This is a genomic window from Micromonospora sp. WMMD754 (assembly GCF_049315235.1).
Classification (GTDB): domain Bacteria; phylum Actinomycetota; class Actinomycetes; order Mycobacteriales; family Micromonosporaceae; genus Micromonospora; species Micromonospora sediminicola.
In genome coordinates, this window is record NZ_CP186058.1 from 3087652 (window position 1) to 3314404 (window position 226753).

Consider the following 226753-nt stretch of genomic DNA (forward strand, 5'->3'; position numbering starts at 1 on the left):
CGCTCGCGCTGGCGGTGGTGGTGCCCGGGATGCGGGTGCTGGCCCTGCTCGGCTACGCGCCGATGCTGATCATCGGCGCGCCGTTCGGCTGGCCGCCGGTGGACTACGCCGAGCTCTTCACCTGGCCGCTGTTCGCCCGCTTCGCCGCCCTGGCCGGCGGGATGCTGCTGGCCGGCGCGCTGGTGCGCTGGCGGCGGCGGGTCGCCGACGGGCCGGCGCCGGCGTGGACCACGCCCGCCTCGGCCGCCCGCTGGGGACGGTGGGCGGCGTGGACCGCCGCCGTGGTCCCGGTGCTCTACGCGCTCACCCGGTTCGCCTGGCTGTTCGACATCCCGCTCGGCATGACCCGGGAGACCCTCGCCGAGATGCGCGCCGACGGCGCGGTCTGGGCGGGTGCCGGGCTGGGCGCGTTCGCCGTGGTCGGCGCGGTGCTCACGCTGGGACTGGTGGCCCGCTGGGGCGAGCGGTTCCCGCGTTGGCTGCCCGGACTGGCCGGCCGTCCGGTGCCGGTGCTCCTCGCCGTCGTTCCGGCCGGGCTGGTCGCCCTCGCCGTGCTGGCGGCCAGCCTCGACCTGCTCGCCGCGCCGGAGTTCGCCGACCTGATCCGCGAGGGCAACTCCGCCGCCCTGCCGATGGCGCTCTGGCCGGTCTGGGCGGTCGCCCTGGCCGCCGCCGCGTACGCGTACCAGCTGCGTCGGCGGGCCTGAACGCCCCCGGTGGTCGGTCCCGGTCACGGGGCGGGACCGACCACCGGGCGGTGCGGGAATTCTGAGCTAGCGTGGGTCGGGTGACCGCTCCCAACCAGGTTTCCCCGGTCCCGCCCGCCGAGCTGCCCGGCACGCTCGGCGCGTTGCGCGCGACCGGCCACCAGTACCGCACGGTCAAGCAGGAGATCCGCGACAACCTCCTCGCCCGGATGCGTACCGGCGAGGACCGCTTCCCCGGCATCGTGGGCTACCAGGACACGGTGCTGCCCGAGGTCGAGCGCGCGCTGCTCGCCGGCCACGACATGGTGCTGCTCGGCGAACGCGGGCAGGGCAAGACCCGACTGATCCGCGCGCTCGGCGCGCTGCTCGACGAGTGGACCCCGGTGATCCCCGGCTCGGTGCTCAACGAGCACCCGATGCACCCGCTCACCCCGGCGTCCCGCGCGCTCGTCGACTCCGCCGGCGACGACCTGCCGATCGGCTGGCTGCACCGCTCGATGCGCTACGGCGAGAAGCTCGCCACGCCGGACACCAGCGTCGGCGACCTGATCGGCGACGTCGACCCGGTCCGGCTCGCCCAGGGGCGTACCCTCGGCGACCCGGAGACCATCCACTTCGGGCTGGTGCCGCGCACCAACCGGGGTGTCTTCGCCGTCAACGAGCTGCCCGACCTGGCCGAGCGGATCCAGGTGGCGTTGCTCAACGTGCTGGAGGAACGGGACATCCAGGTCCGCGGCTACCAGCTGCGACTGCCGTTGGACCTGCTGCTGGTGGCCAGCGCCAACCCGGAGGACTACACCAACCGGGGCCGGATCATCACCCCGCTCAAGGACCGCTTCGGCGCCGAGATCCGCACCCACTACCCGCTCGACCTGGAGCTGGAGCTGGCGCTGATCCGGCAGGAGGCCGACCTGGTCGCCGCCGTGCCGGAGCACGTGCTGGAGGTGCTGGCCCGGTTCGCCCGCGCCGTGCGGGAGTCGCCGTCGGTGGACCCGCGCTCCGGCGTCTCCGCCCGGTTCGCCATCGCCGCCGCGGAGACCGTCGCCGCCTCGGCGCTGCGCCGCTCCGGCCTGCTCGCCGGCACCCCCGCCGACCGGGCCGAGGCGCCCGTCGCGCGGGTCGGCGACGCGGTGTCGGTGACGTCCACGCTGCGCGGGAAGGTCGAGTTCGAGAGCGGCGAGGAGGGGCGCGAGACCGAGGTGCTCGGGCACCTGCTGCGCACCGCCACCGCCGAGACGTTCCGGGCCCGGCTGGCCGGGCTGGACCTGTCCGGCTTCACCGCGCTGGTGGCCGAGGGCGAGGTGGTCGAGACCGGGGAGCTGGTCTCCTCGGCCGAGCTGCTGCGCCAGGTCGGCACCGTGCCCGGCCTGGCCAAGGTGCTGGACCGGCTCGGCCTCGGTGACGCGCCCAGCCCCGAGGAGGCCGCCGCGGGGATCGAGTTCGTCCTCGAAGGGCTGCACCTGACCCGCCGGCTGGGCAAGGACGTCACCGAGTCCGGGCGCACCGTCTACGGCGGCCGGGGCTGACCGTGGCCGGCAACCGGTTCCGGTACGGCCAGTGGCGTGGCGGGCCCGACCCGCTCGCCCCGCCGTACGACGTGCGCGCCGCGGTGGACGCGGTCGGCGCGGAGGTCCTGGCCGGCGGCAGCCTGCGGGAGTCGCTGCGCGAGCTGCTGCGGCGCGGCCCGCAGGGGCGCGGCGGCCTGGACGACCTGGCCGCCCGGGCCCGCCGGCTGCGCCGGGAGGCGTTGCGTCGGGGCGACCTGGACGGCGCGGTGACCCGGGCCCGGGCCCTGCTCGACCAGGCGATCGCCGCGGAGCGCGACGAGCTGCGCGGTCGTGACGGCGACGACGCGCGGTTCGCCGAGGCGGTCCTGGACAACCTGCCCGGCTCCACCGCCCGCGCGGTGGCCGAGCTGGAGGGGTACGAGTGGGCCAGCGCCGAGGCGCGGCAGACCTACCAGCGGATCCTCGACGGGCTGCGCGGCGAGGTGCTGGAACAGCGCTTCGCCGGCCTGCGCGACGCGGCGCGGGCCGCCGCCGACCCGGCCGCCCAGCGGCAGCTCGCCGAGATGATGCGCGACCTCAACGACCTGCTCGCCCGGCACGCCCGCTCGGAGGACACCACCGACGCGTTCGCCGAGTTCATGCGCCGGCACGGGGAGTTCTTCCCGGAGCGCCCGCGCGACGTCGACGAGCTGGTCGATGTGCTGGCCCGTCGGGCGGCGGCGGGGGAGCGGCTGATGCGGTCGCTGTCGGACCGGCAGCGCGAGGAGTTGGCCGGGCTGATGCGCCAGTCCCTCGGCGACCGGCTCGCCGGTGAGCTGTCCCAGCTCGACGAGCACCTGCGGTCGTTGCGCCCGGACCTGAACTGGCGGCGCGGCGAGCGGGTCCGGGGCGACCAGCCCCTCGGGTACGGCGAGGCCGCCGGCGCGCTCGACGAGATCGCCGAACTCGACGAGCTGCTGGACTCCCTCGACCAGGACCAGGCGGGCGCCACCCTGGACGACGTCGACGTCGAGGCGGTCGCCCGGACGCTCGGCCGGGAGGCCGCCGACGACGTACGCCGGCTGCGCGAGCTGGAGCGGGAACTGCGCCGCCAGGGCTGGGTCACCCGGGACGCGGAGGGGCTGACGCTCAGCCCGAAGGCGTTGCGCCGGCTGGCCGGCACCGCGCTGCGCCGCGTCTTCGCCGACCTGACGGCCGGCCCGCGCGGCCAGCACGACCTGCGCTCGGCCGGTGCCGCCGGCGAGGTGAGCGGCGGCTCCCGCCCCTGGGAGTACGGCGACGAGCAGCCGCTGGACGTGGTGCGCACGCTCACCCGCGCGGTCCGCCGATCCGGCACCGGGGTGCCGGTGCGGCTCGCGGTCGAGGACTTCGAGGTGATGGAGACCGAGCGCCGGGCGTCCGCCGCGGTGGTGCTCTGCGTCGACCTGTCGTACTCGATGATCTCCCAGGGGCGCTGGGGGCCGATGAAGCAGACGGCGCTGGCCTTGTCCCACCTGATGGCGACCCGGTTCCCGCAGGACGCGTTGCAGATCGTGGGCTTCGGGCGGGAGGCGATGCCGCTGACCCAGCAGGAGTTGGCCGCGGTGGAGCCGGACATGCAGCAGGGCACCAACCTGCAGCACGCGCTGCGGCTGGCCGGCCGGCACCTGCGCCGCCACCCGGGCGCCGAGCCGGTGGTGCTCGTGGTCACCGACGGCGAACCCACCGCCCACCTGGACCCGGAGGACGGCGAGGCGTACTTCCACTGGCCGCCGCTGCCGGAGACCATCACGGCGACGATCCGCGAGGTGGACAAGCTGACCCGGTACGGCGTCGCGCTCAACCTGTTCATGCTCGGGGACGACCCCGGGCTGCGCCGGTTCGTGGACGCGGTGGCGCGGCGGTCGAGGGGCCGGATGTTCACGCCCGACCTCGACGATCTCGGCGAGTACGTGGTCTCCGACTATCTGCGCGCCCGTCACGGCCGCCGCTGACCCGCTCCCGCCGCGACCCCGCGCCCTCGGCGTCGACGCGGCCGCTCCCCGTCCCCGGATGAGGGTGGTCGCCGCCCCGCACGGCGCCTGTCGCGGCAGTCCATGCGCCCCTCCCGCCCTCGTCCCTTGCCCCCGCTCGACTGGTTGATCAAGGAGTTGCGGCTTGCCTCCGGGGGCGTGTCGACTCCTTGATCGATGGCCGGGCGACCCGGCGACCCGGCGGCGCAGCGGCACATCACTTCTGCGCGATATACCGCTGGGTCATGAATATGACTCAGCGGTATATCGGTCTTGCTACTGATCTGCCTGCCGACTGGCTACTGACAGTGGTCGGGCTTCCTGGCGCGTCGTTTTCCGCATGTTGGGCGGCTCGGGTGAGGCAACGTGTCGGCCTACGGGTGGGTGGAACAGGGACGGTTGACGGTGGGGCTCAGGGTGCGCCCGTGGTTTCCACCCGCGCGGCCTGTATGGGGTGGGGTGTCCGGTTCGGTGGTGGTGGGCGGCACCCTGGGCGCGGAATCGGCGGTGGGTCGGCGGCGTTGTAACCCGGTGCACGGCCGAGCAGGTGGAGCGCACCCGCCCCGCCACCCCCCGGGAATGACGGTGGGTAGCCGGTCGTTACACATCCGGCGCCGCGACGAGGCCCCCGCCCCGCGAGCCAGCCGGACACCCCGGCCCCCGTGAGCCGGCCCTCAGCCCTCACGAGCCTGCCGGATCCCCCCAAGACTTTTTGAGCGCCTGACGGTGCCCACACCCCCCGGGTGTGTTGACCCCCGAATGGAGCCCCCGTCATGAACACGATCCTGCGTAAGAGCGTTCTCGGTATTGCTGGTCTGGCCTTCACCGGTGGTGTGTTCGCCGGTCCGGTCGCCGCCCACGCCGACACCGCCCATGCCGCCGCCGGTAAGCCCGTCGTGGCTGTCGCGAGCGTGCAGGGTGAGCAGTCGACCATCAAGCTGAACGACGAGCAGCTGGCCAACGCGAAGGCGATCATCGCCGCGACGAAGAAGGCCGGTCTGCCGGAGCGGGCCGCGGTCATCTCGATCGCCACGAGCCTGCAGGAGTCGAAGCTGGAGAACCTCGGGCACCTCGGCGACAAGAATGACCACGACTCGCTGGGCCTGTTCCAGCAGCGCCCGTCGAGCGGTTGGGGCACGCCGGAGCAGATCACCGACCCCGAGTACTCGACCCTGGCGTTCCTCAAGGGCCTGAAGCAGGTCGACGGCTGGGAGAAGATGCCGCTGACCGAGGCTGCGCAGACCGTCCAGGTTTCCGCCTACCCGGACGCGTACGCGCAGTGGGAGAAGCAGGCCACCGACATCGTGGCCCAGCACTGGACCAAGTAAGACCGAAGGCCGGCACCCCGAACACGGGGTGCCGGCTTTCGCGCGTACCCCCGTCCGGGTGAACCGGGCCGGGTAGCCGGGGTGTGGGCGGTGGCGGCGGGGGTTGGATGCGGTCATGGACGAGGTGGACGCCGCGGAGTTGCGGCGGGCGTACGACCAGGTGCTCGCGGAGGTGGACGCGGGCGGGTTCGGGCCGCCGCCGGAGGGCCAGTTGAGCGCCGAGCAGATCGTCGCGCACCTCGCCGCCAACGACGAGCTGATGAGCGAGGCGACCGAGGCGGTCCTGGCCGGCTCACCGTTCGCGTACTACGACCTGGACACCATCCACCGGCCGCAACTCGACGCGCTGGTCTCCGAGTGCGGCGGGCTGGACGGGCTCGCCACGCTGCTGCGGGCCACCAGCCAGAAGCTCTGCGCGCTGGCCGAGCGCCTCGGCCCGGCCGCCGAGACACCCGTGGAGACCGTGCTGCGCGAGGGCTTCGACCTCGACGTCGACGACTCGCTTCCCTGGGGCCGCGCCCTCGACCTGCACATCCGGGTCCACCTGCCGCTGCACCTGACCCAACTCCGCGCCCTCCGCCGACAACCCCATCCCGCCTGACCACCGACGCCGATCAAGGAGTGGTGGTGGTTGACAAAGCCGACATGCCTGGCCTCTGAGGCGCCACAACTCCAAGATCGGCGAAAGGCGCGGGCGCGGGCTCGGGCGGGTGGGGGGCGCGGAAGGTGCGGCGGTAGGCGGTGGGTGGTACGCCCAGCCGGGCGTGGAAGTGCTGGCGCAGGGCGGCGGTGGTGCCGAAACCCGCGTCGCGGGCGATCCGGTCGACGCTCAGGTCGGTGCTCTCCAGCAGCACCCGCGCGTGTTCGGTGCGCTGCTGGAGCAGCCACTGCGCCGGGCTCAGCCCGGTCTCCGAGCGGAAGTGCCGGGTGAACGTGCGGACGCTCATCCGGGCGTGCGCGGCCATCTCGCGCAGCGCGACCGGCTCGTGCAGCCGCTGCCGGGCCCACTCCCGGGTGGCGGCCGTGCCGGTCGCGGCGGCCTTCGGCACCGGTCGCTCGATGTACTGCGCCTGGCCGCCGTCCCGCCACGGCGGAACCACGCAGCGCCGGGCCGCCCGGTTGGCCACCGCGCTGCCGTGGTCGGTGCGGATCACGTGCAGGCAGAGGTCGACGCCGGCGGCCACCCCGGCGGAGGTGAGCACCGGCCCGTCGTCGACGAAGAGCACGTCGGGGTCGAGCCGTACGGCCGGGTGCAGGGCGCGGAAGCGGGAGGCGTACGCCCAGTGGGTGGTGGCGGGGCGGCCGGCGAGCAGCCCGGCGGCGGCGAGCACGAACGCGCCGGTGCAGATGGACATCACCCGGGCGCCCCGGGCGTGGGCGGCGCGCAGCGCGTCGGCGACCTCGGCGGCCACCGTGCCGTCGTGCAGCGGCGGACCGGCGTGGATGCCGGGGACGATCACGGTGTCGGCGGTCTCGAGGAGTTCCAGGCCGTGGTCGGGGAGCACCTGGAAGCCGGCGGTGCTGCGGACCGGCCGGCCGCCGGGCGTGCAGGTGGCGACCGCGTACAGCGGGGTCTGGTGCTCGTCCCGGGCGGTGCCGAAGACCTGGGCCGGGGTGCCGAGGTCGAGGGCGACCACGCCGTCGAGGGCGAGGACGGCGATGCGGTGCGGTACGGACATGGCCCGATTATTGCGCACGATGGCTTTCTGGCCACTCGTCGCCGGGCGTCGAGGCGGCCGAGACTCGGTGCGTGATCCGATCCCGACTTCATCCGGCCTGGCTCGTCGCCGCGGTCGCCTTCGTCGCCCTGGTGGGCGCGGCCGGCTTCCGCGCCACCCCCGGGGTGCTGCTGCACCCGCTGCACGCCGAGTTCGGTTGGCCGCTGGCCACCATCTCCGCCGCCGTCTCGGTCAACCTGCTGCTCTACGGCGTCACCGCCCCGTTCGCCGCCGCGTTGATGGACCGCTTCGGCATCCGCCGGGTGGTGGCCGGCGCGTTGGTGCTGGTGGCGGCCGGCAGCGGCCTGACCGTGGTGATGACCGAGAGCTGGCAGCTCATCCTCTGCTGGGGCGTGCTCGTCGGGCTGGGCACCGGCTCGATGGCGCTGGCCTTCGTGGCGACGGTCACCGGCCGCTGGTTCGTCCGCCGCCGGGGCCTGGTCACCGGTGTGCTCACCGCCGGCGGGGCCGCCGGGCAGCTGGTGTTCCTTCCGCTGGTCGCGGTGCTGGTGCGCGACCACGGCTGGCGGACGGCGGCACTCGTCGTCGCCGGGGCCGCGCTCGCCGTCGTACCCCTGGTGGTCTGGCTGCTGCGCGAGCACCCGGCGGACCTGGGCCGGCCCGCCTACGGCGCCACCGAGGTCGTGCCGCCGGCCCGGCCGGAGGGGGGCGCGGCGGCCCGCGCGGTCGGCGCGCTCGCCGCCGCCGCCCGGACCCGGCCGTTCTGGCTGCTCGCCGGCGGCTTCGCGATCTGCGGCGCGACCACGAACGGGCTGGTCGGTACGCACTTCGTGCCCGCTGCGCACGACCACGGGATGGCGGAGACCACCGCCGCCGGCCTGCTCGCCCTGGTCGGGCTCTTCGACATCGTCGGTACGGTCGCCTCGGGCTGGCTCACCGACCGGGTCGACAGCCGGCTGCTGCTGGGCGCCTACTACGCGCTGCGCGGCGCGTCGCTGCTGGTGCTGCCGAGCCTCTTCGCCGGCCGGGCCGAGCCGAGCATGCTGGTGTTCATCGTCTTCTACGGGCTGGACTGGGTGGCCACCGTGCCGCCGACGGTCGCGCTCTGCCGGGAGTATTTCGGCGCGTCCGGGGCGGTGGTCTTCGGCTGGGTGTTCGCCGCCCACCAGGTGGGCGCCGCGCTCGCCGCCACCGGCGCCGGCCTGGTCCGGGACCGGCTCGGCGACTACGCGCTCGCCTGGTACGTGGCCGGCGCGTTGTCGATCGGCGCGGCCGGGCTGTCAGTGCTGCTGCGCCGGCGCGCCACCGAGGAGCCCACGTTCGCCGTGCCCGTGCCGGCCGGCCGGCGGGCCTGGAGCTATCGGGGCTGACCGGTCAGCCGACCGCCCACTGCTGCTCGGGGGCGCCGCCGCACGGCGCCTGCTCCAGCTCCCGGCCGGGCTCGGTGCCCGCGTCGTCGACCTGGGCGCACTTGCCGCTGTGCACGGCGACCAGCAGCACCGGCCCGGCGCCGGTCGGGTTGAACCGCCACTGCTGGTTGGCCTGCCCGTTGCAGGACCACTGCTGGATGTCGGCGCCGTCGTCGGTGCTGGCCTCGTTGACGTCGAGGCACTTGCCGCTGGCCGCGTTGACCAGCAGGTAGGTGTCGGCGGCGACCGGGGTCACCACCCACTGCTGCTCCGGGCCGCCGGTGCAGTCGGCCAGCGCGGCCTGCGCGCCCTCCGGGTCGTCGCCGATCACGCCCAGGCAGCGCCCGGACGGCACGCCCCGGATCACCTTCGGGGTGGCCACCGGCGCGGCCGGGGTGGTCGGCGCGGCACTCGGCGACGCGGCCGTCGGGGTGGGCGCGGCCGCCGTCGTGGGCGCGGCCGACGTCGGCTCGGCCGCCGCCGGGGTCGGCACGGCCGCCGCGGGCACCACCGGTCGGCCGTCGCCGCCGCCGAGCACGCCGGTGGCGAAGAAGACCCCCAGGAGTACGCCGACCGCGGCGACGCCCAGCGCGATCCGCATCAACGGGTCCTGCGGCAGCCGGACCCCGCGGGCGCGGCGGGCGCCGTAGACGGTGCCGGACGGGTCGGTGTGCGGGTCGGCCATGGGGGCATCCTGACCCACCGGGGCCGCCGGGGGCCAGTCGCCCCGGCGGCCCCGGTGACTCAGTCGACGACCCGGACGTCCTTCCAGAACGCCACCCGGTCGCGCACCATCTCGGCGTCCGGCTTCGGGTCCGGGTAGTACCAGACCGCGTCGGCGCTGGTGGCGCCGCCGTGTTCCAGCGTGTAGTAGGAGGCGGTGCCCTTCCACGGGCAGACCGTGTGGGTGTCCGACTCGCGGATCAGGTCGTCGCGCAGGGCCGCGCGGGGGAAGTAGTGGTTGCCCTCGACCAGCACGGTGTCGTCGCTCTCCGCGACGACGAGGTCGTTCCAGACGGCTTTCGGCATGTCCTCCACGCTATGCCGGTGGCCGCCCGCCGGCCACCACTCAGCGGGTCGGTTCCGGATCGGTGACGTCGGCGACGGTCGCGTCGAGCGCGGACAGCGCGGCGTCGGCGTCCAGCGCCACGGCCGTACCGTGCTCGCCCGCGCCGAGCGTGATCTCCCGGCCGCGCAGCCGCTCGTCGGCGACGACCGGCCAGGCGGTGGTGGAGCCGAACGGTGTGATGGTGCCGCGCGCGTAGCCGGTCGCTTCCTTCGCCGCCTCGGCGTCGGGCAGCGACAGCCGGCTCACCCCGAGCAGGGCGCGCAGCTTCGGCCAGGAGACGACCCGGCCGCCGGGGGTCAGCACGAACAGGTGGTCGCCCTCGCTCCGGCGCACCACGATCGTCTTGACCACGTCGGGCACCTCGACGCCGCGCGCCGCGGCCGCCTCGGCGAGGCTCGCCACCGGCCCGTGCCGGATCACCCGGTACGGCAGGCCGGCGGCGTCGAGGGCGGTGAGCGCGGGATTCGCCATGGCGGTCACGGTAACCCGCGAGTCGCCGGCGAGTCGGCGGAAGGCCACCGTGGACATCCCACGAATTGTCGTACCCGGGCGTAAGGTGATCTCATGCACGCTGTCCGTGATCATGAACGGGCGGTGGACACGCTGCGGCGCTCCTACGCCGCGGTGCCCGCCGGGGAACCCGTACGGCTGGCCAAGCAGACCTCGAACCTGTTCCGCCCCCGATCCGCGCCGCGTACGCCGGGCCTGGACGTGAGTGGACTGACCGGCGTGCTCGGCGTCGACCCGGCGGCCCGCACCGCCGACGTGCAGGGCATGTGCACCTACGAGGATCTGGTCGACGCGACGCTGCCGCACGGTCTGATGCCGCTGGTCGTGCCGCAGTTGCGCACGATCACGCTGGGCGGCGCGGTGACCGGCCTGGGCATCGAGTCCACCTCCTTCCGCAACGGCCTGCCGCACGAGTCGGTGACCGAGATGGACCTGCTCACCGGCGCCGGGGAGATCGTCACCGCCCGGCCCCAGGGCGAGCACGCCGACCTGTTCCGCGCCTTCCCCAACTCGCTGGGCAGCCTCGGCTACGCCACCCGGCTGCGCATCGAGCTGCAACCGGTCCGCCGGCACGTGGCCCTGCGCAACATCCGGTTCAACCGGCTGGAGGAGCTGGTCGACGCGGTGGCCGAGGTGGTCGCCAAGGGTGCCTGGGCCGGCGACCCGGTCGACGCCATGGACGGGGTGATGTTCAGCCCCGGCGAGTCCTACCTCGTGCTCGGCACGTTCACCGACGAGGCCGAGGGGCCGCCGTCCGACTACACCGGCCAGGAGATCTACTACCGCTCGCTGCGCCGCCGCACCCGCGACGTGCTCAGCGCGTACGACTATCTCTGGCGGTGGGACACCGACTGGTTCTGGTGCTCGGCGGCGTTCGGGGTGCAGCACCCGGTGGTGCGGCGGCTCTGGCCGCAGCGCTACCGGCGCAGCGACGTCTACCACCGCATCGTCCGGCTGGAGCACCGGCACCAGGTGGCGGCCCGGATCGACAGGTGGCGGGGTCGGCCGGCGCGCGAGCGGGTGGTGCAGGACGTGGAGATCCCGCTGGACCGCACGGCCGAGTTCCTGCGCTGGTTCGCGGCCGACGTCGGCATGACGCCGGTCTGGCTCTGCCCGTTGCGGCTGCGTGAGCCGGCCGGCCGGGGATCGGCCCGGGCGTGGCCGCTGTATCCGCTCCGACCGGGCGAAACCTATGTGAACATCGGCTTCTGGGGGAGCGTGCCGATCGCGGCGGGAGCCGCCGACGGCGACGTCAACCGCCAGATCGAGCGCATGGTGTCGGAGGTGGGCGGCCACAAGTCGCTCTACTCCGACGCGTACTACGACCGGGCGGCGTTCGACCGGCTCTACGGCGGGGACACCTGGCGCGCCGTGAAGGACCGCTACGACCCGGACCACCGACTCACCGGACTGTACGAGAAGGCGGTATCCCGAGCATGAGTCTGACCGACCGAACACCGGGGGCGGCGAGCGCCCCGGCCGGTCCGCCGGCGGGCGGCCGGCGCACCGGACCGACCGTGGCGGACGTGATCCGCGCGGTCACCACCCGCGACCTGCCGGTGCGCGTCACCGGATACGACGGCAGCGCGGTGGGCCCGGCCGACGCCGGGATCACCCTGGCGATCCGCACCGAGCGGGGCCTGTCCTACCTGCTCACCGCGCCCGGCGACCTGGGCATGGCGCGGGCCTACGTCAGCGGCGACCTGGGGTTGGAGGGGGTGCACCCCGGCGACCCGTACGAGGCGTTGCGCGTGCTCAAGGACGAGATGCCGCTGCGGATGCCGCCGGTGGGCGAGGCGCTGGCCCTGGTCAAGGGGCTGGGTTGGGAGCGGTTGATGCCGCCGCCGCCCCCGCCGCAGGAGGCGGCGCCGCGCTGGAAGCGGGTGGTGAACGGGCTGCGCCACTCGCGGACGCGGGACAGCAACGCGATCTCCCACCACTACGACGTGTCGAACGCCTTCTACGAGAAGGTGCTCGGGGAGTCCATGACGTACACCTGCGCGGTCTTCCGCAGCCCGGGCGACACGCTGGAAGAGGCGCAGCGGGCCAAGTACGACCTGGTCGCCGGCAAGCTCGCGCTCAAGCCGGGGATGCGGCTGCTGGACGTCGGCTGCGGCTGGGGCGGCATGGTCCGGCACGCGGCCCGGGAGTACGGCGTGAAGGCGCTCGGTGTGACGCTGTCCCGGGCGCAGGCGCAGTGGGCGCAGGCCGCGATCGAGCGGGAAGGGCTGGGTGACCTGGCCGAGGTGCGGCACCTCGACTACCGGGACGCGCCGCGCGAGCAGTTCGACGCGATCTCCTCGATCGGGCTGACCGAGCACATCGGGGTGCGCAACTACCCGGCCTACTTCGGCGCGCTGCGGTCCCGGCTCAAGCCCGGCGGCCGGCTGCTCAACCACTGCATCACCCGCGCCGACAACCGCGCCCCGCACCGCTCCGGCGCGTTCATCGACAGGTACGTCTTCCCCGACGGTGAGCTGGCCGGTCCGGGCCGGCTGATCAGCGAGATCCACGACGCCGGGTTCGAGGTGCACCACGAGGAGAACCTGCGCCAGCACTACGCGCTGACGTTGGCCGGCTGGTGCCGCAACCTGGTCGAGCACTGGGACTTCTGCGTCGGCGAGGTGGGTCCGGGCACCGCCCGGGTCTGGGGCCTCTACATGGCCGGCTCCCGGATGGCGTTCGAGCGCAACGGCATCCAGTTGCACCAGGTCCTCGCCACGCACAACGGCCCGCAGGGGGTCAACGGCTACCCGCTGCGCCCCGACTGGACGCCCTGACACCCGTACCGACGAGAGGCCGCACGGATCGTGCGGCCTCTCGTCGTCCCTATTGACAAGCAAGTTTTTTACGTACAGACTTGTTTTTGCCATGAGAGACGTCCTGTATCTGGAACAGCGCGAGCAGGCCGAAGCCCTGCTCAAGCCGCAGCGCATCGAGGTGCTGCGGCAACTGGCCGAGCCCCGCACCTGCACCGAGGTCGCCGCCCGGCTCGAGCAGACGCCGCAGCGCGTCTACTACCACGTCAAGCAACTGGTCGCGGCCGGGCTGGCCGAGCAGGTTGCCGAGCGGCGGGTGCGCGGCATCAACGAGGGCATCTACCGCGCCGCCGCCCGGTCCTACTGGCTCTCCCCGCGGCTGGTCGGCCGCATCGGCGGCGCCCGCCGGGCGCAGGACGAGCTGAGCCTCGGCTACCTGCTCGACCTCATGGAGGAGGTCCAGGCCGACATCGCCGGGCTGGACCGCGCCGCCCCCGAGCTTCCGTCGATCGGCGTCTCCGGCGAGATCCGGGTGCCCGCCGAGCGGCGGCAGGAGTTCCTGCACGACCTGCAGTCGACGCTGCAGGACCTGTTCACCCGCTACGGCGGCGCCGAGGGAGACGCCTTCAAGCTCGCCGTGGCCTGCTACCCGAAGGGCAACCAGCATGAGTGACCCGATGACCGTCCGCGCCCGTCTCGCCGCGCCGGTGGCGACCGTCCGCCGGGCGCTGACCGATCCCGCCGAGCTGCGCGTCTGGCTGGCCGAACACGCCGAGGTGGACCTGCCCGGGCGGTACGAGTTCTGGGGCCGTTACACGCCCGAGGGCGACGTGCCGCACCAGCGGCTGCTGCACGCCGACGAGAAGACGCTGCGCTTCGCGTGGACGCTCGACGGGGTGGAGACCACCACCGAGTTCGAGCTGGAGCCCGACGGCGACGCCACCGTCCTGACGCTGCGGCAGAGCCACTTCTCCTTCGAGGAGGCGATGAACGGCAGCAGCATCCGGGGCGTGCTCCAGACGTTCTGGGCGCTGGCGATCGCCAACCTCAACGCCCACCTGGAGGGGAGGCCGCTGCTGCCGCGGACCGACTTCACCTCGGCCGACCTGCGCGGCGAGATGCTGATCGACGCGCCGATGGACAAGGTGTGGACCTCGCTGACCGACTCCGAGCAGGCGAGCGCCTGGTTCGGCTACCCGATCGGTATCGAGCCGTGGGCGGGTGGTCGCTACGCGATGGGCGGCTTCGACGCCGGCTACGCGGCCAAGGTGCTCGACGTGACGCCGGGGCAGGCGATCTCCGTCGACTGGGGACCGACCGGCGTCAGCTCGTGGGAGCTGGCCGAGTCCGGCGGCCGGACGAAGCTGACCTTCGTGCAGTCCGGCTTCGACCAGGGCAACCCCCCGTACGCGGCGTGGACCGGCACCGTCGCCGGCCTGGCCGAGCTGCGGCGCTTCCACGAGGTCTCGAACTGGCAGCCCATCTGGCTCTGAGGTGTAAGGAGGGGCCCCCTGTTAACGCCTCCGGTAGAGGAGGGGGCCCCGCTTAACACGTGCCCCGGGTGGGTAATGGCGGGCGATGTTCTTCATCTTCGGGCTGCGGACCAAGGTCGACCGGTCCGGCGTCGTCACCCAGGTCTGCCGCCACTGCGGGAACCAGGCCGCCCAGGTGATCACCCGGCGGGCCACCAAGTTCAGCCTCTTCTTCATCCCCCTGATCCCGGTACGCACCCGGTACGCGCAGCAGTGCACGTTCTGCGGCGCCGAGTACGAGATCTCCCGCGCCGACGCCGAGCGCCTCCCGGTCGGCTGACCGTGACCCGTTTCCTCTGCTGGCTGATCGGGCGGCAGCCGGTGCCTCCGTCCGCCGTACCGGTGCACACCGCCGCTCGCCCGCCGTGCACGCCCGGTCGCCGGCGCCGTCGTCGCAGTCGACCGACGGCGGGGGCGCTGTCTCCGCGGTCACCGTGGAACCGCTCCGCCGGCCGCTGACCCCTGGGGTGTTAACAGGGGGCCCCGCCTCTACCGGAGGCGTTAAGAGGGGGCCCTTCCTTACACTTCATCGGGTGGAAGATCGGCTGAGCGAGATTCGGGGTGGGGGGCCGCCGCGGCGGCACAACGCCCGCACCGTCGCCGCGTTGACCGGTAACCCCGGCTGCACCCGCCGCGCCGTGCTGGACGGCGCCGGTGCGGACAAGCCGGCGCTGGCCGAGCGGCTCGGCTTCCCGGCCCGCTTCGGGCAGTCCCGCTTCGCGATCACCCGGGGCAACGCGTTCGAGGCGCAGGTCAAGGCCGACGGCGGGGCGGAGCTGCTGCGCCTGGTGGCGGAGCGGCTCGGCGTACCGGTGCCGGACGGCGCGACCTGGACGGACCTCGGCGCCGACGACGACCGGCCGGAGCGGTCCCGGACGGCGTTGACCGCCGGCGGCGACGGTCCCGCGCTCTTCGACCACCCGCTGCTCGGCCTGGACGTGGCCGGCCGGCGGGTGCACCTGGAACCGGACCTGGTCGCCGCGCGCCTGGCCGGCCAATTCCACGTCGTGGAGATCAAGTCGTTCCCGGTGATCGACGGGCAGGCCGACCCGGCCAAGGTCGCCGCCGCGGCGATCCAGTCCGCCGTCTACGTGCTGGCGCTGCGCGAGCTGCTCGCCGCCGAGGGCCGCGACCCGGAGCTGGTGTCGCACGAGGTGGTGCTGGTCTGCCCGCGGGACTTCACCAACCAGCCGGTGGCCAGCCTGCTGGACGTGCGCCGGCAACTGCTGGTGCTGCGCCGCCAACTGGCCCGGATGGCCCGGGTCGACGATCTGCTCGCCGCCGTGCCGGCCGGTTTCACCGCCGACCCGACGGCCGACCCGGCCACCCTCGCGGCCGCGTTGCACCAGGTGCCGGCCCGCTACGCGCCGGACTGCCTGGCCGCCTGCGAGCTGGCCGCCTTCTGCCGGCACGAGGCGCGCGGCCACACCGGGGCGCTGGGCCGGCCGGTCCGCGAGGCGCTCGGCGGCGTCGTCGAGGTGGCCGACGTGCTGGCGCTCGCCGAGGGCGTCCGCACCCCCGAGCCGGAGCAGGCGGAGGCCGCCGCGCTGCTGCGCGCCGCCGCGCGCCTGCGGGCCGAGGTCCTGACCGGCAACCCCGCGTGAGTACGCTGCGCGCGCTCGCCCGGGCGCAGGCGGTCGCCACCGGGCGGGCCCAGCCGGTGGCCACGGTCCGGCACCTGCACCTGTCCGACCGGCCGTTGGTGCTGGTGCCGCTCGCGCTGGCCGGTGAGGCCAACGCCCCGCTGGCCGCGCTGGTCGGCGCCGCGCCGGACGATGCCCGGCTGCTGGTGGTGCCGCAGCCGCGCAACCGCGACCAGCGCTTCGCCTTCGCCGCCGAGCTGGCCGGCGTCGTCCTGCCCTACCTGGACTCGTTCCGCACGGTGACCGAGGCGGTGGCGGTGGACCGGGGGCGCGACGTCCGGCACCGCTACGTCGACGCGCCGCAACTGCTGGTGCCGAACCCGGCCGGGGTCACGTTCCTGCGCCTGTTCGGTCGGTCCACCCGGTTCCGCCGGGTCGACGGGGACCACCCGGTGCACCCGTCGGTGCCGCTGCTCGGCCGCTGGGCGACGTTCTTCGCCGAGCGCGCCGAGCAGCCCGGGTCGGCCGCGCTGCTGGCGCTGACGGACGCGTTGACGCTGCACTGGGCGACCGGGCAGAGCGCGGTGGAGGACCTGCACCTGCCGGCCGTGCTCGGCTGGCTCGACCCGCCGCCCGGACTGACCGGCGCCGAGGCGGCGGTGGCGGCCGAGGACCCGGCACGGTGCCCGCCGGCGGGGCCGGCCACCGACCCCGACTTCGACAACCACCGGCTCGCCCCGGCGATCGAGGCGTACGCGCGGACCGAGGACGACCCGGCCGCCCGCGCCGCCGCGTACGACGAGCTGGCCGGGCTGCTGCGCGACCAGCTCGCGCCCACCTGGGAGCTGATGTGGCGCGGCGTGGGGCTGCTGCGGGCGCTGCCGCCCGGTGCCCGGGTGGCCGGTCGGTGGGCCGGTGACCGGGACGCGTTCACCGCGTACGCCGAGCACGTCGACGCCGGTGGCGGCCCACAGCCGCGCCGCGACGGCGCGGTGGCGGCGGCGCTGCGGTTGCAGCGGCTGGAACGGGCGGCGACCGCGTGGACGGTGCAGCGGGCGTACGACGACCCGCTGGTGATGGCCGAGCACCGGCTGGTCGGGGAGGCGTTCGTCGGCGAGGTGACCCTCGCCGACCCGAAGCGGGTGGACGACTCCGGCCGGCGGCCGGTGCTGCGTCCCCGGATCCAGGTGGTGACCACCGAGCCGGTGCCGATGCCGGTGGGCGCGACGTTGTGGTCGCCGGCCCGCCCGGGGCAGAAGGCCAGGATCGTCTTCCTGACCCCGGGCGCGGACGGCAAGACGGAGGCGGTGCTGGAGCTGTCCGGTGGGATGGGCCGCGGGTTGTCCGCTCCGGCGGGCAGCGTGCCCGAGGTGGGGGAGCGGATCTGCCTGACCAGCCTGTCGGACGGTTTCCTGCCGGGCGGCGCGTTCCCGGCGCCGGAGGAGACGCCGTGGACGCACGGCGGCCCGCCGGAGCATCACGAGGAGTAGCCGTATCAATCCATTCACATGCTTGAAACTTAATCGGTTCAGTAGTGCACTGGTGGCTGCCACACCACCGCCCTCCACGAACCGAATGAGGTGACCCATGCGAAGCAGCAGGTTCCGCCTCGCGTCGACCGCCGCCGCCACCGTCCTGGCCGCCGTCACCGCGCTCACCGTCGTCACCCCGGCCGACGCGCACACCGTCTCCCCGGTCAACGCCAACGCCTCCACCGCCACCCGCGACGTGCTCAACTGGCTCGCCCACCTGCCCAACCGGAGCAGCAACCGGATCGCCTCCGGCTTCTTCGGCGGCTACAGCAACAGCGGCTTCTCGCTCAACCAGACCGAGGAGCTGCGCTCCGCCACCGGGCAGTACCCGGCGATCCTCAGCTGCGACTACGGCTCCGGCTGGGCGACCAACTCCGACATCACCGCGCTCGTCGACCACTCCTGCAACGGCGCGCTGAAGTCCTGGTGGGCGAGCGGGGGTCTGGTCACCATCAGCGTGCACCTGCCCAGCCCGGCCAACGCCAACGGCGGCGGCCTGAACACGCCGATGGGCAACTTCGCCGACCTGCTCAACCCGTCCACCGCGGCCGGCGCCCGCTGGCGGCAGCTCCAGGACAAGATGGCCGCCGGCCTGCAGGACCTGGAGAACGCCGGGGTTCCGGTGCTGTTCCGGCCGTTCCACGAGGTCAACGGCGACTGGTTCTGGTGGGGCAACCGCGACCCGAACACGTTCAAGCAGGTCTGGCAGCAGATGTACACCTACCTCACCGGCACCAAGGGGCTGGACAACCTGCTCTGGGTCTACTCCGCCGACTTCAGCCGGGGCAACCGCACCGCCTACTACCCGGGCGCCTCCTACACCGACGTCGTCGGCATGGACGCGTACGACGACAACCCGCAGGTCTCCGGCATCCAGTCCGCGTACGCCGAGCTGGTCGGGTTGGGCAAGCCGTTCGCGTTCGCCGAGATCGGTCCGGACAGCCAGGGCTCGTTCGACTACGGACGCTGGATCACCGCGTTCCAGCAGAGCTACCCGAAGACGTCCTACTTCCTGGCCTGGAACGACGGCTGGGGCCCGGCCCGCAACTCCGGCGCGAGCACGCTGTTCAACAACTCCTGGATCGCCAACCGGGGCGAGGTCGACCTGGGCGCCGTGACCGAGCCGGCCGGCGGTGGCACCACCACCCCGCCCCCGTCCGGCGGGACCCTGCTCAACGGGTTCGAGTCGGGCACCGAGGGGTGGACCGGCGCCAACGTCACCGGGGGGCCGTGGCAGGTCACCGAGTGGGCGTCGCAGGGCACCCGCGCGCTCAAGTCCGACGTGAACCTGGGCGCCGGGGCCGCGTACCTGAAGAAGACCACCACCACCAGCCTGAGCGGGCGGACCACGCTGCGCGCCACCGCGCGGGTCGCGCCGTGGGGGAGCTTCGGCGCCGGCAGCCAGGCCAAGCTGTACGTCAAGACCGGCGCCGGTTGGCAGTGGTTCGACGGCGGCAGCGTGGCCGTGACCTCGGCCGGGGTGAACCTGTCGCTGTCGCTTGCCGGCGTGGCCAACCTGGGTGACGTCCGGGAGATCGGCGTGCAGTTCGTGCCGGGCAGCGGGGCGGGCGGCACCTCCGCCGTCTACGTGGACAACGTCACCGTCCAGTGACGACCGCGGATCCGGCCCGGCGTCCCCGCCGGGCCGGACCCGCCCGGCTCACCGGTCCGGTGACCGACAACGAACGACTCTGGCGGCGGCCCCCGGCGCTGGCTAGGCTTGCGCCGTTCGTCGTCCGCCGTCCGGTCCTCGTCACCGAGGGTGCACGTCTGGAAGAGAGCCGGAGCGCATCGTTGTCCCCCAGCACGACGTGAGCCTCGCCGTCGCGGCGCCGGCCCGTCACCCGCTCGCCGGCCGTGTCGGACTCGTCGCGGCCGTCGTCGTCGTACTCGGGGAGATGATCTGGCTGGTCGCCGGCCTGCCCGGCGCGGCCCTGGTCAGCGACCTCGGCGCGATGGCGGTGTCGAGCTGGGCGGCGGTGCTCTGCGTCGGCGCGGCCCGCCGGCACCCGCACGCGCTGCGCCGGTTCTGGAGCCTGCTCGCGGCCACCATGATGCTCGCCGCGCTCGGCCGTACGGTGTGGACGATCGAGCGGCTCGGCGGGATCGGCCTGCCGCACACGCCGCTGGTCGGGGGTCTCTTCACCGCCGGCATCGTCACCGGCACCGCCGCGCTGCTCTGCTCCCGGGCCGGCCCGCGCAGCCTGATCGGGCAGGCCCGCACGCTGCTCGACGGGGTGATCGTCGGGCTCGCGCTGATCCCGATCGGCTGGCTGCTGGTGTTCCGCGACGTGGCCGACGCCGACCTGGCCGACCCGCTGCGCACGTTCGGGCTGCTCTACCCGATGTTCGACCTGATGCAGCTGACCATCCTGGTGGCGGTCGCCGGGCCGGGCCGCCCGATGTGGCGCTCACTCACCGTCATCGGCGCGGGCCTGGCCATCCGGGCCGGGGCGGACACCGTCTACGTCTCGCTCGTCGCGCACGGCAGCTACGCGCCCGGGCACCCGGTCGACGTCTGCTGGCCGTTGAGCTACCTGCTGGTCGGCCTGGCCACCCGCTACCCGCCCCCGGCCTGCGGGGACGGGGAGGAGGACGTCGAGTCGCCGCTGCCGCCGTGGTGGCGGGTCGCGCTGCCGTACCTGCCGGTGGGCGGGGCCATCGTCGCCGTGATGCTGTCCCGGCGTCCCACCGGGCAGACCCCGCACCTGGTCTTCGTCGGCATGATGGCGCTGCTCGGCGTGCTCGCGCTGCGGCAGGGGCTGGCCGCCAACGAGAACCTGCGGTTGGTCGGCCGGCTGCGCCGGCTCGCCTACTCCGACCAGCTCACCGGCCTGCCCAACCGGCTGACGTTCATCCGGCGGCTGCGCCGCGCGCTGCGCGCCGGCGGGCCGGTCGCCGTGGTGCTGCTGGACCTGGACGGCTTCAAGCAGGTCAACGACCGGTTCGGGCACGCCGCCGGGGACCGGTTGCTGAGCACCACGGCCGAGCGCATGCGGGACGCGGTCGGGCCGGACGGGATGATCGCCCGGCTCGGCGGGGACGAGTTCGCGGTCCTGGTCGCCGGGGACCGCCCGGTGTCGCCGGAGCGGCTCGCCGTGCGGCTGCTCGCCGCGCTCGAACCGCTGCCCGGCGAGGAGGACCTCGGCGTCCATCCGTCGGCCAGCATCGGCATCGCCGAGTACGGGCCGCAGCACACCTCGCACACCGATCTGCTCCGCGACGCCGACATCGCCATGTACGCGGCGAAGGCCTCCGGCAAGTCCGCGTACCGGACGTGCACGGCGGAGCTGCGCGAGTCGGCGGTCGGCCGGGCCGAGCTGATCGCCGATCTGCGACGGGCCGTCGACGAGGGTCAGCTGCTGATGGAGTTCCAGCCCATCGTGGACCTGGCCACCGGCACCGTCCGCAGCGCGGAGGCGTTGGTGCGCTGGCGGCACCCCCGGCTCGGGGTGCTCACCCCGGCGAGGTTCCTGCCGCTGGCCGAGGAGACCGGCCTGATCCTGGGCATCGACCGGTGGGTGATCCACGAGGCGTGCCGCGCGGCGGCCACCTGGCGCGAGCACGCGCCCGAGGTGACCGTGGCCGTCAACATCGCCGCCGCCCACCTGTGCCGACCCGACCTGATCGCCACGGTCACCGGCGCGATGGGCGCGGCCGGACTGCCGCCCCGCGCGCTCACGCTCGAACTCACCGAGTCGGCGCTGATCGAGGGCAGCGAGGCCGTGCTCGACCGGCTGGCCCAGTTGCGCGACCTCGGCGTCCGCATCGCCATCGACGACTTCGGCACCGGCTACTCCTCGCTGAGCTACCTGCACCGCATCCCGGCCACCGAGTTGAAGATCGACCGGTCCTTCGTGTCCCGGTTGGACGCCGGCGACGCCCGCGCGTACGCCACGGTCGAGATGGTCAACCGGCTGGCCGGCGCGTTCGACCTGGCCGTGGTGGCCGAGGGGGTGGAGACCGGCGCCCAGCACGCGGCGGTCACCGCGATCGGCTGCCGGCAGGGCCAGGGCTGGCGGTACGGCCGCCCGACCGCGCTGTCCGACCTGCTCCCCACGCTGGTCCCGGTGGACGCCGCCCGCTGACCGGCCCCACCGCCTCCGGGCCGAAGGTCCCGGGCGGGACAGGGGGTTCGGCCCTGCTCCCGGCGTACCGGTCGCCGCCACGATGGTTCTCGTCAACCAGCCGGCACACACCCCCCTCCGGGAGCCAGAGATGAAGCGACGGACGCTCGACCTGTTGTTCAGCATCGGTGGGCTGGGCCTCGCGGTCCTGCTGCTCGTCGTCGGCGTCGTCCTCACGACGAACGCCAACTTCGCCAACAACTACGTGCACGACCAGCTCGCCGCGCAGCACATCAGCTTCACCCCGCAGGACAAGCTGTCCGACGAGGAGAAGAAGTCGGACTGCCTGCGCGAGTACGCCGGCCAGCAGCTCACCACCGGCAAGCAGGCCGAGTGCTACGCCAACGAGTACATCGGCCTGCACCTGACGTCGATCGCCGGCGGCAAGACGTACGCCGACCTCGGCGCGCCGCAGAGCGCGCTGCGCGAGCAGGTGGCGCAGGCCGAGCAGGCCAAGGCCGCCAACCTGGCCGACCTGCAGAAGCAGCTCGCCGAGGTGAGCGCCCAGCGGGACACCGTGTTCAAGGGCGAGACGCTGCGCGGCCTGCTGCTCACCTCGTACGGCTTCAGCGAGTTCGGCCGCAAGGCCGAGCAGGGCGCCCTGGCCATGTACCTCGGCGCGGCCCTGCTCCTGCTGCTCTCCGCCGCCGGCCTGCTGCACGCCCTGCGCACCCCGGCCAGCGCGACGTTCGCCGCCCCGGAGCACGAGAAGATCACCAACTGAGCCCGCACCCGCACACCGCCCCCGGCCGTTCCTGGTCGGGGGCGGACCATTGGGCTTGACCCTCACGTTGCGGGAGGCGGCAGCCTTGGTCGCGGAAGGGAGGGAACCATGGCGTACACGGTGGGTCAGGTGGCGCGGGCGGCCCGGGTGACGGTCCGGACGCTGCACCACTACGACGAGATCGGGTTGCTGCGGCCGAGCGGGCGCACATCGGCGGGCTACCGCCGCTACGACGACCGCGACCTGGACCGCCTGCAGCTCATCCGCTACTACCGCGAGCTGGGGTTCCCGCTGGACGAGATCGCCGCGATCCTGGACGACCCGACGGCCGACCCGGCGGCGCACCTGCGCCGGCAGCACGAGCTGCTGTCCGGGCGGATCGGCAAGCTCCAGGAGATGGTCGCGGCGATCGAACACGCGATGGAGGCGAGGAAGGTGGGGATCCAGTTGACCCCGGAGGAGCGGTTCGAGGTGTTCGGGGACTTCGACCCGGACGAGCACACCGAGGAGGTCGAACGGCGCTGGGGCGACACCGAGGCGTACCGGCAGTCGCAGGAGCGGGCCAGCCGCTACACGAAGGAGGACTGGCTGCGCAACAAGGAGGTGAACGAGGACTGGGGCAGGCGGTTCGCCGCGCTCATGGACTCGGGCGCGCCGGCCGACGGCCCGGAGGCGATGGCGCTGGCCGAGGAACACCGCCAGCTCATCACCGAGTGGTGGTACGACTGCCCGCTGGAGCTGCACACCGGGCTGGCCGACATGTACGTGGCCGACCCCCGGTTCACGGAGTACTTCGAGGCGATCCGGACCGGGATGGCCGCCTACCTGAACGAGGCGATCCACGCCAACGCGATCAGCCGGGCCTGAGCCGCCGGCGGTGGCACGATGACCGGCATGCTCATCGTCGCCGGCACCCTCTACGTCGATCCGGCCCGGCGGGACGCCTACCTGGCGTCCTGCGCGGAGGCCGTCCGCGCGGCCCGCGCCGCGCCCGGCTGCGTCGACTTCGCGGTCAGCGCCGACCTGGTCGAGCCGGGCCGGATCAACGTGTACGAGCGGTGGGAGTCCGACGAGCAGCTGCTCGCGTTCCGTGGCTCGGGGCCGGACGCGGAGCAGGTGACGGCGATCCTCGGCGCCGAGGTGCACAAGTTCCGCATCTCCGGCGTCGAGGCCCCCTGACCGGCTGTCGCACCACCCGCCCGGTCCCCGCCGCCCGGTCCCCGCCGCCCGGTCCCCGCCGCCCGGTCCCCGCCGCCCGGGTCCCCATCGCCTCGGTCCCCGTCGCCTGAAATCGCGACGGTCCGCCGCGGCACCCGTACGGCCCGGTTCCGGGGCGGTGTATGCCTCCTGTCTCCCTTTCGAGCTGAGTCGTTGGTGATATCACCGGCTACAGCCGCAGCCGGCGTTCGATGGTCACCGGCGACCGGCGCGTGAGTCGTTCCCGATATCAGCTCTAAAGGGAGTCGCCGGAGGTGTCGCCAGCTGCAGGCGCAGTCGCACGAACCCCGGGTAGGCCCCCCGCGACCCGTAGCCGCGTCCGGCAGACCCGCGACGCGCGAGCCGCGAGGCGCGAGCCGCGACCCGCGACGCGTGACCCGCGACCCGCGAGGCGCGAGCCGCGAGCCGCGAGCCGCGAGCCGCGAGCCGCGACGCGTGACCCACGACCCGCGACGCGCGAGCCGCGACGCGCGACGCGCGACCCGCGACGCGCGACGCGCGACCCGCGACGCGCGAGGTCGCGAGCCGGGACCCGCGAGCCGCAGCCGTGCATCCCGCGACCCGCAGCCGCGTCCGGCGGACCCCGCAACCGGGCGACCGGCGACCGGCGCGTGAGTCGTTTCTGAGATCAGCTCCAAGGGGAGTCGCGGGGAGGTGTCCGCCCGCCGCCGGTGGGCCGCTAGACGAAGACGTCGAGCAGGAGGACGCCGAGGAAACCGACCACCGAGATGATCGTCTCCATCACCGACCAGCTCTTGATGGTCTGCCCGACGGTCAACCCGAAGTACTCCTTGACCAGCCAGAAGCCGGCGTCGTTGACGTGCGAGAAGAACAGCGACCCGCAGCCGATCGCCAACGCCAGCAGCGCCACCTCGGGCCCCTGGAGCGTGGCGGCCAGCGGCGCCACGATGCCGGCGGCGGTGATGGTGGCGACGGTGGCCGAGCCGGTGGCCACCCGGATGCCGACCGCGACCAGCCAGCCGAGCAGCAGCGGCGACAGGTTGGCGCCCTCGGCGGCGTCGGCGACGAGGTTGCCCACGCCGGCGTCGACCAGCACCTGCTTGAAGCCGCCGCCGGCGGCCACGATCAGCAGGATGCCGGCGATCGCCGGCAGCGAGCCGCCCAGGAAGCCGGAGACCTGGGTACGGCTGAACCCGGTCCGGTAGCCCAGGAAGATCATGGCGAAGATGACGCCGGCCAGCAGCGCGACGATCGGGGTGCCGATGATGTCCAGCGCCTTGCGGCCGGCGGTGCCCTCGTCGAGGGCCAGTTCGCCGATCGCCCGCAGCAGCATCAGCACCACGGGCAGCAGCACGGTGACCACGGCGGCCCAGAGCGCGGGCGCCCGGCGCGAACGCGGTCCGGCCGGCTCGTCGATCGACGCGCCGGGACGGCCGGCGCCCGGGTTGACCAGGTCGTCCGCGGTGACCAGGTCGCCGTCGGCGTCCAGCCGGCCGTCGCCGGGACGGGTGGGGCTGCGGTCGGCGGCGACCGCGACGTCGCGCCGGGTCGGCAGCAGCGCCTCCGGGGCGGTGGCCGGCACGTACCGGGCGATGATGTTGCCGAAGACCGGACCGGCGATGATCACCGTGGGGATCGCCACCAGCAGGCCCAGGGCGAGCGTCTGACCGAGGTTGGCGCCGAGCGCGTCGATCGCCACCAGCGGGCCGGGGTGCGGCGGCACCAGACCGTGCAGGACCGACAGGCCGGCCAGCGCCGGGATGCCGAGCTTCATCAGCGGCACGTCCACCCGGCGGGAGACCAGCAGCACGATCGGCACCAGCAGCACCACGCCGACCTCGAAGAAGAGTGGCAGGCCGATGAGCGCCGCCACGCCGGCCATCGCCCAGGGCAGCGCGCCGCCGGAGACCCGGCCGACCACCCGTTCGACGATGCTGTCCGCTCCGCCCGACTCGGCCAGCATGCCGCCGATCATCGCGCCGAGCGCGATCAGCAGGCCGACACCGCCGACGGTGGAGCCGACCCCGCCGCTGAACGAGGTGACGATCTTGTCGGCGGGTACGGCGGCAACCACGCCGAGCACCGCGGCGCCGAGGATCAGCGCCAGGAACGGGTGCACCTTGCCCCAGGCGATGAGCAGCACCACCGCGGCGATGCCCAGCAGGGCGGCGACGACGAGTTGGGTGTCACCGGCGTTCGTGAGTGGTTCCGCCGGTGCGGCGAGCAGTGAGACCACGGCGATCACGACCTTCGGTTGGTCATTGGGGAGGAGCGGTGGGTGATGGTTCCGGCGGCAGGCTCGGCGCCAGCCGCCGCAGCGACGCGAAGGTGGGCACGAGTGCGTCGTACAGCTCCGAGAAGAGCGGGAGCAGCGCCGCGTAGGTGGCGGCGGAGGCAGGATCCGGCCGGACCGTCTCCTCGATCCGGACCAGGTCGGCGGCTACCTCGATCGACTCGATCAGGCCGAGGGCCTGCATGCCGAGCAGGGCGGCGCCGAAGCCGGAGCCCTCGTGCCCGGCGGGGAAGCGCACCGGCATGCCGAGCGCGTCGGCGAGGATCTGCCGCCACAGCGGGCTGCGGGCGAAGCCGCCGCTGGCGCGGATCTCGCGTACCTCGTTGCCGGCCGCGCGGACCGACGAGAGGACCAGGGCAAGCTGCTGGCAGACCCCCTCCAGCGCGGCCCGGACCAGATGCGGCCGGCCGTGGCCGTGGGTCAGGCCCACGTACGCCCCGCGGGGCAGCGCGCTCCAGTGCGGCGCCCGCTCGCTGAGCAGGTACGGCAACATGATCAGACCGCCGGAGCCGACCGGGGCCCGGGCGGCCAGGTCGAGCAGTTCCTCCTCGGCGTGCTCGCCCAGTTCGGGGGCGAGCGCGTCGTTGGCCCACTGGAGCACGATGCCGCCGTTGTTGATCGCCCCGCCGACCACCCAGCGGTTCTCGGTGAGCGCGTAACAGAAGACGCCGCCGAGCGGGTCCACGCCGGGGCGTTCCACCATCACCCGCATCGCCCCGCTGGTGCCGATGGAGCAGGCCACCACACCCGGCTGCACAGCGCCGAGCCCGAGGTTCGCCAGCGGCCCGTCGCCGGCGCCGACCACCAGCGGGGTGCCCGCCGGCAGGCCGGTGGCCCGGGCCGCCTCGGCGGTCAGGCCGGGCAGCACGTGCGTGGTGGGTACGAGTTGGGGAAGCTGCTCCTCGGTGATGCCGGCGACCCGCAACGCCTCGCTGTCCCAGGCCAGCCGGTGGATCTCCATCAGCCCGGTGGCCGAGGCGACCGAGTGGTCGGTGACCAGCGCCTCGGCGAGCCGACGCAGGACGAGGTCCTTGATGCCGACCCAGTGCGCGACCCGCTCGTGGAGTTTCGGTTCCTGCTCGGCGAACCACACCAGCTTGGGCAGCGGCGCCATCGGGTGGACCGGGGTGCCGGTGCGCCGGTGCAGCGCCAGCCCGGACGGCGCGGCCCGCAGTCGCTCGGCCTGCGCGCTGGCCCGGCTGTCGGCCCAGGTGATCGACGGGGTGAGCGGGTTGCCGTCGGCGTCCAGCCCGATCAGGCTGTGCATGGCGGTGCTGAACGACAGGCCGGCGATCGGCCGGCGCAGCTCGTCGACGACCGCGCGGATCGCCCCGAGCACCGCCTCGTAGATGAGGTCCGGGTCCTGCTCGGCCCAGCCCGGATGCGGCTCCTCCAGCGGGTAGCCGATCGAGTGGCTGGCCAGCTGGCGCCCGTCGGTGTCGAACGCGACCGCCTTGGTGCTGGTGGTGCCGATGTCCACGCCCACCACGACGGCCGGGTCGCCCACCGGTGCACCTCCTCGCCGCCGCAGGGCCGCTCGCCGCCCCGCCCTGCGGCTGACGTTACCGACGCGGCCACCACCGCGCATGGCGAAGCGCGGCCGGCGGGAACCGGGTAGCGCGGAACGTGAATCGACGCAGGAGTTTCCGCCGATAGTGCCGGTCAATCAGCCGATCGGTCTAATTGGCGACTTTCGCGTGTCTTCGTCCCCCTGCGCCGCCGTTGACATGAATGACACCCCGATTGGTGGGCTCGCGCGGCGGAGGAGTCGGCGTGGCGATGACTGATTCGACGGGTTCCACATGGCGTTACCGGTGGGCGCACCGGCAGAACGAGCGGCGGCAGCGCGTCTTCCGCGCCGCCGACGAGGCGTGGCGCCGCCGCGACGACGAGCTGCGGCGGCTGCGTACGCTCGCGGTGTCCTTCCACGGGTCGGTGCAGGCCGGCGCGGGCCTGCCGATGGAGCTGGACCCCGGCGAGGTGGTCTTCTGGACGCTGCCGGCCGCGCAACTGGTCGAGGTGCGGCACACCGCCGTCCTGCCCGCCCCCGAGCTGACCGTCGACCCCGACCCGCCGCCGCTGCGCCCGCGCCGCCCCGAGGGGGTACGGGTGTCCGACGCCGGGCTGGCCGTGCTCACCAACCGGCGGCTGGTGCTGCTCGGCGGGCGGGGCCGCCGCGACTGGGCGTACGGAAGGATGACCGGGCTGTCCCACGACCCGGGCGCGCCGGTCACCCTGATCCAGGTGCTGGACCGGCGCCGTACCTCGGGGTTGCTGCTGCCCACCGGCGCGGTGGCCGACTTCCGGTTCAAGCTGACGCTGGCCTTCGCCGACGCGATCGAGCAGCGCGCCGCCGTCGTGGCCGAACTGGACGAACTGCTGGAGGAACACGCCGCGCTGCGCCCGCTGCGTCCGGCCGTGCTCACCCCGGCCCAGGCCCGGATGTCCGCGCTGGTGCCCGGCGGCCGGCGGACCGTCGCGGTCGGCGCGGCGCTGGCGCTGATCGTGCCGGCGATGCTCTTCGAATCCAACCCGCCCACCCGGGCCGGCTCGGAACGGGCCGCCGCCGCCACCCCGGCGGCCACCGGCACGCCCGCGCCCCCGATGGTCGCCCCGGCCGTCCAGGTACGGCCCAGCACCAGCCCGACGCCGCGGCGTACCCGCCCGACGCCGTCCCGCACCGCCGTCCCGCAGCCCGCCGCCGAGCGGCGCTGCGGCGCCCCGGCGAACCCCTTCGGGTACGACTTCTGCGGCGGCGCACGGATCCGCAAGCCCGCCGCCGGGGTCTGCGACTGGTTCGCGTGCGCGCCCGGATTCTGGTCCGACCGGGGCTGGCTGGTGCAGTGCCGCGACGGCGCGATCAGCCGGACCGGCGGCCAGCGCGACGTCTGCGCCGGCCACCAGGGGCTGCGACGCACCGTCTGGAGCTGACGGGTCCGTCAGGCGGGTTATCGGGTCGCGCCCGGCGGTGTCGCCGGTTAGCGTCCGGCCGTGTCCCGCACCGTGACAGTGGTCCTGGTCGACGCCGCCGGGCGGTCGCTCGGCGCGCTGCCCCCGTTCGACGTGCCCGATCCGTGGTGGCAGCAGGTCGCCTCGATCGTCGAGGAGGCCCACCGCCGCCACGGCGTCGAGGTGGCCGTGCTGCGGCTGCTCGACGCCGACCGTCCGGCGCCGCCCGGCGGCCACGTCCGCTACCTCGCGCAGGTCGCCGACGTTCCTCCCGTACCCCTGGAACCGGTCGTCGTGGACCTCGCGCCGCACCCGCTGCGCATGCCGTGGGCGGAGGTCGGCGGCCCGGCCCGCAGCGTCGCCTGGGCCACCGAGGAGCTGCGGCGACTCGGCCGCCCGGTGACCGCCGTGGCCCAGCAGCGCACCTGGAACCTCTCCGCGATCTGGCGCCTGGACACCCCCACCGGCCCGGCCTGGCTCAAACAGCTCCCCCCGTTCGCCCGCCACGAACCCGCAGTCCTCCACTGGCTCCTCTCCACCCCCGACCGCACGGTTGATCAAGGAGTTCGCGTCGGCGTCGATCTCCGCCGTGACGCGAACTCCTTGATCGACGAGGCGGCGGGCGGGGTGCGGGTGCTCGCCGTCGGTGGGGAGGGGCGGGTGTTGGTGGGGCACGTGCCGGGGGAGGACCGGTACGGGGCCGGCGAGGGTGAGCGGATGGCGATCGCGGCCGGGCATCACGCGGTGCAGGTGCGGGGCGTGGGCGAGGTGGACCGGCTGGTCGCCGGCGGCGTACCCGATCTGCGGGGGGCGGGGCTGAGTCGGTGGATCCGGGGGCGGCTGGCCGGGCACGACGTCACCGCCGCCGGCCGCCTGCTCGACGGGCTCGACGACCGGCTCGCCCGGGTGCGCGACTGCGGGCTGCCCGACACGCTCGTGCACGGCGACCTGCACCCGGGCAACGTGCGCGGCGACGAAAACCGGCGGGTCGTCATCGACTGGGCGGACGCGTTCGTCGGCCACCCCGCCTTCGATATCCTGCGCCTCACCGAGGACCTCGACCCGGCCGCCGCCGACCGCCTCGTCGAGGCGTGGGCCGACCGGTGGCGGGCCGACGCGCCCGGCAGCGACCCGCGCCGGGCCGTCGACCTGCTCCGGCCGGTCGCGCCGCTGCGGCTGGCCGCCGTGTACGCGATGTTCCTCGCCGGCATCGAGCCGAGCGAACACCCCTACCACGTGCACGACGTGCCGGCCGCGTTGGCGCGGGCCGCCGCGGCGGCCTAGACCCGGCGTACCGGGATCCACAGCTCCGCGTCGGCGGTGCCGCCACCCTCGGCGATCCGCACCCGGGAGATCTCCGGCCCGGGCCGGATCTCGTACGGGTTCGACGGGAACCACTGGGTGAACACGTCCCGCCACAGATACTGCAACGCCTGCGGGAACGCCCCGGAGCTGCGGAAGACCGCCCAGTCGCCGGCCTCGACCGGCAGGCTGTCCAGGTCGCCGGGCACCTCCGCGCCGGTCACCACGCCGTGCCAGTAGTCCAGCTCGGCGCCCTCCTCCCGGGACCCGGCCAGGTCGTCGCTGACGTTGACGATCCCCTGCGGCTCCTGGTCGGAGAGGGCCTCGATCCGGCGTACGGTCGCCGGGTCGATGCCCTTGACGAACGCCACGATGTGCGGGTTCATCCCCTCGTGGACCAGCGGCACCCGGGCCTTCACCCCGACGAGCCGGAAGGCGTCCTTGGTCACGATTCGGTAGTCCATGCTGGTGCTCCCTTCGACGACGAGTCGGAAGGACATCCGCGGCTGGGAGCGCAGCACCGCTCCGGTGCGCCGCGCCTCGGCCGGGCCGACGCCGTGCACCGAGCGGAACGCGCGGGCGAACGCCTCGTTCGAGCCGTAGCCCCAGCGCACCGCCACGTCGAGCAGCGACTCCCGGCCGGCGAGCACGTCGGCGCCGGCGAGGGTGAGCCGGCGGCGGCGCACGTACTCCGACAGCGGCACCCCGGCCAACGCCGAGAACAGCCGCCGGAAGTGGTGCTCCGACACGCAGGCGATCCGGGCCAGCTCCGGCACGTCCAGCGGCTGGTCAAGCCGCTGTTCGAGGTGGTCCATGGCCTGGTTGAGGCGGTCCAGCACGCGGGTGCTCCTTCCTGGTTACGTCCTCGACGCTAGGGTGCCGGCCGCCCACCGACCCGATCCCGCCGGACCCGTTCCGGTCGGCCGGTCACCCGGCTGGCGGCGGTGTCGCATCATGACCTCGTGATCATGCGGAAGCGACACCACAGGAAAAAGAAGAAGGACCGGGACTGGTGCGACTGCGACTGCGACCTGCTCGACTGTGACGGTCCCGGCTGCTGCGACCTCGGCCTGTTCTCGACGCTGCTCACGCTCGGTGCGGTGACCGCCGGCGTGGTCCGCACCCCGGCCGTCGACCGGGCCGGTCGGGCCGCCATTCTCGGCTACCGGCGCTGGCTCTCGCACCGCTGGCCGGGGACGTGCCGCTTCACGCCGACGTGCAGCGCGTACGGGCTGGCGGCGGTGGAGCGCCACGGGCTGGCGGTGGGCGGTCGGATGGCCGCCGACCGGGTGCGCCGCTGCCGCCCCGACGTCCCGCACGGCACCCCCGACCCGCTGCGCTGACCGGGTCAGGGGACCCGGGTGGGGCCGCCGAAGACGACCGGGACGCCGGGGGAGTGCAGGACGCTCACCGGCGGCCCGTCCGGCGCGGGCAGGCCGGCGGCGGTGACCAGCTCGTCGTCCAGGTGCAGCAGCTCGGCGCGGTGCAGCGGCCACCGGGGGTGCCAGTTCGGCAGGTGCCGGGTGGCGCCGTACGCCCGGGTGTGCAGGCCCCAGCGCGCGGTGAGGAAGTGTTCCAGCGGCGTCGGGTCGGGGATCGGAGCGCCGACGCGGACGGTCATCCGGCTGGTCGCGCCGGCCGGGCCGGGCCAGCGGCGGCGGCAGCGGTAGGTGAGCGTGTCGCCGGACCGCTCCAGCCGCATCGCCGACCACTTGTAGGGCAGGCGCAGGCTGATCTGGGCCACCAGCACCGGCACCAGCCGGGACGCATCCAGCGAACGGAACACGACCGCCCGCCGGCCCGCGCCGTCGACCGAGTAGAGCCGCACGTTCGTCTCCCAGAACGTGCCGAAGTAGGGCACGCCCGGCCCCCGGCCGAGCCCCAGCCCGACCATCCGGAAACCGATCAGCCCGACGTAGGTGAACCCGTCGAGCGTGTCGGGTCGGGTGCCGGCCGGCAGCAGCGGCGCGACCCGCTCCGGCGCGACCGCCCAGTGCAGGAAGGTGAGATCGTGCCAGCGCTGGGCCAGCCAGGCCCGGCGGATGGCGCGGACGGGCGAGTGCTCGACCGGTTCGACCTCCACCGTCTCACTCCGGCCGGTGGCAGACCGCCTCGACGTTGTTGCCGTCCGGATCGCGGACGAACGCGCCGTAGTAGGCCGCGTGGTATTCCGGCCACACCTTCGGCGCGTGCAGCACCTCGGCCCCGGCGGCCACCGCCGCGTCGTGGAACGCCCGCACGGCGGCCCGGTCGGGCGCGGTGAACGCGATGTGCACCGGCACCGGGGCGGCGTCGGCCGGCGCGGGCTCGACCCAGAAGTCGGGCGCGTCCACGCCGTAGCCGATCGGGCCCGGCTCCATGATCCGCCGCCCGCCCAGCGGGGCGAGCACCGCGTCGTAGAAGGCGCCGGCCGCCCCCAGGTCGCGCACCGCTACGGAGAAGTGGTCGAGCACGTCGCCTCCCTGCGATCGTCGATGACCCCGCCAGGCTACGAGCCGCCTGTGACATTGCACGCCGCACCGCCACGGCGGCGGTACCGTCGGACGATGCGGCTCACAGTGCTCGGCGGGTGCGGAGTCTGGCCCGAGGCAGGCCAGGCGTGCAGCGGCTTCCTCGTGGAGGAGGCCGGGTTCCGGCTGCTGCTCGACCTCGGCTACGCCACGCTGCCCCGGCTGCTGGCGCACGTCACCGCCGATCAGGTGGACGCCGTGTTCATCAGCCACGGGCACCCCGACCACTGCGCCGACCTGAACCCCTTCCTCCGGGCCCGCGCGCTGCGGGACGACCCGCCGCCGCCGGTACCGGTGTACGCGCTGCCCGGGGCGCTGGACGCGGTGCTGGCCCTCGACCGGCCGGGGATGCTCGACGCCGCGTACGTGCCGCACGAGTTCACCGCCGGGGACGCCCTCGACATCGGACCGTTCCGGGCCGAGACCCGCCTGCTGCCGCACTGGGTGCCCAACGCCGGCATCCGGCTCGACGCGGGCGGCCGGGTGCTCGCGTACACGGGGGACACCGGCCCGAGCCCCGACGTGGTGGCCCTGGCCCGGGACGCGGACCTCCTCGTCGCCGAGGCCACCTACCTGCGCGAGGTGCCGGAGGACTCGCGGGACCATCAGTCGAGCGCGCGCCAGGCCGGCCGGCAGGCCGAGGCCGCCGGCACCCGCCGCCTGCTGCTGACGCATCTGCGGCCCGGGACCGACCACGCCGCCGCCCGTGCCGCGGCCGCCGAGGAGTACGCCGGTGAGATCGCCGTCGCCACCGCCGACCTGGTGGTGGACGTCGCCTGACCGGGGCTACCGCTCCCGGCCGTCTGCTCCGACGGTCGCCGGGGCCGTCGCTCCGGCCCGCCGGCGCGCGGTGTCCCCGACGACCAGCAGGCCGGGGAGGGCGCCGAACAGCCAGATCAGGCCGACCGGCCAGTGGATCAGCGAGCCGACCGCGCCCCGGATCTCCGGCACGTCACCCACCACGTAGGACGCTTCCGGATCCGGGCTGCGGCAGTCCAGCGTCCACACCCCGGCCGCCGGCACCCGCACCGTGGCCACCCATGCGTACGACGCGGCGTCGCCCCCGTAGTCGCCGGGCGGGACGGACACCGGCTCGGCGGCCCGGCCGACGCCGTCGACCCGGCACTCCGGGTCCGTCGACGCGAACCCCACCGAGAAGATCGCGTACGCCCCGGCGGCCGGCACCGTGAACCGTCCCGCCGACGTCGCGTACGGCCCGACCCCGCCGTACTCCGTGGGGGGTTGACCGACCGTGCTGCCCTCGGCGCCGAGCCGTACCGTGGTCTGCGCCAGCACGGCCCCGAGCAGCACCGCGAACCCGCCGACCAGATAGCCGCGCCGGGACGCCGGCCGGCCGGTGCGGGGTGGGCGCCCGCCGATGGCGTACCCGAGCAGCGCCCCAACCACCGCGAGCGCCAGCCCGCCGAGCAGAGCGCGCCCCCAGCGGGCCTCGCCGGTCAGCGGCACCACCCAGCGGAAGAACGCCAGCGACCCGGCCAGAAGCGCCGCCGTGACCAGTGTGGACACGCCGACGGTCAGCGCGAGGCCGGGGACGCCGCGCCGGCGGGGCCGCCCGGCGGCCAGCAGGGCGGCCAGGGCCGGTGACGCCAGCACCGGCCACCACAGCGCGGAGGACAGGGGCTGGTCCTCCTCCCACCGGTGCGTCCACTGGAACCACACCAGCGGGGCCGGCACGGTCGCCAGGAACCATGCCGCCAGGACTCCGGGAACGCGGGGGCGCTCGTTCATCCACCGATCCTCGACCAGCGGGAACATCGACGCCAGGCCGCGAGCCGTCCGAAAAGGATTGCTCACGGAGGGTAGGATCCTGCGCGAGACAGTCGACACACGGGGGAAACGATGTTCGAGCGACTGGGCAGATTCGTCGTCGGCAAGGCCTGGTGGGTGATCGGCGGCTGGATCCTCGCCGCGATCGCGATCGTCGTCACCAGCCCGTCGCTGAGCGACATCACCTCCGCCGACCAGGAGAGCTTCCTGCCGCGCTCCTACGAGTCCGTGCAGGCCACCGAGCTGGCCACCAAGTCGTTCCCGCAGGCGGCGACCGCCACCGCCACCATCGTGGTCAAGCGGAGCGACGGCAAGCCGCTCACCCCGGCCGACGAGGCGCGCGTCGGGCAGCTCGCCCAGGCGCTCAAGGCCCGTAACATCCCGCAGACCTCCGGCTACCTCACCGGCCCGCAGGCCGTCGCGCCGGACAAGTCGGTGCAGATCATCTCCGTCGGCCTCGACGCCGACACCCCGGACGACCCGAAGCTGCTCGACGCCGTCCGCGACCTGCGCGCCGACCTCGGGCCGGACCTGGCCGGCAGCGGCCTGACCGCCGGCGTGGCCGGCGACGTGGCCAGCTTCGTCGACAACGAGGACACGTTCAACTCCGCGTTCGCGGTCGTCGGCGTCGCCACCATCATCCTCATCATCGGGCTGATCCTGATCATCTTCCGCAGCCCGATCGCCGCGCTGCTGCCGGTCGTGGTGATCAGCGTGGTCATGTCCGTCACCACCGGGCTGGTCGCCGCCGCCGGCAAGGCGTTCGACCTCAACGTCAGCCAGGACCTCCAGACCATCCTGCTGATCGTGCTGTTCGGCATCGGCACCGACTACATCCTGTTCCTTCTGTTCCGCTACCGGGAGCGGCTGCGCGCCGGCGACGACAAGCGCACCGCGATGGTCGTCACGGTACAGCGGGTCGGCGAGGTCATCACCTCCGCCGCCGGCGCGGTCATCGTCGCGTTCCTGGTGCTGCTGCTCGCCTCGCTGGGCTTCTTCGGCTCGCTCGGCCCGGCGCTCGCCATCGCCGTCGCCGTCATGCTGGTCACCTCGCTGACCCTGATCCCGGCGCTGGTGTCGCTGCTCGGCCGGTGGGTGTTCTGGCCGTCGAAGGCGTGGCAGCGTACGCCGAAGGCAAGCCTGTCCCGACGGCTCGGCGCCGCCGTCGGCCGCCGGCCCGCCGTGGTGGCCGCGGCCTCCGGCGCCCTGCTGGTCGCGCTCGCCGCCGGGGTGCTCGGCTACAAGGCCGACTACGACTTCAGCGCCGGCTTCCCGCAGGACACCGAGTCCGCGCGGGCCGCCAAGGACCTCCAGCGCGGCTTCGCCGCCGGGGCGCTCGCGCCCACCGAGGTCTACCTGACCACCGGCACCGGCACCCCGCTGACCGACCAGCAGGTCAACGACTTCGCAGCCGCCGCGGCGAACGCGCCCGGCGTCGCCCGGGTCCAGCCGCCGGAGCGCAGCGCCACCGACCCGGGCGTGGCCCGGATCAACCTGCTGCTCGACGAGAACCCGGTCTCCAACGAGGCGATCAGCCTGGTCCGCGACGACCTGCGCGACGACCTGCACGCCAAGGCCCCAGAAGGGACGAAGGCGCTGGTCGGCGGGCCGACCGCGATCTTCGCCGACATCAACTCGGCCAACAACCGCGACCTCTCGGTGATCCTGCCGGTGGCCGCCGGCCTGATCGCGCTCATCCTCGCGCTGCTGCTGCGCAGTCTCGTCGCACCGATCTACCTGGTGATCGCGGTGCTGCTCAACTTCGCCGCCACGCTGGGCGCGACCGTCTACGTGTTCCAGGGGCTCCAGGGCAACCCGGGCGTCACGTTCCAGCTGCCGATCATCCTGTACCTGTTCGTGGTGGCGATCGGCACCGACTACAACATCCTGATGATCGCCCGACTACGCGAGGAGGCGCGGGAGGGCCACGAACCCCACCAGGCCGCCGCGATCGGCGTGGAACACGCCGGGCCGACCGTCGCGGCGGCCGGGCTGATCCTGGCCGGCACGTTCGGGGTGCTGATGCTCGCGCCGATCTCGTTCCTCCAGCAGATGGGGTTCGCGGTGGCGATCGGGATCGTGCTGTCCGCGTTCGTGATGTCGATGTTCTTCGTGCCGGCGTTGACCGGGCTGATCGGGCACACGGCGTGGTGGCCGGGGCACGGGGACGAGCGGCGCAACGGCGGGGGCCGGCACGCGGAGCCGGAGTCGGTGGGCGAGGCGCAGGTCTGACCGGGCCTCACTGCTCGCCGGGACGGACCAGCCCGCTCTCGTACGCGATCACCACGAGCTGGGACCGGTCGCGGGCGTTCAGCTTCTGGAGCAGCCGGCTCACGTAGGTGCGGGCGGTGTCCGGGCTGAGGAACAACACCTGCCCGATCTCGGTGTTCGACCGCCCCGCGCCAACCTGGGCGAGCACGTCCCGCTCCCGCGCGGTGAGCCCGGCCAGCCGCGCCGGGTCGGTCACCGGGGCGTGGGCCGCCGCGGTCAGCACCCGCCTGGTGACGGCCGGCGAGAGCAGCGCGTCGCCGCCCGCCACCACCCGGACGGCCTCCCGCAGCGCGTCGGGCGGGGTGTCCTTGAGCAGGAAGCCGGCCGCCCCGGCCCGGATCGCCTCGAACAGGTACTCGTCGTCGTCGAACGTGGTCAACATGACCACCCGCACGCCGGTGAGCCGCGGATCGCCGAGGATCCGCCGGGTGGCCTCCAGCCCGTCCCCGCCGGGCATCCGCACATCCATGAGCACGACGTCGGGCCGCTGCTCCCGGACCACCGCCAGCCCGCCACCACCGTCACCGGCCTCGCCCACCACCTCGATGTCGGAGGCGCGGTCGAGCAGCGCACGCAGGCCGGTGCGGACCAGGTGCTGGTCGTCGACGAGGACGACGCGGATCGCGGTCACGCGGTCACCCGCGCCAGCGGCAGGTGGACCGACACCCGGAAGCCGCCCGTCGCGGCGGTGCCGGTGTCGACGCTGCCGCCCAGCAGGGCGACCCGCTCCGCCATGCCGCGCAGCCCCTGGCCCTTCCGGCCCGTCGGCCCGGCGGACGAGCCGCCGCGACCGTCGTCCACCACCTCCAGCGCGAGCCGACCGGGTGTGGCACGGACCGTGACGGTCACCCGGGTGGCCCCGGCGTGGCGCAGCACGTTCGTCAGCGCCTCCTGCACGACCCGGTAGACCGTGCTGCCGACCACGGCGGGCAGCGCCTCGACCGGGCCGTCGACCCGCAGGTCGACCGCCAACCCACCCCGACGCACGCCGTCGATGAGCGCCGGTAGCTGGGCGAACCCGGGCGCGGGCTCGTGCGGCCCGGGCTCGCGGCGCAGCGTGCCGAGCGTCGCCCGCAGCTCCGCCATCGCGCTGCCGCTCACCGAGTGGATGGCCGCGAGCGCGTTCTCCGCCTGCGCCGGCTCCCGGTCGGTCAGGGCCTCCCGCGCCACCGCCGACTGCAACGTGATCACGGACATCGTGTGCCCCAGCGTGTCGTGCACCTCCCGCGCGATGCGCAGCCGCTCCGCCTCGACCTGCCGGGCCGCCTCGCGGTGGCGCTCCTCGTCGGCGGCCATGGCCTGGCGGACCAACGCCGCCCGCAGCGACCGCCGGTTGCGTACCGCGTCTCCGAGGGCGATGACGGCGAGGGCCAACGCCGCCTCCGAGCCCAGCTCGGCCCCGACGACGACCGCGACGTCGTCGCCCTCGACCAGCCGGACCGCCACCGACACCGCCAGCAGCCCGCCGGCGACCAGCGCGGCCGGCACGACCCGACCCCGCTCCGCGACCCGGTAGAGCACGGCGGCGGCCGGCGCGACCACCCCGACCGGCGGCAGGTCCAGCGCGTAGTAGAGGAGGATGCCCGCCGCGGTGGCCAGCAGCGCGGGCAGCGGCCACCGCCGGGCGCCCAGCACCAGACCCCCGAGCCCGACCGCCACGGCGCAGGCGAGCACGGCGCGGGCCGGCGCGGTCCCCTCGGCCACCACGGCCACCACGACCAGGGCGACGGTGGCCGCCGCGAGCAGCGCGTCGGCGCGGGTGGGCGAGGTGTCGGGCACGCCTTCGAGCCTAGGTCCGCCCCGGCCCTCGGCGCTGTCGTCCGCAGGCGTCAGGGGCAACCCCGAGGTGTACGTCGACAGGCGATCCCCGGTCGCGCGGCGGCGCGGACGACGGCGGGCGAGCACCGACCTAGCGTCGATGACATCCCCACCTACGAGGAGAAACACTCATGTCCCGTACCAAACTGACGTGGATCGCCCTGATCGTGATGGTCTGGGCGGCGATGATGTCGTTCGGCGGGGTCGCCGCCGAGACCGTCATGCTCTATCCGAACATCTTCAACGACCCGCCCGCGTCGCTGGAGCGGGCCCGCGCGTTCCTGGTCGACGGCGGCCCGCACGACTACTTCCCCCCGCTGGGCGCGTCGGTCGTGCTGAGCAGCGTCGCCGCGACGCTGCTCACCTGGCGCGATCGCCGGCTGCGCTGGTACGTGGCCGGCGCGACCGCCGTCTTCGTCGCCTGCGAGTTCCTGTTCTCCGCCGTCTTCTTCTGGCCGCGCAACGAGATCATGTTCGTGGACCCGGTGGGCACGCACTCGCCCGAGTACCTGCGGCAGGTGGCGGCCGAGTTCGTCGCGGGGCACTGGGTGCGCTTCGCCGGTGGCGCGGTGACCGCCGTGCTGGCGTTCGTCGCGCTCCTGCGCTTCGTCCGGTCGACCGCGCCGTCGGCGGTCGGGCGATGAGCGCTCGACCTGCCCTCGGGCTCTCCTGGCCGGCGCTGGTGGGACTTGCCGCGCTGGCCGCGCCCCGGGTGGCGCTGCACGACCTGGACGTCGTACCGGAGGGAACCGTGGTGGCCGCGCTGCTGGCGGTGGGGCCACCGCTGGTCTGGGTGGCAGTCGTGCTGTGGCGGCGACCACCGCGCCCGTTCCTGACGCTGGTGGTCGTGGGCGCGCTGTACGGGGTGCTCCTCGCGGTCGGTCACCAGGTGTTCTGGGACCCGTCGCTCGGCATGGACGCGCCGGGGCTGGCCAACATCTCGCCGGGGGCGCGAGAAGTCCTGTTGCGGGCTTCGGCGGCCGTATCCAGTCTGGTCACCGGGACGATGGTCGGGGTCATCGCCGGCGGGGTGGCGGTGCTGCTGTGCCGCTGGATGCGTCCGCCGGACCGCCGCCGGATTGCCGGCTGAGTGGGGTGTTGCCTCTGCGATGCCTTTCGAGCTGAGTCGTTGGTGATATCAGGCGGCGATCGCCCGGGCGGCGGCGTACATGTCGGCGGGGAGGGGGTGCCGCAGTTCCCAGAGGACGCGCATCGGCCGATCACCGCTGTGCTCCTGGTAGGTCATCGGTCCGGCATACAGGTAGGGCGGTGCGCCCAGGTCGCGGTCGGCAACCCGGGTCTCCCGCACGAACAGGTGCACCGTCGTCCCCCGCGCCACATGGTCGACATACCGCTGCCCGGTCGCCGACGTCGCCGCCGTCGTGCTCTGCGACTCCCACTGGAACAGCCGATCGGTGATGGCCCGGTCCGCGTACATGGTGGTGGGGGAGTAGTGCTCCTCGGACTTCACGAGCGTGACGAAGAAGAGGTCCGCCTTCTCGTCCGGCAGCCACTTCACGCCCTCCCGCAGCGAGCCCGGGTTCGCCATGCCGAAGGCCGCGCACGCCTCGTTACGGCTGTAGCGGGCGTGCACCCGCAACGGCACCCGCTCCGAAGCCGGGCGGTCGGTGACCCGGTGGATCCGATCGCGCAGCACCTCCGCGACCTGCCGTAGCTCCGCGCAGCGCGCCGGCTCGGCCCAGAGCCGCTTGAGCCGGGCGTCGCGTTCGGCCAGCGGCACCGACGGGCCCCACAGGCTGAAGTGCAGCATGTCGAGCAGCCGTCCGGCGGCGGGGTGCCGACCGGATGCCACCTGGCTGATGAGGTCCAGCCGATCGACGTCGTCGATGTGCAGCATCCGACCGACAGCCCGTCCGAGGTCACGATCGTCCGGGCCCCCCGGGGCCGCGTCGAGCCCGGCGAGACGCCGAAGCCCCGCCCAGCCGCCCACGGTCGCCGACCGGTACACGTCCTCGATCTCCAGCCCGGTCTCCCGCAGGAAGTCGGACAGGCTGACGTCACCGAGCTGCCGCAGCTCACCCATCAGCGCGTTCTTCGATGTCGGCAGCGCCGACCTCAGGTTGGCGAGCACGATGTCCTTCGCCACCCGGTCCAGCTCGATGTGGCAGCCGCTCGGCAGCGACGGGAAGTCCTCCCGGACGGCCGCCTCGACGGATCGCCGGCTCACCCCGGCCAACGCTCGCCAGCGTAGGTCGAAGCGGAAGTTGGCGTGCTGGCCGCCGATGAAGTCGAGCACGGTCAGGCACGGCTTGTCGTCGTCCAACCGCAGCCCTCGGCCGAGCTGTTGCAGGAAGATCGTGGCGCTCTCGGTGGGCCGCAGCATGAGGATCGTGTCGACCATCGGTAGGTCGACACCCTCGTTGAACAGGTCGACAGTGAACAGCACCCGCAACTCCCGCTTGCGGAACAGGTCGATCAACGTGTGCCGCTCGCCCCGATCAAGCGTCGACGTCACCGCCGCCGCCGGCACGCCGTGTTGCGTGAACCAGTCGGCCATGAACTCGGCGTGCCCGATGCTGACGCAGAAGCCGAGCGCCCGCATCCGCCCCACGTCGGCGATCCGGTTGACCGCGTGCAGGATCAGCCGCGCCCGCGCGTGGTTGCCGGTGTAGACGCCATCCAGGTCGGCCTTGTCGTAGCCCTGCCCGCGCTTCCACCGCACCCGCGCCAGGTCCACCTCGTCGTGCAGCCCGAAATACTGGAACGGCGCCAGCAACTGCCGCTCCAACGCCTCCCACAGGTGCAGCTCCACCGACGCGCGGCCGTCGAACCACCGGCGCACGTCGCCGCCGTCGCTCCGGTCGGGCGTCGCGGTCAACCCCAGGAGCACGCGCGGCCGAAGCCGCTCCAACAGGCTTGTGTACGTCGGCGCCTCGGCGTGGTGGAACTCGTCGACGATCACCATGTCGTACGCCTCGGGGTTGATCTCCTGCCGGTGCAGCGACTGGATCGACGCGAAGACGTGTTTCCACCTGTCCGGTCGATCGCCGCCCACCAGGGTCTCGCCGAAGGTGCCGTCGCCCATCACCTGGCGGAACACGGATCGGCTCTGCCGGAGAATCTGTTCCTGGTGGGCGACGAAGAGCAGCGAGTCAACCTGCCCGGCCCGATGCAGCCGGCGGTAGTCCAGCGCCGCCACCACCGTCTTGCCGGTGCCGGAAGCCATCACCACCAGGTTCCGCCACCGCCCGTGCACCAGCCGCTCGGCGTCGAGGTCGTTCAGGACCTCCTGCTGGTACGGGAACGGCCGGACATCCAGGTTCGCGATCTCGGTCGGCGCCTCGTCGCTGCGCTCCCCGCGCAGCGCGACGCGCAGCCGCTCGGAGTCCCTCGCCGGGTCGTACGTCTCGAACGCCGAGTCGTTCCAGTAGTCGGCGAACGTGGCCTCGAACGTGTCGATGACGTGCGGCTGCTCCAGGTTCGAGATGCGCACGTTCCACTCCACGCCATCCACCAGTGCGGATTTTGAGAGGTTCGACGAGCCGACATACGCGGTAGTGGTGCCGTTGTAGCGGCGAAACAGCCATGCCTTGGCGTGCAGGCGCGTGGTCCTGGTCTCGTACGAGACCTTGATGTCGGCGCCTAGCGCGGCGAGCCGGTCGAGGGCCCGCTGGTCGGTCGCGCCCAGGTACGTCGTGGTGATGACCCGCAGCCGGCCGCCGCGGGCGATCATGTCGCGGATCGCCGGCTCGATGATGCGGAGGCCGTGCCACTTGATGAACGCACAGAGAAGGTCGACCTCATCGGCTGAGGCCATCTCGTGGGTGACCTCGTGGCCGATGCGGGGCTGGTGGCGGCCGTTGACCAGCAGCGCGCCGGTGGAGAGCGGGGTGGTGGGGCGTACCGGGAAGATGGGCGCGGCGGGCGGAGTGGGCGGGGCGGCGATGGCATGCAGCAGGCGCTGCGCGTCGGCGACCTGGCCGTCGGCGCCGGCGGCGCGCGGCTGGGCCTCTGCGATGCTTCCCGCGATCCGGTTGGTCAGCTCGACCTGGCGGGCGAGCTTGTCGTCGCCACCGCCGACGGCGAGCAGGGCGCGGCGGGCAAGGGTCGCGATGTGCCGGGTGAGTACGTCGTGCGCATTGGCCGCGTCGAGCTTGTCGTGCTGGACCAGGGCGGCGTCTACGTGCTGGAGCCGCTCGGCGAGGTGCTGGGTGATCAGGTGCTCGTAGATCCCCCGCTCAAGATCCGTCACGTGCCGATCCTATTTGCTCAGCCAGCCAAGGATGTAACCAGCAGTCTGGGAACAGGCAGGGTGCTTCAACTGTCCAATACGGATTCTAGAAGCGGGTTATTGCATCCCCGAGCTGACCAAACGAGGCGAAAGACGACAAACCCCTCCAGCCTGCCGTCGGCGCGCGCCGGGGAACATTCGCGAAGCTAGCTACGCAACGTCCCATGTGGTACGTTGGCGGAGCGAGGGAACAGAGAATCGTCTATCGCCGGCTGAGCCAGGCGACTCCTCAGACGCTGCGCTGATCTCGCGGCTGATGAACCGCCGTACCGCCCCGCGTGGTTTGGACGCCCGGCAGGGCGGTACGGCTCGACCCGCCCCGCCGAGACGGGGCAAGAAGGGAGGCTCCCATGAGGATCGCCGACTCCTATAATGCATGGCCCCGCCCGAGACGCGCTAGGAGGGGCATACCCACGATAGCTGTGATCGTCATCGTGATCCTCTCGTTCGCGGCAGTGGCCGGCCAGTACTGGACACCGCTGGCCCTGATCAGCGCAGCGATCTTGACGGTCCTCATCGAGGAACTCGTACGGCTAGCCCTTCGACGTTGGGTCCGGCTGGTCTGACTGTGAAGGATGGGCCGCAGCATATTGGTGCGGCCCATCCTTCGAAATGATCTGCTTATGTTTGGTAGACAGAAGGGCACTGATGTGAGCGGCGGCAACCACTTTAGACAGGTGAAAAGTATCCCGCTTGCAGAGCTTGCCACGGTGACGGCAGGCCCCTCCGGATCCTTGCTTGAGAATCTCCATGATGGACCTGAGGGGGTGCCAGTTTTGGCGCCCGCCAACTTCACTGAGAATCATGATGTGAATGGGCGAGGGCTGCGCCGTATTCCAAAAGCGGACATGAAAAAGCTCGCGAGATTTACGTTGAAGGATAGCGATCTAGTGGTTGTCCGACAAGGCGCTATCGGACGTCTTGCCGTAATAGGCGTAGAGCAGTCTGGTTGGCTGTACAGCTCATCGTGCTTGAGGGTCAGGACTAGAGGGAGGATCGTCTCACCACGGTACTTGGCATACTATTTGTCACATCCGGCGGTTCGCAAGGACTTGATGGATCGCGCCCTTCCTGGCACGGTGACCTCTATCAACACAAGCGTGTTGAACGAGCTAATGGTCGCGGTTCCCTCGCTCTTACAGCAAGACCAGATCGTCGAGGCACTAAGAAGCGTCGACGATGAGATTGCGACCCATCAAGCTATGGCCGAGCGTTTACGGAGTCTCAAGCCCGCCATCCTTGATAAGCTAACCGGAAGATCTGAGTAATGCGTAGAACAACGAGCGCCGAGATTTCCCAAAGCCTTTTCCGTGCAGCGGATTTAATGCGAGGCGTAGTAGATGCCTGGGACCAGGTCCGAATCATCTCGCTGCTTCTTGTGCTCAAGTGGTCGTCTGATCGGCCGGGGATCTTTCAGGTACCCCAGGCGGCAAGATGGCCGGACCTAGTTCTATCTGCTGGCGCAAATCCGCACCATGCTGTAGAAACCGCACGGTTGCGTTTGCAGCAGGGGAATCCAGACGTATTTAATGAAGTTCTGGACGCGGTCGATGCTTCGAAGAGACTGGATTCCGGCAGTCTGGCATCAATGATTGAGGCATTTGACGGAATTCCTACGGGGCCTGAGGATGTAGAATTTCCGGATACTGTCGGTCGGGCTTACGATCAAGTTCTGACCTGGCTGGCTGAAAGGTCGGGGAAGAAAGGCGGAGAGTTCCATACTCCCCGCTCGGTTTGCCAGCTGCTGGTGCGCTTGATTAACCCAGAAGCGGGCCAGGCTGTCTGTGACCCCTTTGCTGGTACCGGAGGAACGCTACTGCAGTCCCGGCAATATGTTAGTGAGAACAGCGGAGGCGAAGCGTCGTTAGCGCTTTTTGGGCAAGAGATCAACATGTTGACGTGGGCTACTGCCCGAATAAACCTCATGTTGCATGGGCTTGCGAATGGCTCGTTGCTCCGAGGCGACACACTTGCTGATCCGCTGCACAAGTCTACCGAAGGCACCCTCCTTCGTTTTGATCGAGTGCTGACTAATCCGCCGTTCGGCATGAACTATGCCGGGAGTAGGATTCGATACCCCGAACGAATGAAGTACGGGTGGGCCCCCGGTCAGGGAAAAAGGGCTGACCTAATGAGTCTGCAGCATGTGCTTGCGGTGCTGAAGCCAGATGGTATAGGGGCTGTCGTGGCACCGCACGGAGTGCTTTTTCGCGGCGGTGCAGAAGCAGGGGTTCGGCGGGCAATACTTGAAGATAACCGTCTCGAAGCGGTTATCGGGATCGGCCCAAATGTCTTTCATGGCACCGCCATCCCTGCATGCATCCTCGTTGTGCGTGGGACCGGAGCTCCCGCCGACGGTGGCCAAGGGCCAGTTCTCTTCATCAACGCCGAGCAGGAAATCACGACTGGGCGTAGCCAGAATAAGCTAGACCCCCAACATGTGGAAAAGATAGCCCGAACATTTCGGTCGAAACTGGAGATTACTGGATTCTCCCGACTGGCATCCCTGGCAGAGATTGCGGACAATGAATTCAATTTGAATATCGGCAGGTATGTCGAAAGCGGTCCCGTCGGCGAGGTTCCGGTCGATATTTCCGCAACCCTGTACGGTGGAGTCCCTCGAGCAGAGGTTGAGGCAATAGGACCATGGTTTAAGGCGTTCGACATTGACATTGCCCAACTGTTCCAGTCCCGGGGATCCGGTTGCCTTGATTTTCTTGATGGGGAGTATGAGGAAACTGCGAGCAGAATCAGGGAAGCCGCGGCCCCTCGAGAGCGTGCCATCACGGAAAAATGCCACGAATGGTGGGAGACTGCGGCCACGTTGATCATTGAACTCGCGGGGAATAGGCGTCTAATGACGGCTAGGGAAAAGCTACTCGCCTCGTTTTGCACCAAGCTCCTCCCCGTTGGTGTCCTAAATCGCGATCAGCTAGCGGGAGTCTTCGCCATCTGGTGGTCTGATCACCACGACGATCTTCGGCGGCTGGACTATTACGGTTTAAAGGCGGCGCATGCGCAATCCTCAGGCGCGACGCCAAGCGGCGGTGATCTCCTTACTTCCCTAGTCGAGGATCTTTGCGCACGGGTCGAAAATCTCGTAGGGCGAGAACGGCAGGCGCTGGAGGAGAAATGCCGGGCATGGTTTGTTCGCTATGGAGTGTCACTCGCAGATCTTGAACAGCAATGCGAGGCGGCAGCTATGCGCCGCAAGGCACGTTTGAAGGATCTTGGTTTCGGGACACTTCGAAGTTGAGCGGGGTCGATGGCGCGGCCTGGCCCGGACGTGAGGGCTCGCAGCCGCGCCGTCTGATCACCGTCCTATCCAGTCACCGTTGAGCCGGTCGAGCCGGTCGGCCCGTCGGCTGACGTCGGCGCCGGGAGTGCTGCGCCGGACGTCGCTGGCCGACCCGCCCACTGCTACGCGCTCCCTTGAGGACGGAGAGTCGCCGCGCGTTGCCGGCATCGTGACTGGGAACTCTGGCTATCGGAGCCCATCGACTGGCAAGAATGGACTCGGCTGTCCAGTCCAGGAGATGCGCAGCGCGTCCCGTGCTCGGGTGCAGGCGACGAAGAACAGCGAACGCTCGCGCATCTGGTCCTGACGGTGTCGAGCGGCATCAGCCCGGGCGGGCGTCAAGGCGCCGGCGAGGGGCATCATCTCGGCGCTCGCTCCCTGGACGGCCACGCAACGGAACTCCAACCCCTTCGCCCGGTGCATCGTCATCACCTGAATCGCCTCCGGGCGGCCGCGGCCGGCGCTCTTGAGCCGGACTGTATGGAGGCCCTCCGCTGTCAGCACCCCAACCGCTTCCTCGGACTGCCGCTTGGTACGGGAGAGCACCGCAATGTCATGAGGCTGCACTCCGGACTCCAACCAAAGACGTACCGCAGTGACCAGGTCTCGCAGCTCCGCGTCCCGATTGTCGAAGCCGTCCAGGTCGGGGCTGGGTCCGCGGAGGGGTGAGTGGTAGCCGGCCATGCTGTCCAGGCCGCCGTCGAAATTGTCATACGTCTCGGCACCCAGAAGCCGGGTGGAGAGTTGGAGGATCTCCGCCGTCGTACGGTAGCTGACAGTCAGCCGGTGCGCGCGGCCCCGTACCTCGATTCCGAGTCCGCTGAGGGTGACGCGGTTGTCGTAGATCCGTTGATGGGCGTCTCCCACGATAAACAGGTCGTCCGGCCCCGGTGGCACGGCGGCTCGCAGCAGTCGCCACTGCACCGGATGCAGATCCTGGGCCTCGTCGACGAGTATGTGCGCGTACCGGCTCGGGACCGTCCCGCTCGTGAGCAGCCGGATGGCCTGTGCGGCCACCTGAAGGATGGTCGGCACGCCAGCCCTCAGCCTGTCGAACTCCTCGACGGCGCGCCATACGGCCTCGCGATCCGTCCTGCTGAGTCGCACTCCCCGGCCGTTGCGGGTGGCGCCGAGATAGGCCGGCAGATCGGCAAGGTCCTGGGCGAGGATCACCTGCCGCCACTCGTCGCGCAGAAACTCCGGACTGAACCGGCCCTGACCGGCTCGGGTCCGCTGTGTCACCGAGCCCCAGAGCTTCATCTCCTCCCGGTCGAGAAGAACCTCAGTCGGGGCCTGCCCGGCCTGTCTGGCCACCGCATGGGCCATCGCGTCGACCGTGCTCACCTGGATCCGCTCGGCGAGCTGACTTCCACCCAGCACCCCCAGCGCGGAGCGCAACTCCTCGGCGAGGGTGGTGGTGAAGGTGGTCAGCAGGATCTCGGCGTCGGGATGCGTTCGTGCCAGGTGCTGTGCGCGATGGATAGCCAGCACCGTCTTGCCGGTGCCGGCTCCACCGGTGACCCGGACGGGCCCACGGTACGAGTGACGGTAGGCGATGCTGCGCTGTTGCGGGTGCAGGAAGGTGCGCCAGAGGTCGAAAGGTTGGTCCAGTGCTTCCCGCAGCGTCGCGTCATCGACCGTGACCAGGAAGTTGCTGGCGCTCGCCGGGCGGGCCAGTGCGGCGTCGATGTCCTCCACGTCGACCTGTTCGGGGAGAGCACCGCCGGTGATCTGGTCGAGTACCGCGTCGGAGTCCATGCCGGCGAGCAGCAGGCTGACCGCCTGCTGCTGGAGCTCGGGGAGGGCTGGCAGGTAGGACAGCAACTGGGCCTCGTTGCTGATCAGCCGAAGCATGGGCAGGTAGACGTCGTCGACGCCGACCGCTTGGAGGGTGGCATCGGAGATGCCGTCCAGCAGTGCGCCGGTGGACGGTACGGGAGCCGGCGTCGGCGAGATCTGTTCAACCGAGGCCACGTCGATGATCTCCAAGGCGCCATGCGTCGCGTTGACCTTGAAGACATGACGAGGTGCCCACCGGTCCGCCTCGTCGTGCGTGACGATCCGGGTCAGCACGTACGTATCGCCCGTCTCCGGCGCAAGCACCAGTCCGCGCCAGAACTCGTCGACGCGAACTGTCCGTAGCCGTGGATCTCGGGCGTTGGTCAGCTTTTCTAGGTGGATGCCGGCGAACGTGTGGGCCTGGAACTTCTCGAAGAGGGCGTCGACCTTGTCCCGGATTGGTTTCGTCAGCTTCGCGTAGTCGCGCATCGCGTCCTTGGCGACCGCCAGAGCGGGCATGGGTACCTCCGTCAGTTCGGGTTCGGCGTGACGGGCACGAAGACGGCGTCGGCGATCAGTGCGGCGAAGTGGTCACGCAGTCGGGCAGGAACGTCACCGCCGACGATCCGCACGCCCAGTTCGACATTGGCGTCGAAGGCGTGTCCGGAGAGGTTGGCGCTTGTCAAAAAGGCGCTGTGGCGGTCGGCCACGATGCCTTTGGCGTGCATGGACGGGGGAGATCCCAGGCGGGGCCGTCGGCCTGGATCCCAGACGTAGAACTCCGCACGCAGGTCCCCAAGTGCGTTCAGGGCCGGCGTGTGCAGGGTGCCACCCTCGGCGCGAGTGGTCTCGACGAGAACCCTCACTCGTACGCCTCGCTCGACGGCAGCGCCCAACGTGGCCATGATCCGTGGATCGGTGTGGGCCGAGTAGGTCAGCACCAGCAGCTCATGACGCGCCGCCACGGCCACGCTCTCGAACGCCTGCCGGGTGGCCCGGAGCGGAACATGTCGGCTCTGCGGACCGGTGACCACCGGTTCGACCCGGAGGGTCGCCCGTTCGGCGGTTGCCGCCTCGTATGCGCTGGCCAGCATTCCCGCCACCGCCATGCCGGTGACGGCCGTCGAGTCCCGCCATGCCCTGAAGAGTTGGTCCACCTCCGCCCGGATAGCGGGCGTCCGCGCCGCTACGGCGCGCAGTGCGCCGAGAGCCAGCTGGTCGGCGGTGGCTCTGGGCGCGAGGGCATCGGTGAGCGCCACCAGCACCTGTTGATGAGGACTGGCCCGGCCCACCGCCACGACCGCCTCGACCAGCTCTTTCATACAGTCGGGAAGAAAGCACTCTTCCCGCCTCCAAAAGTGGGGACGAGCAGCTTTCGGTCGAGGAAGCGATTCCCCCGTTCACAGGACGTCTCGGCGGCGAAGAGACAGGCGTGGCAGGCGGCCCCGTGGACGGTCCGGTCGGTGTCCGGGCGGTGTTCCGCGCACATGGGGTCCGAGGAGCAGAGGCCGGCGTCCCGCAACGCCTGCTTGAGCACCAGCGTCAACATCTCGGGTTCGGCGAGCCGTACCAGGCCCCCGAGGGTGCCCTCGCTGTCGGGAGCGGCGGTGTACAGCAGCACACCGGCCATGCCCTCGCGGGCGTAGATCCGCTCCCGGATGCCGCTGGCGCTGTATCCACACTCAAGTGCGAAGGCCCGGATCAATGCATGGGCCAAGGTATGTAGGAGGGTGTAGCGCGGTGGCCGCCAGTCCTCGGTCGCGTCGACACTGCGTTGCCCACACCACTGTCGGTGTCCTTGCCGCAACCGGAGGATTGCCTCGTGACCGACGACCTTGCTCTCCCACGCGGCGACGCGCTCTTCCGGCAGGCGGAGGAAGACGCCCTCGCCGCGGGTCTCGGCACAGGGCACCCATGTCGGAGCGGAATTGGACAGCGGAGCAAACCTAAGACCAGCGTCGTAGCGGCCGTCCCCGAGTTCATTCGGAGCGACGATCCGGGTGAAGCCGAGTAGCGCAGAGACCTCCCGAAGACGGGTCACCGCCAGCACCTCGGTCAGCTCGCCGCGCCACTCCGACGCCACCGGGCGGGGCTCGATACGGAAGTCGGGATGGTCCTTGGGTGCGCGCCGGTGGTCCGTGAACACCTCCCACTCCGGTGTCAGCACGTCCGACGCGTCGTCCGTCGGCGCAGGCGTGCTCCTATCCCGGTACCGCGTGATCGCCGCGAAGATCTCTGAGTCGCTGGCGGCGCCGAAGCCGATGAACTTCTCGGGTGCGAACGCGCGCGCCCCAGACACCTGCTCAACACTCCGGAGGCCACCCAACTGAGCCCAGTGCTTTTCGACCTCGATAAGCAGATGGTCCTCGGCCTCCGGGATCGACACGACCGCCACCTTGAACGGGAACCACAGGTTCGAGGCTCCCAGACCGATCGCCCTCGGCGGTACGGTGCAGCCGGGCTCGAAGGACCGCAGGTGTGGATGCCGACCCCGGCAGCGCGGCAGATGCTTCCCGGCGTCCCGGCTGAACGCGGGCGCCATGCTACGCCGGGCATTGCAGCTTACGCAGGTGACGAAGACACTGGCCGCGTCGCCGGAGACGCCTCGCTCGCCGAACTGGAGGAGCGTCTTGCCGCAGCTGGCGCCCTTGTGGACGTAGTAGTCCCAGGGGAAGTCGTCCAGGTGCCCGGCCTCGCAGGCGAGCATGAACCGCACCGGCATCGCCACCGGTGCCTTCCCCTTGGCGATCGAACAGTTTTCGTGGACCACCCGTACGAGGTCGGGGCGGCTCGGGTTGGCACGGAGTTTGAACAGGGTGCTCTCGATCGGCCCGAGGTAACGGCAGTAGGGGCAGCGCAGGAATCGTGGGAAGACTTCGACGGGAACCCCGACCCGGGTCCACTCGCCGAACATGTTGCCGTTCTCCTCCGGCACGTACGGCGGCAGCCGCAACGTGCTGACCTGCGCCCCCGCCCGCGCCTGAACTGCACTGAGCAGGCGGGGCTCGCTGATCGCTTCGGTGTGCGAGACGTCCCACTCGTCCAGCCCCATCACCAACGCGGAGAAACGGGGCAGGTCGACGATGGAGCCGATACCGAAGGTGTGCTGGAGCTGGCTCGGCCGTAGCTCACCGACCCGGTTGATCCGGGGGCCCTTGCCCTTCACCCGGCAGTCTCCTCGTCACTCTCGTCGTCGGGTTCGAACGATGCCGCCTCGAACAGCGTCGGCGCCTCGTCGGTCGGCCGCCGGTATGGATTCTCCCGCTCGTTGCCGAGGGGGCCACCGCCGTCGCGGATCAGCAGTCGGATGCCCGGCTCTACGTTGCGCAGCGAGGTGGGACAGGTCCACTCGGTCCACGATCCGGTGTCCGGCTCGGCGAGCAACCCCACGGTCCTGCCGTCCGGCATGGCCTTGTATCCCAGCTGTTGATACTTCGTCGATGCCCGTTCGGCCCAGCGGTCGAGCGTCCGGTCGAGTCTGGCCCGTACGAGGTCGGCGGCCGAGGTCTGTCCCGTCACTGTTGCCGCCCGATTCACCACCGATTCCACCAGCTCCGCGACTTCCGTCGCATACCGGTCCACGCGCTCGGCATCCCGGTTGGCGTTCCAGGTCGCGTCGTGCTGCCGGATCAGGCTGGTCAGCACGGCGGTGAGCCCCCGGTCCAGCGCGCGGTCGGCGAACGGGGTCACCGACAGCGCCTCCACATGTCGGTAGGCGGAGCTGTGGAAGTGTTCGAACGTCTCGTAGTGCGACAGGTCGCGCGGCCGGGCCCAGTTGAAGGCGGTGAAGACGAGACCGGGCGAGGCGCGGCCCACTCGGCTGGTGGCCTGGATGTACTCGGCCGCCGACTTCGGTTGCCCGGCGACGACCATCAAGCCCAGCCGCGAAATGTCCACGCCGACGGAGATCATGTTGGTGGCCAGCAGCACGTCGACCGGCAGCACGTCCGGTGCCTTCTTGCTCCGGTGGGCCGGCACCGCGACCTCCAGCCGCCGCAGGATCTCGGGGATCTCGCTGGAGTGCAGCCGGGAGGTGAGTTCGGCGACGTCTGGTTTGTCTCGCCTGGCGAGGCCGAGCTGCCGAGCGTCGTACAGGCGAGTCGCCACGTCATCGTCCACCACGCGGCGCATGCCGCCCAGTTCACGTAGTGAGCCGAAGTAGCCAACCATGGTCATGTAGGCGTCGGTGCCAGCCTGTTCGCCGTACCTTTCGTGTAGCAGTTGGGCCGCGGCCATCCCGGCGACGTAGAGCCGGATGAGTAGCGCCTTGAACTTGCGACCGTGCGCGCAGACTCCCACGTAGCGACGGCCCGGCAGCTCGCTCACGGGTCGGGTCCGGGCGAAGAAGGAGTTCCGCGAGTCGGTGCCGGGGGGCGGGAAGATCGCCAGTTGCCGGGTAAAGACGCCGTTCACCTGGGCCGCCGCGCCGCGGACGGTTGCTGTCGAAGCGATCACCATGGGTCGTACCGCGTTGGCACCCGGGATGTCGGGCCGCCAGGTGGCCAGCTCGTCGACCACGGTCTCGTAAAGGCCGACAAGAGAGCCGAGCGGTCCTGAGATGAGATGCAGCTCATCCTGCACGATCAGGTCTGGCGGTCGGAGCACGCCGACCGGTTCGACGTGGGCTGCCGGCTGACGTCCGGAGGGTCGATGCTCTTCCGCTTCACAGCCGATGGTCTCTGGCGTGCGGTAGCCGTGCCGGCTGCACCGGCCGGTGACCTTGCCGAAGAGCGCCTGCACCGAGCCGCGCCAGGGCAGTTGAGCGAACTTGTCGACGGTGGCGATGACGAAGGCGGGCAGCAGCCGGTAGACCTCCTCGTCGACCACGACCACCGGTAGTCCCTCGCCGGGGCTGCGACGAAGGGTGAAGGGGCAGCGGCCGGTGGCGTCAGCGCAGGAGACGATGGTCCGGCCACGGACCAGGTCGACCTCGATGTTGCGCTCGGCGGTCAGTCCAGTACCACACCACGGACACGTGGTCAGCTGGTGTGGCGAGCCTTGACCACCGCCTCCAGGACGGCCCTTGAGCTGGCCGCGGGCCTCCTTCACCGCGTCGCTCGCGGCCTCGGTGCGGTTGGGGGTCACGGTGCCGCCGACCCAGAGACCCAGCCGGAACGGGGTGCCTCCCCAGCGGGCCGGCTCCTCCCGCCGGAGTGTTTCGCAGGCACAGATCAGGGCCGCCGCCCGTTGGAACTGCTGCACGGTCAACAGCCGCAGGGTGTAACGCATCAGCACCGCCACGCCGTCCTCGGCGTACAGGCCGCCCAGGGTGGGCTTGCGCCGCCGGATCGCCATCGCGAAAGCCGCCAGGCCGAGGTATGCCTCCGTCTTGCCGCCACCGGTGGGGAACCAGAGCAGGTCGGCGATGCCACTGTCCGGGCGGCGGTTGCGGTGCATCGGGTCGGCCAGGGCGGGCAGCCCCATCAGCAGGAAGGCAAGCTGGAAGAGCCGCCAGGCCGGCCGGTTCTCAGCGTCCGCGGCGGCGAGAGCGTCGCCCAGCGACAGCTTCGGGTCAGCCCGCCGCTTGCCGGCCGCCATGGTGTGCAGCCGTTGCAGCCGCATGGCGCGGTTGGCGAAGCGGAATGCCGCTAGCGGTTCCGGGTCGGCCGGGTCGAGCAGCACCTTGATGCCCTCCCGGATCCGGGCGGCCGCCTTCCGACACTCGTCCAGGGCCAGCTCAGCATCGATCCGGAACCGATCCAGGGACGGGTCGGTGGCAGCCTCCTTGGCCCGCTCCTCGATCCACGCCTCGTACGCGTTGAGGATCGGCTCCAGCACCTCCCGCAGACGCGCCGGGTTCGCTTCGGCCAGATTCGCCATGTCCAGCTCGACCCCGGCCAGCCGTTCCTCGTCCTTCGGCCGGGTGGCGTCCGTGGCGGGCATCTCGTACCAGGGCATCGGATCGGTGCTGATCTCCACCGCCCGGGTGGGGTCGCCATCGGTGGTCCGAACCAGGACGCCGACCCCGTGCCCAACGGCGAAGGCCGGCGTGTGCCGGTAGCGCATGGCGAGGGTACGCAGCTCGCGGATGGCCGGGTCGGCGATGCGCTCGTCCGGCAGCGGCAACTCGCGGGGGCAAAAGGGAGCGGAACCCTTGGTGCCGCGCACCCGCAGGGCGCACTGGAAGACCCAGGTCGCGTTCATCATCTTGCCGCTGGGATCTGTAGTGTTGACCAGGAAGAGTGAGACGACCCACTGCCCGTCGTGCCGACGGACCCGACCCCGGATCACGACCTCCGGCTGCTCCTTGTCGATTTCGAAAGGCGCGATCTCGCCCTCGATCAGCGTGAGTGGTGCTGTGCCGCCACGTTGTTGACGCCGCCACACCAGCGGCTGGCTGCCGTCGTCAAGCGGGGTGCTGGCGTGGTCCCGCACGTACCGGCCCCACTCCGCCTCGACGATCAACTGCGTCTCGGGAGCGGCGACCGCGAAGCTCATCCCCATCGAGGAGGGATAGAACGACGGGACGGCCGGTGGGGTGTCGGTCCCGGCCTCGTCGTCGCCGGAGGGGTCTCCCTCCTCGGCGAGGCCGTCCAGGGCCGCCGGATTTACCAGGAGACCGGCGGGGGCCAGGCAGCCGACCGGGTATCGGTCGCGCAACAGGACCTGCCGGCCCCCGGGCGGCCCGGCGATCTCCTCTGCGGGGTCGGTCGGTCCCATCAGGTCGCGGCGGACGAGGTCGGCCAGCTTGTCGCGGATCTCCGCCCCGGTGGGTACGGCAAGTATAGGCGAGTCGGTCATCCTTCCTCCCCGTCCTCGGTTTTCCGCAGCTCGTCTCGGAGCGCGGCGAGCGGCCGAAGCCCGGCCGGCGTGTCGGCCAGCCAGTAGGCCCAGCCGTTCGTGCTGCTGCCGTGCGCCACGTCGCTCGCCCCTGAGGGGGAGTCGTACGGCAGGCCGTCGAACTCAATCCGGCCGTCGGTGAGAATGCGTGCCTCGACGTCGTCGGTCGGGTTGATCAGCACCGCCTCGACGGGCAACAGCCCGGCGTCGATCAGGTCGACGACCCGTACGCCGTACCAGGTCCTGGTCGGTGCTGGCACCTCGGTCGGCGTCCCGGCCTTCGGGTAGACCGGCGAGTACCCGGAGTCGGTCAAACGGTTGAAGGCGTCTCGCACCACCCCGGCCATCAGCTTGCGCCGCTGCGCGAGGAACGCGTCGTACGACAGCTCGGTCCATTTGTCGGGCAGGGCGTGCCAGCGCAGCTGCTCGTCCAGGGCCGCCTGGTGGAGGTTCTTCTGGCGGACCTGGTCGGGCCAGTACTGCGCGGGCGGCTGGTCGGAGATGGTGATGTTGTCATACCACTCAACCAATGCCATGTTGGCGATCTGGTTGATCTTCTTGGTGCCGGTGATGCCCTGCTTGCGCAGGTAGGCGCGGGGGAAGAGGTGGTGCCGCTCGATGCCCTTCTTCACGGTTACCGCCGGGTCCAGCCGGGCCCGCACCTTGCCGGTGGAGAGCAGCGCGTCCGCGTCGACGATGTTCAACGCCGCGATGTACGCCAGCAGCGCGGGCGACTTCGCTGCAGAGCTGTCCAGCTCGTTGGGGAGGCGGATCTCCCAGTAGTCGGTGGTGAGGGTGTCCTTCACGATCTTCGATAGCACCGCGACGAACCCGTCGGCGTCGCCCTCCGCGAGACCGTTGAACTGGGCCAGATCCCGCTCGACCTGGCTCTCGAAGGAACCGGAGTAGCGGCCCGTGGTGTGTGCCATGAAGAACCAGCGGGCCATCACCTCCCGCAGCCGGGCGATCGGGACCCGGTAGTCGACCCGCCCGATCAGCCAGATCGCGTACGAGAAGATGATCGCGTTCTCGCTTGAGATCATCTTCTTGCCGCGGAAGCCGGCGCGTTCCAGGCAGAGCAGGAACTCGTGCCAGTGGGTCAGGTTGAGCACGTGCTCCTGGGCTTGGGCGAGCTTGGCGAACTGGGCATCCCGCAGTTCCGGCGAGGGCTTGCCGGTCTCCACGTCCTTGCCACGCAGCAGGACGTAGATCTGCCTGAGCACCGCCCGCCGCATCGCGACCGCCACGGTGGCGCGCAGCAGCTGCGGCGGCTGCGGCTGGATGTACCAGTTGAACGGGGAGGCGCCGCCGAGGCTGGGCACCCGGCAGACCCGACAGAAGTCCTCCAGGTCCCGCCGGCCCTTCTCCCAGAAGACCGACATCAGGGTGAGGATGAAGTCGGCCTGGACCAGCGCTACACCCTCGCTGTTGATCCGTACGAAGATCTCGGCGACCTGCTCCTCGTCCGCCGCCGCGGACAGCTCAATCACCTTGAACGGATAGTGCTGGAGGTCGTAGAGGCGGTCGATCGCCTCCTCCAGGCGCTCCTCCTCGGCGTCGTCCACCTCCCGCCGGGCACTGAGGGTCTTCAGGTACGCCTTCGTGGTGGCCCGCTTGCCGCCCTGTTGCCAGAGCACGCTGATGTCCGGAATGAACTCCGGGTCCTTCTCGATGGCCGCGTCGGTGACGGCAAAAGTGGCATCGGTCGGACGGAAGGCGATTCGGATCCGCGACTCGGAGTAGTCGTCATGCAGCACCGTCGCCCCGGTCATCACTGCGAAGAGCGAGGTGAGGCGCTGCTGGCCGTCCACGATCAGGTGCGTGGGCACCGTCTTGACCGTGTCCACCCCGATCTGCCGGGCGCCGACCTCGGCACCGGTGTCCCAGAACAGCAGGTAGCCGACGGGGAAGCCCTTGTACATCGAGTCGAAGAGCGCCCGGACCTTGGTGGCCTGCCAGACGAAGGGGCGTTGAATGTCCGGCAGTGCGATCTTCCCCGTCTTGATCAGCTCGACCAGCAGGGAGACGGGGTAGGTGGTGTCTTTGTAGAGGGTTTCGGCCATGGCTCCTATCCCCAGTTGATCGACAGTTGCTCGGCGTCGGCGGCGGCACGCGGCTTCGGGATTTTGGCCGGCCTGCCGCGCGAAGACTTGCCCTTGTTGTGCAGGCCGCGCTTCTCCTCTTCGGCGAAGCGGGCGAAGTTCAGCTCCAGCAGGCGGTCCAGGATCTCCTGCCGAACGGTCGGTCCGACGGTGTAGCGGACGCCCTGCCTGGTCTCGTGGAAGTCGTGGTCGAGCGACAGGTCGTGCCAGCCGTACGCCTCGGTGACCGCGTGGTCGATCTCGACGTGGATGGCCCGCAGCTCGGCGATGTCCGCAGCGCGCTCCTCCGAGTTGTGCACCCGGTTGTACGTCTTCGTCAGCCCCTCGTTCCGGTCGAGCATCAGCTTCCGCCGGTACGAGTCCAGCCGCTCCCCAGCCGCCCGCGTCCGATCGGTCAACCTCGGCCGCGCCAACGTCTCGAACACGTCGGAGGGCGTGTAACGGATCCGCGTCTCGAGCGTCGACGCACGGTCGATCGTCCACCAGTAGTGTGGTGCGCTTGAGAGCAACGCCATATCCGCTGCGTCTGAAGTAGCGAACACACCAAGCATGTGCGAGAACACCTGTCCGGTGGGCTGAAAGATCGGCATCACGACCTTACTAACCAGAGCAATAGTCAAGACTCTGTCAAAGCCTTCGATGGCGTTCTGCATCTCAACGCGCGCTCTGAGGAAGCGCCACCAGAGGTCCCGCGCTCCTTTGTCGTTGTTCCTGTCACGCTCAGGCTTGACGAGCCTCCGGACTTGATCCATGCAGGCGGCGTACTGCTCGGCCCGTTCCAGGGGCCAGTCGCGGAAGTTGATGACCCAGCGGCTTGCAGATGTATCCGGGCGAGAATTCAGGTCTTCGCCGTTCAAGTAGGGGAAGAGCACTTCGGCATTGCGTTGGTCGTTGGCAATTAACTGCTTAGCCTCGTCCGGAGTCATCGTGAAGCCGAGCCCGAGGATGATCGAGCCCTGGAAGGAGAGAGCAGCATTGGCGGCAAGGCGATGAGGTGTACCGCTCACGCGGCTGGCGGCGTCAAGGGCCGGCGTGATGGCACGGACCGTGACGTCATCGAGCACGGTTTGCTCGCACTCACCGCGCTGGCCGAGCCAGACCTTTGCCACCTCCAACGTTGCCTCACCCGGCCATGGGGTGCTCTTCACCGCCCGAAGGATTGACCACCCGGCCTCCGTTAATTGGTCCAGCCCCACCTCCCGGCTGTGGCCCTGGCCGATGGTGTTGGTGGCGATGAGGCCGGTCCGGCCGCCAGGGGCCACCTCGGCGGCGCGGAGGAAAAAGTAGGCGACCAGGTCGGCGCTGCCCCGACGGCCGCCCGCGACCCAGCGGACCAGGTGGTCGCGGTAATCGGTGCCCTGCGATCCGGTGATCTTTTGACCGCCTTGAAAGGGCGGGTTGCCGACGACGGCGGCGAAGCCGCCATTCTCCATCACCTCGGGGAACTCGAGCGGCCAGTGGAAGCACTCCCGCTCCGGCGCGGACTCCGGCTGCCCCTCCTGCAACCACTCCCGCGTCAGCGCGCGAAGCTGCTCCTTGGCCGCCGCCTTGCCGGCGAGCACTCCTCGGGTGTGGCTGCGGACGGTGGCGAGCGCATTCTCGTACTCCATCGGCGAGCGGCCCCGGGCCAGCGCGGCGGCGACCACGCCGTCGGCGATCAGCTTCAACGCCTCAGTGTGCCTGTCGGCCTTGGCCAGCAGCGCCGCCTTGTCCTCTGCGTCGCGGACGTCGCGGATCGGCATCGACTCCAACTCGTGGCGGTATTCGAGTGCGTCCTTGACCTCGCTGGACATCACCCCGGCGGTGTCCTCGAAGAAGGTCACATGCCCGGCGATCTTCCGGCCCTGCGCCGGGTCGAGGTGCAGGTGGAGCAGCTGATCCAGGTCGGCGATGCCGAGCAGCGAGTCGCCTCGCCGCACCGCGTGGTCGAGGAACTCGAAGGGCCGGTTCTTGGCCAGGGTGACAAGCCACATGGACATCTTGGCCATCTCCACGGCCATGTCGTCCCGGTCGACCCCGTAGAGGCAGCGGTCGGTGATCAGCCGGCGGGCGTAGAGCAGCCGCTCTTCCTGGGCGTCGGCGGTGTCACCGTCCGGCACCCCGTCCGGCAGGCCGTCGCGCTGCCACGCCTCGACCAGGCGGTTGGCCAGATACCGGCAGGCGGAGACAAGGAAGGCGCCGGAGCCGACCGCGATGTCCGCGACCCGCAGGGCCAGGAGGTCGTTGGCGGGGCGTACCCGCCACTCGTCGTCCGGTCCGAGGCCGTCGGCGGGGCCGGGGGAGTAGCAGAGCGGGTCGAGGGTGTGCTTGACGATCTCTTCGGCGAGGTGCTTCGGCGTGTAGTGCGCACCAGCCGCCCGCCGGTCACCGACCTGGGTGACGTAGACGGCGCCCGGGCCGTACACCAAGGGGCCGCCGCGCAGGTCGGGCCTCAGCAGGCCCCAGTAGGGCAGGACCCGCTCGGTGATCGCGTCGTCGCCGCCGCAGGCGGCGCGCAGGTCGGCGTAGCTCGGCCCGTCCGGCTTGTCGTCGAGCCAGCGTTGCACCTGGGCCGCGTTCACCTTGCGCTTGCTGCCGAGGGACATCTCCCGCACCAGGTACGGGATCAGCTCGGCGTCCTCAAATGCCTCCAGGGTGGAGAGCGGGATCTCCGGCTGGGCCGGACCGCGCAGCGCCAGCACCGTCTCCATGGCGCGGAGTCCGGAGTGGTCGAGCAGCCCCTCGTAGACGTACCCGATCTGCTCGACGTCCAGTGAGCGATAGGAGAGCGGCATCGCCTCGATGCTGGCGCGGCCCTCCCGGCGCAGCATCAGCAGCCGGTCGAGCACTCGCAGCATCGTGCGGTCGTCCACCCGCAGCTGTTCCAGCCATGGGAACCGCTTCGGGGCAAAGAGCGACCCGCCGTACGCGGGAAGCCGCAACGCGTCGTGCCGCGACCCGCCGTGGACGGCGCGGGACGTGGCCAGCAGCCGCCCCCAGGCGGAGTGCCGCCGGTCCAGGATGTCCTCGGTGAGCCGGTCGGCGTCCGCACGCAGCCGGTCGAAGAGGCTGTGCATGGCGTACGAGTCGGCGTAGAGACCCTGTAGTGGCAACAGATGGCGGTCCTCGGCGTAGAGCAGGAAGACCATCCGCATGGTGGCGGTGACCGCGCCCCGGTACACCTCGCGCGGTGACACCTCCGCGAGCACGGTGCCGCCCAGCTCCCGGTCGGAGCGGGAGAGGGCGTCGACCAGGTGCTCGACGGCCGAGCGAACCTGCGCCCCGAGCTGCCCGGTGACCGCCTCCTCGCGGTTGCCGCTCTCGTGCAGCAGCGCGTTCAGGTGCTCGTCGTCGGGTCGGGCGAACCACCGGGGCCCGCCCAGCAGCTCGGCGAAGGCGGACAGGGTGACCGGCTCGTCGACCCAGATCTCCGCGTCGAAGGTGGCCACTCCGACCGGCAGGTCGGCGGCGGCGTGCACCACCGACCACCGCCAGCCGTTGGTGACCAGGCCGACCGGGTTGCCGGTGGCCCGGCACAGCTCCACCATCCGGTCGACCGGTGAGGCCGCCCAGGTACGGTCGGGCAGTACCTTGTCCAGCCGCGTGTCGCTGGGCCAGCATGCGACGAGCACCTCGGGAGAGCTGCCCGCCATCAGCACGATGTCCGGGCGGAGGGTCTCGCCGGCGGCGGGCGGACGGTAGGCGAGCGCGGCAGGGACAGCGGAGTCCCGCACCGCGGCCCCGTACGCCGGGTCGCCGTCGAGTTCCCACTCCAACACCTCGCGGAGGACGAATTCGACGAAGAGTTCGACCTTGGCCGGCTCGGCACGCAGCTCCTCGACGGCCAGCGCCAGTCTGTCCCGGACCACGCTGCGCACCGGGGCGCAGCCCTGCGGCAGCGCGGTGTCGAGCACGTCCAGGTCGAGGAAGGGTTCGACGGTCTCGACCAGTGCCAGCCACTCGGCGTGCGGGCTGATCCGCTGGCCGGGCCGGGCGCTACGCGCGCCAGATCGGCGGGACTTGCCGGTCATCGGGTGGCCCTCCTCGGGATCAGGAACTCCACGGCCACTGGGAAGAACCGGGGCGTCGGGTCGGCGTAGCGGCGTCTGACGGCCTCGCGGGCCTGGGCGATGTCGTCCGGGACGCGGTCCAGCCGGTCCCGCAGTGCCTCCCGGTCCCGGTGCAGCTGCATTCGTTCGTCACTGCTTAGGTCGAAGAGCGCCAACTGCTCGTGAGGGGTGTCCTGCAACGCCTTTCTGATGGCGGCGCTCAACTCGCGCAGGGTCTCCTCGGCGGCGCGTGCCTCCTGCTCGGCGTTGGCCTCCAGCATCCGTTCGATGCCACCCTGTCGCTCGTCCCGTCGGCGTTCCAGCGCCTTGATCAGCGCCTTGCTGACCTTCGGCAGCAACTCGGCCAGGCGCTCGGCGAACTCCGGATCGCACGGGGTGGTGCTGTCCCGAGCGACCGCCACCGCCTGTTCGGTCTCCCGCACCGTGGCGAAGGAGGCGAAGCGTCCCTGCCGGAGCCAACCGCCGGCGGTGATGATCTGCTCGTGCAGGCGCGTACCGGCGCCGCCGGTAACCACCAGCCGGCCGTGGGCCAGCACGGCGGGCTCGGCCAGCGCGTCGTCCGGCACAACCCGGGCGGTGACCCGGGACAGCTTGGCCTCCCGGCCGCCGGACCACACCTCAGCCCGCAGCAGCCGCAGGCACTGCTGCACCAGCGGGTGTCCCAGGTGCAGGTGCACCACGTCCTGGCGACTGTGCCGCTGATCCGTCGGCTTTGCGGCGGCGTCGTCGAAAGTCACCGGGCGCGCGCGGCCGGTGCGTGGGTGCACGATGCCGGCCACCGCCCAGGCCCAGTCGTCGGCGAGCGGCGGCACGGTGAAGAACTCACCCTCGAAGCCGGGGGTGGCGGTGGGTTGCAGCGGCTGCTGGCGGCCCAATCGCAGGCCCACCTCGACCACTCGGCGCACCGCCGCCGGGTGCAGCCGGAGTCCGGCTCGGCTCTCGTGCAGCTTGCCGACCAGCTTCCCGAGCTCGGCGGCCAGCTGCCGTTCCACCGCGAGCACGGCGCGCTTGGCGGCGTCGCGCTCCGCGGTGGACGTGTCCAGTCCGGTGCGCCGCCGTCCCAACATCGCCTCGGTGACCTGGTCGGCGATGACCGGCCCGACGCTGCCGAGGTCGGTGCGGATCTGCTCGACCTTGCGCACGGCTTGCGCGAGGAAGTGCAGGTCGCCGTCGAGTGAACCGGGCAGGACGTCGATGGTGGCGCCCTCGGTGTATCCGGCACCGACGAAGTGGTGGATGAGCACCTCGTCCGCCTGCTGACCGTGTCGGTCAATCCGGCCGTTGCGCTGCTCGAGCCGGTTGGGATTCCACGGGATCTCCCAGTGCACCAGCCGGTGGCAGCGTTCCTGAAGGTCGATGCCCTCGCTCGCCGCGTCGGTTGCCAGGAGAATGCGGATGGGGGAGTCAGCGGCGAGGAAATCCTTCTTGATCCGATCGCGCTCGCGGGTGTCCAGCCCGCCGTGCAGCACCTCGATCCGGTTGTCGACGCCGTAGCCGTGCGCCTCCAACTGCTCCTGCAACCAGCGCAGGGTGTCCCGGTACTCGGTGAAGACGATGACCCGCTCGTCCCGATCCGGTCCGCTGATGCCCTCCAGCCAGGAGAGGAAGAGGTCGAGTTTGCTATCCGCCTGGTGCTTCGCCCGTTCGGCCCATACCCTCATCCGGTCGAGCAGCTCGCGGTCCGCGTCGGTGAGGGTGGGTTCGGCGTCGCCAGCGGCCACCAACGCCCGTCGGGACAGGTTCTCGTACGAGCTGTCGTCGTCAGCCCCGGTGTCGAGGGCGTCCTCGACCGCGGCGAAGGCGTCCCGCAGCACCGAGGTACGGGGCAGCTTCTCCTTCGCCGGTCGGCCGTTCTCCATCGAGGCGATGTGGGTGGCCAGGGTGCGGGCGAATGCAGCTGGTGAAGAGAAGAGCCGCTTCTTGAGCGTGGTCAGTGAGAACTCCACCGCTACCCCGGCCGCTTCCCCCTCGGCGTCAATGCGGCGCACCCGGGAGTCGGTGTAGGCACGCAGGTCCTCGTGGACCTGCCTCTCCTCGGCGGTGTAGTCGACCGGCAGGGCGACGATCCGGCGGGGCGGGAAAAGGGGACGCCCGTCGAACTCGGTCGTCAACTCTGACTTGAGGCGGCGCACCATGATCTGCTTGAGCTGCCGCTCGTCCGGCGGCACGCCCCGGGCGAAACGCTGGTCGTCCAGGAGCTCCAGCAGTGCGGTGAACGACTCGAGATAACCGTTGTGCGGAGTAGCCGACAGGAACAGCCGGTGCTCGCAGTGCGGCGCCAGCTCACGGATCGCCTTTGTCCGCAGCGAGTCGACCGCGTACTTACCCTGGCCGGTCGGCGCGCAGGAGTGAACCTCGTCCACGACGAGCATGTCGAAGGCGCGGGGCAGCCGAAACTCTTTGGGCAGCGCCTCGCGCAGCATCCGCGTGGGTCGGTCCCGCTTGAGCCAGTCGATGCTCATGATCAGGCGTGGGAAGTGGGTGAAGGGGTTGACCCGTACACCCCGTTCCCGCCGCAGGTTGCGGACCAGTTCGGTGTCCAGGACCCGGAACTCCAGCCCGAACTTCTCCTGCATCTGCTCCTGCCACTGTATGCAGAGGCTGGCGGGACACACGATCAGCACCGTCCGGGCCCGGTAGCGCAGGATCAGCTCCTGGATGACCAGCCCGGCCTCGATCGTCTTGCCGAGCCCGACGTCGTCGGCGATCAGCAGGTTCGCCCGCGGCATGGACAGGGCGCGGACCAGGGGGTCGAGCTGGTACGGCTGAATGTCGATCCCGCTGCGGAACGGCGCCTGCAACAGGCTCCGATCGGCGCTGGTGAGCGCGCCCCAGCGGACGGCGTCGAGAAAGGCGTCCAGCGTCTGCGGGTCGTCCAATGTCCGGCCCTCGCCGAGGGTAGGGAGCTCCGACGACTCGTGGGCGCGGGCACCGGACTCCACCTCCCACACCACGCTCATCGTCTCGTCGAAGCTGTCGTCCTCGATGGAACTGAGCGTCACCAGGTTCTCGGCAGTCCCGGCACCGTTGGTGGCCCGGTCGGAGGTGATGGCGCTGGCCACCCTCTCCGCCACCACCCAGCGTCGGCCCCGGACGGTGACTAGCTGGCCCGGCGGCGGCGCGGAGGTGGTCACCGGGTCCTGTGGCCGAGACGGCGTCGGACGAGATCCCACTGAGCTGACCGACATTCGTGCCCCTCCCCGCGCGGCCGGCTGTGTCACCGGGGAATCTCGGTCCTATTAAGAAAACCTTTCGTCCCCCGGTCACGGCACGCTACCGGGACCGTGGCCGCGCTACCAGCCCTCGAAGATCATCGAGTTGGCAGACGTCAGCGCCGAAAGGATGAGGAGGCGGCGAGTCCCGCCCAGGGGACTGACCATTGAAGCCGAAATGTTATCGTTTGTTCTTCGGGTCAGCCGTCGTCGGCTGAGTTGGCTAGACGCGTGGCAAATATCCGACAGCCAACCAAAGCCGGCAGGTGGGCCAGCGGTAGTCAGGCGAGGGCGCGAAGGAAGCAGGCCTCCCGCCAACTCGGGTCTTCCCGTTCGTCGACAGCGGTCCAGTCGTGCCAGCGGTGGCACATCTGGATCGGCCCGGTCGACGCGCCGGGAACGAGGACGCCGCCGGTGAAGGTCGGCTTCACCCAGCCGTGGGCCGGCCGTACGGCGCAACGGCCAGACAGTCGGCGTCGGCGACGCTTTCGCGCAACCCTCGACTACCTGTCGGCGCGATCGGCGACGAACACGCCCAAGCCTTGGTGGCCGTACAGCTCGCCGGTTTCGATGAGGATGGTAATGGCCTGGCGGACGGTGGACTGACTGCCGACCTCGTACATCTCGGCGAGTGCCTTGGTGGACGGCAGCTTGTGGCCAGGAGGCCACTCGCCCGAGGCGATGCGCCTCCTGTCTCGCGGACGCGCTCCGCCGCCGTGGCATGCGCGGCGCGTCCCTGCTCGGTCAGGGTGACCGCATCGCCGTCGTACCGCGCCCATCCCCGCGCGACCAGGCCATCAGCGCACCATCCAGGTCCGCTGCGAGTCAACGGCGGTGCACTGCGAGCAGCGCTGGTGGCTTCGTGGCTCAACCCTCTGCGTCGAGGACCTCGCCCGCTCTGGTCAGTACGGACTTCCACAGGTTCGGTGCGACAGTTTCGCGGAGCAGCGTGACCACCTCCTCCGCCGCCAAGTCGATGAACCGCTGGGAGACATTTCCTCGCGGTGACGGAGCGTGGGAAGGCACTGTCACTGGACGGGGGCCAGCGTGCGAGGAGTCCTTGACCTCGGCCGCGTTCAAGCCATCGTCGGCCGCATCCGATTTCGAACCGAGCAACTCATCGAGGACTTCTCCCCACGGGTCGGGTTCCAACTCCGACCCTTCCTCTGCATCGACCGCATCCGCCGTCGCCCCGACAGAGCGTTCGTCGATGCCGTTTGTCGTCGATTCGTCACGGTCGTCTTCAATGGCGAAAGGGCTTCCGACGCAGACGATGTCGAGATACCGGGTTGTTCTCGTCAGCGCGACATACAGCAGGCGGTGGCCGCGGTCGTCCTCGGCGACGATGTCTTCCGGCTCCATGACGACGACCGCGTCGAACTCGAGGCCCTTGGCTTCCTGAGGACCGACCAGGTTGATTCCCGGGCCGAGCTCACCGGCCGACGCGGCGCGCCAGGCCACGTCCTTGGCCGTCAGCTCTTGCTCGGTGTCCGGACGGCAGGAAGAGGGGCAGATGATGGCCACGGATCGACCGTGGGCGGCGTGCCCCATCGCGACGCCAACGGCCTCAGCCGCACGCTCGTCCTCCTCGATCCGGTGGATGAGCGGCTCGGATGGACCCTCCCGCACGATCTGCGGTGCCTGCACCGTGGGAGCGGCGATAGGCAGGAGCTGGGCCGCCAGCTCGAAGACCTGTCGGGGCACCCGGTAGCCGTACCGCAGCTCTTCGCGGACCCTGGGAAGATCGGCAGGCAGGTGATCGAGGACCTCGTACCAGTCGTCACGCGCCCAGTGACCCGTCGACTGAGCGATGTCCCCCACGATGGTCATGGAGCCGTTCGCGGAGCGGCGGGCGACGGTTCGCAGTTGCATGGGGGAGAGGTCCTGCGCCTCGTCAACGACGATGTGCGTGAACCGGGCCTCCACGCCATTGATGAGGTGCTCGGCCTCGTCGAGCACGGCAAGGTCGACATCGCTCCAGGTCTCTTCCGAGAGCCGATCGGCGGGCCGCCGGTGCAACAGTGAAACCTCCCGGGCTGTGAACTCGTCGCCGGCCGCTCCCATCAGCCGGTCGCGGGAGCCGTAGAGCTCACGCAGGAACGATGCGGCGGTGAACGACGGCCAGAGCCGGTCCATGACGGGATCCAGTGCCGTGCGCAGTCGTTGCGGGTTCACGTGGACCCGGGGGGAGATGAGGTCGGTCAGCAAGTCGCGGAACAAGTGGCGACGTTCGTTGTATGTGCCGGCGCTCAAAAGGCACCGTGCTATCAGCGGCAGGAGTTCCTCGGCGGCTACCGGCACCGGGCGCCCCTCGACCTGCACCTCGATCCAATGCTGCCCCTCGGGCGGCCCGACCCGGGCGTAGAGCGCCCGCTGCACGAGGCCAACCATCCTGCCGTCGCCCTTAAGCTTCACGACTTCGGGATCCTCGTGGCGGCCACGCTTCACCGGAGGATGCAGCTGGTTGATGTCACGTTGCTCAATGCTCGTATCACCCAGGCTGGGCAGCACCGTTCGGGTGTAGCGCGTAAAGGTGGGGGTCGGGCCGATGATGAGCACATCCTGCGCCGAAAGCCGATCCTGATGATTGAACAGCAGCCAGGAGACTCGGTGCAGCGCAACCGCGGTCTTGCCGGTGCCCGGTCCGCCCTGGATGACCAGCAGTTGGTCGATCGGGGCGCGGATGAGGTCGAACTGCGCCGCCTGGATCGTCCGGACGATGTCCTGCATGGTGCCGGTGCGGTTGCTGTTGAGGTCCGCGAGGAGTGCGTCGTCGACACCCTCGTACGCCTCCAGCTCGGCGACGTCGGCGGCCAGTTGGGCGAACACGATGTCGCTGAACGACTTGATCGTGTTGTCCGAGCACTCGAAACTGCGCTTGAGCCGGAGGCCGAGCGGGTCGGTGTGACTTGCCTCGTAGTAGCAGGCGGCCGCAGGTGCCTGCCAGTTCATGACGAGCAGCTCAGCGTGGTCATCAAAGATCGCGTGGTGGCCGATGTAGAAGACCTCGCCGTCCTCGTAATCCATCCGGCCGAAGGCCACCGGTTCGTCCGGCCCGCCCATGCGGTCCAGCCGCGCCTGGGTGTCCTGCCTGATCCTCGCGGCGGCGCCGCTGTTGGCGGCAGCGCCCGCCGCAAGGCCCAGCGTCCGGCGCATGCGCTCGCGGTGGTCCCACGCCACGTCGAAGTACTTCTGTTCGCGACTCAACTCTTCCGCGAGCACGTCCATCCCGCACCTCCCGCTGACGTGGCGCACACCGTAGGGCCTTGCTCCGACAAAGTCCGGCGCCCTCGTGCGGAGCCGAGGACACCGGGTTGATCCAGCAGGTCCGCCCAAGATCCCCTGACCGTACGGTCGGTCAACGATCTTGTCGCTCGGTCGAGTGCATGTTCGCCGGCTCAACCTTTCGTCGCGGCGGACGACCGATCGGGGCTATGGACGGGCGCGACCAGCACAGGGCGCAGGCAACGCCACGATCGGACCGGGTGGCTGTGCGCGGTTCACCGATCCGTCCACCTGGCGATACCCGCCCCGCCGATGCTTCCCTGCCAGGAGTGTTGCAAGATCGTCAAGTTCTGAGGTGGCGGCTGAACGGCCGAGACCCGAGGACCAACGTGAGCGTTCAGCGCCTGCAGGAGGAGTGGGATGTCGAGCATCTCTGACGGAGCATGGCAGCCACCACAGGCGCCCCCGAATCCGGGAGCGAGCCGGGGCTGGCGGATCCGGCACAGCCTCTGGCTGCTGCTGCCCATCGCCGGCTGCGGCTTCCTCGCCGGGGCCGGATTTCTCTACGTCGGCCTGCGGGCTCGACGCAGGGCGTGGTGGGTTGCCGGCATCGTCTACCTGGTCGTCGGTTGGACGTCCTTCGCCACTGTCGGCGAGGCGGACAAGACGAGCATCCTGAGCACTGTGGCAACGGTCGTGCTCATGGGGGTGTGGGTGACGAGCATCGTGCACGGCTTCGTGATCAACCCGTCGTGGCTGCGCTGGCGGGCTGGCCACGTGCCCTGGCACGCCCGGCCCCAGGCGCAGGCGCCCACCTGGCACGGCAACCCGTACCCGCCGGCGCAGGCGGTGCCAGCGTCCGTGCCCACCTCCACGGCGCCCCCCGTCGCTGAGACGATGCCGCAGACTGGCGTCGAGCCCGCTGACGGGACTGCGGTGACGCCTGTGCCCGCTCAGCCGTCGCCGCCGGCAGCGGCGCAACCCCCGTCGGCGCCGGTGACGGCGCCCGCAGGGGCTCTGGATGTCAACGCGGCGACGTTTGAACAGTTCGCCGGCCTTGCTCACTTTCATCTGGAGCGGGCGCAGCGGGTGGTGGCCGAACGACACGTGCGCCGCGGGTTCGGCAGCGTCGAGGAGTTTGCGGCCGTCGCGAACCTCGCGCCGCACGAGTTCGCTGACCTCAGACAACTCGTGACCTGCACACCCCAGCAGGAGCTGGCTGCCGATTAGTCGCTGCCCGCCCGCTCGACCACCCGGCCCAGTGCCCGGCGCTGGCGCCCCTCAGTGGTGTTTGCCGTCCGCGCGGCGAGCCAACGCCGCCTCGAGGTTACCGGCCATGACCGACAGGGTCCGGACCGTCTCGGCGTACTGCTCGGGGGTGAGCCCGCGCAGCAGCAGCCGCCGCGTCTCGCCGACGCGCTCCGCCGCCGTTGCCGTGTGTCGCGCGCCCTCCTCGGTCAGGCTGAACGTGTCGCCGTCGTACCCCGCCCACCCCCGCGCGACCAGGCCGTCAGCACCGTCCAAGGCCGCTTCGAGTCGGGGTACGCCATCCGGCCAGAAGGGTGCGAGCGCCTGCTCGATCTCCCCGCGGCTGCGCGCCGCGCCGGAGAGCACGTTCAGGATCTGCCACTGCCGGCGGTCGAGGCCGAGGTCGCCCAGCGTCGCGTCGAACTGCTCCTCGATCAGGTTGTGCAGGTGCTTGAGCCAGTAGCCGATCGGCTTGTCCGCGTCGCTCACAACTGCCTCCTCCCGGGTAAGCCCTTCCACCACAATTCAACCGGGATCGGCGCACCACCAGACCTGCTGCCTCCAGACCACGTGAACCCGCGTGGTTCCTGGCACGTCGTGAAGAACCCGGTGGCATCGGCCGGGGTCACCACGAGAACATTGCAGGCCCGTCACCCCGCCGGGCTGCGACGGTGTCGACACTGTCAGCACCATGACGCGCTCGTGACGCTCGACGTGTCCGACCTGAATCCCTCGTCGAGGTCCTCGGGTCGGGTCAGCGGTGGGCGCTACTGATCCTCCGGGACCTGGACCCCTGCCCGTCGACCATCACCCGGCGAGCCTCACCCCACCAAATGTCCGAAGAGACCGATAACGAAGAGCGGTGACAATCTGGGCAAGGACCACGGTCTGCGGCCCGAGGTTGTTGTTGGTGTCGCTGCCACCGCCTATGGTGGGTGTCGCTTGGGGGAGGGGACAAGACGTGGCCACTGGTAACAAGGCACCCGTGCCGGTATGGACACTCGCTACGGAGGCCGTGAGCGTGCCGGACGTGCTAGGCGATGAGGGCATGACACCCGCCCGCCTTGCAGAACTGAGAACAGTACTGGCAGCACTTGCCGATTCCCCCATTGCCACGCTGGAAGCCCACCCGGTGTCAACCAAGCGCGATCGGAACGGCGGGATTTCGCTTCATGCAGCCAGTCCCCTCGCTCATCAGTTGTCGCAGCTGGTGGCTCAGACAGCGAAGTCAGCGCCTCCGACGCTGAACGTCGCTACTACCGGTGACGTGCTCTACCGAATGGTGGTGCCGGCAAAGGTCGCCGCACAGGTCGGTAAAGGACTTGTCCAGCCCATGGCTTCGAAGGCAGCTGCAGGAGGTGTTCACGGCGCGCTGGTCAGCTCCACCGGCATCGCAGCCCAAGCCACGTTTGTGCCCGTTGCTGGCAAGGCCGCTGTTGCGGGTGCTGCAACCGGCTCGGCCACCACAGCTGGTGTGGCGGCGGCCAGCGCCGGAGCGTTGACCGTGGCCGCGCCACTTGTGCTGATGGCCGTCGCGGTCGGCGTCAGCGCCTACGCTGATCACCAACGCCAGGAAGCGATCGAGCGAATCACCGACCTCCTGGAGCAGTTGCACGAAGACAAACTCGAGGACGAACGCAGCGAGTTGGACGGTTGTCGTGACGCGATCGACAAGGCCACGTCGGTCCTCCTGGACCAGGGCAGAGTCGGCCTGTCCCTAGGACTGGATTCCTCGTCGTACGCGATCAACACGGCGATCGAACGAGCCAAGCGTCGGCTCAAGAAGTGGCAAGATGCGCTAGCTAAGCTGCCCGACGGCCCGGTTGAAGCTGCTGCATTGAAGGAATCGTTCCCCGGTATCAACGAGGAAGGCGGCGCATTCCGCGCACACTTGGAGCTTGCACGACTCGCCATTGCTCTCAAACGTCGAGTGCTTGTGCTTCAAGCAGTTGAACACGTTCAACGAGAGGGAGCGAACCATCCGTTCAAAAGCTTTGTCGGAACGTTGCACGAGGACGAGCGCCGCATAGATGAGCTGGAATCAGGCATCAACTCGGTACTCCTCCGACTGTCGACCCTCGAATTGAAGCGTCCCGGTGGTTTCCGCAGCATCGTGTTCACGCAGGGAGAGGTGGACGACCTCCTCGAGGCCGTATATTGCCTTCGCGCCTTGGGCGATGGGCTCAACCTGGGAATCCACCAATCTGACGTTGCGATTGAGATCGAACGAAGCAGCGACGGATCGCTCGTAGTGTTCCCTGCAGTCGCTGTCTAACCGGACGCCGCGCTGCTTTGGAGTTGCCCCGTCTGTGCTATCGGCTTCGGCCAGGGTCGTCGGCGGTGAACTCGGCGGCGGCGAGGGCGCGCAGGGTGGTGCGGGTGGTTGCCAGGTCGGCTAGGGCCTAAGCGCGATTGTTCTCAATCAATCTCGACATGATCGGCTTCGTCCGCACCTCGAACAGGGGCGCACCGTCCCAGGACGGCCGGAGCCGCCCGACCGGCTGCCACCCCCAAGCGTCATACGCATGCTGGGCAGCGGCGTTGTCCGGCCGCACGAGCAACGCCGCCCGTTCCTCAGCCCGACTGCCCATCAACTCGTCGTGCAGTGCCCGAGCGATACCTCGGCGTTGCCAAGAGCGCCGCACCACCAACTCGCTGACGCCAAAGGTCCGTCGGCCGTTCTCATCCGTGAAGCCGGACGACATCGACCCCTGAATGCCGTCCCACCACCGGGTGTCCGCGCCGAGCGGAAACCCGTAGATGTAGCCGACCAACTCGTCACCGGGCCAAGCCGTCACCGCTGCCCAGCCCGGGCGGGGCAAGTGCGCCGCGAGCTGCCGCTCGTACCGTTCGACGGTGTAGAGCGGCCCGTCGTCGGCGTGCGCGTCCAGATACACGTCCACGAGTTGTGTCAGCACCTTCTCGGCGTCAGCGGCGGAGTAGTGGCGCATGCGCACGTTTTGCACCATCAGGCCAGCGACCCGTCGTACACGTCGAAGAACTGTCGGGCCTCGGACACCGCGCGGTGAGCATCGAGTCCGGACCGCACCTCGGCGAGCAGGCGCAGGGTCCGTCCGGAGCGCACCTGGCGAAGCTCAGGTAGGACAGCCAACGCGGCCTGGGCTGCGCCCGGCACATCGCCTTGGCGGATCGAAGCCCTGGCGAGTTGGACCGTGGAGTAGACCCGGTTACGTCGATGCGCATCAGGAGGGCTGGCCGTGATCGCCCGGAAGCAGGCTGCGGCTCGGTCCGGCCGGTCGAGCGCGAGGTACGAGAGCCCGTTGATGGCCGTGACCTCCTGCTCGGTCACGAACGAGATGAAGGGCAGGTCATCTTCGTGGCTGCCTACTTCGAATGCACTGCGGGCCTTGGTCATCTCCCGCTCGAAGCCGAACGTGTCCCGAAGGATGGCGTGGGCATGAGCTGAGCGAAGGTGGAGCAGCGTAGTCAAGCGCGGTGTAGTCCAGCCGGCAGCGGCACGCAACGCTGCTTCGGCGCAGTGCATCGCTTCGGCTGGCCGCTCCTCGCGGAGTAGCAGCGACATGCAGGCGAGGGCACGTACCTCGACGCGAGCGTCGTCGGCGATGCGCGCTCGGGCGATGGCCTCGTTCAGGTAGGGCCTTGCCTCGGGGCGGCGGTCCGCGTCGATAGCGAGCCAGGCTGCCTGAATCGCCAGATGTGAAAGTGCGCTTTGAAGCGCTTCGCCCACTGACCGGCTGTATGCGGTCTGTCCAGCCCAGGCGGACAGGCGCTTATGCACCTGCATGGCGATGTCACAGAGCGCGTCCGCGCCTACAGCCGCATCCGCCGAGCGGAACTGTTCGACCAGTGAGGCCGCATACCGCACCTGCTCCATGCCGAGGTTCGGCGGCGGCTCCGCCCCGGCCTTCAGCAGGTCTAACCCGCTGCCGGCCTCGACGCCAGCCAGCACGGCCAGAGCGTGAAATTGACGGCGATTCGTACTACCACCTTCTTCAATGCGTGCGCCTGACCACACTGTAGGCGCCGGCTCACCCGGTAGGGCGAACCAGAGGCGCGCCGGGGGGATCTTGAGCAACGTGGCCCAGTGGGTCAGTCGGTCGAGGTGCACCAACGCCGGCCCGTTCTCGATCCGGCTCAACTGGGCCTGCGTGATGCCCAGCCACCCCGCCACCACGCTCTGCGGCAGCGGGTTCCGCCCGTGGTACGGGTGGTAGCGGTACGCGCGGATCACCCGTCCCAGGTGCCGTGACACGAGCGCCAGCCGCACCGGTTCGTGTTCCCAGAACGACGCCGGCACCACCGGCGGTGCGCTCAGCCGGTCGCGCTCGGCCGCTTGGCAGGGCGCGCACCGGCCGCTGTTGTTGTCGCGGGCCAGGCGTCCGCCGCAGCGGGGGCAGTTCGTGCGTGTCACCGGCAACCTCGCTCCGCGCGGGTGGCTGTGTCCGATATCGAGCCTATCCATTCAAGCGGCTCCGGAGCGTGACGGTATGCATGCCGCGCATATCGACGAAGGCGACGCCTCCATGCGGAGCGTGCATGTCAACGACGATCACCAGGACATACGGCAGACGATGCCCAAGGTCGACAGTCGGCGTACGGCCCGGGGCGGGTGCTGGGCTCCGGCGGCTTCGCGTCCCCCGATCGCGGCTGCCCACCGACCCCGCCCGCCCCGGCGCCACTCCACGACACACCCCCGACCCCGGAGGCGCCCACCGATGTCCGCCGACTTTCCCGTTCCCACCCCGGTCACCGACGACGACCTTCTCGTCGCCGCCCTCGCCGTGCGCGTCCACGTTCCGGAGCGCTGGCCGCAGGGGCCGCTGTGCCGCAGCGAGCGCGTCCCGTACCCCTGCCGGCTGGCCCGGTGGGGGAGGGCGACGCTCGCCGCGGCCGGTGTGCCCGACGAGGCCGTGGGGGTGGCCCGGTGATCTGGGTGACCGGGGAGCGGGTGCGGGCCTGGCAGGTGCGCGCGGCCGTCTTCGACACGCGCTGGCGGGGGCTCGACCGGGCGCAGGTGCACGACTACCTGTGCCGGGTGGCCGACGAGATGGACCGGCTCGACCGGGAGCTGACCACCGCGCGTACCGAGTCGGAGCGGATCCGGCAGGCGCTGCGCCAGTGGCAGTCCCGCCACCACGGCTGCCAGCGGCGGGGCCGCGATGACTGAGCCGCGCTGGATCATCCACCTGCCGACCACGCTGACCAGCCGGGCGGCCGCCGCCGAGCTGGCTACGGCGCTCGCCCGGTCGCTCGGGCACCTGGACGTGGTCGACTTCGGTGAGACCACGCTCAGCGAGGAGGACGCCCAGCACCTGCGCCACCGGGTCTGGTGCGACGTGCGGCTGCCCGACGGTGGGCGCTGCCCGCTACCGGACGGTCACGCCGGGTCGTGTGGGGCAACGGAGCTGCGCGGACACCGGTAGCGTCGCCCGGGTGCTGGACACCGAAGACCTGCTGGCCGGGTTCACGCCGGCCCTGCCGTACACGATGGAGGTCGTCGCCGGCGCGCCGGCCGCGCCCGGCGTGCACCTGGTGCTCGACGGCGGTGTGGTCGTCTACGTCGGCTACACCGGCAACCTGCGCGCCCGGCTGCGGCAGCACCTCACCGGCAACCGCGACTCGTCGGTGCTGCACGACCAGGTCGGCCTGCTCCTCGACACCCCGGGCCAGGCCGCGACCCGCGACGACATCGCCGGGTGGCTGGGCCGGCGCGAGGTCCGCTGGCAGGAGACCGACAACCCCGAGGGTACGAAGGAAGCGCTGGTCCTGGCGCTACGCCCCCGCTTCAACCGGCAGGTGCCCCGGTCCCGTTAGGCGTCGGGTCGCGCCGCGCGCAGCGCGTCGACCACCGCCGCCCACCGGCTCGGCGTCATTTCGTCCGGTGACCGCAGCACATCCCCGTCGTGCACCACCACCCCCGCCTCGCGCAGCCGCCGCAGGTTCGGCCGGTAGGCGGGATGCGCCGACAGCGCGGCGTTGACCCGGGGAAACACGTGGATCGGCAGTCCCGCGCCGAGCATCTCGTTGAGGACGCCCAGGGCCAGCGTGTCGCTCGCCCCGACCGCCCACTTGTTCAGCGTGTTGAAGGTGGCCGGCACGACGGCGACGGCGTCGGCCGGCGGGTGTGGCTCGGGGTCGCCGGGGCGGCGCCACTCGGCGCGTACCGGATGGCCGGTCTGCGCGGCGAGTTCGTCGCGGTCGAGCCAGGTCGCGGCGATCGGGGTGGCGATCAGGCAGACCCGCCAGCCGTCGGCGGCGAGCAGTTCGGCGAGCTCGCCGATCCGCTGGGCCGGGGGAGCGGCGCAGACGACGAGGTGGAGCACCGGCGCTTCACTCATGCCCGCAGTTCTACCCGGAAACGGCCCCGCCCGAGCACCGTCGTGGATGCTCGGGCAGGGTGAGGTGTTAAGCGGGGGCCCTTCCTCTACCGGAGCCGTTAAGAGGGGGCCCCTCCTTTCTGGGTCACCCCGTTGACCTTAAGGGTGTACGGGGCGTACTGCTGGACCTGCTCGGTGGGCTCGTCGTAGGCGACCACGGCGACCACCTTCGGGGCGAGCGCGAGCAGCGCGAGCTGCACCCGGTTGAGCGTCAGGCTCGACCTGCCGTCGAACTCGAACTGCCAGGCCAGCGAGTGCTTCTCGTCCAGGCCGATGAGTCGCACGTTCCAGTTGTGCACGGCGACCGGCTTGATCTCGGTGGGCGAGTCGAACGGGGCGAGGCTGCCGCCGTCGCTGATCGTCGTGCCGCCGACGGTGATGTCGTCGAGGAGCAGGCCGCCCTCGTTGACGCCGCCGTCGCTGACGTAGCGGAAGCCGAGCAGGATGTTCTTGCCGGCGTACGCGGACAGGTCGAAGCTGTGCGGCTCGAACCCGTCGGTGGTGCCGTTGAGCGCCGGGCCGAGCGGACCGTTGGTGGTCCGGTCGCCGGCGATCGCCGTGTAGGTGGCGCCGCCGTCGGTGGAGACCACCACGTAGCCGTAGTCGAAGCCGACCTCCGCGCCGTACTTGGCCAGGAAGCGCAACGTCGGGTCCGTGCTCGGCACGGTCACCGGGGTGACCGCGGCGGCGTCAGTGTTGTTGGCGTTGCCGGAGAACAGCACCGGGTTGCCGGGACGGTCCGGGTCGTTGTTCACCACGGTCCAGGCCAGCGGCACCGCCGGCAGCGTCTTCGCGCCCTGGAACGACAGCGACCGCAGGTCACGGCCGCGCAGCGGGGTGCCGTCGGCCTTCGTGAGCGGGACGTAGTCGGCGCCGTTGGGCGCCGCGCCGGGTGTGGCGTACGCGGCCGGGTTGGCCAGGTTGACGGTGGAGCGCAGGCTCTTCGTCGTCACCCGGCTCTTGGGTACGCCGAGCATGATGCCCAGGCGCGACTCCCCGACGATCTTGTCGACCAGCGTCATGGTCTGGTAGTCGTGGATGACCTGGTACATGTCCTTCGCGCCCTCGGCCTTGAGCGCCGCGTCCAGGCTGGCCAGCCCCTGCAGGTCACCGTCGTTGTGCAGCCGGTGCACGATGTCGGTGCCGTAGCGGTCGTAGAGGAACTGGATGAACGCGTACGCGTTGCCGTAGTCGGCGAGCACGGCGTTGGGGTTCGGGCTCTCCCCCCACAGGGTCAGCGAGTTCTCCGGCCCGCCGCAGTCGCGCGGGTTGGCGTTGTACGGCGTCCGCACCGTGCCGAAGCCCTGCTGGCAGTAGAGGTGGCTGTCCGCGCCCCGGTCGAAGACGGTGGCCCTGGTGTCGACGTACCCGGTGATGGTCTGCGCGAAGTCGGACAGGCCCTCGTTCATCCAGGTGGTCTCGAACGGGTCGGTGTAGTAGTGCGCCAGGTGCTGCCACTCGTGGGCGAACGTGCCCTCGTAGCTGAATGGGCGGGCCGGGCGGCTGGTGCACAGGTCGTCGGTCGGCTCGTCCGGCGGGTTTGCCCCGGTGCGGTGCAGCCAGTCGAACGCGTCGACGGTCATCACGTTGCGGTCGAACAGCTCGTTGAGCTGCGCCGAGAAGAAGCCGGCGACGTAGGTCGGCGCGGCCGGGAAGTCGTAGTAGTTGTCGTCCCGGACGTTGTCGATCAGGGTGACGGTCTTGTTGCCGCCGCCGCTGTAGTCGCCGCCGTTGCCCTGCGCGTCCGGGCCGAGCTGGGCGTTGCTGCCGTCGCGGTCCGGCGGCCGGCTGAACGCGACCGTCTCCTTCGGGTACATGTTCGTGTCGAACTCGTGCACGAAGCTCTGCACCTGCGCGTCGGTGATCTGCGTGGACGTGGGGATCTGGTTGCGGCAGTCGTCGGCCGGGAACGCGATGTCGTTGGCGACCCACACCTCGACGTTGTCACCGACGCCGCGCAGCGTGTAGTCCTTGCGGTAGTAGGTGCCCTCGTAGTCGTCCAGGCCCAGCCACTGCCGGACCGTGCCGACCGGCGGGGTGGCCGCCGCCGCGGCCTTCGACCGGGACTGGGCGCGCTTCTGGTAGCGGGCCGGGGTCTTCACCGGTTTGCCGTCGAGCGTGAAGTCCTTGCGGGTCAGCTCGCGGGTGTCGTCGGTGACCGGCTTGGTCGTGGCCCGGGCCGGCGCGGCCGAGGCGGTCGTGGCGGGCAGGACGCCGAGGAACGGTAGGACGAGTGCGATGGCTGCGGTACCGGCGATCCGGCTGCGTGCCATGTGCCCCCCTCTGCGGGTGTGCGGATCCGGTCGACGACGGGATCCCCGTCGTATCCACCGGGATGACATTCATGGTCGTTCGTACGCCATATGGTTGCCTTTGGCAACGGGTTGAACGTGTTAAGAGGTCCTAACTAAATGATGTTGGGCGTAACCGACCGGATGTGAGGGTCGTTTCGTCTGAACGTGAGGAGGGGTGAGCAGCCGCCGTGGATGGTCTCGGATGAGTTGTGGGCCGAGATCGCACCGCTGCTGCCACCCCGCCCTCCGCGGCGGAGCCGCTATCCAGGGCGTAGACCGCTGGATGACCGCAAGGTGTTGTGCGGGATCTTGTTCGTGCTCTACACCGCGATTCCGTGGGAGTACCTGCCCCAGGAACTCGGGTTCGGGTCGGGGATGACCTGCTGGCGCAGGTTGCGGGACTGGAATGACGCCGGGGTGTGGCAGCGGCTGCATGAGGTGCTGCTGGCCAGACTGCGCGGCGCGGGGCACCTGGACATGTCCAGGGCGGTGATCGACGGCTCGCACATCCGGGCGCTCAAGGGCGGCCCAAAACTGGTCCGAGCCCGGTCGACCGCCGCAAGCCTGGCTCGAAACACCACGTCATCACCGACGCCGGCGGGATCCCCCTCGCGGTCACGCTGACCGGCGGCAACCGACACGACTCCACCCAGACCACCGCCCTGCTCGACGCCATACCGGCGATCCGCGGACGCCCAGGCCCACCACGGCGGCGCCCCGACCGGCTATACGCCGATCGGGGCTACGACTACGACAGCCACCGCCAACACATCCGCGCCCGCGGCGTCACCCCCGTCATCGCCCGACGCGGCACACCGCATGGCTCCGGCCTCGGCACCCAACGCTGGGTCGTCGAACGCACCATCGCCTGGCTGCACTGGTTCCGCCGCCTGCGCATCCGCTGGGAAATCCGCGACGACATCCACCAGGCATTCCTCAGCCTCGCCTGCTCCCTCATCTGCTGGCGCCAACTCCAACGCACCCAGAGTTAGGAGTTCTAAGAAGGGGACCCGCCTCTACCGGATGCGTTAAGAAGGGGCCCTTCCTTGCACGTGGTCGAGAGTGTGCTGCGCGACGTGCGCGAGGGCGCGCACCGCGGCGTCGTCGTCGACTCGCCGCCGGGCGCCGGCAAGTCGACCCTCGTCGTCCGCGCGGCGATCGAACTCGCCGTCACCGGTGACCCGCTGATGATCGTGGCGCAGACCAACGAGCAGGTCGACGACCTCATCGACCGGCTCGGCCGGAAGGCGCCCGAGCTGCGCGTCGGCCGACTCTCCGCGGCCGACTACCGGCCCACCGAGCGGGTCACCGCCCACCCGGCGGTCCGGGTCGCGGCGAAGGTCGCCGACCTGGGCGGACCGGCGGTGACCATCGCCACGGCGGCCAAGTGGGCCACGGTCACCGAGGGCACCTGGCCGTGGGCGATCGTGGACGAGGCGTACCAGATGCGCGCGGACGCGCTGCTGCGCGTGGCCGGGCGGTTCGAGCGGGCGCTGTTCGTCGGCGACCCGGGGCAGCTCGACCCGTTCTCCACCGTCGAGACCGCCCGCTGGACCGGTCTGACCTGGGATCCGATGCAGTCGGCGGTGGCCACGCTGCTGCGGCACAACCCGGAGCTGCCGGTGCACCGGCTGCCGGTGTCGTGGCGGCTGCCCGCCTCCGCCGCGCCGGTGGTGTCCGCCGCGTTCTACCCGTTCACCGGCTTCCGCGCCGGCACCGGGCCGGCCGACCGGGCGTTGACGTTCACCGAGCCGGGGCCGGGCGACGCCTACGACGCCTCGGTCGAGCTGGCCGCCACCACCGGCTGGGCGTTGCACGAGCTGCCGGCGCGGCACACGGTGCGTACCGACGGCGAGGCCGCCGCGGCGTGCGCGGAGCTGGCGCTGCGGGTGCTGGCGCGCGGCGCGGTCGCGGTCAGCGAGGCCGCGCCCGGCGGCGCGCCGGTGAGCGCGGACCGGATCGCCGTCGGCGCCGCGCACCGCGACCAGGTCGCGGCCATCCGGTCCCGGTTGGGCGCGGCCGGCGCGGGCATCACCGTGGACACCGCCAACCGGCTCCAGGGCCGGGAGTACGACGTGACGATCGTGCTGCACCCGCTCTCCGGCCGGCGCGACGCGACCGCGTTCCACCTGGAGTCGGGGCGGCTGTGCGTGCTGGCGTCCCGGCACCGGCACGCCTGCGTGGTGGTGGCCCGGGCCGGCATCGGTGAGCTGCTGGACGCGTACCCGTCGACCGAGCGGGTGCACCTGGACGTGCCGGTGAAGTTCCCGGACGGCTGGGAGGCCAACCAGACCGTGCTCACCCACCTGGACGCGCACCGGGCCTGACCGGTCGAGGTGGCCGGTCCGAGCGGATCTTCCGGCGGCAGCGGGTGGTGGGCAGGATGTGCGGGTGCATCCTCACGACCCGTACCAGCCGGATCCGTACCAGCCGCACTATCCGCCGCAGTACCCGCCGCCGGGGTACGCGCCGGAGCCGGAGCCGGACGGGATCAACTGGACGACCGTCCTCTGGGTCGCGGTGCCGGCGATCCTGGTGATCCTGTGCTGCGCCGGGTGCGTGGTGTCGGGGATGGCGGGCGCGTTCATGGACGGCTTCCAGGAGGGGTACTCGTCGGCATCGCTGGCGGCGGTCCGTTAGACAGGGATCATGACCTTGAGCGTGCTGCCCTGGCTGGGCGGGGGTGTCGTGGCGGTGGCCGCCGGCTTCGTCGCCGCGCTGCTGCCCCGGCGCCGCGCCCGCGCCGAGGACCGGCGGGTGGCCTGGTCGTCGGCGCGGGCGGCGATCCACGACGCCGGCGTCAGCCGGGACGCCGCCCGGACGCCGGTGCCCGAGGCGGAACGGCTGCTGGCCCGGGCCGAGCTGCTGGCGGCCGCGCGCGGCGGCGCGGACGCGGCCCACGAGGCCGCCGACCACGCCCGCCGCGCCGACGAGCTGTGGCGGGACGGCCGGTGACCGTACGGCGGGAGGTGCTGCGCTGGTCGCTGCTGGTGGTCGCGGTGGCCGTGCTGGCGGTGTTCCTGGTGGCGCAGCGGCAGAGCGTGACGGTCAGCTACGGGCGCTCGCCGTCGTCGGCCACGCTGCCCGCTGAGGGTTCCGCCGGTGAGTTGAGCGACGCCACGGTCCCGTCGGTCGAGGAGATGACCGCGTTGGTCGCGGCCGACCCGGTGGTCCGGCTGCCCGGTGCGGTCGCGCGCTGGGACGAGGCCCGGGTCCGGGCCGCCATCGGCGGTGACGGCACCCGGATCCTGGTCGCGCCGCCCGGCCTGGACGAGGCGGAACGCAAGCGGGTGAAGGACGTGCAGAACGCCACCGTCCGGATCGTCGGCACCGAGGTCAGCGGCGGCCCCTACCTGGCCACCCCGGACGACCTGCCGGGCTGGCGGGCGCAGTTCGCCACCGGCGACGTGACCGGGCAGGTGCTCGCGCTGCTCGCCGGGCTGCGCGAGCAGCCCGCCCCGGCGGACCGCGACGACCTGCGGTGGCGGGAACCGACCGCCGCCGAGCTGGCCCCGGTCACCGCCGCGCTGCGCGCCACCGGCCGGTACGTCGGGCCCGGCGCCACGCTGCCCCGGCTGCCGGAGGACGACGCGCGGGACGCGTTCCCGGGCGGGGCCTGGTTCGTGGTGCTGCCGGCCCAGCCGTACGGGACGCCGCTGCCGGCGTACGGGCCGGCGCTGCACCGGCTCGCCCCGGATCGGCCGGTGGTGGTGATGTACGGCGGCTGGATCGAGTACCACGGTCCCGGCGCGGCGGACTTCGCCGAGGTGGCCGGCGTCAGCTTCTACGCGCAGTACGGCGGCCGGCTCAGCCGCTACGACTATCCGCAGCTCAACGTGCTCGGCGCCTACCTGGCGCGGGTGACCGACGTGCGCTACGCGGGGCTGTTCGACAGGCCGCTGCCGTACCGGCCGTTCGACCCGCTGCGGGTGGCGCTGCCGGCGCTGCCCTGGCTCTTCGCCGGCTGCGTGGCCGGGTTCGTGGTGCTGTCGATCCGCACCGTGCGCGGCGCGGGCCGGAGCCGGCCGGGCGACGTCGGGCCGGATGGCACGCCGGCCCGGTTGGCCGGGCTCTCCGCGCTGGCCGTGGAGCTGTCAGTGCTCACCGACGCCCGCAGCGACCCGGCGCTGGTGCGGGGCGTCGGTCGGCTGCGCGCGGCCCGGTACGCGCTCGACGACGGCCTGCCCGACCGGCACGTACGCGGGCTGCTGGCGGACGCGGCGGCCGAGCTGGACCGGGTGGCCCGGGACGTGCGGATGCCCGGCTACCGCCCGGACGTCTACCTGCGGGGGAGGCTCTCGTGACCGCCGTCGCGCGCCGGCTGCTCGGCCGGCTGGTCGGCACCGCGTTCGGCCGGGCGGTGCTGGCCTGCCTGGCGCTGGCCGGGTGGGCGCTGTGGTCCGGCGGCGTGTTCGACGGCCCGGTGGCCCGGCACGTGCGGGCGTCGTCGGTCTACGCGGCGCCCGGCGTCGACCTGGACCGGACCGCGGCCGAGCGGGTCGTCGGCAACCGCCGGCTGGTGGTGCTGCTGATGTCGCCGGGAGCGGACCTGCGCGAGGCGTGCGCCGACACCGAACGGGTTACCGGGGGCACGCTGGTGCTGGCGATGAGCCGCGACGGCGACGACTGGGACACCTAGGGCTGTTCCCGGGTCGGTGGCGACAGCCCGCGCGACATCGGCCGGTCGATGGTCACCGAGACCGTGATCAGTCAGGGCGCGGACGCGTTCGTGGACCGGCCGATCGAGGCGCTGAAGGTGATCGTGCTCAACTACGACCGGCTGGTCCGCACCGGCCTGCTGCCCGACGGCGCCCGGACGATCAGCCCGTCGCTGCCCCGCTACCTGCTGGCCGGCGGCGCGGTCGTCGGCGTGGTGGCCGGCGCGGCGGCGCTCTGGCTGGGCGGTCGGCGGGCCGGGCGGCTGGCCGACGCGCGCCGGGCCGGGCGGGACGCGCGCGCCGATGAGCGGGCCGCGCTGGGCGCCGCGACGGCGGTGCTGGCCCAGCAGATCATCGATCTGGACCGGACCGGCGGGCCGGGCTACCTGCGGTTGGCCGGGGACTACGTGGGGCTGCTCGACGAGGTGTCCGACCCGGACTCCGGGGACTCGGTGGGCCGGCTGCGCGACCGGGTCGAGGAGCTGAGCCGGCGGGCGTCGGACCTGGCGGCCGACGCGGCGGCCGGCGGGACGGCCGGGAGGAACCGGGCACGGACGCGCGGACGGGGCCGGCGGTGACCCGCCGACCCCGTCACCGGTGCGTCGTCAGCGACCGGCGCCGACCACGGTGGCGGCCGGCCAGCTGCCGCTGAAGACCTGGGCGGGCGTCGCGCTGCGGGCCGCGAAGCCGAACAGCGAGTCGACCCGGGCGGCCTCGGTGGAGCTGGGGTACGGGTTGGTGCAGCTGGTGCCGGCGCTGCCGCCGGACATCAGGATGGCGCAGTTGCCGTTGTAGTTGTCCGGCAGGCCGAGGATGTGGCCGATCTCGTGCGTCATGATGCGCAGCGGCGAGTACTGCTGGGCCTGGTAGTAGTCGATGACCACGCGGCCGTTGCCGAGGCTGGTGCGCTGGGCGTACGACCCGCCGCCGTAGGTGTAGTAGATCATCAGGTTGGACCCGCACTGGGCCATGTTGATGTTGTTGGTGCGGTTGTTCCAGATGGACGCCGCCTGCACCGCGTAGCTGGCGAACGGGCCGGCCTGGCTGGTGTTGTAGCAGACGTTGCGGACGGCGGCGGAGGCCGGTGCCGGGTTGACGGCGACCGCGCCCAGCGCCGCGAGCGTCGCGGCCGCGAGGGTGGCGAGGATCCGGGACAGCTTCGGCGTACGCATGGTTCACACTCCTTGGGGTGGGGGGTGAGCGGAACGCCGCCAGCCTATAGATAGGCATCCATCGATATCAAGGTCTGTGCTGAACTGATCGGGGTCGATCGTCCGTACCCCTGGTCGTGCGGACGACGGAGCTGGTGACCTGTTCCCGCGAGCCCCGCGACCGGCTCGGCCCGGTCGCCGTACGCGAGGCGGTGCACCGCTGGCTGCGGCTGGTAGCGGCCGACGCGGAGCTGGCCCCGTACCTGCTCGGGGTGGACCGCCGGCGGCTCGCCGCGGTGCTCGCGGACCGGCTGGGCGCGGCGCTCGGAGTGGTGCGGCGGGGTCCCCGCCCCACGCTTGGGGTGGAGGCGGGGGCCCTGCTCGACAACCGGTCGCTGACCGAGGAGCAGCGGTGGCGGGTCCTCGACTATCTGGCCGCCGCGCTCTGGGTGCTCGACCTGCCGGTCCGTGCGATCGTCGACGCGCAGCGGGCGGTCGCCGGTCTGCTCCGCGCCTGACCGGGCTCAGGTCGCGGCGTGCGGGTCCGCCGCGTTGAGGGTCGCCACCACCTGCGCGTAGTCGCCGCGCGCCTCGGCGTGGCGGAGGAACTTCACCCGCTCGACCTGGATCTCGGTGGCGTCCGGCCGCGCCTCCAGCAACGCCACCACCTCGGTCACGAACTCGTCCAGCGGCATGGCGAACTCGCTGGTCTCCTGCCCCGGCAGCAGCCCGGTCCGCACGGCCGGCGGGACCAGCTCCAGCACCCGTACGCCGGTGTCGGCCAACTGCAACCGGATCGACTCGCTGAGCATGTGGATCGCCGCCTTCGAGGCGTTGTAGCTGGGCGTCACCCGCAACGGCACGAACGCCAGGCCGGAGGAGACGGTGACGATGGTCGCGTTCCCGCGCCGGGTCAGGTGCTCGACGAACGCGCCGATCAGCCGGATCGGGCCGAGCACGTTGGTGGTCACCACCTCCTCGGCCGAGGCGAGGAACGTCTCGGGCGAGCGCCAGTCCTCGATCCGCATGACGCCGGCCATCGCGACCAGGACGTTGAGGTCGGGGTGCCGGGCCAGCACCTGTTCGGCCGCCGTCGCGATGCTCGCCGGGTCGGTGGTGTCGATCGCGACGGTGTCCAGGCCGGGGTGTTCGGCCGCGATCTCGTCGAGCAGTTCGGTACGCCGGCCGCCGACGATCACCGTGTTGCCCCGGTCCTTCAGGGCGAGCGCCAGCGCCAGGCCGATCCCGCTGGTGGCACCGGGGATGAAGATCGTGTTTCCGGAGATGTCCATGCCGCCAGCATGGTGCGGCCGGACCCGGGCGGTGAAGAGATCGCCGATCGGGGGATCGGGGATCCCTGGTTCGCGTCCGACGGCGGCCGGATACTCGGATCATGGACCGCGCAGCCCTGGCCGACTTCCTCCGCCGACGCCGCGAGACCCTGCGCCCCGGCGACGTCGGGCTGCCCGAGGGCGCCCGGCGTCGCGCGCCCGGCCTGCGGCGGGAGGAGGTCGCCGCGCTCGCCGCGATGTCCACCGACTACTACACCCGGCTGGAGCAGCGGCGCGGGCCGCAGCCGAGCCCGCAGATGCTGGCCGCGCTGGCCCGGGCGCTGCGGCTGACCGGGGACGAGCGCGACTACCTGTTCCGGGTGGCCGGACACAGCCCGCCGGAGCGGACGGCGACCCCGACCCACGTCGCGCCGGCGCTGCTGCGGGTGCTGGACCGGCTGGCCGACACCCCCGCCCTGGTCCTGTCCGACCTGGGCGAGACGCTGGTGCAGAACCGGCTGGCCGCGGCGCTGCTCGGCGACCGGACCGGCCACACCGGCCTGGCCCGCAGCGGGATCTACCGGTGGTTCACCGATCCGGCCGAGCGGGAGCGCTACCCGGAGGACGACCGGGAGCGGCAGAGCCGCGCCCAGGTCGCGAACCTGCGCGCCGCGTACGGGTCGATGGGCGCCCGGTCGCGCGCCGGCGAGCTGGTCCGGGCGTTGCGGGCGGTGAGCCCGGAGTTCGCCGAGCTGTGGGAGCGGCACGAGGTGGCCCAGCGCTTCGCCGACCACAAGACGCTCGTCCACCCCGAACTCGGCCCGATCGAACTGGACTGCCAGGTGCTCTTCACCGAGGACCAGTCGCAGGCGCTGCTGGTGTTCACCGCGCCGCCGCGCAGCGAGGCCGCCGAGAAGCTGCGGCTGCTCGGGGTGCTCGGGCACGAGAGGTTCCCGTCCTCCGCCTCGTGAACCCGGCACAGGAACGGTCGTTCACGCCGCCGGGAATCCCCGGCTTTCCTGTCAACCTCCCGTCACGCAGCGTGTTTTCCTGATCCCTTCCGGTCGATAGCGTCGGGGCACTGCCGTCGACGAAGGGCCGACGATGAACGACAACGGACACCCGCTCGACCGTCGGCGACTCCTCGCCGGCGCGGCGGCGGCCTCGGCGGTCACCCTGACCGGCCTGGCCGTCGCCTCCACCACCGGTGCCGCGGCGGCGGCGCCGGCCCGTCCCGGATCGCCGCTGATCACCCGGGACCGGATCGCCACCGCCGCGCTGCGCGCACCCGACGGGTCCGCGCCCGCGGTCGCCGTCCAGGCCGACTTCCACGCCCGGCTCACCGCCTGGCTCGCGTTCTGGTCGGCGAACTCGCCCCGCGCCTGGAGCGCGCCCGTGCACGTGGTCGCCCGGATCGAACCGGCCGGCGACGCGCTGGTCCTGCACGCGATCCGCCACCGGCGCGACGACGAACTGCACGCCGGCTTCGCCGCCGCCCGGCGGGACGCCGCCCACCTGGCCACGCTGGCCAGCCTGCACCACCACTTCCCCAGCGTGCGGGTCCGGCCGGACGGCACGGTCCGCGTCGGCGACGGGGCGGCCGGATTCACCGGCACGCCCGAGCAGGTCGCCTTCGCGGTCGCCGCCTGCCGTCAGCTGTGGGGCGACGCGGCGGCCACCGCCACCCGCTGGCCGGAGCACGCCGGGCGGGTGCTCGCCCGCGTCGGGCAGCCCGCCGACCCCGCCTCGCACGTCGGCTGGGCGGCCTTCACCCGGACCAGCCTGCGTCGCGGGCTGGGCACCGAATCGTACGAGTGACCGGAGGTAGCACATGGCCCGCAACGAGTTCCGCTTCGTGGTCGACGGCGTCGACCTGACACCCGACCAGCAGACCCTGATCGCCGGCGAGATCCAGAAGGCCGGCCTGGCCGCGCTGGGCACCGCCAACGCCAAACTGACCAACCCGCTGACCCTCGGCCACGGCAACATCAAGCTGCGCCCCGAGTGGTACGGGCTCTGGGTGCTCGACGGCCCGTTCGCGCAGGACCTCGGCCAGAAGATCAACGACATCGGATTCTGGATCCAGCGGTGACCGACGCCGCCCGACCGGCCGGTCCGCCGGAGCGGATGTGCCCGAGCACCCCGGCGTCCAACGCCACGGTGTTCCTCGGCATGATCACTCCGGCGGGCCGGGTGGCCTACGTGACTCCGGCCGTGCCGGCCGAGGTGGCGCTCGCCGGGGCCGGCGACTCGGACGAGCCGATCGAGAGCCGGGTCCGGCTCGCCGGCCCCTGCGTCACCTCGTCCTGCGGCTTCTGGACCGGCTCGCACTGCGGGCTGGGCGCCCGGATGGCCGCCTCGTACGCCGAGACCGCCCCGCCCGCCGAGGAGACGCTGCCGAAGTGCGCGATCCGGCGTACCTGCCGCTGGTTCGCCGAGCAGGGACCGGCGGCCTGCCCGGCCTGCTCCCACGTGGTCACCGACGCCCGGCAGCCGATGGGCTGAGCGACGCCGCGGTGTCGGACCCGTCGACTACCGTCGGGAGGTCATGGAGCCGCGGTTCGGCGAGGGGATCATCGGGCGGGAACATCCCGCGGGTCTGCTGCGCGCCGAGGTCGACCGGGTGACCACCAGCCACGGCGGCCTGGCCCTGGTCACCGGCGAGCCGGGCATCGGCAAGACCACGCTGGTCGGCGCCGCCGCCGACCAGGCCCGCCGGCGCGGGGCGCTGGTGCTCGGCGGCGCGTGCTGGGAGTCCGACACCGCCCCCGACTACTGGCCCTGGATGCAGGTGCTGCGCCGGCTGGCCCGCTCGGCCGACGACTGGGCCCGCGCGCAGGAGGCCGCCGGCGTCGGGCTGGCCGCCCTGCTTGGCGGGCCGGCCGCCGACGACCCGGCCGGGCCGGCCGACGACACCGGGCCGGCCGACGACGGGCGGGCCGAGTTCGACCGGCACGACGCGGTGACCACCGCCCTGGTCGCGGTGGCCCAGCACCGGCCGGTCGTGGTGGTCCTCGACGACCTCCACTGGGCCGACCCGGCCTCGCTGCGGCTGCTCCAGTTCGCCACCCAGCACACCTGGTTCGAGCGGCTGCTGCTGATCGGCACCTACCGCGACGCCGAGGTCGAAGCCGGCGACCACCCGCTGCGGCCACTGCTGCTGCCGCTGACCGCGAAGGCCACCACGATCACGCTCACCGGCCTCGGGCGCGACGAGGTGGCCGCCCTGATCACCCGCACCGCCGGTCGCGAGCCCGACGCCGACCTCGTCGACGAGGTGCACCGGCGCACCGGCGGCAACCCGTTCTTCGTCGAGCAGACCGCCCGGCTCTGGCACACCGACGGGCTGGCCGACACCATCGCCCCCGGCGTACGGGAGGCGGTGCGGCGCCGCCTCGACCAACTGCCCGCGCCGGTGGTCGAGGCGCTCACCGTGGCGGCCGTGCTCGGTCGCGAGTTCCACCGTCAGGTCCTCGCCGCCTGCGTGCCCGCCCCGGCCGCCCAGGTCGACCGGCTGCTCGACCGGGCCGCCGCCGCCCGCCTGGTGCTGGCCCTTGGCGGCGGTCGGTTCGCGTTCGTGCACGACCTGGTCCGCGAGACGCTCTACGACGGCCTCGCCGAGGACGAGCGGCGGGCCCGGCACGCCGCCGTGGTCCGGGCCGTCGACCGGTCCGCCGCGGTGACCGACCGGCTCATCCCGGCCGACCTGGCCCGGCACGCCTGGCTCGCCGGGGCCGAGCTGGACCCGGCACGCGCCGGTGACCTGCTGCTGGCCGCCGCCCGCGACGCGAGCGGCCGGCTGGCCGTGGAGGAGTCGGTCCGGCACTTCCGGCGTGCGCTGGAACGCGCCGACGAGCCCGCGCGCCGGGTGCGGGTGCTGCTGGAGCTGGCCGGGCTGCTGCACCACGCCGGCACGCCGGGGGAGGCCGAGCGGCTGCTGGTCGACGCCGCCGCGCTGGCCCGGGGCTCGGACGAGCCGGCCGTGCTGGCCCGGGTGGCGCTGACCGCCCACGGGCAGCACTCGGCCACCCGCCGCCGGCTCGACGCCGACGCGCTGATCCGCGAGGCGTACGGGCGGTTGATCGGCGAACCGGAGCCGGACCGGTCCACCGGAGCCCTGGTCACCGACCTCATCACCGCCACCGAGACGCTCGCCCGGCACGGCCGCGACGACGAGGCGCTCACGTTCAGCCTGTGGGCCCGCCACGACACCACCTGGGGGCTCGGCACCGCCGAGGAACGGGCCGTGGTCACCGCCGAGATCCGGGAGGTGGCGCGCCGCACCGGCGACCGGGACACCGAGTTGTGGGCCACCTCGCTGCGCTGGGTCGCGTTGCTGGAGCTGGGCGACCCGGGCTACCGGCACGAGCTGACCGCGTTCGTGGCCGGCTGCCGCGAGGGCGACGTGGCCCGCCAGCGGATGGCGGCGACCGTCGACAGCGGCATCATCGCCGCCCTGCGGGGCGACTTCGCCGGCGCGGAGTCGTGTTACGCCGAGATGGAGGGCTACGGCGAGTGGGAACACTCCGACCACGCCTTCATGGCACACCACCTGCGCTGGGCCCTGCTGCTCCTGCGCGGGCGTCTCGCCGAGGCCGAGGCCCTGCTCGACCAGGCCGGCGCGGGTCACCCGCAGGTCGAGCTGCTGCGCGGGATCACCGCCGCCGAACGCGGCGACACCGCCACCGCGCTGCGGCTCACCGCCGAGATCGAGGCCGCCGGCACTGCGTACCCCCGGCCCGTGTCGCCGGTGTGGCTGCGCCTGCGCGCGCAGGCGGCGGCGGTCGACGGCGACCCGGGTCGCTGCGCCGAGGTGCGGGCGGCCCTGGCCCCGCACCGGGGCCGGTGGATGGTCGCGCTGTTCGGCTGCGACGTGGCCGGCCCGGTCGACCTGTGGCTGGCCGGTGTGGACGCGGCGCAGGGCAGGTGGGACGACGCGGTGGCCGGCTACGTGGCGGCCCGCGACGCCGCCGACCGGCTGGGCGCGCGCCCCTGGTCGGTGCTGGCCCGGGCCGGGTTGGTCACCGCGCTGACCGGGCGCGGCGGGCCGGGCGACGCGGCCGGGGCGACCCGGCTGCGCGCCGCGGTGGTGGCCGAGGCGCGGGCGCTGGGCATGCCCCAGGTGGTCGACCGGCTGGGGCCGGCGGACGCCTTCGGCGACATCTCCGCCCGGACGACGGGGTTGTCCCCGGGTGGCGCTGCCCTCCCCGCGACGGAGCTGTCCGGGGGCGGGCGGGTCGAGGAGCAGGGCCGCGACACGCCGACGCCGGGGGTCGGTGGCACCGGCGTAGCTCCCTTCGGTGTGGACGGAGTCGACCCGGGGTGGCCGGAGTTCCGCCCGGACGGGCCGGTGTGGCGGCTCGCGTGGGCGGGTGTCGTGGTGCACCTGCCCGATGCCAAGGGCCTGCACGACCTGCGGCTGCTGCTGGGCCGGCCGGGCGTGGACGTGCCCGCGATCGACCTGCTCGACCCGGCGGCCGGGCCGGAGCTGGTCGCGGCCGGTCGGCTCGGCGCCGATCCGGTGCTCGACGACGAGGCGAAGGCCCGCTATCGGCAGCACCTGCGGCGGCTCGACGACGAGATCGACCGGGCCGCCCGGCGCGACGACGAGCGGCGGCTGGCCGCCCTGGACGCCGAGCGCGCCGCCCTGCTCGACCAGTTGCGGGCCGCCGCCGGGCTGGCCGGGCGCAGTCGCCGCCTCGGCGACCAGGCGGAGCGGGCGCGCAAGGCGGTGACCGGCCGGATCCGTGACTCGCTGCGCCGGATCGACCAGCGCCACCCGGCGCTCGCGGCTCACCTGCGCGAGTCCGTCACCACCGGCAGCACCTGCCGCTACCTCCCGCCCGAGCCGATCTCCTGGCGCCTCTGATCCGGCGCCCGCCGTCTCGGTCTCGGCGATCTTGGAGTTGTGGCTCCCGAAGTACCCACTTCTGTCGGATATGGCAGGTGCCACAACTCCAAGATCGATGAACTGCATCACGCTGCCGGCTACCGGTGGAGTTGGCGGGGTGGGGGTCCACGCGCTACGAGCCCGGCATGCGCCATCTCTCGGCCCGGCGAGCCCGTCTGCACGGGGCGAGCCGGCGGAGTCAGCCAGCACTCGGGCGTGTTCGTCGCGCGGGGTGAGCCCGTACCCCCGTGTGAGCCGCGGCGTGCGACGAGCCGCGTTCGCCGCCTCGGCCGGGCGGTTCGGCCGAGGCGGCGACGGAGCGGACGTCAGCGGCGGTTGTAGCGGTACATGGTCAGGGAGCCGAAGACCGCGACGAAACCGGCGCTCCACAGCAGCAGCCACATCGTGTTGGTGGCGTCCATCGAGCCGCCCATCGCGGCGCGCACCGAGGCGACCAGGTGGGTGACCGGGTTGACCTTGACGAACGCCTGCAACCAGCCCGGCATGGTGGACGGGTCGACGAACACGTTGCTCAGGAACGTCAGCGGGAACAGCACCATCATGCTGACGCCCATCACCGACTTCTCGCTGCGCAGCACCAGGCCGAAGAACGTCCACACCCAGGAGAACGCGAACGAGAAGACCACCAGCAGGCCGATCCCGGCCAGCACGCCGGGCGCCCCGCCGTCCGGGCGGAAGCCGAGCACCAGGCCCACGGCGAGGATGACCAGGGCGGCCAGCACGTAGCGCAGCACGTCCCCGAAGATCATCCCGACCAGCGCCGCCGGCCGCCACACCGGCAGGGTGCGGATCCGGTCGAAGACACCCTTCTCGATGTCGTTGTTCAGGCCCACCCCGGTGTACATGGTGATCATCACGACGCTGGTCACCATGATGCCCGGCAGGAAGAACTGGAGGTACGCACGCGGGCTGTCGGCGAGCGCGCCGCCGAACAGGTACGTGAACATCAGCACCATGATGATCGGGAACGCGGTGACGTCGAACAGCTGCTCGGGTACGTGTTTGATCTTCAGCATGGCCCGCCAGCCGAAGGTCAGCGACGCGGAGAGCGGTCCCGGCCGGGCCGGTCGCTCACCGGGGGCGAGCACTGTCGCCAGCGCCTCGGCGGAGGGCACGTAGACGGACGGCGCCCGCCCGGCGGTGGTCGTCGCGGTGTCGCTCATCGGGCCGCCTCCAGCTCGTCGTCCCGCTCGTCCGTCGAGACGGCCGGGTGGTCGGTCAGGGCCAGGAACACCTCGTCCAGGCTGGGCTGGCCGAGGGAGAAGTCGTCGACGACGATGCCGGCCCGGGCCAGCTCGCCGAGGGCGCGGGCGGCCTGCTCGCCGGCCTCCAGGTCGGTGCCGTCCTCGCCGACCCGCGCGGTCAGCGCCACCGGGTCCGCCGCGAGCTGCACCGGCACGCCCAGCGTGGTCCGCAGCACCTGCTCGGCCCGGGACCGTTGCCCGGCGTCGCGCAGTCGCACATGGACGGTGCCCGAGCCGACCGACGACTTCAGTTCGCCCGGGGTGCCCTCCGCGATCACCCGGCCGTGGTCGACCACCGCGATCCGGCCGGCGAGCTGGTCCGCCTCGTCCAGGTACTGCGTGGTCAGCAGCACGGTGGTGCCGTGCGCCACGACCGCCCGCACGATCTCCCACACCTGGTTGCGGCTGCGCGGGTCGAGCCCGGTGGTCGGCTCGTCCAGGAACAGCAGGTCCGGCGTGTTGAGGATGCTCGCCGCGATGTCGATGCGCCGCCGCATCCCGCCGGAGTACTTCTTCACCTGCCGGGCCGCCGCCTCGGTCAGCCCGAACGCGGCCAACAACTGGTCGGCCCGGTCCCGCGCGGCCGGCCGGCCCAGCCCGAGCAGCCGGCCCAGCAGGACCAGGTTCTCCGCCCCGGTCAGGTCCTCGTCCAGCGAGGCGTACTGGCCGGTCAGGCTCACCCGGGCGCGGACCGCGTCGGCCTGGGTCACCACGTCGTGGCCGAAGACCCGGGCCGTGCCGCCGTCGGGGCGCAGCAGCGTGGCCAGCACCCGTACCGCGGTGGTCTTGCCCGCGCCGTTCGGCCCGAGCATCCCGTACACGGTGCCGGCGGGGACCCGCAGGTCCAGTCCGTCGAGCGCCCGGGTCGAGCCGAACGACCGGACCAGGCCGTCGGCCTCGACGGCCAGGCCGGTGTTCCGGTTACTCATGATCACTACCTCTCTCCGTGGGTGTTCTCAGCAGGCGTACGGGCGGGCCGCGCGACCGTCGCGCAACGCCAGGCCCCACCAGCAGAGCTCGTCGAGGAGCAGCCGGACGTCCTGCCGGAGCCGTTCCTCGGCGTGCCCGGTGGGCTCGCCGTCGAGCAGGTCGACGCCGACGGTGTCCCGCACGGTCGTCGCGTGCAGCGCGGTGAAGACCGTCCGGAGCTGGTCGACCGCGTGCAGACCGACCGACCGGCAGCCGTACGAGACGAAGCCGACCGGTTTGGCCTGCCACTCGTCGTAGGCGACGTCGATCGCCTGTTTCAACGAGGCCGGGAAGCTGTGGTTGTACTCGGGGGTGACCACGACGAACGCCTCCGCCCGCGCCACCCGCCCGGCGAACTCCCGCATCGCCGGCGTCGGCTCGGCGGGCAGGGCGGTCGGCAGGTCGTACCCGGCGAGGTCGATCTCCTCCACCACCAGCCCGTCCCGGCGGCGCGCGTGTGCGGCGAACCAGCGACCGATCCGGTCACCGACCCGTCCCTCCCGAGTGCTGCCGATGAGCACGGCGAGCCGTAACGGCGTCATGTCGCCCTCCCTCGCTGCCAGCCTCATCCCTACGGCGCCAGACCGGGCGCGACGGTCCGCCAGATCAAATCTGGCGGGACACCTGTCGGGGGTGTCTGGTGCAATCGGGCGCATGGCAGAGGTACGCATCGTCCGGTGGGGCGTCGACGACCTGGCACTGCTGCGAGCGCTGAACGTCCCGGAGGTGCGGGCGCACACCGGCGGCCCGGAGACCGATGAGCAGGTGCGCGCCCGGCACGAGCGCTACCTGCGTGGCCCGGGCCCGCGCAGCGGGAACATGTTCACCGTGGTCACGCCGGACGGGACGAGGGTGGGCAGCGTCGGCTTCTGGCCGCGTGAGTGGCGCGGCGATCAGGTGTACGAGATGGGCTGGGCGGTGCTCCCGGCCCATCAGGGGCGGGGCCTGGCGACGGCGGCGGTGCGCGCGGTGGTCGCGGCGGCCCGGGCGGCGGGTGACCGGCGCTTCGCGCACGCGTACCCGTCGGTGGACAATCCGCCGTCGAACGCGGTCTGCCGCAAGGCCGGGTTCACGCTGCTCGGGGAGACGGAGTTCGAATACCCGCCGGGTCGCCTGATGCGCTCGAACGACTGGCGGATCGACCTGACGGCCGGGTGACCGCGACGGGCCACCCGGCCGGACGGTCGGTCAGCGGGCCGCGTCCAACCGGGCCCGCTGCTCGGCGGTCAGCTCCAGGTCGACCGCGCCCAGGGCCTCGTCCAGTTGCGCGACCGAGGAGCAGCCGACCAGCGGGATCGCCGGCAGGTCGCCGCCCATCAGCCAGGCCAGCACCACCTGGTTGACCGTGGCCCCGGTCTCGTCGGCCACCGCGCGCAGCGCCGCCAGCCGGGCCGGGGTCGACGGCAGGGCATACTCCTCGCCCAGCCGCTCCGACTTCACGTACGCCCCCTTGAGCAGCGGCGAGTACGCGACGAGCGTGAGCCCGGGCTCGGCCCGCAGGTAACTGGCCAGGTCCGGGCCGACCCAGCCGACGTCGCCGTCCGGGTCCAGCGCGTTCGGCAGGTCCACCCGCGACGGCAGGTAGCTGCGGTGGTACTGGAGCACCTCGTACCCGGGCAGGCCGGCCGCGGCGGCGATCGCGCGGGCCCGCTCGACCCGCCAGGCGCGGTGGTTGCTCGCGCCCAGCAGCCCGACGGTGCCCTCGGCGACCAGCTCGGCGAAGCCCTCCACGGTTTCCCGCAGCGGGACGTCGTGGTCCTCGATGTGGGCGTAGAGCAGGTCGATCCGGTCGAGCCCGAGCCGCTCGCGGCTGCGTTCGGCGGACTCGCGGATCACCTTCGCCGACAGGCCCTCCGCGTTGTCGAGGTAGCTGGTGCCGGGCGCGAGCGGACGGGCGCCGAGCTTGGTGGCGAACACCACCTCGTCGCCCACCCCGCGGCTGCGCCGCCAGCGGCCGAGCAGTTCCTCGCTCTCCCCGCCCTGGCCGCCGTTCTGCCAGAAGGCGTAGTTGTCCGAGGTGTCGACGAACGTGCCGCCGGCCTCCACGTAGCGGTCCAGGACGGCGTACGAGGTGGCCTCGTCGGTGGCGGTGCCGAAGAGCATCGCGCCGAGGCTGAGCACGCTGACCTCGCGGCGGGTGGCCGGGTCGGTGCCGATGGTGCGGTAGCGCATGGTGTTCCTCCCCGTCGGAGCGTTTCCGGCCACCCTGCCCCTTCGAGTGCGCGCGAAGTCAAACGCGACGGAGGGGCCCCGGTTCCCCGGGGCCCCTCCGTGACGTGTCCGACGGCTCAGCTCGGCACGTAGTCGAACGTGTCCGGGTTCGGGCCCTGCCGGCCGGCCTCGCCCCGGCCCAGGCCGGTGAGCCGGTCCATCGCGGCGTCGTCGAGCGAGAAGTCGAAGATCGCGAAGTTCTCCTCGATCCGCTTCGGGGTGGTCGACTTCGGGAAGACGATGTCGCCGCGCTGCACGTGCCAGCGCAGCACCACCTGGGCCGGGGTCCGCCCGACCTCCTCGGCGATGTCGACCACGGTCGGGTCGTCGAGCACCTTGCCCTGCGCGATCGGCGACCACGCCTCGGTGAGGATGTTGTGGGCGCGGTCGTACGCGCGCACCTCCTCGTTGCCGAAGTAGGGGTGCGCCTCGATCTGGTTGACCGCCGGCACCACGTCGGCCTCGGCGGCCAGGCGCTCCAGGTGCGCGACCTGGAAGTTGGACACGCCGATCGACTTGACCTTGCCCTCCCGCTGGAGGTCCTCCAGCACCTTCCAGGTGGAGACGAAGTCGCCGTCGTAGAGGGTGGGCAGCGGCCAGTGGATCAGGAACAGGTCGAGGTGGTCGAACTTCATCTCGCGCAGCGACTGCTCGAACGCCTTGCGGGCGTCGTCCGGGCGGTGGAAGCCGTTGTTCAGCTTGCTGGTGACGAACACCTCGTCCCGGTCCAGCCCGGAGGCGCGCACCGCCTGCCCGACCTCGGCCTCGTTGCCGTACATCTGGGCGGTGTCGATGTGCCGGTAGCCGATCTCCAGCGCGGCGCCGACCGCCTGCGCGGTGTCCTTCGGGTCGATCTGGAACACGCCGAAGCCGAGCTGCGGGATGGTGTTGCCGTCGTTGAGCGAGATGTCCGGAACGCGGTTGGCGGCCATGTCGATTCTCATCTCCGATCGTTCGGGGGTGCTCGGGAGCGCTTCCACGCGGTGGCTCCCGGAGCGTGCCACCCGGTGTCTCTACCCGCTCGCCCCGCGTCCTCACGGCCTCGGGACGGTGATCTGGGACAAGCCTCAGCCGGCGGTGAGGTCGCGCAGGGCCAGCACCGACTTCCAGTTGCGGACCGTCGCCGCCACGCCCAGCACCTTCTCCAGGTAGGTGTTGGTGAACTTCGTCCGCCCGTAGCGGCCGGTCGGGAAGTGCAGGTGCACCTCCCGACCGGTCAGCGCGTACTCCATGTCCTCGCCGGCGGGCACGGCCAGCTCGCGGGCCCGCGCCGGCGCGGGCGCGGCGGACAGGAACGCCACCAGCACCCGGGTCGGGTCGTCCTGCCGCCCGGCGTACGGGCTGGCGTCGACCACGGCGGCCAGCTCGCCCGCGTCCCGCACCAGGACCGGCACCCGCAGGCCCAGCTCGTCGGCGAGACGCTTCGCGATGCCCTCGGCGAGGACCTCACCGTCGGTGGGTGGGCTGGTGAACACCACGTTGCCGCTCTGCAGGTAGGTCTTGACGTCGGTGTGCCCGAGGTCGGTGACGAGGCGTCGCAGGTCGGCCATCGCCAGTTGGGCGTTGCCGACGTTGACACCCCGCAGCAGGGCGGCGTAGCGGGCCATCGATCCTCCTCGCGGCGGCGGTCCGGCCCAGCCTAGGTCAGGCGGAGGCCAGACGGGCGTAGACGTCGCCGGAGCGGCCGGTCGGGCGGTACGTCTCCAGCAGCCGCACCAGGCCGTCCGCGTCCAGCCAGCGCTCGGCGGCGAAGCGCATGGTCTCCACCGGCGAGAAGTTGTAGCGGTAGCCGCCCGCCCGCGCGCTCAGCCGCTCCACGAGGTCGAGCGCGGCGAGCGCGGCGTCGTGCGCCGGCGGGAGGTACTCGAAGGAGAGCCCGCGCACCGGCCGGCTGAGCCCGGACAGCACGTCGACCTCGAAGCCCTCGACATCGACCTTGCAGAACGCCGGCTCGCCGTGCCGCGCGACCAGGTCGTCGAGCGTCACCACGGGCACCTCGACCGACCGGTCCCACCGGACCTTGGCGAAGCTCGGGTCCGCCGTGACCGAGTCGATCCAGGACGACGACATGGTGGACACGGTCGGCGTGGCGGAGGACAGCTCCAGCCGCGCCTGCCCGGCCCGGGCGCCGACCGCGGTGGGCTCGATCACGACCCCGTCGTCCCGCCCGAAGGCCAGGCGCAGCACGCGCAGGCAGTCCGGCTGCGGCTCGACCGCGACCACCCGCGCGCCGAGCCGCCGCCAGGTGCGTACCCGCCCGCCGACGTGGGCGCCGATGTCGAAGCCGAGGTCGCCGGGGGAGAGGAACTGCCCGTACAGCTCCCGGGCGCGCCGGTGCTTGGCCGGCTGGCCGTGGTAGATGGCCAGGGAACGGGTGATCCCCCAGGCCCGCGCGAGCATCGTCACGACATTCCTAACTGTGAGTGCGGGACTGCGGTCCGAACGTCCGCAGGAAGCGGTCGCGGAACGACTCCATCGGCCAGACCGGGGCGTCCGGGGCCGGGTTCAGGCCGTCCTGCCAGCCCCACCCGGAGATCCGGTCGAGCACGGCCGGGTCCTTGGCCACGATCGTGATCGGCACGTCCTTGTCGGCCCCCTCGCCGGTGATCGACCGGGCCGGCTGGTGGTCACCGAGGAAGACCAGCACCAGGTTGTCGTCGCCGTACCGCTGGACGTAGGAGATCAACGTGCGCAGCGAGTAGACGATCGACTTCCGGTAGGCCCGGCGGGTGCCCTCGTCCGCGCGGGGGGCGCGGTTGGTGCCGGCGAAGACCGACCCGTCACCGAGGTCGTCCCAGTCGACCAGCTTCGGCACCGGCGACCACGGGATGTGGCTGGACAGCAGCGGGATCTCGGCCATCACCGGGGCGTGCCCGGGTCCCCGCTCCGCGCGCTGGAACGCCTCCAGGGTGAACTGGTCCGGCGGCGAGGAGAAGCTGAACGTCGGCCCCCGGTAGCCGAGATCCTCGGCGCCGTAGACCCGGTCGGGGGCGAAGAAGTCGGCCTCCGGCCAGGCCCGGGTGAGCGCCGGCATGACCAGCGAGGTCCGCCACCCGGCGCGCCGGAACGCCCCGTTCAGGGTCAGGCGGTCGCTGCGCACCAGGTTGGTGTAGCGCAGCTGGTTGTCCGCCCGGATGCCGGTCATCAGCGTGGCGTGCGCCAGCCAGCTGCCCCCGCCGGTGGTGGACGAGGTGAGGAACGCGCTGCGGCTGCCGTAGCCGGCCGCGCGCAGTTGCCGCGTCCCGTCGTCGAGGACGGCGTCCACCTCCGGCGCCAGCTCCGGGTCCTCCACCGCGACCCGGCCGTAGCTCTCCACGAACGTGACCAGGACGTCCTTGCCGCGCAACCCGGTGAGCAACTGGTCGCCCGGGGCGTCCTGGAACGGGTCGCCGGCGAGCTGGGTGCGCAGCCGCTCCTGGTCGTGCAGACCCGAACGCACCTGCCCGGCGCGGTCGTACACGCCGGTCGCGACCGTGTCGGCGGCGACCGGCAGACCCGGGACGACCTGCGCGCCGAGCACGGCGCAGACCACCCAGGCGGCCGCGAGCGCGGTGGCGGCGCGGGTGCTCGCGACCCGGTGCCGGGCCGCGACGCCGGCCAGCCGCCGCACCGACAGCGTGACCAGCACCGGTACGGCGACGACCGCGGCCACGGCCGCGACGACCGCGACCACCTGGGCGGTCCGGCCGTAGGACTCGGCGAGGAACTCCGCCCCGGCGGCGAGGAAGGCCCAGTCGGCGATCAGGTCGAACGGGCGGTCGAGGACGGTCGAGAAACCGAGGTCGACGATGGTCAGCACCAGGACCAGGCCGAGGAGCGCGCCGAGCAGCGTGGCCAACACCCGGCGCGGCCGGGCCGGCAGCACCAGCAGCAGGGCGACCGCGACCAGCCCCTCCACCGGGATCCGGAGGAACGCGGCCGGGGCGAGCAGGTCCACCTCGTTCGGCAGGGTCAGGGCGACCAGCACGAGCACGGCGGCCAGCGCGGTCACCACCAGGGCCGGCACGCGCCGTCGCCGAGGCGCCGCGCCGTCCGTCGGGGTCTCGTCCCGCTGCGGGCGGGACGGTTCGTCGTGGGTCACGGCCGCCGCGCCCCGACCTCGGCCGGACGGCGGGTGACCAGCACCCGGGTGCCCGGCTCCCACTCGGCGCGGGGGGCCACCGGCGCGGGGGAGACCGGAGCGGCCGGAAGCGACGCCCGCCGTGCCCGGTGCCGCCACAGCCACCACACGTCCCGGCCGAAGGACTCGACCAGCAGCGCGAGCGCGCCGACCACCGCCGCGACGGCCAGCGGCACGGGCAGCGCGTCCGCCGCCACCACCGCCAGCACGATGCCCTGCACGGCCGCGACGGTCTTGCGCCAGTAGCGCGGCGGCAGCGTGCCGTTCAGCCACGGCAGCACCCAGCCGGCCGCGACGAAGGCGTACCGCATCGCGCCGATCACCAGCACCCAGGGGCCGACCTGGTCGGCGACGTGGACACAGAGGACCAGGACGAGGAAGGAGTCGGCCTCCATGTCGAAGCGGGCGCCGAGCGCGCTGACCGTGCCGGTGCGCCGGGCCACCTGGCCGTCGACCCAGTCCAGGGCGAGCGCGACGGCGGTCAGCCCGACCAGTGCCGGGACCGACACCGGTCGGCTGAACGAGTCCACCACCAGCGCGGTCACGCCGCCGGCCAGGGTGGCCCGGCTCAGCGTGACCCAGTCGGCCGGCCCGAGCCGGCGTCCGCCCGAGCGCCGCAGCCCGTGGCTCAGCGCCGCGACCATCACCACCCCGCAGAGGAGGCCGGCCAGCCAGCCGTAGCGGCCCAGGCCGACCGTGCCGTGGAGGCCGGCGAGCACGCCGACCTGGAGAATCGCCCCCGCGAATGGATCAGTTCGGACCGCAGACACCATGCCTCCGAGGTAGACGTCATGACCACACGTGTGTACGCAGAACATGCCCGTTCGGTTCGTTGTGATGCCGGAAACTCACGATCACGAGTGGCTTTCATGTGAAACGTCCATCCGGCCGGGCCGCCCGTGGTTGATTCGGTGCCGTGCCCGGACCCTACGGCGCGGCCGACCCGCACCGCCACGCCACGCTGCTGGCCGCCGCCGACCGGCTCGAACTCGCCGGGCGGACGGCCGAGGCGCGGGACCTGCTCGCCGCCGAACTCGCCGCCGACCGGGCCGGCGCGGCCGATCGTGCCCTGCTGCGCGGGCGGCTCGGCGCCGGGTACGGCCACGACCACCCGGCCGCCGCGCTGACGTACCTGGGTCTGGCCCGCTCCGGCGTGCCGCCGGAGCGCCGGGCGTGGTCGCGCGCCACCGAGGCGTGGGTCGCCGCGCGGGTCGGCCACCCCGACGCCGACGCCCTGCTGCGCTCGGCGGGCCGGGCACGCGCCGCGTACCCGGCGCCGGCCGCCGCCGTGCGGCTCACGCTCGCCCGGGCCGCCCGCGCGCTGGCCACCGGCGCGGTGCCCACCGCCGGCGACCTGCTCGCCGCCGTCGACCCCCACCACCCGGCGGTACGCGGGGAGGCCGTCGCGGTCCGTCTCGACCGGATCGAGGTCCAACTCGCGCTCGGCCGGTACGAGGACGCGGCGGCGGCGCTCGACGCCGCGTACCCCGATCTGCCGGCGGTGGCCTGGCCGGCGCTGACCGCCTGGTCCTGCCGGCGACTGCTCGCGGCCGGTGCGCTGCCGGAGGCGGACGCCCGGGCCCGGCTCGCCCTGGACCGCCCGGCCGTCCCGCTCGGCGTGGAGGCCCGCGCCGCCCTGACGGCGGTACGCGTCGAGGTGGCGTACCGGACCGGGCGGCCGGAGCGGGCGCGGGCGCTGCTCGCCGACGCCCGACCGGCCCGGTCCTGGCCGGACCGGATCCCGTACGCGTCGCTCGGCCTGGCCGCCGCCGGCGACCCGGAGCCGGCGCGGCACCGGGACCTGCTCCGCGCCGTCGTGGCCGACCTGACCCGCACGGCGCGTCCGCTGCTGGCGGTCGCCCAGTACGGCCCGCGTCTGGTGCAGGCGCTGCTGCTGCTCGGTGACGCCCGCCGGGCGAGGGCGGTGGCCGACCGCCTCGCCGAGGTGACCGGGCGGACCCCCGTACCCCTCTGGTCCGGGCTGGCCGGGCACGCGGACGGCCTGGTCCGCCGCGACCCGGAGGCGCTGCGGGCGGCGGTGCGCGCGCTGCGCCGGGCCGGCGCCCGGCCGGCGCTGGCCGACGCCCTGCTCGACCTGGCCCGGTCGCCCCGGGTCCGGCTGCCCGAGGCGCGCGGGGCGGCGCGGGAGGCGGCGGCGGTGTACGGGCGGTGCGGCGCGACCGGTGACCAGGAGACCGCCGAGCGGTGGGACGGGCATCTCGACGTCACCCGCCGCCGTCCGGCGCCCCGGCCGCCCGGGCACGGCGTGGCCGCGCTGACCGCCCGGGAGGCCGGTGTCGCCGACCTGCTCGCCGCCGGGGCGACCAAGCAGCAGGTGGCCGGCCGGCTGCACCTGTCGGTCCACACGGTCGACACCCACGTCCGGGCCGTCTACGCCAAGCTGGGCGTGCGCAGCCGGCTGCAACTGGCCCGACTGTGGGACGCCCGCCCGGTCAGCGCACCACCGGACGCTTCTCCCTCGGCAGCGCCTCGATCATCTCGCGGGGCAGGTTGAGCGTCGCGGCGCTGATCTCCGCCGGCAGGTTCGCCATCCACTGGGTCAGCGAGATGTCCTCGAACCGGGGCTTGCGGAACATCTCCAGGAACACCAGCGGCTCGTCGCCGAGGTTCTCGATGTAGTGGCCGTAGGCGAACGGCACGTAGCCGACGTCGCCGGCCCGGAAGTCGAACGTGCGGGCCACGCCCGTGCTGGCGAACACGCCCATCCGGCCGTGCCCGGAGATCCAGTACTGCCACTCGTCGTCGGTCGGGTGCCAGTGCAGCTCGCGCAGGCCGCCCGGCTCGATCTCCACCAGTGCCGCGCAGATCGCGGTGGAGGCGGCGAAGTTCGCCGAGTCGGCGATCCGGACGGTGCCGCCGGGGAAACGCTGCGGGGCCTGGGCGAGCAGCCGGTGCTTGAACGTGCGGGGCACGTCGCCGGTCGGGCTGACCACCCGGTCCTCGGTCAGTGGCGGCGGCACCTCGCCGGGGAAGATGTACTTCTCCCGCTCCGGCAGGCTCTCCATCTGCTCCATGGTCCAGCCGAAGTTCTTGGCCAGCACGCTCCGCGGCGTGTGCGCGAAGAAGTCGCTGAGCAGGAACGTGCCGTTCTCCGAGAACGCGCCGTCGTCGAAGACCAGCAGGAACTCCACCCCCTCGTCGAGGGCCTGGATGTGGTGCGGCACGCCGTGCGGGAAGAACCAGAGGTCGCCCTGCCGCACGTCGTCGAGGAAGTTGCGGCCCTCCTGGTCGACCGCGCCGATCCGGCAGCTGCCGGAGATGACGTACGCCCACTCGGCCTGCTTGTGCCAGTGCAACTCCCGGTACGCCCCGGGCTCCAGCGCCATGTCCACGCCGGCCAGTTCGGTGGCGATCGGCAGCTCCCGCTGGGTCACCTCGCGGGTCCAGCCGCCGCGCTCGATCCGGGTGTGCGCGTCGGAGAAGGAGAACTTCAGGTTGGGCAGCGTGCCGGAGTCGGTGGGCGGCGGCGTCAGCACGTCCGGGTTCTCCCGGTCCCGGGTCACGTCGCGCGGTCCCGTGTCGCGGCTTCCGGCGCCGGCGCGTACCGGCTGGGGCGGGTCGGCGGAGGTCATGCTCGGCTCCTTCGGTAGGTCGGTGCGGTGCGGACGGGACGGGGCGCCCGGAGCAGCGCGCGGGTGGCGGCCGGGCCGTCGCGCAGCGCCACCGCGACCGGTACGCCGAGGCAGGTCAGGCCGACGGCGGCGGCGGCCCAGGGGAGCCCCGCGACGGCGAGCGCGGCGGCGGCCAGCAGCAACGCGGCGAGCCGGCGGCGCAGCCCGGCCGGTGGGGAGACGTCGGTCATGCGCCGATCGTCCGGCGGAGGACCGGGGGCCCACATCACGTGTTCACGGGATCCCGGATTCCTCCACTTGCACGTAGCTACGTACTTACGTACCTTGGTGGGCGTGGCGAGTGTGGAGGAACGGCTGGCGGCCCTGGAGGCGCAGGTGGCGCGGCTGGTCGGTGCGGCACCGCCGGCCGAGGCCGACGACACCGCGCCGGAGGACGTGTTCTGGGCGCTCGCCGGCCTGAAGCGGCGGGTGCCCGCCGACGGCCCCGGGGCCGTGCTCTACACCGGCACCGTCCGCACCGCCGACCGGCACTACGACTGGCAGTACGGCGCCACCGTCGACGACCTGCTCGACGGCGACTGGCCGGCGCTGGCCGGCACGCTCACCGCGCTGGCCCACCCGGTTCGGCTGCGACTGCTGCGGGAGATCCTCGGCGGCCGGCACGGCACCGCCGAACTGGCCGACCTCGACGGCCTCGGCACCACCGGGCAGCTCCACCACCACCTGCGGCAACTCGCCGCCGCCGGCTGGCTGCGCAGCGGCGCCCGCGGGCGCTACGACATCCCGCCCGAGCGGGTGGTGCCGCTGCTGGCCATCCTCACCGCCGCGCGCCGCTGACCGACCCCACCCCACCCCGACGGGAGGCAGCACCATGCGTACCCCGACCGTCCTCACGGTCGCCGCCGGCCTCGTGGCCGCGGCCGCCGCGACCGGCCTGGCCCCCCGGGCCCCCGAACTCGGCCGGCAGCAGACCGGCGACGCCGAGTTGGCCGCGACCGTCCGCGCCGCCGTCGACGACCCCGAGGGCCTGCGCGGCCTCGCGGTGGCCTCGATCGAGGACGGCCGGATCCGGGTCGCCGGTCTCGGCGACCGGGCACCGGGCGGGCCGGCCGTCGAGCCGGGCACCCCGTTCGAGATCGGTTCCGTCGGCAAGCCGCTCACCGGCATGCTCCTGGCCCACCAGGTGGCGTCCGGCGCGGTCCGCCCCGACGACCGGCTCGGCACCGTCCTGCCGGGCGTCACCGGCCCGGCCGGCGAGGTCACGCTCGCCGAACTCGCCAGCCACCGCTCCGGGCTGCCCCGGCTGCCGACCGGCCCGTCCACCTGGGCCGGAGCCTGGTGGACGTCGCTGACCGCCGGCAACGCCTACGCCGGCGACGACGTGGACCGCGTCGTGGCCGACACCGCCGGGCTCGAACCGGGCGACGGGCGCGGCGCGGTCTCCTACTCCAACCTGGGCATGTCCCTGCTCGGCCAGGGGCTCGCCGCGCGGGCCGGTGTCGGCTACCCGGAACTGGTCGGGCGGGACGTGCTGCGGCCACTGGGCATGACCGCCACCGTGGTCGCCACCGGGCCCGACCAGCTACCCGCCGCTCCGGCGGAGGGCGCCACCGCCGGCGGCCGGCCCGCCGACGCGTGGGTGGGCGCCGGCTACGCCCCGGCCGGCATCGGCGTCTGGTCCACCGCCGAGGACCTGGCCCGGCTCACCGCCGCGATGCTCGCCGGCACCGCGCCCGGCGTCGACGCCGCCACGCCCCGCTTCGACGCCGGGGGTGACCGTCGGATCGGCTACGGCTGGTTCACCAGCCGGTACGGCGACCGGGAGATCGTCTGGCACAACGGCGGCACCGGCGGCTTCCGGGCGTACGTCGGCTACGACCGCGCCGCCGACCGGGGCGTCGTCGTGCTCGGCAACACCGCCCGCGACCTGGACGCGCTCGGCCTGCGGCTGCTCGGGGTCACCGGCGACGCGGCGAGCGAGTCGACCGGCCTGCCGGGCTGGATCGGCGGCGGGCTCGCGCTGGCGTTCACGTTCCTCGGCGGCCTGTCGCTGTGGAGCGTCGCCCGCCGCGGACCGGACCGGACCACTGTGCTCTCCGCCGCCGTCTGGGCGGTGCTCTACCTCGGCCTCGCGCACCGGCTCGGCGACTGGTCGGTGGTCCCGGGCTGGCTCTGGCCGCTCGGCGCGGCGCTGAGCGGGGCGGCCCTGGTGCCCGCCGTCCGGCGGTGGCGGGACCTGCCCGTCGTCGCCGGCGCGCCCCGCTGGCGGCGCGCCACCGGCGCGGCGCTGTCCCTGGCCTTCGCCGGGCTGGCGGTGGCGGTGATCGCCGCCTGACCACCCACCCGGCTTTGAGATCTTGGTACGGAACCGCCCCTGGAGGGGCGCTTTCGTACCAAGATCTTCGCGGGGTGCGGGGTGGGTCAGGTGGGGCGGCGGGGTGGGAGGCCCAGGGCGGCGCGAACCTGGGCGGCCGTCCGGTCACCGGTGTGCGCCTCGGCGGCCTTGATCTCGCGGCGCAGCGCGGCGCTGCTCCCGGCTCCGGCCGCCCGCTTCCAGTGCCGCAACGCGATCTCGTGCTCGGCGAGCAGCGCGGTCATCGGCGCCTGCACGGCCGCCGGCCAACTCGTGCCCCGGAGCTGCTCCGCGCAGGCGGCATTGGCGGCGGCGACCGCACCGGCCCGCTCCCGCACCGTCCGCCACTCCCGACCGGCCTTCATCGCTTCCGCCAACTCGTCCCGCGCGATGTCGTACGGCGCGACCAGCGACAGGTAACGCCCCTTCGCCTCCTTGACGGTCAACGGCGCCGGGGAGGTCGGCGGGGCGCTCGACGGCGGCGGCAGGGCGACCTGTTCGGTCCCACCGCCGCAACCGGTGAGCAGCAGTGCCACGGTCAGGACCAGGGCCGGAGGTGCGAGCCGAGGACGCACGGGGCCTCCCATCGGGCGATCGGGGGCCCCGAGTGTAGGCCGCCCCGCCCCGCCCCGCCGCCCGCCGCCCTGCCGCGACGACCAAGGAGTTCGCGTCGAGGGCGAGCACCCGATCCGACGCAAACTCCTTGATCGACGGGGGCGGCGTGGTCCGGGGTCAGTGGTTTCGGGGGTGGGGGACCAGGCGCCAGTATTGGCGTTTTCCCTCGTCGCGCACCACGACGCCGAGCCGGGCCAGCTCCCCGTGCAGCTCCCGGGCCTCGTCGCCGTGGCCGCCGTCGACGGCCCGCTGCCGGGCCCGCAGCAGGGCGTCCGCGCCGGGTGGCAGCCCGGGCAACCCGGCCACCCACCGCCGGTAGGCGTCCCGGTGCGGGTCCTGCCCGGTCCACGGCCAGCCCTGCCGGGTGAACGCCGCGCGCAGCCGCTCGGCGCTCAGGTCGGACCGCTCCCGGGCCAGTTCGCCCCCGGCGTCGTCCAGCAGGACCAACGCCTTGCCGTCGACGAACACGCCGGTGACCCCGGCCCGGGCGACGTCCCGGCCGTGCCCGTCGCGGTGCAGCCGCACCGACCGGTGGCCGACCGTCACGGCCAGCCGCTCCCGGGCTCCCAGGAACGCCAGCACCACGCCGGCCAGCGCCGCCACACCCGCGCCGACCGGGTACGCCCGCTGGTCCGGCCACCGGTCGAGCAGCTCGAACACGCCCTGGAAGGGGAACCAGGCCAGCCCGGCGATCCAGCCGGACACGGCGGTCAGCCCGGCGCCCAGTCCCGCCCCGAGCAGCGGGAACCCGACCCACATCAGCACCAGCTCGCCGGGCCCGCCGTCGACCACGACGACGTCGCCGGGCTCCCGGGCCGCCACGGTCAGGACACCTCCCGCCGCAGCGTGCGTACCAGCCCGGCGGCCAGCGGGAGGACCATCCAGACGGCCAGCGAGACACCGAGCCGACCCCACTGCCCGGCGGTCACGTCCGGGCCGAGCAGCGGCTCCATGGTGAGCGAGGTGTCCAGCCAGCCGGCCGGCTCCCGCAGCGCCTTGATCATCGCCGACAGCACGCTCCACACGGTGGGCAGCAGCAGGTAGGTGACGATCGCCAGCGGCGTGTTCAGCAGCAGCAGGCCGAATCCGGCGCCCATCAGCACGCTGGCCACCTGGAACACCGCCGCGTACGGCAGCAGCTGCCAGTCGAACGTCCACGCCCCGGCCCCGCCGGTGGCCCGGGCGGCGAGCGTGCCGACGGCGGCGACCGCCACGCTGACCAGCACCGAGCCGAGCGCGGCCAGCACCACCGCGACGAGCTTGGCGGCGATCACCCGCTGGCGGCGGGGCACCAGCGCGAACGTGGTCAGCGCGGTGCGCTGCGACCACTCGCCGGTGATGGAGAGGATGCCCAGCACCGGCAGCAGCAGCCCCACCGGCAGCAGCGACGGGGTGAAGAAGGCGGTGAAGCTCTGATCCTCCGGCTCGACGACGAAGAGCTGCACCACCACGATCACGGCGGCGATCAGCCCGATCGTGACGAGCAGCCAGCGCCCGGCCCGGGTGTCGGCGAGCTTGCGCAGCTCCACCCCGGTCAGCCGGGCCAGTGAGGGACCGGAGACGACCGGCTCGTGCCGGGCCGGGGTCGCGGTGGGGACGGTGGCGGTGGTCATCGGACGGCCTCCTTGGTCGACGCGCCGGCGGTGAGGGTGAGGAAGAGCTGTTCCAGGCCGCCGGTGCCGGCCGGGCGCAGTTCGGTGAGGACCAGCCCGGCGTCGGCCGCCGCCTGGCCGACCTCTCCCGGCTCGGCGCGGACGACGAAGCCGCCGTCGGTGCCGGCGGTGGCCGGCAGCGCGGCCCGGTCCAGGGTGAGGCGCAGGGCGTGCTGGTCCCGGGCGCGGACCAGCGTGCCGGCACCGGCCAGTAGCTCGTCCTTGCCGCCCTGGGCGACCACCGTGCCGCCGCCGATGACCACCAGCCGGTCGGCCACCGCCTCCACCTCCCGCAGCAGGTGGGAGGAGAGCAGCACCGTGCCGCCCCGGTCGGCGAAGTCGCGCAGCAGGCCGCGCATCCAGAAGATCCCCTCCGGGTCCAGGCCGTTGGCCGGCTCGTCGAGGATCAGCACCCGGGGGTCGCCCAGCAGCGCCAGCGCCAGGCCGAGCCGCTGCCGCATGCCCAGGGAGTACGCGCCGACCCGCCGTCGCGCGGCGGTCTCGTTCAGCCCGACCAGGTCCAGCTTCGCGGCGACCTGCCCCCGGTCCACGCCCATGGTGCGGGCGGCCAGGGCGAGCGTCTCCCGGCCGGTGCGCCCGGCGTGCTGGGCCGAGGCGTCGAGCAGGACGCCGATCTCCCGCCCGGGGTTGGGCAGCTCACGGTAGGGCCGGCCGGCGACCGTGGCGCCGCCCGAGCTGGGCGGCGTCATCCCGCAGATCATGCGCATCGTGGTGGACTTGCCGGCGCCGTTCGGGCCGAGGAATCCGGTCACCGTGCCCGGTTCGCAGCGGAACGTGACGTCCTCGACGGCGGTGTGCGGGCCGTACCGCTTGGTCAGGTGGTCGACTTGGATCATGCCGAGAAGCCTGCCGGGGCCACCCGGTGATCCGCTGCGGCCGCCGGTAGCTGCCGGCGCCGACCGAGGTTCACCGCAGACGTCGACTTTGGTAGCTGGCAGCCGGTCCGGGCGGCTACCTACCATGGGGCGGGTGAGCAGCGCCGTCGTACCCGATCACCCCTGGCTCCTGCCGGGCTCCCTGGTGCCCGCCCGGGCGCCCCGGCGGACCCCGCGGGACTGGTTCGTCGACAGCCTGCTGTTCCTGGTCGCCCTGCTCTGGGTGCTGGTCGCGCACGAGGACGCGGTCAGCCGGGACCCCGAGTTCGCGCTCAACGTCGGCCCGGACTGGCTGATCGGGATCGACCTGCTCGCCGGCGTGCTGGCGACCGTCGCGCTCTGGCTGCGCCGGCGCTGGCCGGTCGGGCTGGCCGTGGCCACCGCCCCGCTGACGTTCTTCTCGGTCACCGCCGGGGCCGCGCTGCTGATCGTGCTGTTCACCGTGCTGGTGCACCGCCCGCTGCCGCTGGGGCTGACCCTGGTCGGCTGGAACGTGGTCACCTCGCTGCCCTACATCGCGCTCCGCCCCGACCCGGCCATGCCGCTCTGGGCGGCGATGGCCTGGACCGTGCTGTTCCTCGGCATCGTGGTGGCGTGGGCGCTGTTCGTCCGGGCCCGCCGCCAGCTCGTGCTGTCGCTGCGCGACCGGGCCGAGCGGGCCGAGGCTGAGCAGCAGCTCCGGCTCGAGCAGGCCCGGCACCTCGAACGCGGCCGGATCGCCCGCGAGATGCACGACGTGCTGGCCCACCGGATCTCCCTGCTCAGCCTGCACGCCGGGGCGCTGGAGTTCCGCCCGGACGCGCCGCCGGAGGAGGTCGCCCGGGCGGCTGGCGTGATCCGGGCCAGCGCGCACGCCGCGTTGCAGGACCTGCGCGAGGTGATCGGTGTGCTGCGGGCCGAGGTGAGCGCCGACGCCACCCCGGAACGGCCGCAGCCGACGCTCGGCGACGTGCCGGCGCTGGTGGCCGAGAGCCGGGACGCCGGGGTACGGGTGAGCGTGGTCGACGAGGTGACCGAACCGGCCGAGGTGCCGGCGGCGATCGGGCGCAGCGCGTACCGGATCGTGCAGGAGGGGCTCACCAACGCGCGCAAGCACGCGCCCGGTGCGGTGGTGACCGTCCGGCTGGCCGGCGGCCCCGGCGACGGGCTCGCGGTGGAGATCCGCAACCCCTGGCCGGTGGGCGGTCCGGTCACCGCCATCCCCGGCACCGGCACCGGGCTGGTCGGCGTCGCCGAGCGGGTCACGCTGGCCGGCGGACGCCTCGACCACGGCCGGGACGCCGACGGCGACTTCCGGCTGACCGCCTGGCTGCCCTGGGCGGTGGCCTCGTGAGCGCGAGGAGTGAGCCGGGTCTGCGAGCCCCGCAGTCGCGAACAGGAGAAGCCCCATGACTGGGTCCGTGCGGGTGCTGATCGTGGACGACGACCCGCTGGTCCGGGGCGCCCTGTCGATGATCCTCGGTGGCGTGCCCGACCTGACGGTGGTCGGCGAGGCCACCGACGGGGCGGAGGTGCCGGCGGCCGTCGCCGCCCACGCGCCGGACGTGGTGCTGATGGACATCCGGATGCCCCGGGTGGACGGGTTGGCCGCCACCGAGGCGCTGCGCGCGACCGCGGAGCCGCCCGAGGTGCTGGTGCTGACCACGTTCGACGCGGACGAGCAGGTGCTGCGCGCGTTGCGCGCCGGGGCGAGCGGCTTCCTGCTCAAGGACACCCCGCCGGCGGAGATCGTGGCCGCGGTGCGCCGGGTCGCGGCCGGGGAGGCGACGTTGTCCCCGGCGGTGACCCGCAAGCTGATCGCGCACGTGACCGCCGCCGCGCCGGCCCCGGGCCCGGATCCGAAGCGGGACCGGGCGGTACGGCTGCTGGACGGGCTGTCGGAGCGGGAGCGGGAGGTCGCGTTGCTGCTCGGCCGGGGGCGTACCAACGCGGAGATCTCCGCCGAGCTGTTCATGAGCGTGGCGACGGTGAAGGCGTACGTGTCCCGGCTGCTGACCAAGCTCGACCTGAACAACCGGGTGCAGGTGGCCTTGCTGGTCCAGGACGCCGACCTGGTCTGACCGCGGTCACCCGCACACCGTCTCGCGGGATTGAACTGTCGCCGTTCCCGGGCCGTACCAGTGGTCGAGGATGTGGTGCGGCCGGTCCGCCGCACCGCTGCCGAGCTGCGGGAGGCCTGCCGTGCGAGTTGGTGAGCAGTCGACGGATCCCATCGACCAGATCCTGGGCGAGGTGCCGATGCCGGCGCCGTTGACCCCGGAGGACGTCCGCCTCGCGGTCCGGGCGGTGGTGGTGCACGCCGCCGAGGAGTGGCCCGCGGGGCCGAAGTGCCGCAACGACGGGGCGGCGTTCCCCTGCCGGTTGCACCGTTGGGGGCGTCGGGTGCTGGAGACGCACGGCCTCAACGAGCGTCAGATCGACGCGCTGATCCGGCACGGCAATCCGTTCGTGCACGTACCGTTCCCGTTCGTGCTGGGCGGGCCGTCGGCCCGTCCGGCCGCCGGTCAGCCCGTCCGGCCGGGCGCCCCGGGCCAGCCGGCCCGGTCCGCCGCCCCGGTCGCGCGGGGTCCGGTCCCACGGGTCGCCGCGCCGCCGGTGCGGCCCGGTCCGCGACCCGTCGCCGGGCGGCCCGCCCCGGTCGCCCGGCCGCGTTGGCCCCGGGCGAGCTGACGCCCGTCCCTCGGGTCGCGACGTGGCGTCGGCCGCGCCGTACCGGGGTCACGACGGCGGCGGCCCGGCGCGGGGAGCCCCCACCCCCGCGCCGGGCTGCCGTCGTCCTCAAGGTCAGTTGACCGCGCAGTCCGGTGCCGACCAGTCGGTGGTGTTCGCCGTCTTGTCCTTGGTGTTCTCCCGACGCGAGTCCACGTGGGTGTGGTCGTCGTGGTCCGGGTAGCCGGGGCCGTAGATGCCGCTGAAGCCCTGGTCCCGGGCCGAGCGGGCGATCTCGCAGAGGGTCCGGTCCCGCGAGGTCAGGTCGGCCGCGTTGCCGTAGAGGTGCTGGCTGTCCGCGGCGCCGCCGACCTGCTTGTTGCAGGCGATGCTGCGGAACCCGCTGGACACGTAGAGCGGCTTGTCGCCGAGGCTGCGCCGCAGCGCCTCCAGCTTCCACATGATGCGTACCGCGTTCTCCCGGGTGGCGGACGACGAGAGCGGGCCCCCGCTCCACCCGCCCTTGCCGCAGCCGTTGTCCAGCTCGCTGTAGCTGAAGTGTTTCGGCGTGCAGTCGTCGTCCTGGAGGTCGTAGATCTTGGCGAAGGTCTGCGGTCCGGCCACGCCGTCGGCGCGCAGTCCGTACGCGGACTGGAAGCGCTTGACCGCGGCGGCCGTCTCCGGGCCGTACTTCCCGTCGATCCGGACGACGCCGGCGTATCCGGCCCAGCCGGCCACCCGGATCTGGAGCTGCCGGACGTCCTCGCCGGAGCGTCCCTGGGACAGGGTGCGGGGCCAGGTGTAGCAGCCGTCGGCGTGGGCCGCCGGCGCGGCGACGACAGTCGCGACGGCGGCCCCGGGCAGGGCCAGCGCGAACGCGACGGCCGCCCGCTTCAGGGTGTTGACGCGCACAGGAGTCCTCCCGATGAGAGCGGAACTGGGGTTGGGACGGGGCACATCGACCGCTACGTCCCGTCCTTCTCACCGTGACAGCCGCCGGGCTCCTTCGTGGTGATTAGCGGAAATTGTTCTCGCATTTGCTTGTTGCTGGGCATTGCCTGTGAATAGTGGTGTTTTGCGAATCGGACGGCCGGGCACCATCAGCGCACGGGGTGACACCGAGGGTGATGTCACCTGTCGGACGGGGGCGGTAACGTCTGCTGCCGGGCCCGGGGCGACCCGGGCGGCGACCCTCGCGGGCGGGGAGGTGGGCGTTGGCGCGTGGCGGCGTGTTCTGCGTCGAGGGGCAGTGGCACCGTGACCTCAACGAGCGGGGCTCGGTCCTGCCCACCCTCGAACTGCTCGAACGGCTGGGCCGGATCCGCTACATCCACAAGGACGCCGCCACCCGCGACGAGCTGTTCTACTTCCTCGACCGGTGGCTGCTCAAGCAGTACGCGGACCACCGGGTCGGCTTCTTCGCCATGCACGGCGAGCCGAGCCGGCTCTGCCTCACCGACTGGGACTCGGTGGAGTTGGCCGACGTGGCCGAGCGGATGGCCGGCCGCTGCGAGGGGCGCCGCCTCTACTTCGGCAGCTGTTCGGTGCTGCGCGCCTCGGACGCCGCGCTGCGCGGGTTCCTCGATGTCACCGGGGCGGCGCTGGTCTGCGGTTTCACCCGCGAGGTCGACTGGGTCGAGTCGGCCGCCTTCGAGACCGTGCTGCTCGACGTGCTGGCCAACGGGCAGCGGCACAACGCCGCCGAGCTGCGGATGGGCTCGGCGCACTGGGCGCCGCTCGCCGCGTACCTCGGTTTCCGGGTGATCTACGCCAACGGCCGCGCCTGGCGGCCGACCGCGCGCCCCCGTGTGCCGGAGCAGGTCTCCCCGCGGCGGGCCGCCGGCCGCCCGCGCTGAGATCCGGCCGCCGGCCTGGTAGAACCGAGGGATGCCACGCAGCATCGCGCGCAACACCCGGGTCGACCGGGACGCCCTGACCGAGTTCCTCCGCCCCCGGCACCGCGTCGTGCTGATGACGACCCGCTCCGACGGCCGCCCCCAGTCCTCCCCGGTCTCCTGCGGGGTCGACGCCGAGGGCCGGCTGGTCGTCTCCACCTATCCGGAGCGGGCCAAGGTGGCCAACATCCGTCGTGATCCGCGCGTCTCGGCGTGCGTGCTCTCCGACGACTGGGACGGCCCCTGGGTGCAGGTGGAGGGCACGGCCGAGGTGCTCGACCTGCCCGAGGCGCTGGAGCCGCTGGTGGACTACTTCCGCAGCATCTCCGGGGAGCACCCGGACTGGGACGAGTACCGGGCGGCCATGGTGAAGCAGGGCAAGTCGCTGATCCGGGTCACGATCTCCTCCTGGGGTCCGATCGCCACCGGCGGCTTCCCGGCCCGGCTGGCCGACTGATCAGTACGCGGCGGTGAACCGCGCGTTGCCGAACCTCGGGTTCTCGATCTCGTCGACGATCGCCACCGCCAGGTCCTCGTAGGTGAGCACCGAGCGTCCCTGCGCGTCGGTCACCGGGTGGTCGGTGCCGGTGCGGTAGTGCCCGGTCCGCTCGCCCGGGTGGAACTCCAGCGGCGGCGGGGAGACGTACGTCCAGGTCACCCCGTCGGCGCTGGAGCGGTAGAACTCCAGCGCGTCGGCCTGGCCCTCGGCCGAGTCGCGGTAGTCGGCCGGGAAGTCCGGCTCGTCCAGGTAGCGGGTGCCCTTCGGGGTGAGCAGCGTCGCGCCGCCGCCGACGTGGATCACCCGGGGCGGGTCCGGCAGCTCGCGCAGCGTGTCGACGAGCGTCCGGGCGGCGTCGCGCCACAGCGCGCGTTCCCCGCCGCCGATGGCCACCACGACCACGTCCGCCTCCTCGGCCAGCTCGCGTACGCTCCGCGCCGAGGTGGCGTCGCCGGTGACCGTGCGGACGCCGGGCGGCAGGTAGCCGACGGCCTCGGGGCGGCGTACCGCCGCGGTGACCCGGTGCCCCCGCTCGACCGCCTCGGCGGCGATCCGGGAGCCGGCCGTCCCGCCGGCGCCGAACACGACGATGTCGCTCATGCCTCACAGGCTAGGCAGCGGGCTGCCGGGCGGGTGCCGTTCCGCCGAACCGGTCAGTCGACGAGCGCGGAGTAGACGAGCTGGCGCAACTGGCTGCGCAGCGGATAGGTGCTCGACGGCATGAGCTGGGTGAACAACAGCGCGGTGACCTCCTCCACCGGGTCCACCCAGAACGCGGTGCTGGCCAGGCCGCCCCAGTAGTACTCGCCCACGCTGCTGGGCACCCGCGACGGCACCGGGTCCAGCACCACGGCGAAGCCCAGCCCGAAGCCGATCCCGTCCACGACGGTCTCGGCGAAGCCCTCCGGGGAGAACGAGGCGAGGTCCCGGTTGCCGGGCAGGTGGTTGCGGGTCATGAAGCGCAGCGTGCGGGGGCCGAGCAGGCGGACCCCGTCCAGCTCGCCGCCGTGCAGCAGGAACTGGGTGAAGCGGTGGTAGTCGGCGGCGGTGGAGACCAGACCGCCGCCGCCGGAGTGCCAGCTCGGCTCGGCCAGCGCCGCCCGGCCGACGCCGTCGGCGCGTACCGCCTGGCTGGTCGCCGGGTGCGGGGTGTAGAGGGCGGCCAGCCGCTTGGCGTCCGCCGCGTCGACCCACCAGCGGGTGTCGGTCATCCCGAGCGGGCGCAGGATCCGCTCGGCGAAGAACGCGTCCAGCGACTGCCCGGAGACCACCTCGACCAGGCGGCCCAGCACGTCGGTGGAGACGCCGTAGTTCCAGCTCGTGCCGGGCTGGAACAGCAGCGGCAGGCGGGCCAGGCCGGCCGAGGCCGCGGCGAGGTCCGCGCCGGCCGGCACGCCCAGGTCGAAGCCCGCCGCCCGGTAGAGGCCGTCGACCACCGAGACCTGGGCGAAGCCGTACGTCAGGCCGGCGGTGTGGGTGAGCAGGTGCCAGATCCGGATCGGCTCGGTCGCCGGCACGGTGTAGGGCTTGAGCACGGAGCCCTTGTCGTAGACCCGGACGTCGGCGAACTCCGGCAGCCAGCGGCTGACCGGGTCGTTGAGCTCGAACCGGCCTTCCTCCCAGAGCATCATTGCGGCGACCGAGGTGATCGGCTTGGTCATCGAGTAGATGCGCCAGAGCGTGTCCGCCTCGACCGGCGTGCCGGCCTCCCGGTCGCGCAGCCCGTAGGTGGCCGAGTGGGCGATCTCGCCCCGCCGGGTGACGACGATCTGCCAGCCGGCGAGCCGGCCGTCGTCCACGTAGCGGGCGAAGTGCTGGTCGATCCGCGCCAGCCGGGCGGGGTCGAAGCCGACGCGGTCGGGCTCGGTGCTCACTGCGACACTCACGACGCGAACCTACCGGCCGGTACGGCGGGCGGGAAGTGTCGGCCGCCCACACTAGTGTCGGCGGCATGCCCGAACCGGTCGAGGACGTCACCTACCGCCAGCAGGACTGGTACGCGGAAGACCTGGTCGACCGCCACTTCGTGCGCTGCGAGTTCTTCGACGTCGACCTGACCGAGGCGGTCAGCCGGGGCGCGGTCTTCACCGAGTGCGTCTTCGGCTCCGTGGCGTTCAACGCCTCCCGGCACACCGACTCGGCGTTCACCCGGTGCTCCTTCACCCGGTGCAACCTGTTCGAGGCCGAGTTCACCGGCTGCAAGCTGGTCGGCAGCACCTTCGACCGCTGCGACCTACGCCCGCTGCGGGTCGACCGGGGTGACTGGTCCTTCGTCGCGCTGCCCGGCGCCGACCTGCGCGGCGCGCGGTTCACCGACGTGCGGATGCGCGAGGCCGACCTGACCGGGGCCGACCTGACCGGCGCGGTGCTCACCGGCGTCGACCTCTCCGGCGCCCAGTTGCACGCGGTCAAGCTGAGCCGCGCCGACCTGCGGGGCAGTGACCTGTCCGCGCTCGACCCGACAGCGGTGGAGCGGGCCGGCGCGCGGATCGACGCCGAGCAGGCGGTGCTGCTGGCCCAGGCGCTCGGCTTCCAGGTCGGCTGAGTTCGCGGGAAAAGACGCCGCGCCCTGTCAGGTTTCCCGGACAGACTGGGCCCATGACGTGGTGGTCCGACCTGGTGGCGTCCGAGCCCGACTTCGCGGCGCGGGTGCGGGCCCGTTTCGCGGTCCGCAAGCACGCCACGATGGCGACGCTACGGCGGGACGGCTCACCCCGGATCAGCGGCACCGAGGTCGACTTCGGCGACGACGGGCAGCTCCGGCTGGGCAGCATGGCCGCCGCCGTGAAGGCCCTCGACCTGCGACGTGATCCTCGGGTGGCAGTGCACAGCCCGACCGAGGACACGCCGCCGGACGATCCGTCCGCCTGGGCCGGGGACGCGAAGATCGCCGGCCGGGCGCACGAGGAGCCGCCGGCCGAGGACGGCTCGCACCGGTTCCGGGTCGAGGTGACCGAGGTGGTGCTGACCCGGGTCGGGGACCCGCCGGACCACCTGCTGATCGAGAGCTGGCACCCGGACCGTGGGCTCCGCCGCCGCGAGCGGCGCTGACCCGGCCCGATCACCCGCCACCTCGGGGAATTGGCGGCAACCGGTCCGTTCGGAAGGGGCCACCCCGCCGGAACGGCGGCGGGCGCGCGGCGACTGTCGGGAAATTGGCCTGGGTCGACGGCTTCTCGACGATCGAGGGGTGTGTCATCCTGCCCTGCGGCGAGCCACGGTGACGGCCGCCGGCGCGGTGGCCGAGGGAGGGTCCGTGGCCGAGGACGAACTCACGCAGTCCGGAATCCGGGTCGGCGGCTGGCTGCCCGCCGTACCGGACGGGCCGGCCGGCACGCCGCCGGCGCCCGCCGGGCCACGCCGCCTGCCCGGCGATCCGGACCTCCCCGCGGGCCCTCCGGTCGGCCCGGAACCCCCGACGGCGGAGCACGCGGGTGAGGCGCCCGTGGTCGACGCGATGCCGGCGCACCCCGCCGTCGGCGGGTCCCCGCTGGTCGGACCCGTACCGGCCGGACCGGTACCGACCGGGCCCGGACCAGTCGGTCCGGCGCCCGCCCGATCGTCGGCCGGCGACGGCGACGGCGACGGCCCCGCGACGCGGGGCGTGCCGGTGTCGCCCCACCTCGACGGGGCGTGGGACGGGAGAACGCCGGGTCGGCACTCGGCGCCGGAGAGTCTCCGCGCCCGGCTCGCCGACCTGGCCGGCCCGCTCACCGCCCGGGTGCGGGCGTGGTCCGCCCGGCTGCCCGAGGCCGCGCGCCCCGGGCCGGCGTCGGCGCCCGACCAGCCGGCCACCCGGGTGGCCGCGGCCCGCGCCCGGCGGCGACGCCGACGGGTCGTCCTCACCACCGCCGCGCTGACCGTGACGGTGGTGGCGCTGGCGTACGCGGCGCGGTCGCCGGAGCCACCGGCCGGACGGCGTTCGGGCCCGCCCGCGGCGGCGCCCACCGCGTCGGCGCCGGCCCCGACCGCGGCGCCCCCCACAGTGGTGCCGGACACCGGCAACCCGGCCCTGCCCGGTGGGCCGCTGCTCGACCTCGACCAGGAACCGGTGCCCCCGTCGGTGTCGCTCAGCCTGCTCGGGACCCGGGACTGGCGGCACTGGGGCGGCACCGGCGCGGACAGCGTGCAGCGCAAGCAGCGCGGCACCGGCGAGATCGAGGACCCGGGCGGTGACCGGCTGGAGCACAACGCCGGGGTCGCCGACCTCAACTGGACCGACGGCACCCCCACCGCGCGGGAGGAGGGCACCCGGGCGGGCGTCTTCCAGCGGGGCGCCGGGAAGACCTTCACGCTCGCCGTGGCCGGCAGCGGGGACCTGCGGACGGTGCGGCTGTTCGTCGGCGCGTTCTCGGCCGGGGCGCGTCTCGACGTGTCGCTTCCCGGCGGCCACGACCCGGCCGTCCGGGAGGTGGCGCTGGCCCGGGGCGACCGCTTCTACCAGTACGTGGTGCACTTCCGGGCGCCCCGCGGTCAGCGGTTGCTGATCACCTGGCGGGCGCTCACGGTGACCGGGGGGCAGAACGACGGGGTGTCGCTGGAAGCGATCACGGTAAGCTGAGCGACCGCGCGGCCGGTCCGGACCGCTACCGCTTGGTAACGAACTGGAAACGCCCGTCGGCCCACATATGGCGCAAAGGGCCGTCCGGTGACACCGTGAAGCCCGTCGCGCTCCGGTCGCCCCTCGACGGCGCCGGGTGACCGAAGCGGAGGGTGTGTGGGCGAGGAGGATCGTTCGCGAACCGGCCCCGGCTCACACCGTGAGGGCCGCCCGAACACCCGGTCCGCGCTGCGCCGACTGCGGCGCCGGCGACGGCTGGCGCTGGAGGGCCTGGCCGCGTTCCTCTGCCTGGCCGCGCTGGCGGCCTACCTGGGCACCGAGCACCACGACACACCCCGCGAGGAGAGCGCGGCGCTGCCGGTGGCGCCGACCGGCCGGGTCGGGCTGCCGAGCGAGGGCGACGGCGCGGTAGCCACCCCCGGCCTGCGGCCCCGGCAGCGGCCGCCGTCGCCGAGCCCGTCGCCGTCCACGGTGGCCCCGTCCCCGGTGGCCCCCACGCTCGCGGTCAGCCGCGCCGAGGTGCCGGCCACCGTCGACCTCAGCGCGGTCGGTGCCGTCGACTGGGTCCACTGGGGACTGCTCGGCGCCGACCGCACGGTACGCAAGCGGGGCGGCTCCGGCGCGATCCGGGACGAGGGCGGCCGGGGGCGACGGGAGAGCTACAGCAACAACCCGGAGGAGTACGCCTGGCGCGACGGCGTGCCGGTCCGCTCGGCCAGCGGCACCATGTCGGGCGTCTACACCTGCGACCGGGGCAGCGGCTTCACCCTGACCGTGGCCGCCGACGGGCAGCAGCGCACCGTGCACCTCTACGCCGGGCTGTGGATGGCCCGGGGCCGGCTCGACGTCCGGGTCGCCGGCGGTCCGGTCAGCACGGTCCGGATGGAGGATCCGCACACCGCGCTCACCGCCGACTTCACCATCCGGTTCCGGGCTCCGCGCGGCGCGAAACTGCTGCTGAGCTGGACCGTGGAGGAGTCGCTCGGCCAGTGCGGGAACGTCAGTCTCCAGGCCGCCGCGCTGCGCTGATCGACGATCGCCGGGTGCCCGGCCCGGGCCGGCGGTACCGTGGGCCGGACCAGCCCGAACGATCTCCGGAGCAAGGCGATGACCACCAGCGAGCAGGTGCGCGACAGTCCCGAGGGGTGGGTCGCCGACCACATCCGGCGCTATGTGGAGACCGGCGGTGCGGAGGGGCACGAGTGGCGGCCCGGGGTGTTCACCCTGCTGCTGACCACCCGGGGCCGGCGCTCCGGTGACCTGCGGCGCACCGCCCTGATCTACGGTCGGGACGGCGACGCGTACCTGGTGGTCGCCTCGCGCGGCGGATCGCCGCGGCATCCGGCCTGGTATCTGAACCTCCTCGCCGACCCCGAGGTCACGGTGCAGGTCGGCCCGGACACGTTCCGGGCCCGGGCGCGCACCGCGACGCCGGAGGAGAAGCCGCGCATGTGGCGTGCCATGACGTCCGTCTGGCCGGCGTACGACGAGTACCAGACGAAGACCGACCGGGAGATCCCGGTGGTGGTGCTGGAGCGGATCTGACCGCGCTTACCCGCCGGGTAATCGACCGGGCTCGGACGCCCGCGCAGAATCGGTGGCACCTGCCGCGTCGCGAGACCGGCGCCGTCACCGGGGAGGAACCATGCCTGCGTTCGCGCTCGCCAGCCTGCGTCCCGCGCAGCTCAACGAGGAGATCCTGGAATACATCGAGAAGGTGCAGTCGACCTTCGCGCCGTTCGGCGGGCGGTTCCGGGTGCACGGCGCCGAGCCCGAGGTCCTGGAGGGCACGTGGCCGGGCACCGTGGTGATCGTCGAGTTCCCGGACGTCGAGCGGGCCCGCGCCTGGTACGCGTCCCCGGCGTACCAGGAGATCCTGCCGCTGCGGACCCGGAACATCGAGGGGGAGACGATCATCCTCGACGGGGTCGGCCCGGACTACGACGCCGCCCGCACCGCCGCCCGCATGCGGGCCGCCCGCGGCTGAACCGCCGGGACAGTTTGTCCGTCGCGTCGGGGGCGGGGCGTCGTACGTTTTCGACGTCCCGCCCGACCATCCTCAGTGGAGGAACGACCGATGAGCCGCCCCGCGCCCGTGGCCCCCGCCCGCCCGTCCCCCGACGGCGGCGTGCTGCGGGAGATCCCGCTGCCGCCGTACGTGACGGTCGAGGACGTCCAGTTCGCCGTGCGGGCGGTGGTGGTGCACGCGCCCCGGTCCTGGTCGGGCGGGACGATCTGCCGCAACGACGCCAGCCCGCACCCGTGCCGCCTGCACAGCTGGGGCCGCCGGGTGCTCGCCCTGCGCGGCCTGCCGCCGGCCGAGATCGACGCGCTGGTCGAGCGGGGCGACCCCACCGCCGACCCGCGCCCCTACCGGCCGGGGGCCTGAGCGCCCGGGCCGCCGGTCAACAGAGGGCCGGCTTGACCCAGGAGCACTCCCGCCCCTCCGGCACCCGGGGTGAGTCCGGCGCGGTCGGCACCGTCATCCGGGCCGTGGTCGCCCCCTTCTCGGTGTAGGTGGCCAGCGCGATCGCGATCTGGTCCTCCAGACCCTTGACCGACGAGGTCAGGTAGTTGTTGAGCACGATCGAGAAGGCCAGCAGCCGGCCGTCGGCGTCGGTGACGTAGCCGGAGAGGCCGGACGCGCCGGTCAGGCTGCCGGTCTTGGCGTGCACGTTGTCCGCGGCGGCGGTGCCGACCATCCGGCTGCGCAGTGTGCCGCCGACGAACCGGTCCGGGTTGCCGGCGATCGGCAGGGCGGCGTACCAGGTGTCGAACCAGGGCTCGGCGCGGACCGCCGACAGCAGCGTGACGAACTGGGCCGGCGGGACGAGGTTGCGCCGGGACAGCCCGGAGCCGTCGCGCTGACGCAGCGTCCCGGTGTCCACCCCGGCGTCCCCGGCGTACTCGCCGACGGCGGACAGGCCGGCGGCCCAGGTGCCCGAGCCGGAGAGGACCCGGCCCAACTCCTTGGTGAGCACCTCGGCGTGGCCGTTGTTGGAGAGCTTGAGGAACGGCACCATGAGATCGGCCAGCGGCATCGAGTCGTGCCGGGCCAGCGGCCGGGCGGTGTCCGGGGTGGCCGCGCCGAGCACGGTCCGGCCGAGCACCCGTACGCCGTGCCGGCGCAGCGCGGACCGGAAGACGTCGGCGGCGTAGCCGGTCGGCTCCCAGACCGTCACCCAGTCGCTCTCGGTGGTCTGACCGACCGCGATCTGCCCGGTCACCACCACGGTGTTGCCGCCGTGCGCGCGCTCGATGGAGATGGTCGTCTCGCCCCCGGCGACGGTCTGGGCCCGGTTGTCGACGCGCAGCCAGCCGTTGTCCGGTGTCATCGAGATCTTCGGCCGGGAGCCGGCCCGCGCCCCGGGTTCGGCGTGCACGATCACCGTGCCGGCGTCGTAGTCGGTGTCCGGGGCCACGGTCAGCGCGGACACCTGCGCCGCGTAGTAGTAGGGCTCGTCGTCCCAGGTCCAGTCCGGACCGAGCCGGCTGCGGTCGTAGCGGATGTCGTCGGCGACCAGGTCGCCGGTCACCACCCGTACGCCCGCCGCGGCGACCTGCTCGGCGAGCTGGTCGTAGTCCGCCGCCAGCATCGTCGGGTCGCCCCCGCCACGCAGGTAGAGGTCGCCGGAGAGCAGCCCGGCGCGACGCGGCCCGTCGGTGCTGACGTCGGTGGTGAAGCGGTGCCCGGGGCCGAGCAGCTCCATCGCGGCGGTCGAGGTGAGCAGCTTGGTGTTCGAGGCGGGGACGAGCCGCCGTTGCCCGTTGCGGTCGTAGAGGGTGCGGCCGGTGGCGGCGTCGACCACGACCACGCCGGCCTGGGCGCCGTCGAGCCGACTGTCGGCGAGGATCGCGTCGATGGTCGCGTGCAGCCGGGTCTGCGCGGGGGTGGGCGCTTCGGCCGTGGCGGTGGTGGGGCCGGCGGCGGCCGCGGTGGCGACCAGCACCGACACCGCGAGTGCCCGGATGAAGAGACGGCGATGCATGTGTCGATGCTGCCATGGAGTTTTCCTGCGGGAAAGCCTCCGCGGCGAAAGGTTATTGCCAACCGCCGGCGCAACCTCAGGGACGCGGTGTGGCCACCCGCTCCGCCGGTCCCGGACCGTCCGCCCCCCGGCGCAGGATCAGCGGCGCGGCCAGAGCGGCGAGCGCGCCGCCCAGCAGCGGGAAGACGATGAACACCCAGAGCTGGCGCAGCGCGGTGCCGCCCTGGAACAGGGCCGGACCGAAGGACCGGGCCGGATTGACCGAGGTGCCGTCCAGGGTGAGGCCGACCAGGTGCGCGGCGGCCAGCGCGAGACCGATCGGTACCCCGGCGAACGCGGCGTGCTCACCGCGGCCGGTCACCACCAGCACCACCAGGACGAAGAGGAACGTCAGCACCGTCTCCAGCACGGCGGCGCCGCCCAGGTTGATGTGCGCGCCGTACCCGTTGGTGCCGAGCGCGCCGGTCTGGTCGACCACGTCACCCCAGCGGGTGAGTGCCCAGATCACGAACGCGGCGACGGTGGCGCCGGCGAACTGGGCGATCCAGTACGCCACCGCGCCCAACGGGGAGATCTTCCCGGAGAGCAGCACGCCCAACGTGACGGCCGGATTGATGTGGCTGCCGGAGAGCGGCCCCATCGTGTACACCAGCGCCAGCATGGTGAAACCGAAGGCCAGGGCGACCACCACCACGCCGCCCTGGACCCGGGCGAAGACGGCGCTGCCCACGCCGAAGAAGATCAGCAGCAGCGAGCCGAGGAACTCGGCGACGTACCTGCGCGGGTCGTCCATTCCCCGAGCTTATGGATCCGCCGGCCCTCGGGAGGGGAAAACCCCTGTTCACGCCGACCACGGCCGATCCGCCGACTCCATTTGACGGATCCCCGTCCAGGGGGCACCGTGGGTGGGGAGGGGCCGTGTACCGCCCCGCTTCCGTGCGGCGAACGGTGGTTCGCCCACTTCCGGGTCGCGAGCCGACCGCGTGGGCCGTGTCGCCCGCGGATCCCGAAACCCAGCCATGAGGAGTTCCGCCATGCTGACCATGACCGACAACGCCGTCCTGGTGATCCGAGACCTCGCCGCCCAGCAGGACGTCGGCGACGCGGGCGGGCTGCGCATCGCCGCCGACACCGAAGCCGGCGCGCTCTCCATCGAGCTGGTCCCGGAGCCCGTGCAGGGCGACCAGGTGGTGGACACCCAGGGGGCCCGGATCTTCCTCGACTCCGATGCCGCCGAACTGCTCAACGACACCTCGGTAGACGCGGTCGTCGACGAGGAGGGCGTCGTCCAGTTCGGTTTCACCGAGCAGGAGTGACTCAACCGGCGCGGCGGGCCTCCCCGCCGCGCTGCCGGCCGGCGCGTCCCCGCTCCGGGGCGTCCCGGCCGGCCCACGGCGACCCCTCGCGCCGCTCCCGGTCCGGACCGGCGAGTGCGGCCAGCACGTGCGCCAGGTGGTGCGACGTGCTCCAGGCGATCCAGTTGGCCGCCGAGCCCGCGCCCGCGCCGCGCCGGGCCCGGCGCAGGATCTCGTGGTCGCCCCAGGAGAAGCCGGCCCCGGCCGCCGGCCAGTGCGGGGCGGCCACCAGCGTCCGGCACAGGTCGGCGAAGCGCTCGTCGCCCCGCCCACCCCGCCGGGACCAGCGGTAGACCCACCACGCGTCCTCCGCCGTCCACCGCACCGTCGGGAGCCGGTCGCCGGGGGCGTCCGCCCCGCGCGCCGCGCAGCCCACGCCGTAGTCGCCGTAGCCCAGGCGGAGGTCGGCCAGGCGCTGCCAGAGCAGCCAGTCGTAGCGCTCCAGCCGCACCGGTTCGTCGGTGGGGAGCCGGGACAGCGCCGGTGGCATCCCGCCCGCCGCCACGGTCACCGAGCGCCAGGCGTGCCGCCGCGCCCACTCGGCCGCGCGGCGCACCCGCGGCTCGGCCAGCCGGACGTCGGCGGGGCAGCACACGTCCCCCGCGTCCAGCAGCAGGTCGCACTGCTCCGGCATCAGCCCGGTCGACCGCCACACCCGCTCCACCGCGGCGGTGGTGGCGTCCGGGCCGGCCCGGTCCGGGCCGGTCCGCAGCCGGACCACGGCCCGCCGCGCCCAGGCCCGGGCCGCGACGCCGTGGGCGGCGAGCCGTCGGTCACTCTCCGCGAGGCCGATCACCGGCACCAGTGGTACGCCCCAGCGCACCGGATCGTGTTCCGGGGCGTCCGGCAGCGCCGACGCGTCGACGGCCGGCAGCAGACCGGCGGGAAGTCGACCGAGAGCCTCCGGTGTGGACGGATCGTCGGGCGGGACGTCGACGACCGGGGCGAGCAGCGCCGCGGCGGCGTCGTCGAGGTGGGCCAGGGCTTCCAGTTCACCCCGCCGGCCGGCCAGCACCGGGCGGTAGACCGGGTCCGGCCGTCGACCTCCGGGTGCGGGCACCATAATTCAATGTAGCGGGGCGATCGCTCTCCGTCACCAGAATCTGGCCCCGGCGCTGGTCGGCGGCCGCCGCCGCGCGAACGTCGTCGGGGCCGGACGCGGACCCCGCCGCGTTCCGGCCCCGACACCCGGTCGCCGGTCAGTCGTCGTCGCCGTGGTCGTCGTGCCGGTCGTGCGTGCCGCGGCTGTCGTCCCGGCCCCCGTCGTCGTCCCGGCCCCGGCTCCCGTCGTCGTCCCGGTCCCGGCTGTCGTCCCGGTCCCGGCTGTCGTCCCGGTCCCGGCTGTCGTCCCGGCCCCGGTCGTCGGCGCCGGCCCGCTCCCGCTCGACCTCCAGCACGGAGCCGGTGCCCCGGTCGACCTTCACCTCGTGCCGCCAGCCGTCCCGGTCCACCTTGACGCTCCACGACGGACGGCCGTGCTCGGTCTCCGCCTCGACCTCGGTGACCCGGCCGCCCCCGGTCCGGGCCAGGGCCACCTCGGCCGCGCGCTGCCGGCTCACCGTGCCGCCGGTCGCCGCACCGGTCGCGTCGTCGTCCACCCCGCGTCGGGCCGGGTCGTCCTCGCCGCCCCCGGCGGTGTCGTCGGCGCTCCGTCGGGCCGGGTCGTCCTCGCCCACGGCGCCCGGGCCGGTGGTGCCGTCGTCGTCCACCCCCTGCCGCTCCGGGTTGTCCTCGCCGGGCGCGCCAGTCCCGGTCGTGTCGTCGGCCCCCTGCCGGGCCGGGTTGTCCTCGACCGTCACGGCCGCCGGCGCGGTCGGCCCGCCCGACCGCTCGGCGGCGGTCACACCGAGCGCCGCGCCGGCCACCGCCAGCACCGCCACACCACCGGCCGCCGCCAACACCAGGGAAGTTCGTCGCATGTCGCCACCTCTCCTCGATTCCTGGCGTCGAGACTGCGCCCCGGACGGTCGCCGTCGCGCTAGCCGAGGGACAAGGCCGGGTTAAGGCGGTGAGACCGGGCCGGCGGGGGAAAAGCGGTTGCCCGGTGACCGGTCGGGGGGATGAATGGGCGGGTGCACGAGACCCTGGGGTTCCCCGCGCTGCTGCGGCTGATCGACGAACGGTCGGCGGCCTTCCGCGCCGCGGTGGCCGCCGCGCCCGACCTCGACCTGCCGGTCCCGACATGTCCGGAGTGGACGCTGTTCGACCTGGCGCGGCACCTGGGGGAGGGGCGTCGCTCCTGGGCCGCGACCGTCGCCGCGGGACCGGACGCCCCGGGCCGGATCACCCCGGAGGGGCCGGCCGCGCCCCGGGAGCGCGAGGCCCTCCTGGCCTGGCTGGCCGACTCGACGCGGCACCTGGTGGACGCGTTGCGGGACGCCGGCCCGGACCGGGGCTGCTGGACGTGGTGGGGCACGTCGCAGTCACCACAGACCTGTGGCGCCGTCGCCCGGCACCAGCTCCAGGAGATCGCCGTGCACACCTACGACGCCCAACTCACCGTGGGCGCGCCCCGGCCGCTGCCGGACGACGTGGCGCTCGACGGCGTCGAGGAGTTCCTGTCCACCTGCTGCACGACGACGGCCGGCTGGCCGCACGGGCCCGCCGCGGTCGACTACCACGCCACCGAGGGCCGCTCCTGGCGCCAGCGGCTCTCCGCGGACGGCGTACGCGCCGACCGCCTGCCCGGACCCACCGACGCGGGCGCGGCCGACGCCTCCGCCCGGGGTACGGCCGGCGAACTGGTCCTGGCCTTCTACGGCCGGATTCCGATGGACTCGCTCGACATCGAGGGCGACCGCGGTCTGTTCGACCTGCTCGACGAGTGGGAGCCGGAGTAGGCGGTGTCAGCGCGGCGCCACGACGCCGAGCGTGAGCGCCAGCCGGGCGCCCCCGTCGGGACCGGCCGACAGCTCCAGGCGGCCGCCGCCGGCCCGGGCGGCCCGCTCGGCGATGTCCAGCCCGAGACCGGTCGACCCGGCCCCGCTGGCGCCCCTGCGCAGCGAGCCCGGGGGCAGGCCCGGGCCGGCGTCGGTCACGGTGAGCGTCACCTCGTCCGCCCGCGCCGCGAGCCGTACCTCGAACGGGGTGCCGTCCGGGGTGTGGGCGAAGACGTTACCCAGCAACGCGTCCACCGCGGCGGCCAGCTCGTCCCCGCCGATCCGGACCGGCACCGGGCCGGGCGCGAGGTCGACCGTCAGCGCCCGCCCGGTGTCCTCCGCGAGCACCGACCAGAACGTCACCCGCTCGCCGACCACGACCGCCGCGTCACAGCTGCCGCCGGCGGATGCCGTGCTGCGCCATCGGGCCTGCCGGATCACCCCGGTCACGGCCCGCTCCAGGCCGTCCACGGCGGCGGTCAGCCGGGCCGCGTCGTCCGGATCCCGCAGCGTCTCGGCCTCCAGCCGCAGGGCGGTCAGCGGGGTACGCAGCCGGTGCGACAGGTCGGCCACCTGCTCGCGTTCCTCGCGCAGCAGGACCTGGATCCGTCCGGCGAGGTGGTTCAGCGCGCCCGCGACCTCCCGCAGCTCGGGCGGGCCGGCCGGCTCCACGCGGGCGTCGAGTTCGGCGTTGGCGAGCCGGTGGGAGACGGCCGACAGCGCAGAGATCGGCCGCACCAGGGTGCCGGCCAGCCGGTCCGCGACGACGAGGCCGACCAGCACCAGGAGCGCGCCGAGCAGCGCCAGCACCAGCCAGGCGCGGGTGACCCCGGCGGTCAGCTCGCCCCGGGGCACCACGGTGCGGATCACCCCGGTCCCTTCCGGACGGCCCTGGACCGCGACGACCACCTCCCGCCCGGCGGCGGACTCGACGGTCAGGCTCTCGCCCCGGGCGGCCAGTTCGACCGTCGGGGTGCGTGCGGCCGGCGCGCCGAGCACGGTGCCGTCGGCCAGGAAGACGCTCACGTCGCGGCCGGTGTCGGCGCCCAACTGGTCCACCGTGGACCGGATCGTCGCCGGATCGGCCGTGCCGACCAGCGGGACCAGGCGCTGGACGTCCGCGACCGCGCGGGTGGTCGCCCGGTCCGCGGCGACGGTGCGCACCAGAACGGCCAGCGGCACCAGGAACGCGATCATGACGAGCACGCCGACCGCCGCGACCAGCAGCGTCAGGCGGCCCCTCACCGGTCGGATCCCGGCACGTCGAGCCGCACCCCGACCCCGCGTACGGTGTGCAGGTAGCGCGGCCGCTGGGCGCTCTCGCCCAGCTTGCGGCGCAGCCAGGACAGGTGCACGTCGACCGTCTTGTCCGCCCCGCCGTACGGGATCCGCCAGACCTCGGTCAGCAGCTCCCGCTTGGTGACCACCTGTCCCGGCCGGCCGGCGAGGTGGTGCAGCAGGTCGAACTCGCGCGGCGTCAGCTCGACCGGCGCGCCGTCCAGCGAGACCCGACGACCACGCGGGTCGATCCGCAGCCCGCCGACCACCAGCGCCGCCTCCGCCGCGTCCCCGGCGGCCGAACGCCGCAGCACCGCGCGTATCCGCGCGTCGAGCTGCGCGGCGGTGAACGGCTTCACCAGGTAGTCGTCCGCGCCCGCGTCGAGCAGGCGGACGATGCCGGCCTCGTCGTCGCGGGCGGTCGCCACCACGACCGGCACCGCGCTGACCGCCCGCAGCATGCGCAGCATCTCGGCACCGTCCAGATCGGGCAGTCCCAGGTCGAGCACGATCAGGTCGGGCCGGTCGTCCAGGGCGTCGCGCAGCCCGTCCAGGGCGGTCGACGCGGCCGCGACCGCGTGCCCGAACTCGCGCAGGGCGCGCAGCAGCGGGGTGCGGATGGTCAGGTCGTCCTCGACGAGCAGCAGGCGCGCCACGAAGGCAGGTTAGCCCCCGGACGGGCCGGGGACCGCGCCCCTTAACCGGACCTTAGCGTCGCCCCACGACCCGCCCAACCCGGTCCCGGGGCACACTCGGGGCATGGATCGCCGCTCGTGGCTCGCCGTCGCCGGCTGGTTGGCCACCACCGCCGCCGCCACGCTCGTCGGGCTGGCCGCCGTCGACCTCGTGGGCGCGGGCATCACCGGCACGGCCGGCGGGGTACGCACCGAGCAGGACGTCGCCCGCGCGCTCGCCGAGCCCGGGGCGGCTCCCACGAGGTCGGAGGGCGCGACCCCGGTGCCGACGACGGGCGGGCCGTCCACCCCGGGCGGGTCCCGGCGCGGCTTCGTGACCGCCGGCGGCAGCGTGGAGGCCGAGTGCGGGCCGGCCGGGGTGCGCGTGGTGACGTGGTCGCCGGCGCCGGGCTACCGGACGAAGGACGACGACCGAGGTCCGGACGACCACGTCGAGATCCGCTTCGTCGGCGCCTCCGACGAGTACGAACTTCGACTGCGCTGCCGCGACGGGGTTCCGGTCCGGGACCTCGACGACTGACGTTTTCCCAGCTCAGGGGCGTCGACTGTCAGTGATCGGACAGCCCTGTCACTGGTTGACGGGCGACGGACCGACATAGCTTCGGAGGAAGAGGACGATCGCCGCTGATCGTCCGCAAGCACCACGAACGCCTCCCACCGGCGTACCGGTGGGAGAGAGGAACACCATGCCCAGCCCCAGATCGAGGAGGGGAACGACCGGCCAGCCCACCCCGAGCGTGCAGGAGGTCGCGCGCGTCGACACCGAGATCAACTCGTGCTCGCCGGCCGGGTTGCCGGCCACCGCCCGGGTGCTGTTCGCGGTGGTCGACGCGAACGGCACCCTGGTCCGCGGTCTCGGCGCCACCTCGGCCACCCGACTCGCCGCCGGGATGTACCAGGTCGCCTTCGACCAGGACGTGGCCGGGGCCGCGTACGTCGGAACCGTCGGCCCGGCCACCGGCGGCGGGCTCGCCCCGCAGGGCGTCATCACCGTGGCGCCCCGTACCGGCATCGCCAACGCGGTCTTCGTCGAGACGCACGCCGCCAGCGGGCACGCGGACCGTCCGTTCCACCTGGCCGTGCTCGCCTGAACGGGGCGACGGCGGGCCGCCCGGGTGTGGCAGCATCGCGCGGTGCGTCCGTACCGCCTGCTCGCCGCGACCGCCGTCCTGCTGGCGCTCGCGCATCTGGCCGGGAACTGGTCGGCCGAGCCGCTGCTGCCCGCCGCCCAACCCCTCGCCTGGTGCGCGGCGGCCGGCGGCGCCCTGACCGCTCCGGGGCTGTCGCCCTGGACCCGCTGCGGGCTCGCGGTCGCCGGGTTCGCGCTGGCCGCGCTGAGCCTGCCGGTGGGGGAGCGACCGAGCTTCGGGTGGACGGCGCTGCGCCCCGAGCCCGTCGCGCCCCGCACCTGGCTGCTCTGGGCGCTGGTCGGCGTGGCGCTCACGGTGGCCGTCGCCGCGTTGCCGGCGGCCGGACCCGACCGGCGCCGCACGCTGGCGACAGTGGCGCTGCTCGGGTCGGCCCTCGCGCTCGTCGTGGTCCGGGACGCCGTGACGCCGCCGTACCTGACGACCCCGGGACTGGACGTCGTGCTGCCGCCGTACCTGGTGCTGGTGGGGTTGGCGGTGGTCGCGCTGCACCGGTCGGCGGTGGTCGTCGTGGCGGCGGGCCTGGGTCTGGCCGCGGTGGCCGCGCTCGGCGTGACGGCGGCGCTGCCGGCGCTGCCGGCCCCGGCGGCCGGCGGGTCGACCTTCTACAGCCCACTGGAATACCAGGCCCGGGTCGGCGGTGGCATCTGGGCCGACCTGTTCGGATACGCGGCGGCGGCGCTGGTGCTGCTCGGGTGCGTGCGGGCCCACAGACGAGCGCACGGCGCCGCACGACCGGGGTCGTAACGTCGCCGCGCTCTGGCCGTCTCCCACCGCCGCAGCCGTACGGCGGTACGTCAGCGGGGACCTGGCTCGACCGGCCCAGCCCGCACCGGTCTTGTCGGCAGCAGATGCCCGTCCGGAGAGGATCCAAACCTGACCGGGGTGGGGAATTCCACCATCTGCGAGTCCCGGCGTGGTCGGCGCGCGAACGGGGTATGAGCGGGCCATGGAGCATTTCACGATCGCGACCGTCGCCGAGAAGAGTCCCGACTTCCGCCGCGTGCTCTGGACCGGGGAGCACACCCAGCTGGTCATCATGACCATCCCGCCGGGCGGTGAGATCGGCGAGGAGGTCCACGAGGGCATCGACCAGATCCTGACGTTCGTCAGCGGCACCGGCGAGGCGCGGGTGGCGGGCGAGAAGAAGGAGGTCGTCTCCGGCGACCTGGTGGTCGTGCCCGCCGGCACGAAGCACAACTTCGTCAACACCGGGCCGAACCCGCTGGTGCTCTACACCGTCTACGGCCCGCCGGAGCACGCCGACGGCGCGGTGCACAAGACCAAGGAAGAGGCGGACGCGGCCGAGGAGGCCGGCGAGGACGAGCCACCGACGTCCTGACGCCCCGTGGGCAGGTGTTAAGCGGGGGCCCCGCCTCTACCGGAGACGTTAAGAAGGGGCCCCTCCTTACACCAGGTCCGGGTACTTGATGCCGGCGCCGGTGTTCAGCACCACCACGCGCTCGTCGGGGCGGATCCAGCCGCCGGCCCGCAGGTGCCGGGCGGCGGTCAGGCAGGCCGCGCCCTCCGGGCACAACAGCAGTCCCTCGCGGGCGGCGAAGTCGCGCAGGTCGGTGAGGATCTCCGCGTCGTCCACCGCGATCGCGGTGCCGGCGCTGTCCCGCAGCGCGGTCAGGATCAGCTCGTCGCCGAGCGGGGCCGGCACGGTGATGCCGAACGCCACGGTGTGCGCGTCCGCCCACGGGGTGGCCCGCGCCTCGCCGGCCGCGAACGCGCGCACGATCGGCGCGCAGCCGCTGGACTGCACGGCCACCAGACGGGGCAGCCGGTCCTCCACCCACCCCAGCTCACGCAGCTCGTGCAGCGCCTTGTGGATGCCGATCAACCCGACGCCGCCCCCGGTCGGGTAGACGATGACGTCGGGCACCTGCCAGCCGAGCTGCTCGACGATCTCGTACCCCATCGTCTTCTTGCCTTCCAGGCGGTACGGCTCGCGCAGCGTGCCGGCGTCGAAGATCCGCCCGTCCGACCCGGCGACCAGCTCGGCGATCTCCCGACCGGCGTCGTTGATCAGGCCGTCGACCAGCCGCAGGTCCGCGCCGGCGGCGAGGCACTCCTGGCGGCAGATGGTCGGCGCGGCCAGCGGCATGGCGATCGTCGCGCCCATCCCGGCTCGCGCCGCGTACGTCGCCCAGGCCGCCCCGGCGTTGCCGTTTGTCGGCATGGCGATCCGCTCGACGCCCAGTTCCCGGGCCCGACTCACGCCGACGGCGGCGCCCCGCGCCTTGAACGACCCGGTCGGGGTCAGCCCCTCGTCCTTGACGATCAGGTCCGCGATGCCGATCTCGTGGCCGTACGCCGGCGCGCGCCACATCGGCGTCCAGCCCTCGCCCAGCGTGGTGACGAACCTCGGGTCGGCCACCGGCAGCAGCTCCCGGTAGCGCCACAGGTCGGCCGGGCGCAGCCCGAACTGCTCCGGGGTCACCGTGGCGGCCACCGTGGCCAGGTCGTAGCGGGCCAGCAGCGGCGAGCCGCACCCGCACAGGTTCTGCGGCTTGTCGGCCGGATGCTCCAGGCCGCAGCGCGGGCACTCCAGGTGCGTCAGGTGCACGGTGGTCCTCAGCTCGCGTCGATGCTCAGCCAGTGCCGGCTGCGCCGGCCCGGCTCGTACGGGGAGTCGAGGCGTTTCGCCACCACTCCCGGGAGCCCCTGCTCACGGGCGGCCCGTAGGGCGTCCGCGCCGACTCCCGGGAACCAGGGCGGAGTCTGCCAGTGCGGGCCGGCGAGCGCCAGACCGTCGAGCAGGTCACGGCGTTGCGCGTACGGCACGTCCAGGCTGCTCACGCCCTCCAGCCAGAGCAGGTCCACGGCGAGGAACTGACCGTCGCGTCGGGTGGGCGGGTGGAGTCGGCCGGCCGGGTCGATCCGCGCCAGCACGCCGTCCAGCACCACCTCGGTCGGGGCCAGCTCCTCGGCCATCGCCCGCGCCCACGGGTACGCAGCGGTCACGTCCGCGTCGTCGCCGTCGAGCAGTCGCAGCCGGCCGCCCGAGACGTACGCCATCGCCCGCACGCCCGGCCAGCGCAGCTCGTACCCCCAGGCGTCGGCGTCGCGCGGCAGCCGCTTCCCCTCGGCGGCGCGCATCGGGCGGACCAGCTCGGGCATCGGCGTCCAGCCCGCCGGCGCCGGGTCGGTGCGGCGGACCATCCAGTCCCGGCCCCGGCCCCCGGTGGCGAACAGGACGTACCGCCCCTTGGTGCGCTCGCCGTCGAGCACGACGATCACCTCGTCGTCGCGCCACTTCTCCGCGCGGTAGGTGCCGGTGTCGTGCACGGTCATCCGCCCGCCGCCGTACTCCCCGGCCGGGATCTCGCCGGAGAAGGTCAGGTACTCCATCGGGTGGTCCTCGGTGTGCACGGCGAGGTGGTTGCGGCCCGGTTCGCGGGGCAGGCCGCGCGGCACCGCCCAGGAGGCCAGCACGCCGTCGTGCTCCAGCCGCAGGTCCCAGTGCAGGCTCCGGGCGTGGTGCTGCTGGATGACGAAGCGGGGCGCGGACCGGGCCGGCCGCCGGCGGCGCGGGGTCCGCTCGGGCACCGGCTCCGGGGTGCGCGCCGCGTCCCGCCTGCGCCGGTACTCCTCCAGCCGGTCCGCCACCCCCGCATTGTCCGTCAGACCGGCCCGTCGCGCCGGCATGGCGGCGACGATCAGGGGTAGAACCGACGACATGGACCTCGACCAGCCCACCCTTCCGCTCCCCGGCGACGTCCGGATCCCCCTGCTCGGCTTCGGCACCTGGCAGGCCACCGGCGAGGACGGCTACCAGGCCGTGCTCGCCGCGCTGGACGCCGGCTACCGGCACATCGACACCGCGACGATGTACGGCAACGAGAAGGAGGTGGGGCGCGCGGTCAAGGAGAGCGGACTGCGCCGGGAGGACCTGTTCATCACCACCAAGCTGCCGCCGGACCGGGTGGGCCGGGAGCGGGAGACGATCGAGGCCAGCCTGGCCGCCCTGGACACCGGGTACGTCGACCTGTGGCTGGTGCACTGGCCGCCGTCCGCGCCCGGTGACAGCATCCCGGTCTGGCGGGAGATGCTGGCCGCCCGGGACGAGAACCTGGCCCGGGCCGTCGGCGTGAGCAACTACTCGGTCGCGCAGCTGGACGAGCTGATCCAGGCCACCGAGGAGACGCCCGCGGTCAACCAGATCCGCTGGAGCCCGTCGCTGTACGACCGGCAGACGCACGCCGCCCACCGGGACCGGGGGGTGGCGTTGGAGGGCTACAGCCCGTTCAAGACCAGTGACCTGTCCGACCCGGTGCTGGTCCGGATCGCGCAGGCGCACGACGTGTCGCCGGCCCAGGTGGTGCTGCGTTGGCACATCGACCACGAGATCGTGGTCATCCCGAAGTCGGTCACGCCGGAGCGGATCCGGGTCAACGCCGACGTGTTCGGGTTCTCGCTGACCGCCGAGGAGATGCGCGACATCGACGCCCTCGGCGGCTGACCGCGCACGCGGAAAGGGGCGCGGTCGCGGTGGCGACCGCGCCCCTTCGCGCTGCGGTGGTCAGCCCCGGGCGCAGGTGGCGCCGTTGAGGGAGAAGCTGCTCGGCGCGGAGAAGCTGCCGTTCAGCGTGGCCTGGTAGCCGAAGTTGGTCGAGGCGCCCGGGGAGAGGGTGCCGTTGTAGCTGACGTTGCGCGCGGTCACCGCCGAGCCGCTCTGGCTCACGGTGGCGTTCCACGCGCTGGTCACGTTCTGCCCGGAGGGCAGGTTGTAGTTCAGCGTCCAGCCGTTGATCGTGCCGGAGCCGGTGTTCTTGATGGTCACCTCGGCGGTGAAGCCGTTGTTCCACACGTTCGTCGCCCGGTACGTCACGGTGCAGGCCGTGCCGGACGGCGGGTTCGTCGTCGGGTTGCCGGTCGGCGGCGTGGTCGTGGGCGGCGGGTTGCTGCCGGTGTTGACGCTCTGCGAGAACGAGTTGACGGCCAGCCCGACGCCGCCCTGCCACGGCTCGAAGCCGGCCTGGATGCTGGTCAGGTACCAGTCGTTGGTGATCGCGCCGCGGTTGCGGGTGTCGTTGATGAACGCCATCGCGTCGAAGCTGAAGCTGGGGACCGCCGAGGGCGCCACGTACGAGATGACGTTGTTGGAGCCGTTGCTGCCCCGCCAGACCTCCCAGGTCCGGCCGGCGATGCTGGCGTTGCCGACCGGCGAGCCGATGGGCTGGATCGGGCCCTGCCGGTTGAGCCAGATCATGATCTCCATCTGGTTGACCCCGTCCCGCTTGGGCGACGGGTCGAGCCAGATGTCGTAGGCGGCGTCGTAGATCGCGCCGCTGACGTAGTTGTAGCTGATGCTGGCCGGCGCGCTGCTGATGTTCTTCACCTGGACCGGCAGGTTCGTGCCCGGCGAACAGTTGGTGTAGTGGCAGCCCACGAAGACCGACGGGTAGGAGACCGGCGCCCCGTTGGTCGGCGCGGAGCCGTCCGCCCGGGTGATCGAGAAGCCGGTCGAGGTGACGTTGATGCACTGCTGCGCGCTGGTGCCCCAGCGGTTGTTCTGCACCACGTACTTGCCGCCGATCGTGGTCGAGCCGTACTGCTCGCAGATCTGGGTGTCGGCGGAGGCGTTGCCGCCGAGCGCGACGGCGACGACGGCGCTGGCGGCCAGCAGACCGGCCGCGGCGATGGCCCTGAGTGGACGCTTCATGATGCTCCTTGGCTCGGCGCGAGGGGCGCCGGATCTGTGGGGTGGTACGAGCGGGAGCGCTCCCACGTTCACGTCACACATTTACATGTCTGAAACCGTTGCGCAACTGGACCGGTTAAGCTGTCGTGGGCGCCGATCCTCCGGTTGGCGTGGGATTCCTGCTGGTGGGATGGCGGGGGCCGTCGACCGGGTGCCCGCGCCAGGGCCGACGGGCACTTTCGCCGCCTGGTTGCGGCGAGTAATGTCTTGCCTCCAACGCGTTCCGATCCCCTCCGGAGGCGTACCCCACGATGGGTGGTTCCCCCCTGCGCATCCTCGTCGTCGGCGCGGGCATCGCCGGCCTCGCCGTGGCCCGGGCGCTGCGCCTGGCGGGGTTCCGGCCCGACGTCACCGAGCGGCTGCCGCCCACCGAGCACACCGACACCGGCCTCTATCTGCCCGGCAACGCGGCCCGGGCGATGCGCCGCCTCGACCTGGACGGTCCGCTGCGCCCGCTCGGCCAGGTGGTCCACCGGCAGCGCTTCCTCGACGCCGCCGGGGCGCCGCTGTGCGAGGTCGACCTCGACGCGCTCTGGGCCGGGGTGGGGGAGTGCCGGGCGCTGCCCCGGGCCGAACTGCACCGGGTGCTGCTCACCGGCGCCGGCGGCGCGGTCCGGCACGGCGCCGAGGTGAGCACCGTCGAGCCGCTGCCCGGCCGCGTCACGGTCGGCTTCACCGACGGCACCTGCGGGGAGTACGACCTGGTCGTGGGCGCCGACGGGCCCCGCTCCGCGGTGCGCACGCTGGCGGCGCTCGGCGGCCCGCCCCGCCCGGCCGGCCAGGTGGTCTACCGCGCCGTCGTGCGCGGCGGTCCCCGGGTGGCCGACTGGACCGCCCTGCTCGGGCAACGCGCCGGCTTCCTGGTCGTGCCGCTCGGCGCCGGTCGGCTCTACTGCTATGCCGACGAGGCCGGCACCGACCTGCCGGCCGACCCGCTCGCCCGGCTGCACGAGCTGTTCGGCGACTACGGCGGTCCGGTGCCCGAGGTGCTGGCCGCGCTGGAGACCGTGCACGTCGAACGCACCGAGGAGGTCGAGCTGGGGCGCTGGTTCCACGGCCGGGTGCTGCTCGTCGGTGACGCCGCTCACGCGACCGCGCCGACGCTCTCCCAGGGGGCCGCCATGGCGCTGGAGGACGCCGTCGTGCTCGCCGAGTCGCTGCACGCCGCCGGCAGCGTCGACGCCGCCCTGATCGCGTACGAGAGTCGTCGCCGGCCGCGTACCCGCTGGGTGCGGGACCGGACCCGGGACCGCAACCGCACCCGGGACGTGCCGCCGGCGCTGCGCGACCCGCTGCTGCGCGGGCGCGGCGGGCGGATCTTCGGGGAGCACTACCGGCTCCTCACCGGCCCGCTGTGAGGGCCGAAGATCGTAGCCGCCCACCCCACGCGGCGGGGCCACCTACCGGGGACTATCCTCCTTGCGGATGACGGCTGCGCCGATGACCAGCGCGCCGAGCGGGACAACCCAGAACCGGAGGCCACTCGTGACCACCGTCGCACCCAAGCCGGTCGTGACCCGGCCCTGGCCGGTCCGCGAGCCGGTCAAGGGGTCGGCCATCGCGCGGCTGCTGCGCACCACGGACGCGAAGCAGATCGGGATCATGTACATGGTCACCGCGTTCGCGTTCTTCATGATCGGTGGCCTGATGGCCCTGATCATGCGCGCCGAGCTGGCGCGACCGGGGCTGCAGTTCCTGTCGCCCGAGCAGTACAACCAGCTCTTCACCATGCACGGCACGATCATGCTGCTGTTCTTCGCGACGCCGATCGTGTTCGCCTTCGCGAACTACGTGGTGCCGCTGCAGATCGGCGCGCCCGACGTGTCGTTCCCCCGGCTGAACGCGTTCGCCTACTGGCTGTACCTGTTCGGCGGCACGCTGGCCACCGCGGGCTTCATCGCCCCGGGTGGCGCGGCCGACTTCGGCTGGACGGCCTACACGCCGCTGAGCACGGTCGAGCACTCGCCGGGCGTCGGCGCCAACATGTGGGTGGTCGGCCTGGCCATCTCCGGTCTGGGCACGATCCTCGGCGCGGTCAACCTGATCACCACGATCCTGACCCTGCGCGCGCCCGGCATGACCATGTTCCGGATGCCGATCTTCACCTGGAACATGCTGGTCACCAGCCTGCTGGCCATCCTGGTCTTCCCGCTGCTGGCCGCCGCGCTCTTCGCGCTCGCCGCGGACCGCCTGCTCGGCGCCCACGTGTACGACCCGGCGACCGGCGGGCCGATGCTCTGGCAGCACCTGTTCTGGTTCTTCGGTCACCCCGAGGTCTACATCATCGCGCTGCCGTTCTTCGGCATCATCACCGAGATCATCCCGGTGTTCTCCCGGAAGCCGATCTTCGGTTACAAGGGCCTGGTGGCGGCGACCATCGCCATCGCCGCTCTGTCGATGAGCGTCTGGGCGCACCACATGTTCGCCACCGGCCAGGTGCTGCTGCCGTTCTTCAGCTTCCTGAGCTACCTGATCGCCGTGCCCACCGGCATGAAGTTCTTCAACTGGATCGGCACCATGTGGCGGGGCCAGATCACCTTCGAGACGCCGATGCTGTTCGCGGTCGGCTTCCTGGTGACCTTCCTCTTCGGTGGTCTGACCGGTGTGCTGCTGGCCAGCCCGCCGCTCGACTTCCACCTGCACGACTCGTACTTCGTGGTGGCGCACTTCCACTACGTGCTCTTCGGCACCATCGTGTTCGCCGTCTTCGGCGGCATCTACTTCTGGTTCCCGAAGATGTTCGGCCGGATGCTCGACGAGCGACTCGGCAAGATCCACTTCTGGCTGACCATGATCGGCTTCCACACCACGTTCCTGGTGCAGCACTGGCTGGGCAACGAGGGCATGCCCCGGCGCTACGCCGACTACCTGCCCAGCGACGGCTTCACCACGCTGAACATGATCTCCACGATCGGCGCGTTCATCACCGGTATCTCGACCCTGCCGTTCATCTGGAACTGCTGGAAGTCGTACAAGACCGGTCCGGTGGTCGAGGTCGACGACCCGTGGGGTCACGGCAACTCGCTCGAGTGGGCCACCAGCTCCCCGCCGCCGCTGCGCAACTTCGACCGGATGCCGCGGATCCGCTCCGAGCGGCCGGCCTTCGACGCGAAGTTCCCCGAGCTGGCCGCCGGGCAGTCCCTGGCCGGCCCGCCCGAGGGTGGCGCCAAGCCGCTGACCAGCGAGGTCAACGGTGGCGCCAGCTACCAGGAGGACACCGCGGGCAACCTCGACCAGCGCTAGACCGCCTGGCGAGCCCACGACGGGCGCCGCACCCCACCACCCGGGGGCGCGGCGCCCGTCGCCTTTCCCACCCCTCCCGCCCTTCCCCCCTCTCCCGTCCGCCCGCCCCGGTCGATCATGAAGTTGGTGGTGCGGTTGGTCCGTTTTGTCGCCGCCAACTTCATGATCGACGCAGGGGTGGATTGGGGGAGTTGTCCCTATCGGCGGACAGGGGCCGTGCACGATCTACCCCGCCCTGTGGTGACCAAGGAGTTTGCGCCGGAGATCGGTGCCTTTTCGGACGCGAACTCCTTGGTCAACACCGCTGAGCCGGGTCGCTCGGGGCTGCGCGGCGTGTGCCGTGCGGGGGTGCCTGGACCGGGTCGGTCGAAGGGCTGGGTCGGGGCAGCCACCGCGACCTCCGCGGGTGCCAGACGGGCCCGGTGCCTGGGACGAGGGCGACCCTGTCGGGCGTGCCGGCGGGGGCCGCTGGTCGGACCGGTCCGGCAGTTCCGAGGGCGGGATCGGAGGGCATCCCGCGCGGGTGGGAACGGCGGTCAGGGGGTGGCCGGGGCCAGCTCGGGCTCGGGGGTGGCGGCGGGCGCCGAGTGGCGCCGGTGACGCAGCTCGACCGGGAGCACGGCCAGCGCCACCAGCAGCCCGATCACCCCGGTGACCACGAAGCCCCAGGCCGGCGCGGACGCGTCGATCACCGCGCCGGCCAGCGGCGCGCCGAGCGCGATGCCGACGGTGACGGCGGAGCCGTGCAGGCCCATCGCCATGCCACGGACGCCGGGCGGTGCGAGCCGGCTCACCGCGTCCGAGGTGGCCGCGATGGTGGGCGCGCAGAGCGCCCCGGTGGGGATCAGCGCGAGACTGAGCAGCCACCAGTGCGACCCGCCCAGGCCGACCGGAATGGTGGTGAGGCTGAGCGCCGCCACCAGCGCCAGCGGGGGGAAGGAGCGGCGGACCGCGCCGTAGGCGAAGCCGCCCACCAGCGAGGCGACCGCCCAGGCGGCCAGCACCGCGCCGGTCCAGCCGACCTCGCCGCCGGCGCGGAGCACGGCCACCACGGCCACGTCGGTGCCGCCCAGCACCAGGGTGGCGGCCAGGCTGACCGCCAGCACGGCGAGCAGGCGCGGGGTGAGCCACTCCCGGCGGGACACCGCGCGCTGCGGGCCGGCCGGCTCGTCGGCGGCCCGGGTCGGCGGGTCGAGCAGCCAGAAGCAGATGCCGGCGGCGACGATCCCGGCGCCCACCGCCCAGAGGGTGAGCCGGGGCGTGACGGTGGTGGCCAGGGCCACGGCGAAGGCCGGGCCGACCATGAACGACAGCTCCACCGACATCGAGTCCAGCGCGTACGCCGGCCGGCGTCGCTCCGCCGGCACCAGCGCCGCGATCGACTGGCGGACCACCGAGAAGACCGGCAGCGCGAGCAGCCCGGCCAGGAACGCGGCGGGCAGCAGCACCGGGTACGACAGGGTCGGCGCGGCGGCCCAGAACAGGCCCTCGGCGACCGTGGTGAGCAGCAGCACCGGCCGCAGCCCGCGCCGGTCGACCAGCCGGCCGAGCAGCGGTGAGCCGAGCGCGGCGCCGATGGTCGACGCGGCGCCGACCAGACCGGCGGCGCCGTAGCCCCGCCCCAGGTCGAGCACCACGTAGAAGGTGAGCGTCACGCCGGTCGCGGTCAGCGGCATGCGGGCCAGCACGGACACCAGCAGCAACGACCGCAGGCCGGGCAGGGCGAGGGCCTCCCGGTAAGGCTTCAGGTTCACGACGGTCCGTACCTCCCGCGCCATCCTGGGCCGGGGGCACGACAGCCGCAAGCGATTACCTGGTCAAGCGGCCCTGATCACAGGCTCGCCCACCATGGCGACCCCGGCGCCGTCGAGCGCGCGCAGCGCCACGTCCAGCGTCTCCGGGGCGACGGCCGCGGTCAGGTCCAGCAGCACCGTGGTGCGGAAGCCCTCCCGGGCGGCGTCCAGCGCGGTCGCGCGTACGCAGTGGTCGGTGGCGATGCCGACCACGTCGACCCGGTCGACGTCGCGGCGGCGCAGCCAGTCGGCCAGGCACTCGCCGTCGCGCGCGTGCCCCTCGAAACCGGAGTACGCGGCCGCGTGCTCGCCCTTGTGGAAGATCTCCTCCACCCGGTCGGTGACCAGCTCGCTGTGGAACTCGGAGCCGGACGTGCCGACCACGCAGTGCCGGGGCCAGGAGTCGACGAAGTCCGGCGGGTCGCCGAAGTGCGCGCCCGGGTCGATGTGGTAGTCCTTCGTCGCGACCACGTGGTCCCAGCGGTCCGGCTCGGCGGCGAGCAGCCGGGAGATCCCGGCGGCCACCCCGGCCCCACCGCCGACCGCGAGGGACCCGCCCTCGCAGAAGTCGTTCTGCACGTCCACGATGATCAGGGCGTTCGCCATCTGGCCGGTCCTCCTCAGCTCGCGGGTACGACCGTCACCGGAACGGCCGGGTCCCCGCCGGAGAGCTTGAGCCCCTCCCACGGGATGGAGATCAGACACTGTCGCAGGTGCTCGCGGGACTCGTCCAGCGTCGGGAGCGTGACCGGTTCGCCGGAGACCACGAACGAGTGCTGGAGCAGCCGGTCGTTGGGCTGCCGGTCGGGCACGCCCTGCGGCACGACGACCTCCTCGGTGGCGGTGCCGGTCGGCTTGTGCCGGCGTACCGCGACCTTCCGACCGCCGATGGTGGCCTTGTGCTCGGAGCGTTTGACCACCGGACGCCCCTCCACCTCGACCAGCTTGTAGACGAGGCCGGCGGTGGGCGCGCCGGAGCCGGTCACCACTGCCGTGCCGGCGCCGTACATGTCCACCGGTTCGGCGGCCAGCGAGGCGATCGCGTACTCGTCCAGGTCGCCCGAGACGATGATCTTCGTCTCGGTGGCGCCGAGCGAGTCGAGCAGCTCCCGGGACTGCTGGGCGATCACTGCGAGGTCGCCCGAGTCGATCCGGACCGCGCGCAACTCCGGGCCGGCGACCGCGATGGCGTTGCGGATGCCCTGGGCGATGTCGTACGTGTCGACCAGCAGCGTGGTGTCCTTGCCCAGCGTGGCGACCTGGGAGGCGAACGCGGTCCGCTCGTCGTCGTGCAGCAGCGTGAACGCGTGCGCGGCGGTGCCCGCGGTGGGGATGCCGTAGCGCTGCCCGGCGGCCAGGTTGGAGGTGAACCGGAACCCGGCCAGGTACGCCGCCCGCGCGGCGGCGACCGCGGCCTCCTCGTGCGCCCGGCGCGAGCCCATCTCGATCAGCGCCCGGCCCCGCGCGGCGGTGACCATCCGCGCCGCCGCGGCGGCGACCGCGCAGTCGTGGTTGAGCACCGACAGCACCAGCGTCTCCAGCACCACGCACTCGGCGAACGTGCCGGACACGGTGAGGATCGGGGAGCCGGGGAAGAACAGCTCGCCCTCGGCGTAGCCGTCGACGTCGCCGGTGAAGCGGTAGTCGGCCAGCCACCGGGCGGCGCGGTCGTCGACCACGCCGGTGCGACGGAGGAAGTCGATCTCCGCCGGGTCGAAGCGGAAGTCGCGGATCATCTCGATCAGGCGACCGGTGCCGGCGACCACCCCGTACCGGCGGCCGGCCGGCAGGCGCCGGCTGAACACCTCGAAGACGCAGCGTCGGTCGGCGGTGCCGTCCTGCAGGGCCGCGCTGACCATGGTCAGCTCGTAGTGGTCGGTCAGCAGCGCGGGGCGAAGGGTGCTCACCGCCCCAGCCTAGAGTTCAGGCCGGATCCGCGCCGTCGTGCCCCGGCATCGACCGCAGCGCGGCCCGCAGCTCGCCGCGGCCGGTGACGCCGAGCTTGCTGTAGACCCGCTGGAGGTGGTTCTCCACGGTGCGGGTGGACAGGAACAGCCGCTCGGCGATCGCACGGCTGGTCACGCCCTCGGCGGCGAGGCGGGCGACCTCCCACTCCCGGTCGCTGAGCGTGGGACGGAGCATGCGCAGCGCCGGGGTGGAGATCTCGTCGCAGCGGCGCAGCAGGTCGGCGAGGCGCTCCCGGACCGGCCCGGTCGCCCCCGCGCGCCCGTCCCGCATCCGGTGCAGCGCCATCGCGGTGGCCTCGGCGGCGTAGACGACCAGCTCGCGGGCGGCGAAGCCGTCGGCCACCGCGAGCAGGTCGTCGGGGGAGCCGTCGAGCGACGCCCGGCCGTACCGGGCGACCAGCGGCGGCAGCACCCCGTCCACCTGCTCGGAGAGCTCCGCGAGGCGCTGCGCCACGGTGCGCCGGCCGCCGTCGGTGCAGGTCGGTCCGACCGGCGCGGCGGCCTGGTCGAACCGGACCAGGTCGAGCAGGACGAGCAGCTCGTGCCCGGCCAGCCCGTCCTCGCGCAGCCGGTCGGCCAGCGCGCAGAGGTGCTTGGTGGCCGCCGGCAGGTCGCCGACCGCCGCCTGCGCCGCGCCCCGGGCCTGCTCCAGCCACGGGTAGAGGACGGCCATCCCGGGCGCGTGCGTCCGGTCCGCCTCGGCCATCGCCTCGGCCGCGTGCGCCGCGTCCCCCCGCAACGCCGCCGCCTGGGCGCGTTCGGCGTGCGCCAGGCCGGCGTACACCCGGCTGGTGGCGAGCACCGCGCAGGCGCCCAGGCTGGTCTTGAGCGCGTCGTCGCCGCGTCCGCGCAGGCGGGCCGCGTACGCCTGGAGGATGGCCAGGTAGCCGGTGCCGAGCCGGAAGTCGCCGGAGCCGGCCAGGTCGGCGAACTCGTCCGCGACGATCGCGTCGATGCCGGCCAGGTCGCCGGAGAGCGCCAGCCGGGTGCCCCGGGCCAGCTCCATGGCGAGTTGGAGGTAGGGCATGTCGGACCGCCAGCACGCGGCCTCGGCCTGCACCCGGGCGATCGCGGTGGCGCTGCGGCGGTACTGCCCCTGGGCCGCCTGGAGGTGGGCGAGCGTGCAGCGGGCCAGCTCGCGGGCCGCCATCGGGGCGGCCGGACGGTCGAGCACCTCCTGGGCCAGCCGCACCGCGACGTCGACGTCGAGCCGGTGCAGCCGCATGATGGCCTCGAAGGCGCGGACCCGGGCCCGGTCGGCCGGGTCGGACAGCTCCTCGCCGCGGGCGGCGATCTCCTCCACCGTGGACTCCCGGTTGAGGCCCCAGTAGCTGACCATGCCCCGGACGGTCAGCCAGCGGCTCCGCCGGCGGTCGTCGTGGATCTCGCCGGCGACCTGGTCGAGCACCCCGATCGCCTCGTCCGGCCGGTCGCCGAACATGAGGATGGTGGCGAGCAGTTCGGCCGCGTCGGTGCCGCCGCCGGCCTCCAGCGCGGCCCGGGCCAACCGGGTGGCCAGTGGCACGTCGTACCGGCCGAAGGCCTGCACGGCCGCGTCGAGGAGCAGCGCCACGTCCTGGGCCGTGCCCGAGTCGAGCCGCCACACCGCGACCCGCAGCAGGTCGTCCCGGCGACGCTGGCCGACCCGCTCCAGCAGCCCGGCCAGGGTGGCCTGGAGTCGCCGGGTGCGGCTGACCGGGCACTGCCGGCGCATCACCTCGCCGTAGAGCGGGTGGGCCAGGCGGACGTTGAGCCGCCGGTCGTCGCGGACCATGGTGATGAGCCCGCGTTCCTCGGCCGTCTCCACGTCGGTCGGATCGACCGCCTGCTCGAGCAGGTGCAGGCCGAGCGGCTCGCCGAACGCGACCAGCTCGACCACGGCCCGGACGCCGGGGGTGAGCTGACCGATCCGGGTGTCGATCAGGTCGGTGAGGCTGGGGGCCAGCTCCAGCCGGCCGGTCCACTTCCAGATCCCGTACGTGCTCTTCAGCTCGTCGTCGGCGGCCAGCACCAGCTCGCGCAGCAGCAGCGGATTGCCGGCGGAGAGCCGGAACAGGCGCTCGGAGGAGCCGGCGTCGACCGGGCCGCCCAGGATCGCGGCGAGCAGCCCGGTGGTCTCGCTCGGGCCGAGCGGCGCCAGCTCGACCAGGTCGACCAGGTCGTCGGTCCACAGGGCGCGGATCGGCAGCGGGATCTGCTCCCCGTTGCGCAGCGTCCCGATCACGGTGGCGTTCTCGGACCGGGCGACCAGGTGCACCAGCGCCGCCGAGGGCGGGTCGAGCAGGTGCGCGTCGTCGATGGCCAGCACGATGGGCCGGCCGGCGGCCTGTTCCTGGAGCACGTCCACGGCCCAGCGCAGGATCCCGGCGGGGGAGAGGCCCTGCGGTTGCGCGGCCGGGAGCACCTGGACCAGCCCGCCGAACGGCAGCGCGGCGGTGGTCGCGCTGGCCGCGACGGACCAGATGGCGTGACGTTCGGGCGAGAGCGCGGCCACCCCCTCCCGCAGCAACCGGCTCTTGCCGACGCCGGCGTCGCCGCTGAAGAGCAGTCCGCGCCCCTCCGGGCCACCGACCGCCGACAACAGACGGTTGAGTTCATCCGTTCGGCCGACGAACTCCCACCTACTCATCGGTGCAGCATATCGATGGTGTTCCGTCCGCGCGCAGACCGTCACGCAGTGAAGTTGAGTAATCTGTTCATTACCCGTGAGTACCGGATGTGTTCGGTGTCGGATCCCTGACACACGTACTCTTCCGGCATCCCCCGCGACCAGGGGATTCGACCGCGACCGGCCCCCCGGTCGCCTGACCGGGAGGCCGCCTGATGAAGCCGGGTCCACTCCCCTCGGTCGACGTGCCCGAAACAGGAGGCCCGGCCGAGCCGCCCCGGTGCGCCCCGCTGCCGACCCGGGTCGGGGTGACCGAGCCGGGGCCGGACGAGCCGATGGCGGTGGTCGTCGCCGGTCCGGCGGGCGCCGGGCGGCGGGAGCTGATCGCCGGCCTGCTCGGGCTGGACGCCGGGACGCTCGCCGTGCCCGCCGGCAGTCACCTGCTGGTCAACCACGCCAAGGTCGCCACCCGGGCCGCGTACGTCCCGGGCTACCGCCAGCCGCACTCCTACGGCGCCGACCCGCTCGCCGCCGGCCCGGCGCTCGCCCGGCCGCCGCGCCGGGTCGAGCTGAGCCTGCCCGACCCGCTGCTGCGGCACTTCTCGGTGCTCGACACGCCGGACACCGGCGCCCTCGGCGTGGCCGGTGGCCGGGTGCTGCTGGACGCCGTGGGTCGGGCCGGCGCGCTGCTCTTCACGATCTCCGCCGACCAGGCGTTCAGCGCGGTCGAGCTGCACCTGCTGGCCGAGGTGGCGCGGGCCCGGGTCGCGGTCTTCTTCGCGGTCACCCCCGGCGTGACCGGCTGGGCGGCGCCGGCGGACGGCGCGGCGGTGGAGGACACGGGGGCGTCCGTTCCGTCGGCCGGCCGGACCGGCCCGCCCGGCCCCGCCGGTCGGCTCGACCCGGTGGCGGTCTCGATCGCGGCCCACCGCGCGGCGCTGCTGGCCGCGGTGCCCGCTCTCGCCCCGGCGCGGTGGTTCCCGGCCCGCGCGGCGGAGCTGCCGAACCTGCGCCGGGCCCTGGTCGGCTGGGCCGCCGACGAGGGGCTGCGCCGGGCCAGCGCCCGGCCGCCGGAGCCGCCCGGCGCGCACGGCCGGGTCCCGGTGGTGGCCGGGGTCGAGCCCGCCGAGTTGACCGACCGGATCGACCGCCAGGCCCGCTCCTGCGCCCAGCGGATCCGCCAGCACCTCGCCCTGGAGCTGGCCAACATCCACCTGCGGGTGGTGCAGGAGATCGTCTTCGGGGTCGGCTGCGCCGGTCTGCCGCAGCTGCTCGACCGTGAGCTGGAGGCGCTGTCGCTGCTCGCCACGGCCCAGTGCGACGAGGCGGTCCGCGGCATCGTCGACGACGCCGCCGCCCGGGTCTTCGGCGCGCCACTCGCCGAGGGCGTGCGTCGGCGGATCGACCACGCCGTGCGCTGGGGCCTGGCCGACCACCCGGACAGCCGGGAGCTGGACCGGGTGCTCCTGGTCACCAGCACGGCCGGGGTGGCCGGGCTGACCGGCACCGGCGCGCTCGACGCGCTGGCCGGCCTGCCCGGGGCGGAGCGCGACGAGGTGCTGCCGCCGATCGGCGTGGCGCTCAACGGCGGCTGTTGGCAGCACTGGCGGTCGCCGGGCAACGACGACCCGGGCGCCGCCCGCTCCTGGGCCCAGCGGGCCCTGCGCGAGGTCGAGCTGGAACTGTCCCGGGAGGTGTCCCGCCGCTTCGAGGTGATCCGTCTCTCGCTGAGCGCGGTGCTCACCGATGCTGTCGACCACGGCATCCTGCTTGCCTGAGAACAGGGGCGCCGCGGGGGCGGCCGGGCCGACGTTCGCGGCCCGGGCGGGTGATCCCGACCGCCGCGCCGTTCCGGTTCATCGGTTCCCCGGATCCGGTGGCACGATGGGGGGCATGGCGGCTCCACAGGTTGCGCCGGTCGAGACGCCGGACACCGAAGAGGTGCCGGTCTCCGACCGGCCGTGGGTGACCATCGTCTGGGACGATCCGGTCAACCTGATGACGTACGTGACCTGGGTTTTCCAGAAGCTCTTCGGGTACAGCAGGGAAAAGGCGGAACAGCTCATGCTGGACGTGCACCACAAGGGCAAGGCGGTGGTCTCCAGCGGGGCCCGGGAGCGGATGGAGCACGACGCGTCGCAGTTGCACGCGTACGGGTTGTGGGCGACGGTGGACCGCTCATGAGCATGTTCCGCCGCCGGGGCGACCGCTACGTGGCGACGTTCGCCGTCGACGAGGTGCGCGTGCTGCGCAAGGTCGCCTCCGAGGTGGTCGGGCTGCTGACCGACGGCTTCGACCACGGTGACCCGGTGGTCGGCCGGCTGTTCCCCGAGGTCTATCCGGAGGACGCGGCGGGCACGGCCGAGTTCCGCCGCTACACCGAGGGCGACCTCAAGACCGCCAAGATCGACCAGGCCGGCGCGATCCTCGCCGCGTTGCCCGACGGCGACGCCGGGGGTGAGGTGCGGCTGGACGCGGAGGCGGCCGAGGCGTGGCTGCGCGCGCTCAACGACGCCCGGCTGGCGATGGGCGTCCGGCTGGAGATCAAGGACGGCACCGACCTGGGCGAGGAGCTCGACGACGCGGTCGCCGCGGACCCGGCCTCGTCCCGGGTGTTCCAACTGTCGGTCTACGCCTATCTCGGATATCTGCAGGAGTCCCTGCTCAACGCGCTCATCGACTGAGTCGTGACGGTCGCCACCTCGCCGCCCGGGACGGCCAGGCGCTAGGCTGGGCGGCGTGCTGAGCATCGACCGGTCGATCATCGACGCGATCGTCGCCCACGCGCGTCGGGACCACCCGGACGAGGCGTGCGGCGTGGTCGCCGGTCCCGCCGGCAGCGACACCCCGACCCGGCACATCCCGATGGACAACGCCGCCCGCTCGATGACCTTCTACGAGTTCGACTCGATGGAGCAGTTGCGGGTCTGGCGTGAGATGGACGACCGCGACGAGGAGCCGGTCGTCATCTACCACTCGCACACCGCCACGGAGGCCTACCCGTCCCGCACGGACGTCTCCTTCGCCGGTGAGCCGGGAGCGCACTACCTGCTCGTCTCGACCCGTGAGTCCGACACCGAGGAGATCCGCTCCTTCCGGATCGTCGACGGCGTGGTCACCGAGGAGCCGGTCGAGATCGTGGATGCCGCCGTGGACCCGCACGCCGTCCAGTCCTACATGTTCGGGCAGAGCCCGGCGACGGTCGACTACGAGTGTTCCGGCCGCTGACCCCAGCGCCGGCACATCTTCCCTGTCCGTCACCTGGCACGACCCGAACGAGGAGCACGAGACACCATGGCCATCGAGGTTCGCATCCCCACCATCCTGCGCAGCTACACCGGCGGCGCGAAGGTCGTCGAGGGCAGCGGTGACACGCTCGCCGACCTGCTCACCGACCTGGACTCCCGGCACGCCGGCCTGCGGGGCCGGCTGGTCACCGACGCCGGGGCGCTGCACCGGTTCGTCAACGTCTACGTCAACGACGAGGACGTCCGCTTCCTGGGCGCGCTCGACGCCAAGCTCAACGACGGCGACAGCGTGACCATCCTGCCGGCCGTGGCCGGCGGCGCGTTCGGCTTCGCCGCGGCGGCGGCGATCGCCTCGCACGCGGTCGCGGCGCGCGCCACCGCCGCCCGCTAGGGGGTCGGCATGGCGCGGTACGACAGTCTGCTCGACGCCTCCGGCGGCACGCCGCTGGTCGGGCTCCCGCGGCTCTCGCCGACGGTGCCCGACGGCGCGCCGCCGGTGCGGCTCTGGGCCAAGCTGGAGGACCGGAACCCGACCGGCAGCATCAAGGACCGCGCGGCCCTGTTCATGGTCCGCGCGGCCGAGGAGGCCGGCCGGCTCCGCCCCGGCGACACCATCCTGGAACCGACCAGCGGCAACACCGGCATCTCGTTGGCCATGGTGGCGAAGCTGCGGGGCTACCGGCTGGTGTGCGTGATGCCGGAGAACGTCTCGACCGAGCGGGTGCAACTGCTCCGGATGTACGGCGCGGAGATCATCTTCTCGCCGGCCGCCGGCGGCTCGAACCAGGCCGTCGCCACCGCCAAGCAGATCGCGTCCGACCACCCGGACTGGGTGATGCTCTACCAGTACGGCAACGAGGCGAACGCCCGGGCGCACTACGAGACGACCGGGCCGGAGTTGCTGCACGACCTGCCGGGCATCACCCACTTCGTGGCCGGGCTGGGCACCACCGGCACGCTCATGGGCACCGGCCGCTACCTGCGGGAGAAGGTCGACGGGATCCAGGTCGTGGCGGCCGAGCCGCGCTACGGCGAGCTGGTCTACGGCCTGCGCAACATCGACGAGGGCTACGTGCCCGAGCTGTACGACGCCGGGGTGCTGTCCCGGCGGTTCTCGGTGGGCACCCGGGACGCGGTGCTGCGGACCCGTCAGCTCGTCGAGGTCGAGGGGATCTTCGCCGGGTTCTCGACCGGCGCGATCCTGCACGCCGCGCTCGCCGTGGCGCACGAGGCGGTCCGCGACGGCCGCCGTGCCGACGTGGCCTTCGTGGTCTGCGACGGCGGCTGGAAATACCTGTCGACCGGGGCGTACGGCGGCACCCTCGCGGACGCCGAGGACGCCCTGGAGGGTCAGCTCTGGGCCTGACGGCCCGACGGTCGGTCCGGTCGGCGACGTGTCGCCGACCGGACCGTCGTCATCTCCCGGGACCAGACGTGTACGGGTGTCACGTTGATGACAACTTCCGGCAGATGATTCTTGCCCGACCGGGCCGACGCGTAGGCTGCGCAGCGTGGCGAGCGCGTCGGTAGAGATCAACGGCGGGGCGACTGCGGACGCGTCGACTACCCACCGTGAGATCGAGGCAACCGGATGCGACTGACCGTCCTCGGCTGCGCGGGCAGCTTCCCCGGGCCCGAGTCCCCCTGCTCCGCCTACCTCCTGGAGGCCGACGGTTTCCGGCTCCTGATCGACTTCGGGGTGGGTTCGCTCTCCACGCTCCAGCGCTACGTGGGGCTGCACGCCCCGGACGCCGTCCTCCTCACCCACCTGCACTGCGACCACATGTTCGACGCGGTGTCCTACGTGGTGGTGCGCCGGTACGCGCCGGACGGCCCGTACCCGCCCCTGCCGATGTACGCCCCCTCCGGCGCGCCCGACCGGCTGGCCAGCGCGTACGGGCAGGAGGAAGGCTCGGTGGAGGACGTCTACCAGTTCTACGGCCTCCAGCCGGGCACGTTCCCGATCGGCCCGTTCACCGTCACCGTCGACCGGATGAACCACCCGGTCGAGACGTACGGGGTGCGGCTGGAGCACGGTGGTCGGGTGTTCTGCTACTCCGCCGACACGGCGCCCTGCGAAGCGCTGCTGCGGCTGGCCCAGGACGCCGACGTGTTCCTCTGCGAGGCCAGCTACATGGACGGCGTGGACAACCCGCCGGACCTGCACCTGACCGGCCGGGAGGCCGGCGAGGCGGCCACCAAGGCGGGGGTGGGACGGCTGCTGCTCACCCATCTCGTCCCCGCCTGGGGCAGCGAGTCGCACACCGTGGAGTCGGCGGCCGGGGCGTTCGCCGGGCCGCTCGAGGTGGTCCGGGCGGGCGCCAGCTACGACATCTGACCGGCCGGCGGCACCCGCGGGCGGGGCGGTCACCGCACCGCATAGGGTGCAGGCATGGCGCGACCTGACGGGCGGCGGCCCGACCAACTCCGACCGGTGACGCTGACCCGGGGCTGGAGCACCCACCCGGAGGGCTCGGTGCTCGTCGAGTTCGGCGCGACCCGGGTGCTCTGCACGGCCAGCGTCACCGAGGGTGTGCCGCGCTGGCGCAAGGGCTCCGGGCTGGGTTGGGTGACCGCCGAGTACGCGATGCTGCCCCGCGCCACCAACACCCGTTCCGACCGGGAGAGCGTCCGGGGGAAGGTCGGCGGTCGTACCCACGAGATCTCCCGGCTGATCGGCCGCAGCCTGCGTGCCTGCGTCGACCTGAAGGCGTTGGGCGAGAACTCCGTGGTGCTCGACTGCGACGTGCTCCAGGCCGACGGTGGCACCCGCACCGCCGCGATCACCGGCGCGTACGTCGCCCTGTACGACGCGGTGACCTGGCTGGCCGAGCGCAAGGCGCTCACCGGCAAGGTGGAGAAGGTGATGCACCGCTCGGTGTCCGCGGTGAGCGTCGGTGTGATCGGCGGCGAGCCGATGCTCGACCTCTGCTACGCCGAGGACGTGACCGCCGAGGTCGACATGAACGTGGTCTGCACCGGCGCCGGCGACTTCGTCGAGGTGCAGGGCACGGGCGAGGCCGGTGTCTTCGCCCGCGACCAGCTCGACGCGCTGCTCGACCTGGGCGTGGCGGGCTGCCTGGAACTGGCCGACGCGCAGCGGAAGGCGCTGAACCTGTGACCGACAACAAGGTGCTCCTGGCCACCCGTAACCGCAAGAAGCTCGTCGAGTTGCAGCGGATCCTGGACGGCGCGCTCGGCGCCCACCGGATCGCCCTGCTCGGCCTCGACGACGTGGAGGAATATCCGGAGCTGCCGGAGACCGGCCTGACGTTCGGCGAGAACGCGCTGATCAAGGCCCGGGAGGGCTGCCGGCGCACCGGCCTGCCGACCATCGCCGACGACTCCGGCATCGCGGTGGACGCGCTCAACGGCATGCCCGGCGTGTTCAGCGCCCGCTGGTCCGGGGGGCACGGCGACGACCGGGCCAACCTCCAGCTCCTGCTGGACCAGGTGGCCGACGTGCCGGACGAGCACCGCGGCGCGGCCTTCGTCTGCACGGTGGCGCTGGTGCTGCCGGGCGGCAAGGAGCACCTGGTCGACGGCCGGCAGCCGGGCCGCCTGCTGCGCGCGCCGCGCGGCGAGGGCGGGTTCGGCTACGACCCGATCTTCCTGGGCGACGGGCAGGAGCGGACCAACGCCGAGCTGACGCCCGAGGAGAAGGACGCGGTCAGCCACCGCGGCAAGGCGCTGCGGGAGCTGGCCAAGCTGGTCGCCAAGGTGCTGCCGCCCGCCGCCTGAGATCAGCCGAGCGGGCCGATCTCCCGCTCGATCGCGGCCCGCAGCGCCGGCCCGCGCACCACCTCGCGCGCCGCCTCCATCAGCGGGGCGAGGAACACGTCCGGCCCCGGCTCGCCGATCGCCTCGCCGAGCGCGGCCAGCGCCGCCCGGCCCGCCGGCGACGGCTCCAGCGGCGCGCGCAGCTGAAGTCCGCGTACGGCGGCCAGCAGTTCCACCGCGAGCAGGCTGGTCAGGTTGTCCAGCACGGTGCGCAGCTTCTTGGTGGCCGCCCAGCCCATCGAGACGTGGTCCTCCTGCATGCCGCTGGTGGGCAGCGAGTCGACCGAGGCGGGGGCGGCCAGCCGGCGGTTCTCCGCCACGATGCCGGCCGCCGTGTACTGGGCGATCATCAGCCCGGAGTTCACCCCGGCGTCGGGGGAGAGGAACGCCGGCAGGTCCCGGTTGCGGGCCACGTCGAGCAGCCGGTCCACCCGCCGTTCGGCGATCGCGCCCACCTCGGCGGCGGCGATGGCCAGGTAGTCGGCGGCGAAGCCGAGCGGCGCGCCGTGGAAGTTGCCCGTCGACTCGACCCGCCCGTCGGGCAGCACGACCGGGTTGTCCACCACGGACAGCAGCTCCCGGCCGGCGACCACCTCGACGAAGTCGAGCGTGTCCCGGGCCGCGCCGGCCACCTGCGGGGCGCAGCGCATCGAGTACGCGTCCTGCACCGCGTGGGCCAGGTCGTCGCGGTGCGAGTCCATCACCGCCGAACCCTGCAGCAGCCGGTGGATGTTCGCGGCCGAGGCGGCCTGCCCGGGGTGCGGGCGGATGGCGTGCAGCTCGGGCAGGAACGGCCGCTCCGAGCCGAGCATCGCCTCGATGGCCAGCGCGGCGGTGACGTCGGCCATGGCGAACAGGTGCCGGGCGTCGCGGACGGCCAGCAGCAGCATGCCGAGCATGCCGTCGGTGCCGTTGATCAGCGCCAGTCCCTCCTTGGCGGCCAGCTCGATCGGGCTCAGCCCGACCCGGCGCAGCGCGTCGGCGGCGGGGATCCGGTCGCCGGCCGGACCGAGCACCCAGCCCTCGCCGAGCAGCACCAGCGCGCAGTGCGCCAGCGGCGCGAGGTCACCCGACGCGCCCAGCGAGCCGTGTTCCGGCACCCAGGGCGTGACCTCGTGGTTGAGCAGGTCCACCAGCGCCTCGGCGACCAGCGGGCGGACGCCGGAGCGGCCCAGCGCGAGCGAGCGCACCCGCAGCAGCATCATGGCCCGCACCACCTCGCGGGGCATCGGCGCGCCCACGCCGGCCGCGTGCGAGCGGATCAGCGCGTGCTGCAACTCGGCCCGCCGCTCCGGGGCGACGAACGTGTTGGCCAGCGCCCCGAACCCGGTGGAGACGCCGTACACCGGGCGGCCGGCGGCCTCGATGCCGTCCACGATGGACCGGCTGGTCGCCATGGCCTCGGTGGCGGCCGGGTCGAGCACGACCTTGGCGGTGCCGCGGGCCACCGCGAGCACGTCGGCGGGGGTGATCCCGGTGGACAGGATGGTCACGGTGGTCATCGCGGCACTCCGTTGTGCAGAACCTGGCGGATCAGTGGCACACCCGGCCGGTAGGCCAGGTGCAGGTGGGTGGGGGCGTCGAGGATCATCAGGTCGGCCCGGGCCCCCGGGGTCAGCCGGCCGACGTCGGTGCGGCGCAGCGCCGCCGCCCCACCGGCGGTCGCGGCCCACACCGCCTCCGCCGGGGTCATCCGCATCTCGCGTACGGCGAGCGCGACGCAGAACGGCATCGACGAGGTGTACGACGAGCCGGGGTTGCAGTCGGTGGCCAGCGCCACGGTGACGCCGGCGTCGAGCAGCCGGCGCGCGTCCGGGTAGGGCGAGCGGGTGGAGAACTCCGCCCCGGGCAGCAGCGTGGCGACCGTGCCGGTCGGCGGCCCGGAGAGCCACTCGACGGTGGTCGAACCGGCGAGCGCGTCGATGTCGGCGTCGGTCAGGTGGGTGCAGTGGTCGACGCTCGCCGCGCCCAGCTCCACCCCGAGCTGGACCCCCGGGCCGGGGCCGAGCTGGTTGGCGTGCAGCCGCACGCCCAGACCGGCCGCCTGCCCGCAGGCGAGGATCGCCCGCGCGTGGTCGGCGTCGAACGCGCCCCGCTCGCAGAACACGTCGATCCAGCGGGCGTACGGCGCGGCGGCGGCGAGCATCGGGCCGCAGACCAGGCCCACGTAGTCGTCCGGGCGGTCCGCGTACTCGGCGGGGACCACGTGCGCGCCGAGGAACGTGGTGTCCTCGGTGAACTCGGCGGCGATCCGCAGCGAACGGGCCTCCTCGGCGACGGTCAGGCCGTACCCGCTCTTGATCTCGACGGTGGTGGTGCCCTGCCGCAGCATCTCCGCGCGCAGCCGGCGCACGGTGGCGCGCAGGTCGTCGTCGGAGGCGGCGCGGGTGGCGCCGACGGTGGTCCGGATGCCGCCGCCGGTGTAGGGCTCGCCGGCCATCCGGGCGGCGAACTCGGCGGCCCGGTCACCGGCGAAGACCAGGTGGGCGTGGCTGTCCACGAAGCCGGGCAGCACGGCCGCGCCGTCGGCGTCGATCCGCCGGTCGGCGGCGGGCGCGTAGCGGGCCGGCCCGACCCAGGCCACCTCGCCGTCCTCGATCAGCAGGGCGGCGTCACGGCGGAGGCCCAGCGGGTCGCCGGCCCGACCGTCGTTGGTGACCAGCTCGCCGATGTTGTCGACGAGCAGGCTGCCGATCACGACAACACCGCCGCGATGGAGTCCCGCAGCTCGGTGGGGACGTCGACGGTCAGGTGCCGGCCGTCGGCCACCACGGTCCGGCCGTCCACCACCACGTGCGTCACGTCGGCGGCGGTGGCCGCGAAGAACACGCCGACCGGCGGCACGCCGGCCGTGCGGGCGCTGTCCAGCCGTACCGTCACCAGGTCGGCCCGGTCGCCGACGGCGAGCCGGCCGGCGTCACCCCAGCCGAGCGCGGCGTGCCCGCCCACGGTGGCGGCGGTGACCAGGTCCGCGGCGCTGAAGTGCCCCCGTTTTCGGGTGCGCAGCCGCTCGTCCAGCTCCACCGCGCGGGCCTCCTCGAACAGGTCCACCACGGCGTGGCTGTCGCTGCCGAGGCTGAGCGGGCTGCCCGCCTCGGCCATCCGGCGGGCCGGGCCGATCCCGTCGGCCAGGTCCCGCTCGGTGGTGGGGCAGAGGCAGACGCCGGTGCGGCTGTCGCCGAGCAGCGCCACGTCGGCGGCGGTCGGGTGGGTGGCGTGCACGGCGGTGGTGTGCCGGCCGAGCACGCCGTGGTCGGCGAGCAGCCGGGTCGGGGTGCAGCCGTGCACGGCCCGGCAGGCGTCGTTCTCGGCCGGCTGCTCGGACAGGTGCACGTGCAGCGGCAGCCCGTGCCGGTCGGCCCAGCCGGCCACGGTGGCGAGCTGCTCGGCGGGCACCGCGCGGACCGAGTGGATCGCCGCGCCGAGCCGGACGTGCTCGTCGGCCGGGCGGAACGCGTCGACCCGCTCCGCCCAGCGCAACGCGTCGCCGTCGCCGAACCGGCGCTGCGGGCCGACCAGCTCCGCGCCGTCCACGCCGGCGGTCAGGTACGCGGCGTCGAGCACTGTGAGCCGGATCCCGGCGTGCGCGGCGGCCTCGACCAGCGCGGCGGACATCGCGTTCGGGTCGTCGTACGGGGTGCCGCCGGGGCCGTGGTGCAGGTAGTGGAACTCGCCCACGCAGGTGATCCCGGCGAGCGCCATCTCCGCGTACACGGCCCGGGCCAACGCGAGGTAGGAGTCGGGGTCGAGCCGGGCGGCGACCGAGTACATGAGGTCCCGCCAGGACCAGAAGTCGCCGCGCCCGTCGTGGGTGCGCCCGCGCAGCGCCCGGTGGAACGCGTGCGAGTGGGCGTCGGCCAGCCCGGGCAGGGTCAGCCCGGGCAGCCGGGTGGCGTCGCCGAGCACCTCCACCCCGGCGGCCGGCACCCCGCCGCCGGTCAGCGGGGTGACGGCGGTGAGCCGCCCGTCCGTCGCCTCGATCAGCACGTCCGGGGTGGGCTCGGCGTGGTCGGGCAGCCAGGCGTACTCGGCCAGCCAGCGGGTCAACGGCATGCCAGCTCCTCCAGCACCCGGGCCAGGGCGGCCACCCCGGCGGCGCAGTCGGCGTCGGTGGCGGACTCGGCGGGGGAGTGCGACACCCCGGTCGGGTTGCGCACGAACAGCATCGCGGTGGGCAGGTGCGCAGCCAGCACCCCCGCGTCGTGCCCGGCGCCGGTGGGCAGCACCGGCGCGTCGAGCAGCGTGACCAGCCGCCCGGCCAGCCCGCCGTCGAACGCCACGAGCGGGGTCGCCGACTCCTGCGTGCAGGTCAGCGCGGTGCCGTCCCGGCCGGCCCGCTCGGTGGCCTTGGTCCGTACCGCCTCGACCAGACCGTACAGCGTGTCCGCCTCGGCCGCCCGCGCGTCCAGCCAGCCGGTGACCCGGGACGGGATCGCGTTCGTGGCGTTCGGCTCGACCGACACCCGGCCGACGGTGGCGTGCGCGTCGCGCAGCCGGGCCTCCTTGTTCGCGGCGAGCACGGTGAACGCGTAGGTGAGCATCGGGTCGCGGCGGTCGGCCATCCGGGTCGTACCCGCGTGGTTGCCCTCGCCGGTGAAGTCGAACCGCCACCGGCCGTGCGGCCAGATCGCGGACGCCACCGCGACCGGCGCGTCCGCGTCGACCAGGGCGCGGCCCTGCTCGACGTGCAGCTCGACGAAGGCCGCGAAGCGGCCGAGCAGCGCCGGGTCGGCGCCCGCCGGCCGGTCGCCCAGCGCGTCGGCGAAGCTCACCCCGGTGTGGTCGCGCAGCCCGGCCGCGCGGTCGACCTCGATCTCGCCGGTGAGCAGCCGGGACCCCAGGCAGGGTACGCCGAACCGCGCGCCCTCCTCCTCGACGAACGCGGCCACCACCACCGGCCGGACCGGGGTGACGCCGGTGGCCCGCAGTTCGTCCACGGCGAGCAACGCGCTGACGATGCCGAGCGGCCCGTCGTACGCCCCGCCGTGCGGCACCGAGTCGAAGTGGCTGCCGGTGAGCACCGCGCCGCCGGCCGCCGGGTCGCCCCACCAGGCGAACAGGTTGCCGTTGCCGTCCTCGGACACGGGCATGCCGCGCCGGTCGGCCTGGTCCCGGAACCAGGCGCGCAGGGTGAGTTCCGGCTCGGTCAGCGCGTAGCGCAGGTAGCCGCCGCTGCCCGCGTCCCGCCCGATCGGCGCGATCTCGTCCCACAGCTCCCGGAACCGGTGAGGAAGGGACCCTTCCAATGCAGAATGCGTTAACAAGGGGCCCCTCCTTACGCCTCGGCCATGGGGACGCGCACGCCGGTACGCGCGGCGACCTCGCGGGCGTCGTCGTAGCCGGCGTCGACGTGCCGGATCACGCCCATCGCCGGGTCGTTGGTGAGCACCCGCTCGATCTTCTGCCCGGCCAGGGCGCTGCCGTCGGCGACGCAGACCTGGCCGGCGTGGATCGAGCGGCCGATGCCTACGCCGCCGCCGTGGTGGATCGACACCCAGGACGCGCCGCTCGCGGTGTTGACCAGCGCGTTGAGCAGCGGCCAGTCGGCGATCGCGTCGGAGCCGTCGGCCATCGCCTCGGTCTCCCGGTAGGGGCTGGCCACGCTGCCGCAGTCCAGGTGGTCGCGGCCGATCACCACCGGCGCGCTCAGCTCACCGGACGCGACCATCTCGTTGAACCGCACCCCGGCCCGGTCCCGCTCGCCGTAGCCGAGCCAGCAGATCCGCGCCGGCAGGCCCTGGAACGCGACCCGCTCGCCGGCCATCCGGATCCACCGGGCCAGGGAGTCGTTCTCCGGGAACAGGTCGAGGATGGCCCGGTCGGTGGCGGCGATGTCCTTCGGGTCCCCGGAGAGCGCGGCCCAGCGGAACGGGCCCTTGCCCTCGCAGAACAGTGGCCGGATGTACGCCGGCACGAAGCCGGGGAAGTCGAACGCCCGCTCGTACCCGCCGAGCTTCGCCTCGCCCCGGATCGAGTTGCCGTAGTCGAAGACCTCCGCGCCCGCGTCGAGGAAGCCGACCATCGCCTCGACGTGTTTGGCCATGGAGGCCCGCGCCCGGTCGGTGAACTCGGCCGGCTTGGCCGCCGCGTAGTCCCGGGCGTCGCCCGGCTCCACCCCCTCCGGCACGTACGACAGCGGGTCGTGCGCGCTGGTCTGGTCGGTCACGACGTCGATCGCGACGCCCCGGCGCAGCAGCTCGGGGAAGACGGTGGCGGCGTTGCCGACCACACCGACGCTCAGCGCCCGCCGGTCCCGCTTCGCGGCGAGGGCCCGCTCGACCGCGTCGTCCAGCGAGTCGGCGATCTCGTCCAGGTAGCGGTCGTGCGCCCGCCGCTCCAACCGGGTCCGGTCGACGTCCACGACCAGGCAGGCGCCGCCGTTCATGGTGACCGCGAGCGGCTGCGCCCCGCCCATCCCGCCGCAGCCGGCGGTGAGCGTCAGCGTGCCGGCGAGCGACCCGCCGAACCGCTTGGCGGCGACCGCGGCGAACGTCTCGTAGGTGCCCTGGAGGATGCCCTGGGTGCCGATGTAGATCCAGGATCCGGCGGTCATCTGCCCGTACATGGTCAGGCCGAGCGATTCGAGGCGGCGGAACTCCGGCCAGGTGGCCCAGTCGCCGACCAGGTTGGAGTTGGCCAGCAGCACCCGGGGCGCCCACTCGTGCGTGCGCATCACCCCGACCGGGCGGCCCGACTGCACCAGCATGGTCTCGTCGTCGCGCAGCTCGGTGAGCGTCCGCACCAACGCGTGGTACGACGGCCAGTCCCGGGCCGCCTTCCCGGTGCCGCCGTAGACGACCAGGTCCTCCGGGCGCTCGGCCACCTCCGGGTCGAGGTTGTTCATCAGCATCCGCAGGGCGGCCTCCTGCGGCCACCCCTTCGCGGTGCGGGTGGTGCCCCGGGCGGCGCGGACGGGCTGGTGCATCTCGTACTCCTCTCAGCCGAGGAACAACTGGCGGCGGGCGGCGGACGACTCGAACGCCTCGAGTCGGGTCTGGGTCTCGGCCGGTGCGGCGTCGCAGATCGCCTGGAGCACCACCATGGCCAGGGTCATCGGTGCGGTGTGCAGGTCGAAGACCAGATCGGCGCCGACGGCGGCGGGCAGGACCACGTCGGCGTGGTCGGCCGCCGGGCTCACCGGGGAGTCGGTGATCGCCACCACGGTCAGCCCGGCGTCGGCGGCCTCGCGGAGCGCGTCCAGCGTCTCCCGGGGGTAGCGGGGCAGCACGAAGGCGAGCAGCGCGGTGGCGCCGGCCGCGACCGCCTGGTCGAGGCGGTCGGTGAGCAGGCTGCCGCCGTCGTCGAGGACCCGCACGTCCGGGTGCACCTTGGCGGCGAAGTACGCGAAGTACGCGGCCAGCGGCGCGCCGGCGCGCAGCCCGAGCACCGGCAGCGGCCGGCTGGCGGCGAGCATCCGGCCCACCCCGGCGATCCGGTCGGCGTCGGCCAGTTGGGCGGCGAGCCGGTCGAGGTTCTCCATCTCGGCGTGCACGGCCCGTTGCAGGGCGTTCCCGGCGGCCGGGTCCGTCGCGCCGGCGGCGGTCAGCTCCCGCAGCCGGCGGCGCAGCGCCGGATAGCCGTCGTGCCCGAGCGCCATGGCGAACCGGGTGACCGAGGGCTGGCTGACCCCGGCCAGCTCGGCCACCTCCGCCGCGGACAGGTACGCCGCCGCGCCCGCGTGCCGCACCAGGCAGTGCGCGATGCGGCGTTGGGTCGGGGTGAGGCGGACGCCGTGGAAGAGGTCGAGCAGGCGGTCGGGGCTGGACGCGCCGCTTTCATTCACGGGCTGACTCTATGCATGAAAACTTTCACCGCGCAAGGGCGCGCCGCCCACCATCCGACCGCAGGGCGGACCCGCGAGCGTGCTCTCTGTACTATCCGCACGGCGGGTGAGCAGAGGAGTGGGGCATGCAGCCGGAAGGTCCGTACAGGTTCACCGAGGTGCTGGGCGAGTGCCAGGTCGGCAGGGCCTGGGCCGCGCTCGACGGGCAGGACCGGCCGGTGACCGTGGCGACGCTCGACGGGGCGGCGGCCGGCGACCAGCGGTGGCGTGAGGCCTTCACCAACGCCGCCAACGTGCTGGCGCAGACGCCTGGCGGTCACCGCTACGTCAACGCCGACTTCACCGCCGGCCAGCCTTGGGTGGCCTATCCGTCCGAGGAGGACGGTGCCGCCGAGCGGCTGTTCGGCTCCCTCGGTATGGACTACCAGCGCACCGCCACGGCCGAGATCCTCCCGCCGCCGCCCCCGGTCTCGGCGCCGCCGCAGCCGGTCTCGTCCCCGCCCCAGCTGCCGTGGAGCCCGCAGCCGTGGGCGATGGCGCCCCAGCAGCCGGTCTCCGGTGCGCCGTCGTCCGGCGCGCCGGTGTCACCCGGCATGCCGGTCCCGGTCATCCCCGCCCAGGCCACCGCTCCCGACCCGCTCGCCTCGACCGGCGGCCCCCGGATCGCCCCGGTGGCGCGTCCGCCGCGCAGCCGGACCGGTCTCTGGATCGGCGGCGTGGTGATGGCCGCGGTGCTGGCCGGCGGCGCCGGGCTGCTCGCCGGCGGGGCGCTCGCCGACGGCGACGAGCCGTCCACCCCCTCGGCGAGCGCCTCCCCGGCGCTCTACGAGGCCACCCAGCTCTCGCTGAACAAGGCGAAGTTCGACGCCGAGCTGATGCCGCTCGCCGAGCCCTGGCTCGGCGAGGTGGGTGGGTGCGCGATCAACACCGAGAAGAGCGGCCCGGCGCTCGCCGACGGCGAGAAGCAGCACGTCTTCTGCCGCTACCTGGGCGTGTCACTGCACTTCGCGGCGTACGAGTCGGCCGAGAAGAAGGAGGCCGCCCGGGCCTTCCGCCAGCAGATGGGCATCATCGGCCGTGCGCTCGCCCCGGGCATGCGGGAGGCCGCGCAGGCCACCGGCGGGGTCAGCGGCGCCACCGGCAACTACGTCGAGTACGCCGGCAACGGCCAGGACGGCCGCCCGGTCTGCGGCATCTGGTGGGGCCGGGACGACAAGGTCGCCGCGATCTACATGGAGACCCCGTGCGGGGCGGGCCTCGGCGGCAACTGGGACGCGCTCCGCGACCTCTGGCAGCGGCACAGCTAACGGACGGCCGCGCCGTTCGGCGGCGGCACCAGGCACACGTCGGTCCCCTTGGTGGTGCCGGCGACCAGGTCGAAGCGGACCACCCGGGCACCGCCGAACGGCCGCTCGGCGACGGCGACGCCACCGCCGCCGAGCCGGACGATGACGTCCCGGTTCGCCACGTCGGCCCAGTCGGTCGCCTGGAAGAGCCAGACCCGCGAACGCCCCGGCAGCAGTGTGGACACCGTCCTTCCCGGACAGCCGCCGGGGCCCGCCGCCACCACGTACGCGTCCGCCGCAGGCCCGTACCAGGACTGGGCGTTCCACGAGACGGTGGTGGCCAGCACCAGGTCGCCCGGACGCCGTTGGGTGTCCAGATAGTCCAGCGCGGTGCGATAGTCGGCCGCGTTGGCGCCGCCGCCCTGGGCGAAGGCCCGCGCCGGATGCACCGTCGCCACCACCACGGTGGCCAGCTGCGGCACCGCCAGGGCCAGCAGCAGCACCACCCCGACCACCCAGCGGACGCGAGCCGGCATCCCGGCCCGGACCTCCGGCGGCGCGGCGGCCAGCGCGGCGAGCACCAGACAGGCCGGCACCGCGTAGAGCGCCAGCCGGCCGTTGAACGGGTAGACCGACACCGCCGCCCCGGCGAGCCCGGCAGCGAGCGGGGTGAGCAGGACCAGCACCGCGACGGCGGAGAGCCGGCGCAGCCCCGCGGCCGCGCCGAGCACCAGCAGCGGTACGACGACCCACGCGGACCAGGCCACGAACGGCACCGTCGCCAAGCTGCGGTAGGTCGCGACGAACCAGCCCACGGTGGCCGGCAGGTCGGTCAAAGGGTGGGCCGGATAGATCGACTTACCCTGCCAGTAGGCGGCGAGCTGCTGGTCCGCCAGCCCGGGCGCCAGGAACAGGACGTAGACCACCAGCGCCACCGCGGCCCAGGCCGGCGCCGGGGCGAGGAACCGACCCAGGTCCCGCCACCGCTGGGCCGGCAGTCGGCCCGGCCGGGTCAGCGTCTGCGCGACCAGCAGCACGCCGAGCGTGCCGGCGACCGGGATGGACAGCGTGCTGAAGACGGCCGCGACCGCCGCGACGGACCAGAACAGGGCCGCACCGGCCCAGCTCGGCACACCCTGGGACAGCAGCAGCGCCAGCCCGACCACCAGGGTCACGAAGAAGGCCTCGGCGCTGTACTGCTTCAGCTCGTTCGAGTAGCCGATCAGGAACGGGGCGACCGCGACGAGCAGCAGCGCCGCCAGCGCGGCCAGCGGCGGCAGGAGTCGTCGCCCGATCCCGGCCACCAGCGGCAGCAGCGCCAGCCCGAACAGCAGCGGCACGAGCCGCAGGGACCGTTCGGAGTCGCCGAGGTGCTCGAAGGAGAACCGTTCCAGCCACAGCCAACCGGGCGGCGCCGACTGGCTGAACGCCAGCGGCTGCAACAGGTCCAGGTAGCCACGCTCGCGCACGTTGTGCGCCACGTACAGCTCGTCGCTCCAGAAACTGCGTGCGAAGCTCCACTGGCGGATCCGCAGCCCGGCGCCGAACGCCACGAGCAGGCCGGCGACCGGCCAGTAGGGCGATCGGCTGACCCGGTCCCACCCGGAGGCGGCGAACGCCGCCGGTCGGGACGCCGTCGCCCCCGCCGGTGACCCGGGCGCCACCGCGGGGGAGAACGCCGGCAGCGGGCGTGTCACGGACACGGCGAGACCGTATCAAAGCAGCGTTCGCGTCAGCGTCCCCGCGGGCCCGGTTCCGCACCCTCCGGCGGACCGGCCACGGTGGACCGGACCGGCGACCCGACCAGCCGAGCCGCCCGCCGGTGCCGGCGGGCCGGACGTGGGAGTCCCACCAGGAACTCGGGGAACATGCCGAAAAAGGTCCGGGCGCCGCGCAGCTCCAGCGTGTGCGCCCGCGACCAGCGCAACGAGTTCGTCGCCCGGGCCCAGTGGTGGGTCCACCGTACGTCGCCGAGCAGCGCGACCGGCAGCCCGTGCCGCCAGGCGCGCAGACCCAGCTCGTGGTCCTCGTAGTAGAGGAAGAACCGCTCGTTCCACCCGCCCAGCGCGGTCACGTCCGCGGTCCGGCCCGCCACCGCAGCCCCCATCAGCCAGGCGACGTGGACCACCTCGCCGGGACCGGCCACCATCCGGTAGGACGCGTGCAGGCGGGACAGCGGCCACACCCTGCGGTTGCCCAGCTTCGCGGTGGCGTACGGGAATCCGCGACCGTTCGCCTGCGGCGTGCCGTCGGTGCCGAGCAGTTGCGGCCCGACCAGTCCGCCGTGCGTGTCCAGGTGCCGGGCCAGCGCGTCCAGGCCGGCCGGGCGTACCTCCAGGTCCGGGTTGGCGAACAACACGTAGCGGCCCGCCGCCTGGCGAAGCGCCACGTTGTTGGCACGGGAGAAGCCGACGTTCTCCGGCAACCGGATCACCCGCGCGCCCAGCTCCTCGGCGACGGCCGCCGAGTCGTCGGCGGAGGCGTTGTCGACCACCAGCCACTCGTACGGCTTCCCGCCGGACCAGCAGCGACGCAGCGTCTCCGCCGAGTTGTAGGTGACCGTCACCACGGTCCACACCGGTCCCGCCATCACGCCCTCCGAGCGGTCAGGTAGCCGAGCAGCGACCCGAAACCGAACCGGCGGCCGGTCCACCGCCGCCGCGCCCCCGGCCCTTCGACCAGTCCGCGCCCGACGCCCCGCAGGAACGGCCGCAGCAGGCCCTGTCGGACCCGGCGGGCGGCCAACGCGACGTGCGCCAGCGCGAGCACCGGCACCGCGACCAGCAGCAACGGCCAGGTGAACGTGCGCGCCGCCACCAGCAGCCGGTTGCGGGCCAGCAGGAAGGCCCGGAACCCCTGCAACCGGTCGTCGCCGTCCACGCTGTGCCCGCCGGCGTGCGGCAGCACCAGGTCCAGCCCGCGCGTGCGCAGACCGGCGGCGTAGAGCCGGAACGCCAGGTCGGCGTCCTCACCCCAGGCGAACAGGTGCTCGCAGAATCCGCCGAACCGGCGGTACAGCGCGGTCGGGAAGACCGCCGCCCCGCCGGACGGGCCCAGCGGCGCCCGGTCCACCGTCGCCGGGCGGTCGATGAAGAGCGACACCGGGTTCAGGTCGATGCCGACGTACTCGCCGCCGTGCATGGCCAGGCCGACCGCGAGCGGGGTGTCCGGGAGCTCGGCCGCGGCGGCACAGAGCCGGGCCAGCGCGTCGTCGGGTAGCCACACGTCCGGGTTCAGCAGCAGGACGTGGCTCGTGCCGACCGTCTCCACCGCCCGGTTGCACCCGGCGGCGAAACCCGGGTTGCCGTCGTCCGGCAGGTAGGCGTAGCGGTCGGCGGGCAGCTGGGCGGCGACGACGTCGGCGCACCCGTCCGCCGGCCAGTTGTCCGCGAAGACGAACCGCACCGGCAGGTCGCCGGCGCTGCGTACCCAGGTCGGCAGCGTCTCGGCCAGCATGCCGGCGGACCGGTACAGGACCGTGACCACCGTCAGCCCGTCGAACGACGTCCCGTTCACGCCGCGGTCCTCCCCAGCCGGTGCAGGATCCACAGACCGGGCACCAGGCTCAGCCAGGTCGGATAGATCAACGGATACAGCTCGTAGACGCCGAACAGGGCGAAGTAGACGACGAAGGCCCTGGCCAACTGCCCGGCCGGAGCCGCCGAGAACTCGAACCACCGTTCCGTCGCGCCGACCGCCAGGCCGAGCGCGAGCAGGAAGAACACCGCGCCGAGCGGCCCGTAGTCGAGCAGCGGGATGGCCACGAAGGTGGCGGTGTTCATCAGGTACGGCTGGCTGAGCTGTGAGGTCAATCCGTACAGGTCCGCCTTGCCGACGATCGGCTCGACCCGGGAGCCGAGGAACGTCAGCGAGTATGTGCCGTACCGGGGGTCCAGGTGCTCCCGCTGCGACCAGACCCGGCCGAACGTCTCGGTGGAGGAACTGAGGGACAGGTCGAGCGAGCCGGCGCTGCTGGTCAACGCGTTGCTGCCGTAACGGGCCCGGAACTCGGTCTCGAACGCGCCGGTGCCGGCCATCGTGCGCTGCCCGCCGAGGAACACCGCCGCGCCGAGCGCCACGGCGCCGATCAGGAGCACCACCGGCGTCCGCGCGGCCAGGAACCTCGCGGCCCGCCCCCGGGTACGCCGCACCGACAGCGCGGCGATCAGCGCCGGCGCGATGCCCACCAGCACCGAGTTCTTGCTCGCGCCGAGCGCGGCGCCGACGGTGAAGACCGCCGTGAGCGCGTAGTAGACCGGCAGCGCCCGCCGCTGCCCGGACAGCGCGCGCAGCAGCGAAATGCCCATCCCGAGCGTCCACGCCTCGGAGAGCAGACCGATGACCAGGTTGGACTGCTCGCGGAGCACCTGCCGGGCGGCGTCCGGGTTGTCGGCGAGCAGCGGCGGCACGGTGCCCCGGAAACGGATCGCCGCGGTCGCCGCCGCGACACCGAGCAGCACGAGCAGGTAGGTCAGCAGGCGTCGCTCGGACGGCCAGGTCAGCTCCGGCCGGGCCCGCGTGCCGGCGTCGTCCCGCCGGTCGACCAGCCGCCGCCCGGCCGCCCAGGCCAGCAGGAAGACGGTCACGTAGCCGGCCAGCACCGGCAGCACCCCGCGACCGGCCCAGGAGTCGTACGGGCCGGGCAGTACGCGCACGGCGGTCAGCGCGGCGGTCCAGACGGCGGCGCACGCGGCCAACGCCCACATCCGGCGACGGGCGGCCAGCAGCGCGCCGACGGCCAGCGCGATCGTGACCGCGATCCCGGCGTCCCAGGTCGACACGAGCAGGACCACCCCGAGCGCGAACGGGATCCCGACCGACCAGAGCCGTCGCTCAGCGGGTGTCATGGGCCACCGCTCGGTAGAGGTCGAACCAGGTGTCCACACAGCCGGCGAAGGAGTGCCGGGCGGTGTACTCCCGGGCCAGTGCGCGGCGTCGCTCGTCCCACGCGCCCGGGCGGGTGGCCGTGCGTACCGCGGAGGCCAACGCCGGCGCGGTCAGCTCGGCCCGGTAGGCGAGCACGCCGTCGCCGGCCGCGGTGACCTCGGCCAGACCGCCGACCCCGGAGTGCACCACGGGCACGCCGAGCGACATCGCCTCCAGCGCGCTGCGCCCGAACGCCTCCACCCGGGACGGCACCAGCAGGCAGTGCACCCTCCGGAGGAAGTCGGCCGCGTCCACCCGGCCGATCAGGTGCAGGTTGGGCCGTGCGGCCAGCCGCGTGGTGCCGGCGCCGGCGACGAGGAACTCGACGTCGGGCAGTGCGGTCGCCACGTCGGGGAGCAGGTCGGCCCCCTTCTCCCGTTCCAGCCGGCCGAGGAAGCCGACGCGGACCGGACCGTCCGGCGCGGGGTCCGGTCCGTCGGCCGCGTCCGGCCAGATCGCGGGGAGCGGGTTCGGGATCACGTGGACGTCCCGGACCTTCCCGCGTACCCGAAGTTCCCGCGCCTCGAAGGCGGAGACCGCGACGGTCGCGTGCGGCCGCAGCCGACGCAGCATCAGGTCGGTGCTGATGTTGGCCTGCACCGCGGCCCTGGCCCGCAGCGACCCGGCCGCGTCGCGGTACTGCCAGAGGCTGTTGTGCAACGTCACCACCAGCGGGGTGCGCCGGCCGCGCAGACCCAGCCCGGCGCGGGCGTGCATCGCGGCGGAGAGCAGGTGCGCGCTCACCACGTCCGGCCGCAGCTCGTCGACGAGCGCCCGGATCCGTCGCGCGTAGTCGAGGTCGACCCGCCTGGCGGCGCCGAGCGGCAGCCACCGCACGCCCGCCGCCCGCAACGCCTCCGCCACCTCGTCGTCCGGGCTGGCGGCCACCACCTCGACACCCCGGGCGGCCAGCGCCGGCAGCATCTCGACCAGGAAGCGCTCCGCGCCGCCGAGCTGCCGCCGGCCGGAACCCCCCGTGGTGCAGACGAACAGCACCCTCATCGGGCACCCATGCCCTCGAGGGCGCCCCGCGCGACCGCCCGCCGGGCCGCGCCGCCGCCGACGGCGGCGCGCGCGAGCACCCCGACGGTGTACGCGGAGCAGGCGACCGTGCCCCGCCAGCCGGCCAGTTCGCGGCTGGCCCGGATGAACTCCCGGGTCTGCCGTCGGGCGATCTCCTCCGCGGCCCACCGGCGCTTCGCGCTCGCGTCGTCCTCGTGCGTGACCACGGCCTCCGGCAGGTACGCCAGGCGCAGCCCCAGCCGACGTACGGCCCAGCACAGCCGCAGGTCCTCGGAGTAGAAGAACGACGACTCGTCCACCCCGCCGATCCGGTCCAGCGTCTCCCGCCGGATCGCCACGAACGGCCCGGAGAGCCAGTCCCCCCGCTCCGGCGGGGCCACGATCCGCAGCTTCGGGAAGACGAGGCTGAGCCCGGTGGCGTGGGCCATCCCGGTGCCCACGGTCAGGAACCGGCCGGCGGCGGTCTGGTCCCGACCGGTGGCGTCCAGCACCTTCGGGAACGCCGCGCCGACCGTCGGGTCGTCGAGCGCGGCGGTCAACCGCTCGATCGCGCCCGGCCGCACCAGGATGTCGTTGTTGGACAGGACCACCCGGGAGCGGGTGCTGTGCCGGACGCCCAGGTTCATGCCCCGGGCGTAGCCGAGGTTCGTCTCCGACCGGACGTACCGGGCGCCGGTCTCGGCGCACATGGCCCGCAGCGCTTCGCTGATCGCGGTGGCGCTGCCGTTGTCGACGACGACGGCCTCCACACCGGCCGGCAACGAGCGGACGCAGCCGTCGGTGCGCTCGAAGTCTTCCCAGGTCAAAACGACGATTGAGACGTCCACCGCTAGGCCATCCGATTGACGAGTGCCGGCGTGGACCGGTGCAGGCGCTGTCGCGTCCGGAACGCGTACACGAAGTAGGCGACCGACGAGGCGACCGCCGCGCCGACGGCGCCGGCCCACGGGATGAGGAGAACGTACAGCACGACCGACACGGACATGGTGACGAGGGCGACGGCCGTGGTCGCCCCCTCGCCGCTGCGCTTGAGCAGCGCCGCGCTCCACGTCTTGCCGGCCGACAGCGCCAGTGTCCCGGGCAGCAGGAGCAGCCCGAAGACCCATGCGTTCCGGTAGTCCGGGGACAGCATCCCGAGGACCGCCAGGCCGACGACGGCGAGCGCGGCGATCGGGAACGCACCCTTGACGACCTCGCGACCGTGGTCACCGACGGCGGCCGGGTCGCGTTCGGCCAGGATCCGCTGCGCCCGCACCACGGCGCCCGACTGCGCGAACTCCAGCGCCGCCACGGCCAGCGCGAACACGCCGAGCGGACCCGCGCCGGCGAACCGGGCCACCAGCACCTGACCCAACCGGTACGTCAGCATCTGCGCGCACACTCCGACATGCAGGCGGCCCACCGCGAGCAGGTCCGCCCGGTACTCCTGTCGCCCGGCCGTCGCCGCCGCCACCGGCCCGGACCGCCGTGCCCAGGCCAGTACCGCCACGCCCAGCACGGCCGCGGTGCCGACCTGCACACCCAGCCACAGCTCGCTCCACAGTCCACCGTCGAGCCGCCGGCCCAGCCAGAGCAGCCCGTAGCCCGCCACCAGCACCGCGCCGCCGAGGGCACGCATGGCGTAGACGAACCAGAACCGGCGCAGCCGCAGACCCAGCGAGGCGGCGGTGTTGAAGACGGTGAGGGCGCAGCCGGCCGCCATGGCCACCGGGTGGCTGCCCAGACCGGCTGCCGTGGTCAGCGCCGCCGCCGCCAGCGCGGTGAGGCCGAGTGACACGGCGAGAATGCCGGCGATCCACCCCCGGCCCCGGGACATGATCCAGCCGGCCGGGCGGGAGAGCAGGAAGGTGTCGACGGAGAGACCGCCGAGCGCGGCACCCACCGTGGCGCTCACCATGTTCGCGGCGAGTTCCCCCCGCTCCGCCGCCGGCAGGGTCACCGACACCAGCGCGGCGAGCCCGGTCAGGCCGAGGGCGACGAGGTAGAGACGCTCGGGGGAGACGAGACGCCGCGCCAGGTCCACCACGGTCCTCCCCCAGGATGCGCGGATGTGCGGGCACGACGAGTCCACGTCGCCGGCCTGTTCTACCCGACCGGAGCGGCCCTCCGCAATCGCCGGCAACCGGGTACGGCTCGGGCCGGCCGGTTCCGGGCCGCCCGGTAGGCTCACGCCTCGTGGACCTGGCCCGCTACCGCGACGTGATCGGCCGGCGGTGGACGATCGTGGTGGCGCTCGCGTTGCTGGGCGGCGTCGTCACCGGAGTTCCGGCCGCGCGCCGGGACCCCGTCTACCGCGCCGAGACGCAGCTGCTCGTCACGTTCGTGGCCGAGGGGGCCGCCCCGCCGCAGCCCCGCCCGTCCGCGCCGGAGGCCGGCCGGCTCATGCAACGGCGGGTGAAGACGTACGCCACCATGATGAACACGCCCCGGCTCACCCGCCCGGTGATCGACTCACTCCGCCTGCCGTACACCACCGACGACCTCGCCACGCGCGTCGTGGCGTCGTCCACGGTGGACGCGCTGGCGATCGACGTGGCCGTCACCGACCGGTCGGGCGCGACGGCCGCGGCGATCGCCGACGCGCTCGCCGCCGAGCTGCAACGGATCGCCCGGCGTGACCTGCCCCCCGCCGGGCTGGGGCTGAAGGCCCAGGTCGCCGTCGTCCGGCCCGCCGTCGCGCCGCGACGCCCGGAACCGGTGTGGTGGCCGCTGCACGCGCTCGGCGGCGCGTTCGGCGGGCTCGCGATCGGCCTCGGGGTCGCGCTGGTGCTCGGCTACCGCCGCGCCGGCACACCGGTCGGCGCGGATCTGCGTACCGTCTGGGCGGCGGTGCGGCGGCGTCCGGTCGCTTCCGGACCGGACCTCGACGGACCGGACCTCGACGGACCGGACGTGGACGGGCCGAACCTCGACGGGCCGGAGCCGGACGGCGATGCCGACGACTTCCCGCCCGGCGTCGACCCGTCGGCGTCCGACGGCGACCGGCCCGACCCGGTCCGGCCGACGCCCGGCGGAGCGTCCGTGGCCACCTCGCCGGCGCCCGGCGAGGAGCCGGATCAGGACGACGGGCGGGTGGCCAGCCCTGCGGTGAAGGCGCGGCAGGTGCCGTAGTCGGGCAGCAGGCCCGCGTCGCGTGCCTCGGCCAGGCTGGGCGCGGCCGCGTCCCGGTCGGAGAGCAGCGGTGTCCCCGCCGGCCAGTCGATCGCCAGTTCCGGGTCCAGGGGGTGCACGGCACGCTCGACGGTCGGGTCGTAGGTGGTCGAGCAGAGGTAGCTCAGCGTGGCGTCGTCGGTGAGCGCGCAGAAGCCGTGCCCCAGGCCCTCGCTGAGATAGACCGCCCGTCGGTCGACGTCGTCCAGGCGCACGGCCTCCCACCGGCCGAAGGTCGGCGAGCCCACCCGGACGTCCACGATCACGTCGACGACGGCCCCGCGTACGCAGGTCACGTACTTCGCCTGGCCGGGCGGTACGTCGGCGAAGTGGATGCCGCGCACCACGCCCCGCGCGGAGACCGAGAGGTTGCCCTGCGCCAGCCGCAGCGGATGCCCGACCGCGTCGGCGAGGTGGTCGAACCGGTACCACTCCAGGAACAGTCCGCGGGAGTCGCCGTGCTGCCGGGGCGTGATCTCCCAGGCGCCCTCGATGCCCAACGGCCGGACCTTCACGAGCCGCTCCCCACAGTCGACCCCTCGGCCAGCAGCCCGAGCAGGTATTCGCCGTATCCGCTGCGGGTCAGCGGGTGGGCCAGCGTCCGCAGCCGGTCGTCGTCGATCAGGCCGGACCGCCAGACCACCTCCTCGACGCAGCCGATCTTCATGCCCTGCCGTTCCTCGATCACCCGGACGAACTCGGCGGCCTGCATCATCGAGGTGAACGTGCCGGTGTCCAGCCAGGCCGTGCCCCGGTCCAGCACGGTCACCGACAGCTCGCCCCACTCGCGGTAGGTCTCGTTCACCGCCGTGATCTCCAACTCGCCCCGGGTGCTGGGGGTGAGCTTGCGGGCGACGTCGACCACCCGGTTGTCGTAGAAGTAGAGGCCGGGCACCGCGTACCGGGACCGGGGCCGGGCCGGCTTCTCCTCGATCGACAGCACCCGGCCGGCCGCGTCGAACTCCACCACGCCGTAGTCGCCCGGGTTGGCGACCGGGTAGGCGAAGACGCGGGCGCCGGCCGGGTCGCCGTGCTGGGCGAGCTGCCGACCGAGGCCGACGCCGTGGAAGATGTTGTCGCCCAGGATCAGGGCGACCGCCTCGTCGCCGATGAAGTCCGCGCCGAGCAGGAACGCCTGCGCGATGCCCTCCGGGCGGGCCTGCTCGGCGTACTCCAGCCGCAGTCCCCACTGGGCGCCGTCGCCGAGCAGCCGCTCGAACTGGGCCCGGTCGTCCGGCGTCGTGATGATCAGAACGTCCCGCACGCCGGCCATCACCAGCGTGGAGAGCGGGTAGTAGACCATCGGCTTGTCGAACACCGGCATCAGTTGCTTGGACACGGCCCGGGTGATCGGCCAGAGCCGGGAGCCGGTGCCGCCGGCGAGCAGGATTCCACGCACCCGCGGAGGGTACCGGCCACGGCGCGTCGCGCGGGTGCCCGTCGTCGGCCCCGGCCTGCGCTGCGGCTTCGCGTAGACTCCCGGTCCCGTGAGGATCCTCGTCACCGGCGGCGCCGGCTTCATCGGGTCGGAGTACGTGCGGCTGCTGCTGGGCGTGCCCGGCGGCGACGCGGCCGGGGTGGCGGACCTGGCGCCCGCCGGGGTGACCGTGCTGGACAAGCTCACCTACTCCGGCAACCCGGCCAACCTCGCGCCGGTGCGCGACGACCCCCGGCTGCGCTTCGTGCAGGGCGACATCTGCGACCCGGTGACCGTCGACGCGGTCGTGCCCGGGCACGACGTGCTCGTCCACTTCGCCGCCGAGTCGCACGTGGACCGGTCCATCACCGGGGCCGCGCCGTTCGTCACCACCAACGTGCTGGGCACCCAGACCCTGCTCGACGCCGCGCTGCGCCACGGCACGCGGCGGTTCGTGCACGTCTCCACCGACGAGGTCTACGGCTCGATCGACTCCGGCTCCTGGACCGAGGACTGGCCGCTGGCGCCGAACTCCCCGTACTCGGCCTCGAAGGCCGGCTCGGACCTGCTGGCGCTGGCCTACCACCGCACCCACGGCCTGGACGTGGTGGTCACCCGCTGCTCCAACAACTACGGGCCCTACCAGTACCCGGAGAAGGTCGTCCCGCTCTTCGTCACCAACCTGCTCGACGGCGGCACCGTGCCGCTCTACGGCGACGGCGGCAACGTCCGGGACTGGCTGCACGTGCACGACCATTGCCGGGGCATCGCGCTGGTGCAGGAGAAGGGGCGGGCCGGCGAGGTCTACCACATCGGCGGCGGCACCGAGCTGACCAACCGGGACCTCACCGCCCGGCTGCTCGCCGCGTGCGGCGCCGACTGGGACCGGGTCGTGCCGGTGACCGACCGCAAGGGCCACGACCGTCGCTACTCGCTGGACATCACCAAGATCAGCACAGAGCTGGGGTACGCCCCGAGCATCGACCTCGACCGGGGCCTGGCGGAGACGGTGCGTTGGTACCGGGACAACCGGGCCTGGTGGGAGCCGCTGAAGACGGCGACCCGCGGGTGAGCCGGCTGCTCGTCACCGGCGCGGGCGGGATGCTCGGGCGGGACCTGCTGGCCGTGCTGCGCACCCGCCCGGACCTCACCGTCACCGCCGCCACCCGCGCCGACCTCGACGTCACCGACGAGCGGGCGGTGCGGGCGGCGGTCGCCGGCCACGACGTGGTGCTCAACGCCGCGGCGTGGACCGATGTGGACGGCGCCGAGACCCGGGAGCCGGCGGCCACGGCGGTCAACGGCGCGGCGGTCGCCCACCTGGCCCGGGCCTGCGCCCTGGCCGGGGCCCGGATGGTGCACGTCTCCACCGACTACGTGTTCCCCGGCGACGCCACCGAGCCCTACCCGGAGGACGCGCCGACCGGCCCGGTCAACGCGTACGGGCGCGGCAAGCTCGCCGGCGAGCGGGCGGTGGCCCGGCTGCTGCCCGAGACCGGGTACGTGGTGCGCACCGCCTGGCTCTACAACACCTCGGGCCGCAACTTTGTCACCACCGTGCTGCGGCTGGCCGCCGAGCGCGACCACCTCGACGTGGTCGACGACCAACGGGGGCAGCCGACCTGGTCGTACCGGCTCGCCGAGCGGCTCGTCGCGCTGGCCGACGCGGCGCTCGCCGGCGACGCGGCGCCGGGGACCTACCACGGCACCGCCGCCGGCGAGACCACCTGGTACGGGCTGGCCCGCGCGGTGTTCGCCCTGCGCGGCCTGGACCCGGACCGGATCCGCCCGACCGCCAGCGACCGTTTCCCGCGCCCGGCGCCGCGTCCCCGCTACAGCGTGCTGGCCCACGGCCGGTGGGCCGCCGCGAAGCTGCCGCCGCCGGGGCCGTGGCACGCCGACCTGGCCGAGGCGCTGGCCCGCTGAGCGCCGTCGGGCCTCAGCGACCGCCGCCCCGGAAGACCTCCGTCACGGTCCGCAGAACGATCTTGATGTCGAGCCAGAGCGACCAGTTCTCCACGTAGTAGTTGTCGAACCGGGCGCGGTCCGAGATCGGCGTGTCCCCGCGCAGGCCGCTGACCTGTGCCAGGCCGGTGAGCCCCACCGGCACGCGGTGGCGCATCGCGTAGGTGGGGTACTCCACGGAGAACTTCTCCACGAAGTAGGGCCGCTCGGGCCGTGGCCCCACCACGCTCATCTCGCCGCGCAGGATGTTCCACAGCTGGGGCAGCTCGTCCAGCGAGGTGCGCCGCAGGAACCGGCCGATCGGGCCGACGCGCCGGTCGTGCGCGATCGACCAGGTGGTCTGCGACTCGTGCTCGTCGGCGGGACGCATGGTGCGGAACTTGACGACCTGGAACGGCTCGCCGTAGCGGCCGATCCGCTCCTGCCGGAAGAAGATCCCGCGCCCGCCGTCGAGGAACGTGGCGAGCGCGCAGAGCAGCAGCAGCGGGCTCAGCAGGATCAGCGCGACCACCGCGAAGAGCACGTCGGAGGCGCGCTTGACCCACCACCGTGGACCGCTCAGCGTGGTGTCGCCGATCTTGACGATCGGGATGGCTCCGATGTGGTCCGGGTGACCGCCCTGGGACCGGGAGCCCCACAGCCGCGGCACCGCCCACAGGTCGCAGCGGGAACTCGCCGGTCGGAGCAGCGCCTCCATCAGGTCGGACTCCGAGCAGTCCGGGTCGGCGATGACCAGGACCTCGCACTCCACCATCGTGACCAGCTTCTCGACGTCGTCGATGGTCCCGATGAGCGGCAGTGCGCCCAGGCGCGGCCGCGACGGCGCGTCCACCGCGCCCACGAACCGCAGCCCGTACTGCGGGTAGCGGCGCAGCAGCCGGGCGAGTTCCGCGCCGATCGGGCCGCCGCCGACGACGATCGCGTTGTGCTCCACCCAGCGGCGCCGCCGGGCGAGCAGGACGATCCGGGAGTTGACCGCCCGCCCGACCACCACCAGCCCGGCGGAGAGCGCGAGGCCGCGCATGAAACCGCCGAGGTAGACCACCGAGTCGTGGCGCAGCGCGGCGATGATGGCCACCACCGCGCCGGCGGCGAGCAGGCGCCCGCCGAGGCTGGGCAGCTCGTCCAGGATGCTGATGTGCCGGCGGGGTCGGTAGAGCCCGCCGGTGGCGAGCAGGCCCACCGTCAGCGCCGCGTTGGACAGCGTCCCGCGCCAGTAGTCCTGGGTCAGCAGCAGCGGTGCGAGCAGCGCGGCGACGTCGATGGGCGCGGTCACCATCCAGGCCCGCAACCGCCGGGTACGCGTCGAGGCCCGGGTGCCGGCGTACGGCAGCACCGTGGTCGTGTCCATACTGCCGGTCATCGATGTGACGCCCGGCGGCTGCGCGGCCGGATGCTCGTACGCCGGTAGGCGTGGCATGGTGGATCCTCCCCCGTGACGCCCCGGTCCTCTGCCGATGGACCCGGGGCGATCGCAGGATATGAGCGGCCCCGCCCGCCCGCCAGAGCCGCCACGGCAGTTCGACGTCCTACTTTCCGCTGACCGCCAGGATGTCCGGGACCGAGTCCCGGCGGACCGCGTCGAACAACGTCTTCGACCGGGCCGGGTCCGGGAACACCACGCTCTCGCTGCCGACCCGGCCCGTCCCCTTCACCGGGCAGGTGAAGAACGTCAGGTTGCCGCTGCGCAGGCCCCGCATCTCCATCGCCAGGTCCACCAGGGACAGGGACTTGTCGACCGCCACCGAGTTCGACGTGGCCCGGACGAACGAGTTGAGCTTGGCCGGGTTGGTCAGCACGCCGCCGGAGGCCGCCTTGTCCAGGATCGCCTTGATCACCTGCTGCTGGTGGCGGATGCGCGCGAAGTCGCCGTCCGGGAAGGCGTGCCGCTCCCGCGCGTAGTCCAGCGCGGCGGCGCCGTCCATGGTCTGCCGGCCCTGCTTGAACGTCCGGGTGCCGATCAGCGAGTACTTCGTGGTGAAGCCCTTCTCCACGTCGATCTCGACGCCGCCCAGCGCGTCGATGATCTCCTTGAAGGCGGCGAAGTCCACCATGGCCACGTTGTCGACCCGGACGCCGCTGAACTTCTCCACGGTCTGCACCATCAGCGGCACGCCACCCCAGGCGTACGCGGCGTTGATCTTCGCGTCCCGGCCGCCCCGGCCCTCCTTGGACTTCGGCACCGCCGTCCAGGTGTCCCGGGGGATCGAGATGAGCTGGGCGCTGGACCGGTCCTTCGGCAGGTGGGCCAGGATGATCGTGTCACTGCGCGACCCGCCGGTGCTCTCCGGATCGCGGGAGTCGCTGCCCAGGATCATGATGTTCATCGCGCCCTTCGCCGCGACCGGAGGCCGGGACGCCTCGGGTACGCCTTCGAACGCGTCCACCCGTTCGATCGACTTGTCGACCGACCGGTAGTAGAGCCCGCCGGCCAGGGCGCCACCCCCACCCAGCAGCACCACCACGAGCAGCAGGATCAGCGCGATCCGCAGGCCCCGGCGACGCCGGGGCGTCTTCTCCTCCGGGCCGTCCGGCTCCACGTCGGACGTCGCGGGGTGGGGGTCGGATCCGGCGAGGGGCTGGCGATCGGACATGCCCGGGATGCTACTGATTCGCGTTTCGTCGCGGTGCCCCTCATCCGGACGGCCGATGCCCACCGGCCCGGCCGGCCCGGCGCTCCCCACCGGACCGACGTCGCCCCGGGCGGGCCTTGTCGCCGGACCGCGGAGGATAGATGATGGCCGAAACGAGACGTCGACCGAGGAGTCGAGATGCAGGTGATCCACCAGCCACGGGTGGCGTGGGACACCGCCCGGGTGATCGGCGGCGCGTTCCACGACGACCGGCTGTTCGACTGGCTCCGGCACGAGTTCGACGCCCTGTTCGGCGCCGCCGCCGGGGAGGCGCTCGCGGAGAGTCGCGAGCGGGTCCGCCACGTCGGTGACGCCCGGGTGTCGGTCGAGACCGGCCTGTGGCGGGTCCGCCTGGAGGACGCGTTGCGGCAGCGCCCGGAGTTCGCCGGCGACCTCGCCGGGATCACCTCGGTCGCCCGCGCCCACCGGCCTTAGCTTTCGCTTAGCCCGCTTGTCCGCCCACCGGCCGGTCCGGCAGCATCGACCGGCGTGACCGACGGCAGCGCGCCCCACCCACCGATCCCCGCCGGCGCCGAGCGCCCGCCCGCCGGGCCCGGCCGCCGCCGTGCCCCGGCCCGGGCCCGCCGCCGGCTCGCCGCGGCCGGCCTGGCCGCGCTCGCCGCCGTGGTCGCGGTGACCCTCGCGGTACGCGGCGGCGCCGCCCCCGCCTGCGCCGCCCCGCCGGTCGGTGCCGCCCCGCCGCTCGGCGCCGGCGCGCACTCCGGGAAGGCCACCTTCTACGACTCGAAGGGCGCCGGCGGCAACTGCTCCCGGCCCGCCGCGCCCACCAACCGGCTCTACGTGGCGCTGGGCCCCAGCGAGTACGCGGCCGGTGCGTCATGCGGCGGCTTCCTCGACGTCACCGGCCCGCGCGGCACCGTCCGGGTGCTCGTCATGGACCAGTGCCCGGAGTGTGCGCCCGGTCACCTCGACCTCTCCGCCGAGGCGTTCGCCCGGATCGCCGAACCGGTGCAGGGCGTCGTCCGGGTCACCTACCGGGCGGTGGTTGACCCGGCGCTGCCCGGCCCGCTCACCTTCCGGATCAAGGAAGGCGCCTCCCAGTGGTGGTTCGCCGTCCTGGTCGGCGACCACGGCAACCCGCTGCGCTCGGTGGAGGTCCGGCAGAACGGGTCGTGGCGGGCGGCGGACCGGGAGGACTACAACTACTGGCTGATCCCCTCCGGCGCCGGCCCCGGCCCGTACACGATCCGGGTCACCGACGTGTACGGCCACCGGGCGACCGCCACCGGCATCCGGATGGCACCGGGTCAGGTGCAGCGCAGCACGGTCCGGATGTACGGCGCGGGTGCCGCCACGACCACCCGGCCGGCGAAGCCGTCCCGCTCCCCGTCCGCCCGCCCCACCAGCGCGTCCCCGTCTCCGCCCCCGTCATCCCCGTCTACGCCCACCCCGTCCACGCCCACGCCCGTCGTGGAGGCCGCCGCCCCGGGCGCGTGCGCCTGACCTTCGTCGATCACGGAGTTGTGGCGCCTCGGATGTCGGATCAGTGGACTTTGTCAGGTGCCACCACTGCATGATCGACGGATCCGGGGCGTGCGGGGAGGTCGCGCCACATGAGGATCTCGTCGCGGGAGTCGGTGGGGGACAGGCGGAGCGCGGCGGGCAGGCGGCCGATCTCCCGGTAGCCGAGACGCCGGTAGAAGCGGTCCAGGCCGAGTCCGTCGCGGACGGTCACGTGCAGCGCCTCCACGCCCAGCGCCCGGGTGACCCGCTCGGCCTCGCGCATCAGCGCGGCGCCGTACCCGCGTCCCTGGGTGTCGGGGTGCACCATGACCCGCTTGAGCACCCGCCAGTGCGTCTTCAGGTGGAACCGGTTGTCCGCGACGACCACGACGGCGACCAGCCGTTCGCCCGCGTAGCCGACCAGCAGCCGGTCCGGCCCGTCGGCGACCTCGGCGAGCGTCGACTCGGCGACCGGCCGCACCTCGGCCTCGGTGACCGGGGCGACGAAGCCGACCGCACCGCCGGCGTTGGTCACGTCCACCCACAGGTCGACGAGCTGTTCGCGCAGCTCAGGCGTGAGGTCGGGGTCGAGTACGAAGCGCAGGTCCACGTCGCCATCCTGCGGGATGCGGCGGGTCGCCCACCTGCGTCCGTGACGGGTAACACGGCTGTTGGTGCGGGAGAGGGGAGTCGAACCCCCACGTCCTTTCGGACAATAGGACCTAAACCTATCGCGGCTGCCTGTTACGCCACTCCCGCAGGCCCGCTCAGTCTAGAGCGTCGCGCCTCCGCCGTCGTGAGTCGAGCCTCCAGAAGGATCCGTTGCACCGTGCGATGGCTGATTGCGGCCGGCTCCGCTTCGTCGTCGGTCAACGCCTGGGCGATCTGTCGTGACCCGGCCTCCGGGTGTGTCAGCGCGTACCGGATCGCCTGATCCCGGAACCGCCGTTGGACCGGACGGTCGCGGACCCGTGGCGGCGGTTCGATGGTGCCCGTTGCTTCGAGACGCCGACGCAACCTACCGACGTGATCCCTTGTGCAGCCGAGTAGCCGAGCAGCATCCACGCTTGTCATCCGACCGGCGCTCACCAGTCGGATCAGGCTCGTCGCGTCGGGCCGCCCCGCGTCGTCCGGCTGCTCGACCTCCGGAACAGCGCCGGCGGCCGTCGCGTCGATCGGTCGCGCCCGTCCGGCGAACGTCGCGGTCTGACTGTGGCAGTTGGGGCAAAGGAAACGAAGGTTGGCGGAGCGATTGTCGAGCGGATCGCCGTTGAGGTGGTCAACGTGGAGGATGAGCGGGGCGTCCTGCCACCAGGGGTCGAGGTGACAGATGGCGCAACGTTCGGCGCGGCCGATCTCCAGCAGGGCGCGGCGGAGCCGGAAGCCGGGTGTGCGGGCGGCGTCCGGCGGTAGCCGGACCAGGGTTTCCGTCGGCGCCTGCCGGGGGCCTGGCACTCCGCGCCGGTGTCCCTGCCCGGTGAAGTGTGAGGTGTCGACGCCGAAGCGCTTGAGCTGCCGGCTGATGTGCGCGTGCGACCCGCCACTGACCCGCACCCCGAGCAGTCGCATGACCTCCGTCACGCTGTGCGCCCGTGCGGCGGTGACGGCGAGCAGTTCCGGTGAATAGCGGTAACGCACCATGCGCCGACGGTAACCGTGGCGACCGACAGGTTCAGTCGAGCCCGAGGTCCCGGCGCAGCTTGGCGACGTGGCCGGTGGCCTTGACGTTGTAGAACGCGTGCGCGATCCGGCCCTCCTCGTCCACCACGAACGTGGAGCGGATCACGCCGGTGACCGTGCGCCCGTACATCTGCTTCTCGCCGTACGCGCCGTACGCGGTCAGCACCGCCTTGTCCTCGTCGGCGACCAGGGGGAACGTGATGGCGTCGCGGTCGCGGAACTTGGCCAGCTTGGCCGGCTTGTCCGGCGAGATGCCCACCACCTCGTAGCCGGCGGACTGCAGCGAGGCGAGCGAGTCGCGGAAGTCGCACGCCTGCTTCGTGCAGCCGGGCGTCATGGCGGCCGGGTACGCGTACACGATGACCTTGCGGCCGCGCAGGTCGGTCAGGGAGAGGGTCCCGCCGTCGTCGGTGGGGAGGGTGAACTCGGGGGCGGGGTCGCCGGGCTTCAGGCGGTCGGTCATGGCGGTGACGATACCGCCGCGCCCGGGTCGGTGACCGGCGGCGACACCCGGCCGAGCGTGATGATCACCATGCCTTGTTGCAAGGGATTGGCAACAACCCCCTGCCGGAAATAGGCTCACCTCGTGGAAACCCTGGCGATGCACATCTCCAACGGGATCATCGACGGTCCCGTCGCCGCGATCTTCGCGGCCTTCGCGCTCGCCGCGCTCACGTTCTGCGTGCTGCGCGGCCGGGCCGACCTCGACGACCGGCTGGCGCCGATGGCCGGTCTGGTGGCGGCGTTCATCTTCGCCGTGCAGATGCTCAACTTCCCGATCTTCACCGCCGGGGTGAGCGGCCACCTGCTCGGCGGCGCGCTGGCCGCGCTGCTGGTCGGCCCCTGGGTCGGTGCCCTCTGCGTGGCCGTGGTGCTGGTCGTGCAGGCCCTGGTCTTCGGCGACGGCGGAGTGGCCATGCTCGGCCTCAACATCACCAACATGGCGATCCTCGGCACCGCCGCCGCCTACCTGCTGATCGCGCTGCTGCTGCGGGTCCTGCCGCGTACGCCCGCCGGGCTGGCGGTCACCGCGTTCGTCTCCGCGCTGGTCAGCGTCGTGGTCGCGTCCCAGGGCTTCGTGCTGCAGTACTGGCTGGGCGGCACCACCGACCTGGGCGGCAACCTGGGCGGGCTGGCCGGCACGATGGCCGTCGCACACCTGCTGATCGGCATCGGCGAGGGCCTGATCACCGCGACCACCGTGGTCACCGTCGCCAAGGTCCGCCCCGACCTGGTCTATGCGCTGCGCGCCCTCAAGCCGGCCACCCCGGCTCCCGCCGTCCCGGTCGCCGGAGGTGCCCGATGAGCAAGCGTCCCTGGCCGTTCCTCCTCGGTGGCCTGCTGGTGGCGCTGCTGCTGGCCGGCGTGGTCAGCAACTACGCCTCGTCGCACCCGGACGGGCTCGACTCGTCGCTGCTCAAGGGCTGCACGGTGAACGCCGACGACGAGATCACCGGCGGCAGTTGCCCGGCCCAGCAGGCCAAGGACCACGAGCTGGCGGACAGCCCGCTGGCCGACTACGGCGTACGTGGCATCGGCAACGACTTCCTCTCCACCGGCCTGTCCGGCGTGCTCGGCGTGCTGCTCACCTTCGCGGTCGGCGGCGGCCTGTTCTGGCTGGCCCGCCGTCGCGGTCCGGCCCGCGCCACCACGACCGGCCCGACCACCGACGCCGTGGACCCGGTGGGCGCCACCGCGACCGGCACGCCCCGGTCCACCGACGGCCGCTGAGCCGGGGAGGTCGACGATGGGCGCCGGGCACGCGCACGTGCTCTACCGCGAGTCCGGCTCGCCGGTGCACCGCCTCCCGCCGGAGGTGAAGATCGCCGCCATGGTGCTGTTCACCGTGGCGGTGGTCGCCACCCCGCGGGAGGCGTACTGGGCGTTCGGCGGATACGCCCTGCTGGTGGCCGGGGTGGCGGCGCTGGCCCGGGTCGGCCCGCGCTGGCTGCTCGGGCGGGCGTTGATCGAGCTGCCGTTCGTGCTGTTCGCGTTCGCGCTGCCGTTCCTCGGCACGGGGGAGCGGGTCGAGGTGGCCGGGCTCGGCCTCTCCGTCGACGGGTTGCACGGCGCGTTCAACATCCTGGCCAAGGGCACGCTCGGCGTCCTCGCGTCACTCCTGCTGGCGGCGACCACGACGACACGTGACCTGATCCTCGGCCTGGACCGGCTGCGCTGCCCGCAGATCCTCACCCAGATCGCCACGTTCATGCTGCGCTACCTGGAGGTGCTGGTCGGGGAGGCCCGGCGGATGCGGGTGGCCCGGGTGTCCCGGGGCGACGACCCGCGCTTCCTGTGGCAGTTGCGCGGCTTCGCGGCCGGGGTCGGCGCGCTGTTCCTGCGCGCCTTCGAGCGGGGCGAGCGGGTCTATCTGGCGATGGTCTCCCGCGGCTACACCGGCCGGATGCCGGCGGTCTGGCAGGGGGCCGGGGCGGCCACCGCCGGGCAGTGGGCGGTGGGCGCGACGGTGCCGGTGATCGCGGCCTCCATCGCCGCCGCCGCGCTCGTCCTGCAATGATCGGGTACGTGCAGCAGCCGCCCTCCCTGGACGTCCGTGGCGTCCGGTACGCGTATCCGGACGGTCACGTCGCCCTGCACGGGGTGGACCTGACCGTGCCGCGCGGCGACCGGGTGGCGCTGCTCGGGCCGAACGGCGCCGGCAAGACCACGCTGGTGCTTCACCTCAACGGCATCCTCACCCCGACCGAGGGGACGGTGGCGGTCGGTGGTCTGACGGTGACCCGCGACCGGGACACCCTCGCCGAGGTCCGCCGCCGGGTCGGCATCGTCTTCCAGGACCCGGACGACCAGCTCTTCCTGCCCACGGTGGCGGAGGACGTCGCGTTCGGCCCGGCCAACCTGGGTCTGCGCGGGGCCGAGCTGGCGGAACGGGTCGACGAGGCGCTCGCGGCGGTGGGCATGGCCGAGCACCGGGACCGGGCGCCGCACCACCTGTCGTTCGGGCAGCGGCGCCGGGTGGCGGTGGCCACGGTGCTGGCCATGCGTCCGGAGATCCTGGTGCTGGACGAGCCGTCGTCCAACCTCGACCCGGCGGCCCGCCGGGAGCTGGCGGAGATCCTGCGCGGCCTGCCGGTGACGCTGCTGATGGTCACCCACGACCTGCCGTACGCGGCCGAGCTGTGTCCCCGCGCGGTGATCCTGGACGGCGGCCGCATCGTCGCCGACGCCCCCACCGCAGACGTCCTCTCCGACGAAACGCTGCTGTCCGCACACCGCCTCGAACTCCCCCACGGCTTCGCCCCCACCTCCCCCCGCTCGCCCTGACCCACCGTAACCTCGGCGATCTTGCACTTTGGGCCCCGGCACAACGGAACAAAAGCCGCACTCGCGGGGCCGCAACTGCAAGATCGCCGCCGCGAGGGGCGCGGGGGGCGCGGGGGCGGGTCAGGGGGTGCGGGTCAGGTGGGGGTGGGGGGTGGTGCGGGCGGCGGTGCGGAGGCGGAGCAGACCGGCGGCGACCGCGCCGGCGCCGGTGGCCAGGGCCACGGCGACCAGGACGCGCACCAGTCCTGCGGGGCCGGCGGCCGGGGGGACCGAGCGGGACAGCACGGCCAGGTTCGACACCCCGGCGAACAGGGTGAGGCACGCGCCGGCCAGCGCCAGCGTGAAGTCGGCGGCCGGTCGGCGGGCCAGCGCGTAGCCGCCGGCGGCGAGCGCGCCGAGGCCGGTGAGCAGCGTCCACACCTGGCCGGTGAGCAGCTCGGCGAGCAGGCCGCCGAACCCGGGGCCGCCGGTGTCGAGCGCGCGGCCGACGGTGAGCGCCACGGCCGCCACGCCGCCGAGGGCGAGCAGGCCGCCCACCGCGCGCAGCGCGCGCACGCCGGCGGTCGTGCCGCCGGGCACCAGCCCGGCCGCGCCGATCACCAGGAAACCGAGGGTGGCGGCCACCCACCAGGGGTACGGGTCGGGCGGCGGTACCCAGTCCAGCGTGCCGCGTACCTCGATCGGTTCGGTCCCGGCGCGCAGCGGCACCACCCAGTCGCGGACCCGCTGCTCCCGGTCGGGGGCGGCGGCGACGGCGGCCGGTGGGGCGTCCTCGCGCCACAGTGTGCGCTGGTCGTGCCAGCGGGCGGTGGGTCCGTCGTCGATCCGCCGCCAGTCCGGCGGGGCGGCCGGGTCCGCCTCGGCCGGCAGTCGGGTCTCGCCGGCCAACGTCCGGTTCAGCCAGGTGGCCGGCGAGCGCCTGTTCTCGAACACGCCCTCGGGGCCGATCCGCAGGTAGGGCTCGCCGGAGTAGCCGAGCACGGTCACGTCGGCGCCGGTGCGGTTGGTCAGCTCCAGCCGCGCGCCGGCCTCGACCAGCCGGGCGGTCAGCCCGGGCCGGTCCGGGCTGACGCCGGTGACCGCGCCCCGGTAGTCGGTGCCGTCGGGGGCGTCCGCGCCGTGCGCGGCGGCCGGTGCGGCGAGCGCGAGCAGGGCGGTGGCCGCGACGGCGACCACCAGCCCGGCCCGGCGCAGCGGTGCGGGGATCACTTCCCGGCCGCCTCCACGGCCGCCTTGATCCCGTCCGGGCTCTTGTCCTGCACCTCGCTGCCGTTCACCTTGATGGTCGGGGTGCCGGTCACGCCGGACTTGCTCGCCTCGTCGGTCACGTGCTCGGTCCACGCCGTGTAGGTGCCGTCGTTCACGCAGGAGGCGAAGTCGTCCCGGTTCAGCCCGACGCCCGCGCCGATGTCGATCAGCTCGTCGTTGCTGAGCCCGGCGCTGCCCTCCGGCGGCTGCTTGGCGAAGAGCTGGTCGGTGAACTCGCGGAACTTGCCGCCCTCGGCGGCGCAGCCGGAGGCGGCCGACGAGCGGGTGGAGTATTCGGTGGTGGAGAAGCGGTTGAGGAAGGCGACCGGGTGGAAGACCACCTTCGCCTTGCCCTCGCTGACGAGCTGGTTGATGGTCTCGCCGTTGACCTGCTGGAACTGCTTGCAGACCGGGCAGAGGTAGTCCTCGTACAGGTCGATGGTGACCGGGCCGCTGCCCTCGACGATGCCGGTGCCGGCGTCGTTGGCACCGGGCGGCGCGGTGAAGTCGTCGGACTTCTGCGAGGAGTAGACGGCCCAGCCGATGCCGCCGGCGAGGATCAGCACCAGCACCGCGGCGATGGTGGTGTAGAGGGTGCGCTTGCGCCGCTTCTCCCGGGCGATCTGCTCGCGCACCACCCGTGACGCGTCCTTGCGTCCCTTGCGACTACTCATCCTCGTCCTCCACGATGTCGCCCGCCAGCCAGCCGTCCACCGAGAACGGGGTGCGGGGCCAGATCAGCAGGAATCCGGCCAGTAGCAGGAATCCCAGGTCCCGGAGGATCTCCGGGAGGTAGCTCGGTGTCTCGCCGGCGCCGAGCTGGCCGCCGCTGCCGAAGCACCCGCAGTCGATGGCCAGGCCGCGGGCCCAGGCCGAGGCGATGCCGACGACGAAGACCACCAGCAGCGCGGCGGAGACACCGGCGCTGACCCGGGTGGCCAGCCCGACGAGCAGCAGCAGCCCCAGGGCCAGCTCCACGAACGGCAGCGCCGCGCCGATCACCGTGGCCAGGTCGTACGGCATCACCTGGTAGGCGTTCACGGCCCGACCGGAGGCGGCCAGGTCACCGACCTTGGTGCCACCGGCGATCAGCCAGACGGCGGCCAGCCCGAGGCGGGCCGCCACGCCGAGCCAGGGCCGCAGGGCCCGCCAGCGGTCGGCCCGGGTGGGGGAGGGGGTCACAGTCATTCGTCGTCCGGGAGGCATGAAAGGTTCCCGCTATCCGGCCAGTGTGTCGCCGACGGCGCCGACCAGCTCGTCGCGGGCCCGCGCGACGCGGGAGCGGATGGTGCCCACCGGCACCCCCTCCACGTCGGCGGCCTCGGCGTAGGACAGGCCGAGCAGCTGGGTGAGCACGAACGCGGAGCGCCGCTCGGCGGGCAGCCGGCGGACCAGGTCGGCGGCGCCCAGCTGGCCGGCCGGGTCCGGCCCGGGCCGGTCGGTGGCCGCCTGGGCGGCGAGCCGTTCGTCGAGCCGGCGGCGGCGCACCACGGTCCGCAGGTGGTCGGCGCAGGCCCGGCGGGCGATGCCGAGCAGCCAGGTGCGGGCGGTGGACCGTCCCTCGAAGCCGGGCAGCGCCCGGAACGCCCGCAGGTAGGTCTCCTGCGTCAGGTCGTCCGCGCTGTCCGGGTCGACCAGGGCGGCGGTGAAGCGCCAGACCTCGGCCTGGGTGGCCCGGACGAACGCGGCCTGGGCGGCCGGGTCGCCGTGCCGGGCGGCCAGCGCCCACCCGGTGACCGTCTCCCGCGCAGCCGCGGACCCCGGCTCGGGGTGGTCGGCGGCGGTGTCGCGCGGGGCGGGGATCACGACAGACGAGGTTACGCGGCGTACCTGTGGGTGACAGGGTCCTTCGGCCCATTCCGTGGTCCCGCACACGCCGGGAACTTTTTCCGTCCGCCCACCGACTACCCCCTCATGACCTCCGACCAGGTTCCGGTGGCGCGCGTCACCGCACCGATCGGGCGCTGCGGCGCGCCCGGCGGAGGTCGGCTCGCCGGGCCCGCCACGGTTCGGGAACCATGGCGGTCATGACTGCTGCCGTACGCCGCCCGCCCGGGGTCGTCGCCGCCCGCTCCGGGACCGTCGCCGGGCTGCTGCTCCTCCTGGTCACCCTGCTGCTCGCCCCGGCCACCCCGGCCAGCGCCCACGCGGTGCTGGTGAGCAGCAGCCCCGCCGCGTCCGCCGTGGTGCCCGAGGCGCCCGCCCAGGTGGTGATCACCTTCAGCGAGGGCGTCCGGAAGGTGCCCGGCAAGGTCCGGGTGATCGCCCCGGACGGCTCCCGGGCCGACCGGGGTGAGCCGACGTTCCAGGGCGCCGAGGTCACCATCCCGGTGGACCCGTCCGGCGCGCGCGGCACCTACCTGGTGAGCTACCGGGTGATCTCGGCGGACAGCCACCCGGTCTCCGGCGCGTTCACCTACTCGGTCGGCGCGCCGTCGGAGCCGCCGACCGACACCGGCTCGGACAACCGGGCGAACCCGGTGACGGAGACCGCGGTCAAGGTGGCGAAGTACGTCGGCTACGTGGGCCTGCTGCTGCTGGTCGGCCCGGCCCTGGTGCTGGCCGCGCTCTGGCCGCGTCGGCTGTCCCGCCGGGGCCCGGCGCGGCTGGCCTGGACCGGGCTCGGCGTGCTGGCCGCCGCCACCGTGGCCGAGCTGTGGATCCAGGTGCCCTATACCAACGGCGGCGGGCTGTTCGACGTCACCGGGGCCGGCCTGGGCGACGTGCTGGGCAGCGCCTACGGCACCACCCACCTGGTCCGGCTGGGCCTGCTGGCCGCGGCGGCGTTCCTGCTCCGCCCGCTGTTCGCCGGTCCGGTCGGCCGCACCGACGGGATCATCCTGGCCGTCCTCGGCGGTGCGGCGTTGTTCACCTGGCCGCTCGCCGGTCACGCCGCCGCCTCCCCGGCGCCGGCCGTCTCGGTGGTGGTGGACGCTGTGCACCTGGGCGGGATGGCGGTCTGGCTGGGCGGTCTGGTGATGCTGGCGGTCTTCCTGCTGCGCCGCGCCGACGAACGCGAGCTGGACGCCATCCTGCCGATCTGGTCCCGCTGGGCCGCGTTGGCGGTGGCCGCGCTGCTGCTGGCCGGCACCGTGCAGGGTCTGATCGAGGTGGCGAGCCCGACGGCACTGATCGACACCACGTACGGGCGGCTGCTGCTCGCCAAGATCGTGCTGTTCGCGTTGGTGATCGGTGTGGCCGCGTACTCCCGGGCGCTGGTGCGCCGGCGGGTCGCCGCCGGCCGGCCGGGTTCGATGCGGCGGGCCGTGGTGGCCGAGCTGGCGATCACCGCGGTGGTGCTGGGCCTGTCCGCGACGCTGGTGCAGACCACCCCGGCGCGGACCGCGGCCGCCGACGTGGCCGGCGCGCCGGCCGGCTACTTCTCCACCACGCTGAGCAGCCCGATCTACTCGCTCCAGGTCGAGCTGGACCCGGCCGAGACCGGCAACAACTCGCTGCACCTCTACGCCTACACGACCGACAACCGGCCGCAGCCGGTGCAGGAGTGGAAGGTCACCGCGGCGCTGCCGTCGGCCGGGATCGAGCCGATCACGGTCCCGCTGCTGCCGTTGAGCGACAACCACGCCACCGGCGAGGTCAACCTGCCGGCCCGGGGCGACTGGCAGCTCCGCTTCACCGTCCGCACGTCCGACATCGACCAGGCCACGGTGACCGCCACCGTGCCGATCAAGTAACGGAAGGTTCCCTCTGATGATCCGTCTCCGGCGCCCCGCGACCGCCGCCGCGCTGACTCTCGCCGCCGCCGCCACCGCCGTCCTCGGCCTGGCCGGGTCGGCCTCGGCGCACGTCACCGTCAATCCGAAGGAGGCTACGCAGGGCGGCTACGGTCGGTTCGCGTTCCGGGTGCCGAACGAGAGCGACACGGCGTCGACGGTCAAGGTCGAGGTGAACCTGCCGGCGAACGCGCCGGTGGGTTCCGTGTCGACCATGCCGGTGCCGGGCTGGACGGTGGCGGTGGAGAAGCGCAAGGTCGACCCGCCGATCGAGGTGCACGGCAGCCAGCTCACCGAGGCGGTCTCCAAGCTCACCTTCACCGCGGCGCAGGGCGGCGGCGTCAAGCCGGGCGAGTTCCAGGAGTTCCCGGTGTCGATGGGGCCGCTGCCGCAGGTGGACACCATGGTGTTCAAGGTGCTGCAGACCTACTCCGACGGCAACGTCTCCCGCTGGATCGAGGAGCCGACGCCGGGCGCGGAGGAGCCGGAGAACCCGGCCCCGGTGCTCACGCTGGCCGCCGCGGCGTCCGCGTCCCCCGGCGCGAGCGCGCCGGCGGCGGCCGCCGCCGCCGCTGACGACGACGATGACGACGACTCGGGCGCGGGTACCGCGCTCGGGGTCGCCGGCCTGGTCGCCGGCCTGGCCGGCCTGGTCCTCGGCGGGCTGGCGTTCGCGCGTACCCGGCGGGAGCCCACCGCGACGTCCTGAGCACGGCGACAGTCACCGGCCCGGCGGATCGTGTCCGCCGGGCCGGTTGCCGTTCCGGGGCGGGTGCCGCCGATATCCGGCGATCGCGCGACAGGCGTCGGTAAGGTCGGCCGGGTAGTTGGCTACCGAGAGGGACGACGCGAATGCGTTTCGTACGCACGATCGCCGGCATGCTGGCACTGGCAGTGGGGGTCGCGGTGCTGGTGGCGGGCGCCGGGCTCGGGATCGCCGCCCGGCACGCCGACCCGGACGGCGGCTTCTCCGCCCGCTTCGAGCCGGTCCGCACGCCCGCCCGCGCGGTGGTGGTCACCGATGTGGACGCGATGCTCCGCGCCGACCTCCCGATCGTCCGGACCGGGCAGGCCCGGCTGCGCCTCACCGCGCGGGACGCCGGCGGTCCGGTCTTCCTCGGCCTCGCCCCGACCGACCAGGTGCGACGGTGGCTGGCCGACGTCCCGCACAGCACCGTGCGACGCGTCGCGGTGACCCGGGGCCCGCTCCCGGTCGGTCTCGACCCGGCCACCGCGGGCGTCGCCGACGCCGTCCCGCTCGGCCAGCCCTTCTGGGTACGCCAGGGCGTCGGCTCGCTGGAGTGGAGCCCGGCCGAGTTCGCCCACCGGTCGCTGAGCCTGGTGGTGATGCGCTCGGACGGCGCCGCCGGCCTCGACCTGGAGATGCGGGGCGAGGTGCGGGCCGGCTGGTTCCCCGGGGTGGTGTGGGCGTTGCTGGCCGGCGGGACGCTGCTGGTGGTCCTCGCGGCGGTGCTGCTGCTGCGCCCGAGTCGGCCGCGCGAGGTCGTCTTCGTCGTCGAGCCGGACCAGGTTCCGGTGCTGGCCGGGCGGCTCGGGGTCAGCTCGTTGAGCGGGCTGGGCCGGCAGCCGGTCCCGCCGCCGCTGCCTCGGCGGCAACTGGTCGCCGTCGGCGCGCCGCCGGCCGAGGAGTGAGCCCTGGACGGCGGATGGCCCTCCGCGCTGCCGACGCGGAGGGCCACCGTCACCGGGGGAATTCGGTGCTACCTGGGAGAAACCTGAGGTAGTTGGGACAAGATTAGCGCCGAACCGGCCCAGACGCGAGGTCTGTCCGGTCAGTCCGAATTTTCGGATGAGTCATCGCGGCCCCGGCGGATCGGCAGCACCGCCAGCAGCAGCAGGCTGAGCAGCACGTACAGGTTGCGGACGACGAAGTCGACCGGATCGTCCGTGTGCACGATCGCGGTGCCCCAGTCCTGGAACGTCACCAACCCGTACACGATCGGCAGGCCGACGCCGACGGCCAGCGCGAGCAGACCGCCGCGCCGGCGCGCCCCGCCGGGCGTCGCCGGATCGGCGTCCAGCGCCGCGTCGACGAGCACCACCAGGGCGGGGACGAACCAGTACAGGTGGTGGATCCAGGTGATCGGGCTGACCAGCCCGCCCACCAGGCCGGTCAGGGTGAGACCCACCAGCGCGTCTCCCGCCCGGGCCGCCCGCGCGGCCCGCCACAGGCCGAACCCGGCGACCGCCAGCACGAGCAGCAGCCACGGCAGCCGGCCCGGCTCGGCCGACGGGGCCAGGCGACTGAGCAGCCCGAACAGCGACTGGTTGCCGGTGTAGTCGGTGCGGCCCACCCGCTCGGTGGTCCACAGCTCGTGGGTCCAGAACCGCCACGAGTCGCCCGGCGCGACCGCGGCGGCCAGCAGCGTGGCCACCGCGGCGGTCGCCGCCGCCGCCGCCGCCGCGCGCCACCGTCGGATGGCCAGCAGGTAGAGCACGAAGATGCCGGGGAAGAGCTTGAGCGCCGCCGCCAGCCCCACGCCCACGCCGGCCCAGCGCCGCCCCTGCGGTACGGCGAACAGCAGGTCGGCCAGGACCAGCACCACGAGCAGCATGTTGATCTGCCCTAGCGTGAGCGTCTCCCGGGTGCTCTCCACCGCCAGCACCAGCAGCACGGCGACGGTCAGGCCGAACCCGCGCGGCAGGTCGTGTCGCCGCAGCACGGGCAGCACCAGCCAACGGGTGGTCACCACCACGGCGACCACGGTCAGCACCGCGAAGGTGGCGATCGCCACCCCGAGCCGCAGGTACGCGAACGGGGCCAGGAGCAGCGCGGCGAGCGGCGGATAGGTGAAGTAGAGCTCGCCCTGCACCCGGTCCGGCTGGACGTAGTCGTAGAGCGGGTGTCCGGTCGCCCACCAGTCCATCGCCGACATGTAGATCTTCTGGTCGAAGTAGTCGTGCCGCAGGTTGCGCAGGTAGAGCGCCGGCAGGATCGCGACCAGCGCCAGCACCGTGACCACCCGCCGGGCCGTACGTCCGCCCGCGTCGTCCTGGCTGACGGCGGGCGGGGCTACGGGTTCGGCTGGCACGGGGAAACCCTAGCGGTCCACCTGGCCCCCGGTGCCGAGGCGCGGGCGGGTCGGCGGCGCGTAGTCTGTCCCGGTGGCTGATCTTCTCGTCTGGATCGACTGTGAGATGACCGGGCTGGACCTGCGTCGGGACGCCCTCATCGAGGTCGCCGCGCTCGTCACCGACCCGGACCTGAACGTGCTCGGCGAGGGCGTCGACGTGGTGATCCACGCCGACGACGCGGCGCTGGAGGGCATGCCGGAGATCGTGCGGACCATGCACGCCAAGTCCGGCCTGACCGAGGAGGTACGCCGCTCCACGGTCACCCTGGCCGAGGCAGAGGACATGGTGCTCGACTACGTGACCAGCTATGTGAAGGATCCACGTACCGCGCCGCTGTGCGGCAACTCGATCGCCACCGACCGTGGCTTCCTGGCCCGGGACATGACCCGGCTCGACGCCCACCTGCACTACCGGATGATCGACGTCTCGTCGATCAAGGAGCTGTGCCGGCGCTGGTACCCCCGGGTGTACTTCGGCCAGCCGCAGAAGGGTCTGGCCCACCGGGCGCTGGCCGACATCCGGGAGAGCATCCGCGAGCTGGAGTACTACCGGCGGACCGTGTTCGTGCCGCTGCCGGGGCCGGACGTGGAGACCGCGAAGGCGATCGCCGCGCAGCTCTGACGCCCGGGCCGAACCCGGTGGACGGGGTCGGCCGGGGTGTGGCTATTATTAGTCCGCGCACCGCCCGGGTCGACCGGAGCGGCGAGCATGGTGGCTGTAGCTCAGTTGGCAGAGCACCGGGTTGTGGTCCCGGTTGTCGTGGGTTCAATTCCCATCAGTCACCCCAGTGACGAAGCCCCCTCCTCCGGGAGGGGGCTTCGTCGTTTCCGGGATGGGCGCGGCCACTCCCGGAAACGACGAGCGGCCCGGCCCCGGGTCGGGGACGGGCCGCTCGGTGGTGTCGGTCAGGCGGTCGGCTGCGGGCTCGGCGTCTCGGCGGACGGGCTGGTGTCGTCGCCCGGCTCCGCCGGCGGCTCGTACGGCAGGGCGCTGCCCTTGACGTACTCGTCCCAGCTCATGTTCCAGTCGGTCCAGCCGTTGCCGTTCTGGAGCTTGCGCTCGGTGCCCTTGACCGTGATCGGGTCGCCGATGCGGGTGTTGGCGAACAGCCAGTTGCCGTCCTTCATCGAGACGTTGACGCAGCCGTGCGACACGTTCGTGCGGCCCTGCACGCCCTCGGACCAGGGGGCGGCGTGGATGAACTCGCCGCCCCAGGTGAGCCGCTGGGCGTAGTCGATCTCGGTGCGGTAGCCCTCCTCCGGGCCCAGCTCCTCCATCGTGTCGAAGACGGTGTGGCGGAGCTTCTCGATCACCACCATCGTGCCGCTGGACGACGGGGTGCTCTTCTTGCCCAGGCTGACCAGGATCGTCTTGACCGCCTTGCCGTCCTTGGTGACGGTCATCCGCTTGGTCTTGTTGTCCACGGTCATCACGAACGCCGGGCCGATCTTGACGTCGACGCTGAGGTCGGAGCGGCCGTACCAGCCGTCGCCGAGCGGCAGCCCGCCCGCCTGCACCTTGTAGGAGACCGTGCTGTTGGCCTTCCAGAACGTCTTGGGCCGGTAGCGCACCTCGGTGGGGCTCACCCAGTGCCAGACGCCCTCCTGGGCCGGCTTCGCGGTGACCGTCATGCGGCGCTGCATGTCGTCCCGGTAGTCCTCCGGAATCGCTCGGCCGAACTTCACGATCAGTGGCATGCCCACGCCGACGACCTGGTTGTCACCCAGGAAGCTGCTGACCCGGATCTGCTTGGACGGCTTGGCCATGGTGGTGAACGTGCTGGTGGCGGTGGCCGCCTTGCCGTCGTCGCCGGTCGCGGTCACGGTCGCGGTGTAGGTCTGCCCGTAGTCCAGGGCGCCGGCGGGCAGCCAGCTCTTCCCGTCCGCCGCCATCTCGCCCTCGACGGCCTTGCCGGTCGAGTCCTTCACCTCGACGCTGGTCTCCTGAGCCTCGGTGGTGGTGAAGGTGACGGCGGTGGAGGCGGGGACGTCCTTGGCGTCGGCGGCCGGCTCGCTGATGGTGGCCGCCGCCTTCGGGGCCTTCTCGCCGCCGTCGCCGCCGCCCTGCCAGCTCGACGACCCGTCGTCGCCGCCACCGGTGCAGGCGGAGGTCAGGGCCATGGCGGCGGCGAGCACCACGGCCGCGAGCGCGCGGCGCCCGCCGCGCCGGGCGGTTCCGCCCCGGATCAGTTCGTCCTGGCCAGCTCGCATGTTTCCCTCACAAGTGTGATGCCCGGTCCCCATCGTCTCTGGTCAGACGCACCGGAACGGTGACCCGTTGCCGGGAGTGAAGCGGAACACCCTGGCGACGGTGTAACGATTCTGTTGTCACCCGGCGCTGACCGCGGGGAGGCGTGTCCGGCAGGCCGGGCGCGACGATGCGTCCGACCACGTTACGCCGGTCAGAACGGCGCCGGCTGCCCGCCCTTCGGCACCGGCAGGGCGCTGCCCTCGACGAACCGCGACCAGCTCATGCTCCACGCCGTCCACCCGTTGCCCGGGGCCAGCTGTCGCTCGGTGCCCTTCACCGTGATCGGATCACCGATCAGCGTCTTGCCGAACAGCCACCGACCGTCCGCCATCGACACGTTGACACAGCCGTGCGACACGTTCCGGCGGCCCTGCACCCCCTCCGACCACGGGGCCGCGTGGATGTACTCGCCGCCCCAGGTGAGCCGCTGGGCAAAGTCGATCTTCGTCACGTACTGGTTGTCCGGATCCGGCTCGTCCCGGGTGTCGAAGACGGTCGACTCCTTCTTCTCCATCACCACCATGGTGCCGCTGGAGGACGGGGTGCTCTTCTTGCCCAGGCTCACCGGCAGCGTGCGGATCACCGCGCCGTTCTCGGAGACGGTCATCCGCTTGGTCGCGTTGTCGACCGACATCTCGAACGCCCGGCCGATCTTGGCGGTGGCGCTCCGGTCGAGGTTGCCGTACTTCCCGTTGCTCAGCGGGATCCCGGCCAGCGCCAGCCGGACGGTGAGCGTGGTGCCGGTCTTCCAGTACTCCGGGGCGCGGTAGTAGGCCTGGGTGCCGTTGTCGACCCAGTGCCAGGCGCCCGGCTGCGGCGGGTCGGTCTGCACGAACATCCGCCTCTGCACCGCGGCCCGGTCCTTCTTCGGGATGCCGGGGGAGAACTCGGCGACCACGGGCATGGCCACGCCGTAGGTCTTGTCGCTGAACAGGTAGAGGCCGGAGCCGATCATGGACTTGGGCTTGGCCATCGTGGTGAACGTGCTGGTGCCCTGGTGGGGCGCGCCGTCCTTGCCGGTCCCGGTGACCGTGGCGGTGTACTTCGTGGCGTACTTCAGCGCGGCGGACGGCACCCAACTGGAGCCGTCGCGTCGCATCCGCCCGGCGACGGTGGCGCCGTCGGCGGTGGTGAGCACGACCTTCGACACCGTGCCCCCGCCCGGGATCCGGGCGCTGATCTCGCTGCTGACCGGTCGTCCGGTCGCCCCGTCGGCGGGGCTCACGGTCAGCGGCGGCGCCGCGTCGGCGGCGTCGCTCGGCGCGGCGCTGGGATCCGGTGCGCTCGACGAGACCCCGCCGACCTGCTGCTGGCCGGGCACGAACGCCGGCTTCTCCTCGTCGCCGCCGCACCCGGTCAGTGCCAGCGACGCCGTGAGGACCAGGGCGCCCACCATCGCCCCGGCCCGCGCGAACCTGCCCATGCCCACCCCTGTCGTAGCGTGCCTGGCGGACATCGTGCCCCATCGACGCCATCGGACCCGCCCCGGTACCGTGCCGGGCGGGTGTTTTGGGCATTTTTGCCGGTTAAGCTCGACCGAAGGGTGGAGCCCGGTATCGGATTGGGACCCGCCTCAGCGGGCATGCTAAGGTTCTTCCCGTTGTCAGCGAGCGCCGCTAGCTCAACTGGCAGAGCAGCGGACTCTTAATCCGCGGGTTCGGGGTTCGAGTCCCTGGCGGCGCACCAACGAGCGAGGCCCTGACCTGGTGGTTAACACCGGGTCGGGGCCTTTTTCGTGTCCGGCCGTGGTAGGTGGCGGCTCGGTGAGTGCTCGGGAGCCGGTGGACCGGGATGGTTCCGGTGGGACGTGGCGGGGTGCTCCGGGACGCCCCGGTCGGCGGCTGCCGGCAAGGGGTGTGGTCGGTGGCTGGGGTTGCGGCGGTCGGTGATTGCCGGATTGGCTCGTGGCGGGTTTCCGAATGGGTCGCGGTGGTCCCGGACGCGCTCGGTGCCGGGGCTGGGCCGGTCCTGCGCGGTGCTCAGCGAGCAGATCAACAAGGACTACCCGCACATTCTTCTTGGCCGCGACCAATGATCGCTTACCGCTCCGCGACGTCTGGTGACGTCGGTTGCCGTGCCGGTAGGTTCAACCCTCCTGAGAGCTCTCGTCGCCAGGGAGGAATCCGGCAGCGTGTCGCATGTCGAGAAAATCACTACGGAGCTACGTACGCTGGCCGCCGGGGTAGAACGCGCGCAGGGCCTGGCTGCCGCTGCTGATCAGCAGGCGCAGGAGATCCGCTGCGCGCGGCGGGTGCCGGGTTCGCGGCGGTCGCCGCCGGCGTGGCGCGGGTTCGCGGAGCCATCGCCACCATCCGGGGTGGACTGGGTGGTCTGGCTGGGGCTGTCGGTGATGCCACGAAGGTTGCCGCTGGTGTCCCGGGGCAGGCCAGTCCGGGGGAGACGATCACCGGGCTGACTCCGGTGCAGAGCGCGGTCGACGGCATCCGCGACCAGGCTGCCGCCACGATCACCCAGGTCGGTGAGGCGCAGCAGCTTGTCGTCGGGGTTCTGCAGGGTGGGCAGCCAGGGCCGCTGCTGCAGGCTCTGAAGAGCATCAAACAGGTGCTTGTCATGCTGGTTCAGCGCACCGCCACCACCCGCCAGGCCGTTGACGCGGCGATTGCCGGGGCACGACAGTTGGGAAACTGAGCGGGGCTGGTGGTGCCGTACCGGCCAGCCCTGCCTCGGTTCCCACATTCTCCGCCGGCACGCCAGTGACGACGCCGTGGACGCGCAAGCCCACCGGAGAGCACGGCGGCTCGCCTACCGGTCGGCGTACCCGGATTTTCCTCCGAAGGGTTGCCGACAAGATCGCCAGCGAGCAGACCCAACGGGTGGTGGTCAACCTCCACGACTGGCGTGGCTCGTCACCTGGAGCGTGCCGGATTTCCTGCGCCGGCTCGACGCCACCGGACCGGTCGGTGACCTGCGCCGGCGGCTGCGGGAACACCTTCACCGCCGGAGCGGCGACCGCCTGGCCACCAGCCCGCAGTCCGACGGTGGCGCTGGTGCCTCGTCTTTGAACGTTGATCGTGTAGTCCGCCGGTTCTGAGGGTGTTTCGGGCAGGCTGTCTCCCACCGCTTGGCTGTGGGAGGTGATGGTTGTGTACCCAACCTCGCAGCCCGCCGGGCAGTGAGTGATGCGCCATGGCGGCTCCATCTACGGGCGCGTGTTGGTGCTCGAATTTCCCACACGTCCTTGTAGGCCGGGTGGACCAGCAGCACCCGGCCGGTCTGGTCGCGGAGGATCACGCTGGCGATCCCGCAGGAGATGCCGGACGAGGTACGGGCGGCTTTCGAGCGCCTGGTGGCGGTCGGCTACCCGAGCCGGCTGATCTGAGCTCAGCTAACGGCGCGGCCGTTTCACGGGAATGCCGATGTCAGTGTCCGGACACCGGCACTGCCTGATTCGAGCATTGCAGGATCGTCGATGGCGGTCGTGCGTGCCCATGTGGGTGGATCCGGTTGGCCTCAAGCCCTTGTTCACTCTCTGGCTGGATGCGAAAGGCCGACGCGTTCGACGATGTGATGCCGATAGGCGACGTCGATAAACTTCGTTCTCCAGCAGCTCAGGTGGACCGGACTCGAATGGTTGCATCCCCGGAGGGGTGGTCGCTGAATTGGGGACGGTGATGACACGTCCGTTTCTGGATCTTGTTTCATCCGACGAGGTGGAGGGCCTGTTCGCGCTCGGTACCGAGCGTCGGTACGCGAGCCGAGCCACTCTCTTCCATCAGGGTGAGCCCACTCAGCACGTGGCGTTGCTACTCGCCGGATGGGCCAAGGTTTCCGTGCAGTCCCGACGAGGAGACGAGGTGCTGTTGGCCATCAGGGGACCGGACGACATTCTCGGAGAACTGTCCGCCATTGACGACCGACCTCGCTCGGCCACGGTCACGGCGCTGGTGCCGGTCCGTGCACGAATCATTCCTGAACAACAATTCCTTCGCCACCTGCAGGACTTCCCGGGGGTGATGTTCGCGATGCTTCAGCACGTCACCGCCCGCCTTCGGGAGTCCGATGCCGAGCGGCTGCGGTACGTCTCCACGTCCGGTTCGGGCAGGATCATCTCGCTGTTGCTCGACCTCGCCGAGCGGCAGGGCAGGCGAGCGCCCGACGGGGTCGTCATCGACCTTCCCCTGACCCAGCAGGAACTGGCCAAGGCGGCCGCGACGTCGCGCGAGGTGGCGGCCCGGACGCTGCGCATGCTGCGCGAACGCGGGCTCGTACGGACGAGCCGGCAGCGCATCGTCCTGGTACAGGTGACCGTCCTGCGATCCCTCGCCAGCTCTGTGTCGCATGACGCATAGGGGGTGTGTCTGAAGCCGTCGATCTCCGAAACGGAAAGGGGGAGCGTGTCCAGCATGGAAGAACAGCGACTCGCAGAGCGACTTCTCGCGCACAACCGTGAAGAGATCGACAGGGCGGACGGCAAGGCCGTGCACGGTCTGGCCATCGCGGGTACGGCGGTCGGCGCCGCCGTCGGCTTCGTGCTCGGCGGTGCGGGGTCACGGCAGCAGCTCGGGCCGGCCGATTCGTGGTTCTGGTGGGCGGCGAGTGCGCTGTGGATCGTCGGCACCGTGAGCCTGCTCCTGGCCCTCTACCCGCGCGTGCGCGGTGACCGCGACGACGGTCAGGTTGCCTTCTTCGGTCACGTCGGGGCGTTGGACCGCGGGCAGTTGACCGCGGCACTGCGGCAGGCCGCCACGCAGCCGTTGGTCGGCCTGATCAGCGAACTCCACTGGACCAGTCGAATCGTGATCGTCAAGTACCGCTTCATCAGGTGGGGCCTCGCCTGCCTGTGTCTGTCGTTCGTGAGTCTGGCGGCACTCACCTTCTGAGGCACGTCGATTCCTGCACCGCGTTCACCGGCCGTGAACCCATGTCGGACGCCGATCGTCGCCGATGTGCGTCCAGCCAGAAGAGGAGACATAACGGATGTACCGTCCGGCTCGTTCGTACTCGGTCATATCAATCGACATCGTGGATTCGAGCGCCGGTGGCTCATGGCGTCACAGGCTGCTCGTTAGTGACCTTCGGGCGGTGGTGGCGGAGGCACTCCACGAGTGTCCGCTCGGCGGTCAGTGGGTGATCCGCAAGGACGGCGACGGGATGACGATTGTCGTGCCGCCCGCGGTCAGCAAGGAAGAGGTGATCGGTGAGTTCCCGCCCAGGGTCGACCGGGGACTCCGCAGGTCGAACGCCAGGCTGACGCCGGAGGCTCGACTCCGGATCCGGATGGCAGTCACGCACGGCGACGTCGTGGTCGACGAGGACGATCTGATCGGCGGGCCGGCGTTGGTGGAGGCGGCACGGATCCGGGACATCGCACCGTTGCGCCGTGCGATGGACTCGGCACCGGGGGCCTTCGTCGGCCTCGTGCTGGCCGATCACGTGTACCGGACGTCCGTGCTGGAGGGCGACCCCGCGTTGATGCCGCAGGCCTACCGGAAGGTCGTCGCGGAGGAGAAGGAGTACCGGGAGCCGGCGTGGATTCGACTGTGGGGCGCCGAGTTCCCGGCGGAGGGTGCCCCTGACGGCCCGGACACCGGTCCCACCGAACCGGGCCCGCGTTCGGACGCCTCCGACGTGCCGGACGGCGACGCTGGCAGGCGAATCGTCGGCGACGTGTACGACACCAGGGTCGGAACCGTGAACGGTCCGTTCGCCGTTGGCAAGGGCGCCACCTCGCACACGGGAACTCCCCATGGCCGGTGACGATCGCCCCGATGACGCGGGCACCGCGGCGGCCGCGCCGGAGCCGGATCCGGTTGTGGCCGACGACGTCGGCGGTGCCCCGACGGCTGACGGGGCGGAGGGCTCGGAGGGTCGGGACGACCCACCACGGCCGCCGTCCGACACACCAGTGGATCCGACGCCGGCCCCGGCGACGGGCGAAGCGGCGGCGGCCCGGAGGGAAGCCGCTGACAAGTCCACGGGTACGGGCGAGGGGCGCCGGCCGGAAACTCCGCAACAACTGCTGCCCCGGCAGCCGCTGGGTAAGTCGGCCCCCTCCGACAAGGCAGCTGACGAGGCCGAGGCCACGGCGGACGAGTTCCACCTTCAAAGTGGTGACGAGTACCGGACTCGCGTCGACACGGTCAACGGTCCGGTGGCGGTCGGGGCGAAAGCCGTCTCGGTCATGGTCAAGGTGGGCGAGGAGCAGGTCACCCTCACCCGGTACGAGCTGACGAGCATCGACCTGGAGCAACAGCGTCGGCGGTACGTGAAGGGAGAAACCTTCGCGGCGGCCCTCTCGACGCTCCGCACCGAGGGTCTGGTGATCCTCCTCGGCCCTGACGGCAGCGGGCGGCGGGCGGCGGGCCACGCCCTCCTGGATCGGCTGCGCACCGAGGGTCGAATCAAGCACGTGGGCGGATTGGTGATGCCCGACGGCGTGGTCGCAACGGACGTTCTGTCGCAGTCCGAGCTGTTCTTCCCCGCGGGCTGGGGTCTCGTCCTCGAACTCCGCGACGGCGCGGACCTCGCGGACGAGTCGACCGTGGAGGCGTACCGAACAGCGGTGGGGCACGGGGCTCGCGGGTACGTCGTACTGCTCGGGCCGCCGCCGGCCGAGGCCGAGACCAGCCGGTACGCCATCCGGCACGACTGGCCGGACCCCGCCGCGGTGCTGGAGCGCTACCTGGAGACGGAACAGCCGGCGTCTTCCCCCGCGCCGGTGACCGTGCTGGCCGACGAGTCGGTCACGGAGTACATCGCCAACAGCCGCCGTCCGGGCCAGGTCGTCAAGCTGGCCCGGGCTCTGGTCGAGGGCCTCCGGCAGGAGAAGACGCCCGCAGCGGTGGTCGCTTCCCTGGAGCCGGACTGGCGGACTGTGGCCCGTCGGGCGTTCGAGGACGCGCTCAGGACGTCCTCGGCCTCCGACCCCTTCGCCGGTCCGCGGCGACAGGCCCTGCGTACGGCGTACGCGATCTTCGACGGCATCGAACTGGTGGACGTGCTCATCGCCGCCGAGCAACTGCTCGGCATGTTGCGGCTCATCGAGGCGCCGGACTCCACACCTGCCCGACCGGTCTTCGACGACGGGCTGGACAAGCTCCTGTACACCGACATGCTGGGCGACCTCGGCACGGGCAAGGAACAGTCACCACGCCGTGCCCAGCTGCGGAACACCGCGCTGTCGGACGCCTTCCTCGACGTCGCGTGGAACGACTACGACACGACCCGCGAGGTCCTGCTGTACTGGCTGGACCGGGTCGTGACCAGCGGTCGCCCCACCATGCGTCTCCGTGCCGCGCAGGCGGTGGGAAAGCTGGCCGTGTACGACTTCGAGAAGATCATGGCTGACCTGATCCGGCCATGGGCGCTGGACACCAACGGGATGCGCCGGCAGGCGGCGGCATGGGCGCTGGAGCAGGTCGGCCAGAACGAACGGTTCGTCATCCGCGTCCGCCGGCGGGTCGGCGACTGGGTGCGGAGTACGGACCCGGAGCTGTACGACACGGCGGCCAAGGTCTACGGCACGGAACTGGGTAGGGCCATCCCGGGCGTGGCCCTGCACGACCTCCGGGTCATCGCCACCGATCCGCGGCAGCGGGCGTACCGGAGCGTCAGCCGGGCCGTCGCGAGCATCTACCTGGCCGGCTCGGCGGACCTCGTCTTCGACCACGTCGACGCCTGGTTGGCCGACGCCGCGTCGGAGGTCAACGTCCATGCCACCTGGACGGTCCTCTTCCTCGCCCGTCACCTCGGCCGCGACCGCCCGGATTGGCCACAGCTCTTGGTCGACGCAGTCCTCGTACCCGAACGGCTGCCCGTGCTGGTCCGGATGTGGACGGCCGCCCTCGCCGATCCAGCGACCGCGTACACGGCCTGGGACCTGCTGCGCCAGTGGCTGGAACTGCCGTACCGCCCCGGTGGTCCGCACGAGGACCTGTCCCGGGCGCTCTCCGACCTCGTGCGGGAGGCGCTGGCCGACCCGCGGCTCCGCAAGCGTGGTCTCTGGCACCTGCGGCTGTGGCAGGGCCGTCGACCGGGAGACCTGCTGCTCAAGGAAATCATCGACCGACTGACGGAGGACCGAGCCCGATGACGACGCACGACACCGACAGGAAGCCCGGCTTCTGGCGCCGCCTCTGGGACCGGCTGACCGGACGGCCTTCGGAGCCCCGTGGCGAGCAGCCCGCGACGCCCCCGCCCGCTGGTGCCCCGGTTCCACCGCTGACCGAGTCGATCGACGCCGGAGCGCCCATGGCGATCCCGTCGATGGGGGAGGCGTACGACTTCCAGGTGCAGGTCGAGGCGACCTGGTCGGCTGCGGTGACCGATCTCGGTGACCTGAGGACCCGCGCGGACCGGCACGCCGAGAGCGTCCGCCGCGCTGTGCGGGAGGTGGTCTGGCAGGTGGGGCGGGACTTCGCGCCGCATCGGGCGCTCGATGCGGAGCGCGCCATGGGCCGCGCATTGCCCGCCGAGTTCTGCTTCACCGACGCCGGAGTCTCGCTGCGTTGCCATGTGAGGCTACGCGTGCGTCCGGACGCGCGCGTGGTGGAGGTCCTGCTGCCGTATTCGCTCATGCGGGTGCGGGCGGACAACGTCGAGGCGATGGCGGTCCGGTGGCGGGACATTCTGACCGGGTTCGCCGGCCAGGAGGTCGGCGACCTGGTGCTGCCGTACGCCGCGCAGCTGGCCGACAAGTCGTTCGCGGCCTCGGTGGCCGGGCTGGAGAACGCTCGTCACCAGGCCCGCAACGACCTGGCGGACGTACTGGACCGGGCGGCGAAAAGCCACACTCGCGTGGGCCTGTTCGAGTTCGCCGAGTCGTACGAGGCCGCACTGCACGCGTTTCGGCGCAGCCAGGGCCTCTCCGACGAGGGCGGTGACGGCTCATGACGCGCGCATCACGCGGTCGGCAGGTCCTAATGGCCGTCGCCGTCCTGGTGACACCATCGCTGTTCGGCTGTGACGTGATCGATCCGCCCCGGGGCCCGGAGCCCTGTGAGTGGATGGACGAGCCCGGGGAGACGACCGGTCGGACGGCGTTCCTGGTGGACGTCACCAACTCGACCCGTGCGGTCGGCACCGGCATTGGTGCCCCCGACTATCGGCGGGCCCTCAGCGAGTTCGTCCGCCAGGCGGCCCGGGCCCGGGACACTGTGGCCGTGGGCGCGTTCAGCGGTACCGCGGCGGACTTGTCGTGGACCGTCTTCGAGCAGTCGACGGACTGGAAGAGGGACGACGACAACCCGGACAACCAGAGGGACCGTGAGCGGGAGGCGGGGGACTGTCTCGAGGATGCGGTCGACGCGGCCCAGACGACCGACCCGGCCGCGCCGGGCACCGACATCCTGCGTCCTTCGGCCACCGCGGCGGACTGGCTCCGTCAGGGCAAGGGCGCCAAGCGCCTGGTCATCGCGACCGACGGCCTCGTGACGGAGGGTTGTGCCAGCCTGGTGAGGTCGGATTTCACCGGCAGCGAGGAGATCGCCGCCATGACCGCCGCGTGCTCGGCGGAACCGGCGCAGGAACTCCGGCCGGAGGTGTTCGACGGCATCACTGTGACGTTCGTCGGCATCGGGCATCCCGCCGCAGGTCAGCCGGTGCCCACCCCGGCCCAGGCGCAGTGGCTCACCCGTCTCTGGACGGAGTTCTGCGAGTTCCAAGGTGGTGACTGTGACGTACGTGCCGCCTCGGTGGGTCGTGACCCGGAGGACCCCGGGTCGGCGCCCGTCGCCGAGGTCGGCGACCCGGTCGTTCGGTACGGGAGTGCGGTACAGCGGTACAGCCTTCCGGCGGCCGCGCTCTTCGACACCGACCAGGCCGTCCTCCGGTCGGACGCCCGTCCCATGCTCACCGAACTCGCGGTGACGTTGCGTACCGGCACGATGGCGCGGGTGCAGGTGGTCGGCTTCGCGGACCCGCGCGGCGACGACGCCCACAACCGGGCGCTGTCCTCGGGCCGTGCGGAGGCGGTCGCCGAGTTCCTCCGGAAAGAAGGCGTGCCGAGCGTCCTGGCGGAGGGGAGAGGCGAGACGAACACCTGTGCCGATGGGACCGGCTTTCCGGCCACCGCGACATCCGACGACGAGACGCAGTGTGCCCGCCGGGTCGACATCCTGGCCTCCCGAGCGCAAGGAGGGACATGACGATGGACGAAGTGGCGAACAACGGCCGGCGATGGCAGGCGCCGGTGCCGTGTCCGGCCTCCGGCGTTCTGCTCGGCGACCCCGTCGTGCCGGCGGCGGAACAGCGGCTGGAGGACATCGAGGCGGCGGCCCTGCTGCGTGCGTTCGGCAGGGGCAACGCGGCTCTCCTGGCTTCCCAGACCGCTCTGGACGAAGCCGGCGTCCTGGTGGTCGAGCGGTACCACACGGCGCGGGCGGCGCTCGACGAGGTCGACCGTCTCGTTGCCCGGGAACGGGTCGCTGAGGCACGTAGCGCGGAGCATGCGGTCACCCGGTCGCATGCCGGGGACGGGGCGGAGAGCCGCCGTCGGCGGGCCCTTCCTCGCTGGGTGGTCTGGGGCGTCCTGGCGCTCGCTGCGTTCTTCGACGTGGCCTTCGTAGGCAACGTGGTGCAGCGCATCTTCGGGGCGGGCCCGTCCGACCTCGTCTATTGGATCGCGTATCTGCCCGGTATCGGCATGGCTCTCTGCCTGTTGGCCGCCGGACACAGCCTTGCCGAGCACCTCTTCCGACACCGGATTCGGGTGACCCGGTCCCGCCGACGCGGGCCGCTCACCCCGTGGTTGCTGCTGCGCCGGGTGTTCTGGCACTGGCGACCCGAGGAGCAGACCCGGGAGGAGGACGATCTGCCGTGGCCTCGGCTGGCCGGACCGGTGATCCTCGCGGTCCTGACCGTCGGCGTGCTCGCCGCGGGTGCCTACGTGCGATCCACGCAGGCGGCTGCCTTCGGCGCTCTGGCCAGCTTCCAGTTGGTCTTCGTGGGCCTCCTGATGCTGCTGAGCGTCTCGGCCATCGCCGTCAAGGTGCTGTCCCACAATCCGTACGCCGACAGGACCGAAGAAGTGACAAAGGACGTCGACGACCTGGACAAGCTGTCCAGAGCACTGACCGATGCCGCCCGGAGCGAGTTGGTGGCGCACAGAAAGGCGTGGAACAACCTCCGGTCCGAGATCACCTCCGCCGAAGGCGAGGCGGTGGGGATCGTCGAGGAGGAGTGTGCCCGCATCCTCGACGATCGCGGACGCCGCGGTGTGGAGGGGCCGCTGCGGTTGCCGCTCACCGTACTGCAGTGGCCGGAGGAGGGCACGGAACCGACGGCTGAGCAGGTGCTGCCCGCACTCCGCCTCGACATCCTCCAGAACGCCCGCGACGTGGCCACCGAGCACGACCCGCAGTCGTTGCAGAAGGCGTTCGACGCGCTGGAGGCCGCACTGCGCCAGCAGTTCCGGCCAGCGGTCGCCGCCATCGCGCGTGGAGAGGAGGGACGGTGACGGGGCGCGCCCGTCTTCCGGCCGTGCCGCCCGTCCCAGGGCAGCGGGACGACGTACGAGTCGACGCGGGCGATGAGCCCGTCCCGGAACGCGAACAGGTCGTTGAAGGCGGAAACGGAACGGTCCGTGGCCGCCGCTCGCGGCCGCCCGCCAGGCCATATTCGAGTACGTTAAGGCTGGTACGACGCCCGTCGCCGGCACTCGTCCCTGGGCTACCTCAGCCCAGCCGCCTACGAAGCCACCCGCCACACCACTCAACCGGTGAACCAGGCCGCATAGATAAAACGGGTCAAACCCAACCTGGCTAGACGGAAAGACTCGACCAAGATCAGGCTCTTAATCCGCGGGTTCGGGGTTCGAGTCCCTGGCGGCGCACCAACGAGCAGGTCCCGATCTGATCCTCAGGTCGGGACTTCTTCGTATCCCGCGACGAGCAGGAACGACCGGTCCCCGACAGAGCACGGGAATCCGCCCGCTCCGCCCCTACAGTCCCCACCATGAGGTGGACGGCGCGACTCGCGACAGCGCTCCCCGTACTGGTGACCGCCCTGGTGGCCGGGGCCGTGGGCGCCGCCGCGGCGCCCGCCGACGGCGGCCTCGGCCTGGCCCTGCGACCGGGCGCGGCGGACTACCGCGCCGGCGACCAGGTCCGCCTGGACCTCAGCGTCACCAACGCCACCGGTGCGGCCTGCGCGCTGCCCACCCGCGCCGTCGGCACGGTCCAGGTGACCGGGGTACGCCGGGACGGGCGCGACGTCACGCCGGCGCTGGCCCGCAGCTTCCACGACGACGGCATCGGGGCCGCCGCGACCGCCGGCCTGACCACGGTGGAGCCCGGCGCGACCGGCACCGTCACCCTCACCGGCGTCCGCCTGCCCGGCGGCGATGTCGTGCTCCGCTCGGTGGCGGCCACCCCGGACGGCGGCGGCCTGGACACGCTCTGGCCGGTCGACGCCCCCGGCCGGTACGAGGTCACGGCCGGCTACGTGACGGTCCCGATCACCGGCGCGACGAACCTCTGCCCGGGCGCGACAGCGCTGCGGACCGCGACCTTCACCGTCGGCGACGGGCCCGGCCCCGGCCGGCGCTGGCTCTGGCCGGCCCTCGGCGCGCTGCTGCTGGCGCTGCTCCTCGCCGCGCTGGTCGTCCTGCTCCTGCGCCGCCGCCGGCCGACCGCCGCCGCGGCGGTCCTGCTGCTCGTGGCGGTCGGCGCGCTGGTCGGCGGCGGGTCCCGCCCGGCGCTGGCCGACTACTCGGTCGACCCGACCGCCGGCGTGCCGATCCCCGGCGTCGACTTCCAGGCCCTCGTCGACGGCTGCCTGGCCGGGTTCGCGCAGCCCGGCGGCGATCCGTCCGGCCTGCTGCCCCGGCTCACGGACAAGAAGAGCCCCCGGGTGCGGATCATCCCCACGCCGGGCGGCTCCGGCGCGTTCGAGACGCCGGAGAGCAGCGACGGCAAGGGGTCGTCCACGGTCACCTGGAACCCGACCTCCACCGACCCGTACGGCGACGGCGTGGCCCGGGACCCCTGCGCCGCGCTCTACCACGAGCTGAACCACGCCGACGACATCTCCCGGGGCGCGGTCCCGCAGGGCGACTGCGGGAGCACCAAGATCCGCACCGCCGAGGTGAAGGCCACGCTCGCGGAGAACCGCTACCGGGCGGCGAAGGGCCTGCCGCCGCGCCAGGAGTACGACGGGAAGCCACTGCCGAAGAGCCTCGACGAGTGCAAGAAGCCGGCGAAGAAGACACCCCCGCCGAAGGGGCCGGTCAAGCTCTGCGAGGACGGGGCGGACTGCGGCGGCAGCAACGGCGACCCGCACCTGGTCACCTTCGACCGGGTCGCCTACGACTTCCAGGCCGTCGGCGAGTTCACCCTCGTCGCCTCGACCGCCGGCGACCCGCTGGAGGTGCAGGTCCGGCAGGCGCCGATGGCCGGCACGCGGACCGCCTCGGTCAACTCCGCGGTCGCGTTCCGGCTCGGCGACCACCGGGTCGCGCTCACCCTCACCGACGGCGGCACCCGCGTGCACGTCGACGGCGCGCCGTCGGCCACGCCGCCGGAACGCACCGACCTGCCCGGCGGCGGCAGCCTCACCCGCCGCCCGTCCGACACCGGCCCCACCGACGGGTACGACCTGGCGTGGCCGGACGGATCCGCCGCCGCGGTGGACCAGATCGGCAGCTACGGCTACCGGGTGCTGGTCCGGCTCGCCGACGGCCGGGCCGGGAAGGTGCGCGGCCTGCTCGGTGACTTCGACGGCGACCCCGCCGACGACATCGCGCCCGCCTCCGGTGCCCCGCTGACCCAGCCGGTGCCGTTCGGGAAGCTCTACCCCGTGTACGCGGACAGCTGGCGGATCACCGCCGACCGCTCGCTGTTCCCCTACGCCGACGGCGAGAACACCGCCACCTTCACCGACCGGGCCTTCCCCGAGCGGGAGGTGACCGTCGGCGACCTCGACCCGGCCCGCCGCGCGTCCGCCGAGCAGGTCTGCCGCTGGGCCGGCATCACCTCACCCGCGCAGCTCGCCGAGTGCGTCTTCGACGTCGCCGTCAGCGGGCGACCCGAGTTCGCCGTGGCCGGCGCCACCACCGAACGGGTCGTCCCGCCGGCCGGCACGCCCATCGCCGCCGTGCCCGTCGCCACCGCCAGCCTGACCCCCGGCGGCGAGCCGCTGACGTTCCCCGGCCGCGCCGGCGACGCCGTCTTCGTCGACGTCACCGCGCCCGGCATGGCCGACCGCTGCTCGCCGTACCTGCTCGTCGCCCCGGACGGGCGGGAGATCGCGAGCGGGTGCGTCATCAGAGGCGTCGGGTACGTCGACCGCGTCGACCTCACCACCGCCGGCACGTACACACTGCGCGTCACCGCCGCCCCCGGCGACACCGGCCGCGCCGCCGTCCGCGTCTACGTGGCGAAGGACAGCGGCGGCACGCTGCAACCCAACGGCCCGGCGGTGACCGCCTCGATCGCGCAGCCCGGCGCCCGGGCCCGCTACCGGTTCACCGGCGCCAAGGGGGAGCGGGTCTACGTCGAGGTGCCCGAGAGCACGCTGACCGACCAGTGCTCGCCGCTGGAACTGCGCGACGCCGACGGGCAACTGCTGCGCAGCGGCTGCGTGATCAACGGTGTCGGCGAGGTCGACGGCACCGTCCTGCCCGCCGACGGCACGTACACCGTGGTCGTCGACCCGGTGGAACGCGGCACCGGCACCGCCACCCTGCGCCTGGTCACCGGCCGCGACCGGAACGCGATGACCGCGCTCGGCGGACCGCCGGTGGTCGCCGTCGTGGACCGGCCCGGCGCGGTCACCGGCTACCGGTTCACCGCCCCGGCCGGCGCCTCGGTGACGGTGACCGCCACCGCTGCCACCCTGCCCGACCAGTGCGGCGTGCTGGTGCTGCGCGCCCCGGACGGCGGCACGCTCGCCACCGGCTGCGTGATCAACGGGGCCGGCGACATCGCGTCGACAGTGCTGCCGTCCGCCGGCACGTACACGCTGCTGGTCGACCCGTCCGGGGCCGCGACGGGGCAGGTCACGCTGGCGCTGCGGTGAGGCCACCCCTGCCGTTCGGGGGCGGCGCGGGGGCGTGCTAACGTCTCGTCCCGTTGTCGGTGAGCGCCGCTAGCTCAACTGGCAGAGCAGCGGACTCTTAATCCGCGGGTTCGGGGTTCGAGTCCCTGGCGGCGCACCAACGATCAAGGCCCTGACCGGGTGGTTCACACCGGGTCGGGGCCTTTTCGTGTACGCCGGTGGTGGGTGGTCGCTCGGTGGGTGCTCGGGAGCCGTTGGACCGGGCCGGCGTTGCTGGGACATGTGGTTGTTCCGTGGACGCCTGCGCTCATCCTCATTTCTGAGGTGGCCAGCCCGCATCGGGCCGTCGGGGTCATTGGCGCATCCGCTTGCAAAAGGCGACGGGCTTCCTTCGGGCATCCACGCGGAGCCGGTCGTTGGCGACTACGCTGGCGGCGTGGGGGGCCAGCCTCGGGTTCGTGTGCAGGGGGACCTCTATCACCCGGTGGTGCCGCCGGGTGCCGTGTATGTGGGGCGGCAGGGGTTCGGGTTGCGGCGCTCTCCCTGGGCCAATCCGTTCAGCCTGCGAAAGCATGATCGGGCGGAGGCGTTACGCCTCTATCGGCAGTGGCTTGTGGGACAGCCGGCCCTTGTTGAGCGGGCGCGGCGGGAGCTCACGGGGAAGCAGTTGGCGTGCTGGTGCCGCGTCGAGGATGCGTGCCATGCCGACGCGTTGGCCGACGTCATTGGTTGACGTGCAGCCTGTACCGGGCGGTGGGCCGTCTCGGTGCGTAGACGCCGCCGATGCTGAAGGACTGCGGTCTGGCCGCTTGGTTGCCTACGTAGAAGGCGATGTCGCGGTCGGCGGCGCAGAGCTGGGTGAGGAACTTGGTTCTCAGCTGCTCCGCGGCCTCCGCGTCGGTGAGCTGGTCCAGGCGGCGTTGTAGGGCGACGAACTCCCAGTCCCAGAGTGTCTGCTGGTGGCCGCGGCAATGGCGGTCTGCGCAGCGGTAGCGGTAGGCGCCGGTGAAGCGTGGTGCTTGAAGCGGGCTGCGCTTGGCTGGTTCCAGTAGGTCGAGCTGGTTGAGGTAGCCGGCAATCTTCCTGCGATCCTCCGTCGACCAGCCGGGGTGTCGCTTGACCTGAAGCGCCGAGATGTCGGCCGCGCGAATGAGCGCGATCGATCGTGCGCTCGGGTCGTCGCGGGCCTGTTTGTTGAGTCGGCACATGGAGTCTTCGACGAGTGGATCGAGGAGGTTCCGGCGCGACTGCCGATTGGCGATATGCCGCTCGGTGGTGATGGTGTCCACGATCGGCTTCCAGCTCTCGCGCCGCTGGTCCTGCCTGGCTGGGAGTGCCTCGACGTGGATGATGTCGTACTTGTGGAACTTGCCGTCGTCGTCGAGGTGCCGGTAGTGGATTGGGTAGAGGCGAATCCAGCCCGTCCAGGGTGGGTCCATGCCCAGTGCCCCGACGCAGACCGTCTCCCCGTACCGCGCGGAGGGGTTGGGTGCCGCCTTCACTGTGATCAGGAGGCGGAGTTTCGTTGGTCGCGCCAGGACTGGCTTCGGTCTCGGCTCTTCGTCGGTGCTCGGTCCCCACAACGGAATCTGTTCCAACGGAACCACCCACATTGCGCAATGCAGCTGTCTGGACACATTCAGTTACATAGACAGTCTCACATCTGGGGGATCTGGCGCTAGCCGGCCGGGGCGACGGGGGGCTGCCCAACCGAGCGCTGGCGCGGGGGGTTCTCCTGCATTCGTCACTTTCAGAAACAACTGTCTTAGTGTGTGGCGCCTCATCGCCGAGCCGGGAAGGCGCGCGTCAGGCGTATCTAGCGATCGGTACCCGCAGTGCGGTGCTCGCCGTGAAGATCAACTTTTGTGGCCCGGTTTCACCGCTTTGCTTCCTTCGTCCTCGGCTCTTCGGCTGATTCACTGAACAGTGATCTCCAGAATCGGCCCCAAAACCACGGTTTGGGTATGTGGGTGCTCGCACGGCCCGCCCGCGGCGGTGGCGGATCCTGTCGTACCTGGCGCAGCACGGTTCCGCGTCGACCCTGGCCGTTGCGCTTGTTCTGCGGTGTCGCGGCTGACGGCCCACCGGGACCTGGTGTGGCTGCATGAGGCGGGACTGGTGCGCCGCGAGCGGTCGCCGGAGGACCGGACCCACACCTGGTGGTACGAGGTCACGGCCGAGGGGACGGAGGTCCTCCGCCGCGCCCTGACGGCGTCGGGGCGGCCGGTTCCGCTGCGGTTGGGTCAGCGGCCCTCCGGCAGGGCGGATGCCCTGCTGTTTCTGCCGTTGATCGAGGTGCCGCGGCGCAACCCGGGGCGGTGCGAGCTGTTCCAGTGGCTGGCGACGATGGAGACTTCGTCGTGGTTGCGCCAGCACGACCTGGCGCAGTTGCGGGCCGACGGCTACGGCCTCTGGCTGCAGGACGGGCGGTGCCTGCGGTTCCTGGTCCACGTGGACCGTGGCCCGATCGGCGTATTCGCCGAGCGCGAGCGGGCGACGTCAGGTCTGGGTGCACTGCTGGTCGGCTACCGGCGTGCGGACCGGCTGGTGCCGGTCGGGGCGGTTCTGGTGATCGCTCAGGACGCCGAGCGGGAGGAACGACCACGGACCGACCTGTTCCGCGGGCCGCTGCGGAACGTTGTCGCCACGACCACGCAGCAGTTGTTGTGTCGCCACTGGCCGGACGAGCAGGTATGGCAGGCCCCGGGTGAAACTGGCAGGCGTCGCCTCGTCGAGCTTGGAACTTGACCGCACACGTCACGATGCCCCGACCGCCGCCAACCTCCTGATCCTTAGAACTCCTAACTCTGGGTGCGTTGGAGTTGGCGCCAGCAGATGAGGGAGCAGGCGAGGCTGAGGAATGCCTGGTGGATGTCGTCGCGGATTTCCCAGCGGATGCGCAGGCGGCGGAACCAGTGCAGCCAGGCGATGGTGCGTTCGACGACCCAGCGTTGGGTGCCGAGGCCGGAGCCATGCGGTGTGCCGCGTCGGGCGATGACGGGGGTGACGCCGCGGGCGCGGATGTGTTGGCGGTGGCTGTCGTAGTCGTAGCCCCGATCGGCGTATAGCCGGTCGGGGCGCCGCCGTGGTGGGCCTGGGCGTCCGCGGATCGCCGGTATGGCGTCGAGCAGGGCGGTGGTCTGGGTGGAGTCGTGTCGGTTGCCGCCGGTCAGCGTGACCGCGAGGGGGATCCCGCCGGCGTCGGTGATGACGTGGTGTTTCGAGCCAGGCTTGCGGCGGTCGACCGGGCTCGGACCAGTTTTGGGCCGCCCTTGAGCGCCCGGATGTGCGAGCCGTCGATCACCGCCCTGGACATGTCCAGGTGCCCCGCGCCGCGCAGTCTGGCCAGCAGCACCTCATGCAGCCGCTGCCACACCCCGGCGTCATTCCAGTCCCGCAACCTGCGCCAGCAGGTCATCCCCGACCCGAACCCGAGTTCCTGGGGCAGGTACTCCCACGGAATCGCGGTGTAGAGCACGAACAAGATCCCGCACAACACCTTGCGGTCATCCAGCGGTCTACGCCCTGGATAGCGGCTCCGCCGCGGAGGGCGGGGTGGCAGCAGCGGTGCGATCTCGGCCCACAACTCATCCGAGACCATCCACGGCGGCTGCTCACCCCTCCTCACGTTCAGACGAAACGACCCTCACATCCGGTCGGTTACGCCCAACATCATTTAGTTAGGACCTCTTAGGAGGCCAGCGGCCTGGTGCTGGAGTCAGCGGCGTCGTGTGCCCTGCTACCCCTACGCTGGCGGCATGAGGGAACCCAGCGCGGACCGAACTGGTAGGTGCTGATGAACCGGCATGCGGCGGCACCTGCCGAGGCGATCCCCGACGCGATCCGGGCGGACGTGGAGACGCTCTGGCGCTACCACGACATGCGTCACGAGTTGCGCCCGTGCGACGTGGGGATCGGGTTGGGCAGTCATGACCTCGGCGTGGCTGTCATCGCGACGCGCTTGTTCCGCGAGGGCCTGTTCCCATGGATCGTGTTCACCGGTGCGAACGCCCCGACGACCGTCGAGCGGTTCCCGCGTGGAGAAGCGGTGCACTACCGCGAGTACGCCATCGAGCAGGGCGTACCCGGGGAAGCGATTCTCGTGGAGCCGCGTGCCACGAACACCGCTCAGAACCTGGAGTACTCGCGTCAGCTCCTGACTGAACACCAGATTTCGGTGCAGTCGGTGCTGATCATGTCGCGGCCCTACCAGCAGCGCCGGGCTTACGCCACCTGCAGGCTGATGTGGCCGGAGGTTGATGTGGTGTGCGCGTCGAATCCACTTGAACTGGACGACTACGTGAGCAGCATCGGCGACCCGCGGCGGGTGGTGGACATGCTGGTCGGCGACACGCAGCGGATTGAGGTGTACGCCGAGCGCGGGTTCGCGATCCCGCAGGAGATGCCGGACGAGGTACGGGCGGCCTTCCAGCGCCTGGTGGCGGCCGGCTACACGAGCCGGCTGATCTGAGCCCAGCTACCAGCGCGGCCCTCCCGACCGGACGCCCATGCGGTCGCTGAGTTCGACGGCCAGTCGAGGTGGTCGGGGGCGGGTGAGGATGTCCCGGACGAGGTCGCGGGAGAGCTGGTGGTAGCGCACCTGGTCGGGGCCGATGGTCTCGGCGTCCAGAAGCGCGGTGAGCGCGTCGTCGATGCGGTTCCACCGGGCAAGGGCTCGGGCGGTTTCGATGGCGTGGCGAACCTGCCGCTCGATGGGCACGGTGCTGGTGTCGAGTGGGGCGCCGATGGCGATGGCGCGTTGCACGTCGCCGAGTTCCATCGCCACGGTCGTCTTGTGGATCGACACGTTGGTCGGCCCGAGCGCGGTCCACACGTGGTTGCCATCGGCACCGAGCCGCTGCGCGGCGGCATCGGCCTCGGCGATGTGGGTGTCGGCCGAGGCGCGGTCGTCGTCTCGAGCGGCGGCCAACGCGCAGACCAGATGCAGGCTCCCGTAGACCGACAGCAGCTGCGGAGTCGGCTTGACGAGCCGTGGTTCCAGGAACTGTGCCGCCGTGGCGGCGAGGCCGCGGGCTTGGCCGTACTCGCCGATGGATGCCAGCGAGTGCGCGGCGGAGCGGCTGAGTGAGCCGATGACGACGTGATCGTGGCTGGCGTTGGCGGCGGCCAGGCCTCGGCTCGCGGCGGTCCACGCGAGGTCACCTTCGCCGAGCTTGGTGAGGAACAACGCCGCGAGCTGGTGGGCGTAGGCGGTCATCGCGTGCGCGCGCTGGCCGTCGTCTCCGTCGTACGCCTCGGTGGCGGTGAGGCAGTCGTGGATGAGGTAGGGCAGCCGGCGGGCGAGGGTGCCGTACCGCGAGTGCTGGTAGGCGGTCCAGATCTCGGCTACGTCGTTCTCGATCTCGCGCAGGGCAGGTGCCTCGACGTCCCCCGTGCTGGCCAGCGCTGGCGCGAGGTGACGATAGTCGTGAAGCGCGGCCCGCAAGGCCGGGATCGTCTCGCGCCCTGAGTCGTCCGACCACTCGAACAGGCTCGGTGCGCCGATCAGGTCACCGAGGGACACGTCGAGGGCCTTGGCGATTGCGCGGATGACCGACAGCCGGTCCAGGTCGGCCCGGTTCGTCTCGACCTTGCGTAACCACTCCTGCGTCTTGCCGACCAGACCGGCCAGCACCTCCTGGGAGAGCCCTCGCCGACGCCGGTAGAAGGCGACGCGCTGGCGGATCGTCATGTCGTCCGTCATCCCTCGCACACCATCACCCTGCCCGCTGAAGCCCGCCGGACCCGGTACGGATTTTCCCGGTCCTCCGTACAGGCCGCCCCTACGTTCAGTTCACCTCGGATCACCGGCGCGTGTCGATGCCGGTGTCGGGATCACTGACAGGGAGCGGCAGATGGAGGGATCGATGAGCGGCGCACCACACCACGGCTTGGGCCGTCGGTTCGGCCCGTCCGGGAGCGAACTGTCTCGACGCTTTCCCCACCTGCGTACCGCCATGAGGGCTGCGTGGGTGGGTGATCGGCGGTCTGCTCCCGGCCGCCGCGGTGCGGCGGCGGGCTCGCCCTTCCCCCGGCGGGCCCGCCGCTCATCGTCCCTGGTGGGGGTGGCGGCATGACGGTGTATGTCTCGCGTAACGCGATGGCCGGCCAGTCCCGGCGCCCCGAGCCTGGGTGGACGGCCTCGCCGGGGCAGGTGTGGCCTGCTGATCCGCCGCTGCTCACCTTCGTGTGGCGTCGGCTGTTCGAGCAGCAGGCCCGCGAGGGCGGTCGCCGGTGACCGGGCCGCAGCGCCGTCTCGCGGTCAACCGGCTCGCGCCAGCCGAGGTGGAGCATCTGCCGATGCGCCCGCTGTGGCTGTGCCGCCGATGCGGGCATCCGTGGCCCTGCGGCCCGGCGAAGCTCGCGCTCTTGGCCGAGTACCGAGAAGTGCCGGTCAGCCTGTTCCTCTACCTGGCCAGCTGCCTGCACGACGCGATCGACGACCTGCACCGGCTCAACCCCAGCGTCACGGGCAGCGCGGCAGACATGTTCGACCGGTTCCTCGGCTGGCCCGCCCGCCATACCCACGCCTACCGCGTCAGCACCACCACGGCCGCCAGCATCGAGGAGGCCTCCTCGTGAACGGCATCGGCCTCATCAACGCGACCGGCAAACCGGCGATCGCCGGAAGCTTCCACACCCTGGTCGTGCAGCCGACGAGCTTCTGCAACCTCGACTGCACCTACTGCTACCTGCCCGACCGGAGATCCCGCCGCCTGATGAACGCCGCGGTCGCGCAGGCCTGCGCCGAATCGGTCGCCCAGCAGAACAGCGGTCATCCGGTGAGCGTCGTGTGGCACGGGGGCGAACCCACCGCCACACCCATCGAGCTGTTCCGGGATCTCTTGGCCCCGTTCGAGCAACTGCGGCTCGCAGGCATGGTGCGTCACGAGATCCAGACGAACGCGACGCTGATCAACTGACAGTGGTGCGAGCTGTTCACCGCCTACGGGTTCGAGGTCGGGGTAAGCATCGACGGACCGGGCGCGTTGAACCGGAACCGCCTCGACCGGGCCGGCAACCCGACGGACGCTCGAACCCTGCGAGGCATGCATACCTTGGCCGACGCAGGGGTGCCGTACTCGGTGATCTGTGTGGTCACCCCGGAAAACATCGACCATGCGGGAGCCCTCGTCGACTTCTTCACCGGCCTGCCTGGCTGTCAGTCGGTGGGCTTCAACATCGAGGAGCAGGAGGGCGCCGACCGGGCACCGGTGTCGGAGGATGCGGCGTGCCGGTTCTGGCAGCACCTCATCGCACGTCGCGTCGGCGGCAGCCCGCTGCGGATCCGCGACGTGGACCGGCTGGCCGACTATCTCGCCGCCACCCGAGCCGGACACGTCGACCACGCGCCGTACGAGCCGATCCCGACCGTCTCCTGTGACGGGCAAGTGGTCCTGCTGTCACCGGAGCTGCTCGGCATCACCGAGCCGCGATACGGCGACTTCATCGCCGGCAACATCCTCCAGCAACCCATCACCGCCATGCTCGCCCGTGCCGGCGACCTGGACTACGTCGCCGAATTCGTCACGGCCCTCAACGACTGCGCCGACCACTGCGCCTTCTACGACTTCTGCCGCGGCGCCCAGGCCGGCAACCGCTACTTCGAGCACGCGACGTTCACCGCCCGAGAGACCACCTACTGCCGAACCACCCGCCAGGCCCTCGTCCATGCGGCTGCGGATCACCTCACCCCTCAAGGAGGAACCTCATGACCAATGCTCGCGCGACCCTCGTCAACGCCGCACCCGAGCAACTCGCCCGCCTCGGCGTTGACCCGCAGCGGTCGGTAACGTCGATCGACGCGGCAAAGTTCGACAACCGCCCCACCTGGGATAACAAGGGTAAGTTCGACAGTCGACCCGGCTGGGACAACTGGAACAAGAAGAAGTAGCCCCCGCCACGGGGCGCGCGGGGTGGCGTGCCCACCCCGCGCCCACACAGGTTGAGGACACATGCGCACCACCACGATCGGCGACGTGAAGGTCCTGCTGCCGGACCTCGAACCGGACGACCTCGACACCACTACGGACCTCGCCGGCGGCCTCACCGAGGCCCTCGTCGAGGGCGCAGCGTGGCACGGCTCGCACTTCGAGGACGTCAGCATCCGCAGCAGCATGATCACCGGCGCGGACTTGAGCGAGAGCACCTGGGAAGCCGGCAGCCTCTACGGCTGCGAGATCACCCGCACCGACTTCTCCGGCGCGACCCTGACCGGCATCACCATCGAACGCTGCGCAATCAGCGGCTCCCGGTTCACCGGCACCAGGCTCACCGACGTACGCCTCAAGGACGTCCTGTTCGACGGCTGCCGCTTCGACTACGCCACCCTCCAGCGCGTCACCGCCGCCGGCTCGGTCGCCTTCACCGACTGCACTCTCGCCAACGGCGCGTGGTCTTCCTGCCGCCTACCACGCATCGCGCTGCGGTCATGTGACCTCGCCGGCCTGGAACTGGACTCCTGTCACCTCGACGGGACCGACCTGCGGGGCAGCCGTCTCCAGGGCCTCAAGACGCCGCTGGACAACCTGCGCGGCGTCACCGTCGGCGAGGACCAGCTTCCTGACCTTACCCGGCTGACCGTCGCCGCCCTCGACCTCACCGTGCGCAACGACTGAAGCCGAGGAGGCCCTGTGCGCGCTGAAGCCACTGGCAGCCCGAAAACGATCCTCGTCTGCGTCCGGGGCAACTCCGGCTCGGGCAAGAGCAGCATCGCCCGGGAGTTGCGCCGCCGGCACGGCCGGGGCTGCGCCCTGGTCGAGCAGGACTACCTGCGCCGCATCGTGCTGAGGGAACGGGACAAGCCCGGCGGCGCGGCGCCGGCGTTGATCGAGCAGACCGTACGGTTCGCGCTGGACCACGGCTACCACGTCGTGCTGGAGGGCATCCTGCACACCGGCCGGCACCGGAGCATGCTCACGGCGCTACGGGACGGCCACCGGGGGCGGTCGCTGTTCTGCTACCTCGACGTGTCCCTGCCCGAGACCCTGCGCCGGCACCTCACCCGGCCGCAGGCCGGTGAGTTCACCGCCGAGCAGATGCGCGGCTGGTACGCCGCCCATGACGTCCTGGGCTGGCCCGACGAACTCGTCCTACCCGGGACCACCGGACTTGACGAGGCGGTCGAGGCCATCGCCGTTGCCGCCGGGCTGCCCCAGACCGGACGCGACGACGACCTGCTACCGAACCTTTCGTCCCCGTAGAGCAGCTCGGACGGCTACCGATGAGGCCGTTGCGACGCACCGTGACAACGGCGCCCTGGGCAGGTCAGTCGACCCGGAGTGAGCGGGCGATCGCGTCGGCGTCGGCCGGGTCGTCGGCGACCGCGATGACGACCACTCGCTGGTCGGCGACCACCACCACCCGCCGCGTCCGGCCGTCCGGCAACACGTCCCCGCCCCGGCGTACGGGGTGGCCGGCCGCGTCGCCCTGGTCGGTGGCGATCGCCGCCACGGGGTCGCGGGCGAGATCCCTGGAACGCCGAATCTCCGCGTAGTCGACGCGGGGTGCCGGCGTCAGCGAGCAGCCGGCGACGATGTCGAGGTCGACGACGTAGGTGTCCCGGACCGGCGTGCCGCACTTCACGGCGTTACGCGGCCACTCCGCCGGCACCGAGATCCGTACGCCCTCGCTGGCGACCTCCTGCTTGCCGGATGGGTCGTCGCCGGGCGCAGTAGCGAGCCCGCAGGCGCCGAGGCCGGACACCGCCGCCACCGCGACGGCGACGATCGGCGGGCTCTTGCGGCCGGTCAGGTCGTGGTTCATGCTCGGCCCTTCTTCGGGTGCCCGCCAGCAACGCGGACCGGGATGGGCCGCAGCATGCTATTCGAACATCCGGCGGGGACGGCCGGGCCTCGCGCGGAAGTCGCAGCGGACCTCCGCCGGCGACCCGGACCGTCACCAGGACGTCGGACGGTGGAGGTCGCGGGCCGGTTGGTACCCGCCGAGAACGGCCAGGCCGTCCGCCTCGGTGTAGCCGCGTCCCCAGCCCTTGAGGAACGCCTCGACCACGCACGGCTCGACTCGCATCTCCAGCACGTCGCTGCCCTGCCGGCGCGCCCGGTAGGGCCCGGCGGCGAGGTCGCCGGCCCTCGACCCGTTGCCCGGGGCGGGTTGGGCCCGGACCGTCAGCCAGCGGCCAGATTCGTCCCCTACGACGAGGGAACCTTCGACGAAGCGATCCCGCTTCGACCGGCCGAGCGTGACCGAGCACGCCAGCAGACGTGCTTCGGCCGGCAGTGACTGCAGCCGGAACGGCACGACGCAGCGGTGGGCGCCGTCGAACCGGACCCGGCTCGCCGCGCCCGTCGCCGCGTCGCGGCCGGCCGCGTAGATGTCGAGCTGGGCCCAGAGGCCGTCGACCGGCTGCCACCGGACGAACCACAGCTGGCGGTCGCCGGACGGGTCGTACCAGGCCACTCCCGGGCGGCCCGCGACGCTCACGTCCGTCCGTGGCTGGGGTCGTCCCGCCGACGACAGCGTCTGCTGCAGCCCGTCCAGCGTCGCGGCGCTGCGGGCCAGCGCGAACCGGGCGTGACCGGTCCGGCCCCGGAACTCGACGCTCTCGACGCCGCGTCCCGCGCTCCACGTGGCGTACTCCGCATCCTCGACCAGGGTGGGGGCCGCGAAGTGCACCACACCGGGGTCGGCGCCGACCACCTCGGGACGCGCGACGGCGCCGGGCTGACCAGGCGCGTCCGGCAGGGCCAGCGCCGCGGGAGTCAGCGGCGCGGCATCCGGTGCCCTGCCGGTGGGCGCCACCATGACCACTGCGGCGAGCGCGGCGCAGGCCGCCGCCGCGCCTCCGGCGATCAGACCGCGCCGGCGCAGTCGCAGGTGACGACCGCGGCGGCGGGCGTGCTCCACGATCGGCGTCGGATCGACGTCGCCGCCCGCCCGGTGCTGGAGCATCGCGGCAAGGCGCTGATCGAGGTCGGTGGACATCACATTCCTCCCGTCCGTGCGGGGGCGGGCGTGTCCTGGCGCTTCCGCAGCGCCTGGAGGGCCCGCCTGGCGTGCGTGCGCACCGTGCCGGTCGAACATCGCAGGATCTCGGCGATCGCCGCGTCGTCGAGATCCTCGTAGTAGCGCAGCACGATCACGGTGCGCTGCTTCGTCGGCAGGTCACGGACGAGCCGCCACAACGCGTCGCGTTCCACGACACCGGCGGCCTCGTCCGCCCCGCCGGCCCGATCGATCGCCGCGGCGGTGGAGATCTCCCGCCTGCTCCCTCGGCGCCACCACGAGCGATTCGCGTTGACCAGCATCCGGTGGACGTACGCGTCGGGTTGATCCGTCCGGGAGATGCGCCCCCAGTGGGCGTACGCCTTCGCGAGGACGTCCTGGACCAGGTCCTCGGCACGGTGCTCGTCACCGGTCAGCAACCGGGCGAGCCGCACCAGCGCCGCGGTGCGCGCGAACGCGTACTCCTCGAACGTCACGCCCTATTAACGCCGGAGGTCGGCCGTCCCGTAGACAGACATGTCCGGGATCTTCCGTGCCCGGGGTCAGTCGCGATACTCGACGAGGCAGAACTCGTGGCCCTCCGGGTCGGTCATCACGACGACGACCCCCTCGTCGTAGTCGTGCCGCTCGCCGGTGAACCCGCCGCCGAGCCTCGTCACGGTCGCCATCGCCTCGTCGAGGTCGTCGACCGTCACGTCGAGGTGGATCCGGACCTTCCCCGTGCGGGGCCCGGGCACCGGCTGGAACACCAGCCTCGGTTGGGGGTCACCGCGCTCACCGAGGTAGACCCAGCCCTCCTGCGACGCGCCGGGCTCGCGACCGAGCAGGGCGCTCCAGAACCGGGCGACCCGCTCGGGGTCGACGCAGTCGACGGTGACACCGGACCAGACATTCGCCATCCACCGATCCTGGCAGAGACCGATGAACGTGGCGTTCGTCGGATCTCGGGCGACCTCGATCGGCCGGTGGTCCGCCGGATGCGGACCCGGGCCCGTTCCTGCGATCATGGGCCGATGCGGGACGCGGCATGAGCATCACCTCCGTGATCAACTACAAGGGTGGGGTCGGCAAGACCACGATCACCGCCAACCTCGGCGCCGAACTCGCCGCGCGTGGCCGCCGGGTCCTGCTGATCGACCTCGATCCGCAGGCCAGTCTCACCTTCTCGTTCTACGCGGCGGACGACTGGGAACGGGACCTCGCCTACGAGAGGACCATCCTGCAGTGGTTCGGGTCGGTGCTGGCCGACGAGCCGACCAGCCCCCTGCACCCGTACGTGCTCACGCCGGAACCGGCCAACGCGCTGTTGCCCGACGGCGGCCGGCTCGACCTCGTCGCCTCCCACCTGGGGCTGGTCGACGTCGACCTCGACATCGCCGCGGCGCTCGGCGGGTCGCGCTTCCAGCACGGCAGCCCGCACTTCCTGTCCCTGCACCGGGCGCTGGCCGACGCGCTCGGCGCCGAGGAGTTCGCCGGGTACGACGACATCCTCATCGACTGCGCGCCGAACTTCACCATGGTCACCCGGACGGGCATCGTGGCGAGCGAGCACATCCTCACCCCGGCCCGGCCGGACTACCTGTCCACGCTCGGCATCGACTACCTGCGCAGCAAGGTCTCCGAGCTGGTCCGCGACTTCAACCGGGTCGCCGCGCCCGGCCCGACCATCGACCCGCAGTACCTGGGCGTGGTGTTCACTATGATCCAGTACGCCTCGGGCGGGCCGATCAACGCGTCCCGCAACTACATGAGGCACACCGACAGCCTGGAGGTCCCGGTGTTCCGGCAGACCGTCCGGGAGAACAAGACCCTGTTCGGCACCGCCGGTGAACGGCGGCTGCCCGCCGTGCTGGTGCCGAACGCCAACGAGACGGTGCAGCACGAGCTTCGGCAGCTGGCCAGCGAGTTCCTGGCCCGCACCCGCCTGTGAGAAGGAGAGTTCCGGTGTCCAACCCCGCCGACCTGGCCCACGCCGTCCTGCTGCGGGTCGCGGACTTCGTCCGCGCGCTGCCCGCCGACCAGCTCACCGCGCTGGCCGACGGCACCGCGAAGCTGGCCGTGGTCGACCGGACGCGGACCGCCCGGCCGGCTGCCGCCGCGGTCCCGGCCGGCCTGGACGTCGACCGGGTTCGCGCCGACCTCGCGGCCATCGGTGACCGGGCGGCCGGCGTGCGGTATCTCGCCGACCTGAAGCTCACCGTGGCGAAGCTGCGGGCGTTGGCCAAGGAACTGGGCATCGCGGTGCCGGCGAAGGCCAGGAAGGCCGACATCGAGCACGACATCGTGCAGTGGACGGTGGGTCGACGGCTGGACTCGGCCGCGATCAGTCGTCCGCCGGCGCCTCGGGGCTGACCGCGCCGTCCGGCAGCAGCGTCGCCCGCACCTCGGCGAGCACGTCGGCCCAGAACGCCGGCGGGGCGGCGTTGCGCAGCTGTCCGGTCAGGTGCTCGGCCAGCCGGTGTGCCTCCCGCCGGGTGAACGACGCCTCCGCCTCGCCGCCCAGCGGCGGTCGGGCCCGGACCGGGGCGTCCAGCGGCACCGGGTCGCCGGTGCAGACGATGTCGAGGTGGCCGGTGGTGCGGGTCAGCGCCACGTAGAGCAGCCGGTGACCGCGCTCGTCGCTGGCCACGATCTCCGCCGGCTCGACCACCACCACCGCGTCGAACTCCAGGCCCTTGGCCTCCTGCGGGCTGATCAGGTTGACCGAGCCGCCCAGCTCGCCCCGGTCGGCGCTGCTCCAGGCCATGCCGTTCGCGGCCAGCGCCGCCTCGACCGGGCGCCGCTGCCGCGCCGGGCAGACGATGCCGACGAACCGGCCGGCCTCGGCGTGCTCGCGGGCCACCGCGACGGCACGGGCGGCCAGCTCGGCCAGGCCGACCCGGTGCACGCCGGTGTCCGCCGGCCCGTCCCGGACCACCTCCACCGGCGTCACTTCCGGCGCGGCCACCGGCAGCAGCGCCGCCGCGGTCGCGTACGCCTGCCGGGGTACGCGGTAGCCGTACCGCAGCGGGGCGATCTCGGCCGGGTACGTGGCGGGCAGGTGGGCGAGCACCTCCGTCCAGGAGTCGCGCGCCCACGTGCCGGTGGACTGCGCGAGGTCGCCGACCACCGTGAGTGAGCCGGTGGCGCTGCGCCGGGCCACCGCGCGCAACTGCATCGGGGACAGGTCCTGTGCCTCGTCGACCACCACGTGCGCGTAGCGGCGGCCCGTCCCGTCGATCAGGTGCGCCAGCTCGTCCAACAGGGGCAGGTCGGCCGCCGACCAGGTTTCCCGCGACAACCGGTCCGCGCCGCGCCGGTGCAGCGCCGCGATCTCGGCCGGGGTGAACGCCTCGCCCGCGGCGGCCCGCAGCCGCGCGGTGGAGCCGAGCAGGTCGCGCAGCAGACCGGTCGGGGTCTGCTGCGGCCAGAGCCGTTCGGCGAGGTTGCCGACCGCGTCGGACCGACCCGGGTCCACGCCTGCGCGGGCCGTCACCAGGGCGGCGAGCCGGTCGCGCAGCAGCCGGCGCCGGCCCGCGTACGGCAGGTCGGCGGCCCGGGCCGAGGCGAGCGCCTCGGCGACCTCGGCGCCGGGCAGGGTGACGAACCGGCCGCCGACCAGCAGCCGCTCGGCCGGGTCGGGGACGCCGATCCGGGCGTCCAGCGCACGGGCGAGCAGGCCGGCCATCCGGGCCTCGCCCTTGATCCGGGCCACGGCGTCCGGCTCGACGCGTCCACGAGGGACGTCCGGGGCGAGCCGGCCGACGTCGCGCAGCTCGACCCCGTCGTCGCCGAGGGCGGGCAGGATCTGCCCGATGTAGCGCACGAACGTCGGGTGCGGGCCGACCACCAGCACGTCCGGGGCCGACATGTCGGCGCGGTGCTGGAACAGCAGCCAGGACACCCGGTGCAGCGCCACGGCGGTCTTGCCGGTGCCGGGCCCGCCCTCGATCACCAGGACCCGGTCGCGCGGGGCGCGGACGAGCGCGAACTGGGCGGCCTGGATGGTGGCGACGATGTCCCGCATGGTGCCGGTGCGGCCGCGGCCCAGCTCGGCCAGCAGGTGGGCGTCGACCGTCTCGGCGATCTCCGCGAGGATGGTGTCGGTCAGGTCGTCGATGGTGTTGCCGGTGCAGGTGAAGGCGCGCTTGCGGCGGATCCCGGCGGGGTTGTCGGCGGTGGCCTCGAACCATCCGGCGGCGGCCGGGGCGTGCCAGTTGACCACCAGCACCTCGCCGTCGGCGTCCCGGATCAGGTGCCGTCCGACGTAGCGGACCTCGCCGGCCTCGTCGTCGATCCGGCCGAAGGCCACCGCGTCGTCGGCCGCGCCGAGCGCCCGGGCGGCGATGTCGGCGTAGCGGCGCAGGTGAGCGGCGGCGGCGCCGTGGGCGGCGGCGGACGGCAGCCGCGCCAGGTCGTCGCGGCGCCGATCGCGGTGCGCGGCCGCCACGTCGAAGTATGCCTGCTCGGCGGCGATGTCGGCTGCCTTGGACGCCGTGTCGGCTGCCGTGGACGCCACGCGACCCTCCCTCACGCCGGTGCCGGCCGGTCCGGCCGGCGGGACTCGGTCGGGGACCACCGTACCGTCCGGTCCGGCGCCGTGCCGACCCCCGCGGGAAGCGCCCATGTCGTTGACCGTCGATTGGTGTGAACGTTAACATCGCCGAAACGTATCGAGGTATGACGATCAATGGTCGAGGGAGTCGAGGAGGCGAGCCAGGTGGACAACAGAGTGGGCCGACGACGCGGGGCGTGGCGGACGGCGGTGTCGGCGGCGGTGGTCGTGGTGGTGGCGGCGGCAGCCGTGCTCACCGGGCACGCCGAGCCGGCGCGCGCGGCGACCGCCATCACCGTCAACGGCGCGTCCGGCGGGCGCACGTTCGACGGCGTCGGCGCGGTCAGCGGCGGCGGCGGCAACAGCCGGCTGCTGATCGACTATCCGGAGCCGCAGCGCAGCGACCTCCTCGACTACCTGTTCAAACCGGGCTACGGGGCCGCCATGCAACTGCTCAAGGTGGAGATCGGCGGCGACACCAACTCCACCTCCGGCGCCGAGCCCAGCCACGAGCACACCCGCGGCAGCATCAACTGCGACCGGGGCTACGAGTGGTGGCTGATGGAGCAGGCCAGGACGCGCAACCCGAGCATCGCGCTGGCCGGGCTGGCCTGGGGTGCGCCGGGCTGGATCGGCAACGGCAACTTCTGGTCCACCGACTCGATCGACTACCTGGTGGCCTGGCTGGACTGCGCGGCCACGCACGGGCTGACCATCTCCTACCTCGGCGGGTGGAACGAGAAGGGCTACAACGCCACCTGGTACAAGAACCTGCGTGCCGCGCTCAACTCCCGTGGCTACGGCGCCGTGAAGATCGTCGCCTCGGACGACTTCGGGTGGGCCGCCGCCGACGAGTCGCTCCGCGACCCGGCGTTCGCCAACGCCGTGCAGGTCTTCGGCAGCCACTACGTCTGCGGCTACCGCAGCGCCCAGAGCAGTTGCCCCAGCTCCGCCAACGCGATCTCCACCGGCAAGCAGCTGTGGGCCAGCGAGAACGGCTCCGACGACTACAACGCCGGCGCGGCGGCGCTCGCCCGGGGCGTCAACCGCGGATACCTCGACGGCAGGATGACCGGCTACATCAACTGGCCGGCCATCGCCGCCATCACCCCGAACATCCCGTGGGCGACCACCGGCGTGGCGGTGGCCCAGCAGCCGTGGTCCGGCGCGTACTCCATCGGCCGCAGCGCGTGGGTGATGGCGCAGACCACGCAGTTCACCGCCCCGGGCTGGCGCTACCTCGACGGATCCAGCGGCTACCTCGGCGGCAACCGCAACAACGGCAGCTACGTCTCGCTGAGGTCGCCCAGCACCAGCGACTGGAGCACCGTCGTCGAGACCATGGACGCCGGCTCGGCGCAGACGCTCGACCTCACGGTCACCGGCGGGCTGTCCACCGGGGTGGTGCGGGTGTGGTCGACGAACGTCCGGTCGAGCAACCCGGCCGACCACTTCGTCCGCGGCGGCGACATCACCCCGGTCGGCGGGCGCTTCTCGCTCACCGTCCAGCCCGGCCACGTCTACAGCATCACCACCACCAGCGGGCAGGGCAGGGGCACGGCGACCAGCCCGGCGGCGGGCGCGCTGCGGCTGCCGTACGCCGACACCTTCGACAGCTACGCCACCGGCCGGCAGGCCCGCTACCTGATGGACCAGCAGGGCTCGTTCGAGATCGCCGGGTGCGCCGCCGGCCGCGCCGGGCGGTGCGTACGCCAGATGTCGGACCAGGCGCCGATCTACTGGACCTCCGGCCAGGCCGAGCCGTACGCCCTGCTCGGCGACCTGAGCTGGCGCAACTACACCGTGTCCTCGGACGTCCTGCTGGAGAAGCCCGGTTACGTCCAGCTCGTCGGGCGCGCCAACACCTACAACCACCAGGGCCCGCAGAACCTCAACGGCTACTACTTCCGGGTCACCGACGGCGGCGCCTGGTCCATCCGGAGCAACAGCACCAGCGGCAACTGGCGCACGCTGGCCAGCGGCACCACGTCGGCCCTGGGCACCGGCCGCTGGCACACCCTGGCGCTGAAGCTGGACGGCGGCACCCTCACCGCGTCCGTCGACGGCGCCCCGGTCGGCGCGGTGTCGGACTCGACCTGGGTCGCCGGGCAGATCGGGTACGGCACCGGCCAGGGTGTCACCGCGCAGTTCGACAACCTGTCGATCATCCCCGGCGACGGTTCCGGCAGCCCGACCGGGGAGATCCGCAGCGCGAGCGCCAACCGGTGCCTGGACGTCAACGGCGCCAGCCAGGCCGACGGCGCGGTGGTGCAGATCTGGGACTGCAACGGTGGGGCGAACCAGCGGTGGACGCTCGGCGCCAACAACCAGCTCACCGTCTACGGCAACAAGTGCCTGGACGTGCCGGGCACCGCGTCGGGCAGCCGCGCGCGGATCATGAGCTGCACCGGCGGCGGCAGCCAGCAGTGGCGGGTCAACGCCGACGGCACGATCGTCGGCGTCGCCTCGGGTCTCTGCCTGGACGTCAACGGCCAGGGCACCGCCAACGGCACCGCGGTCCAGATCTGGACCTGCAACGGTGGCAGCAACCAGCAGTGGGTCCGCGGCTGACCCTCGCGAGGTGTCGATCATGAGGTTGGCGGCCGGACGGGGCGACGTCAACCTCATGATCGTCCCGTCAACCTGAGGTTGACGACGGACATGCGTCAACCTATGGTTGACGCATGGATGAGACCGAACCGCTCACGATGAGCCACCCGGTGCGCCTCGACGAGCTGATCGAGGGCATCAAGAAGACCCGTTCCAACGCACTCGACCAGCTCGCCGACGCGGTCCTGGTCGCCGACCACCTGGGCGACGTCGCCGACCACCTGATCGGGCACTTCGTCGACCAGGCGCGCCGTTCCGGCGCCTCGTGGACGGAGATCGGCCGCAGCATGGGGGTGAGCAAGCAGGCCGCCCAGAAGCGTTCCGCCGCCAAGGTGGAGACCGCCGCCGCGCTCGATCCGAGCGCCGGGTTCGGCCGGTTCACGCCGCGCGCCCGCAACGTGGTGCTGGCCTCGCAGGAGGAGGCGCGGGCCGCCGGCAACGCCGAGATCACCCCGGGGCACGTCGCGCTCGGGCTGCTCGCCGAGCCGGACGGGCTGGCGGCCGCGTTGATCGTGGCGAAGGGCGTACCCCTGGAGATGTTCCGGGAGGCCGTCGCCGCGACGCTGCCGGCGAAGGCCGACCAGGTCCCGGACCTGATCCCCTACGACGCACGCGCCAAGAAGGTGTTGGAGCTGACGTTCCGGGAGGCGCTGCGGATGGGGCACAACTACATCGGTACGGAGCACATCCTGCTCGCCCTGTTGGAGGAGGAGGGCGACGGGGGCGTGCTCGGCGGGCTCGGCCTGCGCAAGGACGCGATGGAGTCCGCGGTGGAGGGCGCGCTGGCGGAGTTGACGCGCAAGCGGGCCTGACCCGGCGTCGGGCACGTGTCACGGGGGCACGTGCCCGACGCGAGCGGTCAGTCGGCGGTGGGGAAGCCGTAACGGGCGGCGTGCTCCGGGTCGGCGGGGTCGACCTGGCGGATGCCGGCGTCGGCGAGTCGCTTGTTCACCTCGTCGAGGCGGTCCCGGACCAGCCGGGCCTCCTCCTCGGTGACCCGGCCCCGGTGCGGCCGGCCGGCGTGGTCGATGGTGCCGTAGTCGATCTTCTCGGCGGCCCGCCGGGCCTTCGGCGGCTTCACCCGCTCGGCGGTGCGCAGGAGCTGCGCCATCGGCACGTCGGTGGCCATCGCGTCGAACTCGCTGGCGGTCAGCACCACCCGGCGCGGCTCGCCGCCGCCGTGCCGGTCGTGGATCTCCACCACGGCCACGTCCAGCGCCGCGTCGTCGATGCTCTCCACGTCGACCGGGGTGGCGTCCAGTTGCACGGGCCCGGCGACCAGGTCCGGGTGCTCCAGCACGACGACCTTGACCACCTCGTCGTCGGGGGACAGCACCTGGCCGGTGAAGTCGGAGACGTGGATCGTCTTCTTGCCCATGCGCGGAGCTTCTCCTGTCGTAGCCGGAAATCGGACCACAAGACGCTACCGCACAGGTGTGCGAAGCCCTGGACGCCCGCCGTCCGGTGTGTCGCCGCGCCTCAGAGACTCCCCTTGGCGGCCACCCACTCGGTGGGCTGGCCGGTGAGTGCGGCGATCCGGTCGTAGTCGGCGTCGTAGTGCAACACCACCGCACCGTGGAGCTCGGCGGTCGCCGCGATGACGAGGTCGGGCAGCCGGAAGTTTCGGTGCTGGCTGTCCGCG

211 protein-coding genes, 4 tRNA genes and 4 pseudogenes (2 of these 219 running past the window's edge) are annotated in these 226753 nt (G+C 72.8%); 121 read left to right on the forward strand and 98 right to left on the reverse strand.

Annotated features, from left to right (window positions below; all coding sequences use genetic code 11):
- The 5 genes from ACN27B_RS15070 to ACN27B_RS15090 form a co-directional block, all read left to right on the forward strand.
- Positions 1-707 carry the 3' portion of a hypothetical protein gene (locus ACN27B_RS15070; RefSeq protein WP_422745533.1) on the forward strand. It extends 304 nt beyond the left edge of the window, so the window shows 707 of its 1011 coding nt (coding positions 305-1011); the start codon falls outside the window, past its left edge; its stop codon occupies positions 705-707.
- A 71-nt stretch (positions 708-778) separates the two neighbouring features.
- On the forward strand, positions 779-2233 hold the full coding sequence (locus ACN27B_RS15075; RefSeq protein WP_396822464.1) for a magnesium chelatase: 1455 nt from the start codon (positions 779-781) through the stop codon (positions 2231-2233).
- Between the two features lie 2 nt (positions 2234-2235).
- Positions 2236-4188 carry a vWA domain-containing protein gene (locus tag ACN27B_RS15080; protein WP_099162432.1) on the forward strand — a complete coding sequence of 651 codons (1953 nt, stop codon included), beginning with the start codon at positions 2236-2238 and terminating at the stop codon, positions 4186-4188.
- A gap of 791 nt (positions 4189-4979) precedes the next feature.
- Entirely contained in the window at positions 4980-5534 is a 555-nt protein-coding gene (locus ACN27B_RS15085) for a hypothetical protein (protein ID WP_422745536.1), read from the forward strand.
- 124 nt (positions 5535-5658) lie between these two features.
- Positions 5659-6135 carry a hypothetical protein gene (locus tag ACN27B_RS15090; RefSeq protein ID WP_172968029.1) on the forward strand — a complete coding sequence of 159 codons (477 nt, stop codon included), beginning with the start codon at positions 5659-5661 and terminating at the stop codon, positions 6133-6135.
- Between the two features lie 13 nt (positions 6136-6148).
- Here ACN27B_RS15090 and ACN27B_RS15095 read toward each other — a convergent pair whose 3' ends face one another.
- Positions 6149-7213 (reverse strand): GlxA family transcriptional regulator, encoded by a 1065-nt coding sequence (locus tag ACN27B_RS15095; protein ID WP_422745538.1) that lies wholly within the window; start codon positions 7211-7213, stop codon positions 6149-6151.
- Positions 7214-7284: 71 nt separating this feature from the next.
- On the opposite strand from ACN27B_RS15095, the gene ACN27B_RS15100 reads away from it, so the two are divergent.
- Complete coding sequence (locus ACN27B_RS15100; RefSeq protein WP_099162429.1) at positions 7285-8583, forward strand: MFS transporter; 1299 nt, start codon at positions 7285-7287, stop codon at positions 8581-8583.
- Between the two features lie 4 nt (positions 8584-8587).
- Here ACN27B_RS15100 and ACN27B_RS15105 read toward each other — a convergent pair whose 3' ends face one another.
- From ACN27B_RS15105 to ACN27B_RS15115, 3 genes are read right to left on the reverse strand one after another with little or no spacing between them, the layout of a single operon-like run.
- On the reverse strand, positions 8588-9307 hold the full coding sequence (locus ACN27B_RS15105) for an RICIN domain-containing protein (RefSeq protein WP_422745540.1): 720 nt from the start codon (positions 9305-9307) through the stop codon (positions 8588-8590).
- Between the two features lie 59 nt (positions 9308-9366).
- Entirely contained in the window at positions 9367-9651 is a 285-nt protein-coding gene (locus ACN27B_RS15110) for a DUF427 domain-containing protein (protein WP_091581459.1), read from the reverse strand.
- A 40-nt stretch (positions 9652-9691) separates the two neighbouring features.
- Positions 9692-10162: an aminoacyl-tRNA deacylase gene (locus tag ACN27B_RS15115; protein WP_253866674.1), complete on the reverse strand. Its 471-nt coding sequence runs from the start codon at positions 10160-10162 to the stop codon at positions 9692-9694.
- A 93-nt stretch (positions 10163-10255) separates the two neighbouring features.
- On the opposite strand from ACN27B_RS15115, the gene ACN27B_RS15120 reads away from it, so the two are divergent.
- The 12 genes from ACN27B_RS15120 (at position 10256) to ACN27B_RS15175 (ending at position 23637) form a co-directional block, all read left to right on the forward strand.
- The gene (locus ACN27B_RS15120; RefSeq protein ID WP_422745543.1) at positions 10256-11641 is read left to right on the forward strand and encodes an FAD-binding oxidoreductase; all 1386 of its coding nucleotides are present in this window, start codon (positions 10256-10258) and stop codon (positions 11639-11641) included.
- Entirely contained in the window at positions 11638-12981 is a 1344-nt protein-coding gene (locus ACN27B_RS15125; RefSeq protein WP_422745545.1) for a class I SAM-dependent methyltransferase, read from the forward strand. The genes ACN27B_RS15120 and ACN27B_RS15125 overlap by 4 nt, the downstream gene beginning before the upstream one ends.
- 91 nt (positions 12982-13072) lie before the next feature.
- On the forward strand, positions 13073-13633 hold the full coding sequence (locus ACN27B_RS15130) for a winged helix-turn-helix domain-containing protein (protein WP_099162424.1): 561 nt from the start codon (positions 13073-13075) through the stop codon (positions 13631-13633).
- Positions 13626-14453 (forward strand): SRPBCC domain-containing protein, encoded by an 828-nt coding sequence (locus tag ACN27B_RS15135; RefSeq protein WP_422745547.1) that lies wholly within the window; start codon positions 13626-13628, stop codon positions 14451-14453. The genes ACN27B_RS15130 and ACN27B_RS15135 overlap by 8 nt, the downstream gene beginning before the upstream one ends.
- Before the next feature lie 85 nt (positions 14454-14538).
- The gene (locus ACN27B_RS15140; protein ID WP_091581433.1) at positions 14539-14772 is read left to right on the forward strand and encodes a zinc-ribbon domain-containing protein; all 234 of its coding nucleotides are present in this window, start codon (positions 14539-14541) and stop codon (positions 14770-14772) included.
- Between the two features lie 253 nt (positions 14773-15025).
- Positions 15026-16096 carry a hypothetical protein gene (locus ACN27B_RS15145; RefSeq protein ID WP_422745549.1) on the forward strand — a complete coding sequence of 357 codons (1071 nt, stop codon included), beginning with the start codon at positions 15026-15028 and terminating at the stop codon, positions 16094-16096.
- Positions 16093-17565 (forward strand): hypothetical protein, encoded by a 1473-nt coding sequence (locus ACN27B_RS15150; RefSeq protein ID WP_422745551.1) that lies wholly within the window; start codon positions 16093-16095, stop codon positions 17563-17565. The genes ACN27B_RS15145 and ACN27B_RS15150 overlap by 4 nt, the downstream gene beginning before the upstream one ends.
- Positions 17566-17662: 97 nt before the next feature.
- The gene (locus tag ACN27B_RS15155; RefSeq protein ID WP_422745553.1) at positions 17663-19219 is read left to right on the forward strand and encodes a glycosyl hydrolase; all 1557 of its coding nucleotides are present in this window, start codon (positions 17663-17665) and stop codon (positions 19217-19219) included.
- 199 nt (positions 19220-19418) lie between these two features.
- Positions 19419-21695, forward strand: coding sequence for a putative bifunctional diguanylate cyclase/phosphodiesterase (locus ACN27B_RS15160; RefSeq protein ID WP_422745555.1), 2277 nt, complete (start codon positions 19419-19421; stop codon positions 21693-21695).
- 130 nt (positions 21696-21825) lie between these two features.
- Positions 21826-22458 (forward strand): hypothetical protein, encoded by a 633-nt coding sequence (locus ACN27B_RS15165; RefSeq protein WP_099162420.1) that lies wholly within the window; start codon positions 21826-21828, stop codon positions 22456-22458.
- 108 nt (positions 22459-22566) lie between these two features.
- Positions 22567-23325 (forward strand): MerR family transcriptional regulator, encoded by a 759-nt coding sequence (locus tag ACN27B_RS15170; protein ID WP_422745557.1) that lies wholly within the window; start codon positions 22567-22569, stop codon positions 23323-23325.
- Positions 23326-23352: 27 nt separating this feature from the next.
- Positions 23353-23637 carry a putative quinol monooxygenase gene (locus ACN27B_RS15175; protein WP_091581409.1) on the forward strand — a complete coding sequence of 95 codons (285 nt, stop codon included), beginning with the start codon at positions 23353-23355 and terminating at the stop codon, positions 23635-23637.
- 718 nt (positions 23638-24355) lie between these two features.
- On the opposite strand, the gene ACN27B_RS15180 is transcribed toward ACN27B_RS15175, so the two are convergent.
- Together ACN27B_RS15180 and ACN27B_RS15185 are read right to left on the reverse strand one after the other, a co-directional pair.
- A complete protein-coding gene (locus tag ACN27B_RS15180) occupies positions 24356-25873 on the reverse strand; it encodes an SLC13 family permease (RefSeq protein ID WP_099164761.1) in 1518 nt (505 codons plus the stop codon).
- Between the two features lie 22 nt (positions 25874-25895).
- Positions 25896-27437 carry a gluconokinase gene (locus ACN27B_RS15185; RefSeq protein WP_422745559.1) on the reverse strand — a complete coding sequence of 514 codons (1542 nt, stop codon included), beginning with the start codon at positions 27435-27437 and terminating at the stop codon, positions 25896-25898.
- A gap of 266 nt (positions 27438-27703) precedes the next feature.
- On the opposite strand from ACN27B_RS15185, the gene ACN27B_RS15190 reads away from it, so the two are divergent.
- Positions 27704-28861: a hypothetical protein gene (locus ACN27B_RS15190; RefSeq protein WP_422745561.1), complete on the forward strand. Its 1158-nt coding sequence runs from the start codon at positions 27704-27706 to the stop codon at positions 28859-28861.
- Positions 28862-28921: 60 nt separating this feature from the next.
- Positions 28922-30163: an aminoglycoside phosphotransferase family protein gene (locus ACN27B_RS15195; protein WP_422745563.1), complete on the forward strand. Its 1242-nt coding sequence runs from the start codon at positions 28922-28924 to the stop codon at positions 30161-30163.
- Here ACN27B_RS15195 and ACN27B_RS15200 read toward each other — a convergent pair.
- Positions 30160-31020, reverse strand: a complete 861-nt coding sequence (locus ACN27B_RS15200) for an AraC family transcriptional regulator (RefSeq protein ID WP_422745565.1) — start codon at positions 31018-31020, stop codon at positions 30160-30162. The genes ACN27B_RS15195 and ACN27B_RS15200 overlap by 4 nt on opposite strands.
- A gap of 129 nt (positions 31021-31149) precedes the next feature.
- On the opposite strand from ACN27B_RS15200, the gene yidD reads away from it, so the two are divergent.
- Positions 31150-31524 (forward strand): membrane protein insertion efficiency factor YidD, encoded by a 375-nt coding sequence (gene yidD, locus ACN27B_RS15205; protein ID WP_422745980.1) that lies wholly within the window; start codon positions 31150-31152, stop codon positions 31522-31524.
- 5 nt (positions 31525-31529) lie between these two features.
- On the opposite strand, the gene ACN27B_RS15210 is transcribed toward yidD, so the two are convergent.
- Both ACN27B_RS15210 and ACN27B_RS15215 read right to left on the reverse strand, forming a co-directional pair.
- Complete coding sequence (locus ACN27B_RS15210) at positions 31530-32264, reverse strand: YqjF family protein (protein WP_422745567.1); 735 nt, start codon at positions 32262-32264, stop codon at positions 31530-31532.
- A gap of 4 nt (positions 32265-32268) precedes the next feature.
- Positions 32269-32634 (reverse strand): VOC family protein, encoded by a 366-nt coding sequence (locus ACN27B_RS15215; protein ID WP_091581372.1) that lies wholly within the window; start codon positions 32632-32634, stop codon positions 32269-32271.
- A 93-nt stretch (positions 32635-32727) separates the two neighbouring features.
- Here ACN27B_RS15215 and ACN27B_RS15220 point away from each other — a divergent pair, with 93 nt between their 5' ends.
- Positions 32728-33471 (forward strand): MBL fold metallo-hydrolase, encoded by a 744-nt coding sequence (locus ACN27B_RS15220; protein WP_422745569.1) that lies wholly within the window; start codon positions 32728-32730, stop codon positions 33469-33471.
- A gap of 6 nt (positions 33472-33477) precedes the next feature.
- Here ACN27B_RS15220 and ACN27B_RS15225 read toward each other — a convergent pair whose 3' ends face one another.
- Positions 33478-34506, reverse strand: coding sequence for a hypothetical protein (locus ACN27B_RS15225; RefSeq protein WP_422745571.1), 1029 nt, complete (start codon positions 34504-34506; stop codon positions 33478-33480).
- A 45-nt stretch (positions 34507-34551) separates the two neighbouring features.
- On the opposite strand from ACN27B_RS15225, the gene ACN27B_RS15230 reads away from it, so the two are divergent.
- On the forward strand, positions 34552-36711 hold the full coding sequence (locus tag ACN27B_RS15230) for an MMPL family transporter (protein WP_422745573.1): 2160 nt from the start codon (positions 34552-34554) through the stop codon (positions 36709-36711).
- A gap of 7 nt (positions 36712-36718) precedes the next feature.
- Here ACN27B_RS15230 and ACN27B_RS15235 read toward each other — a convergent pair whose 3' ends face one another.
- Positions 36719-37381, reverse strand: coding sequence for a response regulator transcription factor (locus tag ACN27B_RS15235; protein ID WP_422745575.1), 663 nt, complete (start codon positions 37379-37381; stop codon positions 36719-36721).
- Positions 37378-38529: a sensor histidine kinase gene (locus ACN27B_RS15240; RefSeq protein WP_422745577.1), complete on the reverse strand. Its 1152-nt coding sequence runs from the start codon at positions 38527-38529 to the stop codon at positions 37378-37380. Before ACN27B_RS15240 ends, ACN27B_RS15235 begins: the two co-directional genes overlap by 4 nt.
- A gap of 170 nt (positions 38530-38699) precedes the next feature.
- Between ACN27B_RS15240 and ACN27B_RS15245 the strand changes: the two genes are divergently transcribed.
- Complete coding sequence (locus ACN27B_RS15245; RefSeq protein WP_422745579.1) at positions 38700-39212, forward strand: DUF1772 domain-containing protein; 513 nt, start codon at positions 38700-38702, stop codon at positions 39210-39212.
- Positions 39209-39658, forward strand: coding sequence for a hypothetical protein (locus ACN27B_RS15250; RefSeq protein WP_422745581.1), 450 nt, complete (start codon positions 39209-39211; stop codon positions 39656-39658). The genes ACN27B_RS15245 and ACN27B_RS15250 overlap by 4 nt, the downstream gene beginning before the upstream one ends.
- A gap of 48 nt (positions 39659-39706) precedes the next feature.
- Here the strand turns inward: ACN27B_RS15250 and ACN27B_RS15255 are convergent, their stop codons facing one another.
- Positions 39707-42781, reverse strand: coding sequence for a DUF3427 domain-containing protein (locus tag ACN27B_RS15255; protein WP_422745583.1), 3075 nt, complete (start codon positions 42779-42781; stop codon positions 39707-39709).
- 461 nt (positions 42782-43242) lie between these two features.
- Between ACN27B_RS15255 and ACN27B_RS15260 the strand changes: the two genes are divergently transcribed.
- The 3 genes from ACN27B_RS15260 to ACN27B_RS15270 all read left to right on the forward strand — a co-directional run bounded on the left by ACN27B_RS15260 (position 43243) and on the right by ACN27B_RS15270 (position 46076).
- The gene (locus ACN27B_RS15260; protein ID WP_422745585.1) at positions 43243-43386 is read left to right on the forward strand and encodes a hypothetical protein; all 144 of its coding nucleotides are present in this window, start codon (positions 43243-43245) and stop codon (positions 43384-43386) included.
- A gap of 57 nt (positions 43387-43443) precedes the next feature.
- On the forward strand, positions 43444-44088 hold the full coding sequence (locus ACN27B_RS15265) for a restriction endonuclease subunit S (RefSeq protein ID WP_422745982.1): 645 nt from the start codon (positions 43444-43446) through the stop codon (positions 44086-44088).
- Positions 44089-44315: 227 nt separating this feature from the next.
- On the forward strand, positions 44316-46076 hold the full coding sequence (locus ACN27B_RS15270) for an N-6 DNA methylase (RefSeq protein WP_422745587.1): 1761 nt from the start codon (positions 44316-44318) through the stop codon (positions 46074-46076).
- Between the two features lie 228 nt (positions 46077-46304).
- Here the strand turns inward: ACN27B_RS15270 and ACN27B_RS15275 are convergent, their stop codons facing one another.
- The 9 genes from ACN27B_RS15275 to ACN27B_RS15315 all read right to left on the reverse strand — a co-directional run bounded on the left by ACN27B_RS15275 (position 46305) and on the right by ACN27B_RS15315 (position 67268).
- Complete coding sequence (locus ACN27B_RS15275) at positions 46305-48416, reverse strand: UvrD-helicase domain-containing protein (protein WP_422745589.1); 2112 nt, start codon at positions 48414-48416, stop codon at positions 46305-46307.
- Positions 48417-48427: 11 nt separating this feature from the next.
- Entirely contained in the window at positions 48428-49219 is a 792-nt protein-coding gene (gene drmC, locus ACN27B_RS15280) for a DISARM system phospholipase D-like protein DrmC (protein WP_422745591.1), read from the reverse strand.
- Positions 49216-51063, reverse strand: coding sequence for a DrmB family protein (gene drmB, locus ACN27B_RS15285; RefSeq protein ID WP_422745593.1), 1848 nt, complete (start codon positions 51061-51063; stop codon positions 49216-49218). The genes drmC and drmB overlap by 4 nt, the downstream gene beginning before the upstream one ends.
- Positions 51060-54638 carry a DISARM system helicase DrmA gene (gene drmA / locus ACN27B_RS15290; RefSeq protein ID WP_422745595.1) on the reverse strand — a complete coding sequence of 1193 codons (3579 nt, stop codon included), beginning with the start codon at positions 54636-54638 and terminating at the stop codon, positions 51060-51062. Before drmA ends, drmB begins: the two co-directional genes overlap by 4 nt.
- The gene (locus tag ACN27B_RS15295) at positions 54635-56740 is read right to left on the reverse strand and encodes a GmrSD restriction endonuclease domain-containing protein (protein ID WP_422745597.1); all 2106 of its coding nucleotides are present in this window, start codon (positions 56738-56740) and stop codon (positions 54635-54637) included. The genes drmA and ACN27B_RS15295 overlap by 4 nt, the downstream gene beginning before the upstream one ends.
- A 5-nt stretch (positions 56741-56745) precedes the next feature.
- Positions 56746-60789: an Eco57I restriction-modification methylase domain-containing protein gene (locus tag ACN27B_RS15300; protein WP_422745599.1), complete on the reverse strand. Its 4044-nt coding sequence runs from the start codon at positions 60787-60789 to the stop codon at positions 56746-56748.
- Positions 60786-64016, reverse strand: a complete 3231-nt coding sequence (gene drmD, locus ACN27B_RS15305) for a DISARM system SNF2-like helicase DrmD (RefSeq protein ID WP_422745601.1) — start codon at positions 64014-64016, stop codon at positions 60786-60788. The genes ACN27B_RS15300 and drmD overlap by 4 nt, the downstream gene beginning before the upstream one ends.
- 527 nt (positions 64017-64543) lie before the next feature.
- On the reverse strand, positions 64544-64819 hold the full coding sequence (locus ACN27B_RS15310) for a GntR family transcriptional regulator (protein WP_422745603.1): 276 nt from the start codon (positions 64817-64819) through the stop codon (positions 64544-64546).
- Positions 64820-64907: 88 nt separating this feature from the next.
- Positions 64908-67268, reverse strand: coding sequence for a HelD family protein (locus tag ACN27B_RS15315; RefSeq protein WP_422745605.1), 2361 nt, complete (start codon positions 67266-67268; stop codon positions 64908-64910).
- 417 nt (positions 67269-67685) lie between these two features.
- Here ACN27B_RS15315 and ACN27B_RS15320 point away from each other — a divergent pair, with 417 nt between their 5' ends.
- Positions 67686-68495, forward strand: coding sequence for a ComEA family DNA-binding protein (locus ACN27B_RS15320; protein ID WP_422745607.1), 810 nt, complete (start codon positions 67686-67688; stop codon positions 68493-68495).
- Positions 68496-68546: 51 nt separating this feature from the next.
- Here ACN27B_RS15320 and ACN27B_RS15325 read toward each other — a convergent pair whose 3' ends face one another.
- On the reverse strand, positions 68547-69002 hold the full coding sequence (locus tag ACN27B_RS15325) for a hypothetical protein (protein ID WP_422745609.1): 456 nt from the start codon (positions 69000-69002) through the stop codon (positions 68547-68549).
- Positions 69003-69528: 526 nt separating this feature from the next.
- Between ACN27B_RS15325 and ACN27B_RS15330 the strand changes: the two genes are divergently transcribed.
- Positions 69529-70788, forward strand: a complete 1260-nt coding sequence (locus ACN27B_RS15330) for a hypothetical protein (protein ID WP_422745611.1) — start codon at positions 69529-69531, stop codon at positions 70786-70788.
- A gap of 127 nt (positions 70789-70915) precedes the next feature.
- On the opposite strand, the gene ACN27B_RS15335 is transcribed toward ACN27B_RS15330, so the two are convergent.
- On the reverse strand, positions 70916-71464 hold the full coding sequence (locus tag ACN27B_RS15335) for a GNAT family N-acetyltransferase (protein ID WP_422745984.1): 549 nt from the start codon (positions 71462-71464) through the stop codon (positions 70916-70918).
- Positions 71465-71481: 17 nt separating this feature from the next.
- Positions 71482-72906, reverse strand: coding sequence for a helix-turn-helix domain-containing protein (locus tag ACN27B_RS15340; protein ID WP_422745613.1), 1425 nt, complete (start codon positions 72904-72906; stop codon positions 71482-71484).
- A gap of 304 nt (positions 72907-73210) precedes the next feature.
- Between ACN27B_RS15340 and ACN27B_RS15345 the strand changes: the two genes are divergently transcribed.
- From ACN27B_RS15345 to ACN27B_RS15360, 4 genes are read left to right on the forward strand one after another with little or no spacing between them, the layout of a single operon-like run.
- Positions 73211-73423 carry a hypothetical protein gene (locus tag ACN27B_RS15345; protein WP_357622076.1) on the forward strand — a complete coding sequence of 71 codons (213 nt, stop codon included), beginning with the start codon at positions 73211-73213 and terminating at the stop codon, positions 73421-73423.
- Positions 73420-73662 carry a DivIVA domain-containing protein gene (locus ACN27B_RS15350; RefSeq protein WP_422745615.1) on the forward strand — a complete coding sequence of 81 codons (243 nt, stop codon included), beginning with the start codon at positions 73420-73422 and terminating at the stop codon, positions 73660-73662. The genes ACN27B_RS15345 and ACN27B_RS15350 overlap by 4 nt, the downstream gene beginning before the upstream one ends.
- Positions 73655-73918, forward strand: coding sequence for a hypothetical protein (locus ACN27B_RS15355; protein WP_422745617.1), 264 nt, complete (start codon positions 73655-73657; stop codon positions 73916-73918). Before ACN27B_RS15350 ends, ACN27B_RS15355 begins: the two co-directional genes overlap by 8 nt.
- A 10-nt stretch (positions 73919-73928) precedes the next feature.
- Complete coding sequence (locus tag ACN27B_RS15360; protein ID WP_422745619.1) at positions 73929-74309, forward strand: hypothetical protein; 381 nt, start codon at positions 73929-73931, stop codon at positions 74307-74309.
- Here ACN27B_RS15360 and ACN27B_RS15365 read toward each other — a convergent pair.
- A complete protein-coding gene (locus tag ACN27B_RS15365) occupies positions 74306-74833 on the reverse strand; it encodes a flavoprotein (protein WP_422745621.1) in 528 nt (175 codons plus the stop codon). The two genes, ACN27B_RS15360 and ACN27B_RS15365, sit on opposite strands and share 4 nt — an antisense overlap.
- A gap of 98 nt (positions 74834-74931) precedes the next feature.
- Positions 74932-77145, reverse strand: a complete 2214-nt coding sequence (locus ACN27B_RS15370; protein ID WP_422745623.1) for a choice-of-anchor J domain-containing protein — start codon at positions 77143-77145, stop codon at positions 74932-74934.
- A 213-nt stretch (positions 77146-77358) separates the two neighbouring features.
- Between ACN27B_RS15370 and ACN27B_RS15375 the strand changes: the two genes are divergently transcribed.
- The 7 genes from ACN27B_RS15375 (at position 77359) to ACN27B_RS15405 (ending at position 82402) form a co-directional block, all read left to right on the forward strand.
- Positions 77359-78158 (forward strand): IS5 family transposase gene (locus tag ACN27B_RS15375; RefSeq protein ID WP_422743332.1). Its coding sequence is split into 2 segments (ribosomal slippage): positions 77359-77695 and positions 77695-78158, totalling 801 coding nucleotides; the frame shifts between segments, so codons are not numbered across the junction.
- Between the two features lie 54 nt (positions 78159-78212).
- Positions 78213-79493 (forward strand): AAA family ATPase, encoded by a 1281-nt coding sequence (locus ACN27B_RS15380; RefSeq protein ID WP_422745625.1) that lies wholly within the window; start codon positions 78213-78215, stop codon positions 79491-79493.
- A 64-nt stretch (positions 79494-79557) separates the two neighbouring features.
- Complete coding sequence (locus ACN27B_RS15385) at positions 79558-79806, forward strand: hypothetical protein (RefSeq protein ID WP_099164758.1); 249 nt, start codon at positions 79558-79560, stop codon at positions 79804-79806.
- 9 nt (positions 79807-79815) lie between these two features.
- On the forward strand, positions 79816-80121 hold the full coding sequence (locus tag ACN27B_RS15390; RefSeq protein ID WP_099162399.1) for a DUF6403 family protein: 306 nt from the start codon (positions 79816-79818) through the stop codon (positions 80119-80121).
- Positions 80118-81470: a hypothetical protein gene (locus ACN27B_RS15395; RefSeq protein WP_422745627.1), complete on the forward strand. Its 1353-nt coding sequence runs from the start codon at positions 80118-80120 to the stop codon at positions 81468-81470. The genes ACN27B_RS15390 and ACN27B_RS15395 overlap by 4 nt, the downstream gene beginning before the upstream one ends.
- Positions 81467-81805 carry a hypothetical protein gene (locus ACN27B_RS15400; protein WP_422745629.1) on the forward strand — a complete coding sequence of 113 codons (339 nt, stop codon included), beginning with the start codon at positions 81467-81469 and terminating at the stop codon, positions 81803-81805. The genes ACN27B_RS15395 and ACN27B_RS15400 overlap by 4 nt, the downstream gene beginning before the upstream one ends.
- Positions 81806-81853: 48 nt before the next feature.
- Positions 81854-82402 (forward strand): hypothetical protein, encoded by a 549-nt coding sequence (locus tag ACN27B_RS15405; protein WP_422745631.1) that lies wholly within the window; start codon positions 81854-81856, stop codon positions 82400-82402.
- Positions 82403-82429: 27 nt separating this feature from the next.
- Here ACN27B_RS15405 and ACN27B_RS15410 read toward each other — a convergent pair whose 3' ends face one another.
- Entirely contained in the window at positions 82430-82996 is a 567-nt protein-coding gene (locus ACN27B_RS15410) for a snapalysin family zinc-dependent metalloprotease (RefSeq protein WP_091581260.1), read from the reverse strand.
- 134 nt (positions 82997-83130) lie between these two features.
- Between ACN27B_RS15410 and ACN27B_RS15415 the strand changes: the two genes are divergently transcribed.
- Positions 83131-83493, forward strand: a complete 363-nt coding sequence (locus ACN27B_RS15415) for a globin (RefSeq protein WP_422745633.1) — start codon at positions 83131-83133, stop codon at positions 83491-83493.
- A 6-nt stretch (positions 83494-83499) separates the two neighbouring features.
- On the opposite strand, the gene ACN27B_RS15420 is transcribed toward ACN27B_RS15415, so the two are convergent.
- Entirely contained in the window at positions 83500-84267 is a 768-nt protein-coding gene (locus tag ACN27B_RS15420) for an SDR family oxidoreductase (RefSeq protein WP_422745635.1), read from the reverse strand.
- A gap of 101 nt (positions 84268-84368) precedes the next feature.
- On the opposite strand from ACN27B_RS15420, the gene ACN27B_RS15425 reads away from it, so the two are divergent.
- From ACN27B_RS15425 to ACN27B_RS15445, 5 genes are all read left to right on the forward strand, one after another.
- The gene (locus tag ACN27B_RS15425; protein ID WP_099162396.1) at positions 84369-85217 is read left to right on the forward strand and encodes a helix-turn-helix transcriptional regulator; all 849 of its coding nucleotides are present in this window, start codon (positions 84369-84371) and stop codon (positions 85215-85217) included.
- Positions 85218-85350: 133 nt separating this feature from the next.
- Entirely contained in the window at positions 85351-86064 is a 714-nt protein-coding gene (locus tag ACN27B_RS15430) for a hypothetical protein (protein ID WP_099162395.1), read from the forward strand.
- A gap of 13 nt (positions 86065-86077) precedes the next feature.
- A complete protein-coding gene (locus tag ACN27B_RS15435; RefSeq protein WP_091581243.1) occupies positions 86078-86338 on the forward strand; it encodes a hypothetical protein in 261 nt (86 codons plus the stop codon).
- A complete protein-coding gene (locus ACN27B_RS15440; protein ID WP_422745638.1) occupies positions 86335-86751 on the forward strand; it encodes a hypothetical protein in 417 nt (138 codons plus the stop codon). The genes ACN27B_RS15435 and ACN27B_RS15440 overlap by 4 nt, the downstream gene beginning before the upstream one ends.
- A gap of 43 nt (positions 86752-86794) precedes the next feature.
- Positions 86795-90115, forward strand: a complete 3321-nt coding sequence (locus ACN27B_RS15445; protein ID WP_422745640.1) for an ATP-binding protein — start codon at positions 86795-86797, stop codon at positions 90113-90115.
- 347 nt (positions 90116-90462) lie between these two features.
- On the opposite strand, the gene ACN27B_RS15450 is transcribed toward ACN27B_RS15445, so the two are convergent.
- Genes ACN27B_RS15450 through ACN27B_RS15460 form a run of 3 tightly spaced genes read right to left on the reverse strand, consistent with a single transcriptional unit; the run spans position 90463 to position 92912 of the window.
- Entirely contained in the window at positions 90463-91320 is an 858-nt protein-coding gene (locus ACN27B_RS15450) for an ABC transporter permease (RefSeq protein ID WP_422745642.1), read from the reverse strand.
- A complete protein-coding gene (locus tag ACN27B_RS15455; RefSeq protein WP_099164755.1) occupies positions 91317-92330 on the reverse strand; it encodes an ATP-binding cassette domain-containing protein in 1014 nt (337 codons plus the stop codon). Before ACN27B_RS15455 ends, ACN27B_RS15450 begins: the two co-directional genes overlap by 4 nt.
- Before the next feature lie 27 nt (positions 92331-92357).
- Positions 92358-92912, reverse strand: a complete 555-nt coding sequence (locus ACN27B_RS15460; protein WP_099162391.1) for an NADPH-dependent FMN reductase — start codon at positions 92910-92912, stop codon at positions 92358-92360.
- Between the two features lie 112 nt (positions 92913-93024).
- On the opposite strand from ACN27B_RS15460, the gene ACN27B_RS15465 reads away from it, so the two are divergent.
- Entirely contained in the window at positions 93025-93528 is a 504-nt protein-coding gene (locus tag ACN27B_RS15465; RefSeq protein WP_099162390.1) for a GNAT family N-acetyltransferase, read from the forward strand.
- Between the two features lie 30 nt (positions 93529-93558).
- Here ACN27B_RS15465 and ACN27B_RS15470 read toward each other — a convergent pair whose 3' ends face one another.
- From ACN27B_RS15470 to ACN27B_RS15495, 6 genes are all read right to left on the reverse strand, one after another.
- Positions 93559-94542: an aldo/keto reductase gene (locus ACN27B_RS15470; protein WP_099162389.1), complete on the reverse strand. Its 984-nt coding sequence runs from the start codon at positions 94540-94542 to the stop codon at positions 93559-93561.
- Between the two features lie 116 nt (positions 94543-94658).
- The gene (locus ACN27B_RS15475; protein WP_099162388.1) at positions 94659-95513 is read right to left on the reverse strand and encodes an aldo/keto reductase; all 855 of its coding nucleotides are present in this window, start codon (positions 95511-95513) and stop codon (positions 94659-94661) included.
- A gap of 135 nt (positions 95514-95648) precedes the next feature.
- Entirely contained in the window at positions 95649-96188 is a 540-nt protein-coding gene (locus tag ACN27B_RS15480; RefSeq protein WP_098743504.1) for a DUF1697 domain-containing protein, read from the reverse strand.
- Between the two features lie 37 nt (positions 96189-96225).
- Complete coding sequence (locus tag ACN27B_RS15485; RefSeq protein ID WP_422745986.1) at positions 96226-96981, reverse strand: FkbM family methyltransferase; 756 nt, start codon at positions 96979-96981, stop codon at positions 96226-96228.
- Positions 96982-96994: 13 nt separating this feature from the next.
- Positions 96995-98662: a sulfatase gene (locus tag ACN27B_RS15490; protein WP_422745646.1), complete on the reverse strand. Its 1668-nt coding sequence runs from the start codon at positions 98660-98662 to the stop codon at positions 96995-96997.
- Positions 98659-99474, reverse strand: coding sequence for a CDP-alcohol phosphatidyltransferase family protein (locus ACN27B_RS15495; RefSeq protein ID WP_422745648.1), 816 nt, complete (start codon positions 99472-99474; stop codon positions 98659-98661). Before ACN27B_RS15495 ends, ACN27B_RS15490 begins: the two co-directional genes overlap by 4 nt.
- Before the next feature lie 143 nt (positions 99475-99617).
- Here ACN27B_RS15495 and ACN27B_RS15500 point away from each other — a divergent pair, with 143 nt between their 5' ends.
- On the forward strand, positions 99618-101216 hold the full coding sequence (locus ACN27B_RS15500; RefSeq protein ID WP_422745650.1) for a LuxR C-terminal-related transcriptional regulator: 1599 nt from the start codon (positions 99618-99620) through the stop codon (positions 101214-101216).
- Here ACN27B_RS15500 and ACN27B_RS15505 read toward each other — a convergent pair.
- Together ACN27B_RS15505 and ACN27B_RS15510 are read right to left on the reverse strand one after the other, a co-directional pair.
- Positions 101155-102294: an oxalate decarboxylase family bicupin gene (locus ACN27B_RS15505; protein ID WP_099162386.1), complete on the reverse strand. Its 1140-nt coding sequence runs from the start codon at positions 102292-102294 to the stop codon at positions 101155-101157. The genes ACN27B_RS15500 and ACN27B_RS15505 overlap by 62 nt on opposite strands.
- Positions 102291-102524, reverse strand: coding sequence for a hypothetical protein (locus ACN27B_RS15510; protein ID WP_091581179.1), 234 nt, complete (start codon positions 102522-102524; stop codon positions 102291-102293). The genes ACN27B_RS15505 and ACN27B_RS15510 overlap by 4 nt, the downstream gene beginning before the upstream one ends.
- 103 nt (positions 102525-102627) lie before the next feature.
- Between ACN27B_RS15510 and ACN27B_RS15515 the strand changes: the two genes are divergently transcribed.
- Both ACN27B_RS15515 and ACN27B_RS15520 read left to right on the forward strand, forming a co-directional pair.
- Positions 102628-103131, forward strand: a complete 504-nt coding sequence (locus ACN27B_RS15515) for an ArsR/SmtB family transcription factor (RefSeq protein WP_422745653.1) — start codon at positions 102628-102630, stop codon at positions 103129-103131.
- A gap of 34 nt (positions 103132-103165) precedes the next feature.
- The gene (locus ACN27B_RS15520; protein WP_422745656.1) at positions 103166-104629 is read left to right on the forward strand and encodes a serine hydrolase domain-containing protein; all 1464 of its coding nucleotides are present in this window, start codon (positions 103166-103168) and stop codon (positions 104627-104629) included.
- 86 nt (positions 104630-104715) lie between these two features.
- Here ACN27B_RS15520 and ACN27B_RS15525 read toward each other — a convergent pair whose 3' ends face one another.
- The 4 genes from ACN27B_RS15525 to ACN27B_RS15540 all read right to left on the reverse strand — a co-directional run bounded on the left by ACN27B_RS15525 (position 104716) and on the right by ACN27B_RS15540 (position 107771).
- A complete protein-coding gene (locus tag ACN27B_RS15525) occupies positions 104716-105222 on the reverse strand; it encodes a hypothetical protein (RefSeq protein ID WP_422745658.1) in 507 nt (168 codons plus the stop codon).
- A 157-nt stretch (positions 105223-105379) separates the two neighbouring features.
- Positions 105380-106084 (reverse strand): YqeB family protein, encoded by a 705-nt coding sequence (locus ACN27B_RS15530; protein ID WP_422745660.1) that lies wholly within the window; start codon positions 106082-106084, stop codon positions 105380-105382.
- A gap of 2 nt (positions 106085-106086) precedes the next feature.
- Positions 106087-106875, reverse strand: a complete 789-nt coding sequence (locus tag ACN27B_RS15535) for an ABC transporter permease (protein ID WP_099162381.1) — start codon at positions 106873-106875, stop codon at positions 106087-106089.
- Positions 106872-107771 (reverse strand): ABC transporter ATP-binding protein, encoded by a 900-nt coding sequence (locus tag ACN27B_RS15540; RefSeq protein WP_099162380.1) that lies wholly within the window; start codon positions 107769-107771, stop codon positions 106872-106874. The genes ACN27B_RS15535 and ACN27B_RS15540 overlap by 4 nt, the downstream gene beginning before the upstream one ends.
- Positions 107772-107904: 133 nt before the next feature.
- On the opposite strand from ACN27B_RS15540, the gene ACN27B_RS15545 reads away from it, so the two are divergent.
- The 3 genes from ACN27B_RS15545 to ACN27B_RS15555 all read left to right on the forward strand — a co-directional run bounded on the left by ACN27B_RS15545 (position 107905) and on the right by ACN27B_RS15555 (position 110480).
- Entirely contained in the window at positions 107905-109143 is a 1239-nt protein-coding gene (locus ACN27B_RS15545; protein ID WP_422745663.1) for a sensor histidine kinase, read from the forward strand.
- A 55-nt stretch (positions 109144-109198) separates the two neighbouring features.
- Positions 109199-109870 (forward strand): response regulator, encoded by a 672-nt coding sequence (locus tag ACN27B_RS15550; RefSeq protein ID WP_422745665.1) that lies wholly within the window; start codon positions 109199-109201, stop codon positions 109868-109870.
- 121 nt (positions 109871-109991) lie between these two features.
- Positions 109992-110480: a hypothetical protein gene (locus ACN27B_RS15555; protein ID WP_357622157.1), complete on the forward strand. Its 489-nt coding sequence runs from the start codon at positions 109992-109994 to the stop codon at positions 110478-110480.
- Positions 110481-110594: 114 nt separating this feature from the next.
- Here ACN27B_RS15555 and ACN27B_RS15560 read toward each other — a convergent pair whose 3' ends face one another.
- Complete coding sequence (locus ACN27B_RS15560) at positions 110595-111371, reverse strand: D-Ala-D-Ala carboxypeptidase family metallohydrolase (RefSeq protein WP_099162377.1); 777 nt, start codon at positions 111369-111371, stop codon at positions 110595-110597.
- A 302-nt stretch (positions 111372-111673) separates the two neighbouring features.
- Here ACN27B_RS15560 and ACN27B_RS15565 point away from each other — a divergent pair, with 302 nt between their 5' ends.
- Together ACN27B_RS15565 and ACN27B_RS15570 are read left to right on the forward strand one after the other, a co-directional pair.
- Positions 111674-112315 carry a DUF6642 family protein gene (locus ACN27B_RS15565; protein WP_099162376.1) on the forward strand — a complete coding sequence of 214 codons (642 nt, stop codon included), beginning with the start codon at positions 111674-111676 and terminating at the stop codon, positions 112313-112315.
- A 31-nt stretch (positions 112316-112346) separates the two neighbouring features.
- Positions 112347-112811, forward strand: coding sequence for a PPOX class F420-dependent oxidoreductase (locus ACN27B_RS15570; protein WP_099162375.1), 465 nt, complete (start codon positions 112347-112349; stop codon positions 112809-112811).
- On the opposite strand, the gene ACN27B_RS15575 is transcribed toward ACN27B_RS15570, so the two are convergent.
- Positions 112812-113453 carry an NAD(P)-dependent oxidoreductase gene (locus tag ACN27B_RS15575; RefSeq protein ID WP_099162374.1) on the reverse strand — a complete coding sequence of 214 codons (642 nt, stop codon included), beginning with the start codon at positions 113451-113453 and terminating at the stop codon, positions 112812-112814.
- Positions 113454-113506: 53 nt separating this feature from the next.
- A complete protein-coding gene (locus ACN27B_RS15580; RefSeq protein ID WP_422745668.1) occupies positions 113507-114739 on the reverse strand; it encodes a serine hydrolase domain-containing protein in 1233 nt (410 codons plus the stop codon).
- Positions 114740-114804: 65 nt separating this feature from the next.
- On the opposite strand from ACN27B_RS15580, the gene ACN27B_RS15585 reads away from it, so the two are divergent.
- The 7 genes from ACN27B_RS15585 to ACN27B_RS15615 all read left to right on the forward strand — a co-directional run bounded on the left by ACN27B_RS15585 (position 114805) and on the right by ACN27B_RS15615 (position 119803).
- Positions 114805-115398, forward strand: a complete 594-nt coding sequence (locus ACN27B_RS15585; RefSeq protein WP_099162372.1) for a pentapeptide repeat-containing protein — start codon at positions 114805-114807, stop codon at positions 115396-115398.
- Positions 115399-115451: 53 nt separating this feature from the next.
- Positions 115452-115904 carry a pyridoxamine 5'-phosphate oxidase family protein gene (locus ACN27B_RS15590; RefSeq protein ID WP_422745671.1) on the forward strand — a complete coding sequence of 151 codons (453 nt, stop codon included), beginning with the start codon at positions 115452-115454 and terminating at the stop codon, positions 115902-115904.
- Between the two features lie 205 nt (positions 115905-116109).
- Complete coding sequence (locus tag ACN27B_RS15595; protein ID WP_422745673.1) at positions 116110-117414, forward strand: hypothetical protein; 1305 nt, start codon at positions 116110-116112, stop codon at positions 117412-117414.
- 156 nt (positions 117415-117570) lie between these two features.
- Positions 117571-118443 (forward strand): hypothetical protein, encoded by an 873-nt coding sequence (locus tag ACN27B_RS15600; RefSeq protein ID WP_422745675.1) that lies wholly within the window; start codon positions 117571-117573, stop codon positions 118441-118443.
- Between the two features lie 78 nt (positions 118444-118521).
- Entirely contained in the window at positions 118522-118959 is a 438-nt protein-coding gene (locus ACN27B_RS15605; protein ID WP_099164749.1) for a nitroreductase family deazaflavin-dependent oxidoreductase, read from the forward strand.
- A 100-nt stretch (positions 118960-119059) separates the two neighbouring features.
- The gene (locus ACN27B_RS15610) at positions 119060-119401 is read left to right on the forward strand and encodes a DUF1330 domain-containing protein (protein ID WP_099162370.1); all 342 of its coding nucleotides are present in this window, start codon (positions 119060-119062) and stop codon (positions 119399-119401) included.
- Between the two features lie 90 nt (positions 119402-119491).
- The gene (locus ACN27B_RS15615) at positions 119492-119803 is read left to right on the forward strand and encodes a hypothetical protein (protein ID WP_091581115.1); all 312 of its coding nucleotides are present in this window, start codon (positions 119492-119494) and stop codon (positions 119801-119803) included.
- Between the two features lie 16 nt (positions 119804-119819).
- Here the strand turns inward: ACN27B_RS15615 and dacB are convergent, their stop codons facing one another.
- Both dacB and ACN27B_RS15625 read right to left on the reverse strand, forming a co-directional pair.
- Positions 119820-121403 carry a D-alanyl-D-alanine carboxypeptidase/D-alanyl-D-alanine endopeptidase gene (dacB, locus tag ACN27B_RS15620; protein ID WP_422745678.1) on the reverse strand — a complete coding sequence of 528 codons (1584 nt, stop codon included), beginning with the start codon at positions 121401-121403 and terminating at the stop codon, positions 119820-119822.
- Positions 121404-121479: 76 nt separating this feature from the next.
- The gene (locus tag ACN27B_RS15625; protein WP_099162368.1) at positions 121480-122196 is read right to left on the reverse strand and encodes an MIP/aquaporin family protein; all 717 of its coding nucleotides are present in this window, start codon (positions 122194-122196) and stop codon (positions 121480-121482) included.
- 241 nt (positions 122197-122437) lie between these two features.
- On the opposite strand from ACN27B_RS15625, the gene ACN27B_RS15630 reads away from it, so the two are divergent.
- Entirely contained in the window at positions 122438-122719 is a 282-nt protein-coding gene (locus tag ACN27B_RS15630; RefSeq protein ID WP_099162367.1) for an iron-sulfur cluster biosynthesis family protein, read from the forward strand.
- 1 nt (position 122720) lies between these two features.
- Here the strand turns inward: ACN27B_RS15630 and ACN27B_RS15635 are convergent, their stop codons facing one another.
- Positions 122721-123821, reverse strand: a complete 1101-nt coding sequence (locus ACN27B_RS15635; protein ID WP_422745681.1) for a beta family protein — start codon at positions 123819-123821, stop codon at positions 122721-122723.
- A gap of 136 nt (positions 123822-123957) precedes the next feature.
- Positions 123958-124677: a PepSY domain-containing protein gene (locus tag ACN27B_RS15640; RefSeq protein ID WP_422745683.1), complete on the reverse strand. Its 720-nt coding sequence runs from the start codon at positions 124675-124677 to the stop codon at positions 123958-123960.
- Between the two features lie 153 nt (positions 124678-124830).
- On the opposite strand from ACN27B_RS15640, the gene ACN27B_RS15645 reads away from it, so the two are divergent.
- Entirely contained in the window at positions 124831-125598 is a 768-nt protein-coding gene (locus ACN27B_RS15645; protein ID WP_422745685.1) for a maleylpyruvate isomerase family mycothiol-dependent enzyme, read from the forward strand.
- Positions 125599-125604: 6 nt separating this feature from the next.
- On the opposite strand, the gene ACN27B_RS15650 is transcribed toward ACN27B_RS15645, so the two are convergent.
- Positions 125605-126882 carry a sensor histidine kinase gene (locus ACN27B_RS15650; protein ID WP_099162363.1) on the reverse strand — a complete coding sequence of 426 codons (1278 nt, stop codon included), beginning with the start codon at positions 126880-126882 and terminating at the stop codon, positions 125605-125607.
- Entirely contained in the window at positions 126879-127571 is a 693-nt protein-coding gene (locus ACN27B_RS15655; protein ID WP_396824022.1) for a response regulator transcription factor, read from the reverse strand. Before ACN27B_RS15655 ends, ACN27B_RS15650 begins: the two co-directional genes overlap by 4 nt.
- A 103-nt stretch (positions 127572-127674) precedes the next feature.
- On the opposite strand from ACN27B_RS15655, the gene ACN27B_RS15660 reads away from it, so the two are divergent.
- From ACN27B_RS15660 to ACN27B_RS15675, 4 genes are all read left to right on the forward strand, one after another.
- The gene (locus tag ACN27B_RS15660) at positions 127675-128130 is read left to right on the forward strand and encodes a septum formation initiator (protein WP_099162361.1); all 456 of its coding nucleotides are present in this window, start codon (positions 127675-127677) and stop codon (positions 128128-128130) included.
- 166 nt (positions 128131-128296) lie between these two features.
- Positions 128297-128701: a hypothetical protein gene (locus ACN27B_RS15665; RefSeq protein ID WP_099162360.1), complete on the forward strand. Its 405-nt coding sequence runs from the start codon at positions 128297-128299 to the stop codon at positions 128699-128701.
- 42 nt (positions 128702-128743) lie between these two features.
- Positions 128744-129505, forward strand: coding sequence for a hypothetical protein (locus ACN27B_RS15670; RefSeq protein WP_157779127.1), 762 nt, complete (start codon positions 128744-128746; stop codon positions 129503-129505).
- A gap of 202 nt (positions 129506-129707) precedes the next feature.
- Positions 129708-130100 (forward strand): cupin domain-containing protein, encoded by a 393-nt coding sequence (locus ACN27B_RS15675; protein ID WP_013284343.1) that lies wholly within the window; start codon positions 129708-129710, stop codon positions 130098-130100.
- 66 nt (positions 130101-130166) lie between these two features.
- Here the strand turns inward: ACN27B_RS15675 and ACN27B_RS15680 are convergent, their stop codons facing one another.
- Positions 130167-131330 (reverse strand): threonine synthase, encoded by a 1164-nt coding sequence (locus tag ACN27B_RS15680; RefSeq protein ID WP_099162358.1) that lies wholly within the window; start codon positions 131328-131330, stop codon positions 130167-130169.
- Between the two features lie 8 nt (positions 131331-131338).
- Complete coding sequence (locus ACN27B_RS15685; RefSeq protein WP_099162357.1) at positions 131339-132373, reverse strand: DNA polymerase ligase N-terminal domain-containing protein; 1035 nt, start codon at positions 132371-132373, stop codon at positions 131339-131341.
- Between the two features lie 70 nt (positions 132374-132443).
- Between ACN27B_RS15685 and ACN27B_RS15690 the strand changes: the two genes are divergently transcribed.
- Positions 132444-133226 (forward strand): aldo/keto reductase, encoded by a 783-nt coding sequence (locus ACN27B_RS15690; RefSeq protein ID WP_099162356.1) that lies wholly within the window; start codon positions 132444-132446, stop codon positions 133224-133226.
- A 60-nt stretch (positions 133227-133286) separates the two neighbouring features.
- Here the strand turns inward: ACN27B_RS15690 and ACN27B_RS15695 are convergent, their stop codons facing one another.
- Positions 133287-134429: a GH12 family glycosyl hydrolase domain-containing protein gene (locus ACN27B_RS15695; RefSeq protein WP_422745690.1), complete on the reverse strand. Its 1143-nt coding sequence runs from the start codon at positions 134427-134429 to the stop codon at positions 133287-133289.
- 290 nt (positions 134430-134719) lie between these two features.
- Here ACN27B_RS15695 and ACN27B_RS15700 point away from each other — a divergent pair, with 290 nt between their 5' ends.
- Positions 134720-135826, forward strand: coding sequence for an FAD-dependent monooxygenase (locus ACN27B_RS15700; protein ID WP_422745692.1), 1107 nt, complete (start codon positions 134720-134722; stop codon positions 135824-135826).
- 127 nt (positions 135827-135953) lie between these two features.
- A complete protein-coding gene (gene ctaD / locus ACN27B_RS15705; protein WP_091581043.1) occupies positions 135954-137711 on the forward strand; it encodes a cytochrome c oxidase subunit I in 1758 nt (585 codons plus the stop codon).
- A gap of 536 nt (positions 137712-138247) precedes the next feature.
- Here ctaD and ACN27B_RS15710 read toward each other — a convergent pair.
- From ACN27B_RS15710 to ACN27B_RS15725, 4 genes are read right to left on the reverse strand one after another with little or no spacing between them, the layout of a single operon-like run.
- Positions 138248-139489, reverse strand: a complete 1242-nt coding sequence (locus ACN27B_RS15710; RefSeq protein WP_422745694.1) for an MFS transporter — start codon at positions 139487-139489, stop codon at positions 138248-138250.
- 39 nt (positions 139490-139528) lie between these two features.
- Positions 139529-140110: an isochorismatase family protein gene (locus tag ACN27B_RS15715; protein ID WP_099162352.1), complete on the reverse strand. Its 582-nt coding sequence runs from the start codon at positions 140108-140110 to the stop codon at positions 139529-139531.
- A 14-nt stretch (positions 140111-140124) separates the two neighbouring features.
- Entirely contained in the window at positions 140125-141411 is a 1287-nt protein-coding gene (locus ACN27B_RS15720) for a nicotinate phosphoribosyltransferase (RefSeq protein WP_091581035.1), read from the reverse strand.
- Between the two features lie 16 nt (positions 141412-141427).
- Positions 141428-144100 carry a LuxR C-terminal-related transcriptional regulator gene (locus ACN27B_RS15725; RefSeq protein WP_422745697.1) on the reverse strand — a complete coding sequence of 891 codons (2673 nt, stop codon included), beginning with the start codon at positions 144098-144100 and terminating at the stop codon, positions 141428-141430.
- A gap of 224 nt (positions 144101-144324) precedes the next feature.
- On the opposite strand from ACN27B_RS15725, the gene ACN27B_RS15730 reads away from it, so the two are divergent.
- From ACN27B_RS15730 to rdgB, 9 genes are all read left to right on the forward strand, one after another.
- A complete protein-coding gene (locus ACN27B_RS15730) occupies positions 144325-145857 on the forward strand; it encodes a hypothetical protein (protein WP_253866663.1) in 1533 nt (510 codons plus the stop codon).
- Positions 145858-145972: 115 nt separating this feature from the next.
- Positions 145973-146263 (forward strand): ATP-dependent Clp protease adapter ClpS, encoded by a 291-nt coding sequence (clpS, locus tag ACN27B_RS15735; RefSeq protein WP_091269570.1) that lies wholly within the window; start codon positions 145973-145975, stop codon positions 146261-146263.
- Positions 146260-146763 (forward strand): DUF2017 domain-containing protein, encoded by a 504-nt coding sequence (locus tag ACN27B_RS15740; protein WP_091584094.1) that lies wholly within the window; start codon positions 146260-146262, stop codon positions 146761-146763. Before clpS ends, ACN27B_RS15740 begins: the two co-directional genes overlap by 4 nt.
- A 55-nt stretch (positions 146764-146818) precedes the next feature.
- A complete protein-coding gene (locus ACN27B_RS15745) occupies positions 146819-147307 on the forward strand; it encodes a Mov34/MPN/PAD-1 family protein (RefSeq protein WP_091581027.1) in 489 nt (162 codons plus the stop codon).
- Positions 147308-147373: 66 nt separating this feature from the next.
- Positions 147374-147718, forward strand: coding sequence for a MoaD/ThiS family protein (locus tag ACN27B_RS15750; protein ID WP_099162349.1), 345 nt, complete (start codon positions 147374-147376; stop codon positions 147716-147718).
- A 9-nt stretch (positions 147719-147727) separates the two neighbouring features.
- Positions 147728-148693: a PLP-dependent cysteine synthase family protein gene (locus ACN27B_RS15755; RefSeq protein WP_091581018.1), complete on the forward strand. Its 966-nt coding sequence runs from the start codon at positions 147728-147730 to the stop codon at positions 148691-148693.
- Positions 148694-148918: 225 nt separating this feature from the next.
- On the forward strand, positions 148919-149665 hold the full coding sequence (locus ACN27B_RS15760) for an MBL fold metallo-hydrolase (protein ID WP_091581013.1): 747 nt from the start codon (positions 148919-148921) through the stop codon (positions 149663-149665).
- Positions 149666-149719: 54 nt separating this feature from the next.
- The gene (gene rph / locus ACN27B_RS15765; protein ID WP_091581009.1) at positions 149720-150448 is read left to right on the forward strand and encodes a ribonuclease PH; all 729 of its coding nucleotides are present in this window, start codon (positions 149720-149722) and stop codon (positions 150446-150448) included.
- Positions 150445-151068 (forward strand): RdgB/HAM1 family non-canonical purine NTP pyrophosphatase, encoded by a 624-nt coding sequence (rdgB, locus tag ACN27B_RS15770; protein ID WP_099162348.1) that lies wholly within the window; start codon positions 150445-150447, stop codon positions 151066-151068. Before rph ends, rdgB begins: the two co-directional genes overlap by 4 nt.
- A gap of 2 nt (positions 151069-151070) precedes the next feature.
- On the opposite strand, the gene hutH is transcribed toward rdgB, so the two are convergent.
- Genes hutH through ACN27B_RS15800 form a run of 6 tightly spaced genes read right to left on the reverse strand, consistent with a single transcriptional unit; the run spans position 151071 to position 158890 of the window.
- Complete coding sequence (hutH, locus tag ACN27B_RS15775) at positions 151071-152609, reverse strand: histidine ammonia-lyase (protein ID WP_422745701.1); 1539 nt, start codon at positions 152607-152609, stop codon at positions 151071-151073.
- The gene (gene hutI / locus ACN27B_RS15780) at positions 152606-153802 is read right to left on the reverse strand and encodes an imidazolonepropionase (protein ID WP_422745988.1); all 1197 of its coding nucleotides are present in this window, start codon (positions 153800-153802) and stop codon (positions 152606-152608) included. Before hutI ends, hutH begins: the two co-directional genes overlap by 4 nt.
- Positions 153802-155154 carry a formimidoylglutamate deiminase gene (locus ACN27B_RS15785; RefSeq protein WP_422745990.1) on the reverse strand — a complete coding sequence of 451 codons (1353 nt, stop codon included), beginning with the start codon at positions 155152-155154 and terminating at the stop codon, positions 153802-153804. Before ACN27B_RS15785 ends, hutI begins: the two co-directional genes overlap by 1 nt.
- Positions 155151-156371: an allantoate amidohydrolase gene (locus ACN27B_RS15790; RefSeq protein WP_422745703.1), complete on the reverse strand. Its 1221-nt coding sequence runs from the start codon at positions 156369-156371 to the stop codon at positions 155151-155153. Before ACN27B_RS15790 ends, ACN27B_RS15785 begins: the two co-directional genes overlap by 4 nt.
- A gap of 11 nt (positions 156372-156382) precedes the next feature.
- Entirely contained in the window at positions 156383-158032 is a 1650-nt protein-coding gene (gene hutU, locus ACN27B_RS15795; RefSeq protein WP_422745705.1) for a urocanate hydratase, read from the reverse strand.
- 12 nt (positions 158033-158044) lie between these two features.
- Positions 158045-158890, reverse strand: coding sequence for a MurR/RpiR family transcriptional regulator (locus tag ACN27B_RS15800; protein ID WP_422745707.1), 846 nt, complete (start codon positions 158888-158890; stop codon positions 158045-158047).
- 125 nt (positions 158891-159015) lie between these two features.
- On the opposite strand from ACN27B_RS15800, the gene ACN27B_RS15805 reads away from it, so the two are divergent.
- Positions 159016-160197, forward strand: a complete 1182-nt coding sequence (locus ACN27B_RS15805; RefSeq protein WP_091580978.1) for a hypothetical protein — start codon at positions 159016-159018, stop codon at positions 160195-160197.
- Here ACN27B_RS15805 and ACN27B_RS15810 read toward each other — a convergent pair.
- Genes ACN27B_RS15810 through ACN27B_RS15840 form a run of 7 tightly spaced genes read right to left on the reverse strand, consistent with a single transcriptional unit; the run spans position 160194 to position 168148 of the window.
- The gene (locus ACN27B_RS15810) at positions 160194-161879 is read right to left on the reverse strand and encodes a glycosyltransferase family 39 protein (protein WP_422745709.1); all 1686 of its coding nucleotides are present in this window, start codon (positions 161877-161879) and stop codon (positions 160194-160196) included. The two genes, ACN27B_RS15805 and ACN27B_RS15810, sit on opposite strands and share 4 nt — an antisense overlap.
- Positions 161880-161908: 29 nt before the next feature.
- A complete protein-coding gene (locus ACN27B_RS15815) occupies positions 161909-162766 on the reverse strand; it encodes a glycosyltransferase (RefSeq protein ID WP_099162342.1) in 858 nt (285 codons plus the stop codon).
- Positions 162766-163692, reverse strand: coding sequence for a glycosyltransferase family 2 protein (locus ACN27B_RS15820; RefSeq protein WP_422745711.1), 927 nt, complete (start codon positions 163690-163692; stop codon positions 162766-162768). The genes ACN27B_RS15815 and ACN27B_RS15820 overlap by 1 nt, the downstream gene beginning before the upstream one ends.
- Positions 163689-165023 (reverse strand): hypothetical protein, encoded by a 1335-nt coding sequence (locus tag ACN27B_RS15825; RefSeq protein WP_099162341.1) that lies wholly within the window; start codon positions 165021-165023, stop codon positions 163689-163691. The genes ACN27B_RS15820 and ACN27B_RS15825 overlap by 4 nt, the downstream gene beginning before the upstream one ends.
- The gene (locus ACN27B_RS15830; RefSeq protein WP_422745713.1) at positions 165010-166104 is read right to left on the reverse strand and encodes a glycosyltransferase family 4 protein; all 1095 of its coding nucleotides are present in this window, start codon (positions 166102-166104) and stop codon (positions 165010-165012) included. Before ACN27B_RS15830 ends, ACN27B_RS15825 begins: the two co-directional genes overlap by 14 nt.
- Positions 166101-166952: a glycosyltransferase gene (locus tag ACN27B_RS15835; RefSeq protein WP_091580962.1), complete on the reverse strand. Its 852-nt coding sequence runs from the start codon at positions 166950-166952 to the stop codon at positions 166101-166103. Before ACN27B_RS15835 ends, ACN27B_RS15830 begins: the two co-directional genes overlap by 4 nt.
- A 2-nt stretch (positions 166953-166954) precedes the next feature.
- Complete coding sequence (locus ACN27B_RS15840) at positions 166955-168148, reverse strand: hypothetical protein (protein WP_422745716.1); 1194 nt, start codon at positions 168146-168148, stop codon at positions 166955-166957.
- A gap of 152 nt (positions 168149-168300) precedes the next feature.
- Between ACN27B_RS15840 and ACN27B_RS15845 the strand changes: the two genes are divergently transcribed.
- Entirely contained in the window at positions 168301-169236 is a 936-nt protein-coding gene (locus tag ACN27B_RS15845) for a YveK family protein (protein ID WP_422745718.1), read from the forward strand.
- On the opposite strand, the gene ACN27B_RS15850 is transcribed toward ACN27B_RS15845, so the two are convergent.
- Complete coding sequence (locus ACN27B_RS15850) at positions 169182-169790, reverse strand: dTDP-4-dehydrorhamnose 3,5-epimerase family protein (protein WP_099162339.1); 609 nt, start codon at positions 169788-169790, stop codon at positions 169182-169184. The two genes, ACN27B_RS15845 and ACN27B_RS15850, sit on opposite strands and share 55 nt — an antisense overlap.
- Complete coding sequence (gene rfbA, locus ACN27B_RS15855; protein ID WP_422745720.1) at positions 169787-170674, reverse strand: glucose-1-phosphate thymidylyltransferase RfbA; 888 nt, start codon at positions 170672-170674, stop codon at positions 169787-169789. The genes ACN27B_RS15850 and rfbA overlap by 4 nt, the downstream gene beginning before the upstream one ends.
- 88 nt (positions 170675-170762) lie before the next feature.
- Here rfbA and rfbB point away from each other — a divergent pair, with 88 nt between their 5' ends.
- Both rfbB and rfbD read left to right on the forward strand, forming a co-directional pair.
- Positions 170763-171764, forward strand: a complete 1002-nt coding sequence (gene rfbB, locus ACN27B_RS15860) for a dTDP-glucose 4,6-dehydratase (protein ID WP_422745722.1) — start codon at positions 170763-170765, stop codon at positions 171762-171764.
- On the forward strand, positions 171761-172618 hold the full coding sequence (gene rfbD / locus ACN27B_RS15865; protein ID WP_422745992.1) for a dTDP-4-dehydrorhamnose reductase: 858 nt from the start codon (positions 171761-171763) through the stop codon (positions 172616-172618). The genes rfbB and rfbD overlap by 4 nt, the downstream gene beginning before the upstream one ends.
- Before the next feature lie 13 nt (positions 172619-172631).
- On the opposite strand, the gene ACN27B_RS15870 is transcribed toward rfbD, so the two are convergent.
- Both ACN27B_RS15870 and ACN27B_RS15875 read right to left on the reverse strand, forming a co-directional pair.
- Complete coding sequence (locus ACN27B_RS15870; protein WP_396822789.1) at positions 172632-174077, reverse strand: sugar transferase; 1446 nt, start codon at positions 174075-174077, stop codon at positions 172632-172634.
- Between the two features lie 109 nt (positions 174078-174186).
- The gene (locus tag ACN27B_RS15875; RefSeq protein WP_422745724.1) at positions 174187-175251 is read right to left on the reverse strand and encodes an LCP family protein; all 1065 of its coding nucleotides are present in this window, start codon (positions 175249-175251) and stop codon (positions 174187-174189) included.
- Between the two features lie 177 nt (positions 175252-175428).
- On the opposite strand from ACN27B_RS15875, the gene ACN27B_RS15880 reads away from it, so the two are divergent.
- Positions 175429-175725, forward strand: a complete 297-nt coding sequence (locus ACN27B_RS15880; protein ID WP_099162333.1) for a hypothetical protein — start codon at positions 175429-175431, stop codon at positions 175723-175725.
- Between the two features lie 54 nt (positions 175726-175779).
- On the forward strand, positions 175780-176754 hold the full coding sequence (locus ACN27B_RS15885; RefSeq protein WP_099162332.1) for an expansin EXLX1 family cellulose-binding protein: 975 nt from the start codon (positions 175780-175782) through the stop codon (positions 176752-176754).
- Between the two features lie 40 nt (positions 176755-176794).
- Here ACN27B_RS15885 and ACN27B_RS15890 read toward each other — a convergent pair whose 3' ends face one another.
- From ACN27B_RS15890 to bcp, 4 genes are all read right to left on the reverse strand, one after another.
- Entirely contained in the window at positions 176795-177364 is a 570-nt protein-coding gene (locus ACN27B_RS15890; RefSeq protein ID WP_396822793.1) for a GNAT family N-acetyltransferase, read from the reverse strand.
- Between the two features lie 62 nt (positions 177365-177426).
- Positions 177427-177513: transfer RNA gene (locus ACN27B_RS15895), tRNA-Leu, on the reverse strand.
- Positions 177499-178395 carry a hypothetical protein gene (locus ACN27B_RS15900; protein ID WP_422745727.1) on the reverse strand — a complete coding sequence of 299 codons (897 nt, stop codon included), beginning with the start codon at positions 178393-178395 and terminating at the stop codon, positions 177499-177501. Before ACN27B_RS15900 ends, ACN27B_RS15895 begins: the two co-directional genes overlap by 15 nt.
- Positions 178396-178426: 31 nt before the next feature.
- Positions 178427-178897, reverse strand: a complete 471-nt coding sequence (gene bcp, locus ACN27B_RS15905) for a thioredoxin-dependent thiol peroxidase (protein WP_422745729.1) — start codon at positions 178895-178897, stop codon at positions 178427-178429.
- A gap of 123 nt (positions 178898-179020) precedes the next feature.
- On the opposite strand from bcp, the gene ACN27B_RS15910 reads away from it, so the two are divergent.
- Genes ACN27B_RS15910 through ACN27B_RS15925 form a run of 4 tightly spaced genes read left to right on the forward strand, consistent with a single transcriptional unit; the run spans position 179021 to position 181719 of the window.
- On the forward strand, positions 179021-179740 hold the full coding sequence (locus tag ACN27B_RS15910) for an energy-coupling factor ABC transporter permease (protein WP_099162329.1): 720 nt from the start codon (positions 179021-179023) through the stop codon (positions 179738-179740).
- Positions 179737-180165: a PDGLE domain-containing protein gene (locus ACN27B_RS15915; protein ID WP_253866654.1), complete on the forward strand. Its 429-nt coding sequence runs from the start codon at positions 179737-179739 to the stop codon at positions 180163-180165. The genes ACN27B_RS15910 and ACN27B_RS15915 overlap by 4 nt, the downstream gene beginning before the upstream one ends.
- Positions 180166-180181: 16 nt before the next feature.
- On the forward strand, positions 180182-180952 hold the full coding sequence (gene cbiQ / locus ACN27B_RS15920; RefSeq protein ID WP_099162328.1) for a cobalt ECF transporter T component CbiQ: 771 nt from the start codon (positions 180182-180184) through the stop codon (positions 180950-180952).
- On the forward strand, positions 180949-181719 hold the full coding sequence (locus ACN27B_RS15925; RefSeq protein WP_099162327.1) for an energy-coupling factor ABC transporter ATP-binding protein: 771 nt from the start codon (positions 180949-180951) through the stop codon (positions 181717-181719). The genes cbiQ and ACN27B_RS15925 overlap by 4 nt, the downstream gene beginning before the upstream one ends.
- A 120-nt stretch (positions 181720-181839) precedes the next feature.
- On the opposite strand, the gene ACN27B_RS15930 is transcribed toward ACN27B_RS15925, so the two are convergent.
- The 4 genes from ACN27B_RS15930 to ACN27B_RS15945 are packed head-to-tail and all read right to left on the reverse strand — an operon-like array spanning position 181840 to position 184773.
- Positions 181840-182928 carry a hypothetical protein gene (locus ACN27B_RS15930; protein ID WP_371682282.1) on the reverse strand — a complete coding sequence of 363 codons (1089 nt, stop codon included), beginning with the start codon at positions 182926-182928 and terminating at the stop codon, positions 181840-181842.
- Entirely contained in the window at positions 182925-183641 is a 717-nt protein-coding gene (locus ACN27B_RS15935; RefSeq protein ID WP_099162326.1) for a DsbA family protein, read from the reverse strand. Before ACN27B_RS15935 ends, ACN27B_RS15930 begins: the two co-directional genes overlap by 4 nt.
- Positions 183634-184155 (reverse strand): MauE/DoxX family redox-associated membrane protein, encoded by a 522-nt coding sequence (locus ACN27B_RS15940; protein ID WP_099162325.1) that lies wholly within the window; start codon positions 184153-184155, stop codon positions 183634-183636. The genes ACN27B_RS15935 and ACN27B_RS15940 overlap by 8 nt, the downstream gene beginning before the upstream one ends.
- Positions 184156-184185: 30 nt before the next feature.
- On the reverse strand, positions 184186-184773 hold the full coding sequence (locus ACN27B_RS15945) for a sigma-70 family RNA polymerase sigma factor (protein ID WP_422745733.1): 588 nt from the start codon (positions 184771-184773) through the stop codon (positions 184186-184188).
- A 221-nt stretch (positions 184774-184994) separates the two neighbouring features.
- On the opposite strand from ACN27B_RS15945, the gene ACN27B_RS15950 reads away from it, so the two are divergent.
- The 3 genes and pseudogenes from ACN27B_RS15950 to ACN27B_RS15960 all read left to right on the forward strand — a co-directional run.
- Complete coding sequence (locus tag ACN27B_RS15950) at positions 184995-186662, forward strand: copper resistance CopC/CopD family protein (RefSeq protein WP_099164743.1); 1668 nt, start codon at positions 184995-184997, stop codon at positions 186660-186662.
- 16 nt (positions 186663-186678) lie between these two features.
- Positions 186679-187410, forward strand: a complete 732-nt coding sequence (locus ACN27B_RS15955) for a YcnI family protein (protein ID WP_422745736.1) — start codon at positions 186679-186681, stop codon at positions 187408-187410.
- A 656-nt stretch (positions 187411-188066) separates the two neighbouring features.
- Positions 188067-188339, forward strand: a pseudogene (locus ACN27B_RS15960) (hypothetical protein); the annotation flags it as partial.
- A gap of 155 nt (positions 188340-188494) precedes the next feature.
- Here the strand turns inward: ACN27B_RS15960 and ACN27B_RS15965 are convergent.
- Entirely contained in the window at positions 188495-189754 is a 1260-nt protein-coding gene (locus tag ACN27B_RS15965) for a glycosyltransferase 87 family protein (protein WP_422745738.1), read from the reverse strand.
- A 73-nt stretch (positions 189755-189827) separates the two neighbouring features.
- On the opposite strand from ACN27B_RS15965, the gene orn reads away from it, so the two are divergent.
- Positions 189828-190418: an oligoribonuclease gene (gene orn / locus ACN27B_RS15970; RefSeq protein ID WP_091580855.1), complete on the forward strand. Its 591-nt coding sequence runs from the start codon at positions 189828-189830 to the stop codon at positions 190416-190418.
- A gap of 90 nt (positions 190419-190508) precedes the next feature.
- Positions 190509-190584, forward strand: a tRNA-His gene (locus ACN27B_RS15975).
- A gap of 118 nt (positions 190585-190702) precedes the next feature.
- Here the strand turns inward: ACN27B_RS15975 and ACN27B_RS15980 are convergent.
- Positions 190703-192007: an Ig-like domain-containing protein gene (locus tag ACN27B_RS15980; protein ID WP_396822808.1), complete on the reverse strand. Its 1305-nt coding sequence runs from the start codon at positions 192005-192007 to the stop codon at positions 190703-190705.
- A gap of 191 nt (positions 192008-192198) precedes the next feature.
- Positions 192199-193470 carry an Ig-like domain-containing protein gene (locus ACN27B_RS15985; RefSeq protein WP_422745741.1) on the reverse strand — a complete coding sequence of 424 codons (1272 nt, stop codon included), beginning with the start codon at positions 193468-193470 and terminating at the stop codon, positions 192199-192201.
- Between the two features lie 187 nt (positions 193471-193657).
- On the opposite strand from ACN27B_RS15985, the gene ACN27B_RS15990 reads away from it, so the two are divergent.
- The 13 genes and pseudogenes from ACN27B_RS15990 (at position 193658) to ACN27B_RS16050 (ending at position 207735) form a co-directional block, all read left to right on the forward strand.
- Positions 193658-193733 (forward strand) — tRNA-Lys (locus ACN27B_RS15990).
- Positions 193734-194178: 445 nt separating this feature from the next.
- Positions 194179-194696: pseudogene (locus tag ACN27B_RS15995) on the forward strand (DUF6244 family protein).
- A gap of 959 nt (positions 194697-195655) precedes the next feature.
- Entirely contained in the window at positions 195656-196357 is a 702-nt protein-coding gene (locus ACN27B_RS16000) for a Crp/Fnr family transcriptional regulator (protein WP_422745743.1), read from the forward strand.
- Positions 196358-196411: 54 nt separating this feature from the next.
- The gene (locus tag ACN27B_RS16005) at positions 196412-196888 is read left to right on the forward strand and encodes a Pycsar system effector family protein (RefSeq protein ID WP_422745994.1); all 477 of its coding nucleotides are present in this window, start codon (positions 196412-196414) and stop codon (positions 196886-196888) included.
- Between the two features lie 247 nt (positions 196889-197135).
- A complete protein-coding gene (locus ACN27B_RS16010) occupies positions 197136-197765 on the forward strand; it encodes a hypothetical protein (RefSeq protein WP_422745745.1) in 630 nt (209 codons plus the stop codon).
- Positions 197755-200100, forward strand: a complete 2346-nt coding sequence (locus ACN27B_RS16015) for a hypothetical protein (protein ID WP_422745747.1) — start codon at positions 197755-197757, stop codon at positions 200098-200100. Before ACN27B_RS16010 ends, ACN27B_RS16015 begins: the two co-directional genes overlap by 11 nt.
- Positions 200097-200900, forward strand: a complete 804-nt coding sequence (locus tag ACN27B_RS16020; RefSeq protein ID WP_422745749.1) for a hypothetical protein — start codon at positions 200097-200099, stop codon at positions 200898-200900. Before ACN27B_RS16015 ends, ACN27B_RS16020 begins: the two co-directional genes overlap by 4 nt.
- Positions 200901-200929: 29 nt before the next feature.
- Positions 200930-202153, forward strand: coding sequence for an OmpA family protein (locus ACN27B_RS16025; RefSeq protein WP_422745751.1), 1224 nt, complete (start codon positions 200930-200932; stop codon positions 202151-202153).
- Entirely contained in the window at positions 202150-203463 is a 1314-nt protein-coding gene (locus ACN27B_RS16030) for a hypothetical protein (RefSeq protein WP_422745753.1), read from the forward strand. Before ACN27B_RS16025 ends, ACN27B_RS16030 begins: the two co-directional genes overlap by 4 nt.
- Before the next feature lie 145 nt (positions 203464-203608).
- Positions 203609-203742: pseudogene (locus ACN27B_RS16035) on the forward strand (IS3 family transposase); the annotation flags it as partial.
- A gap of 218 nt (positions 203743-203960) precedes the next feature.
- Positions 203961-207023, forward strand: coding sequence for a VWD domain-containing protein (locus tag ACN27B_RS16040; protein ID WP_422745755.1), 3063 nt, complete (start codon positions 203961-203963; stop codon positions 207021-207023).
- Between the two features lie 63 nt (positions 207024-207086).
- Positions 207087-207162 (forward strand) — tRNA-Lys (locus tag ACN27B_RS16045).
- A 120-nt stretch (positions 207163-207282) separates the two neighbouring features.
- Entirely contained in the window at positions 207283-207735 is a 453-nt protein-coding gene (locus ACN27B_RS16050) for a DUF4326 domain-containing protein (RefSeq protein WP_422745757.1), read from the forward strand.
- On the opposite strand, the gene ACN27B_RS16055 is transcribed toward ACN27B_RS16050, so the two are convergent.
- Positions 207725-208615, reverse strand: a complete 891-nt coding sequence (locus ACN27B_RS16055) for a hypothetical protein (protein ID WP_422745759.1) — start codon at positions 208613-208615, stop codon at positions 207725-207727. The two genes, ACN27B_RS16050 and ACN27B_RS16055, sit on opposite strands and share 11 nt — an antisense overlap.
- Positions 208616-209066: 451 nt before the next feature.
- On the opposite strand from ACN27B_RS16055, the gene ACN27B_RS16060 reads away from it, so the two are divergent.
- Complete coding sequence (locus tag ACN27B_RS16060; protein ID WP_422745761.1) at positions 209067-209750, forward strand: hypothetical protein; 684 nt, start codon at positions 209067-209069, stop codon at positions 209748-209750.
- Between the two features lie 53 nt (positions 209751-209803).
- Here the strand turns inward: ACN27B_RS16060 and ACN27B_RS16065 are convergent.
- Positions 209804-210603, reverse strand: a protein-coding gene (locus ACN27B_RS16065) for an IS5 family transposase (RefSeq protein ID WP_422743332.1) whose coding sequence is annotated in 2 segments (ribosomal slippage) — positions 209804-210267 and positions 210267-210603 — 801 coding nt in all. Because the reading frame shifts where the segments join, the coding sequence is not laid out codon by codon here.
- 189 nt (positions 210604-210792) lie between these two features.
- On the opposite strand from ACN27B_RS16065, the gene ACN27B_RS16070 reads away from it, so the two are divergent.
- A complete protein-coding gene (locus ACN27B_RS16070) occupies positions 210793-211473 on the forward strand; it encodes a YdcF family protein (protein ID WP_422745763.1) in 681 nt (226 codons plus the stop codon).
- A 6-nt stretch (positions 211474-211479) separates the two neighbouring features.
- Here ACN27B_RS16070 and ACN27B_RS16075 read toward each other — a convergent pair whose 3' ends face one another.
- Complete coding sequence (locus ACN27B_RS16075; protein WP_422745765.1) at positions 211480-212706, reverse strand: helix-turn-helix domain-containing protein; 1227 nt, start codon at positions 212704-212706, stop codon at positions 211480-211482.
- A gap of 369 nt (positions 212707-213075) precedes the next feature.
- On the opposite strand from ACN27B_RS16075, the gene amcA (ACN27B_RS16080) reads away from it, so the two are divergent.
- The 6 genes and pseudogenes from amcA (ACN27B_RS16080) (at position 213076) to ACN27B_RS16105 (ending at position 216205) form a co-directional block, all read left to right on the forward strand.
- Entirely contained in the window at positions 213076-213240 is a 165-nt protein-coding gene (gene amcA / locus ACN27B_RS16080) for a multiple cyclophane-containing RiPP AmcA (protein WP_422745767.1), read from the forward strand.
- Positions 213237-213584 (forward strand): hypothetical protein, encoded by a 348-nt coding sequence (locus ACN27B_RS16085; protein ID WP_422745769.1) that lies wholly within the window; start codon positions 213237-213239, stop codon positions 213582-213584. Before amcA (ACN27B_RS16080) ends, ACN27B_RS16085 begins: the two co-directional genes overlap by 4 nt.
- Positions 213581-214717, forward strand: a pseudogene (gene amcB / locus ACN27B_RS16090) (cyclophane-forming radical SAM peptide maturase AmcB). Before ACN27B_RS16085 ends, amcB begins: the two are co-directional and overlap by 4 nt.
- Positions 214714-214896, forward strand: a complete 183-nt coding sequence (amcA, locus tag ACN27B_RS16095; protein ID WP_422745771.1) for a multiple cyclophane-containing RiPP AmcA — start codon at positions 214714-214716, stop codon at positions 214894-214896. The pseudogene amcB and the gene amcA (ACN27B_RS16095) overlap by 4 nt, the downstream one beginning before the upstream one ends.
- A 61-nt stretch (positions 214897-214957) precedes the next feature.
- Positions 214958-215620, forward strand: a complete 663-nt coding sequence (locus tag ACN27B_RS16100) for a pentapeptide repeat-containing protein (RefSeq protein WP_422745773.1) — start codon at positions 214958-214960, stop codon at positions 215618-215620.
- 15 nt (positions 215621-215635) lie between these two features.
- Positions 215636-216205 (forward strand): kinase, encoded by a 570-nt coding sequence (locus ACN27B_RS16105; RefSeq protein WP_422745775.1) that lies wholly within the window; start codon positions 215636-215638, stop codon positions 216203-216205.
- Between the two features lie 64 nt (positions 216206-216269).
- Here ACN27B_RS16105 and ACN27B_RS16110 read toward each other — a convergent pair whose 3' ends face one another.
- The 4 genes from ACN27B_RS16110 to ACN27B_RS16125 all read right to left on the reverse strand — a co-directional run bounded on the left by ACN27B_RS16110 (position 216270) and on the right by ACN27B_RS16125 (position 218866).
- Positions 216270-216767, reverse strand: a complete 498-nt coding sequence (locus ACN27B_RS16110) for a hypothetical protein (RefSeq protein ID WP_099162251.1) — start codon at positions 216765-216767, stop codon at positions 216270-216272.
- Between the two features lie 132 nt (positions 216768-216899).
- Positions 216900-217946, reverse strand: a complete 1047-nt coding sequence (locus tag ACN27B_RS16115; RefSeq protein ID WP_099162250.1) for a hypothetical protein — start codon at positions 217944-217946, stop codon at positions 216900-216902.
- The gene (locus tag ACN27B_RS16120) at positions 217946-218443 is read right to left on the reverse strand and encodes a SigE family RNA polymerase sigma factor (RefSeq protein ID WP_099162249.1); all 498 of its coding nucleotides are present in this window, start codon (positions 218441-218443) and stop codon (positions 217946-217948) included. Before ACN27B_RS16120 ends, ACN27B_RS16115 begins: the two co-directional genes overlap by 1 nt.
- Positions 218444-218509: 66 nt before the next feature.
- Positions 218510-218866, reverse strand: a complete 357-nt coding sequence (locus ACN27B_RS16125) for a VOC family protein (RefSeq protein ID WP_099162248.1) — start codon at positions 218864-218866, stop codon at positions 218510-218512.
- A gap of 128 nt (positions 218867-218994) precedes the next feature.
- Between ACN27B_RS16125 and ACN27B_RS16130 the strand changes: the two genes are divergently transcribed.
- Positions 218995-219897, forward strand: coding sequence for a ParA family protein (locus tag ACN27B_RS16130; protein WP_099162247.1), 903 nt, complete (start codon positions 218995-218997; stop codon positions 219895-219897).
- Positions 219898-219911: 14 nt separating this feature from the next.
- Entirely contained in the window at positions 219912-220319 is a 408-nt protein-coding gene (locus tag ACN27B_RS16135; protein WP_099162246.1) for a Rho termination factor N-terminal domain-containing protein, read from the forward strand.
- Here the strand turns inward: ACN27B_RS16135 and ACN27B_RS16140 are convergent.
- Complete coding sequence (locus tag ACN27B_RS16140; RefSeq protein ID WP_422745779.1) at positions 220291-222465, reverse strand: HelD family protein; 2175 nt, start codon at positions 222463-222465, stop codon at positions 220291-220293. The two genes, ACN27B_RS16135 and ACN27B_RS16140, sit on opposite strands and share 29 nt — an antisense overlap.
- A gap of 201 nt (positions 222466-222666) precedes the next feature.
- Between ACN27B_RS16140 and ACN27B_RS16145 the strand changes: the two genes are divergently transcribed.
- Both ACN27B_RS16145 and ACN27B_RS16150 read left to right on the forward strand, forming a co-directional pair.
- Positions 222667-225072 (forward strand): ricin-type beta-trefoil lectin domain protein, encoded by a 2406-nt coding sequence (locus ACN27B_RS16145; protein WP_371682280.1) that lies wholly within the window; start codon positions 222667-222669, stop codon positions 225070-225072.
- A gap of 113 nt (positions 225073-225185) precedes the next feature.
- Positions 225186-225923, forward strand: a complete 738-nt coding sequence (locus tag ACN27B_RS16150; protein WP_099162243.1) for a Clp protease N-terminal domain-containing protein — start codon at positions 225186-225188, stop codon at positions 225921-225923.
- 47 nt (positions 225924-225970) lie between these two features.
- Here ACN27B_RS16150 and ACN27B_RS16155 read toward each other — a convergent pair whose 3' ends face one another.
- Together ACN27B_RS16155 and ACN27B_RS16160 are read right to left on the reverse strand one after the other, a co-directional pair.
- On the reverse strand, positions 225971-226489 hold the full coding sequence (locus ACN27B_RS16155; RefSeq protein ID WP_099162242.1) for a hypothetical protein: 519 nt from the start codon (positions 226487-226489) through the stop codon (positions 225971-225973).
- 101 nt (positions 226490-226590) lie between these two features.
- Positions 226591-226753 carry the 3' end of a PIN domain nuclease gene (locus ACN27B_RS16160; RefSeq protein WP_422745782.1) on the reverse strand. 257 nt of this gene lie beyond the right edge of the window, so only the last 163 of its 420 coding nucleotides appear in the window; its start codon lies off the right edge, out of view; it ends in the stop codon at positions 226591-226593.

Coding starts and splice junctions, on each gene's coding strand:
- ACN27B_RS15085 (WP_422745536.1), top strand. CDS start 4,980: ATGAACACGATCCTGCGTAAGAGCGTTCTCGGTATTGCTGGTCTGGCC.
- ACN27B_RS15095 (WP_422745538.1), bottom strand. CDS start 7,213: ATGTCCGTACCGCACCGCATCGCCGTCCTCGCCCTCGACGGCGTGGTC.
- ACN27B_RS15105 (WP_422745540.1), bottom strand. CDS start 9,307: ATGGCCGACCCGCACACCGACCCGTCCGGCACCGTCTACGGCGCCCGC.
- ACN27B_RS15110 (WP_091581459.1), bottom strand. CDS start 9,651: ATGCCGAAAGCCGTCTGGAACGACCTCGTCGTCGCGGAGAGCGACGAC.
- ACN27B_RS15115 (WP_253866674.1), bottom strand. CDS start 10,162: ATGGCGAATCCCGCGCTCACCGCCCTCGACGCCGCCGGCCTGCCGTAC.
- ACN27B_RS15120 (WP_422745543.1), top strand. CDS start 10,256: ATGCACGCTGTCCGTGATCATGAACGGGCGGTGGACACGCTGCGGCGC.
- ACN27B_RS15125 (WP_422745545.1), top strand. CDS start 11,638: ATGAGTCTGACCGACCGAACACCGGGGGCGGCGAGCGCCCCGGCCGGT.
- ACN27B_RS15130 (WP_099162424.1), top strand. CDS start 13,073: ATGAGAGACGTCCTGTATCTGGAACAGCGCGAGCAGGCCGAAGCCCTG.
- ACN27B_RS15135 (WP_422745547.1), top strand. CDS start 13,626: ATGAGTGACCCGATGACCGTCCGCGCCCGTCTCGCCGCGCCGGTGGCG.
- ACN27B_RS15140 (WP_091581433.1), top strand. CDS start 14,539: ATGTTCTTCATCTTCGGGCTGCGGACCAAGGTCGACCGGTCCGGCGTC.
- ACN27B_RS15155 (WP_422745553.1), top strand. CDS start 17,663: ATGCGAAGCAGCAGGTTCCGCCTCGCGTCGACCGCCGCCGCCACCGTC.
- ACN27B_RS15165 (WP_099162420.1), top strand. CDS start 21,826: ATGAAGCGACGGACGCTCGACCTGTTGTTCAGCATCGGTGGGCTGGGC.
- ACN27B_RS15170 (WP_422745557.1), top strand. CDS start 22,567: ATGGCGTACACGGTGGGTCAGGTGGCGCGGGCGGCCCGGGTGACGGTC.
- ACN27B_RS15175 (WP_091581409.1), top strand. CDS start 23,353: ATGCTCATCGTCGCCGGCACCCTCTACGTCGATCCGGCCCGGCGGGAC.
- yidD (WP_422745980.1), top strand. CDS start 31,150: ATGCGGAAGCGACACCACAGGAAAAAGAAGAAGGACCGGGACTGGTGC.
- ACN27B_RS15220 (WP_422745569.1), top strand. CDS start 32,728: ATGCGGCTCACAGTGCTCGGCGGGTGCGGAGTCTGGCCCGAGGCAGGC.
- ACN27B_RS15230 (WP_422745573.1), top strand. CDS start 34,552: ATGTTCGAGCGACTGGGCAGATTCGTCGTCGGCAAGGCCTGGTGGGTG.
- ACN27B_RS15245 (WP_422745579.1), top strand. CDS start 38,700: ATGTCCCGTACCAAACTGACGTGGATCGCCCTGATCGTGATGGTCTGG.
- ACN27B_RS15250 (WP_422745581.1), top strand. CDS start 39,209: ATGAGCGCTCGACCTGCCCTCGGGCTCTCCTGGCCGGCGCTGGTGGGA.
- ACN27B_RS15265 (WP_422745982.1), top strand. CDS start 43,444: ATGTTTGGTAGACAGAAGGGCACTGATGTGAGCGGCGGCAACCACTTT.
- ACN27B_RS15275 (WP_422745589.1), bottom strand. CDS start 48,416: ATGCCCGCTCTGGCGGTCGCCAAGGACGCGATGCGCGACTACGCGAAG.
- drmC (WP_422745591.1), bottom strand. CDS start 49,219: ATGAAAGAGCTGGTCGAGGCGGTCGTGGCGGTGGGCCGGGCCAGTCCT.
- drmA (WP_422745595.1), bottom strand. CDS start 54,638: ATGACCGACTCGCCTATACTTGCCGTACCCACCGGGGCGGAGATCCGC.
- ACN27B_RS15295 (WP_422745597.1), bottom strand. CDS start 56,740: ATGGCCGAAACCCTCTACAAAGACACCACCTACCCCGTCTCCCTGCTG.
- ACN27B_RS15300 (WP_422745599.1), bottom strand. CDS start 60,789: ATGACCGGCAAGTCCCGCCGATCTGGCGCGCGTAGCGCCCGGCCCGGC.
- drmD (WP_422745601.1), bottom strand. CDS start 64,016: ATGTCGGTCAGCTCAGTGGGATCTCGTCCGACGCCGTCTCGGCCACAG.
- ACN27B_RS15310 (WP_422745603.1), bottom strand. CDS start 64,819: ATGGGCGCGGTACGACGGCGATGCGGTCACCCTGACCGAGCAGGGACG.
- ACN27B_RS15315 (WP_422745605.1), bottom strand. CDS start 67,268: ATGGACGTGCTCGCGGAAGAGTTGAGTCGCGAACAGAAGTACTTCGAC.
- ACN27B_RS15320 (WP_422745607.1), top strand. CDS start 67,686: ATGTCGAGCATCTCTGACGGAGCATGGCAGCCACCACAGGCGCCCCCG.
- ACN27B_RS15335 (WP_422745984.1), bottom strand. CDS start 71,464: ATGCGCCACTACTCCGCCGCTGACGCCGAGAAGGTGCTGACACAACTC.
- ACN27B_RS15345 (WP_357622076.1), top strand. CDS start 73,211: ATGTCCGCCGACTTTCCCGTTCCCACCCCGGTCACCGACGACGACCTT.
- ACN27B_RS15355 (WP_422745617.1), top strand. CDS start 73,655: ATGACTGAGCCGCGCTGGATCATCCACCTGCCGACCACGCTGACCAGC.
- ACN27B_RS15365 (WP_422745621.1), bottom strand. CDS start 74,833: ATGAGTGAAGCGCCGGTGCTCCACCTCGTCGTCTGCGCCGCTCCCCCG.
- ACN27B_RS15370 (WP_422745623.1), bottom strand. CDS start 77,145: ATGGCACGCAGCCGGATCGCCGGTACCGCAGCCATCGCACTCGTCCTA.
- ACN27B_RS15390 (WP_099162399.1), top strand. CDS start 79,816: ATGACCTTGAGCGTGCTGCCCTGGCTGGGCGGGGGTGTCGTGGCGGTG.
- ACN27B_RS15405 (WP_422745631.1), top strand. CDS start 81,854: ATGGTCACCGAGACCGTGATCAGTCAGGGCGCGGACGCGTTCGTGGAC.
- ACN27B_RS15410 (WP_091581260.1), bottom strand. CDS start 82,996: ATGCGTACGCCGAAGCTGTCCCGGATCCTCGCCACCCTCGCGGCCGCG.
- ACN27B_RS15420 (WP_422745635.1), bottom strand. CDS start 84,267: ATGGACATCTCCGGAAACACGATCTTCATCCCCGGTGCCACCAGCGGG.
- ACN27B_RS15425 (WP_099162396.1), top strand. CDS start 84,369: ATGGACCGCGCAGCCCTGGCCGACTTCCTCCGCCGACGCCGCGAGACC.
- ACN27B_RS15430 (WP_099162395.1), top strand. CDS start 85,351: ATGAACGACAACGGACACCCGCTCGACCGTCGGCGACTCCTCGCCGGC.
- ACN27B_RS15435 (WP_091581243.1), top strand. CDS start 86,078: ATGGCCCGCAACGAGTTCCGCTTCGTGGTCGACGGCGTCGACCTGACA.
- ACN27B_RS15445 (WP_422745640.1), top strand. CDS start 86,795: ATGGAGCCGCGGTTCGGCGAGGGGATCATCGGGCGGGAACATCCCGCG.
- ACN27B_RS15450 (WP_422745642.1), bottom strand. CDS start 91,320: ATGAGCGACACCGCGACGACCACCGCCGGGCGGGCGCCGTCCGTCTAC.
- ACN27B_RS15455 (WP_099164755.1), bottom strand. CDS start 92,330: ATGAGTAACCGGAACACCGGCCTGGCCGTCGAGGCCGACGGCCTGGTC.
- ACN27B_RS15460 (WP_099162391.1), bottom strand. CDS start 92,912: ATGACGCCGTTACGGCTCGCCGTGCTCATCGGCAGCACTCGGGAGGGA.
- ACN27B_RS15465 (WP_099162390.1), top strand. CDS start 93,025: ATGGCAGAGGTACGCATCGTCCGGTGGGGCGTCGACGACCTGGCACTG.
- ACN27B_RS15470 (WP_099162389.1), bottom strand. CDS start 94,542: ATGCGCTACCGCACCATCGGCACCGACCCGGCCACCCGCCGCGAGGTC.
- ACN27B_RS15475 (WP_099162388.1), bottom strand. CDS start 95,513: ATGGCCGCCAACCGCGTTCCGGACATCTCGCTCAACGACGGCAACACC.
- ACN27B_RS15480 (WP_098743504.1), bottom strand. CDS start 96,188: ATGGCCCGCTACGCCGCCCTGCTGCGGGGTGTCAACGTCGGCAACGCC.
- ACN27B_RS15485 (WP_422745986.1), bottom strand. CDS start 96,981: ATGCTCGCGCGGGCCTGGGGGATCACCCGTTCCCTGGCCATCTACCAC.
- ACN27B_RS15495 (WP_422745648.1), bottom strand. CDS start 99,474: ATGGTGTCTGCGGTCCGAACTGATCCATTCGCGGGGGCGATTCTCCAG.
- ACN27B_RS15505 (WP_099162386.1), bottom strand. CDS start 102,294: ATGACCTCCGCCGACCCGCCCCAGCCGGTACGCGCCGGCGCCGGAAGC.
- ACN27B_RS15510 (WP_091581179.1), bottom strand. CDS start 102,524: ATGACCGACGTCTCCCCACCGGCCGGGCTGCGCCGCCGGCTCGCCGCG.
- ACN27B_RS15520 (WP_422745656.1), top strand. CDS start 103,166: ATGCGTACCCCGACCGTCCTCACGGTCGCCGCCGGCCTCGTGGCCGCG.
- ACN27B_RS15535 (WP_099162381.1), bottom strand. CDS start 106,875: ATGACCACCGCCACCGTCCCCACCGCGACCCCGGCCCGGCACGAGCCG.
- ACN27B_RS15540 (WP_099162380.1), bottom strand. CDS start 107,771: ATGATCCAAGTCGACCACCTGACCAAGCGGTACGGCCCGCACACCGCC.
- ACN27B_RS15550 (WP_422745665.1), top strand. CDS start 109,199: ATGACTGGGTCCGTGCGGGTGCTGATCGTGGACGACGACCCGCTGGTC.
- ACN27B_RS15570 (WP_099162375.1), top strand. CDS start 112,347: ATGCCACGCAGCATCGCGCGCAACACCCGGGTCGACCGGGACGCCCTG.
- ACN27B_RS15575 (WP_099162374.1), bottom strand. CDS start 113,453: ATGAGCGACATCGTCGTGTTCGGCGCCGGCGGGACGGCCGGCTCCCGG.
- ACN27B_RS15585 (WP_099162372.1), top strand. CDS start 114,805: ATGCCCGAACCGGTCGAGGACGTCACCTACCGCCAGCAGGACTGGTAC.
- ACN27B_RS15590 (WP_422745671.1), top strand. CDS start 115,452: ATGACGTGGTGGTCCGACCTGGTGGCGTCCGAGCCCGACTTCGCGGCG.
- ACN27B_RS15605 (WP_099164749.1), top strand. CDS start 118,522: ATGACCACCAGCGAGCAGGTGCGCGACAGTCCCGAGGGGTGGGTCGCC.
- ACN27B_RS15610 (WP_099162370.1), top strand. CDS start 119,060: ATGCCTGCGTTCGCGCTCGCCAGCCTGCGTCCCGCGCAGCTCAACGAG.
- ACN27B_RS15615 (WP_091581115.1), top strand. CDS start 119,492: ATGAGCCGCCCCGCGCCCGTGGCCCCCGCCCGCCCGTCCCCCGACGGC.
- dacB (WP_422745678.1), bottom strand. CDS start 121,403: ATGCATCGCCGTCTCTTCATCCGGGCACTCGCGGTGTCGGTGCTGGTC.
- ACN27B_RS15625 (WP_099162368.1), bottom strand. CDS start 122,196: ATGGACGACCCGCGCAGGTACGTCGCCGAGTTCCTCGGCTCGCTGCTG.
- ACN27B_RS15630 (WP_099162367.1), top strand. CDS start 122,438: ATGCTGACCATGACCGACAACGCCGTCCTGGTGATCCGAGACCTCGCC.
- ACN27B_RS15635 (WP_422745681.1), bottom strand. CDS start 123,821: ATGGTGCCCGCACCCGGAGGTCGACGGCCGGACCCGGTCTACCGCCCG.
- ACN27B_RS15640 (WP_422745683.1), bottom strand. CDS start 124,677: ATGCGACGAACTTCCCTGGTGTTGGCGGCGGCCGGTGGTGTGGCGGTG.
- ACN27B_RS15660 (WP_099162361.1), top strand. CDS start 127,675: ATGGATCGCCGCTCGTGGCTCGCCGTCGCCGGCTGGTTGGCCACCACC.
- ACN27B_RS15665 (WP_099162360.1), top strand. CDS start 128,297: ATGCCCAGCCCCAGATCGAGGAGGGGAACGACCGGCCAGCCCACCCCG.
- ACN27B_RS15675 (WP_013284343.1), top strand. CDS start 129,708: ATGGAGCATTTCACGATCGCGACCGTCGCCGAGAAGAGTCCCGACTTC.
- ACN27B_RS15690 (WP_099162356.1), top strand. CDS start 132,444: ATGGACCTCGACCAGCCCACCCTTCCGCTCCCCGGCGACGTCCGGATC.
- ACN27B_RS15695 (WP_422745690.1), bottom strand. CDS start 134,429: ATGAAGCGTCCACTCAGGGCCATCGCCGCGGCCGGTCTGCTGGCCGCC.
- ACN27B_RS15700 (WP_422745692.1), top strand. CDS start 134,720: ATGGGTGGTTCCCCCCTGCGCATCCTCGTCGTCGGCGCGGGCATCGCC.
- ACN27B_RS15710 (WP_422745694.1), bottom strand. CDS start 139,489: ATGGCGCGGGAGGTACGGACCGTCGTGAACCTGAAGCCTTACCGGGAG.
- ACN27B_RS15715 (WP_099162352.1), bottom strand. CDS start 140,110: ATGGCGAACGCCCTGATCATCGTGGACGTGCAGAACGACTTCTGCGAG.
- ACN27B_RS15725 (WP_422745697.1), bottom strand. CDS start 144,100: ATGAGTAGGTGGGAGTTCGTCGGCCGAACGGATGAACTCAACCGTCTG.
- clpS (WP_091269570.1), top strand. CDS start 145,973: ATGGCGGCTCCACAGGTTGCGCCGGTCGAGACGCCGGACACCGAAGAG.
- ACN27B_RS15740 (WP_091584094.1), top strand. CDS start 146,260: ATGAGCATGTTCCGCCGCCGGGGCGACCGCTACGTGGCGACGTTCGCC.
- ACN27B_RS15750 (WP_099162349.1), top strand. CDS start 147,374: ATGGCCATCGAGGTTCGCATCCCCACCATCCTGCGCAGCTACACCGGC.
- ACN27B_RS15755 (WP_091581018.1), top strand. CDS start 147,728: ATGGCGCGGTACGACAGTCTGCTCGACGCCTCCGGCGGCACGCCGCTG.
- ACN27B_RS15760 (WP_091581013.1), top strand. CDS start 148,919: ATGCGACTGACCGTCCTCGGCTGCGCGGGCAGCTTCCCCGGGCCCGAG.
- rph (WP_091581009.1), top strand. CDS start 149,720: ATGGCGCGACCTGACGGGCGGCGGCCCGACCAACTCCGACCGGTGACG.
- hutH (WP_422745701.1), bottom strand. CDS start 152,609: ATGACCACCGTGACCATCCTGTCCACCGGGATCACCCCCGCCGACGTG.
- hutU (WP_422745705.1), bottom strand. CDS start 158,032: ATGCACCAGCCCGTCCGCGCCGCCCGGGGCACCACCCGCACCGCGAAG.
- ACN27B_RS15805 (WP_091580978.1), top strand. CDS start 159,016: ATGCAGCCGGAAGGTCCGTACAGGTTCACCGAGGTGCTGGGCGAGTGC.
- ACN27B_RS15815 (WP_099162342.1), bottom strand. CDS start 162,766: ATGGCGGGACCGGTGTGGACCGTGGTGACGGTCACCTACAACTCGGCG.
- ACN27B_RS15825 (WP_099162341.1), bottom strand. CDS start 165,023: ATGACACCCGCTGAGCGACGGCTCTGGTCGGTCGGGATCCCGTTCGCG.
- ACN27B_RS15830 (WP_422745713.1), bottom strand. CDS start 166,104: ATGAGGGTGCTGTTCGTCTGCACCACGGGGGGTTCCGGCCGGCGGCAG.
- ACN27B_RS15870 (WP_396822789.1), bottom strand. CDS start 174,077: ATGCCACGCCTACCGGCGTACGAGCATCCGGCCGCGCAGCCGCCGGGC.
- ACN27B_RS15875 (WP_422745724.1), bottom strand. CDS start 175,251: ATGTCCGATCGCCAGCCCCTCGCCGGATCCGACCCCCACCCCGCGACG.
- ACN27B_RS15880 (WP_099162333.1), top strand. CDS start 175,429: ATGCAGGTGATCCACCAGCCACGGGTGGCGTGGGACACCGCCCGGGTG.
- ACN27B_RS15900 (WP_422745727.1), bottom strand. CDS start 178,395: ATGGTGCGTTACCGCTATTCACCGGAACTGCTCGCCGTCACCGCCGCA.
- bcp (WP_422745729.1), bottom strand. CDS start 178,897: ATGACCGACCGCCTGAAGCCCGGCGACCCCGCCCCCGAGTTCACCCTC.
- ACN27B_RS15915 (WP_253866654.1), top strand. CDS start 179,737: ATGAGCAAGCGTCCCTGGCCGTTCCTCCTCGGTGGCCTGCTGGTGGCG.
- cbiQ (WP_099162328.1), top strand. CDS start 180,182: ATGGGCGCCGGGCACGCGCACGTGCTCTACCGCGAGTCCGGCTCGCCG.
- ACN27B_RS15925 (WP_099162327.1), top strand. CDS start 180,949: ATGATCGGGTACGTGCAGCAGCCGCCCTCCCTGGACGTCCGTGGCGTC.
- ACN27B_RS15935 (WP_099162326.1), bottom strand. CDS start 183,641: ATGAGTAGTCGCAAGGGACGCAAGGACGCGTCACGGGTGGTGCGCGAG.
- ACN27B_RS15940 (WP_099162325.1), bottom strand. CDS start 184,155: ATGACTGTGACCCCCTCCCCCACCCGGGCCGACCGCTGGCGGGCCCTG.
- ACN27B_RS15950 (WP_099164743.1), top strand. CDS start 184,995: ATGACTGCTGCCGTACGCCGCCCGCCCGGGGTCGTCGCCGCCCGCTCC.
- ACN27B_RS15955 (WP_422745736.1), top strand. CDS start 186,679: ATGATCCGTCTCCGGCGCCCCGCGACCGCCGCCGCGCTGACTCTCGCC.
- ACN27B_RS15980 (WP_396822808.1), bottom strand. CDS start 192,007: ATGCGAGCTGGCCAGGACGAACTGATCCGGGGCGGAACCGCCCGGCGC.
- ACN27B_RS15985 (WP_422745741.1), bottom strand. CDS start 193,470: ATGGGCAGGTTCGCGCGGGCCGGGGCGATGGTGGGCGCCCTGGTCCTC.
- ACN27B_RS16005 (WP_422745994.1), top strand. CDS start 196,412: ATGGAAGAACAGCGACTCGCAGAGCGACTTCTCGCGCACAACCGTGAA.
- ACN27B_RS16015 (WP_422745747.1), top strand. CDS start 197,755: ATGGCCGGTGACGATCGCCCCGATGACGCGGGCACCGCGGCGGCCGCG.
- ACN27B_RS16020 (WP_422745749.1), top strand. CDS start 200,097: ATGACGACGCACGACACCGACAGGAAGCCCGGCTTCTGGCGCCGCCTC.
- ACN27B_RS16025 (WP_422745751.1), top strand. CDS start 200,930: ATGGCCGTCGCCGTCCTGGTGACACCATCGCTGTTCGGCTGTGACGTG.
- ACN27B_RS16030 (WP_422745753.1), top strand. CDS start 202,150: ATGACGATGGACGAAGTGGCGAACAACGGCCGGCGATGGCAGGCGCCG.
- ACN27B_RS16040 (WP_422745755.1), top strand. CDS start 203,961: ATGAGGTGGACGGCGCGACTCGCGACAGCGCTCCCCGTACTGGTGACC.
- ACN27B_RS16050 (WP_422745757.1), top strand. CDS start 207,283: ATGTGGTTGTTCCGTGGACGCCTGCGCTCATCCTCATTTCTGAGGTGG.
- ACN27B_RS16055 (WP_422745759.1), bottom strand. CDS start 208,615: ATGTGGGTGGTTCCGTTGGAACAGATTCCGTTGTGGGGACCGAGCACC.
- ACN27B_RS16075 (WP_422745765.1), bottom strand. CDS start 212,706: ATGACGGACGACATGACGATCCGCCAGCGCGTCGCCTTCTACCGGCGT.
- amcA (WP_422745767.1), top strand. CDS start 213,076: ATGACGGTGTATGTCTCGCGTAACGCGATGGCCGGCCAGTCCCGGCGC.
- amcA (WP_422745771.1), top strand. CDS start 214,714: ATGACCAATGCTCGCGCGACCCTCGTCAACGCCGCACCCGAGCAACTC.
- ACN27B_RS16100 (WP_422745773.1), top strand. CDS start 214,958: ATGCGCACCACCACGATCGGCGACGTGAAGGTCCTGCTGCCGGACCTC.
- ACN27B_RS16110 (WP_099162251.1), bottom strand. CDS start 216,767: ATGAACCACGACCTGACCGGCCGCAAGAGCCCGCCGATCGTCGCCGTC.
- ACN27B_RS16115 (WP_099162250.1), bottom strand. CDS start 217,946: ATGTCCACCGACCTCGATCAGCGCCTTGCCGCGATGCTCCAGCACCGG.
- ACN27B_RS16125 (WP_099162248.1), bottom strand. CDS start 218,866: ATGGCGAATGTCTGGTCCGGTGTCACCGTCGACTGCGTCGACCCCGAG.
- ACN27B_RS16130 (WP_099162247.1), top strand. CDS start 218,995: ATGAGCATCACCTCCGTGATCAACTACAAGGGTGGGGTCGGCAAGACC.
- ACN27B_RS16150 (WP_099162243.1), top strand. CDS start 225,186: ATGGATGAGACCGAACCGCTCACGATGAGCCACCCGGTGCGCCTCGAC.
- ACN27B_RS16155 (WP_099162242.1), bottom strand. CDS start 226,489: ATGGGCAAGAAGACGATCCACGTCTCCGACTTCACCGGCCAGGTGCTG.